Source organism: Streptomyces sp. NPDC053474 (genome assembly GCF_044544845.1).
Taxonomy (GTDB): domain Bacteria; phylum Actinomycetota; class Actinomycetes; order Streptomycetales; family Streptomycetaceae; genus Streptomyces.
The window spans coordinates 487,396-717,282 of sequence record NZ_JBITXV010000002.1; the positions used below are offsets into that span (position 1 = coordinate 487,396).

Annotated in this window: 195 protein-coding genes, 14 tRNA genes, 1 other RNA gene, 3 pseudogenes and 2 riboswitches (2 of these 215 cut by a window edge); of the genes and pseudogenes, 101 read left to right on the forward strand and 112 right to left on the reverse strand. The window is 71.9% G+C overall.

The genetic code is table 11. From position 1 onward, the window contains the following. From recF to dnaA, 4 genes are all read right to left on the reverse strand, one after another. On the reverse strand, positions 1-904 hold the 5' portion of the coding sequence (gene recF / locus ACIG3E_RS05835; RefSeq protein ID WP_399611719.1) for a DNA replication/repair protein RecF. 221 nt of this gene lie to the left of the window's left edge; the window shows 904 of its 1,125 coding nt (coding positions 1-904); it begins with the start codon at positions 902-904; the stop codon falls past the left edge of the window. 132 nt (positions 905-1,036) lie between these two features. Then, positions 1,037-1,921 (reverse strand): phosphogluconate dehydrogenase (NAD(+)-dependent, decarboxylating), encoded by an 885-nt coding sequence (gnd, locus tag ACIG3E_RS05840; RefSeq protein ID WP_399611721.1) that lies wholly within the window; start codon positions 1,919-1,921, stop codon positions 1,037-1,039. A gap of 133 nt (positions 1,922-2,054) precedes the next feature. Next, the gene (gene dnaN, locus ACIG3E_RS05845; RefSeq protein WP_399611723.1) at positions 2,055-3,185 is read right to left on the reverse strand and encodes a DNA polymerase III subunit beta; all 1,131 of its coding nucleotides are present in this window, start codon (positions 3,183-3,185) and stop codon (positions 2,055-2,057) included. A gap of 1,049 nt (positions 3,186-4,234) precedes the next feature. Beyond that, complete coding sequence (gene dnaA, locus ACIG3E_RS05850; RefSeq protein ID WP_399611726.1) at positions 4,235-6,169, reverse strand: chromosomal replication initiator protein DnaA; 1,935 nt, start codon at positions 6,167-6,169, stop codon at positions 4,235-4,237. A 386-nt stretch (positions 6,170-6,555) separates the two neighbouring features. On the opposite strand from dnaA, the gene rpmH reads away from it, so the two are divergent. The 9 genes from rpmH (at position 6,556) to ACIG3E_RS05895 (ending at position 13,679) form a co-directional block, all read left to right on the forward strand. Then, on the forward strand, positions 6,556-6,693 hold the full coding sequence (gene rpmH, locus ACIG3E_RS05855) for a 50S ribosomal protein L34 (RefSeq protein WP_003956500.1): 138 nt from the start codon (positions 6,556-6,558) through the stop codon (positions 6,691-6,693). Between the two features lie 21 nt (positions 6,694-6,714). Next, positions 6,715-7,086, forward strand: coding sequence for a ribonuclease P protein component (rnpA, locus tag ACIG3E_RS05860; protein WP_399611729.1), 372 nt, complete (start codon positions 6,715-6,717; stop codon positions 7,084-7,086). Continuing rightward, positions 7,083-7,442, forward strand: a complete 360-nt coding sequence (yidD, locus tag ACIG3E_RS05865) for a membrane protein insertion efficiency factor YidD (RefSeq protein WP_242719909.1) — start codon at positions 7,083-7,085, stop codon at positions 7,440-7,442. The genes rnpA and yidD overlap by 4 nt, the downstream gene beginning before the upstream one ends. A gap of 3 nt (positions 7,443-7,445) precedes the next feature. After that, positions 7,446-8,747: a membrane protein insertase YidC gene (gene yidC, locus ACIG3E_RS05870; protein ID WP_399611732.1), complete on the forward strand. Its 1,302-nt coding sequence runs from the start codon at positions 7,446-7,448 to the stop codon at positions 8,745-8,747. A gap of 14 nt (positions 8,748-8,761) precedes the next feature. Then, positions 8,762-9,277, forward strand: coding sequence for a R3H domain-containing nucleic acid-binding protein (locus tag ACIG3E_RS05875; RefSeq protein ID WP_144319902.1), 516 nt, complete (start codon positions 8,762-8,764; stop codon positions 9,275-9,277). A gap of 98 nt (positions 9,278-9,375) precedes the next feature. Next, positions 9,376-10,092 carry a 16S rRNA (guanine(527)-N(7))-methyltransferase RsmG gene (rsmG, locus tag ACIG3E_RS05880; protein ID WP_172382858.1) on the forward strand — a complete coding sequence of 239 codons (717 nt, stop codon included), beginning with the start codon at positions 9,376-9,378 and terminating at the stop codon, positions 10,090-10,092. Positions 10,093-10,500: 408 nt separating this feature from the next. Continuing rightward, positions 10,501-11,574: a ParA family protein gene (locus ACIG3E_RS05885; RefSeq protein WP_399612178.1), complete on the forward strand. Its 1,074-nt coding sequence runs from the start codon at positions 10,501-10,503 to the stop codon at positions 11,572-11,574. Beyond that, positions 11,571-12,695, forward strand: a complete 1,125-nt coding sequence (locus ACIG3E_RS05890) for a ParB/RepB/Spo0J family partition protein (RefSeq protein ID WP_399611736.1) — start codon at positions 11,571-11,573, stop codon at positions 12,693-12,695. Before ACIG3E_RS05885 ends, ACIG3E_RS05890 begins: the two co-directional genes overlap by 4 nt. 366 nt (positions 12,696-13,061) lie before the next feature. Next, positions 13,062-13,679 carry a GNAT family N-acetyltransferase gene (locus ACIG3E_RS05895; protein ID WP_399611738.1) on the forward strand — a complete coding sequence of 206 codons (618 nt, stop codon included), beginning with the start codon at positions 13,062-13,064 and terminating at the stop codon, positions 13,677-13,679. 128 nt (positions 13,680-13,807) lie between these two features. On the opposite strand, the gene trxA is transcribed toward ACIG3E_RS05895, so the two are convergent. The 7 genes from trxA to ACIG3E_RS05930 form a co-directional block, all read right to left on the reverse strand. Beyond that, on the reverse strand, positions 13,808-14,137 hold the full coding sequence (gene trxA / locus ACIG3E_RS05900) for a thioredoxin (protein WP_138960693.1): 330 nt from the start codon (positions 14,135-14,137) through the stop codon (positions 13,808-13,810). A 41-nt stretch (positions 14,138-14,178) separates the two neighbouring features. Further along, on the reverse strand, positions 14,179-15,141 hold the full coding sequence (trxB, locus tag ACIG3E_RS05905) for a thioredoxin-disulfide reductase (protein WP_138960692.1): 963 nt from the start codon (positions 15,139-15,141) through the stop codon (positions 14,179-14,181). Between the two features lie 179 nt (positions 15,142-15,320). Then, positions 15,321-16,337, reverse strand: a complete 1,017-nt coding sequence (locus tag ACIG3E_RS05910; RefSeq protein ID WP_399611742.1) for a hypothetical protein — start codon at positions 16,335-16,337, stop codon at positions 15,321-15,323. Beyond that, complete coding sequence (gene sigM, locus ACIG3E_RS05915; protein ID WP_399611745.1) at positions 16,334-17,086, reverse strand: RNA polymerase sigma factor SigM; 753 nt, start codon at positions 17,084-17,086, stop codon at positions 16,334-16,336. The genes ACIG3E_RS05910 and sigM overlap by 4 nt, the downstream gene beginning before the upstream one ends. 36 nt (positions 17,087-17,122) lie before the next feature. After that, entirely contained in the window at positions 17,123-18,826 is a 1,704-nt protein-coding gene (locus ACIG3E_RS05920; protein WP_399611749.1) for a protein kinase family protein, read from the reverse strand. Between the two features lie 118 nt (positions 18,827-18,944). Then, the gene (gene murJ, locus ACIG3E_RS05925) at positions 18,945-21,629 is read right to left on the reverse strand and encodes a murein biosynthesis integral membrane protein MurJ (protein WP_399611751.1); all 2,685 of its coding nucleotides are present in this window, start codon (positions 21,627-21,629) and stop codon (positions 18,945-18,947) included. 47 nt (positions 21,630-21,676) lie between these two features. Continuing rightward, positions 21,677-24,097 carry a DUF6049 family protein gene (locus tag ACIG3E_RS05930; RefSeq protein WP_399611753.1) on the reverse strand — a complete coding sequence of 807 codons (2,421 nt, stop codon included), beginning with the start codon at positions 24,095-24,097 and terminating at the stop codon, positions 21,677-21,679. Positions 24,098-24,324: 227 nt separating this feature from the next. On the opposite strand from ACIG3E_RS05930, the gene ACIG3E_RS05935 reads away from it, so the two are divergent. Next, entirely contained in the window at positions 24,325-25,800 is a 1,476-nt protein-coding gene (locus tag ACIG3E_RS05935) for a CCA tRNA nucleotidyltransferase (protein ID WP_242719900.1), read from the forward strand. 206 nt (positions 25,801-26,006) lie between these two features. Here the strand turns inward: ACIG3E_RS05935 and ACIG3E_RS05940 are convergent, their stop codons facing one another. The 4 genes from ACIG3E_RS05940 to ACIG3E_RS05955 all read right to left on the reverse strand — a co-directional run bounded on the left by ACIG3E_RS05940 (position 26,007) and on the right by ACIG3E_RS05955 (position 29,834). Further along, on the reverse strand, positions 26,007-26,540 hold the full coding sequence (locus tag ACIG3E_RS05940) for a hypothetical protein (RefSeq protein WP_399611756.1): 534 nt from the start codon (positions 26,538-26,540) through the stop codon (positions 26,007-26,009). 128 nt (positions 26,541-26,668) lie between these two features. Continuing rightward, positions 26,669-27,925, reverse strand: coding sequence for an MFS transporter (locus tag ACIG3E_RS05945; RefSeq protein WP_399611758.1), 1,257 nt, complete (start codon positions 27,923-27,925; stop codon positions 26,669-26,671). Between the two features lie 78 nt (positions 27,926-28,003). After that, positions 28,004-29,086 (reverse strand): inositol-3-phosphate synthase, encoded by a 1,083-nt coding sequence (locus tag ACIG3E_RS05950; protein ID WP_399611761.1) that lies wholly within the window; start codon positions 29,084-29,086, stop codon positions 28,004-28,006. 58 nt (positions 29,087-29,144) lie between these two features. Next, positions 29,145-29,834, reverse strand: a complete 690-nt coding sequence (locus tag ACIG3E_RS05955) for a helix-turn-helix transcriptional regulator (protein WP_399611764.1) — start codon at positions 29,832-29,834, stop codon at positions 29,145-29,147. A gap of 375 nt (positions 29,835-30,209) precedes the next feature. On the opposite strand from ACIG3E_RS05955, the gene ACIG3E_RS05960 reads away from it, so the two are divergent. Both ACIG3E_RS05960 and ACIG3E_RS05965 read left to right on the forward strand, forming a co-directional pair. After that, positions 30,210-32,921, forward strand: coding sequence for a transglycosylase domain-containing protein (locus ACIG3E_RS05960; protein ID WP_399611767.1), 2,712 nt, complete (start codon positions 30,210-30,212; stop codon positions 32,919-32,921). A gap of 223 nt (positions 32,922-33,144) precedes the next feature. Next, positions 33,145-34,665, forward strand: a complete 1,521-nt coding sequence (locus tag ACIG3E_RS05965) for a glycosyltransferase family 87 protein (RefSeq protein WP_399611769.1) — start codon at positions 33,145-33,147, stop codon at positions 34,663-34,665. A 221-nt stretch (positions 34,666-34,886) separates the two neighbouring features. On the opposite strand, the gene ACIG3E_RS05970 is transcribed toward ACIG3E_RS05965, so the two are convergent. From ACIG3E_RS05970 to ACIG3E_RS05980, 3 genes are all read right to left on the reverse strand, one after another. Then, the gene (locus ACIG3E_RS05970) at positions 34,887-35,918 is read right to left on the reverse strand and encodes an alanine racemase (RefSeq protein WP_399611771.1); all 1,032 of its coding nucleotides are present in this window, start codon (positions 35,916-35,918) and stop codon (positions 34,887-34,889) included. 77 nt (positions 35,919-35,995) lie between these two features. Then, entirely contained in the window at positions 35,996-37,117 is a 1,122-nt protein-coding gene (locus ACIG3E_RS05975) for a peptidoglycan bridge formation glycyltransferase FemA/FemB family protein (RefSeq protein ID WP_030676906.1), read from the reverse strand. 208 nt (positions 37,118-37,325) lie between these two features. Continuing rightward, positions 37,326-37,637 carry a hypothetical protein gene (locus ACIG3E_RS05980; RefSeq protein ID WP_030676909.1) on the reverse strand — a complete coding sequence of 104 codons (312 nt, stop codon included), beginning with the start codon at positions 37,635-37,637 and terminating at the stop codon, positions 37,326-37,328. Between the two features lie 309 nt (positions 37,638-37,946). Between ACIG3E_RS05980 and rpsF the strand changes: the two genes are divergently transcribed. The 4 genes from rpsF (at position 37,947) to rplI (ending at position 39,709) form a co-directional block, all read left to right on the forward strand. Beyond that, positions 37,947-38,237 (forward strand): 30S ribosomal protein S6, encoded by a 291-nt coding sequence (gene rpsF, locus ACIG3E_RS05985; protein ID WP_006604399.1) that lies wholly within the window; start codon positions 37,947-37,949, stop codon positions 38,235-38,237. A 101-nt stretch (positions 38,238-38,338) separates the two neighbouring features. Continuing rightward, the gene (locus ACIG3E_RS05990) at positions 38,339-38,935 is read left to right on the forward strand and encodes a single-stranded DNA-binding protein (RefSeq protein WP_399611776.1); all 597 of its coding nucleotides are present in this window, start codon (positions 38,339-38,341) and stop codon (positions 38,933-38,935) included. A gap of 72 nt (positions 38,936-39,007) precedes the next feature. After that, positions 39,008-39,244 (forward strand): 30S ribosomal protein S18, encoded by a 237-nt coding sequence (rpsR, locus tag ACIG3E_RS05995; protein ID WP_003949403.1) that lies wholly within the window; start codon positions 39,008-39,010, stop codon positions 39,242-39,244. An 18-nt stretch (positions 39,245-39,262) separates the two neighbouring features. After that, positions 39,263-39,709, forward strand: a complete 447-nt coding sequence (gene rplI / locus ACIG3E_RS06000; RefSeq protein ID WP_399611780.1) for a 50S ribosomal protein L9 — start codon at positions 39,263-39,265, stop codon at positions 39,707-39,709. A 207-nt stretch (positions 39,710-39,916) separates the two neighbouring features. Here rplI and ACIG3E_RS06005 read toward each other — a convergent pair whose 3' ends face one another. Beyond that, positions 39,917-41,254: an MATE family efflux transporter gene (locus ACIG3E_RS06005; RefSeq protein ID WP_399611782.1), complete on the reverse strand. Its 1,338-nt coding sequence runs from the start codon at positions 41,252-41,254 to the stop codon at positions 39,917-39,919. Positions 41,255-41,714: 460 nt separating this feature from the next. On the opposite strand from ACIG3E_RS06005, the gene dnaB reads away from it, so the two are divergent. Beyond that, positions 41,715-43,178 (forward strand): replicative DNA helicase, encoded by a 1,464-nt coding sequence (dnaB, locus tag ACIG3E_RS06010; protein WP_399611785.1) that lies wholly within the window; start codon positions 41,715-41,717, stop codon positions 43,176-43,178. Positions 43,179-43,210: 32 nt separating this feature from the next. Here dnaB and ACIG3E_RS06015 read toward each other — a convergent pair whose 3' ends face one another. Then, on the reverse strand, positions 43,211-44,341 hold the full coding sequence (locus tag ACIG3E_RS06015) for an NAD(P)/FAD-dependent oxidoreductase (RefSeq protein WP_399611788.1): 1,131 nt from the start codon (positions 44,339-44,341) through the stop codon (positions 43,211-43,213). Positions 44,342-44,706: 365 nt separating this feature from the next. On the opposite strand from ACIG3E_RS06015, the gene ACIG3E_RS06020 reads away from it, so the two are divergent. Beyond that, positions 44,707-46,080: a serine hydrolase domain-containing protein gene (locus ACIG3E_RS06020; protein ID WP_399611791.1), complete on the forward strand. Its 1,374-nt coding sequence runs from the start codon at positions 44,707-44,709 to the stop codon at positions 46,078-46,080. 225 nt (positions 46,081-46,305) lie between these two features. On the opposite strand, the gene ACIG3E_RS06025 is transcribed toward ACIG3E_RS06020, so the two are convergent. Together ACIG3E_RS06025 and ACIG3E_RS06030 are read right to left on the reverse strand one after the other, a co-directional pair. Beyond that, positions 46,306-46,758, reverse strand: coding sequence for a GNAT family N-acetyltransferase (locus ACIG3E_RS06025; protein ID WP_399611794.1), 453 nt, complete (start codon positions 46,756-46,758; stop codon positions 46,306-46,308). Positions 46,759-47,086: 328 nt separating this feature from the next. Continuing rightward, positions 47,087-47,545 (reverse strand): MarR family winged helix-turn-helix transcriptional regulator, encoded by a 459-nt coding sequence (locus ACIG3E_RS06030; protein ID WP_399611796.1) that lies wholly within the window; start codon positions 47,543-47,545, stop codon positions 47,087-47,089. Between the two features lie 146 nt (positions 47,546-47,691). Between ACIG3E_RS06030 and ACIG3E_RS06035 the strand changes: the two genes are divergently transcribed. Together ACIG3E_RS06035 and ACIG3E_RS06040 are read left to right on the forward strand one after the other, a co-directional pair. After that, the gene (locus ACIG3E_RS06035) at positions 47,692-48,903 is read left to right on the forward strand and encodes an MFS transporter (RefSeq protein ID WP_242719886.1); all 1,212 of its coding nucleotides are present in this window, start codon (positions 47,692-47,694) and stop codon (positions 48,901-48,903) included. A gap of 84 nt (positions 48,904-48,987) precedes the next feature. Beyond that, positions 48,988-49,419, forward strand: coding sequence for a heme-binding protein (locus ACIG3E_RS06040; RefSeq protein ID WP_399611800.1), 432 nt, complete (start codon positions 48,988-48,990; stop codon positions 49,417-49,419). Positions 49,420-49,530: 111 nt separating this feature from the next. Here the strand turns inward: ACIG3E_RS06040 and ACIG3E_RS06045 are convergent, their stop codons facing one another. Continuing rightward, positions 49,531-50,409, reverse strand: coding sequence for a GNAT family N-acetyltransferase (locus ACIG3E_RS06045; protein ID WP_399611803.1), 879 nt, complete (start codon positions 50,407-50,409; stop codon positions 49,531-49,533). A 5-nt stretch (positions 50,410-50,414) separates the two neighbouring features. Continuing rightward, positions 50,415-50,996, reverse strand: coding sequence for a DUF2269 domain-containing protein (locus tag ACIG3E_RS06050; RefSeq protein ID WP_399611806.1), 582 nt, complete (start codon positions 50,994-50,996; stop codon positions 50,415-50,417). Between the two features lie 76 nt (positions 50,997-51,072). Here ACIG3E_RS06050 and ACIG3E_RS06055 point away from each other — a divergent pair, with 76 nt between their 5' ends. After that, the gene (locus ACIG3E_RS06055) at positions 51,073-51,744 is read left to right on the forward strand and encodes an HAD family hydrolase (RefSeq protein WP_399611809.1); all 672 of its coding nucleotides are present in this window, start codon (positions 51,073-51,075) and stop codon (positions 51,742-51,744) included. 885 nt (positions 51,745-52,629) lie between these two features. Beyond that, a complete protein-coding gene (locus ACIG3E_RS06060; RefSeq protein WP_399611812.1) occupies positions 52,630-54,219 on the forward strand; it encodes a globin domain-containing protein in 1,590 nt (529 codons plus the stop codon). Positions 54,220-54,344: 125 nt separating this feature from the next. Here the strand turns inward: ACIG3E_RS06060 and ACIG3E_RS06065 are convergent, their stop codons facing one another. The 5 genes from ACIG3E_RS06065 to ACIG3E_RS06085 all read right to left on the reverse strand — a co-directional run bounded on the left by ACIG3E_RS06065 (position 54,345) and on the right by ACIG3E_RS06085 (position 58,247). Continuing rightward, the gene (locus ACIG3E_RS06065) at positions 54,345-54,827 is read right to left on the reverse strand and encodes an NUDIX domain-containing protein (RefSeq protein WP_138960666.1); all 483 of its coding nucleotides are present in this window, start codon (positions 54,825-54,827) and stop codon (positions 54,345-54,347) included. A 59-nt stretch (positions 54,828-54,886) separates the two neighbouring features. Beyond that, positions 54,887-55,792 (reverse strand): LysR family transcriptional regulator, encoded by a 906-nt coding sequence (locus ACIG3E_RS06070; RefSeq protein ID WP_399611815.1) that lies wholly within the window; start codon positions 55,790-55,792, stop codon positions 54,887-54,889. A 249-nt stretch (positions 55,793-56,041) separates the two neighbouring features. Continuing rightward, entirely contained in the window at positions 56,042-57,328 is a 1,287-nt protein-coding gene (locus tag ACIG3E_RS06075) for a cystathionine gamma-lyase (RefSeq protein WP_399611818.1), read from the reverse strand. After that, entirely contained in the window at positions 57,325-57,858 is a 534-nt protein-coding gene (locus ACIG3E_RS06080) for a low molecular weight protein-tyrosine-phosphatase (protein WP_399611821.1), read from the reverse strand. The genes ACIG3E_RS06075 and ACIG3E_RS06080 overlap by 4 nt, the downstream gene beginning before the upstream one ends. Positions 57,859-57,866: 8 nt before the next feature. Further along, positions 57,867-58,247, reverse strand: coding sequence for a phage holin family protein (locus tag ACIG3E_RS06085; RefSeq protein WP_138960663.1), 381 nt, complete (start codon positions 58,245-58,247; stop codon positions 57,867-57,869). A 71-nt stretch (positions 58,248-58,318) separates the two neighbouring features. On the opposite strand from ACIG3E_RS06085, the gene ACIG3E_RS06090 reads away from it, so the two are divergent. From ACIG3E_RS06090 to ACIG3E_RS06105, 4 genes are all read left to right on the forward strand, one after another. Next, positions 58,319-58,636: a cupin domain-containing protein gene (locus ACIG3E_RS06090; protein ID WP_144319868.1), complete on the forward strand. Its 318-nt coding sequence runs from the start codon at positions 58,319-58,321 to the stop codon at positions 58,634-58,636. Positions 58,637-58,988: 352 nt separating this feature from the next. Next, positions 58,989-59,216 (forward strand): DUF5326 family protein, encoded by a 228-nt coding sequence (locus ACIG3E_RS06095; RefSeq protein WP_138960661.1) that lies wholly within the window; start codon positions 58,989-58,991, stop codon positions 59,214-59,216. 679 nt (positions 59,217-59,895) lie between these two features. Next, a complete protein-coding gene (locus ACIG3E_RS06100; protein WP_399611826.1) occupies positions 59,896-60,609 on the forward strand; it encodes an IclR family transcriptional regulator in 714 nt (237 codons plus the stop codon). 101 nt (positions 60,610-60,710) lie between these two features. Beyond that, positions 60,711-61,148 (forward strand): SsgA family sporulation/cell division regulator, encoded by a 438-nt coding sequence (locus ACIG3E_RS06105; RefSeq protein ID WP_399611828.1) that lies wholly within the window; start codon positions 60,711-60,713, stop codon positions 61,146-61,148. Between the two features lie 135 nt (positions 61,149-61,283). On the opposite strand, the gene ACIG3E_RS06110 is transcribed toward ACIG3E_RS06105, so the two are convergent. Further along, positions 61,284-62,852, reverse strand: a complete 1,569-nt coding sequence (locus ACIG3E_RS06110; RefSeq protein ID WP_399611831.1) for a YibE/F family protein — start codon at positions 62,850-62,852, stop codon at positions 61,284-61,286. A gap of 71 nt (positions 62,853-62,923) precedes the next feature. After that, positions 62,924-63,069: riboswitch (TPP riboswitch) on the forward strand. Here ACIG3E_RS06110 and thiC point away from each other — a divergent pair. Then, complete coding sequence (thiC, locus tag ACIG3E_RS06115) at positions 63,062-64,873, forward strand: phosphomethylpyrimidine synthase ThiC (protein ID WP_399611834.1); 1,812 nt, start codon at positions 63,062-63,064, stop codon at positions 64,871-64,873. Its footprint overlaps the riboswitch before it by 8 nt. A 246-nt stretch (positions 64,874-65,119) precedes the next feature. Here thiC and ACIG3E_RS06120 read toward each other — a convergent pair whose 3' ends face one another. The 3 genes from ACIG3E_RS06120 to ACIG3E_RS06130 all read right to left on the reverse strand — a co-directional run bounded on the left by ACIG3E_RS06120 (position 65,120) and on the right by ACIG3E_RS06130 (position 68,963). Continuing rightward, complete coding sequence (locus tag ACIG3E_RS06120) at positions 65,120-65,998, reverse strand: hypothetical protein (protein ID WP_399611837.1); 879 nt, start codon at positions 65,996-65,998, stop codon at positions 65,120-65,122. A gap of 192 nt (positions 65,999-66,190) precedes the next feature. After that, a complete protein-coding gene (locus ACIG3E_RS06125) occupies positions 66,191-67,609 on the reverse strand; it encodes a metallophosphoesterase (RefSeq protein WP_399612180.1) in 1,419 nt (472 codons plus the stop codon). A gap of 232 nt (positions 67,610-67,841) precedes the next feature. After that, positions 67,842-68,963 (reverse strand): LacI family DNA-binding transcriptional regulator, encoded by a 1,122-nt coding sequence (locus ACIG3E_RS06130; protein WP_030677002.1) that lies wholly within the window; start codon positions 68,961-68,963, stop codon positions 67,842-67,844. A 518-nt stretch (positions 68,964-69,481) separates the two neighbouring features. Between ACIG3E_RS06130 and hisC the strand changes: the two genes are divergently transcribed. The 6 genes from hisC to ACIG3E_RS06160 all read left to right on the forward strand — a co-directional run bounded on the left by hisC (position 69,482) and on the right by ACIG3E_RS06160 (position 80,635). Then, positions 69,482-70,561, forward strand: a complete 1,080-nt coding sequence (gene hisC, locus ACIG3E_RS06135; RefSeq protein WP_399611841.1) for a histidinol-phosphate transaminase — start codon at positions 69,482-69,484, stop codon at positions 70,559-70,561. 418 nt (positions 70,562-70,979) lie between these two features. Further along, positions 70,980-72,521: a cytochrome ubiquinol oxidase subunit I gene (locus ACIG3E_RS06140; protein ID WP_399611843.1), complete on the forward strand. Its 1,542-nt coding sequence runs from the start codon at positions 70,980-70,982 to the stop codon at positions 72,519-72,521. A 15-nt stretch (positions 72,522-72,536) separates the two neighbouring features. Continuing rightward, a complete protein-coding gene (gene cydB, locus ACIG3E_RS06145; RefSeq protein WP_399611845.1) occupies positions 72,537-73,556 on the forward strand; it encodes a cytochrome d ubiquinol oxidase subunit II in 1,020 nt (339 codons plus the stop codon). 66 nt (positions 73,557-73,622) lie between these two features. Continuing rightward, positions 73,623-77,327 (forward strand): thiol reductant ABC exporter subunit CydD, encoded by a 3,705-nt coding sequence (cydD, locus tag ACIG3E_RS06150; protein ID WP_399611847.1) that lies wholly within the window; start codon positions 73,623-73,625, stop codon positions 77,325-77,327. Between the two features lie 120 nt (positions 77,328-77,447). Beyond that, on the forward strand, positions 77,448-79,361 hold the full coding sequence (locus ACIG3E_RS06155) for a GAF domain-containing protein (RefSeq protein WP_399611850.1): 1,914 nt from the start codon (positions 77,448-77,450) through the stop codon (positions 79,359-79,361). A 152-nt stretch (positions 79,362-79,513) separates the two neighbouring features. Next, positions 79,514-80,635 carry a M23 family metallopeptidase gene (locus ACIG3E_RS06160; RefSeq protein WP_399611852.1) on the forward strand — a complete coding sequence of 374 codons (1,122 nt, stop codon included), beginning with the start codon at positions 79,514-79,516 and terminating at the stop codon, positions 80,633-80,635. A 27-nt stretch (positions 80,636-80,662) separates the two neighbouring features. Here the strand turns inward: ACIG3E_RS06160 and ACIG3E_RS06165 are convergent, their stop codons facing one another. From ACIG3E_RS06165 to ACIG3E_RS06200, 8 genes are all read right to left on the reverse strand, one after another. Beyond that, a complete protein-coding gene (locus ACIG3E_RS06165; RefSeq protein WP_399611855.1) occupies positions 80,663-81,547 on the reverse strand; it encodes a Cof-type HAD-IIB family hydrolase in 885 nt (294 codons plus the stop codon). 131 nt (positions 81,548-81,678) lie between these two features. Then, positions 81,679-82,581, reverse strand: coding sequence for an LLM class flavin-dependent oxidoreductase (locus tag ACIG3E_RS06170; protein ID WP_399611858.1), 903 nt, complete (start codon positions 82,579-82,581; stop codon positions 81,679-81,681). Between the two features lie 106 nt (positions 82,582-82,687). Next, positions 82,688-83,134: a hypothetical protein gene (locus ACIG3E_RS06175; protein ID WP_399611861.1), complete on the reverse strand. Its 447-nt coding sequence runs from the start codon at positions 83,132-83,134 to the stop codon at positions 82,688-82,690. Positions 83,135-83,153: 19 nt separating this feature from the next. Further along, on the reverse strand, positions 83,154-83,711 hold the full coding sequence (locus ACIG3E_RS06180; RefSeq protein WP_399611864.1) for an RNA 2'-phosphotransferase: 558 nt from the start codon (positions 83,709-83,711) through the stop codon (positions 83,154-83,156). 495 nt (positions 83,712-84,206) lie between these two features. Further along, on the reverse strand, positions 84,207-85,181 hold the full coding sequence (locus ACIG3E_RS06185) for a MerR family transcriptional regulator (RefSeq protein ID WP_399612182.1): 975 nt from the start codon (positions 85,179-85,181) through the stop codon (positions 84,207-84,209). 118 nt (positions 85,182-85,299) lie between these two features. Further along, a complete protein-coding gene (locus tag ACIG3E_RS06190; RefSeq protein WP_399611868.1) occupies positions 85,300-86,232 on the reverse strand; it encodes a metal-dependent hydrolase in 933 nt (310 codons plus the stop codon). After that, the gene (locus tag ACIG3E_RS06195; RefSeq protein ID WP_399611871.1) at positions 86,229-88,004 is read right to left on the reverse strand and encodes an SDR family oxidoreductase; all 1,776 of its coding nucleotides are present in this window, start codon (positions 88,002-88,004) and stop codon (positions 86,229-86,231) included. The genes ACIG3E_RS06190 and ACIG3E_RS06195 overlap by 4 nt, the downstream gene beginning before the upstream one ends. Then, positions 88,001-88,861: a M24 family metallopeptidase gene (locus ACIG3E_RS06200; protein ID WP_399611874.1), complete on the reverse strand. Its 861-nt coding sequence runs from the start codon at positions 88,859-88,861 to the stop codon at positions 88,001-88,003. The genes ACIG3E_RS06195 and ACIG3E_RS06200 overlap by 4 nt, the downstream gene beginning before the upstream one ends. 313 nt (positions 88,862-89,174) lie before the next feature. Between ACIG3E_RS06200 and ACIG3E_RS06205 the strand changes: the two genes are divergently transcribed. The 5 genes from ACIG3E_RS06205 to ACIG3E_RS06225 all read left to right on the forward strand — a co-directional run bounded on the left by ACIG3E_RS06205 (position 89,175) and on the right by ACIG3E_RS06225 (position 93,071). Then, positions 89,175-90,194: an ABC transporter ATP-binding protein gene (locus tag ACIG3E_RS06205; RefSeq protein WP_399612184.1), complete on the forward strand. Its 1,020-nt coding sequence runs from the start codon at positions 89,175-89,177 to the stop codon at positions 90,192-90,194. Further along, entirely contained in the window at positions 90,191-91,099 is a 909-nt protein-coding gene (locus ACIG3E_RS06210) for an ABC transporter permease (protein WP_399611877.1), read from the forward strand. The genes ACIG3E_RS06205 and ACIG3E_RS06210 overlap by 4 nt, the downstream gene beginning before the upstream one ends. Further along, the gene (locus ACIG3E_RS06215; RefSeq protein WP_399611879.1) at positions 91,096-92,007 is read left to right on the forward strand and encodes an ABC transporter ATP-binding protein; all 912 of its coding nucleotides are present in this window, start codon (positions 91,096-91,098) and stop codon (positions 92,005-92,007) included. The genes ACIG3E_RS06210 and ACIG3E_RS06215 overlap by 4 nt, the downstream gene beginning before the upstream one ends. A gap of 12 nt (positions 92,008-92,019) precedes the next feature. Continuing rightward, positions 92,020-92,742, forward strand: a complete 723-nt coding sequence (locus tag ACIG3E_RS06220; RefSeq protein WP_399611881.1) for an ABC transporter permease — start codon at positions 92,020-92,022, stop codon at positions 92,740-92,742. 89 nt (positions 92,743-92,831) lie between these two features. After that, on the forward strand, positions 92,832-93,071 hold the full coding sequence (locus ACIG3E_RS06225; protein ID WP_399611884.1) for a hypothetical protein: 240 nt from the start codon (positions 92,832-92,834) through the stop codon (positions 93,069-93,071). A gap of 340 nt (positions 93,072-93,411) precedes the next feature. On the opposite strand, the gene ACIG3E_RS06230 is transcribed toward ACIG3E_RS06225, so the two are convergent. The 9 genes from ACIG3E_RS06230 to ACIG3E_RS06270 form a co-directional block, all read right to left on the reverse strand. Beyond that, complete coding sequence (locus tag ACIG3E_RS06230; protein ID WP_399611885.1) at positions 93,412-94,227, reverse strand: HAD family hydrolase; 816 nt, start codon at positions 94,225-94,227, stop codon at positions 93,412-93,414. Continuing rightward, the gene (serS, locus tag ACIG3E_RS06235) at positions 94,224-95,513 is read right to left on the reverse strand and encodes a serine--tRNA ligase (protein ID WP_399611888.1); all 1,290 of its coding nucleotides are present in this window, start codon (positions 95,511-95,513) and stop codon (positions 94,224-94,226) included. The genes ACIG3E_RS06230 and serS overlap by 4 nt, the downstream gene beginning before the upstream one ends. 675 nt (positions 95,514-96,188) lie before the next feature. Beyond that, positions 96,189-97,124: a prephenate dehydratase gene (gene pheA / locus ACIG3E_RS06240; protein WP_399611891.1), complete on the reverse strand. Its 936-nt coding sequence runs from the start codon at positions 97,122-97,124 to the stop codon at positions 96,189-96,191. Positions 97,125-97,258: 134 nt separating this feature from the next. Beyond that, entirely contained in the window at positions 97,259-98,518 is a 1,260-nt protein-coding gene (gene efeB / locus ACIG3E_RS06245; protein ID WP_399611895.1) for an iron uptake transporter deferrochelatase/peroxidase subunit, read from the reverse strand. A 5-nt stretch (positions 98,519-98,523) separates the two neighbouring features. Beyond that, positions 98,524-100,629 carry a copper resistance CopC/CopD family protein gene (locus ACIG3E_RS06250; RefSeq protein WP_399611897.1) on the reverse strand — a complete coding sequence of 702 codons (2,106 nt, stop codon included), beginning with the start codon at positions 100,627-100,629 and terminating at the stop codon, positions 98,524-98,526. A 16-nt stretch (positions 100,630-100,645) separates the two neighbouring features. Continuing rightward, the gene (locus tag ACIG3E_RS06255) at positions 100,646-101,368 is read right to left on the reverse strand and encodes a copper chaperone PCu(A)C (RefSeq protein ID WP_399611900.1); all 723 of its coding nucleotides are present in this window, start codon (positions 101,366-101,368) and stop codon (positions 100,646-100,648) included. Next, the gene (locus ACIG3E_RS06260; protein WP_399611903.1) at positions 101,365-102,090 is read right to left on the reverse strand and encodes an SCO family protein; all 726 of its coding nucleotides are present in this window, start codon (positions 102,088-102,090) and stop codon (positions 101,365-101,367) included. The genes ACIG3E_RS06255 and ACIG3E_RS06260 overlap by 4 nt, the downstream gene beginning before the upstream one ends. A 92-nt stretch (positions 102,091-102,182) precedes the next feature. Further along, on the reverse strand, positions 102,183-102,938 hold the full coding sequence (locus ACIG3E_RS06265; protein WP_399611906.1) for a YcnI family protein: 756 nt from the start codon (positions 102,936-102,938) through the stop codon (positions 102,183-102,185). A 268-nt stretch (positions 102,939-103,206) separates the two neighbouring features. Next, the gene (locus tag ACIG3E_RS06270; RefSeq protein ID WP_399611908.1) at positions 103,207-104,043 is read right to left on the reverse strand and encodes a hypothetical protein; all 837 of its coding nucleotides are present in this window, start codon (positions 104,041-104,043) and stop codon (positions 103,207-103,209) included. Between the two features lie 320 nt (positions 104,044-104,363). On the opposite strand from ACIG3E_RS06270, the gene ACIG3E_RS06275 reads away from it, so the two are divergent. After that, entirely contained in the window at positions 104,364-104,948 is a 585-nt protein-coding gene (locus ACIG3E_RS06275) for an ATP-binding protein (protein WP_399611911.1), read from the forward strand. Positions 104,949-105,006: 58 nt separating this feature from the next. Here ACIG3E_RS06275 and ACIG3E_RS06280 read toward each other — a convergent pair whose 3' ends face one another. Next, positions 105,007-105,822 carry an NAD(P)H-binding protein gene (locus tag ACIG3E_RS06280; RefSeq protein WP_399611914.1) on the reverse strand — a complete coding sequence of 272 codons (816 nt, stop codon included), beginning with the start codon at positions 105,820-105,822 and terminating at the stop codon, positions 105,007-105,009. 295 nt (positions 105,823-106,117) lie between these two features. Between ACIG3E_RS06280 and ACIG3E_RS06285 the strand changes: the two genes are divergently transcribed. Together ACIG3E_RS06285 and ACIG3E_RS06290 are read left to right on the forward strand one after the other, a co-directional pair. Beyond that, the gene (locus ACIG3E_RS06285) at positions 106,118-106,513 is read left to right on the forward strand and encodes a winged helix-turn-helix transcriptional regulator (protein ID WP_399612186.1); all 396 of its coding nucleotides are present in this window, start codon (positions 106,118-106,120) and stop codon (positions 106,511-106,513) included. Between the two features lie 154 nt (positions 106,514-106,667). After that, entirely contained in the window at positions 106,668-107,111 is a 444-nt protein-coding gene (locus tag ACIG3E_RS06290; RefSeq protein ID WP_399611917.1) for a cupin domain-containing protein, read from the forward strand. Here ACIG3E_RS06290 and ACIG3E_RS06295 read toward each other — a convergent pair. Both ACIG3E_RS06295 and ACIG3E_RS06300 read right to left on the reverse strand, forming a co-directional pair. Then, a complete protein-coding gene (locus tag ACIG3E_RS06295; RefSeq protein WP_399611919.1) occupies positions 107,108-108,022 on the reverse strand; it encodes an aldo/keto reductase in 915 nt (304 codons plus the stop codon). The two genes, ACIG3E_RS06290 and ACIG3E_RS06295, sit on opposite strands and share 4 nt — an antisense overlap. A gap of 123 nt (positions 108,023-108,145) precedes the next feature. Beyond that, a complete protein-coding gene (locus ACIG3E_RS06300; RefSeq protein ID WP_399611922.1) occupies positions 108,146-109,624 on the reverse strand; it encodes a PLP-dependent aminotransferase family protein in 1,479 nt (492 codons plus the stop codon). Positions 109,625-109,665: 41 nt separating this feature from the next. Here ACIG3E_RS06300 and ACIG3E_RS06305 point away from each other — a divergent pair, with 41 nt between their 5' ends. Next, positions 109,666-110,298: a carboxymuconolactone decarboxylase family protein gene (locus ACIG3E_RS06305; RefSeq protein WP_399611925.1), complete on the forward strand. Its 633-nt coding sequence runs from the start codon at positions 109,666-109,668 to the stop codon at positions 110,296-110,298. A 173-nt stretch (positions 110,299-110,471) separates the two neighbouring features. Here the strand turns inward: ACIG3E_RS06305 and ACIG3E_RS06310 are convergent, their stop codons facing one another. Beyond that, on the reverse strand, positions 110,472-111,968 hold the full coding sequence (locus ACIG3E_RS06310) for an aminopeptidase P family protein (protein WP_399611927.1): 1,497 nt from the start codon (positions 111,966-111,968) through the stop codon (positions 110,472-110,474). Positions 111,969-112,091: 123 nt separating this feature from the next. Beyond that, entirely contained in the window at positions 112,092-113,489 is a 1,398-nt protein-coding gene (locus ACIG3E_RS06315; RefSeq protein WP_399611930.1) for a PP2C family protein-serine/threonine phosphatase, read from the reverse strand. A gap of 930 nt (positions 113,490-114,419) precedes the next feature. On the opposite strand from ACIG3E_RS06315, the gene ACIG3E_RS06320 reads away from it, so the two are divergent. Both ACIG3E_RS06320 and ACIG3E_RS06325 read left to right on the forward strand, forming a co-directional pair. Then, positions 114,420-114,980 (forward strand): bifunctional DNA primase/polymerase, encoded by a 561-nt coding sequence (locus ACIG3E_RS06320; RefSeq protein WP_399612188.1) that lies wholly within the window; start codon positions 114,420-114,422, stop codon positions 114,978-114,980. 54 nt (positions 114,981-115,034) lie between these two features. Next, positions 115,035-115,688: a hypothetical protein gene (locus ACIG3E_RS06325; RefSeq protein WP_399611932.1), complete on the forward strand. Its 654-nt coding sequence runs from the start codon at positions 115,035-115,037 to the stop codon at positions 115,686-115,688. A 504-nt stretch (positions 115,689-116,192) separates the two neighbouring features. Here ACIG3E_RS06325 and ACIG3E_RS06330 read toward each other — a convergent pair. The 3 genes from ACIG3E_RS06330 to ACIG3E_RS06340 all read right to left on the reverse strand — a co-directional run bounded on the left by ACIG3E_RS06330 (position 116,193) and on the right by ACIG3E_RS06340 (position 118,941). Further along, positions 116,193-117,158 (reverse strand): DUF5926 family protein, encoded by a 966-nt coding sequence (locus ACIG3E_RS06330; protein ID WP_399611935.1) that lies wholly within the window; start codon positions 117,156-117,158, stop codon positions 116,193-116,195. A 251-nt stretch (positions 117,159-117,409) separates the two neighbouring features. Continuing rightward, a complete protein-coding gene (locus tag ACIG3E_RS06335; protein WP_399611938.1) occupies positions 117,410-118,054 on the reverse strand; it encodes an ATP-binding protein in 645 nt (214 codons plus the stop codon). Between the two features lie 53 nt (positions 118,055-118,107). Next, on the reverse strand, positions 118,108-118,941 hold the full coding sequence (locus ACIG3E_RS06340) for a glycerophosphodiester phosphodiesterase (RefSeq protein ID WP_399611942.1): 834 nt from the start codon (positions 118,939-118,941) through the stop codon (positions 118,108-118,110). A gap of 451 nt (positions 118,942-119,392) precedes the next feature. On the opposite strand from ACIG3E_RS06340, the gene ACIG3E_RS06345 reads away from it, so the two are divergent. Together ACIG3E_RS06345 and ACIG3E_RS06350 are read left to right on the forward strand one after the other, a co-directional pair. Beyond that, positions 119,393-120,937 (forward strand): S1C family serine protease, encoded by a 1,545-nt coding sequence (locus ACIG3E_RS06345; RefSeq protein WP_399611945.1) that lies wholly within the window; start codon positions 119,393-119,395, stop codon positions 120,935-120,937. A gap of 53 nt (positions 120,938-120,990) precedes the next feature. Then, a tRNA-Ser gene (locus ACIG3E_RS06350) sits at positions 120,991-121,075 on the forward strand. A 126-nt stretch (positions 121,076-121,201) separates the two neighbouring features. Here ACIG3E_RS06350 and ACIG3E_RS06355 read toward each other — a convergent pair. Next, positions 121,202-122,203, reverse strand: a complete 1,002-nt coding sequence (locus ACIG3E_RS06355) for a bifunctional DNA primase/polymerase (RefSeq protein ID WP_399611947.1) — start codon at positions 122,201-122,203, stop codon at positions 121,202-121,204. 368 nt (positions 122,204-122,571) lie between these two features. On the opposite strand from ACIG3E_RS06355, the gene ACIG3E_RS06360 reads away from it, so the two are divergent. From ACIG3E_RS06360 to ACIG3E_RS06390, 7 genes and pseudogenes are all read left to right on the forward strand, one after another. Beyond that, complete coding sequence (locus ACIG3E_RS06360) at positions 122,572-122,883, forward strand: hypothetical protein (RefSeq protein ID WP_138960620.1); 312 nt, start codon at positions 122,572-122,574, stop codon at positions 122,881-122,883. 197 nt (positions 122,884-123,080) lie between these two features. After that, positions 123,081-124,118, forward strand: coding sequence for a bifunctional MaoC family dehydratase N-terminal/OB-fold nucleic acid binding domain-containing protein (locus ACIG3E_RS06365; protein WP_399611949.1), 1,038 nt, complete (start codon positions 123,081-123,083; stop codon positions 124,116-124,118). 74 nt (positions 124,119-124,192) lie between these two features. After that, positions 124,193-124,588, forward strand: a pseudogene (locus ACIG3E_RS06370) (MaoC family dehydratase); the annotation flags it as partial. Between the two features lie 122 nt (positions 124,589-124,710). Beyond that, positions 124,711-125,877 carry a lipid-transfer protein gene (locus ACIG3E_RS06375; RefSeq protein WP_399611952.1) on the forward strand — a complete coding sequence of 389 codons (1,167 nt, stop codon included), beginning with the start codon at positions 124,711-124,713 and terminating at the stop codon, positions 125,875-125,877. 52 nt (positions 125,878-125,929) lie between these two features. Then, entirely contained in the window at positions 125,930-126,748 is an 819-nt protein-coding gene (locus ACIG3E_RS06380; protein ID WP_399611954.1) for a DUF1906 domain-containing protein, read from the forward strand. Between the two features lie 183 nt (positions 126,749-126,931). Further along, the gene (locus ACIG3E_RS06385; protein WP_374120657.1) at positions 126,932-127,495 is read left to right on the forward strand and encodes a SigE family RNA polymerase sigma factor; all 564 of its coding nucleotides are present in this window, start codon (positions 126,932-126,934) and stop codon (positions 127,493-127,495) included. A 202-nt stretch (positions 127,496-127,697) separates the two neighbouring features. Then, entirely contained in the window at positions 127,698-129,347 is a 1,650-nt protein-coding gene (locus tag ACIG3E_RS06390) for a long-chain fatty acid--CoA ligase (protein WP_399611957.1), read from the forward strand. A gap of 94 nt (positions 129,348-129,441) precedes the next feature. Here ACIG3E_RS06390 and ACIG3E_RS06395 read toward each other — a convergent pair whose 3' ends face one another. Further along, positions 129,442-134,010: a PAS domain-containing protein gene (locus ACIG3E_RS06395; RefSeq protein ID WP_399611960.1), complete on the reverse strand. Its 4,569-nt coding sequence runs from the start codon at positions 134,008-134,010 to the stop codon at positions 129,442-129,444. 292 nt (positions 134,011-134,302) lie between these two features. Continuing rightward, on the reverse strand, positions 134,303-134,779 hold the full coding sequence (locus ACIG3E_RS06400; protein ID WP_399611963.1) for an SSI family serine proteinase inhibitor: 477 nt from the start codon (positions 134,777-134,779) through the stop codon (positions 134,303-134,305). A gap of 221 nt (positions 134,780-135,000) precedes the next feature. Here ACIG3E_RS06400 and ACIG3E_RS06405 point away from each other — a divergent pair. Further along, positions 135,001-135,092 (forward strand) — tRNA-Ser (locus tag ACIG3E_RS06405). Positions 135,093-135,303: 211 nt separating this feature from the next. Beyond that, positions 135,304-135,376: transfer RNA gene (locus tag ACIG3E_RS06410), tRNA-Arg, on the forward strand. 73 nt (positions 135,377-135,449) lie between these two features. Here the strand turns inward: ACIG3E_RS06410 and ACIG3E_RS06415 are convergent. After that, positions 135,450-136,232, reverse strand: coding sequence for an SDR family oxidoreductase (locus ACIG3E_RS06415; protein WP_399611964.1), 783 nt, complete (start codon positions 136,230-136,232; stop codon positions 135,450-135,452). A 153-nt stretch (positions 136,233-136,385) separates the two neighbouring features. Next, on the reverse strand, positions 136,386-136,964 hold the full coding sequence (locus tag ACIG3E_RS06420) for a TetR/AcrR family transcriptional regulator (RefSeq protein ID WP_399611966.1): 579 nt from the start codon (positions 136,962-136,964) through the stop codon (positions 136,386-136,388). Between the two features lie 94 nt (positions 136,965-137,058). Here ACIG3E_RS06420 and ACIG3E_RS06425 point away from each other — a divergent pair, with 94 nt between their 5' ends. From ACIG3E_RS06425 to ACIG3E_RS06450, 6 genes are all read left to right on the forward strand, one after another. Further along, the gene (locus ACIG3E_RS06425; RefSeq protein ID WP_399611969.1) at positions 137,059-137,955 is read left to right on the forward strand and encodes a DUF2797 domain-containing protein; all 897 of its coding nucleotides are present in this window, start codon (positions 137,059-137,061) and stop codon (positions 137,953-137,955) included. A gap of 182 nt (positions 137,956-138,137) precedes the next feature. Continuing rightward, positions 138,138-138,587, forward strand: coding sequence for an antibiotic biosynthesis monooxygenase family protein (locus ACIG3E_RS06430; RefSeq protein WP_399611972.1), 450 nt, complete (start codon positions 138,138-138,140; stop codon positions 138,585-138,587). A 43-nt stretch (positions 138,588-138,630) separates the two neighbouring features. Further along, positions 138,631-139,539, forward strand: coding sequence for an amidohydrolase family protein (locus ACIG3E_RS06435; protein WP_399612190.1), 909 nt, complete (start codon positions 138,631-138,633; stop codon positions 139,537-139,539). Positions 139,540-140,101: 562 nt separating this feature from the next. Then, positions 140,102-140,851, forward strand: a complete 750-nt coding sequence (locus ACIG3E_RS06440; protein WP_399611973.1) for a response regulator transcription factor — start codon at positions 140,102-140,104, stop codon at positions 140,849-140,851. A gap of 166 nt (positions 140,852-141,017) precedes the next feature. Continuing rightward, positions 141,018-142,553, forward strand: coding sequence for an MFS transporter (locus ACIG3E_RS06445; protein WP_399611976.1), 1,536 nt, complete (start codon positions 141,018-141,020; stop codon positions 142,551-142,553). 205 nt (positions 142,554-142,758) lie between these two features. Next, positions 142,759-143,532: a TetR/AcrR family transcriptional regulator gene (locus ACIG3E_RS06450; protein WP_399611978.1), complete on the forward strand. Its 774-nt coding sequence runs from the start codon at positions 142,759-142,761 to the stop codon at positions 143,530-143,532. Between the two features lie 69 nt (positions 143,533-143,601). On the opposite strand, the gene ACIG3E_RS06455 is transcribed toward ACIG3E_RS06450, so the two are convergent. The 3 genes from ACIG3E_RS06455 to ACIG3E_RS06465 all read right to left on the reverse strand — a co-directional run bounded on the left by ACIG3E_RS06455 (position 143,602) and on the right by ACIG3E_RS06465 (position 147,551). Further along, a complete protein-coding gene (locus ACIG3E_RS06455; protein ID WP_399611980.1) occupies positions 143,602-144,420 on the reverse strand; it encodes a YceI family protein in 819 nt (272 codons plus the stop codon). Positions 144,421-144,531: 111 nt separating this feature from the next. Next, entirely contained in the window at positions 144,532-147,057 is a 2,526-nt protein-coding gene (locus tag ACIG3E_RS06460) for an MFS transporter (protein ID WP_399611983.1), read from the reverse strand. A 20-nt stretch (positions 147,058-147,077) separates the two neighbouring features. Beyond that, positions 147,078-147,551 (reverse strand): MarR family winged helix-turn-helix transcriptional regulator, encoded by a 474-nt coding sequence (locus ACIG3E_RS06465; RefSeq protein ID WP_399611985.1) that lies wholly within the window; start codon positions 147,549-147,551, stop codon positions 147,078-147,080. A gap of 173 nt (positions 147,552-147,724) precedes the next feature. Between ACIG3E_RS06465 and ACIG3E_RS06470 the strand changes: the two genes are divergently transcribed. Then, positions 147,725-147,934, forward strand: a complete 210-nt coding sequence (locus tag ACIG3E_RS06470; RefSeq protein WP_242719753.1) for a hypothetical protein — start codon at positions 147,725-147,727, stop codon at positions 147,932-147,934. Between the two features lie 442 nt (positions 147,935-148,376). Here ACIG3E_RS06470 and ACIG3E_RS06475 read toward each other — a convergent pair whose 3' ends face one another. From ACIG3E_RS06475 to ACIG3E_RS06510, 8 genes are all read right to left on the reverse strand, one after another. Continuing rightward, positions 148,377-149,306 (reverse strand): RNA polymerase sigma factor SigF, encoded by a 930-nt coding sequence (locus ACIG3E_RS06475; protein WP_399611988.1) that lies wholly within the window; start codon positions 149,304-149,306, stop codon positions 148,377-148,379. A gap of 242 nt (positions 149,307-149,548) precedes the next feature. Continuing rightward, entirely contained in the window at positions 149,549-150,376 is an 828-nt protein-coding gene (locus ACIG3E_RS06480; RefSeq protein ID WP_138960561.1) for an RNA polymerase sigma factor SigF, read from the reverse strand. A 251-nt stretch (positions 150,377-150,627) separates the two neighbouring features. Then, entirely contained in the window at positions 150,628-150,921 is a 294-nt protein-coding gene (locus tag ACIG3E_RS06485) for a Dabb family protein (RefSeq protein ID WP_242719748.1), read from the reverse strand. A gap of 9 nt (positions 150,922-150,930) precedes the next feature. Then, entirely contained in the window at positions 150,931-151,110 is a 180-nt protein-coding gene (locus ACIG3E_RS06490; RefSeq protein ID WP_399611991.1) for a hypothetical protein, read from the reverse strand. 445 nt (positions 151,111-151,555) lie between these two features. Further along, positions 151,556-151,640, reverse strand: a tRNA-Ser gene (locus ACIG3E_RS06495). Between the two features lie 92 nt (positions 151,641-151,732). After that, positions 151,733-152,164 carry a tRNA adenosine(34) deaminase TadA gene (gene tadA, locus ACIG3E_RS06500; protein WP_399612192.1) on the reverse strand — a complete coding sequence of 144 codons (432 nt, stop codon included), beginning with the start codon at positions 152,162-152,164 and terminating at the stop codon, positions 151,733-151,735. A 117-nt stretch (positions 152,165-152,281) separates the two neighbouring features. Further along, positions 152,282-152,827 carry a hypothetical protein gene (locus ACIG3E_RS06505; RefSeq protein WP_399612194.1) on the reverse strand — a complete coding sequence of 182 codons (546 nt, stop codon included), beginning with the start codon at positions 152,825-152,827 and terminating at the stop codon, positions 152,282-152,284. 190 nt (positions 152,828-153,017) lie between these two features. Continuing rightward, positions 153,018-153,185 (reverse strand): hypothetical protein, encoded by a 168-nt coding sequence (locus tag ACIG3E_RS06510; protein WP_171075797.1) that lies wholly within the window; start codon positions 153,183-153,185, stop codon positions 153,018-153,020. 141 nt (positions 153,186-153,326) lie between these two features. On the opposite strand from ACIG3E_RS06510, the gene upp reads away from it, so the two are divergent. Next, entirely contained in the window at positions 153,327-153,962 is a 636-nt protein-coding gene (gene upp / locus ACIG3E_RS06515) for a uracil phosphoribosyltransferase (RefSeq protein ID WP_138960559.1), read from the forward strand. 33 nt (positions 153,963-153,995) lie between these two features. Here the strand turns inward: upp and ACIG3E_RS06520 are convergent, their stop codons facing one another. Continuing rightward, entirely contained in the window at positions 153,996-154,655 is a 660-nt protein-coding gene (locus ACIG3E_RS06520; protein ID WP_399611995.1) for a LytR C-terminal domain-containing protein, read from the reverse strand. Positions 154,656-154,777: 122 nt separating this feature from the next. Continuing rightward, the gene (locus tag ACIG3E_RS06525; RefSeq protein ID WP_003955420.1) at positions 154,778-155,074 is read right to left on the reverse strand and encodes a type II toxin-antitoxin system VapB family antitoxin; all 297 of its coding nucleotides are present in this window, start codon (positions 155,072-155,074) and stop codon (positions 154,778-154,780) included. 189 nt (positions 155,075-155,263) lie between these two features. Here ACIG3E_RS06525 and ACIG3E_RS06530 point away from each other — a divergent pair, with 189 nt between their 5' ends. Beyond that, positions 155,264-156,832 (forward strand): helicase HerA-like domain-containing protein, encoded by a 1,569-nt coding sequence (locus ACIG3E_RS06530; RefSeq protein ID WP_399612196.1) that lies wholly within the window; start codon positions 155,264-155,266, stop codon positions 156,830-156,832. Between the two features lie 12 nt (positions 156,833-156,844). Here the strand turns inward: ACIG3E_RS06530 and ACIG3E_RS06535 are convergent, their stop codons facing one another. Then, positions 156,845-157,438 (reverse strand): HhH-GPD-type base excision DNA repair protein, encoded by a 594-nt coding sequence (locus ACIG3E_RS06535; protein WP_399611999.1) that lies wholly within the window; start codon positions 157,436-157,438, stop codon positions 156,845-156,847. A 161-nt stretch (positions 157,439-157,599) separates the two neighbouring features. Between ACIG3E_RS06535 and ACIG3E_RS06540 the strand changes: the two genes are divergently transcribed. Beyond that, the gene (locus tag ACIG3E_RS06540; RefSeq protein ID WP_399612002.1) at positions 157,600-158,148 is read left to right on the forward strand and encodes a cupin domain-containing protein; all 549 of its coding nucleotides are present in this window, start codon (positions 157,600-157,602) and stop codon (positions 158,146-158,148) included. Next, the gene (locus tag ACIG3E_RS06545) at positions 158,145-158,543 is read left to right on the forward strand and encodes a VOC family protein (protein ID WP_399612004.1); all 399 of its coding nucleotides are present in this window, start codon (positions 158,145-158,147) and stop codon (positions 158,541-158,543) included. Before ACIG3E_RS06540 ends, ACIG3E_RS06545 begins: the two co-directional genes overlap by 4 nt. A gap of 55 nt (positions 158,544-158,598) precedes the next feature. Here ACIG3E_RS06545 and ACIG3E_RS06550 read toward each other — a convergent pair. Next, positions 158,599-159,203, reverse strand: a pseudogene (locus ACIG3E_RS06550) (IS5 family transposase); the annotation flags it as partial. Between the two features lie 37 nt (positions 159,204-159,240). After that, positions 159,241-160,155: a LysR family transcriptional regulator gene (locus tag ACIG3E_RS06555; RefSeq protein ID WP_399612007.1), complete on the reverse strand. Its 915-nt coding sequence runs from the start codon at positions 160,153-160,155 to the stop codon at positions 159,241-159,243. A 143-nt stretch (positions 160,156-160,298) separates the two neighbouring features. Here ACIG3E_RS06555 and ACIG3E_RS06560 point away from each other — a divergent pair, with 143 nt between their 5' ends. After that, entirely contained in the window at positions 160,299-161,270 is a 972-nt protein-coding gene (locus ACIG3E_RS06560; protein ID WP_399612009.1) for a DMT family transporter, read from the forward strand. Here the strand turns inward: ACIG3E_RS06560 and ACIG3E_RS06565 are convergent. Both ACIG3E_RS06565 and ACIG3E_RS06570 read right to left on the reverse strand, forming a co-directional pair. Continuing rightward, a pseudogene (locus ACIG3E_RS06565) lies at positions 161,207-161,833 on the reverse strand (sensor domain-containing protein); the annotation flags it as partial. The gene ACIG3E_RS06560 and the pseudogene ACIG3E_RS06565 overlap by 64 nt on opposite strands. A 121-nt stretch (positions 161,834-161,954) precedes the next feature. Next, on the reverse strand, positions 161,955-163,397 hold the full coding sequence (locus tag ACIG3E_RS06570; protein ID WP_399612012.1) for a family 2B encapsulin nanocompartment shell protein: 1,443 nt from the start codon (positions 163,395-163,397) through the stop codon (positions 161,955-161,957). A gap of 309 nt (positions 163,398-163,706) precedes the next feature. Between ACIG3E_RS06570 and ACIG3E_RS06575 the strand changes: the two genes are divergently transcribed. Next, positions 163,707-164,462, forward strand: a complete 756-nt coding sequence (locus ACIG3E_RS06575) for an SDR family oxidoreductase (RefSeq protein WP_399612016.1) — start codon at positions 163,707-163,709, stop codon at positions 164,460-164,462. Positions 164,463-164,527: 65 nt separating this feature from the next. Here ACIG3E_RS06575 and ACIG3E_RS06580 read toward each other — a convergent pair. Further along, positions 164,528-164,615, reverse strand: a tRNA-Ser gene (locus ACIG3E_RS06580). A 73-nt stretch (positions 164,616-164,688) separates the two neighbouring features. Here ACIG3E_RS06580 and ffs point away from each other — a divergent pair. The 7 genes from ffs to ACIG3E_RS06615 all read left to right on the forward strand — a co-directional run bounded on the left by ffs (position 164,689) and on the right by ACIG3E_RS06615 (position 174,383). After that, positions 164,689-164,787, forward strand: an RNA gene (gene ffs, locus ACIG3E_RS06585) — signal recognition particle sRNA small type. A gap of 63 nt (positions 164,788-164,850) precedes the next feature. Beyond that, entirely contained in the window at positions 164,851-167,184 is a 2,334-nt protein-coding gene (locus ACIG3E_RS06590) for a DNA polymerase III subunit gamma and tau (protein WP_399612018.1), read from the forward strand. A 141-nt stretch (positions 167,185-167,325) separates the two neighbouring features. Next, positions 167,326-168,576 carry a phosphoribosylamine--glycine ligase gene (purD, locus tag ACIG3E_RS06595; protein ID WP_399612019.1) on the forward strand — a complete coding sequence of 417 codons (1,251 nt, stop codon included), beginning with the start codon at positions 167,326-167,328 and terminating at the stop codon, positions 168,574-168,576. Positions 168,577-168,612: 36 nt separating this feature from the next. Further along, entirely contained in the window at positions 168,613-169,491 is an 879-nt protein-coding gene (locus tag ACIG3E_RS06600; RefSeq protein WP_399612021.1) for a hypothetical protein, read from the forward strand. A 210-nt stretch (positions 169,492-169,701) separates the two neighbouring features. Further along, complete coding sequence (locus ACIG3E_RS06605) at positions 169,702-171,588, forward strand: hypothetical protein (RefSeq protein WP_399612198.1); 1,887 nt, start codon at positions 169,702-169,704, stop codon at positions 171,586-171,588. Positions 171,589-171,848: 260 nt separating this feature from the next. Continuing rightward, positions 171,849-173,369, forward strand: coding sequence for a N,N-dimethylformamidase beta subunit family domain-containing protein (locus ACIG3E_RS06610; RefSeq protein ID WP_399612023.1), 1,521 nt, complete (start codon positions 171,849-171,851; stop codon positions 173,367-173,369). 117 nt (positions 173,370-173,486) lie between these two features. Beyond that, on the forward strand, positions 173,487-174,383 hold the full coding sequence (locus tag ACIG3E_RS06615) for a phosphoribosylaminoimidazolesuccinocarboxamide synthase (RefSeq protein WP_399612026.1): 897 nt from the start codon (positions 173,487-173,489) through the stop codon (positions 174,381-174,383). A 51-nt stretch (positions 174,384-174,434) separates the two neighbouring features. On the opposite strand, the gene ACIG3E_RS06620 is transcribed toward ACIG3E_RS06615, so the two are convergent. The 8 genes from ACIG3E_RS06620 to ACIG3E_RS06655 all read right to left on the reverse strand — a co-directional run bounded on the left by ACIG3E_RS06620 (position 174,435) and on the right by ACIG3E_RS06655 (position 179,079). Then, a tRNA-Gly gene (locus ACIG3E_RS06620) sits at positions 174,435-174,507 on the reverse strand. A gap of 23 nt (positions 174,508-174,530) precedes the next feature. Beyond that, positions 174,531-175,139, reverse strand: coding sequence for a response regulator (locus tag ACIG3E_RS06625; protein ID WP_399612029.1), 609 nt, complete (start codon positions 175,137-175,139; stop codon positions 174,531-174,533). Continuing rightward, complete coding sequence (locus ACIG3E_RS06630) at positions 175,136-176,419, reverse strand: sensor histidine kinase (protein ID WP_399612032.1); 1,284 nt, start codon at positions 176,417-176,419, stop codon at positions 175,136-175,138. The genes ACIG3E_RS06625 and ACIG3E_RS06630 overlap by 4 nt, the downstream gene beginning before the upstream one ends. A gap of 13 nt (positions 176,420-176,432) precedes the next feature. Next, a complete protein-coding gene (locus tag ACIG3E_RS06635) occupies positions 176,433-177,242 on the reverse strand; it encodes an ABC transporter permease (protein ID WP_399612035.1) in 810 nt (269 codons plus the stop codon). Next, positions 177,239-178,219, reverse strand: a complete 981-nt coding sequence (locus ACIG3E_RS06640; protein ID WP_399612037.1) for an ABC transporter ATP-binding protein — start codon at positions 178,217-178,219, stop codon at positions 177,239-177,241. Before ACIG3E_RS06640 ends, ACIG3E_RS06635 begins: the two co-directional genes overlap by 4 nt. A 170-nt stretch (positions 178,220-178,389) precedes the next feature. Beyond that, positions 178,390-178,465 (reverse strand) — tRNA-Gly (locus ACIG3E_RS06645). A gap of 77 nt (positions 178,466-178,542) precedes the next feature. Continuing rightward, a tRNA-Gly gene (locus ACIG3E_RS06650) sits at positions 178,543-178,617 on the reverse strand. Between the two features lie 144 nt (positions 178,618-178,761). After that, complete coding sequence (locus ACIG3E_RS06655) at positions 178,762-179,079, reverse strand: Lsr2 family protein (RefSeq protein WP_399612040.1); 318 nt, start codon at positions 179,077-179,079, stop codon at positions 178,762-178,764. A 434-nt stretch (positions 179,080-179,513) separates the two neighbouring features. Between ACIG3E_RS06655 and purS the strand changes: the two genes are divergently transcribed. The 8 genes from purS to ACIG3E_RS06695 all read left to right on the forward strand — a co-directional run bounded on the left by purS (position 179,514) and on the right by ACIG3E_RS06695 (position 186,794). Continuing rightward, positions 179,514-179,786, forward strand: a complete 273-nt coding sequence (purS, locus tag ACIG3E_RS06660; RefSeq protein WP_399612041.1) for a phosphoribosylformylglycinamidine synthase subunit PurS — start codon at positions 179,514-179,516, stop codon at positions 179,784-179,786. Continuing rightward, positions 179,783-180,466 carry a phosphoribosylformylglycinamidine synthase subunit PurQ gene (purQ, locus tag ACIG3E_RS06665; RefSeq protein WP_030685673.1) on the forward strand — a complete coding sequence of 228 codons (684 nt, stop codon included), beginning with the start codon at positions 179,783-179,785 and terminating at the stop codon, positions 180,464-180,466. Before purS ends, purQ begins: the two co-directional genes overlap by 4 nt. After that, entirely contained in the window at positions 180,463-182,736 is a 2,274-nt protein-coding gene (purL, locus tag ACIG3E_RS06670) for a phosphoribosylformylglycinamidine synthase subunit PurL (RefSeq protein ID WP_399612043.1), read from the forward strand. Before purQ ends, purL begins: the two co-directional genes overlap by 4 nt. A 137-nt stretch (positions 182,737-182,873) precedes the next feature. Next, positions 182,874-183,386: an ArsR/SmtB family transcription factor gene (locus ACIG3E_RS06675; protein ID WP_399612046.1), complete on the forward strand. Its 513-nt coding sequence runs from the start codon at positions 182,874-182,876 to the stop codon at positions 183,384-183,386. A 29-nt stretch (positions 183,387-183,415) separates the two neighbouring features. Next, a complete protein-coding gene (locus tag ACIG3E_RS06680; protein ID WP_399612048.1) occupies positions 183,416-184,273 on the forward strand; it encodes a M23 family metallopeptidase in 858 nt (285 codons plus the stop codon). Between the two features lie 59 nt (positions 184,274-184,332). Then, a complete protein-coding gene (locus ACIG3E_RS06685) occupies positions 184,333-185,010 on the forward strand; it encodes a TetR/AcrR family transcriptional regulator (protein WP_399612050.1) in 678 nt (225 codons plus the stop codon). 9 nt (positions 185,011-185,019) lie between these two features. Then, entirely contained in the window at positions 185,020-185,817 is a 798-nt protein-coding gene (locus ACIG3E_RS06690; protein ID WP_399612052.1) for a sterol carrier family protein, read from the forward strand. A gap of 119 nt (positions 185,818-185,936) precedes the next feature. Then, the gene (locus ACIG3E_RS06695) at positions 185,937-186,794 is read left to right on the forward strand and encodes an META domain-containing protein (RefSeq protein ID WP_399612054.1); all 858 of its coding nucleotides are present in this window, start codon (positions 185,937-185,939) and stop codon (positions 186,792-186,794) included. Positions 186,795-186,856: 62 nt separating this feature from the next. Here ACIG3E_RS06695 and ACIG3E_RS06700 read toward each other — a convergent pair whose 3' ends face one another. Together ACIG3E_RS06700 and ACIG3E_RS06705 are read right to left on the reverse strand one after the other, a co-directional pair. Then, positions 186,857-188,266 carry a sulfatase gene (locus ACIG3E_RS06700; RefSeq protein ID WP_399612057.1) on the reverse strand — a complete coding sequence of 470 codons (1,410 nt, stop codon included), beginning with the start codon at positions 188,264-188,266 and terminating at the stop codon, positions 186,857-186,859. A gap of 248 nt (positions 188,267-188,514) precedes the next feature. Continuing rightward, positions 188,515-188,613, reverse strand: coding sequence for a putative leader peptide (locus ACIG3E_RS06705; RefSeq protein WP_399612060.1), 99 nt, complete (start codon positions 188,611-188,613; stop codon positions 188,515-188,517). 260 nt (positions 188,614-188,873) lie between these two features. Between ACIG3E_RS06705 and purF the strand changes: the two genes are divergently transcribed. Then, a complete protein-coding gene (purF, locus tag ACIG3E_RS06710; protein ID WP_242719700.1) occupies positions 188,874-190,400 on the forward strand; it encodes an amidophosphoribosyltransferase in 1,527 nt (508 codons plus the stop codon). A gap of 32 nt (positions 190,401-190,432) precedes the next feature. Next, a complete protein-coding gene (gene purM / locus ACIG3E_RS06715; protein WP_399612063.1) occupies positions 190,433-191,515 on the forward strand; it encodes a phosphoribosylformylglycinamidine cyclo-ligase in 1,083 nt (360 codons plus the stop codon). Positions 191,516-191,632: 117 nt separating this feature from the next. Here purM and ACIG3E_RS06720 read toward each other — a convergent pair whose 3' ends face one another. Together ACIG3E_RS06720 and ACIG3E_RS06725 are read right to left on the reverse strand one after the other, a co-directional pair. Continuing rightward, on the reverse strand, positions 191,633-191,890 hold the full coding sequence (locus ACIG3E_RS06720) for a DUF3073 domain-containing protein (protein WP_399612065.1): 258 nt from the start codon (positions 191,888-191,890) through the stop codon (positions 191,633-191,635). A 384-nt stretch (positions 191,891-192,274) separates the two neighbouring features. Then, on the reverse strand, positions 192,275-193,357 hold the full coding sequence (locus ACIG3E_RS06725) for a Leu/Phe/Val dehydrogenase (protein WP_399612067.1): 1,083 nt from the start codon (positions 193,355-193,357) through the stop codon (positions 192,275-192,277). A gap of 236 nt (positions 193,358-193,593) precedes the next feature. Between ACIG3E_RS06725 and ACIG3E_RS06730 the strand changes: the two genes are divergently transcribed. Both ACIG3E_RS06730 and bldC read left to right on the forward strand, forming a co-directional pair. Continuing rightward, the gene (locus ACIG3E_RS06730; RefSeq protein WP_399612070.1) at positions 193,594-194,466 is read left to right on the forward strand and encodes a hypothetical protein; all 873 of its coding nucleotides are present in this window, start codon (positions 193,594-193,596) and stop codon (positions 194,464-194,466) included. 548 nt (positions 194,467-195,014) lie between these two features. After that, on the forward strand, positions 195,015-195,221 hold the full coding sequence (gene bldC / locus ACIG3E_RS06735; RefSeq protein WP_003949541.1) for a developmental transcriptional regulator BldC: 207 nt from the start codon (positions 195,015-195,017) through the stop codon (positions 195,219-195,221). A gap of 539 nt (positions 195,222-195,760) precedes the next feature. On the opposite strand, the gene ACIG3E_RS06740 is transcribed toward bldC, so the two are convergent. The 3 genes from ACIG3E_RS06740 to hrpA all read right to left on the reverse strand — a co-directional run bounded on the left by ACIG3E_RS06740 (position 195,761) and on the right by hrpA (position 200,373). Next, positions 195,761-195,988: a DUF6274 family protein gene (locus ACIG3E_RS06740; protein ID WP_399612072.1), complete on the reverse strand. Its 228-nt coding sequence runs from the start codon at positions 195,986-195,988 to the stop codon at positions 195,761-195,763. A gap of 276 nt (positions 195,989-196,264) precedes the next feature. After that, positions 196,265-196,339: transfer RNA gene (locus ACIG3E_RS06745), tRNA-Asp, on the reverse strand. 92 nt (positions 196,340-196,431) lie between these two features. After that, entirely contained in the window at positions 196,432-200,373 is a 3,942-nt protein-coding gene (hrpA, locus tag ACIG3E_RS06750; protein ID WP_399612074.1) for an ATP-dependent RNA helicase HrpA, read from the reverse strand. A gap of 83 nt (positions 200,374-200,456) precedes the next feature. On the opposite strand from hrpA, the gene ACIG3E_RS06755 reads away from it, so the two are divergent. From ACIG3E_RS06755 to ACIG3E_RS06765, 3 genes are all read left to right on the forward strand, one after another. After that, the gene (locus tag ACIG3E_RS06755; protein ID WP_399612075.1) at positions 200,457-200,834 is read left to right on the forward strand and encodes a hypothetical protein; all 378 of its coding nucleotides are present in this window, start codon (positions 200,457-200,459) and stop codon (positions 200,832-200,834) included. A 68-nt stretch (positions 200,835-200,902) separates the two neighbouring features. Then, positions 200,903-201,661, forward strand: coding sequence for a DsbA family protein (locus ACIG3E_RS06760; RefSeq protein WP_399612078.1), 759 nt, complete (start codon positions 200,903-200,905; stop codon positions 201,659-201,661). Then, positions 201,658-202,509, forward strand: coding sequence for a cytochrome c biogenesis CcdA family protein (locus tag ACIG3E_RS06765; RefSeq protein ID WP_399612080.1), 852 nt, complete (start codon positions 201,658-201,660; stop codon positions 202,507-202,509). Before ACIG3E_RS06760 ends, ACIG3E_RS06765 begins: the two co-directional genes overlap by 4 nt. Positions 202,510-202,689: 180 nt before the next feature. Here ACIG3E_RS06765 and ACIG3E_RS06770 read toward each other — a convergent pair. From ACIG3E_RS06770 to ACIG3E_RS06785, 4 genes are all read right to left on the reverse strand, one after another. Next, positions 202,690-202,766: transfer RNA gene (locus tag ACIG3E_RS06770), tRNA-Phe, on the reverse strand. Positions 202,767-202,793: 27 nt separating this feature from the next. Further along, positions 202,794-202,868 (reverse strand) — tRNA-Asp (locus ACIG3E_RS06775). A gap of 39 nt (positions 202,869-202,907) precedes the next feature. Next, positions 202,908-202,980: transfer RNA gene (locus ACIG3E_RS06780), tRNA-Glu, on the reverse strand. A gap of 80 nt (positions 202,981-203,060) precedes the next feature. Continuing rightward, positions 203,061-204,656: a metallophosphoesterase gene (locus ACIG3E_RS06785; RefSeq protein ID WP_399612082.1), complete on the reverse strand. Its 1,596-nt coding sequence runs from the start codon at positions 204,654-204,656 to the stop codon at positions 203,061-203,063. Positions 204,657-204,722: 66 nt separating this feature from the next. Between ACIG3E_RS06785 and ACIG3E_RS06790 the strand changes: the two genes are divergently transcribed. From ACIG3E_RS06790 to ACIG3E_RS06805, 4 genes are all read left to right on the forward strand, one after another. Further along, complete coding sequence (locus ACIG3E_RS06790) at positions 204,723-205,073, forward strand: metallopeptidase family protein (protein WP_192918148.1); 351 nt, start codon at positions 204,723-204,725, stop codon at positions 205,071-205,073. A gap of 190 nt (positions 205,074-205,263) precedes the next feature. Further along, positions 205,264-205,815 (forward strand): hypothetical protein, encoded by a 552-nt coding sequence (locus ACIG3E_RS06795; RefSeq protein ID WP_399612085.1) that lies wholly within the window; start codon positions 205,264-205,266, stop codon positions 205,813-205,815. Between the two features lie 309 nt (positions 205,816-206,124). Then, positions 206,125-208,356 carry a DEAD/DEAH box helicase gene (locus ACIG3E_RS06800; RefSeq protein ID WP_399612086.1) on the forward strand — a complete coding sequence of 744 codons (2,232 nt, stop codon included), beginning with the start codon at positions 206,125-206,127 and terminating at the stop codon, positions 208,354-208,356. Positions 208,357-208,570: 214 nt separating this feature from the next. Then, positions 208,571-208,643, forward strand: a tRNA-Lys gene (locus tag ACIG3E_RS06805). A gap of 132 nt (positions 208,644-208,775) precedes the next feature. Here ACIG3E_RS06805 and ACIG3E_RS06810 read toward each other — a convergent pair. The 7 genes from ACIG3E_RS06810 to ACIG3E_RS06840 form a co-directional block, all read right to left on the reverse strand. After that, on the reverse strand, positions 208,776-209,015 hold the full coding sequence (locus ACIG3E_RS06810) for a hypothetical protein (protein ID WP_399612088.1): 240 nt from the start codon (positions 209,013-209,015) through the stop codon (positions 208,776-208,778). 87 nt (positions 209,016-209,102) lie between these two features. Beyond that, entirely contained in the window at positions 209,103-209,750 is a 648-nt protein-coding gene (locus ACIG3E_RS06815; RefSeq protein WP_399612091.1) for a hypothetical protein, read from the reverse strand. A gap of 632 nt (positions 209,751-210,382) precedes the next feature. Further along, positions 210,383-211,423, reverse strand: coding sequence for an SGNH/GDSL hydrolase family protein (locus tag ACIG3E_RS06820; protein ID WP_399612093.1), 1,041 nt, complete (start codon positions 211,421-211,423; stop codon positions 210,383-210,385). A gap of 395 nt (positions 211,424-211,818) precedes the next feature. Continuing rightward, positions 211,819-212,013, reverse strand: a complete 195-nt coding sequence (locus ACIG3E_RS06825) for a hypothetical protein (RefSeq protein WP_242719670.1) — start codon at positions 212,011-212,013, stop codon at positions 211,819-211,821. 61 nt (positions 212,014-212,074) lie between these two features. Then, positions 212,075-213,310, reverse strand: a complete 1,236-nt coding sequence (locus tag ACIG3E_RS06830) for a mannosyltransferase family protein (protein ID WP_399612096.1) — start codon at positions 213,308-213,310, stop codon at positions 212,075-212,077. A gap of 178 nt (positions 213,311-213,488) precedes the next feature. Next, the gene (locus tag ACIG3E_RS06835; RefSeq protein WP_399612098.1) at positions 213,489-213,980 is read right to left on the reverse strand and encodes a hypothetical protein; all 492 of its coding nucleotides are present in this window, start codon (positions 213,978-213,980) and stop codon (positions 213,489-213,491) included. Further along, positions 213,973-214,470 (reverse strand): SigE family RNA polymerase sigma factor, encoded by a 498-nt coding sequence (locus tag ACIG3E_RS06840; RefSeq protein ID WP_242719666.1) that lies wholly within the window; start codon positions 214,468-214,470, stop codon positions 213,973-213,975. Before ACIG3E_RS06840 ends, ACIG3E_RS06835 begins: the two co-directional genes overlap by 8 nt. 267 nt (positions 214,471-214,737) lie before the next feature. Here ACIG3E_RS06840 and ACIG3E_RS06845 point away from each other — a divergent pair, with 267 nt between their 5' ends. From ACIG3E_RS06845 to ACIG3E_RS06865, 5 genes are all read left to right on the forward strand, one after another. Then, a complete protein-coding gene (locus ACIG3E_RS06845) occupies positions 214,738-215,991 on the forward strand; it encodes an alginate lyase family protein (RefSeq protein ID WP_399612102.1) in 1,254 nt (417 codons plus the stop codon). Between the two features lie 69 nt (positions 215,992-216,060). Then, positions 216,061-216,134, forward strand: a tRNA-Met gene (locus ACIG3E_RS06850). Positions 216,135-216,475: 341 nt separating this feature from the next. After that, positions 216,476-217,585, forward strand: coding sequence for a PP2C family protein-serine/threonine phosphatase (locus tag ACIG3E_RS06855; RefSeq protein ID WP_399612104.1), 1,110 nt, complete (start codon positions 216,476-216,478; stop codon positions 217,583-217,585). A 231-nt stretch (positions 217,586-217,816) separates the two neighbouring features. Continuing rightward, positions 217,817-217,984: riboswitch (cyclic di-AMP (ydaO/yuaA leader) on the forward strand. Positions 217,985-217,995: 11 nt separating this feature from the next. Further along, complete coding sequence (locus ACIG3E_RS06860) at positions 217,996-219,120, forward strand: M23 family metallopeptidase (RefSeq protein WP_399612105.1); 1,125 nt, start codon at positions 217,996-217,998, stop codon at positions 219,118-219,120. A gap of 196 nt (positions 219,121-219,316) precedes the next feature. After that, positions 219,317-220,261 (forward strand): aldo/keto reductase, encoded by a 945-nt coding sequence (locus ACIG3E_RS06865; protein WP_399612108.1) that lies wholly within the window; start codon positions 219,317-219,319, stop codon positions 220,259-220,261. A gap of 2 nt (positions 220,262-220,263) precedes the next feature. Here ACIG3E_RS06865 and ACIG3E_RS06870 read toward each other — a convergent pair whose 3' ends face one another. The 4 genes from ACIG3E_RS06870 to ACIG3E_RS06885 form a co-directional block, all read right to left on the reverse strand. Further along, positions 220,264-221,601 (reverse strand): PrsW family intramembrane metalloprotease, encoded by a 1,338-nt coding sequence (locus tag ACIG3E_RS06870; protein WP_399612110.1) that lies wholly within the window; start codon positions 221,599-221,601, stop codon positions 220,264-220,266. A gap of 114 nt (positions 221,602-221,715) precedes the next feature. Continuing rightward, positions 221,716-222,483 (reverse strand): tRNA (guanosine(46)-N7)-methyltransferase TrmB, encoded by a 768-nt coding sequence (gene trmB, locus ACIG3E_RS06875; protein ID WP_399612112.1) that lies wholly within the window; start codon positions 222,481-222,483, stop codon positions 221,716-221,718. Positions 222,484-222,542: 59 nt separating this feature from the next. Continuing rightward, positions 222,543-223,751: an L-2-hydroxyglutarate oxidase gene (gene lhgO / locus ACIG3E_RS06880; RefSeq protein WP_399612114.1), complete on the reverse strand. Its 1,209-nt coding sequence runs from the start codon at positions 223,749-223,751 to the stop codon at positions 222,543-222,545. A 97-nt stretch (positions 223,752-223,848) separates the two neighbouring features. Next, positions 223,849-225,297 carry an MFS transporter gene (locus tag ACIG3E_RS06885; RefSeq protein ID WP_399612117.1) on the reverse strand — a complete coding sequence of 483 codons (1,449 nt, stop codon included), beginning with the start codon at positions 225,295-225,297 and terminating at the stop codon, positions 223,849-223,851. Positions 225,298-226,024: 727 nt separating this feature from the next. On the opposite strand from ACIG3E_RS06885, the gene ACIG3E_RS06890 reads away from it, so the two are divergent. Further along, the gene (locus ACIG3E_RS06890; protein ID WP_399612120.1) at positions 226,025-228,136 is read left to right on the forward strand and encodes an asparagine synthase-related protein; all 2,112 of its coding nucleotides are present in this window, start codon (positions 226,025-226,027) and stop codon (positions 228,134-228,136) included. Between the two features lie 179 nt (positions 228,137-228,315). Then, on the forward strand, positions 228,316-229,887 hold the start of the coding sequence (locus tag ACIG3E_RS06895) for an AfsR/SARP family transcriptional regulator (protein WP_399612123.1). It continues 1,815 nt past the right edge of the window; the window shows 1,572 of its 3,387 coding nt (coding positions 1-1,572); its start codon is at positions 228,316-228,318; the stop codon falls past the right edge of the window.

Sequence of the window (229,887 nt, forward strand, 5' to 3'; positions counted from 1 at the left end):
GCAGCGCGAGCGCGTAGGACCACGACTCTCCGTGGGAGGCGTATCCCTTCGCGGGCAGCTGGCCAAGTTTGAGTAGTAGGTCGTCCCTGTGGGGTCCTACGAGGGTGACGCCCCGCTCGATCTCCTGCTTGCGGGCCTCTCCCAGGGCGGCGATCAGCTGCTCGTAGAGCTCCTCGCGCGCGTGGCCGACGATTCCGGCCGAGGAGGGCTTGTAGTCGAGGCCGAGCGGGCCGCCGCCGGGGGCCAGCTGTTCGTACGCCTTGTCGGCGAGCGGCTGGAGCGCGGCGATGAGGTCGAGCCGCTGGGCGAGCAGCTCGGCGCCCGCCTGGGCGAGGTGCTGGTCCCAGACGTCGAGGGTGGACAGGTCCAGGGAGCGGCCGCCGTGGCGCCGGGCGAGGGCGGCGGACTTCAGGAGCGTGTTGCGCTGCTTCAGGACGCGGTCGTAGTCGGAGCGGACCGCCGCCATGCGCGGGGAGCGGGCGGTGATCAGCTCGTCGAGGAAGCGGCGCCGCTCTCCGGGGTCGCCCTTGATCAGGGCCAGGTCCTCGGGGGCGAACAGGACCGTGCGCACGATGCCCAGTACGTCACGGGGCCTGACCTGCGAGGATCGGTTGATGCGGGCGCGGTTCGCCTTGCCCGGGTTCAGTTCGAGCTCGATGAGCTGCTGGCGCTCGCCCTGTCGGACCGCGGCCCGGATGACGGCCCGGTCGGCGCCCATGCGCACCAGGGGAGCGTCCGAGGAGACCCGGTGGCTGCCGAGCGTCGCCAGATAGCCGACGGCCTCGACGAGGTTGGTCTTGCCCTGGCCGTTCGGCCCCACGAACGCGGTGACGCCCGGGTCGAGCGGAACCTCGACCCGGGCGTACGAGCGGAAGTCGGCCAGGGACAGGTGGGTGACGTGCATGATGTGGCGCCGACCTCCCCCGGCTTTCCTGCTGTGTCTAGGGGCCGCCGTGGCCTGGGTGCCGACGGCCCGCCCGCCGCGGCCCACCGCTGTCCACACAGGCTGTGGACAGCGGGCCGCGCGGGCTGTGGATCAGTGCTCGCTCTTGGACTCGACGGCGTGGCCGCCGAACTGGTTGCGCAGCGCCGCGATCATCTTCATCTGCGGCGAGTCGTCCTGCCGGGAGGAGAACCGCGCGAACAGCGACGCCGTGATCGCGGGCAGCGGCACCGCGTTGTCGATCGCCGCCTCCACCGTCCAGCGGCCCTCGCCGGAGTCCGCGGCGAAGCCCCGCAGCTTGTCCAGGTGCTCGTCGTCGTCCAGCGCGTTGACCGCCAGGTCCAGCAGCCAGGAACGGATGACCGTGCCCTCCTGCCAGGACCGGAAGACCTCGCGGACGTCGGTGACGGAGTCCACGGCCTCCAGGAGCTCCCAGCCCTCGGCGTAGGCCTGCATCATCGCGTACTCGATGCCGTTGTGGACCATCTTCGCGAAGTGGCCCGCGCCGACCTTGCCCGCGTGCACGGAGCCGAAGTCGCCCTCCGGCTTGAGCGCGTCGAAGATGGGCTGCACCTTGGCGACGTTCTCCTTGTCGCCGCCGTACATGAGCGCGTAGCCGTTCTGCAGGCCCCAGACGCCGCCGGAGACGCCGCAGTCGACGAAGCCGATGCCCTTGGCGGCGAGCTCCTCGGCGTGCTTCTCGTCGTCCGTCCAGCGGGAGTTGCCGCCGTCCACCACGACGTCGCCGGGCGACAGGAGCTCGGCGAGCTCGTCGATGGTGGACTGGGTCGCGGCTCCGGCTGGGACCATCACCCACACCACGCGCGGGCCCTTGAGCTTGCTCACCAGCTCTTCGAGGCTGTGGACATCCGCGAGGTCCGGATTGCGGTCGTATCCGATGACGGTGTGGCCTGCGCGGCGAATGCGCTCGCGCATGTTGCCGCCCATCTTGCCGAGGCCGACGAGACCGAGCTCCATCAGTGCGTTCCTAACTAGCGATGTGGCGTAGCGGCACGTCACGGCCGCTCGGCGCTGAGCGGCTCCGCGTACCCGCGGCACGTTCGTACCCGCGTCCGAGCCTACGCCCGGACGCGGCCACACACCTGTGGGCTCAGCCGCTCAGACGTACGGGCATGATCAGGTACTTGTACGCCTCGTCCGCCTCGGCGTCCACGGCGGGCTTGCCGCTCAGGAGCGCGGGCTTCGTCGACGTCGTGAACGACAGCTGGGCGACCGGGGAGTCGATCGCGCTCAGGCCGTCGAGCAGGAACGTCGGGTTGAAGGCGATCGAGATGTCATCGCCCTCGAGCTGGGCGTCGACCCTTTCCACAGCCTGTGCGTCGTCGCTGGAACCGGCCTCCAGGATGAGGACGCCCTGCTCGAAGCTGAGCCGCACCGGGGTGTTCCGCTCGGCGACGAGCGCCACGCGCTTGACGGCCTCCACGAAGGGGGCGGTCTCGATGACGGCGACCGAGTTGAACTCCGTCGGGAAGAGCGTGCGGTACTTCGGGAGGTCGCCCTCCAGGAGGCGGGTCGTCGTGCGGCGGCCCGCGCCCTCGAAGCCGATGAGGCCCTCGCCCGCGCCGGAGCCGGACAGGGCCAGGGTGACCGTGTCGCCGCTCGTGAGGGCCTTGGCGGTGTCCAGGAGCGTCTTGGCGGGCACCAGGGCGACGGCGGACGCCTCCGGGTTCTCCGGCTTCCACAGGAACTCGCGGACCGCGAAGCGGTAGCGGTCGGTGGAGGCCAGCGTGACCGTGTCGCCCTCGATCTCGATGCGGACACCGGTGAGCACGGGCAGCGTGTCGTCGCGGCCCGCGGCGATGGCGACCTGGGAGGCGGCCGAGGCGAAGACCTCACCGGGGACGGTGCCCGTGGCGGTCGGCATCTGCGGCAGCGCCGGGTACTCCTCCACAGGCAGGGTGTGGAGGGTGAAGCGGGAGGAGCCGCAGACCACCGTCGCCCGTACACCGTCTGTGGAGATCTCCACCGGGCGGTTCGGCAGGGCGCGGCAGATGTCGGCCAGCAGGCGGCCGGAGACGAGGACCGTGCCCTCTTCGTCGACCTCGGCGTCCACGGAGACGCGGGCCGAGACCTCGTAGTCGAAGCTGGACAGGGAGAGGGCGCCCTCCTCGGCCTTCAGCAGCAGGCCCGCGAGGACGGGCGCTGGCGGCCGAGCCGGGAGGCTGCGTGCCGCCCACGCCACCGCCTCCGCGAGTACGTCGCGTTCCACCCGGATCTTCACTTAGCCGCCCTCCTGCTGTTGCTGGCACTGGGGACCAGTCTGACGCACCGCACTGACAGCTGGTGCCCGTCGGGGTCAAGTCGTGCCGAGAGGTCGTGGCGGCCCGAGCGGCGAGTTGTACACAGCCCCCACTTCAAAGCGGAAATCTGACTCTCTCTAGTCGGGAGTAGTAGTAGGGCCTGTGGAAACCGTGGATAACCGCGAATTCGCAGGTCAACGCCCGTTTTTTGTCCACTGGCCCTGTGGGCGACGGCGGTGGACAACCGGGGGTAACTGTGGACGGGCGAAAGTTCTGCACACCCGATGCACAGGAGAGGGGGACTTCTCCCCAGCCCTGTCCCCAGCTTTACCCAGCTTCCCCACAGGCCAACCCGGCAGCTTTGTGTGACGCCTTTCACTCGACCCGGTGAGAGCGCGCGTCGCGTTGCCGAACAGTGGACAGGCCTGGGGAGAAGCTGTGTACAACCGACCTCAGCCTGTGGGTCGCCGGTGGACAACTTTTCCCACCCCCTGTGGACAAGATTTTCATCCACAGACTGTGGACAGTCTTCGTCCACGAATCCACAACCACCTGACCTGGCCTGATGACTATTCAGCAGGGTCCCCTGTGGACACCGTTGGGACAACTTTCCAGTCCCCAGGGTGTGGAGAGCGAAAAGGCCGCAGATCTGTGGAGAACCCGGGTGAGGTGACCATGAATCGAACAGAAGATGACGAAGAGGTCGCGGTCTTCGGGGGTCATCAGGGGGCGGCAGGCGCCGTACGCAGCCTTGAGGACGGGTTTCAGCGGGCCGCGGGGCGGGATCTGGCGGCGCTGAGGAGGGCGCTCCTGGAACCGGGAACGTGCGACAGGGGCCCGCCGCGCGGCGCCAGTTGCGGCCCTGCTGCTTCAACACCCGCCAGGGCCCACCTCGTAGGCGATGGCTCACTCCGTAGGCGGATGGCCCTCTACGTAGGCAATGGCCCTCTACGTAGGCACACGAAAACGCGAATAGGCGCCCCGGAGACGTGTCCTCGGGGCGCCGTTGCGTCGCGTATCGCCGTTGCTGTCAGCCGTTCTTGATGCGGTTGGTGAGCTCGGTGACCTGGTTGTAGATCGAACGGCGCTCGGCCATCAGCGCGCGGATCTTGCGGTCGGCGTGCATCACCGTCGTGTGGTCGCGGCCGCCGAACTGCGCGCCGATCTTCGGCAGGGAGAGGTCGGTCAGCTCGCGGCACAGGTACATGGCGATCTGGCGGGCCGTCACCAGGACCCGGCTGCGCGACGATCCGCACAGGTCGTCGACCGTCAGGCCGAAGTAGTCGGCGGTGGCCGCCATGATGGCCGTCGCCGTGATCTCCGGAGCCGCGTCCTCGCCGCCCGGGATCAGGTCCTTCAGGACGATCTCGGTGAGACCCAGGTCCACAGGCTGTCGATTGAGCGACGCGAACGCCGTGACGCGGATCAGCGCGCCCTCCAGCTCACGGATGTTCCGCGAGATGCGGGACGCGATGAACTCCAGGACCTCCGGCGGGGCGTTGAGCTGTTCCTGGACCGCCTTCTTCCGCAGGATCGCGATGCGCGTCTCCAGCTCGGGCGGCTGGACGTCGGTGATCAGACCCCACTCGAAGCGATTGCGCAGCCGGTCCTCCAGGGTCACCAGCTGCTTGGGCGGCCGGTCACTGGAGAGCACGATCTGCTTGTTCGCGTTGTGGAGCGTGTTGAACGTGTGGAAGAACTCCTCCTGCGTCGACTCCTTGTCCGCGAGGAACTGGATGTCGTCGACAAGCAGGATGTCCATCTCGCGGTAGCGCTTGCGGAAGCTGTCGCCCTTGCCGTCGCGGATGGAGTTGATGAACTCGTTGGTGAACTCCTCGGAGCTCACGTAGCGCACGCGCGTGCCCGGGTACAGGCTCCGCGCGTAGTGCCCGATCGCGTGCAGCAGGTGGGTCTTGCCGAGCCCCGACTCCCCGTAGATGAAAAGGGGGTTGTACGCCTTCGCGGGGGCCTCGGCGACGGCGACCGCGGCCGCGTGCGCGAAGCGGTTCGACGCCCCGATCACGAAGGTGTCGAAGAGGTACTTCGGGTTCAGCCGCGCGGTGGGCTCCCCCGGGCCGGTCGCGGGCGCGGGCTGCGCCGCCAGCGGGCCAGGAGCGCCGCTCGACGCGGGCAGGGAGGTGCCGCCGTGGCCGACGGGGCCCGAGGGGCCGCCAGGGCCCCCGTGCGGGCCTGCGCCGGAGCCAGTGCCGGAGGGCGGCTCGTGCCGCTCACGCCGGTCGTGGCGCTCCTGCCCCGGCCGCTCGGAGTGCTGCTGCTCGTACGGCGAACGCTCCTGCGGCGGCTGCGGGCGGTAGTCGTGCTGCTGCGGCTGCTGCCCCGGGCTCGCGTACGGATCGCGCTCGGGGAAGCCCAGGCGCGGCTGCTGCCAGCCGTAGTCGTCCTGCGGCTGCTGCGGCCACGCGCCGGGGCGCTGGTAGTCCGGGTACGCCGGGCGGGCCGTCGGCAGCTGGTCCGGGCGCGGCCCCGCGGAGCGCTCGTCGCCAGGGCGGCGGCCGTACCCGTCGTACGCGTCATGCCCCTGGCCTGAGGCGGCGGGCGGCTCCTGCCCCTCGTACCGGGGTGCGGACTCTTCGTAGCGGGGTGGCTGCTCCTCGTAGCGGGAGGGCTGGTCCTCGTACCGTGGCTGCTGGTGCTGGACCGGCGGCGCGGGCGGGGTCTGCGGCTCGCCCACGGAGTCGTCGACCGTGATGGCGATGCGGATCGGGCGCCCGCACTCGCGGCTCAGCGTCTCGCTGACGACCGGGGCGAGACGGCCCTCCAGGACACCCTTCGCAAATTCGTTCGGAACGGCGAGGAGCGCGGTGTCGGCGACGAGCGCGAGCGGCTGGCACCGTCGGATCCAGTGCTCGTCCTTCGCCTCGACGCCCTGCCCCCGCCCTTCGCCCAGCAGCTGTTCCAGAACCCTTGGCCACACTGCGGCAAGATCGGCAGGTACGTCAGCCACAGGGCACGCTCTCTCACAGGTCCCACGAAGGTGTGGTTCTTGGGACGGGTCGGGACGGAAATCGGGAGGGGCAGGGGGAAGGGAACGAATCGGAGTTCAGCCACGGTAGTCAGGGCGACGGGTGCGGTTCAAGTTGTTGTCCACAGGCTGTGCACAGTGTCTCTCCCTGACGGCTGGTTTGACCGGATGGCGTAGCCCCGCGTACCGTAACCAGGTCGAGTTGTCGATGGCTGCTGCCGCCTGCCTCCGATGGGCAAAGATCACGGTCTGTGATTGTGAAGCGGTGCACTCGGTGCCTATACGCGAGCTTCTCCGAGCTTCTCGTGGGCGCACGGTGACAGCCAGGCGATACCCGCCACCACACGAGTCATTACTGGAGCCCCCGAGTGAGCAAGCGCACCTTCCAGCCGAACAACCGTCGTCGCGCGAAGACCCACGGCTTCCGGCTGCGTATGCGCACCCGTGCCGGCCGCGCCATCCTGGCGTCCCGCCGTAGCAAGGGTCGCGCCCGCCTGTCCGCCTAAGCGCAATTAGGTCATGACGTCGTGCTGCCTACCGAGCATCGGCTGAGGCGGCGCGAGGATTTCGCGACCGCGGTACGGCGAGGACGCAGGGCTGGTCGCCCTCTCCTCGTCGTCCATCTACGCAGCGGTGCAACGGACCCGCATGTGCCGGGGGAGAGCCTTCCCCCGCCACGTGCGGGTTTCGTCGTGAGCAAGGCCGTGGGTGGAGCCGTTGTACGCAATACGGTCAAGCGTCGACTTCGCCATCTGACACGCGACCGGTTGGCCTTGGTGCCCCCCGGTAGCCTGGTAGTCGTACGAGCGTTGCCCGGCGCGGGCGACGCCACCTACGCACAGCTGGCCCAAGACCTGGACGCCGCCCTGCGGCGCCTCCTTGGAGGGGGCGCGCGATGAAGTACCCGCTGCTGGCGCTGATCAAGCTGTACCAGTGGACGATCAGTCCACTCCTCGGCCCGGTGTGCAAGTACTACCCGTCGTGCTCCCACTACGGCTACCTCGCCATCGACCGGCACGGTGCGGTCAAGGGAACAGCGCTCACTGGCTGGCGCATCCTGCGGTGCAACCCGTGGTCGCTCGGTGGTGTCGATCACGTTCCGCCGCGCAAGCGTCCGCGGTGGCACGAGATGCTGCGCGCTGCCTGGCGCGAACGCAAGGGCGGGCCCTCCGCCGCTGGCGTGCCGACCGGAGACCTCCCACCGGCTCCCCCGAGCCCGGCCGCCGAGACCCCGTCCCATGCTCAAGGAGCCTGATTAGTGGACACGATTGCCGGTTTCTTCAGCTTCATCACGACACCCGTCTCCTGGGTCATCGTGCAGTTCCACAAACTGTACGGTGCGATCTTCGGCCCTGACACGGGCTGGGCCTGGGGCCTGTCGATCGTGTCCCTGGTGATCCTGATCCGCATCTGCCTGATCCCGCTCTTCGTGAAGCAGATCAAGGCGACCCGGGCCATGCAGACGCTGCAGCCCGAGATGAAGAAGATCCAGGAGCGCTACAAGAGCGACAAGCAGCGCCAGTCCGAAGAGATGATGAAGCTGTACAAGGAGTCGGGTACCAACCCGCTCTCCTCGTGCCTTCCCATCCTGGCGCAGTCGCCCTTCTTCTTCGCGCTGTACCACGTGCTCAACGGCATCGCGTCCAACAAGAAGATCGGCGTCATCGACCAGCAGCTGCTGGACAGTGCCCGTGACGCCCACATCTTCGGTGCCCCGCTCGCGGTGAAGTTCACGGACAGCGCCGACAAGGTCGCCTCCCTTGGCGCCTCGCTGACCGATGTGCGCGTCGTGACCGCGCTCATGATCATTCTGATGTCGGCCTCGCAGTTCTTCACGCAGCGCCAGCTGATGACGAAGAACGTCGACACGACGGTGAAGACGCCGTTCATGCAGCAGCAGAAGATGCTGATGTACGTCTTCCCCATCATGTTCGCCGTCTTCGGCATCAACTTCCCGGTCGGTGTCCTCGTCTACTGGCTGACCACCAACGTGTGGACCATGGGCCAGCAGATGTACGTGATCCGCCAGAACCCGACCCCCGGCTCCAAGGCCCAGGCCTCGTACCTGGAGCGCCTGCAGAAGCACATCACGACCTCCGGCAAGACCCGCAGCCGTGGCCAGGTCAGGGCCGTGAAGGCCATCGTCGCCAAGGGCCGCGACCGCAACGAGTACGAGCGGAAGTTCATCAACGGCCTGAACAAGGCCGGCTTCGCCGCCCAGGCCGACGGCACCGTGATCGTCAGCGACACCGTGGCCACCACGACCGAGGACGGTGCGCCCGCGGCAGCGCCCAAGCGGCAGCAGCCCAAGCGCCAGAGCAAGTCCAAGCGCCAGTCCGCCACCGCCGCCACGGGCGGCAAGACGGACGGCGGCGCCACGACCGCCGACGCCTCCGGCCCGTCGCTGACCAAGTCCGAGGACAGCAAGCCCCAGGGTGCCGCGGCCAAGAACAAGCCCGCCGCCGCCTCGGGCAGCCAGCCCGGCCAGGGCACCCGCAGCAAAGCCAAGTCCGGACAGCGCAAGGGTCAGCAGCGGCCCAAGCACCCGTCCAAGAAGTAAAAGGAGTCCATCCCGTGACGGAAGGCACCACCACCTCCGCCGCAGCTGAGGCTGGCGACACCCTCACCCGCCTCGAGCAGGAGGGCGAGATCGCGGCGGACTACCTCGAGGGTCTGCTGGACATCGCCGACCTCGACGGCGACATCGACATGGACGTCGAGGCCGACCGGGCCGCGGTGTCGATCATCAGCGACGCCGGCAGCCGTGACCTGCAGAAGCTGGTCGGCCGGGACGGCGAGGTCCTGGAGGCGCTCCAGGAGCTGACCCGCCTCGCGGTGCACCGGGAGACCGGCGACCGCAGCCGCCTGATGCTGGACATCGCGGGCTACCGCGCCAAGAAGCGCGAGGAGCTGTCCGAGCTGGGCGCCAAGGCCGCCGCCGACGCCAAGAGCTCCGGCGAACCGGTCAAGCTCAAGCCGATGACGCCGTTCGAGCGCAAGGTCGTGCACGACGCCGTCAAGGCCGCGGGTCTGCGCAGCGAGTCCGAGGGCGAGGAGCCGCAGCGCTTCGTCGTGGTCCTCCCCGCCTGATCTGTACGTCTCATCCCGGCCCCGTCTGTTCGCAGACGGGGCCGGTCTTTGTCAGCCTGATAGTCACTGACCCAGTGCGGTACGGAAGGACGGTCCCCGTGACGGAGGAAGCGGAGCTCCCCCCGGCGCCGGAGCAGGCGCGCGCGGTTTTCGGCGAGCGATTCCCGGACGCGGTCCGGTATGCGGAACTGCTCGCCGAGGCGGGAGTGCGGCGCGGCCTGATCGGCCCCCGCGAGGTTCCCCGGCTGTGGGAGCGGCACCTGCTGAACTGCGCCGTGCTGTCCGAGGTGGTTCCCGAGGGCGTGACGGTGTGCGATGTCGGCTCCGGGGCCGGACTGCCCGGCATCCCGCTCGCGCTCGTCCGCGAGGACCTCAAGATCACGCTCCTTGAGCCGCTGCTGCGGCGCACGAACTTCCTCAGCGAGGTCGTCGAGCTGCTGGGGCTCGACCACGTCACGGTCGTCCGTGGCCGCGCCGAGGAGGTCCTCGGCAAGCTGCAGCCCGTCCATGTCGTGACCGCGCGTGCCGTCGCTCCACTGGACCGTCTCGCCGGATGGGGCGTCCCGCTGCTGCGTCCGTACGGAGAGATGCTGGCGCTCAAGGGAGACACGGCCGAGGAAGAGGTCAAGGCGGCTGGTGCCGCCCTGAGCAAGCTCGGCGCCGAGTCCGTCTCCGTGGTGCAGGTAGGCGAAGGGGTCGTCGATCCGCTGTCCACCGTGGTGCGGGTCGAGGTGGGCGAGAGCCCTGGTGGTGTGCGCTTCGCTGCCAAGCGTGCCAAGGCCGCACGAGTCGGGCGCGCCCGTCGCCGCCGCTGAAGGACGGCGCCGTCGCTGAAGGACGTCGCTGTCGCTGAAAGGCGTCGCTGTCGCTGAGGGACGTCGGCGCCGCCGCCGGTGAGGTGTCTGCCAGGTCCTCGATGCCTGTCGACCGCTGGTGGACGCGCGTTGACGTTCGTCGCTGATCCGTCCTGACGACGAGCCGTACTCCACAAAAGCTGTCAAACGTACGCGTACCGGGGTGTCGCACGAGCAGCACCCCGGTCGCCATGCATCGTGTTTCACGTGAAACGTCGCTCACTGCTGCATGGCATCATCAGTCGCGGTCGCGCTGCCGAACCTCGCGAGCGTCGGCCACTTGGTTCCCTCGATAAGGGAACGGAGTTGTCCACAGAGACGGATTCGTCCACAGAAGACCGGGCCTCGCTGGTTCACGACCCCGAAAGCATGGGAGGCTCTGTTCATTGCGAGCCTGTAGTCGAGGAGAGTGAATCCTTGCGGTCCGACGCCAACATCGCGGGACCGATGACCGATCCGGTCCCCGGTCCCCGTACCGAGTCGGCGGGGGAGGATGTTTCACGTGAAACACCGAGCCCGATGGACGACACCCCCATCGGTCGTGCTGCCCAACTGGCGGTGGAAGCTCTTGGCCGCGCGGGCGAGGGCCTGCCACGGCCCGAGCAGACCCGAATCATGGTCGTCGCCAACCAGAAGGGCGGAGTAGGCAAGACGACGACAACCGTCAACCTTGCCGCCTCACTGGCCTTGCACGGCGCGCGTGTTCTGGTGATCGACCTGGACCCGCAGGGGAATGCCTCCACGGCGCTCGGTATCGACCACCACGCCGAAGTCCCCTCCATCTACGACGTGTTGGTCGAGAGCAAGCCTCTCGCCGAGGTCGTCCAGCCCGTCCCTGATGTCGAGGGTCTCTTCTGCGCCCCGGCCACCATCGATCTCGCCGGTGCGGAGATCGAACTGGTGTCGCTGGTGGCTCGGGAGAGCCGACTCCAGCGGGCGATCCAGGCGTATGAGCAGCCGCTGGACTACATCCTCATCGACTGCCCGCCGTCGCTGGGGCTGTTGACGGTGAACGCCCTGGTGGCCGGTGCGGAGGTGCTGATCCCCATCCAGTGCGAGTACTACGCCCTGGAAGGCCTCGGTCAGCTCCTGCGCAACGTCGACCTGGTGCGGGGTCACCTCAACCCGAACCTGCATGTGTCGACCATCCTGCTCACCATGTACGACGGCCGGACCCGGCTCGCCTCCCAGGTGGCCGACGAGGTGCGCAACCACTTCGGCGACGAGGTGCTGAGGACGAGCATCCCGCGCTCGGTCCGCATCTCCGAGGCGCCCAGCTACGGCCAGACCGTGCTGACCTACGATCCAGGATCAAGCGGTGCCCTGTCGTACTTCGAGGCGGCGCGAGAGATCGCGCTGCGCGGAGTAGGCGTGCGGTACGACGTGCAGCACGCCCACACGGGCATCCAGAACGACCAGAACACGACGGAGGGGATCCAGTGAGCGAGCGACGAAGAGGGCTGGGCCGTGGCCTGGGCGCTCTGATCCCTGCGGCTCCTACGGAGAAGGCGGCTGCGCCGACCACGGGCGGGGCGTCCACCTCGCCGACGGCCGTGCCGGTCCTCACCGCGGAACGCGGCGTGGCGGCCGCCACCGTGGCCGCGCTTCCACAGAGCTCCCTGGTGCAGCCGCCCGTTTCGCAGGAGACGGAGGCGCCGGGCAGCGAGCCGGTGGAGGAACTGCGGAGCCCGGCCGGTGCGCACTTCGCCGAGCTGCCGCTCGACTCCATCACGCCGAACCCGAGGCAGCCGCGTGAGGTCTTCGACGAGGACGCCCTCGCGGAGCTGGTGACGTCCATCAAGGAAGTCGGACTTCTCCAGCCCGTGGTCGTACGGCAGTTGGGTCCCTCGCGGTACGAGCTCATCATGGGCGAGCGGCGCTGGCGGGCTTGCCGTGAGGCGGGTCTGGAGCGCATCCCGGCGATCGTGCGGGCGACGGAGGACGACAAGCTCCTCCTGGACGCGCTCCTTGAGAACCTGCACCGCGCTCAGCTGAACCCGCTGGAAGAGGCCGCGGCCTACGACCAGCTGCTCAAGGACTTCAAGTGCACGCACGACCAGCTGGCGGACCGGATCGGCCGGTCCCGCCCGCAGGTCTCCAACACGCTCCGGCTCCTGAAGCTGTCGCCGAAGGTGCAGAACAGGGTCGCCGCCGGAGTGCTGTCCGCGGGCCACGCCCGGGCGCTGCTGTCCGTCGAGGACCAGGAGGAGCAGGACCGCCTCGCGTACCGGATCGTGGCCGAAGGGCTGTCGGTGCGGGCCGTCGAGGAGATCGTGACTCTCATGGGGTCGCGGCCGCAGAGCAAGCCGAAGGCCAAGGGGCCTCGTGCCGGGGCGCGGGTGTCGCCCGCGTTGACGAGTCTCGCCACACGCCTCTCGGACCGGTTCGAAACGCGGGTGAGGGTCGATCTGGGCCAGAAGAAGGGCAAGATCGTCGTCGACTTCGCCTCGCTGGACGACCTGGAGCGGATCCTCGCCACGCTGGCCCCTGAAGAGGGCTCGGTTCTCAAGCGTGGTCTGGCCGATGCCGCGGCCGAGGAAGCCTCGGAGGGCGAGCAGAGCTGAGTAGCGACGGCGTCCTGAGAGGCCGGGTGCTCAGCCCGGGAAGGGGCAGACCGCTGTAGCCGAATTCTGTGACGTCTGTGAAAGCGGGCCGTGTCCGGTGTGTGCCGGAACACGGCCCGCTCTTTGCTTTCTTCCGGTATCGATGCAATCCCATCGTGGATACGATGCGCTTGGGTATGGCGCATCCAGCTGACGGCACCTCTTAGGGGAGGTGGGGGCCATGCGATCGGTGAGCCGCACCGGACTGGTGACCGCAGGGTTCGGCCTGGGCGCGGTCGGTGGCTTCGTCGGCAGCCTGCTCAGGGAACGGAGCACACTGACAGCTGCTCGTGGCGCCGCGGGCGAAGGAGAAGAGGAACCGCCTTCATGGGGCGACGGCTCGTACCGCTCACGCTGGACAACCTTCCGGACCTTCCCAAGCGTTGCCGTGCGTGCGTCTTCTGGGAGCTGGACCCGGTCAGCGGGCAAGCCGCGCTGAAGGCCGGGACACCCGAGCTGGAGAAGGAAGCGTGGATCTCCGCCGTCCTGCTGGAGTGGGGCTCGTGCGGTCGGGTCGTCTACGTCGATGACGTGCCGGTGGGCTTCGTCCTCTACGCTCCCCCTGCCTATGTGCCGCGGGCCACGGCCTTTCCCACAAGCCCGGTCTCGCCGGACGCCGTTCAGCTGATGACGGCCTGGATCATGCCGGGCTATCAGGGGCAGGGACTCGGCCGCGTCATCGTGCAGACGGTCGCCAAGGATCTGCTGCGCCGGGGGTTCAAGGCCATTGAGGCCTTCGGTGACGCGCGCTGGGAGAAGCCGGCCTGTGTCCTGCCCGCGGACCATCTCCTCGCCGTGGGCTTCAAGACGGTCCGCCCGCACCCCGCCTACCCGAGACTCCGGCTGGAGCTGCGGACGACGCTCTCGTGGAAGGAAGATGTCGAGCTGGCGCTGGACCGACTGCTGGGAGCAGTGCAGAAGGAGCCCGCCCTACGGCCGCTCTAGACGGGTCGGATAGGCCGCAGATCGCGCAGCGGACAGACGAATGGGCCAGCCCCGAGGGGTTGGCCCATTCGTGTTTCACGTGAAACATCGCTCTCCGCCGACGGGGCGGACACCGATGACGTGGTGCCTTACTCGGCGATGAAGTCCGCCAGGTCGCGCTCGATGGCGGCCTTCGGCTTGGCGCCGACGATGGTCTTGGCGACCTCGCCGTTCTGGTAGACGTTCAGCGTCGGGATCGACATGACGCCGTACTTGGCAGCCGTGCCCGGGTTCTCGTCGATGTTGAGCTTGACGATCTCGATCTTGTCGCCGTACTCCTGCGCGATCGCCTCGAGCGACGGCGCGATCTGGCGGCACGGACCGCACCAGGCGGCCCAGAAGTCCACCAGGACGGGCTTGTCGCTCTTGAGGACGTCCTCGTCGAAGGAAGCGTCGGTCACGTTCTTCAGGTTGGCCACGGCGGGCTCCTCACATGGTGGTGCGGGTGGGGGAGGAAGGGTCAGACGGCAGCAGCGGCCGCGGTCTCGCTGTCCGCGAGGGCGGCGAGGAAGCGCTCGGCGTCCAAAGCGGCGGCACAGCCGGTGCCCGCCGCCGTGATCGCCTGGCGGTAGGTGTGGTCGACGACGTCACCGGCGGCGAAGACACCGGGGATGTTCGTCCGGGTCGACGGCGCGTCGACCTTCAGGTAGCCCTCGCCGTCCAGGTTCAGCTGGCCCTTGAAGAGCTCGGTGCGCGGGTCGTGACCGATCGCGATGAACAGGCCGGTGGCCGCCAGCTCGGACGTCTCGCCCGTCTTGACGTTGCGCAGGGTGAGACCGGAGAGCTTCTGCTCACCCTTGATCTCGGCGACCTCGCTGTCCCAGACGAACTTGATCTTCGGGTCGGCGAAGGCGCGCTCCTGCATCGCCTTGGAGGCGCGCAGGCTGTCGCGGCGGTGGACGACCGTGACGGACTTGGCGAACCGGGAGAGGAAGGTCGCCTCCTCCATCGCGGTGTCGCCACCGCCGATGACGGCGATGTCGTGGTCCTTGAAGAAGAACCCGTCGCAGGTCGCGCACCAGGAGACGCCACGGCCGGACAGCGCGTCCTCGTTCGGCAGGCTCAGCTTGCGGTGCTGGGAGCCCGTCGTCACGATGACGGCCTTCGCGCGGTGCACCGTGCCGGCCGTGTCCGTGACGGTCTTGATCTCACCGGTGAGGTCGACGGAGACCACGTCGTCGGGCACGAGCTCGGCGCCGAAGCGCTCGGCCTGGGCGCGCATGTTGTCCATGAGTTCCGGGCCCATGATGCCGTCCTGGAAGCCCGGGAAGTTCTCTACGTCGGTGGTGTTCATCAGCGCACCACCCGCGGTGACGGCGCCCTCGAACACCAGGGGCTTCAGGGACGCGCGCGCGGTGTAGAGCGCCGCCGTGTAGCCGGCGGGCCCGGAGCCGATGATGATCACGTTACGGACGTCGGTCACGGCTTGATTCCTCGTCTCTGGAGACTGCTGCGTACTGCTGGCGGGTGCCTGTCTCAGGGCTCTCACCCCACCCAACGGATCCTACGGGGCGTGCATTCCCCAACGTGTCCGAGCACACGGCAGCGCGGGCGCGGGACAGCGGGGCGCGATCCACCCGTACCCGTCGGGCCGGGGGTCGCTCAGTTCCGGGCGTAGGACTCGGCGAGCAGTACCTTGCCGATGGTTTCGGGCGACGAGGATGCGTTCACACAGGCGGCATCGACGATATACGCGGACACCTTGGCGCTGTCGGACTCATGGGCCACGACGACGAGGTAGGCGCTCTTGCCTTCGTAAGTGCCCTTGTCCACGGCCAGCGGTACCCGACCGTTGAGGCTCCGCTCGATACAGGCGGGGACCTCGACGACGTCTTCGGGCGTCGTCGAGCCCTTCTTCGGGCCGTTCGGGCTGGACTTTGGGCCGACGCGTGTCTCGGGAGAGGCGGTGTTGTCGGCACCCGCGATCGACGGCTCTGCGGGAAGCATGTCGTTGACGCGGTCCCGGAGCTTGTCCTTGGAGAACGCGTCAGCGCTCGCTGTGCGGCCCGCCACGGTCTCCGAGCCCTCCGAGTCGCTCTCCCACGGATGGATCAGCAGTGCGCCCAGGCCCAGGGCGGCGGCGGTGAAGACGGCACCGAGGGCCGCCGTACGGCGACGCCGCCCCCGGAGGCGCCCGCCCCGGCCCGGTCCGGTGGCCGCACGAGCGTGACCGGACGGGCCATGGGTGCCGCTGCTGGCAGCGGCTGAGGCGGCGGGCTTGCTTGATGAGGCAGCCGCTTCGCTCGGCTCGGAGGCCGATGTTTCACGTGAAACATCGGCAGCGGGCGCGACAGCGGTCTCGCGTCCGGAGGCTTCCTCGGCCTCGTGGGCTGAGAGGGAGGCCTCCACGTCGTCGGTGACGGTGGAATCCAGAAGCGCCTCAGCCGCCAGAGCCGCGTCGATGCGCTCCGCGACATCGGCGGGCATGCGCGAGGGCCCGGGCAGCGTGCCCAGCATGCCGCGAATCTCTTCGAGGGAGTCATAGACGTCGGTGCAGAGCGCGCAGCCGTCCAGGTGCTGCCGCACGTCGTGGGTACGGGACGGTGAGAGCAGGCCTTCGGTGAGGTCGGAGATCTCGGAGACGTCCGGGTGCCCAGCCGAGTCCGTCGTCGTGGTCACGCTCGCCCACCTCCGCCCTTCACTGCCGCTGAATCGCCGGGTTCCGCGCCTTGGGACGACCCCGTACACGGGGGGTCCGCTGCCGGTGGGACGGTTGTCCCCTGCGTCCGGTTCCTTCCTGGGGCGGCCTTTCTTCCTTCGCCCGGGTTGCCAGGGCCGCTTTCGCCCGGTGGCTCCGTCCGTAGGTGGGTCAACAGGGGCAGCAGTCTTGCTCTGCCCCGCGCGCAGCGGCTCTTCACCGTGCCGGTGGGGACGTCGAGCACCCGGGCGGCCTCGGCCACGGGGTAGCCCTGCATGTCCACCAGGACGAGGGCGGCCCGCTGGTCGGGCGGCAGCGTGCTGAGCGCGCGCAGGAGTTCCCGATGCAGATCGCCGCGCTCGACCGGTGCCGCCGCGGACTCGTGCGGCTCCAGGAGCTGGTCCAGGCGCTCGGTGTCGTCGACGGGCGAGGTCTTCCGGGAGGCGGCCTTGCGCGCCCGGTCGAGGCAGGCGTTCACGGTGATGCGGTGCAGCCAGGTCGTCACGGCGGACTGGCCGCGGAAGGTGTGCGCGGCCCGGTACGCGGAGACCAGGGCGTCCTGGACGGCGTCCGCGGCTTCCTCGCGGTCTCCCAGGGTGCGCAGGGCCACGGCCCACAGCCGGTCGCGATGGCGGCGGACGAGCTCGCCGAAGGCGTCTTTGTCGCCGTCGACGTGGCGGGTCAGGAGGTCCTGGTCGCTCAGCTCACCGTGCACGGCGTCGTGCGCCACCTCGAACCCCCTCCCCCTGCCGAGACGCGCGGGCCCTCAGCCCTTGATGCCCTTGAACTGGACGCCCGAGATGCCCTGCCGGTAGCCGGCGTCACGGTACTTCTCGGCCGGGACCGACGGAACCGCCGTCACCCAGAGGAGTACGTACCGGGGCTTGGCCTTGGACTTCACCTTGATCTTCAAGGAGGAGCCGGTCGTCTTGCCTTCACCGATCTTCTTCATCGAGCCGACCGGCCCGGAAGGTGACATCGAGTCGGCGGCGTACAGGGAGATCGACGTGTGGTCTCCGCCGTACAGGAGCTTGATCGTCGCGTCCGTGAGCTTGTTCTCCGAGCCCAGGTCGTAGACGAGGCCGGCGCCGGGCTTGTACGGGGCCAGGGGCGGGCCCTCGTTGTACGTCGCGGTGCGCCAGACCGTGGAGCCGCTCTCGGTAGACTGCTTGAACTCTCCGCCCAGGCCGCTCGCCTGGGTGTTCTCGATGGAGATCGGCTTGCCGGGCTTGGGCTTGTTCTTGTCGCCGTCGTCGGACGTCTGCGACGTGCCCGAGTCCCCCGACTTGTTGTCGTGGTCCATGAGGGCGTCCGCCAGCTGCCAGCTGCCCAGGCCGAGCGCGGCGATGAGCAGCGCCGAGACCGCCCACTTGAGGGCCTTGCCGGTGCGGCTCTGCAGCGGGGGCGGCGGGGCCTGGATGACCTGCGTGGAGCCCGGAGGCTGCGGACCGCGGCCGTACGTGCCCTGTTGGTAGGTCGTGCGCTGGTACTCGGGCGGCGCCGTGAAGGCGGGCTCCGGCGGGCGGATGCGGGGCATCTCGCCGACGGCCTTCACCAGGTCGTCCGGTGTGGTGCAGGCGGGCTCCTGGCGGGACGCGGTCGCGCCGTCGTTGGCGAGCGCGCGCATGGAGAGCTCGGACAGGCCCCGGTGCACCCCGGCACGGACCTGGTCCGGCGCGATGAGGCCGACGCCCTTGGGCAGCCCGGAGAGGCCGTGTGCGTCGTTCTCGTACGGCCAGCGCTGGGTCAGGGCGGCGTACAGGAGGGCGCCGATGGCCTCCGTGTCGGTGCGCTGGGGGGTCTCGGAGGTGATTCCGCGCAGCGCGGCGTTCACGGCGAGGCCGCGGATGCGGTACTGGCCCGAGGAGGTGCGTAGCACGGCGCCGGGCGTCAGCCGCAGATGGGCGAGGCCCTCGCGGTGCGCGGCGGCCATGGCCTGGGCGACCTGGCTGACGAGCTGGTAGGCGTCGTGGGCCTCCAGCGGGCCGGAGGCCAGCAGGGTGGTGAGCTCCGTGGCGTCCGGAAGCCATTCGTGCACCACGTAGACGAGGTCGTTCTCCTCGACCGCGTCCAGGACCTGCACGAACCGCGGGTCGCCGAGGAGCGCCGCGGAGCGGGCCGCGGCGAGCACCGAGCGCCCGCGGGGGTGGTCGGCGGGCAGCACGTGCACGCCCACCGCACGGCGGAGCTTCTCGTCCACCGCGCGCCAGCTGCTGAAACCGTCCAGACGGGTGACGCACTCCTCGAGGCGATAGCGTCTGGCGAGTTTGTGGCCGCTGTGCAGTTCTGGGGGCGTGGTCGCCCCGGGCGGACTCGAGGGCCCCTTCGTCTCCGCCGCGCTGTCGTCCGCCGTGTCCCGCTCCCGGGTTTGGGCCACCCCGTCGGCCGTGGACTGATCCGCCTTCGCGGTCAGCGGCTGGTCGCCGCTGTTGCCTGCCACGTCGACGGCAGCCGTGCTCCGTTCCGCCACCGTCGTTCCTGCCTCCCCATCCGTTGCGCTACGTCAGACGCCAAAGCCAATTGTGCCCACAGACCGCCGCTATGCACGACACGCGGTAGCCGCCGATGGTTGTGCGGACTGCCACGCCTCAGCGTCCCAGGCGCCCCCGTACCGTGCCGACCAGGGAGTTGAGTTCCTGGATGCGCAGGCGCCGCGCGACGAGGAAGAAGACGCCGAACAGTACCGCGCAGCCGACGACCAGCGCGGCCAGTGAACCGAAGACGCCCTGTCCCAGCGCCTTCGTGATCGCGTACCCGGCCGCGGCGCCGAGAATCGCACCCGGCACCGAGGCGATCACGAGACGGGCGTACGTACGGACCACGTTCGCACCGTCCAGATCGCCCCCCAGCCGCTTGCTTAGCCGTCGCCAGGCCACGCCCACCCCGATCGCGTAGGCGAGGCCGTACGAAGCGGCCATGCCCGCTACGGCCCAGCGGGCGGGCAGCACCATGTAGCAGAGCGCGGAGGCGGCGGCGTTGAAGGCGGCCACGATGACGGTGTTGTAGAAGGGGGTGCGGGTGTCCTCGTACGCGTAGAAGGCGCGCAGGACGACGTACTGCACCGAGTACGGGATCAGGCCGAGGCCGAAGGCCATCAGCATGTAGCCCATGCGGGTGGCGCCGTTGACGCCGGACGAGCCGAACATGAGCGTGCACATCGGAATGCCGAGCGCGACGAAGCTGAAGGCGATCGGCACGATCGCGACGGCGGAGGTGCGCAGCCCCTGGGAGATGTCGTCGCGGACCGCGCCGTTGTCGCCCTCGTGGGCCGCGCGGGACAGCCGGGGCAGCAGCGCGGCCATCAGCGAGACGGTGATGATGGCCTGGGGGAGCCCCCAGATGAGCTGGGCGTTGGAGTAGGCCGAGAAGCCCGTGCCGTCCATGCCGGAGTGCTTGACCGCCGCGGTGCCCAGCTGGGTCACGACGATCGCACCGGCCTGGTTGGCGAGGACGAAGAGGATCGTCCACTTGGCGAGCATGGCGGCCTTGCCGAGGCCCTGGCCCTTCCAGTCGAAGCGCAGCCGCGGCTTGAAGCCCGTCTCCCGGAGGTAGGGGAACATCGCGAGCGACTGGACGACCATGCCGAGCAGCACGCCGACGCCGAGGAGGCGCACACCGTCGTCGGGGATCGACGTGACGCGCATGCCCGACTTCTCCGAGGTGCCGTACACCCACAGGAACATGCCGAGCGTCGCGATGATGACGACGTTGTTGAGGACGGGCGTCCACATCATCGCGCCGAACTTCCCGCGCGCGTTGAGGATCTGCCCCATGACGACGTGGATGCCCATGAAGAAGATCGAGGGCAGGAAGTAGCGGACGAAGGTGATGGCCACTTCGTTGGCCGCGGGGTCGCTGGCGACCGGCGTCGACAGCAGGTGCACCAGGACGGGCGCCGCGAACCAGCCGACGACGGTGAGGAAGCCGAGCGCCACCATCACGAGTGTGAGGAGGCGGTTGGCGTACGCCTGGCCGCCGTCCTCGTCGTCCTTCATGGCGCGGACGAGCTGCGGCACGAAGACCGAGTTGAGACCGCCGCCCACGGTGAGGATGTAGATCATCGTCGGCAGCTGGTAGGCGACCTGGAAGGTGTCGCCGAGCAGCCCGATGCCGAGCGCCGAGACGATCATGGCGGAGCGGACGAAGCCGGTGAGCCGGGACACCATCGTGCCCGCGGCCATGACGGCGCTCGACTTCAGCAGGCTGGACGCGCGGCCGCCGGACTTCGCCGCGGGCGCCGCGGGCACGGGCTCCTGAGCCGAGGCCGGGGCCGGGACGGAGGGGGACTCGCCGGGCGGACGCGCGATGTCGTACTGCTGCGCGTCCTGGTACGGCTGACCCTGCTGGTTCGGGTCCTGGTAGTAGCCGTCCGCCTGCTGGTTCGCGTACGGGGCGTTCTGGTGGTTCACGTACGGGGTGCCGCTCTGGGGGTAGTACTGGGGGTCGTTCTGCGGGTACGCGTACTGCGCGCCGCCCTGCTGGTCCGCGTACGGGGCCGCGCCCTGCTGCTGGTAGGGGTACGCGCCGCCCTGGTCGGGGTAACCGGCGGCCTGCTGGCCCGGGTAGGCGGTGCCGCCCTGCTGGTCCTGGTACGCGCCACCCTGCTGGCCCTGGTACGCGCCGCCCTGCTGGTACCCGGCGTCCTGCTGGTAGCCGCCCTGCGGTTGGGGCTGGGGCTGCTGGCCCTGGGCGGGGTAGCCACCCGCCTGGTACGCGCCCTGGCTCCGCGGGTCCTGCTGGTAGCCGTCGCCCAGGTGCGGGTCCTGCTGGTGTGCTCCGGCGCGCGGGTCGGGGTAGCCGCTGCCCTGCTGGTCGCGGAAGAGGTGGGCGAAGGCGTCCGGCTGGTGCCGCTCCTCACCGGCCTGGGTGACGAGGTCGTCGACGCCGACGTACTGCGTCGTGCGCGGGTCGTCGCCGTACGGGAGGTGCCGGGTGGCGCCGTCCGGCTCCGGGGGCGGCGTCTGGGCCCATACACGGGGGTCCGGGGCGTGCTGGGGCGACGGCGGCTGGGCGTAGAGCTGCTGGGGGTCCTGGTACGTCCCGGGCGGGGGCGGGGGGTGCGCGGCACGGTCGTAGAGCGCCTCGGCCACCGGGTCCTGGGCCGAGAGGTCCTGGGCGCGGTAGGGGTCCTGGGCGTAGGCGTCCTGGAGGTAGGCGTCGGGCGCCTGCTGCTGTGGCACCTGGCCGTCCTCATGGGGCCCTGGCGGCGGGCCCCCGGCAGCGCCGGAGCCGCCCGCGCCCTGGCCGCGCTCACCGTCGTACGGCGCGTTCATGGTTTACCCCACCTCATGGTCCCCGGGCCCACCGGCCACGACATCGCTCAACGGTCCACTCTCTCACCCGTGTGCGACGGCTCGGTGCTTTCCGGAGCGGTGTCCGGGGTCGGGTCACTCGGCTGCTCGGGTTCGCCCGCGTCGGGGCCGGCGTCGGGCGCGGGGCCGTCCGTGGCGTCGCCGTCGCCGTCGGGGCCGCCGTCCGGGCCCGCCTCCGCCTGCCGCCGCGCCGCGCGCTTGCGCTGGGTGTACATGCGGAATCCGGCGAGGACGAGCAGCAGGACGCCACCGGCGATGACCAGCATCACCGTGGGGGTGACCTCGGTGACGTTGACGTCGAAGTACACGGCGTCGCCGTACGGCTGGTTGTCCTCGGTGTAGAGCTGGGCGTACACCTGGACCGGTCCGTTGGCGTTGGCCGTGGTGGTGAACTTCACCGACTGGGTGTGACCGCCGCCCGTGATCTTGACCGGCTGCTCTTCGTAGAGGCCGTCACCGATCTTCAGACGTGTGGGGTTCGTCGACGTCAGCCGGAGCCTGAGGTGGTCGACGCCCTGGACGAGGTTGTTCTGCACCGTCACCGGGATCGTCGCGCTGCGGCCCGACAGCTTCGCGTCGGACTTCTTGATCAGCGAGACCTGGTGCATGAGGTTGGTCAGATAGCCCTGCACGCTCTTGCGGTAGCCCTGTGCCGCCGCCGCGCGGCCGCGCCACGACGTGGACATCTCGCGGTCCATGGCCCGGCCCAAGGGTGTGATCACCCGGTGCGGTGCGGAGAGGACCATCTGGAAGACGTCGAGCTCGTCCTGGGTGCCCCGGATCTCCTCGAACGCCGACCGGGGCAGCTCCTGCTTGCGGAGCGCGGCCGGGTAGGAGGCGGCCGAGGGCACCTGGGTGGTGGCGGACGGGTCCGGCTTGGCCTTCGCGGCCGCGGTCAGGTCCTGCGGCTGCGACCAGCGCTCGTCGTCGAGCGCGGTCAGGGCCTTGGCCATCGCCTGGGCCTGGCTCGCGGTGGGCGTGCGCTGCGGGGCTACGACAATGTTGCGCTGCTTGTCGTCCTGCAGCGTGATCATGAGGCTCTGGGCGAGGAACTCCTGGACCGCGAGGGTGGAGTTCTCGGAACGCGTCATGTCGCCGTCGAAGGCGGTGGAGAGCCGGGCGTCGGCGACCACGGCGGTGGTGCCGCCGCCGATGGGCCGGGCCGCGCTGGGCGTGTACAGCAGGCCATGGGTCTCGCGCAGGCTGTCACTGCGGGCGATCACCCGGTGGGCGCCCGCCGAGGTGGCGACGTCGACGACGGACGGGTCGATGGCACCCTCGGCGGGCCAGGCGAAGTCGGTGGTCGGCTTCACGAAGAGGATGTCGCGCACGGCCTTGGCGCCGACCTCGGTGGCCTCCTTGAGGTGTCCGAGCGACCCGGAGACCGCCTTGCCGTTGTGCGCGAGTGAGGCGAGGTCAGGGTCGGCGAAGGGCAGCGCGACGACCTTCTTGCCCTTCACCGTCTGCTGGAGCTCGGTGAGCCACTGCTTCGCGACTGTCTCGTAGCGGCCGGGAACTGTCGTCCCGTCCGGCCCTTCGACCTCGTACTCGTCCGCCATCGCCTCCACGGAGACCAGCAGGTCCGGGTCGATGACCCAGGTCACGTCGAGCTGCTCGCCGAGCGTCATCAGCTGCTCCAGGCGGCCGCCCGGCTGGATCTCCTTGGCCAGGTCCTCGTTCTTGAAGACGGGCGTCTGCTGTTCGTCGGAGCGAGTCCGCGCGGTGAGGTGCGTGGTGGAGATGAGCGGCCACAGGTACGTGGTCTTCGTCTTCGTGTCCGCGGACCCGTCCTGCCACGGAAGGAACGTCCGCTCGATGCCGAGCACCTGCGGGTATGGCTGGGCTGCCGTCTGGCCCGTCAGCGTCACGCCGAGCTGATAGACGCCGTCCATGCCGAGGTCGAGGGCGCTGACGGGCACGGAGATGCTGAAGCGCTGCGGGACGCCCGGGGCGAGCTTGGTGATCTTCTTGACGTACTTGCCGCCGACCTCGGCGCCGTCGGTCCCGGGCTGGAACCCCTTGCGCTGTGCGGCGGTGTCGATCGCGGTGCGGCCTCCGAGGGGAGGCGCGACGCGCAGTCCGACCTGCGCCGCGGTGACCGGCTGACGGCCCTCGTTCGTGACCGTGCCGGAGACGGTGACGGTGTCGCCCTTGCGGGGCGCGCTGGGCGTCAGGGTGTCCAGGGAGACGTCGACGGTCCTGGAGCCCGTGGCGGCGGCTTTCAGCCCCGTCCGCACGCTCTTGGCGGCGCTCTTCGCGCCCGTGGCCGCGCTCTTCACGTCCGGTGTCGCGGCGAGCGCGGCGGAGCCCGCGGGCACCTGGAGCAGACCGGCCAGCAGGGGTGCTCCGGCCAGCAGTGCCGCTGTGCGCCGGAGCCACCGGCGGGCAGGTGAGGGGGTGGTCCCCGGGAAGTCTGCCGCCTCGGCCACGCGTTGCCCGTCCCTCGTCGTCGTCAGCTGTGTCGGTGGTTGTCGGATGCTGCGTCCACGCATGGTAACGAGGCGCGCCGGGCCCGAGTGCCGCGGACCACTCCACAAGATCGCGAGACCTTGTCCCGCAGGCCGCAAGGGCCGAGGTGAGCGCTGTGGACGGGCTCCACGGAGGCCGGGGAAATCGAGGCGGCCACCGGGCGCCGGGGCACGTACCCTTTTCTGTTGTGCCGAACGCCAACGAAGACAACCCCCGTGCCCTGAGTCAGGTCCAGCAGCGCGCCGTGAGCGAGCTGCTGCGCGTGTCCCCTGTCGCAGACGACCTCGCCCGCCGCTTCCAGGAGGCCGGGTTCTCTCTCGCCCTGGTCGGCGGGTCGGTGCGGGACGCCCTCCTCGGCAGGCTCGGCAACGACCTGGACTTCACGACGGACGCCCGCCCCGAGGACGTACTGAAGATCGTCCGTCCGTGGGCGGACGCGGTGTGGGAGGTCGGGATCGCCTTCGGCACGGTGGGCTGCCAGAAGGACGCCCGCGTGGACGGCGTCGAGCAGCGCTTCGAGATCGAGGTGACGACATATCGATCGGAGGCGTACGACAGGACCTCCCGCAAGCCCGAGGTGTCGTACGGCGACTCCATCGAGGACGACCTCGTGCGCCGCGACTTCACCGTGAACGCCATGGCCGTGGCGCTCCCGGAGAAGGAGTTCATCGACCCGCACGGAGGCCTCGACGACCTGGCGGAGCGGGTCCTGCGCACCCCCGGCACCCCCGAGGAGTCCTTCTCGGACGACCCGCTGCGGATGATGCGGGCCGCGCGCTTCGCCGCGCAGCTGGACTTCGAGGTGGCCCCGGACGTCGTCGCCGCGATGAAGGCGATGGCCGAGCGCATCGAGATCGTGTCCGCCGAGCGGGTCCGTGACGAGCTGAACAAGCTGATCGTGGCCGCGCACCCCCGCAAGGGCCTGGCCCTCCTGGTCGACACCGGTCTCGCGGCCCACGTGCTGCCGGAGCTTCCGGCGCTGCGCCTGGAGCGCGACGAGCACCACCGGCACAAGGACGTCTACGACCACACCCTGATCGTCCTCGAGCAGGCGATGGCCCTGGAGACGGACGGCCCGGACCTGACGCTCCGGCTCGCCGCGCTGCTGCACGACATCGGCAAGCCGAAGACGCGCCGCTTCGAGACGGACGGCCGGGTCTCCTTCCACCACCACGAGGTGGTGGGCGCGAAGATGACCAAGAAGCGGATGACGGCTCTCAAGTACTCCAACGAGCTCGTCAAGGACGTCTCGCGACTGGTGGAGCTGCACCTGCGCTTCCACGGCTACGGCACGGGCGAGTGGACGGACTCCGCCGTCCGCCGCTACGTACGCGACGCGGGCCCGCTCCTGGAGCGCCTGCACAAGCTGACCCGTTCCGACTGCACGACCCGCAACAAGCGCAAGGCCAACGCGCTGTCGCGGGCGTACGACGGCCTGGAGGAGCGCATCGCCCGCCTCCAGGAGCAGGAGGAGCTGGACGCGATCCGCCCCGATCTCGACGGCAACGAGATCATGGAGGTCCTGAGCGTGGGCCCGGGCCCCGTGATCGGCCAGGCCTACAAGTTCCTGCTGGAGCTGCGGCTGGAGAACGGCCCCATGGAGCGGGACGCGGCGATCGCGGAGCTCAAGGAGTGGTGGGCCGCACAGAACGCGGACAGCTGACGCTCAGCTGACAACGGGAAGAGGCGCGGTGTTTCACGTGAAACACCGCGCCCCTTCCCGTTGGGCTCGGGGTTCGTGCGACGAGGCTGCCTATGCCGAGGGGCCATGTTTCACGTGAAACATGGCCCCTCGGCAGGTGCACTGTCATCGGCAGGGGCGCGTGGTCAGCCTCGCGACATGACCATGTGCTCCCGCACGGCCGAGCTCTACTTGTCCGCCGAGCCGGACGGCACGTACGGCTTCAGGCAGAGGGTGAAGTCATCGCCGCCGCCCGTCTCGCGGTACTCGGCGTACTTCGTGCGGTCGCAGGTCCCGCTGTCCTTCTTCTCCATGACCTTGTACTTGGCCTTCTTGTCGCCGCAGTCCACGATCTTCAGGTCCGGGTCTGTGGAGCTCTCCGGCTTGCCGATGCTCATGCAGTCGCCGACCTCGGCCGCGGAGGCCTCGTCCTGGCCCGCCAGGATGGCCGCGCCGCCGAGGCCGAGGACGGCGACGACCGCCACCCCGATGAATATGAACTTCTTCTTGCTCTTGCGCGGGGCCACCGGGTCCGGGCCGCCCTGGTAGAAGGGCATGCCCTGCTGCGGAGCGCCCGGGTGCTGGGGGTACGGCGGCGGGGGCGTCTGGCCGTACGGGGCCGCGCCGGGGTGCTGCGGAGCACCCGGGCCCTGCGGCGGCTGACCGTAGGGCTGCTGGCCCTGGGCGAATGGGTTCTGGCCCTGGGGCGGCGGAGTGGACACGGGGATCCCCCTAGAAGAGAAGCAGGACGAAGGGATTGAGGCGCGAGGGCGCGAAAGACCTCCGTAAGTTATCCGGCCTGCGCGGGTGCGATGAACCTCAGCCAAGCTCTGTGGCATTGATGTGACACTTACTGGACGTCAAACCTGGTCATAGCGCCAGCAATCGCTGTGTAGACCAGCGCGATCGAGGCAACCAACGCGACCGATTTGCCGTCCGGGGGCAGCATCAGTGCCGCGACACCCGCCGCGCCGACGAAGGCGACGTTGAAGAGGACGTCGTACAGGGAGAAGATCCGGCCGCGGAAGCCGTCGTCGGCCGCCGACTGCACGACTGTGTCCGTGGCGATCTTCGCGCCCTGGGTGGTGAGCCCGATGACGAAGGCGGCGACGAGTATCGGGCCCGGCGCGAAGGGCAGCAGGAGCGCGGGTCCCAGGATCGCGGCCGCGGCGGCGCAGACGACCATCCAGCGCCGTGCTCCGAGCCTCCCGACGGCCCACGGGGTCACCAGGGCGGCCGCGAAGAACCCGGCGCCGGAGACCACCACGGCGACGCCGAGCAGCGCGAGCCCGTCGTCCTCGGTCGACGACCAGGCGTACCGGCACAGCATCAGCACCATGACCGTCAGGGCGCCGAAGCAGAACCGCATCAGGGTCATCGACACCAGGGCGTGCGCGGCCGTGCGGCGCTCGGCGAGGTGGCGTACGCCCGCCAGGAGCCCGCGTGCGGTGCCGGCGAGCGCCACCCCCAGACGTGGTTGCACCAACTCCCTCTCGGGGCCGAGCAGGTCCCGCGGCATGCGCAGGGAGGCGAGCGCCGAGCACAGATACAGCGCGGCTCCCAGGAGGACGACGGCCGCGTCCGAGTCGGCGGCGACGATGCGGACGAGGAAGGCGAGGCCTCCGCCCGCCGTCGCCGCGAGGGTTCCGGCGGTCGGCGACAGGGAGTTGGCCATGACCAGCCGGTCGTCGTCCACCACGCGCGGCAGCGCCGCCGAGAGCCCCGCCAGGACGAAGCGGTTGACGGCGGTGACGCACAGCGCGGAGATGTAGAAGAGCCCGTCAGGCGCGTCGCTGAGCATCAGGACGGCCGTCAGGGACGCCAGCGCGGCCCGCAGGACGTTGCCGTACACGAGGACCTGTCGGCGCCGCCAGCGGTCGAGCAGGACGCCCGCGAACGGGCCGACGAGCGAGTACGGAAGGAGGAGCACCGCCATCGCGGAGGCGATCGCCGCGGGCGAGGCCTGCTTCTCCGGCGCGAAGACCACATACGTGGCGAGCGCGACCTGGTAGACGCCGTCCGCGCCCTGGGAGAGCAGGCGCACGGCGAGCAGCCGCCGGAAGTCCCGAAGGTGCAGCAGAACGCGCAGGTCACCGACGACAGCCATGGCGCACAGCCTCACATACGGGAAGGGTCCCCGGGTCGACGACCCGGGGACCCTCGGCAGGTCAGGTGTTCAGCGCGGTCAGCGCTCGACCTCGCCCTTGATGAACTTCTCGACGTTCGCGAAGGCCTCGTCGTCGAAGTACTGCACCGGCGGGGACTTCATGAAGTACGAGGACGCTGACAGGATCGGGCCGCCGATGCCGCGGTCCTTGGCGATCTTCGCGGCGCGCAGGGCGTCGATGATGACACCCGCCGAGTTCGGGGAGTCCCAGACCTCGAGCTTGTACTCCAGGTTCAGCGGGACGTCGCCGAAGGCGCGGCCCTCGAGGCGGACGTACGCCCACTTGCGGTCGTCGAGCCACGCCACGTAGTCGGACGGGCCGATGTGGACGTTCTTCTCGCCCAGCTCGCGGTCGGGGATCTGCGAGGTGACGGCCTGCGTCTTCGAGATCTTCTTCGACTCGAGGCGGTCGCGCTCCAGCATGTTCTTGAAGTCCATGTTGCCGCCGACGTTCAGCTGCATGGTGCGCTCGAGACGGACACCGCGGTCCTCGAACAGCTTCGCCATGACGCGGTGCGTGATGGTGGCGCCGACCTGGGACTTGATGTCGTCACCGACGATCGGGACGCCGGCCTCGGTGAACTTGTCCGCCCACTCCTTGGTGCCCGCGATGAACACCGGCAGGGCGTTGACGAAGGCGACCTTGGCGTCGATGGCGCACTGCGCGTAGAACTTCGCGGCGTCCTCGGAACCGACGGGCAGGTAGCAGACGAGGACGTCGACCTGCTTGTCCTTGAGGACCTGGACGACGTCGACGGGGGCCTCGGTGGACTCCTCGATGGTCTGGCGGTAGTACTTGCCCAGACCGTCGAGGGTGTGGCCACGCTGGACCTGCACGCCGGTGTTCGGCACGTCGCAGATCTTGATGGTGTTGTTCTCACTGGCACCGATGGCGTCCGCGAGGTCGAGGCCGACCTTCTTCGCGTCGACGTCGAAGGCGGCGACGAACTCGACGTCACCGACGTGGTAGTCGCCGAACTGGACGTGCATCAGGCCCGGGACCTTGCTGTCCGGGTCGGCGTCCTTGTAGTACTCGACGCCCTGGACCAGCGAGGCGGCGCAGTTGCCCACGCCGACGATGGCTACGCGAACCGAACCCATTCCGGTTGCTCCCTGTGTGATCTCGGTATTCCGGATGGCACCCCGCGAGTGCGGGGTGTCACTTGGCGGTGTCGCCGGACGCATCCGGCGGCGGGTTGTCCTCCCGCCGCCGGGGCAGGACGTCCGACTCCCCAGATGTGCTGTTCTGCTGAGCGGAGCTCCCGGGACCGGACCGTTGCTGGTCGCGTCCCGCGCGCTCGCTCTCGATGAGCTCGTTCAGCCAGCGCACTTCGCGCTCCACGGACTCCATTCCGTGGCGCTGCAGCTCAAGCGTGTAGTCGTCGAGGCGCTCCCGGGTGCGGGCCAGAGAGGCACGCATCTTCTCCAGGCGCTCCTCCAGGCGGCTGCGGCGGCCCTCGAGCACCCGCATCCGCACGTCCCGCGAGGTCTGGCCGAAGAAGGCGAAGCGGGCGGCGAAGTGCTCGTCCTCGTACGCGTCGGGGCCGGTCTGCGAGAGCAGTTCCTCGAAGTGTTCCTTACCTTCCGCGGTCAGCCGGTAGACGATCTTGGCGCGGCGCCCGGCGAGCGGAGCCGCCGCCAGGGCCTCCGCGGTGGTGGTTCCCGACTCCTCGATCAACCAGCCGTTGGCTACCAGTGTCTTCAGGCAGGGGTACAGCGACCCATAGCTGAAGGCGCGGAACACGCCCAGTGAGGTATTGAGCCGTTTGCGCAGCTCGTAGCCGTGCATCGGGGACTCGCGGAGCAGGCCGAGCACAGCGAACTCGAGGATGCCGGAGCGCCTGCTCATGGTGTCCTCCCGTCTGTCCCGGTCTGCCTGACACGGACCTTTATGCCGACCTGATGTATCGACTCGATACATCACGACGATAGAACGAGGTTCCTGCTGCGACAAGAGGGGGAACGGTGAACGGCGTCACATCACCGATTCGTAGGAAGTAACTTGCCTGATTTGGGGTGAACTTCAGCGCTAAGAGGGTTTTGACGGTGCGTAGTCTGTGCGCCATGCATACCGCCGGGAACCAAGTGACGTGAGGTGGCGTTACTGTCCCGGTGCCGTACGGACGAGTGCCGGAATGGACTCGTCCGTACGTCGGGGGGGACCGGAAACCAGCTGCCGTTTCCAGGTGCGGATCACCGCGCCTGCCCGAGGAGTAGTCGTTCGATGAGCGAGCACCGCCGCAAGCCGCCGCAGGGCGGCGGACGCGCCGCGGCCAGGCGGGGCGCGTCCGCCGCGCCGTCCGGCCGTCGCGCAGCACCGCGAGGCGCCACCGGATCGCCGTCTTCGCCGCACGGACCTTCGTCTTCGTACGAATCCGGCGCCCCCGAAGACGAGGGGCGCTCCTACGGGGGGCGCGCGGAGGCCAGGCGCGCCGCCCGCAATGGCTCCGTGGGCGGAGGCCGACGCCGGGCGTCGGAGAGCGGCGGACGCGGCCGCGGGCGGGGCTACGGCCCTCCCAAGAAGCGCTTCATCGACTATCCGCGCGCGGGCCGGAGCGGGCCGCGCCGCTGGATCCCGTCGTGGCGCCTGATCACGGGCCTGATCATCGGGTTCTTCGGCAGCCTGATGGCGGTCGCGGGCATCGCGTACGCGCTCGTCGAGATCCCCGAGGTCGCCAACGCGGCCAAGGCGCAGAACAACGTCTACTACTGGGCCGACGGCTCGCAGATGGTCGCGACCGGCGGGGAGACCAACCGCCAGATCATCAAGTACGAGGACATCCCCGAGGCGATGCGCAACGCCGTCATCTCGGCGGAGAACAAGACGTTCTACAAGGACAAGGGCGTCGACCCGATGGGCATCGCCCGCGCCGTGGTGAACATGGCCAAGGGCGGCCAGACCCAGGGCGGCTCGACCATCACGCAGCAGTACGTGAAGAACGCCCGGCTCGACGACCAGTCGCAGACGTTCAGCCGGAAGTTCAAGGAGCTGTTCATCTCCATAAAGGTCGGCCGGACCGTCAGCAAGGAAGACATCATGGCGGGGTACCTCAACACCGCCTACTACGGCCGCAACGCCTACGGCATCCAGGCCGCCGCGCGCGCCTACTTCGGCAAGGAGGCGCAGAAGCTGAACCCCAGCGAGTGCGCACTGCTCGCCACGGTCCTCAAGGGCGCCACCTACTACGACCCGGCGGGCTACCCGGAGATCGACCCCGCAGCCGACAGGGAGGCGAACACCGAGCGTGCCAAGAAGCGCTGGGCGTGGATCCTCGACGAGGAGGTCAAGGACGGGCGCATGGAGGCCTCCGAGCGGGCCAAGTACACCAAGTTCCCGACGCCGCAGAACGCGCGCTCGAACGTCAAGCTGAGCGGCCAGATCGGCTATCTCGTCTCGCTCGCCAAGGCGTACGTCGTCAACAACACCGACATCTCCGCCCGGGAGCTGGACCAGGGTGGCTACGAGATCCACACGACCTTCAGCAAGAAGAAGGTCATGGAGCTCGAAAAGGCCGTCAAGAAGGTCCGCAAGGAGAACATCAAGCCGAAGCTGCGCCCGGACAAGGACAAGTACGTCCAGTTCGGTGGCGCCTCGGTCAACCCCGGGACCGGTGCGATCGAGGCCATCTACGGCGGTGAGGACGCGACCAAGCACTTCACCAACAACGCGGACACGACGGGTGCGCAGGTCGGTTCCACGTACAAGCCCTTCGTGCTGGCGGCAGCCTTCAAGAACGGCATCCGGGACAAGAGCGGGGGCGCGAACCAGGACAACGCCCAGCGCACCGTCATCAACCCGAAGAGCCTGTACAGCGGCAAGAACAAGCTGAAGATCAAGAACTACGACGGCACGGTCTGGACGGACAAGGACGGCAAGGAGTGGCTGCAGACCAACGACGGCCACCAGTCCTACAACCCGCCGAGCTACAAGATCGACCTGCGTGAGGCCATGCGGGAGTCGGTCAACTCCGCCTACGTCCAGCTCGGCATGGACGTCGGGCTCGACAAGGTGAAGGCCGCGGCCATAGACGCGGGCCTGCGGGACGACAACTCCATGGCGGGCGCCACCTACCCGTCCTTCTCCCTCGGCACGTCGTCCCCGAGCGCGATCCGGATGGCCGGCGCCTACGCCACGTTCGCGGCCAGCGGCAAGCAGCGTGACCCGTTCTCGGTGAAGGAGATCGAGAAGGAGGGCCAGTCGGTCTACCGGCACCGGTCCAAGACGAAGCCCGCCTTCTCCCCCGCGGTCGCGGACAACGTCACGGACGTCCTGCGGACCGTCGTCGAGAAGGGCACGGGTACCTCGGCGAAGCTGCCCGGCCGCCAGGTGGCTGGCAAGACCGGTACGACCGATGGCAACAAGTCCGCCTGGTTCGTCGGCTACACCCCGCAGCTGTCCACGGCGATCAGCATGTACCGGATGGACGACGACGAGTCCAACAAGAAGCGCCAGTTCCTGGAGATGTTCGGCACGGGAGGCCAGGAGAAGATCCACGGCGCCTCGTTCCCCGCGGAGATCTGGCAGGACTACATGTCGGCCGCGCTCAAGGGCAAGCCCATCATGAGGTTCCCCCCGCCGCAGCCCATCGGTGAGATCGTCGGGCAGCCCGTGGTGCCCTCGCCCACGCAGACGGAGGAAAGGGAGGAGCCGAGCGACACCCCGACGCCCACGCCTTCCGACTCCAAGTCCACCTCGCCCTCCCCGACGAAGACCCCCGACCCGACCGAGACCTGCAAGCCCTGGGACCCGTCGTGCAAGGACGACGGCGGGGCCTCCGAGGGCGGAGACGACAACGGCGGCGTCATCGGCGACCCGGGCGGTGAGTCACCACCACCTACGGGCGACGCGAACGGTGGCAACGGAAACGGAAACGGCAATGGAAACGGCCACAACGGCGACGACGGAGGAATCTTCGCCGGGCCGACCGGAGGCTGACCGCCGAGCCGCCGTGTGTTTCACGTGAAACCGTGTGTTTCACGTGAAACAAGGCCGCCGCACCCCTGTGGTGCGGCGGCCTTGTCGTGTCTGAGGGGGTCGCTGGAGCGCCTGGACGGCCCGCCGCCGTGTGGCGGAAGGCTCCGGGCGCCGGGATGCCACAAGGGGTGGACGCGTCGACGCTTCCGGGGCCTGACAGGGTCCGTACGGCAGGATGTGCGCCATGCCCAGCGCAGAGAAGACGCCCCCCACACGCGCACATCCACCCCTGAGCGAGCGGGTGCCGCAGCCCGTGCTTCCCACGAGGCAGGACGAGGTCGCCGCCTCCGGCAGTGAGCTGCTCGGCGGGCCCATCGGCCGCAGAGCGCTCCTCGCGGCGACCTGGTGGACGCCCGTGCGCGTCATCGCACTCGTCGCCCTCGGAATGTTCGCCCTCGGCATGGTGCAGAAGGCGCCGTGCTACAACGGCTCCTGGTTCGTCGGCGCGAGCTCGCAGTACACCCACGCGTGCTACTCCGACATCCCCCACCTCTACCAGGGCCGTGGCTTCGCCGACGGACTCGTGCCGTACTTCGACAAGCTGCCCGGCGACATGGAGTACCTCGAGTACCCGGTGCTCACGGGGCTGTTCATGGAGGTGGCCGCCTGGCTGACGCCGGGCAGCGGCAGCCTGCAGCACCAGGAGAAGTTCTACTGGATGGTCAACGCCGGGATGCTGATGGCCTGCACGGCCGTCATCGCCGTCTGCGTGGCGCGCATCCACCGGCGCCGACCTTGGGACGCGCTGCTCGTGGCTCTGGCGCCCGCCTTCGCGCTGACGGCCACGATCAACTGGGACCTGTTCGCCGTCGCCCTCACCGCGGCCGCGATGCTGATGTGGTCGCGCGGGCGCGCGGTCGCCTTCGGCATCCTGCTGGGGCTCGCGACGGCGGCCAAGCTCTACCCCGTGCTGCTCCTCGGCCCGCTGCTCGTGCTGTGCTGGCGCGCGGGCAAGTGGCGGGAGTTCGGGAGCGCGCTCATCGCGACGACCGTCGCCTGGCTGGCGGTGAACCTGCCGGTGATGATCCAGGCGCCGGACGGCTGGTCGAAGTTCTACAGCTTCAGCCGGGAGCGGGGCGTCGACTTCGGCTCGTTCTGGCTCATCCTCGCCCAGCGCATGGACGACCCGCCGACCACGGACACCGTGAACAGGCTGGCGGTGGTGCTCATGCTGCTCGCCTGCCTCGGTGTCGCCGCGCTCGGCTTCACCGCTCCCAGGCGCCCGCGCTTCGCGCAGCTGGCCTTCCTGGTGGTCGCCGCCTTCATCCTCACCAACAAGGTGTACTCGCCGCAGTACGTCCTGTGGCTGATCCCGCTCGCCGCCCTGGCGCGTCCGCGCTGGCGGGACTTCCTGATCTGGCAGGCGTGCGAGGTCGCGTACTTCCTGGGCATCTGGATGTACCTCGCGTACACGACGAGCGGAGACGCCCACAAGGGACTGCCGACCGAGGGCTACCAAGTGGCCATCGCCATCCACCTGCTGGGGACGCTGTACCTGTGCGCCGTGGTCGTACGCGACATCCTCCTGCCGGAGCGGGACGTGGTGCGGCGGACCGGTGAGGACGACCCTTCGGGCGGGGTCCTGGACGGCGCGCCGGACGTGTTCGTGGTCAGCCTTGGCGGTCGGGCACCGCGGTACGACGGGGCGCGTGACGGCGAGGAGACGTACGTGAAATGGGGGACGACGGGGAAGCGTTCACCCTGAGCGAACACGATGGCGCCCGGATGGCGGTGGACCGGAACGGCTGTGGGCTGTGGCAGGGGGCTGGAACGCTGCAAGCCGCTGAAGGGGCGGGGCCGCGACCCGGAGGCCGCGGTCTGAGGCGCTGAAGGACCGGCACGCGGAAGGGCCGGGCGCGACGATTTGTCGCGTCCGGCCCTTCCGCCGTTGAGGACCGCGCCCTTCGGCGCGGGTGCCGCGTGAGGTCAGCGGTCGACGATCCGGTCGAACTGCGTGGTGGTGTGCCGCAGGTGCGCCACCAGCTCCTCGCCCACCGTCGGCTCCGGCGCGTCCGACGGTACGAACAGGATCGACACCTGCATGTGCGGCGGCTCCGCGAACCAGCGCTGCTTGGCGCCCCAGACGAACGGCGAGAGGTTGCGGTTCACGGTCGCGAGACCCGCGCGGGCCACGCCCTTCGCGCGCGGCATCATCCCGTGCAGCGCCTTCGGCGCCTCCAGGCCGACGCCGTGCGAGGTGCCGCCCGCGACGACGACGAGCCAGCCGTCGGACGCGGCCTTCTGCTGCCGGTAGCCGAAACGGTCCCCCTTGGCGACGCGCGTCACGTCCAGGATGGAGCCCCGGTACTCGGTCGCGTGGTGGTCGCCCAGCCACAGGTGCGTGCCGATCCGCGCCCGGAAGCGGGTCTGCGGGAACTGCTGCTGGAGCCGGGCGAGTTCATCGGCCTTGAGGTGGCTGACGAACATCGTGTGCAGCGGAAGGCGTGCCGTGCGCAGCCGGTCCATCCAGCCGATGACCTCGTTGACGGCGTCCGTACCGTCGGGCCGGTCGAGCGGCAGGTGGATCGCGAAGCCTTCGAGGCGTACGTCCTCGATGGCGGCGTGCAGATGCGGCAGGTCCTGCTCGGTGATGCCGTGGCGCTTCATCGAGGACATGACCTCGATGACGACACGGGCGCCCACGAGCCCGTGCACGCCGTCGAGCGACGACACGGAGCGGATGACGCGGTCAGGCAGCGGCACGGGCTCCTCGCCCCGTCGGAACGGGGTGAGGACCAGCAGGTCGCCGCCGAACCAGTCCTTGATCCGAGCGGCTTCGTAGGTCGTGCCGACGGCAAGGACATCGGCGCCGAATCGCGTGGCTTCCTCGGCGAGGCGCTCGTGGCCGAACCCGTAGCCGTTGCCCTTGCAGACCGGGACGATGCCTGGGAATTGGTCAAGCACGTGCTTCTGGTGTGCCCGCCAGCGCGCGGTGTCGACATAGAGCGTGAGCGCCATGGCTGGTCCCGGAACCTTTCTGGTGGCTGCGGTGTGACAGAGATGTGGAAGGAATTGCGGAAGGCGACTGTGCCGGATCAGCGACGCGACATGTAGATGTCGAGCGCCTTGTGCAGCAGCTTGTTCAGCGGGAAGTCCCACTCGCCGACGTACTCGACGGCCTCGCCGCCGGTGCCGACCTTGAACTGGATCAGGCCGAAGAGGTGGTCCGTCTCGTCCAGTGAGTCGGAGATGCCGCGCAGGTCGTAGACCGAGGCGCCGAGCGCGTAGGCGTCGCGCAGCATCCGCCACTGCATCGCGTTCGAGGGCCGGACCTCGCGGCCGATGTTGTCGGAGGCGCCGTAGGAGTACCAGACGTGCCCGCCCACGACGAGCATCGTCGCCGCCGAAAGGTTCACGCCGTTGTGCCGCGCGAAGTACAGCCGCATGCGGTTGGGGTCCTCGGAGTTGAGGGCCCGCCACTGCTGCTGGAAGTAGCTCAGCGGCCGCGGCCGGAACTTGTCGCGGATCGCCGTGATCTCGTACAGGCGCTGCCACTCGGGCAGGTCGTTGTAACCGCCCTGGACGACCTCGACACCGGCCTTCTCGGCCTTCTTGATGTTGCGGCGCCACAGCTGGTTGAAGTTCTTGAGGACCTCGTCCAGCGAGCGGTTGGCCAGCGGCACCTGGAAGACATAGCGGGGCTGCACGTCGCCGAAGCCGGCGCCGCCGTCCTCGCCCTGCTGCCAGCCCATGCGCCGCAGCTTGTCGGAGACTTCGAAGGCGCGCGGCTCGATGTGCGTGGCCTCGATGTCGCGCAGGCGCTTCACGTCGGGGTTCTGGATGCCCGCCTTGATCGCGGGGGCGTTCCAGCGGCGGATGACGACCGGCGGGCCCATCTTCACCGAGAAGGCGCCCTGCTTCTTCAGGTGCGCGAGCATCGGCTGGAGCCACTCGTCCAGGTTCGGCGCATACCAGTTGATGACCGGGCCCTCGGGGAGATACGCGAGATAGCGCTTCACCTTGGGCAGCTGGCGGTAGAGCACCAGGCCCGCGCCCACCATGTGGCCGGTCCTGTCGTCGAACCAACCGAGGTTCTCCGAACGCCATTCACTCTTCACGTCTGCCCATGCGGGGACCTGGCAATGGCTCGCCGACGGCAGGCTCTGGATGTACGCCAGATGTTGCTCTCGGCTGATGGTCCTCAGGGTCAGGCTCATTCGCGGCGCTCCTCGGGCTGGTGTGTCCCCATGGGTACAGGGGCTCCGGCTCTAGCGCCGAAGCCTACTGCGCCCTGCGAGCGCCCCGTCTGGGCGTATCGCACCTTCGCCCCTGGCCCGTCTCTGACCAGGGGTGGTGCGGACCGGTCAACAGCCGGTTCGGAGAAGGCGGCGCGGCCGGGGACGGCTCATCCGCGGCCGTCGCGGGTCACCAGAGTCCCCCGAAGAGGCCGCCGTGCGCCATGCCCAGGAAGAAGCCGACCGCACAGGCACCCAGGCCGACGATCAGGAAGAAGCGCTCCCGCGTCGTCACCGAGATGAACTGTCCGTACGCGCCGGTGAAGATGCCCACCAGGCCGGTCCAGGAACTGAGCAGATGGAGGTTGTGGAACATCGCGGACACGAAGGCGATGGCGCCGAGGATCAGCGTCACGCCGAGCAGTGTGTCCTGGAGGGGATGGGGCTTGCCGTCGGTCGCGAAGAGGGAACCGGCGGTGTCACGTCGCAATGTCTGTGCCATGGAGGCACCTCCTGCGGAAGGCAGCGCATCGTAGCGCCATACACACCCGATGTGTACAGATTCTGCCCGCCCGCCGCCGGATTTCAACCGGAAGCCTAGGTGCGGGTACTCTGTACCGTCTGCACCGGTGTCTGCCCAGGCCAGTCACTGATCCGTCACTGACTGGTACAGCCACACGACGCGACTCCCCCTCGGACCTCCACTCGGGGCGGTCGATTGTCAGTGGCGGCCGATACCGTTGCGTACGCATCACGACCCTCCTGCCACGGAACGACCGTGGCCGCTGAGTCCAAAGGAGGTGGGTTCCACATGCGTCACTACGAGGTGATGGTCATCCTCGACCCCGATCTCGAGGAGCGCGCTGTCTCCCCGCTGATCGAGAACTTCCTCTCCGTCGTCCGTGAGGGCAACGGAAAGGTCGAGAAGGTCGACACCTGGGGCCGTCGTCGTCTCTCGTACGAGATCAAGAAGAAGCCCGAGGGCATCTACTCGGTCATCGACCTGCAGGCCGAGCCTGCGGTCGTCAAGGAGCTCGACCGCCAGATGAACCTGAACGAGTCGGTCCTCCGGACCAAGGTCCTCCGCCCCGAGACCCACTGAGCCACCTGGCTCGGACCCGCTGAGCCGCGAGGCCCGGCGGTACTCGGGATTCGAGTAGCAGCACCAGCAGCCAGCAGCAAACCCGCCGAGAGGTTCCCCCAATGGCAGGCGAGACCGTCATCACGGTCGTCGGCAATCTTGTCGACGACCCCGAGCTGCGCTTCACCCCGTCCGGTGCGGCGGTCGCGAAGTTCCGCGTCGCGTCCACTCCCCGCACCTTCGACCGGCAGACCAATGAGTGGAAGGACGGCGAGAGCCTGTTCCTGACCTGCTCGGTCTGGCGTCAGGCGGCGGAGAACGTCGCCGAGTCGCTCCAGCGAGGCATGCGCGTCATCGTGCAGGGCCGCCTGAAGCAGCGGTCCTACGAGGACCGTGAGGGCATCAAGCGCACGGTCTACGAGCTGGACGTCGAGGAAGTCGGCGCCAGCTTGAAGAACGCCACGGCCAAGGTCACCAAGACCACCGGTCGCGGCGGCCAGGGTGGGTACGGCGGCGGCGGCGGTCAGCAGGGCGGCGGCTGGGGCGGTGGCCCCGGTGGCGGTCAGCAGCAGGGTGGCGGCGGTGCTCCCGCCGACGACCCCTGGGCGACCGGTGCGCCGGCCGGTGGCGGCCAGCAGGGCGGCAGCGGCGGCGGTGGCGGCTGGGGCGGAAGCTCCGGCGGCTCCGGCGGCGGCTACTCGGACGAGCCCCCCTTCTAAGACCCAGGACCCCGGTCCCGGGACGAGAAGGCGGGTCGTACCCACACTTCTTGATCACACAGGAGAAACACCATGGCGAAGCCGCCTGTGCGCAAGCCTAAGAAGAAGGTCTGCGCATTCTGCAAGGACAAGGTCACGTACGTGGACTACAAGGACACGAACATGCTGCGGAAGTTCATTTCCGACCGCGGCAAGATCCGTGCCCGTCGCGTGACCGGCAACTGCACGCAGCACCAGCGTGACGTCGCCACGGCCGTGAAGAACAGCCGTGAGATGGCGCTGCTGCCCTACACGTCCACCGCGCGATAAGGGAAGGGTGACCGAAACATGAAGATCATCCTCACCCACGAGGTCTCTGGCCTCGGTGCCGCTGGCGACGTCGTCGACGTCAAGGACGGTTACGCTCGCAACTACCTGATCCCGCGGAACTTCGCGATCCGCTGGACCAAGGGTGGCGAGAAGGACGTCGCGCAGATCCGTCGTGCGCGCAAGATCCACGAGATCGCGACCATCGAGCAGGCCAACGAGATCAAGGCCCAGCTCGAGGGTGTCAAGGTCCGTCTGGCCGTCCGCTCCGGCGACGCCGGTCGTCTCTTCGGTTCCGTCACCCCGGCTGACGTCGCTTCGGCGATCGAGGCTGCCGGTGGCCCGAAGGTCGACAAGCGCCGCATCGAGCTCGGCGCGCCGATCAAGACGCTGGGCGCCCACGCGACGTCCGTGCGTCTGCACCCCGAGGTGGCCGCCAAGGTCAACGTCGAGGTCATCGCTGCCTGAACGCCGCGCTAGCGCTGCGTTTCGCAGGACTGAGCAAGAGGGCCGCACCTACTGGTGCGGCCCTCTTGTCATGCGTGGACAGCGCGGGACGAGTGGAAGGCGTTGAGCGGGAGCGCTTCCCTCGGCTGCGGCTGGAGTGCCTTGGCGTGGGCTGTGGATCAGGAAACGGTGCCCAAACAAAGGGCACGTTTCACGTGAAACATCGCCTCAGCGCGTGGCCCCCGTGACGATCCAGCGGCCCGAGCGGGAGCGTAGCCACAGGGTGAGCATGCGCACGGTCATCATGAGCGTCATCGCGACCCACAGGGAGGTCAGTGCGCCGCCGAGGGTGGGGACGAGCAGGGCCGCGGGTGCGAACACCGCGAGGGTGATCAGCATGGCCCAGGCCAGATACGGCCCGTCTCCCGCGCCCATGAGGACACCGTCGAGTACGTAGACGATGCCGCAGATCGGCTGCGCGAGGGCTATCACGATCAGCGCGGGCAGAGCGGCGTCCTGGACGGCGGCGTCGCCGGAGAAGAGCGGGACGAAGACAGGCCGGGCCAGGACGACCAGCAGGCCGAGGACGACGCCCGAGGCGAAGCCCCACTGCACCATGCGGCGGCAGGCGTCGCGGGCGCCCTGGGCGTCGCCCGCTCCCAGATAGCGGCCGATGATGGCCTGCCCGGCGATCGCGATGGCGTCGAGGGCGAAGGACAGCAGGCTCCACAGGGACAACACGATCTGGTGCGCGGCGATGTCGGCGTCGCCGAGCCGGGCGGCCACGGCGGTGGCGATGATGACGATCGCCTTGAGGGAGAGCGTGCGGGCCAGAAGAGGGACGCCCGCCTGGGCGCAGGCCCTTATGCCCGCGGCGTCCGGGCGCAGCGAGGCGCCGTGGCGCCGGGCGCCACGGACGACGACGGTCAGATAGACGGCGGCCATCGCGCACTGGGCGAGGACGGTGCCCCAGGCGGACCCGGCGATGCCGAGGCCCGCTCCGTAGACGAGGAGTACGTTGAGCACGCCGTTGGCGACGAAGCCGCCGATGGCGACGTACAGAGGCGTCTTGGTGTCCTGGAGGCCGCGCAGGACGCCGGTGGCGGCGAGGACGGCCAGCATCGCGGGTATGCCGAGGGCCGAGATCCTCAGATAGGTGACCGCGTGGGGCGTGGCGGCGTCCGAGGCTCCGAAGAGGCCCACGAGCGCGGGTGCCGTGGGCAGGGCGACGGCGATCACGGCCACGCCGAGGAGGAGGGCGAGCCAGATGCCGTCCATGCCCTGTCGGATGGCGGCCGGGAGGTCACCGGCGCCGACGCGGCGGGCGACTGCGGCGGTGGTGGCGTACGCGAGGAAGACGAAGACGCTGACGGCGGTTGTCAGAAGGGCCGAGGCGATGCCGAGGCCGGCGAGCTGAGCGGTGCCGAGGTGGCCGACGATGGCGCTGTCGGCCATGACGAAGAGGGGCTCGGCCACGAGCGCGCCGAAGGCGGGAACGGCGAGTGCGACGATCTCTCGGTCGTGTCGTCGCCGGGCGGCCTTGGGCGCCGCGGGAGCCTGTGTCATGAGCACCAATCTAATCTTCCACAGGTAAGAGATGCAATTGACTTAGGACCCTTACCTGAGTCGAGAGCGGGTGCGGGGACGGGTGCTGTTCGACGAGATCTTGGGCCGACTGGGGAAGTTTTTCTTCTGCACAGCCGGTGGATGGGAAAGATGCAGGTCAGGGCGGCTGTGGAAAGTTGTCTGAGGGCTTGTTCACAGGGCTGTCCACCGAGCCGTGCACAGGTTTCCCGGGGTTCTCCACAGCATCGGGGCAGTCATCCACAGCGCCTGTGGATAACCAGATTGGCTGACGGTGCCGACGGGCCTACGGTTGTGCGGCGCCCGCCTCGTCCTGTCATCGGGGAAACCACGCAAATCCGACGCGTCAGAACCGGAGTTGGGCCCCCTTATTTGTCAGTGTCGTGCCGTAGGAAAGAGGGGCACGGCGAGGTCCGCGCGGCGGACGGGAGGAGGTGGCCCGGTGAGTATTTCCGAGCCCTTGGACGACCCGTGGGCCGACAGCGGACCGGGGGACCGGCTGCCCGTGTCCCGCCCGCGCCGTGACGGCGGCCAGGGCCGTGACGAGCAGCACGAGCGGGGCTGGGACGGAGGGAGCCCCTCCTTCGAGCGCGTACCGCCCCAGGACCTGGACGCGGAACAGTCCGTGCTTGGTGGCATGCTCCTGTCAAAGGACGCCATCGCCGATGTCGTCGAGGTGCTCAAGGGCCACGACTTCTACCGCCCGGCCCATGAGACGGTCTTCACCGCGATCCTCGATCTGTACGCCAAGGGCGAGCCCGCCGACCCCATCACGGTCGCCGCCGAGCTCACCAAGCGCGGTGAGATCACCAAGGTCGGCGGCCCCTCGTATCTGCACTCCCTGGTCCAGACGGTCCCGACCGCGGCGAACGCCGAGTACTACGCGGAGATCGTGCACGAGCGCGCGGTCCTGCGCCGCCTGGTCGAGGCGGGCACCCGCATCACGCAGATGGGGTACGCGGCGGACGGCGACGTCGACGAGATCGTCAACAGCGCCCAGGCCGAGATCTACGCCGTCACCGAGCAGCGCACCAGCGAGGACTACCTGCCGCTCGGCGACATCATGGAGGGTGCCCTCGACGAGATCGAGGCGATCGGTTCCCGCAGCGGCGAGATGACGGGTGTGCCGACGGGCTTCACCGACTTCGACTCGCTCACCAACGGTCTGCACCCGGGCCAGATGATCGTCATCGCGGCCCGCCCCGCCATGGGTAAGTCCACGCTGGCCCTCGACTTCGCACGTGCCGCGTCCATCAAGCACAACTTGCCCAGCGTCATCTTCTCCCTGGAAATGGGGCGCAACGAGATCGCGATGCGTCTGCTGTCCGCGGAGGCACGCGTGGCGCTGCACCACATGCGCTCCGGCACGATGACGGACGAGGACTGGACCCGGCTCGCCCGCCGGATGCCCGAGGTCTCGGCGGCGCCGCTCTACATCGACGACTCCCCGAACCTGTCGATGATGGAGATCCGCGCGAAGTGCCGCCGCCTCAAGCAGCGCAGCGACATCAAGCTCGTGATCATCGACTATCTGCAGCTGATGCAGTCCGGTGGCTCGAAGCGCGCCGAGAGCCGCCAGCAGGAAGTCTCGGACATGTCGCGAAACCTGAAGCTGCTGGCCAAGGAGCTCGAGGTGCCGGTCATCGCGCTCTCGCAGCTGAACCGTGGTCCCGAACAGCGCACGGACAAGAAGCCCCAGGTCTCCGACCTGCGTGAGTCCGGCTCCATCGAGCAGGACGCCGACATGGTCATCCTGCTCCACCGCGAGGACGCGTACGAGAAGGAGTCACCGCGCGCGGGCGAGGCGGACATCATCGTGGGCAAGCACCGTAACGGCCCCACGGCGACGATCACCGTCGCCTTCCAGGGCCACTACTCGCGCTTCGTGGACATGGCCCAGACCTAGCGCGCGAGGCAGGGTGGTGCGCGCGTGTCCGCCTACGCCGCCTTGCTCCCCCGCGGGGTCAGCTTCACGAGGCCCGGGTGGCGCTGCGCCGACAGAGCGCCCCGGACGATGAACTCCTTGTACCAGGCGGCGACGCGGCCCGTGAGCACGCGTTCGACCGCGCTGTCGTCGTCCCGGACGAACTGGATGAGGCCGTCGCGGCGGCCCAGGCTGACGCACTGGTTGAGGTACCGGAAGCGCAGCGGGCTCGGGGTGCGGCCCGCCAGGCGGTCGCTGATCGACCGCGCCACATGCGCCGCCGACGGCAGCCCGGTGGCGCAGGCCATGCGCAGCTCCTGCCCGTCCTGCCGCCGAGCGGCGGCCGCGTCGCCGATGGCGTAGACGTCCGGGTGGGACACCGAGCGCAGCGTCGGATCGACGAGCACGCGCCCGTGGTCGTCGACGGCCAGACCGGCCTCGCGTGCGATCCCCGGTACTCGGAAGCCTGTCGTCCACACCACCGTGTCCGAGGGCAGCAGCGCGCCGTCGGCGAGAAGTACGCCGTCCGCGCGGACCTCGGTGACCTTGGCGTGGTCCCGTACCTCGATACCGAGGCGGGCGAAGACGCGCCGCAGGTGCTGTCGTCCCCGCTCGGAGAGCGCCGCGCCGAGCGCACCACCGGTGACCAGGCGTACCTTCAACTCCGGTCGTGTCTCGGCCAGTTCGGCCGCGGCTTCGATGCCGGTCAGACCGCCGCCGACGACCGTGACGGTGCCGCCCGCGGCAAGCCGTGCCCGCAGGCGGGCGGCGTCCTCGGCGACGGCCAGCGGATACGCGTGCTCGGCGGCACCCGGCACGGCGTCGTGGGCGGCGAGGCTGCCGAGCGCGTAGACCAGCGTGTCGTAGCCGAGGGGTGCGGCCTCGGCCAGGACGACCTCGCGACGCTCGGCGTCGATGGCGACGACTCGGTCGACGACGAACTCCACGGGTGCGCCCGTAAGCAGTTCGGCGATCGGCCGCTGGCGCACCCGCTGGCCCACCGCGACTTGGTGCATTCGCACCCGCTCGACGAACCGGTCGCTCGCGTTCACCAAGGTCACCCGGGTGCCGGTCTGCTTGGCGATCGACTTGGCCGCGACCACGCCCGCGTAACCCGCTCCCAGAACCACGATGTGCGCTGCCATCACGCTCTCCCTCCGATGCCCACCGCCGGTGCGGCGTCGAAAGGTAGACAGAGCAGGGCCGCCGATTCGTGACATGCGCTGACGAGACGTGGGTCACAGGTGCGATCGTGTGGGGTGCGCGGCGATTTCGATCAACAGGTGGGCGGCCTTGTCCGCCCGAGCTTCCTGAGTACGTCCTCGGTCTTGGCGTCCTCGCTAGGCAGGCCGCGACCGGGTCGAACAAGGGCAACCCGTACGCAAGCGCGGACGTTTCACGTGAAACATGGTGTGGCCAGAGCAGGACGTGGACCGGCGGCGTCTCCGTGGGCACGGACGCGTTCGTTATGGGCTCGACGTCCAGGCTCACACCCGTATGAACTGACCCCATGACAAACGAAGAACTGCTTCCCTCTACGCGCCGCGCCTTGACCCATCGGATTGCCACTGCTCAGGCGGAGGGGCGAGCGCCTTCCCTGGTCGCCGCCGTCGTGCGGGGAGGCAAGCTGGTGTGGACGGGGAGCCGGACCTCGGTCGACGGCCATGGGCCGGACGAGAATGTGCAGTACCGCATCGGATCGATCACCAAGACGTTCACCGCTGTTCTGGTGATGCGGTTGCGCGACGAGGGCGTGCTCGATCTCTCCGATCCGCTGGAGAAGCATCTGCCGGGCACCGGCGTCGGCGAGGTCACGATCGCTGAACTCCTGTCGCACCGAGGCGGACTCGCGGCCGAGACGCCGGGGCAGTGGTGGGAGCGCAGCTCCGCTTCGCTGCGGCCCGAGCTGAGTGACGTCCTGGGGGAGCAGCCCTTCAAGCACCCGGTGGGACGCCGCTTCCACTACTCCAACCCTGGCTACACGCTGCTGGGTTCGCTGATCGAGGCGTTGCGTGGTGCGCCGTGGGAGGAGGTACTGCGCGGGGAGGTCCTGGAACCGCTCGGCCTGGACCGTACGAGCGGGCAGCCGATGGCTCCGCACGCGGGTGGCTGGGCGGTGCATCCGTGGGCCGACGTGTTGCTGCCGGAGCCCGTGGAGGACCTGGGGCTCATGGCTCCGGCCGGGCAGCTGTGGTCGACGACGGCTGACCTGGCGCGGTTCGCCGTGTTCCTGATGCGGGGCGACGACCGTGTGCTCTGTCTCGACACGGTCCGGGAGATGAAGGCGCCGACGGCGGTCGCGGAGTTCGGTGACGCGGAGCAGACGTACGGGCTCGGTGTCGGCATCGTCCGGTTCAGCGGCGGCGCGCTCATTGGGCACACGGGCTCGCTGCCGGGCTTCGTCGCCAGCCTGTGGACCTGTGAGGAGGCCGATGTCGCGGCCGTGGTCCTCGCCAATTGCACCTCAGGCCTCCCGGTGGCCACGGTGGCGGCCGAGCTCGTAAGGATCGTGGCGGAGGCGGAGCCGCGCATCCCCGAGCCCTGGCGGCCGCTGCGCGAGGTCGACCCGGCCGTGCTGGAGCTGACCGGGCCCTGGTACTGGGGGACGAGTGCCCAGGTGCTGCGTCTCGCGGCTGATGGCGAGGTCCAGCTGGGCCCGCTCGCGGGCGGCGGCCGTGGCTCGCACTTCCGGCCAAACGGTGACGGGACGTGGACCGGGCTCGACGGGTACTACGCGGGCGAGCTCCTGAGGGCGGTCCGGCGACCGGACGGTTCGGTGAGCCATCTCGATCTGGGGTCGTTCGTCTTCACACGGGAGCCGTACGACGCGAAGGCTCCGGTGCCCGGCGGGGTGGACCCGGAGGGGTGGCGGGGCCTCGCGTAGACCGCGAACGTCAACTGGCTGTGGTGAAGGGCCGATTGCGGTCGAGCGCCGACTGCGGACAAGGGCCCGCCGCAGACCAGGACGCGGCGCGGAGACGAGGTCCAGGTTGTCCTGTTTCACGTGAAACAGCGAAGCAGGACAACCTGGGTCTTGCGCTTCGTATGGCCGCGGCCGTTCAGCGGCGTCACCGCCCGCCGTCAGAGCTGGAGCTTGAAGCGCCCGCTGTCAGAGCTGGAGCTTGAAGCCCACGTGTGAGGCGGTGAAGCCCAGGCGCTCGTAGAAGCGATGGGCGTCGGTGCGGGTGGCGTCCGAGGTCAGCTGCACCAACTGGCAGCCCTGGCGCCGGGATTCATCGACGGCCCACTCGATGAACCGGGTGCCGAGGCCGCTGCCCCGCTCCTCGGCGTGTACTCGTACCGCTTCGATGATCGACCGCGTGGCGCCCTTCCGGGAAAGGCCCGGAATGATCGTGAGCTGGAGCGTGCCGACGACACGGTCTTCGCGGACGGCGACGACCAGGTGCTGGTTCGGGTCCTCGGCGAGGCGCTGGAAGGCGGGGTAGTACGGGGTGAGGTCTTCCAGCGACTCGCGCTGGGCGCCGAGGGGGTCGTCGGCCAGCATGGCCACGATCGCGGGGATGTCATCGGCGACGGCAGGTCGTATCTCAAGATCTCCCATGGCCGCAGCCTATGCGCAGCCCGCAGCCCGCAGCCCGCAGGGCCGCAGGCCGCTGGGCGAGGGCGTGGGGTCGGCGGCGACCTGCGGGTGCGGCCTCGGAGGTGATGATCTGGGCCCTGTAGGGCCTACAGGGCCTGTACGGCTTGTGGGCCTCTCGGGCTGAGGCGACGACCGCCGGTTCATGCGCTCGCCGCGCCCACGATGCTCGCCGCGCCCACGATGCTCGCCGCCCGCCCCCGACGCTCGCCGCCTGCCTACGGCACCCGCCTCCCGCCGCTCGGCCCCCGCCCCCTGCCTCGCGGCACCCGCCGCTCCGGCAGGCCCTGCCTCACACAGGCGCGCGCACCGTTTCGACAACCCGGACCAGCGGGGCGAGCTCAGGGTTCTGCGCGGCCTCGTCCAGGGCCTCGCGCAGGGCTGCGTCGTTGGTGGGCCGGGCCTCGGCGAGGAGCTGGTTGCCGCTCTCGCTGACGTTCGTGTAGATGCCGCGCCGGTCGGTGGGACACAGGTAGCGCAGGAGGAGACCGCGCTCCTCGAGCCGGGTGACCAGGCGGGTGGTGGCGCTCTGGCTGAGGACCACGGCATCGGCGACCTGCTTCATCTGCAGATGGCCGCCCTCGCCGTCGTGCTGGCGGCTGAGCACGTCGAGCAGGCTGTACTCCCGCACGCTCAGGCCGTGCTTGGCCTGGAGCGCCCGCTCCACATGGGACTCGATCTTCCCGTGGAGCAGGGAGAGCGCGCACCAGCCCTGGGCCAGCGCGGTGAGTGCGGGGTCGGTCGCTGTCATGGCGTTTCCTCCGTCTTCCTGCGTCCCAGAGCGGCTGCGTCCAGGATAGTCCACTGCTGCAATATCCAGCGCTTGCAATTAGCCAGCGTCTGCAACTATTGTGGACGCACGTTAAGCGCTCCCGCAATCGTTTGGAAGGTAGCTCCATGCCTCTCGCGCTTCTGGCCCTAGCGATCGGGGCCTTCGGAATCGGGACCACCGAGTTCGTGATCATGGGACTCCTTCCCGAGGTCGCGGGTGACTTCGACGTCTCCATCCCCACGGCAGGGTTCCTCGTGACCGGCTACGCCCTGGGCGTCGTGCTCGGTGCCCCGCTGATGACCGCCCTGGGCACCCGGATCTCGCGCAAGCGGATGCTCATGCTGCTGATGGGCCTGTTCATCGCGGGCAATCTGCTTTCGGCCGTCGCACCGGCCTTCGGCGTGATGCTCGCCGGACGCGTCGTCGCCTCCCTCGCCCACGGTGCCTTCTTCGGCATCGGCTCGGTCGTCGCGGCCGAGCTGGTCGCCCCCGAGAAGAAGGCCGGGGCCATCGCCACCATGTTCTCGGGCCTGACCGTGGCCAATGTGGTCGGCGTCCCGCTGGGTACGTTCGTCGGCCAGGCCATCGGCTGGCGGATCACCTTCGTCATCGTCGCCGCCCTGGGCGTGGTCGGCCTCGCCGGTGTCGCCAAGCTCGTACCGGACCTGCCCAAGCCCGCGGGCGTGAGCCTGCGCCACGAGATCGGCGCGTTCCGCAACGTGCAGGTGCTGCTCGCCATGGCGATGACCGTGCTCGGCTTCGGTGGCGTGTTCGCGGCCATCACCTACATCACGCCGATGATGACGGAGGTCGCCGGCTACTCGGAGTCCTCCGTGACCTGGCTGCTCGTCCTGTTCGGCCTCGGCATGGTCGGTGGCAACCTGATCGGCGGCCGGTTCGCGGACCGCGCGCTGATGCCCATGCTGTACGTCTCGCTCGGCGCGCTGGCCCTGGTCCTCGGTGTCTTCACGCTCACCGCGCACAACAAGATCGCCTCGGCCGTGACCATCATGCTGATCGGCGCCCTGGGCTTCGCCACCGTGCCGCCGCTGCAGAAGCGGGTCCTCGACCAGGCCTCCGGAGCGCCCACGCTCGCCTCCGCCGTCAACATCGGCGCCTTCAACCTGGGCAACGCCCTCTCGGCCTGGCTCGGCGGCATCGTGATCTCCGCGGGCTTCGGCTACACCGCCCCGAACTGGGTCGGTGCCGTGCTCGCCGCGTCCGCCCTCGTCCTCGCCTTCCTCTCGGCGGCACTGGAGCGCCGGTCCCCCGCGCCCACCAAGGTCGTCACCGGCGCCACCCCCGTGCCCGAGCACGCGGCGGCCGCCCACCACTGACCCCAAGCCTCCCTCGCCCCGGCTTCCACTGGCCCGGGGCGAGGGGCCTCACCGAAACACCGTTCCATCAAGGAGAGACTCCTCGTGAGCACCACCCCCGCCCCCACCGCCGTCGCCCCGCTGACCATCTCCGACGCAGAGGCCCTCGTGAGCGCCGCACACCGCGCCGCCGACGCCGCCGGAGTCCACGTCAGCGTCACCGTCCTTGACGCCGGTGGCCACCTCCTCGCCTTCCGGCGTGATGACCGGGCGGTGCTGATCGCCGGCGAGACCAGCACGCGCAAGGCGTACACCGCGCTCCAGCTGAACACCCCGACCGCCGACCTCGTGGACGCGGTCCAGCCCGGCGGCCTCTTCCACACACTGCCGACGGCCCTCGACCGGCCGCTGCTGTTCATCGCGGGCGGCGTGCCCGTCCACCGTGACGGCCGCCTCATCGGTGCCATCGGTGTCGGCGGTGGCGCCCCGGAGCAGGACCACGGATTCGCGACGGCGGCTGTGGAGGCCCTCGTCTAGCCCGCCCACCTCCTGAGGCCTGACCGGGGCCCAAGGGAAAGCCCGCCCTTACCTGCCGGAAGAGTCACGGCAGGTGAGGGCGGGCTTCGGCGTGGAAGCAGTCCTGCGCGCTCAGCCCGCCGCCACCGTCAGCGGGGCGAACCGGCGCGTCCAGTCACCGGGCAGCTCCGGGATGCCGTACGTCATCACGGAGTTGAAGGCGATGGACTCCAGGCCGTGTGCCTTCACCCACGCGAGCAGTTCCTCGTGGCGGATGTCGATGTCCGTGCGCAGCGGGCGGTCGGTGCGGGCGCCGAGCGAGGCGATGAGCGCCTTGGCCGTGTCCGTGTCCCGGGCGACCAGCGGGCCGACGACGTGGGTCTCCATGTTCGGCCAGGCCCCCGCATAGCCGATGATCTCCCCGTCCGCCTCCGCGACCCGAAGCTGATCGGTGAAGGCGGGGAGGCGGGTGATGATGTGGGTGCGGTCGAGGCCGAAGACCGCTGTGTCGAGCCGGACCAGGGTGGGCAGGTCCTCCGCGGTCGCCGCCCGGGTGGAGATGCCCGGCACCTGTGCGTCCGGGCCGTCGACGGCGAAGCGGCCGCGGACCATCTCGGCGCGGCCGGTCGTCTTGAAGCCGAGCTCCTCGTAGAGGGGGCGGCCGCTGGGCGTCGCGTGCAGGGTCAGCGGGGTGGTGCCCGCGCCTTCGACGACGGTGCGCATCAGATGGCGGCCGATGCCCTTGCGGGCGTGCCGTTCGGCGACCAGCACCATGCCGATCGCCGACAGTCCTGGGTTCTCGTACGGCCCGTACTGCGTCACGACGCACGCGGCGATGAGGCCGGGGCCGTCGGGGTCGTCGATGCCGTAGCCCGTCCCGGCCGAGAGCAGCAGCCCCCATTTGTGTTCCTCGCGGGGCCAGCCGCGGTCCTCGGACAGATCGGCACAGGCGGTGAGGTCGCGAGGCGTGAGCCTACGGATGGGCAGTGCGGAGAGGGTAGGTGTCGACACGCGGGTCAGGCTGTCTGACGCATGACCTCGGCGTCCACCTCTTTGTGGGGAGAAGCACGCTGCTTTTCGCCAAGTTTCCTCTGACCACGCTGGTGAGCGGCGCGTAGGCGGCGGCCCCGCCGGGTCAGCCCCCAGGGCTTGAGTACGGAGATGACTGTCATGAAGAGGTAAGCACTGAGGGAGACGATCGGTCCCATGATGAGGTCGGTCGAACTGGCCAGGGCGTCCCCCGCGGACACGGTCGCGACCGCTTCGTTGACCCCTGGCCGTAGCGCGAAGGTCGACGCGGCCGTCGTCGCCAGCGTCAGCCAGAACTTCGTGTACACCCAGCGATGGCGGGCGAGTCCCCAGGACGTACCGAGCGAGAGCAGCAGGCCGCTCAGCAGGGTGAGGAGTGCCAGGGGGAGGACGAGCCAGTCGGTGAAGACCTTCATCGCGCGGACGGAGGCCTCAATGGTCGGGTGGGACTCGGTGGTGATCGCGGCCGTGGCGAGCGCGAGCAGCCCGAGGGTGAGCCCGAGCCAGCCCGCCGAGGCGGCGACATGGACAACGAGGGTGGCCCGGCGTGCGGGGCGACGTAGTTTCACGTGAAACACCGTGCCGGGAGCAGCGGACCACGGCGTCTGACAGCGGGAGTAACCGCGGGTACTAGCCTCGGCGTACATGGCGCGCCTACACCTCTTCGACCTGGACGGAACGCTGCTGTACGGCACGGCGGCACCCGTGGAGATTTCCCGGCAACTGGGGCTGGAACAAGAAATAGCCGCACTTGAACGGGATTTCGTCTCGGGTCGTATCGATTCGGCTCAGTACGGGGTACGAGTCCACGGGCTGTGGGCGGATCTCACGGACGCCCATGTGGGAACGGCCTTCGACGGCGCGCCCTGGCTGTCCGGCATCCAGGACACCTGGGCCGAGATCCGGGCGAACGGCGACTACTGCGCCGTGGTCTCGCTCTCGCCCTCGTTCTTCGTCGAACGACTGCTCGGCTGGGGCGCCCATGCCGCGCACGGCTCCCGCTTCCCCTCGGTGCCGTTCCGTGAGCCTGTGGACCCCACGGGCATCCTCAACGCGGCGGCCAAGGTGAAGGTCGCGAACCGGCTCTGTGAAGAGTTCGGCGTGGACCTGGCCGATTGCGTTGCCTATGGCGACTCGCTCTCCGACCTGGATCTGTTCGCCGCGGTGCCGGTTTCGGTCGCGGTCAACGCGGATGCGCGGCTGGTCGACCTGGCCACTCACTCCTACGTCGGGCGGGATCTGCGGCAGGCGTACGCATTGGTGCGCGCGTCGGTGAGGGAAGCGGTCGGAGAGGGTGGATCCCAGAATTCCGAATGAAAGAAGGGCACTTGTGTGTTCGACGGGTGCCGGTATGGTCGAGTCCGGTTCAAGCCGGGTGGGATTCGGTGCGCGCGCCGGGTGCGTGGGAGACGCACCCCTGGAGGCGCGCACGGATCAGCAAAGTTTAACGGGGTAAAGAGATCGAGGACCCGTTCTTCCGGCTAAGGGCCCCGCACGACGGGCGTGGATGCGATGCTGCGGGAGAGGTGACTGCGGCCAATGTCACATCTTTCCCTACTTGTCCGTAAAGCGTGGGGCGTCAGGGTTCAATGTGATCAACATGGGTTGCCGAGGCAAGGCGGGAAAGCAAGCACCTTCCGGTGAGGAAGTGCGCGGACCGACTGAGAGATGTTCGAGGCGAGGCACAGCATGGACGCTCCGACCACCACGTCGGCGGGCAACGGCACTTCCGGGCACGGCAGCAACTGGTTCACGCCACGGAGGCCGCCGGAGCGGCCGGAGGAGGCGGCTGCCTCCGATGAGGGCGCGGGCGGCGCGGAGCGTGCCGAGCCGGGCCAGGAGGGGCCGGAGGGCGCTGAGCGCACGCGCCGCCAGGTGCCCGAGGTTCGGCGCGTAGCGACCATACGGCCCCTCGGCAGACCGGCCGCCGGGCCTGCCGAAGCCGAGGCGGGGCGAATACCGCCTGCCCGGTCCGCCGCGCCGGAGCCGACTCCTGATCCGGTCCCGGAAGGCGCGGAAGCCGTCCGGGAGCCCATGCCCGACGCGTCCCTCCGTACGGCTACGGAGACTTCATGGTGGACGGTGGCAGGGCGCACGCCAACCAGCTCCAGGAGCACCGGGGTTGACGGGACGGGCAGCGGCACGGCGACGCTTCCGGCTCCCGAGACGCTTCCGGCTCCCGAAGGCGGAGCCAGGCCTCCGATGCCCGAGGCCGTGGCCACGGCTCCGGCTGCCGAGGACGCGGAGGCTACGGAGGGCGCGGGTCCGGCTGCCAGCGCTTCGGCCGCGGGGAGCGTGGCTCCGGGAGCCGGAGTTCATGCCGCGGAGGGTGCGGGCGCGGAACCTGGCGTTCCGACCGCAGGGGACGCGGGTCCGGTTGCCAGCGCTTCGGCCACAGCGAGTGTGACTCCGGGAGTCAGCGTTCCGGCCGCGGAGGGCGCGGCCCCGGAATTCGGGGCTCCGATCGCAGGGGACGCGGGCCCGGGAACCAGCGCTTCGGCCGCAGGGGGCATGGCTCCGGGAGTCAGCGTTCCGGCCGCGGAGGGTGCGGGCACGGAACTCGGCGCTCCGAGCACAGGGGACACTAGCCCGGAAAGCAACACTCCTGCCGCAAGAAGCGCGGCCCCGGAACCCGCCGCTCAAGCCCTCCTCGACCTCCCCAAGGCCTCCCCCGAGCCCGCCCCGTCCCCCGACGCCGTTCTCGTCCGGCGCACCATGGCCGAAATCGCCCCCATCGCCGACAAGGTCACCTCGTACTTCTACGCGCTGCTCTTCACCCGCCACCCCGACCTGCGCGCGCTGTTCCCCGCGGCGATGGACACCCAGCGCGACCGGCTGCTGACGGCCCTGCTGACCGCCGCGGAGCACATCGACCAGGCCGACGTCCTCGTTGACTACCTGCGCAACCTCGGTCGCGGGCACCGCAAGTACGGCACGCAGTCCGAGCACTACCCGGCCGTCGGGGAGTGTCTGATCGGGGCGCTGAGCCGGTACGCGAGCGCGGTCTGGGACGACGACACCGAGGCCGCGTGGGTTCGTACGTACACGACGATCTCCCAGGTGATGATCGACGCGGCGGCCGAGGACGAGCTGCGCGCGCCAGCCTGGTGGTACGCCGAGGTGGTCGCGCACGACCTGCGGACGTCCGACATCGCCGTCATCACCGTCCGCCCGGACCAGCCCTACCCCTTCCTCGCCGGGCAGTACACGAGCCTGGAGACGCCGTGGTGGCCGCGCATCTGGCGGCACTACTCCTTCGCTTCGGCGCCGCGCTCCGACGGGCTGCTCTCCTTCCACGTCAAGGCGGTCCCGGCGGGCTGGGTCTCGAACGCGCTGGTGCACCACGCGCGCCCCGGAGACGTGCTCCGGCTCGGACCGCCGTCCGGCTCCATGACCGTCGACCACAGCACGGACAGCGGGCTGCTCTGTCTCGGCGGCGGAACCGGCATCGCCCCCATCAAGGCCCTCGTGGAGGACGTCGCCGAGCATGGCCGACGGCGCCCCGTCGAGGTGTTCTACGGCGCCCGCACCAACCACGACCTGTACGACATCGACACCATGCTGCGGCTCCAGCAGACACACCCCTGGCTGGCCGTCCGCCCTGTCGTCGACACCCGCGCGCAGCTGCCGGACGCGGTGCGCGAGTACGGCCCCTGGAACGAGTACGACGCGTATCTGTCAGGCCCACCCGGAATGATCCGCAGCGGTGTCGACGCGCTGCGGAAGGTGGGCATACCGGCGGGACGGATCAGGCACGACTCGGTGGAGGAACTGGTCGCCGCGGGAGGCTGACCGTCGTGGGCCGCTGATGAGCACAGGCGACTGACGCGCACAGGCGACTGACCACCGCGGCACCAGCAGCAGCGCACCAAGAGCGGCGCACCAAACGCGGCGCCAAAGCCCCTTCGCCAGGAGCTTCAGCCCAGGTCAGGCGCGTGCATCGCGCGTACGCCCTCGATATTGCCGTCCAAGTAGTGCCGTAGCGACAGCGGCACGAGGTGGACCGAGGCGATGCCGACACGGGTGAACGGCACCCGGACGATCTCGTACTCGCCGCTCGGCTCCTCGACTTCGGGGCCGTGCCGCTGCCCCGGGTCCATGGATTCCAGGCGGCAGACGAAGAAGTGCTGCACCTTCACGCCGGTGGCACCACCGTCCTCGCCGATGTGCTCGACCGTGTCCACGAAGCACGGCACCACATCAGTGATCTTGGCGCCGAGTTCCTCGTGCACCTCGCGGTGGAGCGCGTCGACCACCGTCGCGTCCTCGGCCTCCACCCCACCACCGGGGGTGACCCAGTACGGATCCACGCCGGGCTTGGTCCGCTTGATGAGGATCAGATGGTTCCCGTCCAGAAGGACGGCACGTGCGGTGCGCTTGACCACTGGTCGGACGGTCATGGGAGAAATGTGGCCCGGACTGTTCCACGTGAAACATCGCGAACCAGTCGGAGCTCGCCCTACGTCCAGTCGACCGCAGCACGCAGCAGCCACTCGTGCGCCCGCGCGATGTGCGGCATGGCGAGTGTGCCGGTGCGTACGACGAGGAAGTACGTCCGCAGCGGGGGCACCGCGGGGTCGAGCAGCGCCACGACCTCGCACCGCTCCAGGGCGGGTGTGCACAGATAGCGGGGCAGGACGGCGAGCCCGGCGCCCTGGATCACACAGGCCAGAACGGCCCGCAGATCCGGCACGATGACGGCGCCCGACGCGGCCGGGCGGGAGTCGAAGACGGCGGCCCAGTAGCGGGAGACGAGCGGCAGCGACTCGTGGACCTCCACGACCGGCAGGTGCTCGACGGTCAGGGCGCCCTTGCGGCGCAGTTTGCCGGGGCCGATCAGGGCGGCCCAGCGCGGTGCCGCGACCAGGACGTGCTCCTCGTCGCAGAGCGGTGTCGCGGTGAGCAGAGCGCCGCGGGGACGGGCGGTGGTGATGGCCAGGTCGTGGTGCCCGGCGGCGAGCCCCTCCAGGACCTCCTCGGCGTTGCCGAACGACGCGCGCAAGGCGAAACCCTGCCCGTCGGCCCCGGTCAGCGAGGTGAGGGTCGGAAGAGCCCGCTCCGCCGTGAACTCGGGTGGTCCCGCAAGGTGCAGGGTGCGAATCGACGAGTCCTCGTCGAGCCCGGCCTCGGCGATCTCCACCAGCGCGTCGAGGTGCGGGGCGGCCTTGTGGGCGAGCTCGTCGCCGATGGTCGTCGGGGTGACGCCACGGGCCTGACGCAGGAAGAGCGGACGTCCCAGCTGGCGCTCCAGCGTGCGGATCTGCGAGGTCACCGCGGGCTGGGACAGACCGAGGAGGGCGGCGGCACGGGTGAACGAGCCGGCCCGGTGCACCGTGACGAATGTGCGCAACAGGGCCAGATCCATGGTGCCACCTCTCCTCCCCGTCGGCCCCCGGCGCAGCACAACTATAAATTTGTCGATAGGTTGCTGTCGCTACTGTGATTGGACACTGACACAGAGTCAACTAGCCTTGTTCGCGCGGTTCTTCGCGCGCAGAACCGAGGGCGGTCCGAGCCACGAGGGGGGAGGTTCGGACCGTCCGATGTACGTAGCCCGTACGTCCGCCCCGGAGGCCGGGTACGGGGACACGCCCTGGCCGGGCGGCGGCGGAGCTCAGTCCGCGGTCTCGTCCAGCGCACGCAGCACATCGGCCACCAGGTCCTCGGCGTCCTCAGCTCCGGCCGAGAAGCGGATGAACCCTTCCGGAACGGCGTCCCCGCCCCAGCGGCCGCGCCGCTCAGCGGTGGAACGCACGCCTCCGAAGCTCGTCGCGTCGTCCACGAGCCGCAGCGCGTCGAGGAATCGGTCCGCACGCGCGCGTGAGGGCAGCACGAACGAGACCACACACCCGAAGCGCCGCATCTGCCGGGCCGCGATCTTGTGCGAGGGGTCGTCGGGCAGGCCCGGGTAGCGCAGGCCGGTCACGTCGGCGTGGCCGCGCAGCGCCTCGGCGACAGCCAGGGCGTTCGCGTTCTGCCGGTCGACGCGCAGCTGGAGCGTGGCGAGCGAGCGGTGCGCCAGCCAGGCCTCCATGGGCCCCGGGATGGCACCGACGATCTTGCGCCAGCGCCGCACGGCGGCCGCGTGCTCGGCATTCCTGCAGGTCACGTAGCCGAGCAGCAGGTCGCCGTGGCCGGTGAGCTGCTTGGTGCCGCTGGCCACGGAGAAGTCGGCGCCGAGGTCGAGCGGGCGCTGGCCGAGTGGGGTGGCGAGGGTGTTGTCGACGGCGACCTGGGCGCCACGCGCGTGTGCCGCGTCGACGAGCCGACGGACGTCGCAGACGTCGAGGCCGGGGTTCGAAGGGGTCTCCAGCCACAGCAGCCGGGCGCCGTCGAGCACGTCGAGCTGTGCGTCGTCGGCCGTGGGCGCGGTGCGGACCTCGATGCCGTACGCGGTGAGCTGCTCACGGACCAGCGGCAGCGCCTGGTAGCCGTCGCTCGGCAGCACCACGGCGTCGCCGGTGCGCAGCTGGGAGAAGAGCACTGCGGAGATCGCGGCCATGCCGGAGGCGAAGGCCAGCGTCTCCACGTCGCCGTTCGCGTCGTCCGGGGCTTCGAGCTGCCCGATGGCTCGCTCCAGGAGCGTCCAGGTCGGGTTCTCGTCGCGGCCGTAGGTGTACGGACCCGTGGGGTCGCCGGGCAGATGGAAGTGCGCGGCGAAGACGGGGCCCGGCAGCGTCGGCTCGTGCTTCACGGGCTCGGGGAGCCCGGCGCGCACGGCGCGCGTGCCGTCGCCCGTACCCAGCGGTCGCGCGCCGCCGGGCTCGGCGGTGGGGCTCGTCGTCGGAGAGGGGTCCGTGTCGCCGGAGTTCGCCGTCGGCTCAGGGGCCGTGTCGTCGCTGGAGCCCGTGGCCGCCGCGGGGCCCGCGCCCGCCGCGCGTATCCGCTCCGCTTCCGTCATGCCGACCGTCCTTCCACCGCTTCCCGTACGACGTCGAGCAAGCCCTCGCACGCCGCTTCGACCATCTTCAGGCACTCCTCGAAGCCCACGAAGTCCCCGTAGTACGGATCCGGGACGTCGAGGTCGCCGACGGCTTCGGCCGAGGGGTCGAACGAGCGCAGCAGCCGTACCTTGTCCGCGTCCTGCGGAGTCCGCGCCAGGCGGCGCAGGGCGCGCTCGTGGCCGCGGTCGAGCGCGATCACGAGGTCGAGTCGCGCGAACCAGTCCGCCTGGAACTGCCGGGCCACGTGCGTGGTGTCGAAGCCCGCCGACGCCAGGACGGCGACGGTGCGCGGATCGGCTGCGTCCCCTTCGTGCCAGCCGTCGGTGCCCGCGCTGTCCACCAGGACGAGGCCTTCGAGACCGGCGTCGCGCACCAGGGCGCGGAAGACCGACTCGGCCATGGGGGAGCGGCAGATGTTGCCGGTGCACACGAAGCAGACGCTGAACGGCGTTGCAGCGGGGCGGGACGACGGGGCGGCGGAGGGCATCGGTCGGGTCAGTCCTTGTGGTCGGGCAGGGCGACGTTCAGCGCCCAGGAGACGATCGAAATGATCAGGCCACCGAACACCGCGGTCCAGAAGCCCTCGACGTGGAAACTGACATCCAGTTTGTCGGAGAGCCACGACGTCAGCAGCAGCATCAAGGCGTTGACCACCAGGGTGATCAGGCCGAGCGTCAGCACGAACAGCGGGAAGGTGAGCACCTGTACGACGGGCTTGACCAGGAAGTTCACCAGACCGAAGAGCAGTGCGACGACAAGCAGCGTGAGCGCCTTCCCGCCCGTGCTGTCGCCGGTGAGCGTGATCTTGTCGAGCAGCCAGACCGCGACGGCCAGAGCCACCGCGTTGGCGATCGTCTTGACTACGAAATTCTTCATGTGTCTGATCGTGGCAGACGTACGGAGACAGCGGTCGGTCCACGACCTGGGGCAAGGGGCGCACAAGAGCGATGAAGGCATTCCGACTGGACGAGCTGGAAGCGGAGCGAGCCGCGAACGACGGCGCGTATCTGCAGTTTCTGCGGGAGCGGAACATGTCGGTCGGGCTCTACGCGCTGGACGCCGGGGAGACCGATCCGCAGCAGCCCCACCGCCAGGACGAGGTGTACATGATCGTCAGCGGCCGTGCGTCGATCACCGTGGGCATGGAGACGACGGCGGTCGCGCGCGGCAGCGTGGTGTACGTCCCGGCCGGGGTGCCGCACAAGTTCCACCACATCACCGAGGACCTGCGGGTTCTCGTCGTGTTCTCGCCGCCGGAGCGGTGATGCGCGTGTTCTCGCCGCCTGGGAGGTGAGCTACGTCTCTCCGGGCTCGGCCTACGGCGTGGGATCTGCCCGGTCGCCGGGCTGTCCGTCTCAAGGCGTCGGGCCGCCCGGCCTCCGGTCCTCGGGCCGTCCGGCCGTGTGGCGTGGGGAGGCTTGGGTACGTCGGCCGGGGGCAGGTGCTGGATCAGGGTCCGAACCCCGGGGTTCCCTAGGGGAAGAGTCAGGGGCGGACAAGGGATCTCGCGGCCCCGAACGGGCTCTTTCCGTCCTAGCATCGAATGCGAGACACAAGGAATCCGCGCAGTGGCGGAGAACTGAACGCAGTGATGGGGAATCGGGAAAGGGCGAGGCAATGCGAGAGATCTTCGCGGGTATGCCGTGGTGGGTGAAGTGGGTCGCGGTGCCGATCGTCGCCCTGGTCGTGTTCGGCGGACTGATAGCGAGCGTCATCGGCTTCGTGTTCGCCCTGCTCTTCAAGGTGCTGCTCTTCGTGGCCCTGGTCGGCGGACTGATCTATCTGGTGCGGAAGTTCATATCCCGCTCGCCTTCGTCCCGGGGCTCGTCGCACGCCGACTGGTGAGCCCGTCCCGCGTGGACGGGGTCCCGCAGCGGGCCGACGGGGGAACTCGCGGGGAGACCGGCGAGGCATCTCAGGGCAGGTCGGTTGGAGGTCTCGCGGCAGGCCGCCCGGGGGACGCGCCGTGCTCGCCACCGACTTTGCCGTACCGACCAGCGAAGCCAAGCACTCCGACTGGTGGGGTCAAGCCCACCGATCAGTGACGCCGTCGCACGCCGATCAGCAAATCCTCGCGCAGTGACCATCGAAGTCAGCGGGCGCCGATTGGCGAAGGTCATCGCACACCGACGGGTGAAGCAGTACGCGATTCCCTCCCGAGGGGGAAGTTTCTCCGCGCGGGACCCCGGAGCGGTGGCCAAGGGTTAGAGTCCGAAAACCGACGCGGGCCGTTCCCGCAGGCGGGACCACTGCCCCCTCCCGTGTATCCCCGGCACGGGTGGACCCCCATGTGCACCGGGAGTGACCCATGGCCACGGTTGACGCCTCATCCCCACACGCCTCCCCTCATGCCAACACCCCTGCACGCGAAGCCACCTCGTGCGGGAACGCCTCGACTCCCGCTGCGGCACCTGACGCTTCCGCACCCGCCGCTTCGGCAACCAGGACGTCGACGGAGTCTGCTTCGCCCGACACCGGCCCAACCGGCGTCGGCCCGACACTGATCGGCTCCGTGCAGCGGGCGATGCGTCTGCTGGAGGCCGCCGCGTCCCACCAGGACGGGGCGCCCGCGAAGCAGTTGGCCCGTGAGTCGGGGCTCGCGCTCCCGACGGCGTACCACTTGCTCAGAACGCTGACGCACGAAGGCTATCTGCGCCGGGAGCACGGGGTGTTCGTGCTCGGTGAGGCAGCGGAGCGGCTGGGGGCCAGGGCGGCGCAGCAGAACCGGCGCTCCATGCTCGGCGACGTCCTGGCGCACTGGTGTGACGCCATCGGCGCGCCGGTCTACTTCGCCATTTATCGCGACGGCGAGATCGAGGTCGTCTCGATCGCCGACACCTCGGGCAATCCGGCCGTCGAGGAGTGGGCGGACTTCCGGGAGACCGGTCACGCCCACGCGATCGGGCAGTGCCTGCTGGCGCAGCTCGACGACGAGGCGCGGCGCGATCATCTCGACCGCTACCCGGTACGGTCGCTCACGCCGAACACGGTGCGTGACGAACGGACGTTGCTGCGCAGGCTGGACGCGCTGGGGCGGATGGCACCGGTGGTGGAGCACCAGGAGTACGCGCTGGGGACGGTCTGCGCCGCGATCCCGATCACGGTGGGGACCACGGCGGCCACGATGGCCATCTCCGTGCCGTCGGGTCAGGTGGACCGGCTCATGTCTGCGGCGCACACCCTGCAGGACGAGCTCGGAAAGCTACTAAGGACACTCGCCTTCTCTATCAGCATCTGAAAACTCACTCCTTGTGATCTGGTGTGCACGTTGAGCAAGATGACACGAGTGTCAGGGAGTTGGTTCCTGGCCACGGAAGGCTACTGACGGGGTAGGCGGCGATGCGAGAGTCGGTCCAGGCAGAGGTCATGATGAGCTTCCTTGTGTCGGAGGATCTCTCGTTCCGGATCCCGGTGGAGCTGCGGTACGAGACGTGTGATCCCTACGCGGTGCGGCTGACCTTCCACCTGCCCGGTGACGCCCCGGTGACCTGGGTCTTCGGGCGGGAGCTGCTGGTGGACGGCGTGGGCCGGGCCTGCGGCGACGGGGATGTGCACATCGCGCCCACCGGGCACGACGAGTTCGACGAGGCGGTCATCAGGCTGCAAGTGGGGGGAGACCAGGCGCTGTTCAGGGTGGGGATCGCGCCGCTGCTCGCCTTTCTCGACCGGACGGACAAGCTGGTGCCGCTGGGCCAGGAGCGGTCGCTGGCCGACTTCGACACGCATCTCGACGAGGCGCTGCACCGCATCCTCGCGGAGGAGCAGAGCGCGGGCTGAGTACCGCCCGGCGCGCGGGACGCGAGGCGCGATGGCGGATGGGTGCTTTTCACGGGGAGTGACCGGACGACGGTGAGCGGCCGCAGGGCGGTCAGTGACCGGAGGGGGGTGAGGGACCGGTACGCGAGGGGGAGTTCAGGGTTTTCGGCGGCGGCCCGTGCCGCCACGGGTGAGGCGTGGCCGGGCCGAAGAGGCACCTGTGCGGGGCGAGGCGACACCGGTGGGCCCTGTGGGACCCACCGGCCCTGGCCCAGCCGCTCCCCCGGGCCCCCCAGGCCCGCCAGGCCCACCAGGGTCGTCAGGCCCACCAGGGCCACCGGGCCCCACCGGCCCGCCCGGCGCACCGGGCCCCGCCGGATGTGAGGAGCCCACCGAGGAGCCCACCGTGGTGCCCGGACCCGCGGCCGGGCCGACCGGGCCCGGCCGGTCGGCGGAGACCACCAGGGCGGCGAGCGCGGTGGTGACGGGGACGGAGGCCACGAGGCCGATCGAGCCGATCAGGGTGCGGACGATCTCCTCGGCGACCAACTCGCTGTTGGCCACGGTGCCCACGCTGCTCTGGGCGATGGAGAAGAGCAGCAGAAGGGGGAGAGCGGCGCCCGCGTAGGCGAGGACCAGGGTGTTCACGACCGACGCGATGTGGTCGCGGCCGATGCGGATGCCCGCGCGGTACAGACCGCGCCAGCCCATCGTCGGGTTGGCCTGGTGCAGCTCCCAGACCGCGGAGGTCTGGGTGACGGTGACGTCATCGAGCACGCCGAGGGAGCCGATGATGACGCCCGCGAGCAGCAGGCCGCTCATGTCGATGGACGGGTAGAGGCCGTGGATCAGGCCGGTGTTGTCGTCCGTGTTGCCGGTCAGGGAGGCCCAGGCGATGAAGAGCGAGCCGAGCAGGCCGATGAGGAGGAGGGAGATCAGGGTGCCGAGCACCGCCACCGATGTGCGCGCGGTCAGGCCGTGGCACATATAGAGCGCGATCAGCATGATGGCGCTGGCCCCGACGACCGCGACGACCAGGGGGTTCGAGCCCTGAAGGATCGCAGGCAGGATGAAGAAGGTCAGGATCAGGAAGCTCACCGCGAGGGCGACCAGGGCCATGACGCCGCGCAGCCGTCCCACCACGACGACGGCCAGCGCGAAGATGCCCGCGAGCAGGGCCATCGGGACCTTGCGGTTCACGTCGGCGATCGAATACTGCAGGCCCTTGGGCGCCTTGGGCTCGTAGGCGACCACCACGCCTTGGCCCAGCTTCAGCTGCCGGGGGGAGTCGGGCTGGACGATCTCGGTGAAGGTGTAGCCCTTGTCCGGGCCGCTGGTCACCTTGATCGTGGCCTTCTTGCAGGTGCCCTCGGCGCGCGTCTTCGCGGACCGGCCCTCCGGCGTTGAGGTGTCGCCGTTGGGCGGGGTCTGCGAGGCGTTCACGTCCTCGCAGGGGAGCGTGTCCATCTTCGCCACGGTGGCCGACTGGGTCTGCCGGTCGAAGCCGACGCCGGTGCGCTCGTGGTCGGGGGTGCCGCCCGGCCAGAGCACCACGAGGCCGACGAGGACGGCCGTGGCGAAGGGGATCAGTACGGCGGCGATGACCTTGCGCAGATGCCGGGAGACGGGCGCGGCGGGGCCGTGGCTGTGCGCATGGCCGTGCCCGTGGCCATGCCCGTGCGGTTCCGGAGGGGGCGGCGGTGTGGGGGGCTCTGTGGTGGTCACGGCCCGATCATCGCAAGAACGGAGGGGGCCCTCTGTTCACCGCGCCCGATATGACGCTAGCGTGGAGGCACCTTTGCACACGCGGGAGCTCGGAGCACCGGGCTGAGAGGGCGCTGACCTCCGTACGAACGGGAATCGGACCGTACGGAAGCCGCTGCGTCGACCGCCGAACCTGTTACCGGGTAATGCCGGCGTAGGGAGTAGGTCTCATGACCACATCGGACACACGCACGCCTGCCTCCATGCAGCCCGACAGCGGACAGACCGCGCCCAGCGGGCAGAACGCTTCGGAGGCCGGGAAGTCCACCGGCTGGCACAAGGCGTACATCGAGGGCTCGCGCCCCGATCTGCGCGTGCCGGTCCGCCAGGTGCACCTCACCAACGGCAAGGCCGTGACCCTGTACGACACCTCGGGTCCGTACACGGACCCGGAGATCGACACCGACGTGCGCCGGGGGCTCACCCCCCTGCGGGAGAACTGGATCGTCGGCCGCGGCGACACCGAGGAGTACGCGGGCCGCCCGGTCCGCCCCGAGGACGACGGCATCAAGCACACCTCGCCCCGCGGCGGCCTGCGCAACCTCGACGCGGTCTTCCCCGGCCGCCCGCGCCAGCCGCGCCGCGCCCGCGCCGGGCAGGCGGTGACGCAGCTCGCGTACGCGCGCCGCGGGGAGATCACGCCGGAGATGGAGTACGTGGCCATCCGGGAGAGCATGGCGCCCGAGGTCGTCCGCGACGAGATCGCGGCGGGCCGCGCGGTCCTGCCGGCGAACGTGAACCACCCGGAGATCGAGCCGATGATCATCGGCAAGCGGTTCCTGGTGAAGGTCAACGCCAACATCGGCAACTCCGCGGTCACCTCCTCCATCGAGGAGGAGGTCGACAAGATGACGTGGGCGACCCAGTGGGGCGCCGACACGGTCATGGACCTGTCCACCGGCCGCAACATCCACACGACCCGCGAGTGGGTCCTGCGCAACTCCCCCGTGCCCATCGGCACCGTGCCGCTCTACCAGGCCCTGGAGAAGGTCGACGGCAAGGCCGAGGAGCTGACCTGGGACATCTACAAGGACACGGTCATCGAGCAGGCCGAGCAGGGCGTGGACTACATGACGGTGCACGCGGGCGTCCGCCTGCCGTACGTCCCGCTCACCGCGAACCGCAAGACGGGCATCGTCTCGCGCGGCGGTTCGATCATGGCGGCCTGGTGCCTCGCGCACCACAAGGAGAGCTTCCTCTACGAGCACTTCGAGGAGCTCTGCGAGATCCTCGCGGCGTACGACGTCACGTACTCGCTCGGGGACGGCCTGCGGCCCGGCTCCATCGCGGACGCCAACGACCGCGCCCAGTTCGCCGAGCTGGAGACCCTGGGCGAGCTGAACAAGATCGCCAAGGCGCACGACGTGCAGACGATGATCGAGGGCCCGGGCCATGTCCCGATGCACAAGATCAAGGAGAACATCGACCTCCAGCAGGAGATCTGCGAGGAGGCGCCGTTCTACACGCTCGGCCCGCTGACCACCGACATCGCGCCCGCGTACGACCACATCACCTCCGGCATCGGCGCCGCGATGATCGGCTGGTGGGGCACGGCGATGCTCTGCTACGTCACGCCGAAGGAGCACCTCGGCCTGCCCAACCGCGACGACGTGAAGACCGGCGTCATCACGTACAAGATCGCGGCGCACGCGGCGGACCTCGCCAAGGGGCACCCGGGCGCGCAGGACTGGGACGACGCGCTGTCGGACGCGCGCTTCGAATTCCGCTGGGAGGACCAGTTCAACCTGGCCCTCGACCCGGTGACGGCCCGTGAGTTCCACGACGAGACGCTGCCCGCGGAGCCCGCGAAGACGGCGCACTTCTGCTCGATGTGCGGGCCGAAGTTCTGCTCGATGAAGATCTCCCAGGACATCCGCAGGGAGCACGGGGGCTCGCAGGCCGAGATCGAGCGGGGGATGGCGGAGAAGTCCGCGGAGTTCGCGGCGGCGGGGAACCGGGTCTATCTGCCCATCGCCGACTGAGCCGACCGACAGAGCGGCCCGATCAACCGACCGGCCCGACCGACCGGGCCGGTGGCCGCACGGCGGTGTCCGTACCGCGTGGCTGTACCGCGTACGGGCAGGGCGGAGCGGCCTCTTGGCGCGCCGGGGCGGGGGCCCGGCGCGTCGGCCCCGCGCGGGACCGGTGCCCGTCCGGAGTGGCCCCGTCGCCGGGCGGCGACCGGGCCGCTCCCGTCGCCTGTCGGCGACCGGATGACGTCCGTCGGGTCAATCGGGCCGGTGCTCGGGACCGCCGTAGTCCGGGCTGGAGAAGTCCGGGCTGGAGTAGCTCGGCCGGGTGCCCGTGGTGGAACCGCTCTCGGGGCTGCTGAATCCCGGCCTGTGATAGCCGAGTTGCGGCATGCGCCCGGTCGGTCCCGCCGACGGCGGCCGGGTTGCGGGCGGTCCGCCCGGGTCCGCGAGTGCCTCCCGCAGGAACGGCAGGATGCCGCGCTCCAGGAGTGCCCGGCTCCAGGCTTCCCTGGCCCGTTCCACCTCCGCGTTCCGCTCGTCGTGCGAGCCTGCCTGGAGGGAGGTGGAGCCGTTGCGCAGGGCGGTCAGGAGCAGGCCGACCGCGGCGACCAGAATGGCGCCCGCAGTGAGCGCGCCGAACAGCCACCCGGCAGTGAGCAGGGTGTCCGCGAAGGCGGGCTCGGGGTTGAGCATCTTCAGGATGTAGCCGACGAGAAGGAAGATCGCGGCGGCCGCCCCGGCGAGGACCGGTGCGAGAACCGCGATCACGGCGACCGCTCCGGCACCTGCGGTGTCGGTGACCTCGCCCATCGTGGCGAGGCCCACGCCGCCGGAACTGGATTCGGCCGGGGTGGAGCTGGAGCCGCTCCCTTCACGGATCGATCGGGACGTGGAGCGTCCGGAGTTCCGCAGATCCTCACGGACCTTCACATATTGGCGGTATTCGGTCGCTGCCGCGGCCGTGATCAGTGCGGTGGCGTTGAGAGCCATCGTGCGCAGCTGCTCGGGGTTGAGTCGCTGGCCCACCGCGGCCAGCTCCGGGCGGTTCGGTGCGGTGCGCAGCGCCTCATCGAGGATCCGCGCGTATTCGGGGCGGTCCTCATTGAGCAGGTGTGGAGCGCTGTTCATGTGCATCCCCCGATGCTCCGTAGGGCTTGGGGCTCGCAGGATCACGAGCCGTCGGGCAGAAACGGAGGGGAGCCTGCTACGGATAGAGCGATGGTAGAGCCGTGACGGCACGCGGTGACAGGGGGTTTCCAGAATTGGCCCGCTGGCCAGCGAGGTCCTGTAACGACGTGCTTACTCGTGCCCTTGCCCGGTGAACGCTCAGTTAGCCAGCGGCAACTGGCAGACCAGTAGCTTTCCGGCCATGGTCACTCCGCCGTCCATGGCGATGGCCAGACCGTCGGCGTAGACGTGCGGGCCTTCGATCACCGGGCGCCCGTCGTCGTCCCCGTCGTACTCGGAGCCGACCTCGCCCAGGAGGTACGGGATGGGGCTGTGGCCGTGGACGATGCGGCTGCCGCCGTAGACGTCGAGGAGTTCGCGTACGGCGGCCGGGCCGGAGTCGTCGCGGAAGGCGAAGCGCTTGGTGAACTTGCGGAACAGGTCCCAGTATTCGTCCGCGTCGTTGCGCGTGAGCGCCTCGCGGATGGTGTCGTTGACCTCTTCGATCGAGTCGCCGTAGTCGAGGTAGGCGGTGGTGTCGGAGTGCACGAGCAGATGCCCGTCCGCCTCCTCGATGGCGTCGAGGCGGGCCATCCACTGCAGGTGGTGGTCCTCCAGGCGCTCCATGTCGGTCTTCTGCCCGCCGTTCAGGAGCCAGGCGGCCTGGAACGTGGCGGTGCCCGCGCCGGAGTTGACCGGGGTGTCGCCGAAGCGCTTGGCGCCGATGAGCAGCAGCTCGTGGTTGCCCATGAGCGCCTTGCAGTAGCCGCCCGCGGCGGCGGCCTCGGCGGACAGGCGCATCACGAGGTCGATGACGCCGATGCCGTCGGGCCCGCGGTCGGTGAAGTCGCCGAGGAACCACAGCCGGGTGTTGCCCGCGCACCAGGTGAGGTCGGCGTCGATGAGCCCCTCCGCCTGGAGCGCCCCGACCAGCTCGTCCAGATAGCCGTGGACGTCGCCCACGACGTAGAGCGGACCGAGCTCGTCCGAGCTGGGCGCGGGCGGCGGCTCGGGCATCTCGCGCACCTCGACCCGCACGGTGTCCCCGCGGTTGATGACGGGCAGGTCGCGCTCGGTGGGGGTGTAGCCGTCGGGCAGGTCGCCCGCGGCGCCGGGGTGGGCCGGGACGGACATGACCTCCGGCGGGGCCGCCGGGGCGGGGGCCTGCGCGGCCATGGGGTGTCCCAGGTGGTCGGGGGCGGGCGCGGCGACGGGGTGCCCCTGGGCTTCGGGGGCGTGCGGGGGCACCGGGTGCGCCTGGGGTTCGGGGGCGTGCGCGTGGCGCGCGGGGCCCGGCTGGACGGGAACCCGCGGCGGGACGGCGCCCGGCGCCCCGGAGGGGGCCTCAGGGGCGTGCGGGGCGTGGAACTGCCCCTGAGCGGGGCCGGGGCCCTGGCCGACGGCGGGTGCCGGGGCGGACTGCTCCTGTTCGGCGGCCTGGTCGCCGCGTTCGGCAGCCTGGGTGCCGGTCTCGCGGACGCCCTCGTACACGTACGCGGGAACGCGGAAGTCGCGCAGCGTCGCCGTCCGCACCTCGGGTCCCTGACCGGCCCCCTGAGTCATCGACCCCTCCACCACCATTGCGCCGCATCTGCACCGTGATCGGACTGCCTGGTCGCAGCGGCCCGCGGTGTCGTCCGCCCATCATAGGAATGCGGCTGTCGCTGTGTGGTGCACCAGGGGTGGTGAATCGATGGGGAGACCCAGTTCACCACGGTTTTCTCCCGAATTGGCCCGAGGTTTCCCCGCAGGCCACGGGCCCGGGGTGATGACCCCGGGCCCCTGGTCGGGCGGTCGGGAGCGCGGGGGGTCAGCCGTGGCCCGGGGCGCGGGGCGGGCTGACGGTTGTGCGCGGGGGGCGTCGCTCGGACGAGGTGCGCACGATCAGCTCGGTCGGTATCACCTGCTCGACGGGACGGCCGGTGTCCAGGCCTTCGATGGCGTCGATGAGCAGCTGGACCACGGCGGTGCCGATGCGGCGCGGCTTCAGCGAGAGCGTGGTGATGGGCGGCTCGGTGGTGGCGTACACGGTCGACTCGCTGCAGCACACGAGCAGCAGGTCGTCCGGTACGCGCAGGCCGTAGCGGCGGGCCGCGGCGAGCAGGTCGGTGCCGTTCGGGTCGAACAGGCCGTAGACGGCGTCGGGCCGGTCGGGCCGGGCGAGCAGCCGGTCGGCGGCGACGGCGCCCGCGCACGGGTCGTGCGCGGGGTAGGACTCGTACACCGGGTCCTGGCCGACGCGCTCGCACCAGCGCAGATAGGCGGTGGTGGACAGATGGGTGTAGGTGTCCGTGGTGGTGCCGGTGAGCAGGCCGATGCGGCGGGCACCGGCCGCGGCGAGGTGTTCGAGGATCTCCAGGACCGCGGCCTCGTGGTCGTTGTCGACCCAGGCCGTGACCGGCAGGGAGCCGGCCGGGCGGCCGTCGGAGACCACCGGCAGGCCCTGCCGGACCAGCTCGCTGACCACGGGGTCGTGGTCGGAGGGGTCGACGACGACGGTGCCGTCGAGCGCCACGTTCGACCAGACGTCGACGGGGCTGCGGCGCGAGGTCGCGGGCAGGATGACCAGGGCGTAGCCCCGGGCGAGGGCGGCGGATGTGGCGGCTCTCGCCATCTCCGCGAAGTACGCGAACTCGGTGAAGGTGAAAGGTTCATCCCCGTACGTCGTCACGGTCAGGCCGATGAGGCCCGACTTGCCGGTACGGAGTGTTCGGGCGGCCGCCGACGGGCGATAGCCGAGGCGGTCGGCGACCTCGCGGACATGGCGTCGAGTGGCATCGGGCAGTCGCCCTTTGCCGTTGAGCGCGTCGGAGACCGTCGTGATGGAGACACCGGCTGCGGCGGCGACGTCTCTGATGCCGGCTCGGCTTTGCCGGTTGCCCCGGCGGGCGGTCTCCGCTCGGCTCACCTGGTGCTTCCCTGCTGCTGTCATGGCGAGCCGATAGTAGGGCTCATGGGGGTGGGTAGTGCGGGCGCATATTCACCCGTTGACAGGCACGATTCTGCATGGTGATTTTCCCTCAATGACCTTAGATTGCAAGGGAGTTGGACGTCTCGTCCAGCATCGTCCCCTTGTCGTCGCGCGGGGGCCTGCCAAATGAGCGAGGTCTCGAAGAGGTCTCAACTCACCTTCACGGGTGATGCGCGCCACGGAGTGAGCCACCGGCGCGCGCTTCCGCAGGGAGCGCCCCCAGAGATCGCGCGCGGCGGGCGTGAGCTGGGCCGCGCCCCCGGCTCGGGCCGGAGGGCCCCCGGATGCGCGTGGCGCGGGCGGCCGGATGCGCGTGAGGCGGGCCGCCGGATGCCCGTGGGGCGGGCCGCCGGGTGCCCGTGGGGCGGGCCGCCGGGACGGCATACGCGCTGATTGGGGCCGCCAGGGCATTCGCAGCGGCCGCGAATCCTCATAAGGTGAGAATCATTGAAGGCCGGATGATCACGAGGAGGACCGCGGTGAGCGAGACGAGCCCGAGGCTGCGCGCCGAGTTGGAGGGTATTCCCACCTACAAGCCGGGCAAGCCCGCCGCGGCCGAGGGCCGACAGGCGTACAAGCTGTCCTCGAACGAGAACCCCTACCCGCCGCTGCCGGGCGTGCTTGAGACCGCGCTGGAGACCGTGCGGGCCTTCAACCGGTACCCGGACATGGCCTGTACGGGGCTGATGAGCGAGCTGGCCGACCGGTTCGGGGTGCCCGTGTCGCACGTCGCGACGGGCACCGGCTCCGTCGGCGTCGCTCAGCAGCTGATCCAGGCGACGTCGGGCCCGGGCGACGAGGTGATCTACGCCTGGCGGTCCTTCGAGGCGTACCCGATCATCACGCAGATCAGCGGGGCCACCTCGGTGCGGGTGCCGCTGACCTCCGGGGAGGTCCACGACCTCGACGCGATGGCGGCGGCCATCACGGAGCGCACGCGCCTGATCTTCGTCTGCAACCCCAACAACCCGACCGGCACCGCGGTCCGCAAGGCCGAGCTCGAGCGCTTCCTCGACCGGGTGCCGAGCGACATCCTGGTGGTGCTCGACGAGGCCTACCGGGAGTTCGTCAGGGATCCGGAGGTCCCGGACGGCATCGAGCTCTACCGCGACCGGCCGAACGTCTGCGTCCTGCGAACCTTCTCCAAGGCGTACGGCCTCGCGGGCCTGCGCGTCGGCTTCGCGATCGCGCACGAGCCGGTGGCGGCCGCGCTGCGCAAGACGGCGGTGCCCTTCGGCGTCAGCCAGCTCGCCCAGGACGCGGCGGTGGCCTCGCTGCGGGCCGAGGACGAACTGCTCGGCCGGGTCGGCGTGCTGGTCGGCGAGCGCACGCGGGTCCTGGAGGGGCTGCGGTCGCAGGGCTGGACGGTGCCCGACACCCAGGCGAACTTCGTGTGGCTGCGGACCGGTGACCGGACCGTGGACTTCGCCGGGGTGTGCGAGCAGGCGGGCGTCACCGTGCGGCCGTTCCCGGGCGAGGGCGTCCGCGTCACGATCGGTGAGGTGGAGGCCAACGACATCTTCCTGAAGGTGGCGGAGGAGTTCCTCAAGGAGCTCTAGGCATCCGGCCGGATCTGCTTGGTCCGGCCCTGACGCCCCGCGTGGACCCTCGTGTCCGCGCGGGGCGTTCTTGTTGCGGCCGAGAGCCTCGCAGGCGCTCGCGAAGCAGCATTTCCCCAGGTCACAGCAGTGATGCCCGTCCGGGCCGCGGAGCCTCGCGAGGGCGGCGACAGGGCCGTACGGCCGCCATGAGGCCCCAGCCGACCGCCGCGACAGGGCCGAACGACCCCACCCGCGAGCGCGTCGCCTACCCCGTTCCTGGCGGTAACGGGACCCCCCTTTCAAGCCTCGACAGCCCGTACGACATAATGCTTGTGAATGTGAACGCGTTCACAAGCGTGTCCCACTTGCTCCGCAGTTGTCTATGACATAAGGGGCAAACTGCCGCTATGACGACGGCATGTAAGGAGAAGTCGACGTGGACCTGGCTCTGGCGCCGGAAACCCTGGCGCGATGGCAGTTCGGCATCACCACCGTCTACCACTTCCTCTTCGTCCCCCTGACGATCTCCCTGGCCGCCCTCACGGCGATCCTTGAGACCGCCTGGGTGCGGACGGGCAAGGAGCACTACCTCAGAGCGACCAAGTTCTGGGGCAAGCTGTTCCTGATCAACATCGCGATGGGTGTCGTCACCGGCATCGTGCAGGAGTTCCAGTTCGGCATGAACTGGTCCGACTACTCACGGTTCGTCGGCGACGTCTTCGGCGCTCCGCTCGCCTTCGAGGCCCTGATCGCCTTCTTCTTCGAGTCGACCTTCATCGGCCTGTGGATCTTCGGCTGGGACAAGCTCCCGAAGAAGCTGCACTGCGCGACGATCTGGATGGTGTCGATCGGCACGATCCTCTCGGCGTACTTCATCATCGCCGCGAACGCCTTTATGCAGCACCCGGTGGGCTACAAGATCACCGAGCGCGACGGCACGAAGCGCGCCGAGCTCACCGACTTCGCCAAGGTGCTGTTCCAGGAGACGACGCTCGTCAACTTCTTCCACGTCATCGCGGCGACCATCCTGGTCGGCGGCGCCTTCGTGACCGGCATCGCCATCTTCCACCTGCGCAAGAAGCGGCACGTCCGCACCATGCGGATGTCGCTGCGGCTCGGCCTGGTCACCGCGTTCGTCGGCACCCTGCTCACCCTCATCAGCGCCGACACCCTCGGCAAGGTCATGTACGAGCAGCAGCCGATGAAGATGTCGGCCGCCGAGGCGCTGTGGGAGTCGGAGAAGCCCGCGCCGTTCTCGCTGTTCGCTTACGGCGACGTCGCCAAGGGCCACAACGACGTCGCCATAGAGATCCCCGGGGTCCTCTCCTTCCTCGCCAAGAACAACTTCAGCGCGGAGATCCCCGGCATCAACGACCTCAACAAGGAGGCGCAGGACAAGTTCGGCCCCGGTGACTACCGGCCCAACATCCCCACCGCCTACTGGTCCTACCGCTGGATGATCGGCTTCGGCGGGGTCTCCATGGCCCTGTGCACCGCCGGACTCTGGCTCACCAGGCGGAAGGTCTGGCTCGCCCCGGAGCACCGCACGGGCGACGAGGACGTGCCGAAGCTGATGCTCACCAAGAACAAGGAGCTGGCCCCGAAGCTCGGCATCTGGTGGTGGCGCCTGTCGCAGTGGACGCTGATCTTCCCGCTCATCGGCACCGCCTGGGGCTGGATCTTCACCGAGACGGGCCGGCAGCCCTGGGTCGTCTACGGCGTCCTGAAGACCAAGGACGCGGTCTCCCCCGGCGTCTCGCAGGGTGAGGTGCTCACCTCGCTGATCGTCTTCACGCTGATCTACGCGATCCTCGCCGTGGTCGAGGTCAAGCTGCTGCTCAAGTACGTGCGCAAGGGCCCGCCCGAGCTCACCGACGCCGACCTCAACCCGCCCACCAAGATCGGCGGCCCGCCCGGTGGCGGCACCGGCACGGACGCCGACGCCGACGCCGACCGGCCCATGGCCTTCTCGTACTAAAGGAGCTGGGCGCACATGGAACTGCACGACGTCTGGTTCGTCCTGATCGCCGTCCTGTGGATCGGCTACTTCTTCCTCGAAGGCTTCGACTTCGGGGTCGGGGTCCTCACCAAGCTGCTCGCCCGTGACCGGACCGAGAAGCGGGTGCTCATCAACACCATCGGCCCGGTCTGGGACGGCAACGAGGTGTGGCTGCTCTCGGCGGGCGGCGCGACCTTCGCCGCCTTCCCCGAGTGGTACGCGACGCTCTTCTCCGGCTTCTATCTGCCGCTGCTGCTGATCCTGCTCTGCCTGATCGTGCGCGGTGTCGCCTTCGAGTACCGGGCGAAGCGCCCCGAGGAGCGCTGGCAGAGCAACTGGGAGCACGCGATCTTCTGGACCTCGCTGCTCCCGGCGTTCCTGTGGGGCGTGGCCTTCGGCAACATCGTGCGCGGCGTGAAGATCGACGCGCAGAAGGAGTACGTGGGCAATGTCTGGGACCTGCTCAACCCGTACGCGATCCTCGGCGGCCTGGTCACGCTGACGCTCTTCACCTTCCACGGCACGGTGTTCACCGCGCTCAAGACGGTGGGCGACATCCGGATGCGGGCCCGCAAGCTCGCGGTCGTACTCGGACTCGTCACGGCGGCGCTCGCGCTCGGCTTCCTGATCTGGACCCAGCTGGACAACGGCGACGGCAAGAGCCTGGCCGCGATGATCGTCGCCGTCGTCGCCCTCGTGGCCGCCATCGGAGCGATCCAACTCGGGCGGGAAGGCTGGTCATTCGCCCTGTCCGGCGTCACGATCGTCGCCGCCGTCGCGATGCTCTTCCTGACCCTCTTCCCGAACGTCATGCCGTCGTCGCTGAACGAGGACTGGAGCCTGACGGTCACCAACGCCTCGTCGACGCCCTACACCTTGAAGATCATGACCTGGTGCGCGGGGATCGCGACGCCTGTCGTGCTGCTCTACCAGTCGTGGACGTACTGGGTGTTCCGCAAGCGCATCGGTACGCAGCACATCGCTCCCGACCTTCCGGTCGGCGGCGCCCACTAAGTCCATGACCGCGTCCGCCGCGGCAACTGGCCCTGCTTCCCCGGTCCTTGGGAGGGTGTGTTTCACGTGAAACCAATCGACCCGCGCCTGCTCCGGTACGCCCGTGCCACTCGCTTCTTCCTGGCCGCGGTGGTGGTTCTCGGTCTCGCCGGGGCGGGGCTCGTGGTGGCCCAGGCGATGCTCATCGCCGAGATCGTGGTGGGCTCCTTCCAGCGCGGGCTCTCGGTCGGTGCGTTGCACACCCCGATCCTGCTGCTCACGGCGGTCGCCGTGGGCCGGGGGATCGTGGCCTGGCTGACCGAACTCGCCGCGCACCGGGCCAGCGCGGCGGTCAAGTCGGAGCTGCGAAGGCGCCTTGTCGAGCGGGCCGGGGCGCTGGGGCCCGGGTGGCTGACGGGGCAGCGGACGGGCTCGCTGATCAACCTGGCCACCCGGGGCGTGGACGCGCTCGATGACTACTTCTCGCGCTATCTGCCGCAGCTGGGCCTCGCGGTGGTGGTCCCGGTGGCGGTGCTCGCGCGCGTCGTCACCGAGGACTGGGTGTCGGCGGCGATCATCACCGGCACGCTGCCGCTGATCCCGGTCTTCATGATCCTGATCGGCTGGGCGACCCAGGCCCGGATGGACCGCCAGTGGCGGCTCCTCTCGCGCCTTTCGGGCCACTTCCTCGACGTAGTGGCGGGCCTGCCGACCCTCAAGGTGTTCGGCCGTGCCAAGGCGCAGGCCGAGGCGATCCGCAAGATCACCGGGGAGTACCGGCGGGCGACCATGCGGACGCTGCGCATCGCGTTCCTGTCGTCGTTCGCCCTGGAACTGCTCGCCACCATCTCCGTGGCCCTGGTGGCGGTCACCATCGGCATGCGGCTCGTGCACGGCGACATGGCGCTGTACGACGGCCTGGTCATCCTGATCCTCGCGCCCGAGGCGTACTTGCCGCTGCGGCAGGTCGGCGCGCGGTACCACGCGGCAGCGGAGGGGCTCGCCGCGGCGGAGGAGATCTTCGAGGTCCTGGAGACCCCCGTTCCGGCCGGAGGGAGCGCGCCGGTGCCCGCGGGCCCGCTGCGCGTGGAGGACCTGGCCGTCCGCTACCCGGGCCGGGCGGCGGACGCCGTCAGCGGGGTCTCGTTCACCGTAGGGCGCGGGGAGACCGTCGCCCTGGTCGGGCCCAGCGGCTCCGGCAAGTCGACCCTCCTGAACGCACTGCTCGGTTTCGTCGAGCCCACCGCGGGGCGGGTGTGCGTCGGCGACGCGGACCTGGCGGACGTGTCCCTGGAGCGGTGGCGGGAGCAGGTGGCGTGGGTGCCGCAGCGGCCGCACCTCTTCGCGGGGTCCATCGCGGACAACGTACGGCTCGCGCGGCCGGACGCGGACGACGGGGCCGTGCGGGAGGCCCTGCGCGCGGCCGGAGCGCTGGAGTTCGTGGACGCCCTGCCGCTGGGGGCGGAGACCGCCCTCGGCGAGGACGGGGCCGGGCTCTCCGCCGGGCAGCGGCAACGGGTCGCCCTGGCGCGGGCGTTCCTCGCGGACCGGCCCGTGGTGCTGCTCGACGAGCCGACCGCCGCCCTGGACGGGGCGACCGAGGCAGGGGTCGTCGAGGCCGTCCGGCGGCTGGCCGTGGGGCGGACCGTGGTGCTGGTCGTCCACCGGCCCGCGCTGCTGGCCGTCGCGGACCGGGTGGTCCGGGTGGGAGCCTCCGAAACGGCGGGCTCGCGGGGGGTGTTGTGCTCGCCTGCGGCTTCTACCGGCCCGGTGGGCCACGGCGGGGAGCACGCGGTGGCTCTCGACGGGGGCGGCGCGGGGGCCGGGGAGCGGTTGGGGGCGTGGGAGTCGGGCGCGTGGGGGGCGGGCGAGTCGGAGTCGGGCGTGCGGGCTTCGGGCGCGGGGGATGCGGGGGTGCGGGCTTCGGGCGCGTGGGATTCGGATGCGCGGGCTTCGGGCGTGCGGGCTTCGGGTGTGCGGGAGTCGGAGGTGTGGCAGGAGTCCCGTCCGAAGGGCGGTGTCCTCGCGCGTGTGCGGGCCGTGGCGCGTCCCCGCAGGGGGCGGCTGAGCCTCGCCCTGCTGCTCGGCAGCCTCGCGCTGGGCAGTGCCGTGGGCCTCATGGCCACCTCCGGGTGGCTGATCTCGCGGGCCTCGGAGCAGCCGCCCGTGATGTACCTGATGATCGCCGTCACGGCGACCCGCGCCTTCGGCATCGGGCGGGCCTGCTTCCGCTACGCCGAGCGCCTGGTGTCGCACGACGCGGTGCTGCGGATGCTGGCCGACATGCGGGTCACCGTGTTCCGGCGCCTCGAACGCCTCGCCCCCGCGGGCCTGCGCGGCACGCGCCGCGGTGATCTGCTGTCCCGGCTCGTCGCCGACGTGGACGCGCTCCAGGACTACTGGCTGCGCTGGCTGCTGCCCGTCGGCGCCGCCGCGGTCGTGAGCGTCGGCGCGGTCGGCTTCACGGCCTGGCTGCTGCCGGAGGCGGGCGCGGTACTCGCCGTCGGCCTGCTGGTCGCCGGGGTCGGGGTGCCGCTGGTCAGCGGAGCCGTGGCCCGCCGCGCGGAGCGGAAGCTGGCCCCCGCGCGCGGGGTGCTCGCCACCCGCGTGGCCGATCTGCTCACGGGGACGGCCGAGTTGACGGTCGCGGGCGCGCTGCGGCGCCGTACCGCGCACGTCCGGGACGCCGACGCCGAGCTGACCCGGATCGCGTCCCGGACGGCGAGCGCCACCGCGCTCGGCGACGGGCTCGGCGCGCTCGCGACGGGCCTCACCGTGGCCGCCGCGGCGGTCGTCGGCGTCCAGGGGGTGCACGACGGACGGCTCAGCGGTGTCGCGCTCGCCGTGGTCGTCCTGACGCCGCTCGCCGCGTTCGAGGCCGTGATGGGACTGCCGCTGGCCGTGCAGTACCGCCAGCGCGTCAAGAAGAGCGCCGAGCGGGTCCACGAGGTCCTGGACGTGCCCGACCCGCTGCCGGGCCCCCACCCGGTGTCCTCGGCCGCTCCCGGGACCGAGGAGCCCCGGGCGCCGCGCTCGCCCTTCCCGCTGCGCCTCGACGGTCTGCGGGTCCGCTACAAGGGGCAGGAGCGGGACGCGCTCGCGGGCGTGTCCCTGGCCCTCGAACGCGGCCGCCGCGTCGCCGTCGTCGGCCCCTCCGGCTCGGGCAAGACCACGCTCGCCCACGTCCTGCTGCGTTTCCTGGGCGCGTACGAGGGGACGTACGCCCTCGGCGGCACCGATACCTCCCGGCTGGACGGTGACGACGTGCGGCGCCTGGTCGGCCTGTGCGCGCAGGACGCGCATGTCTTCGACAGCTCCGTGCGCGAGAACCTGCTGCTCGCCCGCAAGGACGCGAGCGACGACGAGTTGTATGGGGCCCTGGCGCGCGCCCGGCTCGACGGCTGGGTGCGGTCCCTGCCCGACGGCCTGGACACGCTTGTCGGCGAACACGGGGCCCGCCTCTCCGGAGGGCAGCGGCAGCGGCTCGCGCTGGCCCGCGCGCTCCTCGCGGACTTCCCCGTCCTCGTCCTCGACGAGCCCGCCGAACACCTCGACCTGCCGACGGCCGACGCCCTCACCGCCGATCTGCTCGCGGCCACCGAGGGGCGGACGACGCTGCTCATCACCCACCGTCTCTCCGGACTGGACAAAGTTGACGAGGTGATCGTGCTGGAGGCCGGTCACGTCGTACAGCGTGGCGCGTACGAGGAGCTGGTGGCCGTTGACGGACCGCTGCGGCGGATGCGGGAGCGCGAGGCGGCGGCTGACCTGCTGACGCAGGCGGTCGGCTGACGCCATGGGCCGGGGCCGAGCCCGGGGTCGGGTTCCGGGCCGGGTCCGGGGACGGCGCGGCGACCCACGGCGGCGCCGCCTCGGCGTGCCACGGCAAAACGGACTAACTACGCTCAAGGCATGTCCGTCCCCCCGGCCTCCGCCGCGCCGCCGCCTTCCGAAGGCACGTCGGCCCCAGCGGGCGCGGCCGGGGGCGGGACGAGGCCGTCCGGGGGCGCTGCCGACGTATCGGGTGCCCTCGGCCCGCCCGGGGCGTCGGGACCGCCGGGCCCCGCTGATTCGTCCGGCTCCACAGACCCCACCGGCCCCACCGACCCGCCCGACCCCACTGACCCGGCCGAGGCCGCCGCGCGGGCCAGCCGCAGCCTTCAGGGGCTCTCCACGGAGCTCACCGCGCGCGTACCGCAGCTCCTGGAGGCGATGCGGTCCGTCGGCGCGGGGTTGGAGCTGCACACCACCCTGAACCGCATCTGCGAGACCGCAGCCAAGCTCACGAACGCCCGCTACGCCGCGATCGGCGTCGTGGCCGAGGACGGCGAGGGGCTCGCGGACTTCGTCTCCTTCGGCATCGACGAGGCCACCGCCGAGCGCATCGGCCACCTGCCCGACGGCCACCGCGGGCTGCTGGGCGCGCTCATCCACCAGCCCGAGACGCTGTGCCTCGCCGACCTCTCCACCGACCCGCGCTCCTGCGGCTTCCCCGCCCACCACCCGCCGATGCGCACCTTCCTGGGGGTGCCGATCCGCGTCCAGGGCGAGATCTTCGGGAACCTGTACCTCACGGAGAAGCGCACCGGGGCGGACCCCGGAGAGGCCGCAGAGTTCAACGACTACGACATGCACATGGTGCGGGTGCTCGCCACGGAGGCGGGCATCGCGATCGGCAACGCCCGCCTCTACGAGGCCGCCAAGCAGCGCGAGCGGTGGATCGACGGCTCCGTGGCGGTCACCACGGCGCTGCTCTCGGGCTCCGACGCGGAGGACGCCCTCGCGGTCGTCGCGGAGCAGGCCCGGCACCTCGCGGACTCGGCGGCGGGGATCGTGCTGCTCCCGGACGACGAGGGCGGCATGGAGATCGTCGCCGTCTCCTCGGACGAGCCCAACGGGGCGCTCGGCGTCACCGTCCCCCCGGAGAGCCGCATCATCGCCGACCTCCTCGACGGGCAGGCGGTGTTCATCGACGACGCGGCCACCGACCCGCGCATCATGACGGACCTCGCGCGCGGGTACGGCCCCGTGATGATGCTGCCCCTCCAGAGCGACGGCCGGGTCCTGGGGACGCTCGTCACCCCACGCGCGCGTGGGGGACGGCCGTTCACCGAGGTGGAGCGGACGCTCGCCACCCAGTTCGCCTCGCAGGCCGCGCTCGCCCTGATGATGGCCGAGGCGCAGCGCGACCGGGAGCGGCTCGCGGTCTACGAGGACCGCGACCGCATCGCCCGCGACCTGCACGACCTGGTCATCCAGCGGCTCTTCGCCACCGGGATGATGCTGGAGAGCGCCCAGCGCAGGTCCGTGGTGCCCGAGGTGGTCAAAGGCGTCGGCAAGGCCGTCGACGAGCTGGACGTGACCATCCAGGAGATCCGCACCGCGATCTTCGCGCTCCAGCAGGGGCCCGCCGAGGCGCCCTCGGGGCTGCGGACCCGGGTCCTGCGCGAGATCAACATGGCGGCCGTACCGCTCGGCTTCAAGCCCTCGCACCGCTTCCTGGGGCCCGTCGACACGGTCGTCGGCGAGCACACCGGCAAGAACCTCATCGCGGCCCTGCGCGAGGCCCTGTCGAACGCTTTCCGGCACGCGGGCGCCGACCGCATCGACGTCGTCGTCGACGCCACCCACGTGCTGCCCGACGGCCGCCAGGGCGTGCGCCTGACGGTGGCCGACAACGGCGTGGGCATCACCGAGGGCGGTCGCCGCAGCGGCCTGAGGAACCTCAAGCGGCGGGCCGAGTCCCTGGGCGGCTCCAGCTGGTACGGGCCGGGCATCGGCGAGGACGGCGGCGGCACGACGGTGGTGTGGCAGGCGCCGCACTGAAGCCCGGCTCGCGCCCGGCCGCTGATCGGCGCTCAGGCGCGTACGAGCGGCCGCTGATCGGCGGTACGGGGATGCGCCGTACGGGTCACCCGGTCCCCCGCGCGTACGAGTCCGCCGGGCAGCACGCGCGCGTGGAGGCAACGATCCGAGTCATGTGTGCCCGCCCGAGCCGCCCGAGCCGTCTCCGTACCCGCCGACCGCGGTGCCTGGTCGCCGTGCCGGTCCTGCTGTGCGCGTTCCTCGCCCTGGGCGCGCCGCCGCCCGCGGCCGCCGACGGGACCGACGGGCCCGGCGCCACCGACGGCCACGGCGGGTCGGGCACCAGCGCCGAGGTGGCCCGGCTCTACGAGGACGCGGCGAAGGCCACCGAGCGCTACGAGGGGGAGCGGCGCGCCGCCGAAGTGCAGCGTGGCCGGGTCAAGAAGCTCGACCGGCTGCTCGCCGAGGAGCGCTACCAGGTCGCCGTCCTGCACGAGGACCTCGGCCGGATGGCCAGCGCCCAGTACCGCACCGGCGGCGGCCTGCCGCTCACCGCGCGGCTGCTGCTCGCGGACAGCCCCGACGAACTGCTGCGCGGCAGGCGCGCCCTGGGCCAGGCGGACCTCGCCGTCACCAACGCCGTCGCCAAGACCCAGCGGGCCGCCGCTCGGCTCACGACCGCCAGGCGGTCGGCGGAGCGGGCGCGCGGCGTCCTCGACCGGCGCACGGCACGCCTCGCACGCCTCAAACGGGACATCGAAACGAAGCTGGAGTCGGCGCGCTGGACCCTCCAGGGAGAGGCCGACGCGTCCGTCGCGGCCGGTCAGTGCCGGGGCGCCGTCCGCCTGGAGCAGCCGGAAGCGGCCACCACGCGCGCGTGGGTGACACCCCTGGAGACGTACGAGCTGTCCGCGGGCTTCGACAGCGCGGGCGAGCGGTGGGCGCGGCGACACACGGGCCAGGACTTCGCCGTCGACATCGGCACCCCGGTGCGGGCGGTGGGCGCGGGGCGGGTGGTGCGGGTCGCCTGCGGCGGGGGCTTCGGCATCGAGGTCGTGGTGCGCCACCCGGACGGCTACTACACGCAGTACGCGCACCTGGCGGCCGTGACCGTCGACCAGGGGGACGCGGTGCGCGCCGGGCAGTGGGTCGGGCAGGCGGGCACGACCGGCAATTCGACCGGCCCGCACCTGCACTTCGAAACCCGCCTCACGCCGGACCTGGGCTCGGGAGTGGACCCGGTGAAGTGGCTGGCCGAGCGCGGGGTGAGCCTGGAATCGACCTCTACGGGGTGACCGGCCCGGTCAATGGAACCGGCCCGGTCAACCGGCCTCTACGGAGAGGCGGTCCGCCAGGATGCGTTCGATGACGACGGCCACGCCGTCCTCGTTGTTGGCGACCGTACGGCCCGACGCGGCGGCGATCACGTCGGGGTGGGCGTTGCCCATCGCGTACGACACTCCGGCCCAGGAGAGCATCTCCACGTCGTTCGGCATGTCTCCGAAGGCCACGACCTCGGCGGGGGAGATGCCGCGCTCGGCGCAGCACAGCGCGAGGGTGCCCGCCTTGGTGACGCCGGGGGCGCTGATCTCCAGGAGGGCGGTCGGGCTGGAGCGGGTGATCTCGGCGCGCTCGCCCGCGGCCTCGCGCGCGAGGGCCAGGAAGTCGTCCGGCGCCATCTCGGGGTGATGGGCGAGCAGCTTGAGGATGGGCTCGTCCGCGCAGACGGCGTCGGCCACGAGGAGCTTCTCGGCGGGGGCCACGCTGCCCGCGGGGTCCATGCGCAGCGGCGGGTACTGCGGCTCGTGGTGCACCCCACCGGTCCGGTCGACGGCGAAGGACGTTCCGGGGGCGGCGGCGCGGAGCAGCTCGACGACCTCCAAGGTGTTCTGTGGGGTCAGGCCCCGCACCTTGGTGAAGCGGTGCGCGCCGGGGCCGCCGTGCAGATCGACGACCGCCGCGCCGTTGGCGCAGATCGCCAGGCCGTGGCCGTGGACGTGGTCGGCGACCACGTTCATCCAGCGCGCCGGGCGCCCGGTCACGAAGAAGACCTCGATCCCCGCGGTCTCGGCGGCGGCGAGCGCGGCGACCGTGCGCTCGGACACGGACTTGTCGTCGCGCAGCAGCGTGCCGTCCAGGTCCGTGGCGATCAGCCGGGGCGGGACGGAGGGGGCCGGGGTCCGGGGCCGGGCGGTAGCTGAGGTCACGTAGCTGATTGTCCCGCATATGCGCGCACGGGTGTGTGGTGGGGCGCACATGTGAGTACGACACGCCCCCACACGCCCCGCCGGTACCCCGTGCTACGGCGGACGAGCCCCCGCCCCCCCGCCGTCGTCGGCTACAGCTGCGCCAGCGCCTCCGTCGCGATGCGCTCGAAGACCTTCTGGTCCGCGGCGAAGTCCGTGCCCGGCAGCGGCCAGTGCAGCACGATCTCGTCGAAGCCGAGCGCGGCGTGCTTGCCCGCGAACTCCACGAAGGCGTCGAAGGACTCCAGCGGCCGGTCCGGCGTGAAGCCGGTGAGCAGGATCTTGTCCAGCTCGCCGGGGTCGCGGCCGGTCTGCTCGCAGGCGGCGCCGAGGCGGTCGACCTGGCCGCGGATGGCTTCCAGGGACTCCTCGGGGGTGCCGGTGGCGAAGATCTTCGGGTCGCCGGTGGTCACCCACGCCTGGCCGTACCGGGCGGCGAGCCTCAGGCCGCGCGGGCCCGTCGCGGCCACCGCGAACGGCAGCCGGGGGCGCTGCACGCAGCCCGGGATGTTCCGTGCCTCGTGCGCCGCGTAGTGCTCGCCCTCGTAGGTCACGGCGTCCTCGGTGAGCAGCCGGTCGAGCAGCGGCAGGAACTCTCCGAAGTGGTCCGCGCGTTCACGGGGTGTCCAGGGCTCGTCGTCGGCGCGGCGCAGCGCGGTGGCGTCGAAGCCGTTGCCGCCCGCGCCGATGCCGAGGGTGATCCGTCCGTTCGATACGTCGTCCAGCGTGATCAGTTCCTTGGCGAGCGTGACCGGGTGCCGGAAGTTGGGCGAGGTCACGAGCGTGCCCAGGCGGATGCGCTCGGTGGCGGCCGCGGCGGCGGTCAGCGTGGGCACCGCGCCGAACCACGGGCCGTCGCGGAAGGTCCGCCAGGACAGGTGGTCGTAGGTGTACGCGGTGTGGAAGCCCAGCTCCTCGGCGCGCTGCCAGCGCTCCCTGCCGCCCTCGTGCCAGCGGGTCACGGGCAGGATCACGGTGCTCAGACGCAGACTCATGTGATCGAGCCTACGGCGGCCCCCAGCGGGCCCCGCCCCGCCCGCCGGACGCCTGCGCGGTCCCGGGCACGGCCGCTGCCAGGCACTTCGCTCCGTGCCCGGGACTTCAGCGGACCTTTCCGCTGAGCCAGGGAGTGAGCGAGATCATGGGGATGAGCTCCTTGTACGTCGCGTCCCCGGGCAGCGGTACGACCAGCCAGTAGCCGGGCGGGAAGCGCCGCCCCTTGACGTACGCGAGGCCGCCGAAGACGGACCGCAGGAAGGGCGGCACGTGGTCGCGCGGCACGTCGTGGCACTCGACGCCGTCGACGTCTATCAGGGCGTCGTCGTCCGGGTAGAGCCGCACGGACACCCGCGGGGACCCGCCGAACTCCACGAACGCCTCGTGCGGCAGCGAGCCGTCCGCGTCGGTCGTCACGGCGACACCGGCCGCGGTGCGGCGGGAGGTCCGGTCGGCGCCTATGTCGTGGCCGACCTCCATCTCAAGGCCGTACTCGCGGGCTATCTCCCGCAGCGCCCTCACGGCGGCCTCGGTGCTGTGCAGATGCTCCATACCCATCGATCTTGCCGGGTCAGTCCGGCGCCGGAAAGCGCAGATAGCTGGCGGGCACGGCGGCGGTGAGCCAGACGCCGTTGGCGCTGACGTGGAAGACGTGGCCGTCGCGGTGCATCGCGCCGGAGTCGACGGTCAGGACGACGGGTCGGCCGCGCCGCGCGCCCACGCGCGTCGCCGTCCCGTGGTCGGGCGAGAGGTGCACCGCGTGCCGGGTCATCGGCCGCAGGCCCTCGGCGCGGATCGCGGGCAGATGGCGGGCCACGGTGCCGTGGAAGAGATGCGGGGGCGGGGCGGCCGGGGGCAGCTGGAGGTCCACGGCGACGGAGTGGCCCTGGTTCGCGCGGATCCGGTCGCCGTCGACCGCGAACCGCTGCTTGTCGCTGGCGGCCACCACGTGGTCGAGCTCGGCCCGGGTGAAGCGGAACCCATGGGCCGCGGCGGCCGCGATCAACGTGCCGATGTCCACCCAGCCTCCGTCGTCGAGCGTGATCCCGATGCGCTCGGGCTGATGGCGCAGGTGCTTCGACAGATACTTCGACACCTTTACGGTGCGCTGGCTGTCGGGAGGGGCCATTGCGGTGCGCTGGTCATGGGGAGGCGCTTTTGCGGTGCGGGGGTTGTCGGGAGGCGCCCCCGTGGTGCGCTGGCCAACCGGTGGGGCCTTCGCGGTGGGCGGGCTGTCGGGACGGCCCTTTGCGGTGCGCGGGCTGTTGGGAGGGGCCATTGCGGTGCGCTGGCCAACCGGTGGGGCCTTGGCGGTGCGGGGGTTGCCCGGGGGCAACTCCTCGGTGCGCTGGTCGTCCAGAGGGGCCTTTGCCGTGCGCGGGCCGTCCGGCGGCACTTTTACGGTGTGCTCGCCGCCCGGCGGCGCCTCCGCGGCGCTCCGGGCGTCCGGAGGCCGGTCTTCCGGGTCTTGTCGTTCTTTCATCTCTTCAGCGTCGCGGTCCACCGTTCTCCACGCACTCGGTTTTCTGCCATCGACTTTTCATCGTGGAATTCGGCTTTCCATGTTTGATCCACAGACAAGTGCAGTTATCCACAGGCCACTTGGGAATTCTGTGGACAACTCTCAGGTGGAAGGCGGCTTTTGGGCAACTATGCCGGAATCTCCCCCACTTGCCGTGAGTGCATCCAATGTCCTGGCGTGCAGCTCCCGTTCGGCCGCCGCCGTGATGAACGCCGCCACGTTCTCCTGCCCAACCAACGCCTGGACCGCGTCCATTGTGCTGGCGGGCAGCGCCACGTACTGCAGCTCGGCGGGCTGTCGCGGCGGCTCCTCGGCGGCCAGGTGCCGACGGAGGTTCCGGGTGGCGAACAGGCGCATGGCGCGGGCCAGTTCCGCGTCGACCGACTTCTGCGCGAGCGGCCTCAGCCTGCGGATGAGCGAGGCCGCCTCAGCCGCGTCCGCCTCGCTCGGCGGATGGTTTCCCAGATACCGCGCGAAGACGTGCTCATTCGTGAACTCCAGGAAACGCGCCGCTATGTGCTCGACCTGACCCCGCAACTCCCGCAAATGGCCCGAGATCGCCGACAGCGGAACACCCGCCGCGTGCAACTCGGCCGCCACCGCGAGCTCTTGAGGGCTCGGCACCAGGAACTCGTCGTCCGTGTCCGGCAGCGGCTCAAGGACGCCGAGCGCCACGGCGTCCGCGACTGCGGCGTCCGCGACCGCGGCGTCGTCCGGAGTGCCGCCGAACGCCGCCTCCAGCTCCGCCCGGGTGATCCGGTCGGCCTTCTCGTCCGTCCACGGCCCGTCGACCTCGGCGACCAGGCCGAGCACACCGCCGAGGCCCCGGCCCGCGTCCCAGGCTTCGAGCAACTCCTTGATGGAGGCCAGGGTGTAGCCCCGGTCGAGCAGGTCGGCGATCTGCCGCAGCCGCGCCAGATGGGCGTCGCCGTACACATTGGACCGCCCGCGCCGCTCGGGCCGGGGGAGCAGGCCGCGGTCCTGATAGGCCCGGATGGTGCGCACGGTGGCTCCGCTGTGGTGGGCGAGATCCTCTATGCGGTACTCCACCCGGGGCGTGCCCGGCGGCGCCTCCACCCAGGGCGTGCCCGCCGACTCCACCCGCGGCGCACCCGGCGCCGATGCGCGGGCTTCCTCCCTGCGTCCGTCCACCGCTCCCCCGTCCTTTCCCGGTGGCACCCGGTCGTGCTCCGCGCTACGCGATGGCCGCGCGCCCGGCCGCCGCCACCGCGGCCCGCGCGGCGGGCGACCACGCCAGATACTCGACGGCCCTGCGCAGCGACCCCTCCTGCGACGGATGGTACGACCGCCGCAGATAGCGGGGCACGGCCGCGCCTATCTGCCGCCACGGCGGCAGCAGGCCCTTTCTGACCGCCCTGTGGTGCGCGAGCAGCGAATACCGCAGCCGCCCCGCGAGCCGCGGATCGTGGCGGATGAGATACGCGGCGCCCCAGAGCCACAGGTACAGCATCACGGGGGCCGTGACCGCCATGCCCGCCACCCGGCGGACGTACCGGGGAGCGCCGGTGCCGCCGCAGTGCTGGTACATGTCGAAGGCGACCGCGCGGTGCTCGACCTCCTCCGCGCCGTGCCAGCGCAGCAGGTCCAGCATCACCTCGTCCGCCCGGGCCCGGTCGAGCCCCTCCGCGTGCAGCACCCAGTCGCCGAGCACGGCCGTGAACTGCTCGATGGCCGCGACGATCGCGAGCCGGAAGCGCAGCCACTCCTGCGTGGCCACGGGCGCGCCCAGCGGCGGCCGCTCGCCGAGGAGCTTCTCGAACAGGAAGTCCACGTACTTCGTGAACCCGGTGGTGTCCAGGTGCTGCGCGGCCAGGTGATCGAGCACGTACGCGTGCTGCACGCTGTGCGTGGCCTCCTGCCCCATGAACCCCTTGACGTCCGCGCGCAGCACCGGATCGGTGATCAGCGGCAGGCCCTCCTTGAAGACCTTCACGAACCATCGCTCGCCCGCCGGGAGCAGCAGATGCAGGACGTTGATGACATGGGTGGCCGTGGGCTCGCCCGGGATCCAGTGCAGCGGGGTGGCGTCCCAGTCGAAGGTGACCCGGCGCGGAACGATCGTGTAGTGCTCCTCGAGGGGCGGCGGGGTGCCGTGCTCCGTGCTCACAGCGGTGGCTCCAATCGGGCCAGCGCGCGCAGGGCCCTGGGCGAGAACCGGGACATGAGATGGGCGCCGCGTGCCTCCGGGGTGACCGGCACCACGGCCTGGTTGCGGACCACGGCACGCAGCACGGCGTCGGCGACCTTCTCCGGTGGGTAGTTGCGCAGGCCGTAGAGCCGGGCGGACCTCTTCTGGCGGCGGGCCTCCTCGGTGGCGGAGACCCCGGCGAAGCGGGCCGTCGCCGTGATGTTCGTGTTCACGAAGCCGGGGCAGATGGCGGAGACGCCGATGCCCCGGCCCGCGAGCTCGGCGCGCAGGCACTCGCTGAGCATCAGGACGGCCGCCTTCGACGTGCTGTACGCGGGCAGGGCGCGCGAGGGCTGATAGGCCGCCGCCGACGCGGTGTTCACGATGTGGCCGCCCTGGCCGCGCTCGGCCATCTGCTTGCCGAAGAGGCGGCAGCCGTGGATGACGCCCCACAGATTGACGTCCAGGACCTTCTTCCAGTCCTCGGCGCTGGTGTCGAGGAAGGAGCCGGACAGGCCGACGCCCGCGTTGTTCACCAGGACGTCCACCACGCCATACTCCGCGGCGACCTTCTCGGCGAGCTTCTCCATCGCCTGCTCGTCGCTCACGTCGACCGTCTCGGCCCAGGCCGCGGGGGCACCGACGAGCCGGGACAGCTCGGCGGTGCGGGCCGCGCTCTCCGCGTCCCGGTCGACGGCCACCACGCGCGCGCCCGCCTCGGCGAACGCGAAGGCCGTGGCCCGCCCGATGCCGCTGCCCGCGCCTGTGACGAGCACCAGCTGGCCGGAGAACCGCTCGGCGTACGTGCCCGGAGCCTCGGCCGCGCTCGCCACCGGCGGCACGCCGTCCTCGTGGGCGGTGACGAACTCCGTGATCCAGGAGGTCAGTTGGTCAGGGCGGGTGCGCGGCACCCAGTGCTTGGCGGGCAGCGTGCGCCGGGTCAGCTCCGGGGCCCACTGGTCCAGGTCGTCGTACAGCCGCTGGGACAGGAAGGCGTCGCCCGAGGGCGTGATGAGCTGCACCGGCGCGTGCGCGTACGCGTCCGGGCGGGGGCGGCGCAGCCGGGCGCGGACGTTGTCGCGGTAGAGCCAGGCGCCGTGCGCGGCGTCCGTGGGCAGGGACGGCGTGGGGTAGCCGTCCGCGGGCACCTTCTCCACGCGCTGGAGGATCTTCGGCCAGCGCCGGCCGAGCGGGCCGCGCCAGGCCAGCTCGGGGAGGACCGGGGTGTGCAGCATGTACACGTACCAGGACTTGGCGCCCTGGTTGACGAGCTGGGCGGCCCGGCGCGGCGTGGGCCGGGACAGGCGCTTCTTGATCCAGTGTCCGAAGTGGTCGAGGGACGGGCCGGACATCGACGTGAAGGACGCGATCCGTCCCTGGGTGCGCTGGACCGTCACGAACTCCCAGGCCTGCACCGAGCCCCAGTCGTGGCCCACCAGGTGCACCGGCTCGTCCGGGCTGACCGCGTCGGCGACCGCGAGGAAGTCGTCCGTCAGCTTCTCCAGCGTGAAGCCGCCGCGCAGCGGCTTGGGGGCCGTCGACCTGCCGTGGCCGCGCACGTCGTACAGCACGACGTGGAAGCGCTCGGCCAGGCGCGTGGCGACCTCGGACCACACTTCCTTGGAGTCCGGATAGCCGTGCACGAGCAGCACCGTGGGCCGCCCGGCCTCGCCCAGCTCGGCGACGCACAGCTCCACCCCGCCGGTGCGCACCCAGCGCTCGCGCGCGCCCTTCAGTTCCACGGTCGTCATACGGCAGCCCTCTCAGCGTCTTCCACGGACCAGCGCCGCACGTGCGGCAGGTCGTCGTCCAGCCAGAACGCGCTCTCCTCGGGGTCCTTGGAGTCGGTGACGACCAGGATCTCCTCGAACTTCGCCCCCGTGCCCCGGAATCCGAGGTGCGGCTCGACCGCCCACAGGCCCGGCCGCGGCGGGTGGTCGGAGAACTTGTACGGCGACCACAGGGGCGACCAGCCGTCCCGGTGGCCGTGCAGCGCGTCGCTCGCGAGGCCCTTCAGGGACTGGGTGCCGAAGCCGAACACGTGCGGCGAGAAGCGGCGCTCCTTGACCCGGTCGACCTTGTGCGCGATGACGCCGAAGGGATAGGCGCGATGGCGGTTGGCGTAGCCCTGGCGGACCATGAGCCGGTCCACGTCTTCGTAGATCTCGCGCAGCGGGCGGCGCTCGCGCACCTCGCGCAGGATCAGCTCGCGGTGCGCCCGCAGGTCGGCGAGGAGCCGGTCGTGGACCGGATTGAGCCCGAGGCAGCCCGAGTAGCCGATGTCGGCCGTATAGCCCTCGAACACCGGGGCCATGTCGAGGATGAACGGCATCCCCGGCTCCAGCCTGCGGTGGGTGGGGAAGAACTGCAGCGGCACCCGGAAGTTCACGAACGCCGTGCGGTCGCCGAACCAGGCGAAGGGCAGGTGGAACCAGTCCCGCACGCCTCGCTCGCGCAGCCACACCCGCTGCATCCGCGCCGCCTCGCGCTCCGTCACGCCCGGCTTGAGCTGGGCGGCGACCGCTTCCGCGCATTCGTACGCGAGGGTCTGCACGCGGCGGAACCCCCGCAGCTCCGCGGAGAGTTCACCCTTCACTGCTGAGGTCATGCCACCGTCCGTCCCGTGTCCGGTCCACGCCCGCCGGGACGGCACCCCGACGCGCCGCGTCACCGTGCCGTCCCCGTACGTGCTCGTAACTTGACACTGATGAATGTGACAATGCCTGGCGGCTGCGTCAATAGGTCTGCGTGAGCCTTCGGGACAGGTCCGGAAGAACCCTGAGGGGGCCTCCGGAGGAACCCCCAGGGGTTCGACCTCCGGACGACCCCTACGGGCCCGTAATACTCCAGAGTGAGGGCGGAGACAGCCTGTGGACTGACGCCCCGGTGTGGTCCGCGCCACTACCGTCGAACACGTGACTGTGATCGCGACCGAAAGCCTGAGCAAGCGGTTCCCGAAGGTGACCGCGCTTGACCGGCTGACCTTGGACATCGGGCCCGGTGTGACCGGACTCGTCGGAGCCAACGGCGCCGGCAAGTCAACGATGATCAAGATCCTGCTGGGTCTGTCCCCCGCCACGGAGGGCACCGCGTCCGTGCTCGGCCTCGACGTCGCCACCAGCGGCGGCGAGATCCGCGAGCGCGTCGGCTACATGCCCGAGCACGACTGCCTGCCGCCCGACGTCTCGGCCACCGAGTTCGTCGTCCACATGGCGCGCATGTCCGGCCTGCCGCCCGCCGCGGCCCGCGAGCGCACCGCCGACACCCTGCGCCACGTCGGCCTCTACGAGGAGCGCTACCGCCCCATCGGCGGCTACTCGACCGGCATGAAGCAGCGCGTGAAGCTCGCCCAGGCGCTCGTGCACGACCCCCAGCTGGTCTTCCTCGACGAGCCGACCAACGGCCTCGACCCCGTCGGCCGCGACGAGATGCTGGACCTGATCCGGCGCGTGCACACCGACTTCGGCATCTCCGTCCTGGTCACGTCACACCTCCTCGGCGAGCTGGAGCGCACCTGCGACCACGTCGTCGTCATCGACGGCGGCAAGCTCCTGCGCTCCAGCTCCACCACGGACTTCACGCAGAGCACCACGACCCTCGCCATCGAGGTCACCGACAGCGACGAGCACCCCGACGGCACCGGCGCGCTGCGCGCGGCCCTGCACGCCCACGGCGTGACCACCCACGACGACGGGGGCGGGCTGCCCGGCGCGGGCCACATCTTCCTGCTCGACGCCACGGACGAGGCGACGTACGACCTCGTCCGGGACACCGTCGCCGACCTCGGCCTCGGCCTCGTCCGCATGGAACAGCGCAGGCACCACATCGCGGAGGTCTTCCGCTCCCAGGACGAGCCGCGGCCGGAGCAGGTCTCCGAGCACGCGGCCGCCCGGGCGGCGACCACGGCCGCCGCCGAGCAGACGGGAGGCGGCAAGCGATGACCGCCGAGTCGACACGGGCGCGCGACGCCGGCGCCACCCAGATCCACAACATCGGATACCGCACCTACGACGGCCCCCGCCTCGGCCGTGCCTACGCCACCCGCTCGCTGTACTCGCAGAGCCTGCGCGGCGCCTACGGCCTCGGCCGCTCGGCCAAGTCCAAGGTGCTCCCGATGATCCTCTTCGGGGTCATGTGCGCCCCCGCGCTGATCATGGTCGCGGTCGCCATCACCACCAAGGCCGACGAACTGCCCGTGGACTACACGCGCTACGCGGTGCTCCTCCAGGCCGTCATCGGCCTCTACTTGGCGGCCCAGGCCCCGCAGACCGTCTCCAGGGACCTGCGGTTCAAGACCGTGCCGCTGTACTTCTCCCGCCCCATCGAACGCGTCGACTACGTACGCGCGAAGTTCGCGGCCATGGCGTCGGCCCTGTTCGTCCTCACCGCGACGCCGCTGATCGTGCTCTACGTAGGGGCGCTGTTGGCGAAGCTGGACTTCGCGGAGCAGACGAAGGGGTTCGCCCAGGGGCTCGTCTCCGTCGCCCTGCTGTCGTTGCTCTTCTCCGGGATCGCGCTCGTCATCTCCGCCGTGACGCCCCGCCGCGGCTTCGGCATCGCCGCCGTCATCGCCGTGCTCACCATCTCCTACGGAGCGGTGTCCACTGTCCAGGCCATCGCGGACGAACAGGGGGGCAACGAAACCGCCATCCAGTGGCTCGGCCTGTTCTCGCCGATCACCCTCATCGACGGCGTGCAGACCGCCTTCCTCGGCGCGACCTCCTCGTTCCCCGGCAACGAAGGCCCCTCGGCGGGCGTCGGGGTCGTCTACCTCCTCCTCGTTCTCGCCCTCGTAGCGGGCAGCTACGCGGCTCTCATGCGCCGCTACCGGAAGGCCGGACTATGACCACGATCAGCATCGACCACGTCTCACGCTGGTTCGGCAACGTGGTGGCCGTCAACGACGTCACGATGACCATCAGCCCCGGAGTCACCGGCCTGCTCGGCCCCAACGGCGCCGGGAAGTCCACCCTCATCAGCATGATGGGCGGCTTCCTCGCCCCCTCCACCGGCTCCGTCACCCTCGACGGAAAGCCCACCTGGCGCAACGAGGAGATCTACAAGCACCTCGGCATCGTGCCCGAGCGCGAGGGCATGTACGACTTCCTCACCGGCATCGAATTCGTCGTCGCCAACGCCGAGTTGCACGGCCTGGGCAAGAAGGCGGCCCAACGGGCCCTCGCCACGGTCGAGATGGAGTACGCGCAGGACCGCAAGATCTCCACGTACTCCAAGGGCATGCGGCAGCGCGTGAAGATGGCCTCCGCGCTCGTCCACGAACCGTCCGTGCTGCTGCTCGACGAACCCTTCAACGGCATGGACCCGCGCCAGCGCATGCAGCTCATGGACCTGCTGCGGAAGATGGGCGACGAGGGCCGCACCGTCCTGTTCTCCTCCCACATCCTCGAAGAGGTCGAACAGCTCGCCTCGCACATCGAGGTGATCGTCGCCGGGCGGCACGCCGCGAGTGGTGACTTCCGGAAGATCCGCCGCCTCATGACGGACCGGCCGCACCGCTACCTGGTGCGCTCCAGCGACGACCGCGCGCTCGCGGCCGCGCTGATCGCCGACCCGTCCACCGCGGGCATCGAGGTCGACCTCAAGGAGGGCGCACTGCGCATCCAGGCCGTCGACTTCGGCCGGTTCACCAGCCTGCTGCCCCGCGTCGCGCGCGAACACGACATCCGGCTGCTCACGGTCTCGCCCTCGGACGAGTCCCTCGAGTCGGTCTTCTCCTACCTCGTCGCGGCCTGAAAGGGAGCCATCGTGTACGACCCCACTGTCGCCCGGCTCACCTACCGGGCCCTGCTCGGCCGCCGCCGGGCACTGATCCTCTTCGCCCTGCCCCTGCTGCTCGTCGTGATCGCGGCCGCGGTGCGCGGCTTCAGCGGCGCCGACGACCAAGTGGCCTCCGACCTGCTCGGCGGCTTCGCGCTCGCCACCATGGTGCCGATCATCGGCGTCATCGCGGGCACCGGCGCCATCGGCCCCGAGATCGACGACGGCTCCGTGATGTACCTGCTGTCCAAGCCGGTCAAACGCCCCACGATCATCGTCACCAAGCTCACCGTGGCCGTCGCCGTCACCATGGCGTTCTCGGCGGTCCCGACGCTCATCGCGGGCCTGATCCTCAACGGCAACAGCCAGCAGGTCGCCGTCGCCTACACGATCGCCGCCCTGGTGTCCTCCATCGCGTACGCGGCGATCTTCCTGCTGCTCGGCACGGTCACCCGGCACGCCGTGGTCTTCGGGCTCGTGTACGCGCTCGTCTGGGAGGCCCTCTTCGGCTCCCTGGTCTCCGGGGCCCGCACGCTGAGCGTCCAGCAGTGGTCGCTCGCCGTGGCCCACAAGGCCGCCGACGGGGGCCAGCTCGTGACCTCCGACGTGGGCCTGCCCGCCGCCGTGATCCTGCTGGTCGTGGTCACGGCCGGGGCCACCTGGTACGCGGGCCAGAAGCTGCGGACCCTGACCGTCGCCGGGGACGAGTAGCCCCGGCGAGCCGCCTTGACGGTGCCTTCACCCTCCTGCCGGGACACTGGTGGGAAGGGGATGCGCAGGAGTGTCTAGGAGGTGCCGCGATGGCATCGGACGAGGGACGGGGCGAGGGTCCCGGGAGGGACGCCTGGGACGAGGTGGTCCTCGACGACGACTTCATACGGTCTGCCGGGGCCGCCGAGCCCTCCGCGCGGGCCCGGATGCTCACCGCCCGCTGGCGGCAGCAGGCCCCCGAGCCGCAGCCGTGGCGGTCCGACGAGCCGCCCGCCGGGTGGTTCTTCAGCCGGGCCCGCAAGCGCAGACGCAAGCGGCGCGAGGGCTGAGCCCGGAAGCGTGCCCGGCTCGGCCCGCGAGAAATTCGGTGGCGGGCAACCACCGGGCCCGGCACAGTAGTTGTGTCACCACACGCCGGAAGCCACCACTCCGGCGTTCTCCTACCGGGAGTGAAGCCGACGGTCCGCAAGGGGCGTCGCGCTTCCGGCAGGGCGGTCCGCGGCAGGCTCCGGAGTCCTCACCCACTCCGTGGAGCCCCGTCACGGGGGAGACCGCCCGGGGGCGGCCGCTTCGAGCGCGCAGCACTGCGCGGGCCGCCCCTCCCGGAGGGGGTGTGCCGGGCCGGAGCCCGGCGCCCTGTCCGAGCCGCACCGGAGCCCGGCGTCGCGCCTAACCCAGCAGCCGTTCCAGGACGACCGCGATGCCGTCGGCCTCGTTGGACGTCGTCACCTCGTCCGCGACCGCCTTGAGCTCCTCATGGGCGTTGGCCATGGCCACACCGTGGGCGGACCAGGCGAACATGGGGATGTCGTTGGGCATGTCGCCGAACGCGATCGTGTCCACGGCCTTCGCGCCGAGCCGACGGGCGGCCAGGGACAGGCCCGTCGCCTTGGTCAGACCCAGCGGCAGTATCTCCACGATGCCCTCGCCGGCCATCGTGACGCCCACGAGGTCCCCCGCGACCTCCCGCGCCACGGCCGTGAGCGCGTCGTCGTCGAGGCCCGGGTGCTGGACGTACAGCTTGTTCAGCGGAGCCGACCACAGGTCGGCCGGGTCGGCGAGCGGGACCGCGGGGAGCGGGCCGTCCTGGACCACGTACCCGGGGCCGACGAGGACCTCGCCGTCGATGCCGTCACGGCTCGCGGCGAGCGCCAGCGGGCCGACCTCCGCCTCTATCTTCGCCAGCGCCAGGCCCGCCAGCTGCCGGTCCAGCGTGACCGACGTGAGCAGGCGCCGCTCGCCCGCGTGGTAGACCTGCGCGCCCTGGCCGCACACGGCGATGCCCTCGTAGCCGAGGTCCTCGAGGACGTGCCGCGTCCACGGCACCGAGCGGCCGGTGACGATGATGTGGGCCGCGCCCGCCGCGGTGGCCGCGGTGAGCGCGTCACGGGTGCGCGCCGACACCGAGTCGTCGGGACGCAGGAGCGTTCCGTCGAGGTCGGTGGCGACGAGCTTGTACGGAAAGGCGGGGCCGTCGGAGCTCACTTGGCGAGGGGCTCCAGGATCTCGCGGCCGCCCAGGTACGGACGGAGCACCTCGGGGACGCGCACGGAGCCGTCCGCGAGCTGGTGGTTCTCCAGGAGCGCCACGATGGTGCGCGGCACGGCGCACAGCGTGCCGTTCAGGGTGGCGAGCGGCTGGACGGTCTTCTTGCCGTCCTTGTCCTCGCGCATGCGCACGGAGAGCCGACGGGCCTGGAAGCCGTCGCAGTTCGACGTGGAGGTCAGCTCGCGGTACTTGCCCTGGGTGGGGATCCACGCCTCGCAGTCGAACTTGCGGGAGGCGGACGCGCCCAGGTCGCCCGTGGCGACGTCGATCACCTGGAAGGGCAGTTCCAGGCTGTTCAGCCACTGCTTCTCCCAGTCGAGGAGCCGCTGGTGCTCGGCCACGGCGTCCTCGGGGGCGACGTACGAGAACATCTCGACCTTGTCGAACTGGTGCACCCGGAAGATGCCGCGGGTGTCCTTGCCGTACGTGCCCGCCTCGCGGCGGAAGCAGGGCGAGAAGCCCGCGTACCGCAGGGGGAGCTTGTCGGCCTCGATGATCTCGTCCATGTGGTACGCCGCGAGCGGGACCTCGGAGGTGCCGACCAGGTAGAAGTCGTCCTTCTCCAGGTGGTACACGTTCTCCGCGGCCTGGCCGAGGAAGCCCGTGCCCTCCATGGCGTGCGGGCGGACGAGCGCGGGGGTCAGCATCGGGATGAACCCGGCCTCGGTGGCCTGCGCGATGGCCGCGTTGACCAGCGCGAGCTCCAGGAGCGCGCCGACGCCCGTCAGGTAGTAGAAGCGCGAGCCGGAGACCTTGGCGGCGCGCTCGACGTCGATGGCGCCGAGCGCCTGGCCGAGCTCCAGGTGGTCCTTCGGCTCGAAGCCCTCGGCGGCGAAGTCGCGGACGGTGCCGTGCGTCTCCAGGACGACGAAGTCCTCCTCGCCGCCGACCGGGACGTCCGGGTGCACGAGGTTGCCGAGGCGGAGGAGCAGGCGCTTGGTCTCCTCGTCGGCCTCGTCCTGCTCGGCGTTCGCGGCCTTGACCGCGGCGGCCAGCTCGCCCGCCTTCTTCAGGAGCTCGGCCTTCTCGTCGCCGGAGGCCTTGGGGATGAGCTTGCCGAGCGCCTTCTGCTCGGAACGGAGCTCGTCGAAGCGGACCCCTGACGACCTGCGCCGCTCGTCGGCGGAGAGGAGGGAGTCGACGAGGCCGACGTCCTCTCCACGGGCGCGCTGCGAAGCGCGAACACGGTCGGGGTCCTCACGGAGCAGGCGAAGGTCAATCACCCCCCCAGGCTACCTTCGTGCGCTTCCGGCCCACGACTTGATTTTCCCCTGACCTCCGATATGACCGAAATGCCGGAATGTGAATTTCTCGCCCATCGTCTCGCCCGCCTCCCGCGCTTTCGCGGGTGTGGGCGCGTGCTCGCTGGGTGCTCGTCGCGGTCCCGGCGCATGGTCCGGGAGGGTCAATAAAACGGGCGTCATTCCCCGAATCGGGGCAGATGGGCCTCGCCGCCTTGACCGGATTCCCTTGTGGGAAACGGGACTTGGGGAGCTGGTTGTCCACAGGAATCGGAGTGTCCGGAAAGTTATCCACAGGCTGTGCGAAAGATCTGTGGACGCCGGATCGGGGTCCCTTTCATGGTCCCCCACGGTGAAGGATTCCCTTCCCAAACCTGCTCAGCGCCAACTTTCGAGTGGAATTGGTTAACTCCAAAGTGTCACCACATGGAAAAAGGTGGACGAAGGAGTGACGGGAGTGGCTGTGGGCGGACTTGGGTGCTGAGTGCCGTTTTGTCGACGATGTCGCACTGCAGTGTCGACTTGTCCCCAGGTCGAGAAGGGGACCTGTGGATAACTTCTGTGGACAACATAAATCTGCAGGTAGGACTACCGATCCAGGTCTGTGTGCAGGCAGGCGGAAGCGCCGGGAAGACCCGGTGGCGGGGCGTCAAACGCTCAGAATCGGCCGTCCTGGCTGCGCGCGAGCCAGTCCGACGCCGACGTGAAGTCCTCGTCGGACGTCCCGGGCCGCAGCGGCCGTACGTTCTCCGGTGCCACTCCGGCCCGCGGATACGAGCCGAGGAAGCGCACCTTCGGGCAGATCCTCTTCAGGCCCATCAGGGCCTCGCCGACGCGGCGGTCCGTGATGTGGCCCTCGGCGTCCACGGAGAAGCAGTAGTCGCCGATGCCGCGACCGGTCGGGCGGGACTCGATGCGCATCAGGTTGACGCCGCGCACCGCGAACTCCTGGAGCAGTTCGAGCAGCGCGCCGGGGTGGTCGTCGCCGAGCCAGATCACCAGCGAGGTCTTGTCCGCGCCCGTCGGCGCCGCGGGCCGGGCCGGGCGGCCCACGAGGACGAACCGCGTCTCCGCGTTCGCCGCGTCGTGGATCTCGGTGACCAGCGGTTCGAGCCCGTACGTCGCCGCGGCGAACTCGCCCGCGAACGCCGCGTCGAACCGGCCCTCCTGCACCAGGCGGGCGCCGTCCGCGTTCGACGCCGCCGACTCCCACACCGCGTCCGGCAGCTGGGCGGCCAGCCAGTTGCGCACCTGCGGCTGGGCCACCGGGTGCCCGGTCACCGTCTTGACGTCCTTGAGCGCGGTGCCCGGACGCACCAGGAGGGCGAAGGCGATCGGCAGGACCACCTCGCGGTAGATCATCAACGGCTCGCCCTTGGCGAGCTCGTCCACGGTGGTCGTGACGCCGCCCTCCACCGAGTTCTCGATCGGCACCAGCGCCGCCGCGGCCTCGCCCGCGCGCACGGCGTCGAGGGCCGCGGGCACCGAGACCATCGGCACCAGCTCGCGGGTCGCGGCCTCCGGCAGGGTGCGCAGGGCGGCTTCGGTGAAGGTGCCTTCAGGGCCGAGGTAGGTGTAGCGCGTCGCCGACATGCCGTCACCCTAATGCGGCGGACGGGCCGGGCGTACGCGTCCGCCGCCGACGGCCCCTCCGCCACCGTCCGCCGCCGACGGCCCCTCCGCCACCGTCCGCCGCCGACGGCCCCTCCGCCACCGCCCGGCGCGGGTCAGCCCTCCAGCAACGCCTGCCCCACGTATCCACCGGCTTCCGCCCCGCCCGGCACCGCGTACACCCCGCTCGACTCGTGCCGGATGAACTTCGACAGGGCGTCGCCCCGGTCGAGCTTGCGCTGCACCGGGACGAAGCCGCGCAGCGGGTCGGCCTGCCAGCAGATGAAGAGCAGGCCCGCGTCCGGCTCCCCCTTGTCGGTGAAGCCGTCGTGGTACGAGAACGGGCGGCGCAGCATCGCGGCGCCCCCGTTCTGGTCGGGGCGGCTGATGCGGGCGTGCGCGTTGAGCGGGACCACGAGGTCGCCGCCCGCGGTCGTCTTCTCTAGGTCCATCTCGGTGGTCTCCGTGCCGCCCGTCAGCGGCGCGCCGTCGGCCTTGCGGCGGCCGATGACGTCCTCCTGGGCCTTGGCGGAGAGCCCTTCCCAGTCGTCCAGGAGCATGCGGATGCGGCGTACGACGGCGTACGAGCCGCCCGCCATCCAGGCGGGGTCGGCGTCGGCGGCCTTGTCGGGCACGAAGATCCGCTTGTCGAAGTCGTCGTCGGACGGCTTCGGGTTGTTCGTGCCGTCGATCTGGCCCATGAGGTTGCGTGCCGTCATGGGGCGGGCGGTGGCGCCGGGCGAGCGGTTGAAGCCGTTCATCTGCCAGCGGAGCCGCGCCGCCGAGCCCGTCTCGTTCTGCAGGGCGCGCAGCGCGTGGAAGGCGACCAGGGAGTCGTTGGCGCCGATCTGCACCCACAGGTCGCCGTTGCCGCGGGCCTTGTCGAGGCGGTCGGAGGAGAACTCCGGCAGCGGGTCGAGGGCGGCCGGGCGCTGCTTCTCCAGACCGGTGCGGCCGAAGAAGCTGTGGCCGAAGCCGAAGGTGACGGTCAGCGAGGAAGGTCCCGCGTCGCGTGCGATGTCGGTGTCCCGGCCGCGGCCCTCCACCGGCTTGCCCGCCATCAGCCGCTGCGCCACCGCTGACCAGCGGCGCAGCAGGGCCGCCGCCTCCTTGCGCCCGGAGCCCGGGGCGAGGTCGAAGGCGACCAGATGGCCACAGGACTGCACGGGGGTGGTGATCCCGGGCTGATGTTTCCCGTGAAACATCACCTCATCGGCGCCGAGCGACGTCAGCGGCGTGCCCGTCGTCTCCGAGCCGCCGGACGAGCCCGAGGACGCCGCCGCGTATCCGGCCGCGCCGCCTGCCGCGCCGAGTGCGAGGCCGGTGGCGCCCGCCGTACCGAGCAGGCGCCGTCGCGAAATGGTGTGGTCCGTCATGGGGTTCAGCCGATCTGCACGTTCTTGTCGAGGGTGACCTGGTCGATGTCGGAGGTGCGGACGGTCACCGCGACCTTCCAGTCGCCGGCCATGGGGATCTGCACTCCGCTCGCGCTCCAGTGTCCGGTGGCGATGCGGTCGGGGGTGACCGGCAGGGGGCCGACGTCCTTGGCCTTGAGCGTGAAGGCGATCTTCACCTCGGGGATGTCGAAGGCGCTGCCGTTGGGACGGGTCGCGTACACGTGCAGGTCGTTGCTGCCGGTGCGGCCGGGGTCGAGTTCGAGGCGCACGGTGCCCTTGCCGTCCTGGCCGCCGGTGTCGAACGGGATCTTGATCTTGACGGGCCCGGCGCTCTGGGGCGCGGACGAGGTGGCGTTCTTGGCCTCTTCCTCGGTGCGCCCCGGCTCGGTGGTGGTCAGGGCCGTGGTGACGGCGAGCAGGACGACGGCGACACCGACCTCGGCGAGCACCGAGCGGCGCAGGCCGGAGCGGTGCGGGTCGGCGTCGCGGACCCGCTTCTCCCGGGCGGCGTCCACGGCGGCCCGCTGCCGGGCGAGCTGGGCGGCGCGCTTGTCGTCACCGGCGGGCTTGTCGCCTGCCTTGTCACCGGGCTTGTCCTTGGCCTGGTCCTTGGCCTTGTCGGGGGACGTGCCGGTGCCGGTCCCGGCGTCCGTGTCCACCGTCGCCGACACCCCGGTCTTGGAGCTGTGCGCGACGGCGACGGGCTTCTTCTTCTTGCTGCTCGCGCTCTTGGCGGCCGTGGAGTTCTTGGCCTTCGTGGCCGACGTGGCCTGCGTGGCGGACGTGCGCTGTTCGACGACCGCCGTCGCCGCCGCCTCGGGTGCCAGGCCGCCCGCCTCGGCGAGGATGCGCCCGGTCCAGCGGCGCGACACGGAGGCGATGCCGACGAGGACGACGACGAGCCCGACCTTGATCAGGAGCAGCTGCCCGTAGTCGGTCTCCACGAGCGCGGTCCAGGAACCGACCTGCCGCCACGACTGGTAGAGCCCGGTCCCGGCGAGGGTGACGACGCTGCCGAAGGCCACCGCGGAGAAGCGGCGTACGGCACTCGCGTCGATCAGCGGCGCCCGGTACAGACACAGCAGCAGCGCCACGACCCCGCCGAGCCAGACGGCGACGGCGAGCAGGTGCAGCACGTCGACGGGCATGGCGAGCCCCGCCTGGATGCCGGTCGAGGCGTGCTCGGCGAGCGCCCAGGTCGCCGCGATGCCGATGGCGACGACCCCGCCGCCGACGGCCAGGCCGAAGGCCAGGTCCCGCTTCTCCTTGGGGTCCTCGCGCTTGTCGTACGCGCCGAACAGGACGGCGATGAACAGGGCGGCGGCCGCGAGGAGCAGCAGCCGCGAGACGAGCGCGGCGCCCGTCTTGGTCTGCAGGACGTCACCCAGCTTCGCGAGGTCGAAGGCGTCGGCGAGCTTCCCGGAGCCGGTGTAGGGCGCGCGCAGCAGGAGCGTGGCCAGGGTGGCGCCGGTCAGGGTGAGCCAGCCGGAGACGACGAGGCGCTGGAGCGGCCGCACGCCCGCGCCGCGCGGCCAGCAGCCGAGGACGAAGGCGGCACCGCCGACGACGACGATGAACCCGGCGTACGAGAGATAGCGCGCCGTGTCGTAGAGCGTGCCGACGAGGCCGCCGCCGACCTCCTGGTCGGGCAGCGCGACCTTGGTGTCGGAGGGTGCGCCGATGGAGAAGGTGAAGGCTCCGGCGATGGGGTGGCTGTCGGCGGAGACGACCTGGTAGGCGACGGTGAAGGTGCCGTCGGGCAGACCGGGCTTCAGCTTCACGCCGTACGTGGTGGAGCCGAGGTCGGTCGTCTTGCCGGTGTCGGCGCGCTTGCCCGCGGGGTCGAGGACCCGTACCGAGCCGTCGGACATGGCGACCTTCTCGGAGAAGGTCAGGGACACCTGGTCGGGTGCCTTGGCGACCACCGCCCCCCGCTTGGGATCGCTGTCGGTCAGCGCGGCGTGCGCGTCGGCGGGCGCCGCGGTGGCGAGGACGGCGCCGAGCACGGCGGAGACCAGGGCCGCGGCGACGAGCAGCAGGCGCCCGAGTCCGGCGAGGTCCGGCCCCGGGCGGGGAGCGGTGGTCCGCATCAACTCTTCAGTCCCCTCAGTGCGACGAGTGCGACGAGTGCGAGGCGTGCGACGAGTGCGAGGCGTGCTGATCGGCCTTGGAAGCGTCGGCCGTGGCGTGCTGGTCGTGCTCGGAGTGCGTCTTCGGGTCGCCGGAGTGCGTCTTCTTGCCGGAGTCCGGCTCGCCGGAGCCGGTCTTGCCCGTGTCGGCCGCGTCGCCCTTGTCAGCCGTGTCGCCCTTGTCGGCCTTGTGGGAGTCCGTCGTTCCGGAGCCCGGCTTCGGGTTGTACGTCGCTTCCTTCACCGGCATCTCGACCGTGATCGGGCCCGACTTCTCGAAGCGGAGCGTGATCTTCACCTTGTCGCCGAGCTTGGGCTTGTGCTTCAGCTTCTCGAGCATGATGTGGTTGCCGCCGCGGGCGAAGACGAGTTCGCCGTTCGCGGGCACGGCGAAGGACTTCTGCTCCTTCATCGTGCTGCCCTTGGTGGCGTGCAGGGTCACGCTGCCCGCGAGCGGGCTGGACGCCGAGGTGAGCGTGTCGGCGGCGCCCTTGTTGGTGAGCGTGAAGAAGCCGCCCGCCATGTCGTCCATGGCGGGGACGGGGATGTAGGCGCCGCTGACCGTCAGCTCGGGCTTGTCGGACGCGTCCTTCGCCCCCTTGGCGTCCTTGTCGTCGTTGCAGCCGGTCAGGGCGAGGCCCGCGGTCAGTGCTATGGCACAGCCGGTGAGGAGGCGGCGCCGGGTGGTGCGGTGGTTCACGGGTTCTGTCCCTTGATGATCTTGGGGAGGTCCTGCGCGTACTCCTCGGCGCGGGTGTCCTGGCCGTTGTAGACGACGTATCCGGCGTCGGTCTTCGGGGAGAAGGCGATGACCTGCGTGCCGTGCATCGACTCGATCTTGTTGTTCTTGAGCTTCTTGGACGGCTCGATGCTGATGCCGACCGTCCGGGCGCTGGCCTGGATGGTCGGGAAGTCACCGGTGAGGCCGATGAACTCGGGGTCCTGGGACTTCAGCCACTTGCCGAGTTCCTTGGGCGTGTCCCGCTCGGGGTCGGTGGTCACGAAGACGACCTGGAGCTGGTCGAGCTCCGCCTTGGTGACGGCCTTCTTGCGCAGCATGTCCTTCTTGGCGACGGCGATGTTGCTCATCGTCAGCGGACAGACGTCGGGGCAGTTGGTGTAGCCGTAGTACAGCAGCACCGGCTTGCCCTTGGTCCGCTCGCGCAGGTCGTACTTCTTGCCGTGGGTGTCGGTGAGGACCAGGTCCGGCTTCTTGAACGGCTTGTCGAGGACGGTCGCGGCTTGCTTCGACTCCGCCTCCATGGAGACGTCGGCGATCGGCTTGTCCTTCTTGTCGCCGTTGTCCCCGCCGCAGGCGGTCAGCGTGAGTCCCGCGGCGGCGAGCAGGGCCGCGCCGGCGAACGCGCGCCTCTTCGTGGTCTTCGGGCCCGACGTGGTGGTCTGGTTGCTCAACTTGCGCATACGAAAATGTCCCAGATGTGAGGGGGCCGGGACGCGCCGGGGCCGGGTGTCCGGCGGCGGCGCGTCCCGAGGGCGGCCTGGGCGGCGACGCCTCAGCTGGTGGCGCGGCGGCGCTGGGCGACGACGCCGAAGGCGACCCCCGCCACGCCGACGACGATGCCGACGATGCCGAGGGTGCGCGCGGTGGTGTCGCTGCTGTCGCCGTCCGACGCGGTCTCCTGCTTGGCGTCGCCGGACTTGGCGTCGGACTTGTCGTCCTTGGCGGCGGAGGCGCCGTGGTGGTCGTCCGACGCGGCGGTCAGCGCGAGCGTCGGCGCCGGGTACTCCGGCTCCTCGTCACCCTTCTGCGGCTCGATCCAGCGGACGACTTCCTTGTTGTCGTACGTCTGCAGGGCCTTGAAGACCAGTTCGTCGGCGTCCTCGGGCAGCTGGCCGATGGACAGCGGGAACTTCTGGAAGTAGCCGGGCTCCACGCCCTTGCCGTCGGCGGTCCAGGTGACCTTGGAGACGGCCTCGTTGATCTTCTCGCCGTGGATCTCGATCGGCTTGTCGAGCTTGGTCTTGGTGACCTTCGCCTTCCAGCCGGGCACGGGCTGCGGCATCACGGACGCGAGCGGGTGGTCGGCGGGGAAGGTGACTTCCAGCTTGGTCGTCGAGGCGTCGTCGCGCTCGTTCGGGACCTTGAAGTTGACGGTCGCGTAGCCGCCCTTGGCCGCCTGGCCCTCGGGGGTGACGCTGACGTGCGCGAAGGCGGGCACGGACAGCAGCAGGACGGCGGAGGCGGCGACGCCGCCCACGGCACAGGCGCGGGTGAGGACGGCGGACTTCGGGGACTTCTGGGTCGTCATCGCGGAATGCTCCAGTTTCGGCAGGAGTGCGCGGCGGCCGGGCCGTCGTGGCGGGACCCGTGGGACCCCCGACGAGCGGAGGCACGGCCGTGCGTACGTGAGGTGTGCGGAAGGGGACGCGGTGCGCGGGCCGACTGGCCGCGCACCCGTGCGGGCGCGCCGAGCGGCACCCCTCCGACAGCAGTACGTCCGTACGCCGGTGCGTCACTCGGTACGTCGTACGTCACTGCGTGCGCGTACGCGTAGGTGTCGCGTGGAGCGGGCCGCGTCAGGCGGCGAGCGAGAACGCGGTGGGCGCGGGCGGGCCGCGCCGGATCACCGTGTGCTGGAGCGCGGCCGCCCGGAGCTTCGGCGGCACGAGGGCACGGGCCGCGCGCGCCGGACCGGAGGTCGGCTCCGCCGCACCGGGAAGCCCGGCGCGCAGCGCGCGCACCAGAGCGAGGGCGGCGCGCAGGGAACGCAATTGCGCCCCTTGGGCGACCCCCTGAGCCCCCTGGGCGGAGAGCCGGACGAGCCGCATGAGCGCCACGTCGCCGCGGCGCAGCAGCCAGCCCGCGGCCACCGCCGCGAGCACGTGCGCGAGCAGCATCGGCAGCGTCGGCAGGAGGGACATCGCCGAGCCCGGGACCATCGCGGACTGCGCGGCCGCCGCCTCGCCGGTGGCGTGGGCGTGCGCGCCGTGGCCGCCGGACGGGTCGAGCCCCGCGGTCTCCAGGATCTGCCGGGCCTGGACGGGGGTGATGGTCGCCCCGCCCGCCCCGCACACGATGCGGGCCGCGCGCTCGACGAGCGAACCGCCGCCCGTGCCGCCCGCGGCCATGGCCGTGCCGTGCTGGCCGAGCCCGAACAGCGCGTGCAGCCCGAGCTGCCCGACCGCGAGCGCCCCGGCGATGCCCGGGAGCGACCGCTCCCGTCCGGCGAGGGGCACCGCGAGCACGAACACGGCGAGGAACCCGGCGCCGAGCGTCCACAGCGGGACGGTGGCGCAGGAGGCGAGCACATGGCCCCCGGCGGACAGCACGAGGCACACCGCGGCGAACATCGCGGCCCGCAGCAGTCGGAGGTCGGCTCCGGCGCGCGCCTGGCGCTGGTGGGGGGCAGTCATGGCCGGGCCATCATCGCACTGGGCCGCCCCGCCCCGTACGGCAGGTCCGCAAGCTCCCGTCCATGCCACAAGGCGACGGAATCACCCGAAATGATCCGTAAGTGCCGGGAAGACCCTGATGGGAGGGGCTCCGCGCATCCACGGCCCCCGTGCCGGGTAGGCGCAGCGGTATGTCCCGCTACACCGGACACAGCCCTCGCCGCGTCCGCCGTATGGGCGGCGTCACGTCAACTGGGCGCTTATCCCGGGGCGCTGGCGGCAATACGTATCGGTATGTCGAGCCGCGGCCAGAGGGCTGGAGCATGCCAGGAGGCTGAAGCATGAGCATCTGGTGGTCCCTCCATTTGCGGCGCGAAGCCGCGAGCGTCCCGCTCGCGAGGCGCCTGCTCATCGGCACGATGGAGACGGCCGGGGTGGACCCGGACGTCTCGTACGACCTGTCGCTCGCGCTCACCGAGGCCTGTGCGAACGCGGTGGAGCACGGTGGCGCGACGGGCGCCGCGACGGGTGCGTACCGCGTCACCGCCTATCTCGACGGCGAGAAGTGCCGCATCGAGGTCTCCGACTCCGGCCCGGGCCTGCCGCCGGGCCGGGTCTTCATGAGCGCCGCGAACACTCCCGCCACGAGGACGAAGGGCAGAAGGGGTACCGGGCGGGGCCGCCGCACCCGCCGCCGCGCGGGCACGCAGGCCGCCCCGGCCTCGCGCCAGTCCCGGACCCAGGCCCCGCCCTCGGCGCCCGCGCCGCCTTCCGAGGTCGCCGAGAGCGGCCGTGGCCTGTGCCTCATCCGGGAGCTCGCCGACGACGTGCACTTCGGCAACAGGCCGGGCCGCGACGGCGGCGCGGTGATCAGCTTCGACAAGATCCTCAAGTGGCGCGAGGGCGCCCCGCTGGCGGCCGTGTGAGCCGCCCGCGGCCCGGCCCCGGGGCTCGGCCCCGGACAGCCCCGGTTGGCCCCGCGGCTCAGCCCCGGACCGCCGCCGCATAGGTGTCGAGGGCGGAGCGCGGGGCGCGGCCCAGGAGGTCCCGCAGGGCGTTGTCCGCTATGGAGCTGCCGTCGAGGAAGCCGCCCGCTATGGACGCGTACGTGCTGAGGAGCATCGGCACCTGGAAGGGCAGGGCCTGACCGGACGCGGTGATCGCGGCGCGGGTCGCCTCCAGCCCGCCGGGCTCGTACGAACCGCCGGTCGCCGCGGCCAAGTCGGCGCCGCCGAGGGGCTCTTCGCCGACGAGCTCGTAGGTGCGCCCGGCGTGGGCGGCGGGGGCCGTGGCCACGCGGACGGCGACCTCGGCCAGATCCTCGCGGGCGACCGCGGCGAGCCGTCCGTCACCGAGCGGCGCGGCTATCGTCCCGTCCGGGCCCGGCGCGGCCACGGCGGCGAGGAACTCCGCGTACAGGCCGTTGCGCAGCACCGTCCAGTTCAGGGAGGAGCGGCGCAGTCTGCGCTCGGTCCAGCGGTGGGCGAGCGCGTACGTCAGATGGTCGCCGTCGCCGCTCAGGCTGGTGTAGACGAGGTGGCCGACGCCGGACTTCTCGGCGGCGGTGACGACGGCCTCGTGCCGGGCGATGACGACGTCGTCCTCGGCGGCGCCCGCGGAGATCACGAGGAGCGTGTCCACGCCGGTGAAGTCCAGGGAATCCGGGTCGTCGAAGTCGACGCGGCGCTGACCGGGCGCGGGAGTGCGGGTGCCGACGACGAAGGGCGTGTCCGCGCGGTCCGCGAGCTTCGCGGTGATGAGTCGGCCGAGTGCGCCGGTGGCGCCGGTGACGAGCAGCATGGGAACGATCCCCCGAGAAGAGCAGTTGGACTGGGTGACGACCGGTGCGAGAGGTGCTGTGCACTCGGTACGTGACCATCGTGAGCGATGGCGGGGGAGCACGTAAGGAGGCACTTTGATGTCAGTGGGGCACACGGCGGTAACCACTCCCGAGGCCACGGCGGCCGAGGTTTCCGGGCAAGCGCCCGCGGCGCCGCCGGTTTCGGGGAAGGCGCCCGCGGCGGCGCCGGATTGGGGGAAGGCGCCCGCGACAGCGCCGGATTCGGGGGAAGCGCCCGCGGCGGCGCTCAAGGCGCTGGTCGGCGAGCCCGTGGTCGCGTGCGAGACACCGCAGGACGAGTGCGGGGTCAGGGACGTCCTGGACCGCCTCGGCGACAAGTGGTCGGTGTACGTCGTGGTCGAACTGGCGGGCGGCGTGCTGCGGTTCAAAGAGCTCCAGCGCCGCATCCACGGCGGCATCTCGCAGCGCATGCTCACGCTGACGGTGCGCCGCCTGGAGCGGGACGGCCTGGTGAAGCGGACGGTGCACCCGACGATCCCGCCGCAGGTCGAGTACGAGCTGACGGAGATGGGCCACAGCATGACCCACCTCATCAAGTCCCTCGCCGACTGGTCGATAGCCCACCGCCCGGCGATAGCGGCGGCCCGGGAGGCGTACGACGAGGCGCAGAAGACCCCCGACTCCCGGTAGGCCCCCGGCCCCCGCCCCTGGTAGGCCCCCGGCGCCCACCAGGGGAACACCTCGGTCGACTTGCCGTTACGGCAACAACAGTTGCCGCTCCCGATGCGGCGATCGCAGTCTGGTGCCAGTCCAGAAGGCGCTCGAAACGTCAGGAGGCCCCCCGGTGTCCACGCAGGCCACGCCCCAGAACACGCCCGAGACCACGCCCCAGGCCACGCCGCCGAACAACCGCGTCCACCACGTCCGCGCCGGAGAGCTCGACGGCTACACCGCCCTCAGCGGTGGCACCGTCGGCTCCCGGAAGCTGTGGATGGGCCTCGTGGAACACGAGCCGATGAGCTCGACCGACAACCACCACCACGGCGAGTCCGAAGCGGGCATCTACGTAGTCAGCGGCCACCCGGTGTTCGTCTTCCACGACGGCGAGCAGGAAGTCCGGATCGAGGCGGGCCCCGGCGACTTCCTGCTCGTCCCCCCGTTCGTCCCGCACCGGGAGGAGCACCCCGACCCGGACGAGCCGGTCGTCGTGGTGATCGCGCGCACCACTCAGGAGCCCATCAAGGTCTCCGTGCCCGAGCTGTACCAGCTCACGGCGGCGGAGGCCTAGGCGGACGCCTCGGCCACCCCGGAGAGCCGGGCGAACTGCTCGTCGGACAGCTCCACGTCCAGGGCCCGTACGTTCTCCTCCAGGTGCCCCACCGACGTCGTACCGGGGATCGGCACGATCACGGGGGAGCGCCGCAGCAGCCAGGCGAGGGCCGTCTGGGCGGTGGTCGCGCCGAGCTCCGCCGCCACCTCCGCGACCACGCCGCCCGCCCGGGCGTGAGCGCCCATCGCCACGGGGAAGAACGGCAGGAACGCGATGCCCTGCTCGGTGGCGTAGTCGACGACGGCCTCGTGCTGCCGGTCGGCCAGGTTGTACAGGTTCTGCACGCTGGCGATCGGCGTGATCGCGGACGCCTCGCGCAGCTGCTCCACGCCGACCTCGGACAGGCCGATGTGCCGCACCTTGCCCTCGTCGCGCAGCTGCTTGAGGGCGCCGATCTGGTCGGCGAGCGGATAGGCGTCGTCGAGCCGGTGCAGCTGGAGCAGGTCGAGCCGCTCCACGCGCAGGCGGCGCAGGCTCAGTTCGGCCTGCTGGCGCAGGTAGGCCGGGTGCCCGAGCGGCACCCACTCGGTCGCCGACGGGCGGACGACACCGACCTTCGTGGCGATCGTCAGGTCGTCGGCGTAGGGGTGCAGCGCGTCGGCGATCAGCTCCTCGCCGCCGCCGATCATGTACGAGTCGGCCGTGTCGATCAGGTTCACGCCGAGGCCGACGGCCTTGCGCAGCACGGCGGCAGCGGCGGCGCGGTCCGTCGGCGGCTTCCACACGTGGCCCGCGCCCGGCTCGCCGTCGGCGGGGTCGGGCGCCGCCGTGAGCCGCATCGCGCCGTAGCCGATGCGGCGCACTGGCAGGTCGCCGCCGATCGCGAACGTGATCTGTTCCGTGCGTTCCCCAGTGGCCTTGTTCGTCATCGCTGCTCCCCCGTATGTGGTTGATGAGGTCTGTTGGCGTACGCCCCTTCGTGAGGGGCGTGTCAGATCCCAACCATCGCCAACGGGTGGTTATTTCGGCAGCTCAGAACGGGGTGCGAGGCTTCATACGCCGTTCATGTACGGCCGCTCGTCCGCGTCCGTTGCGTGGTCGGGGGCGGGCGGAAGCGCCCGGCACAGGGCCTCGATCGCCGCCGTGTACGCGTGCTCGGAGGGCGTCGCGTAGCCGACGACGAGCCCGTCGGGGGCCGCCCCCGTCGCCTGCGGATGCCGGTAGTCGGCGAGCCCCTCCAGGCCCACGCCGTGCCACGCGGCGGCCTTCACGGCGGACGCCTCGGTGCCGGGCGGCAGGTGGAGCACGGCGTGCAGCCCCGCCGCGATGCCGGTGACGGTGATGTGCGGGGCGCGTTCGGCGAGCGCGGCGACGAGCTGGTCGCGGCGGCGCCGGTAGTGCTGCCGCATGCGGCGGACGTGGCGGTCGTACTGCCCGGACTCGATGAGCTCGGCGAGCGTGAGCTGGTCGAGGACGCTGGCCCACGCCTCCCGTTGGCCCTTGGCGGTGACGACGGCGTCCACGAGGTGCTCGGGCAGGACCATCCAGCCGAGCCGCACGGCCGGGGACAGGCTCTTGCTCACCGAGCCGATGTACACGACCCGTTCGGGGTCGAGCCCCTGGAGGGCGCCGACGGGCTCGCGGTCGTAGCGGAACTCCCCGTCGTAGTCGTCCTCCAGGATCAGCCCCGCGCGCGTGCGGGCCCAGTCGACGACGGCGGTGCGGCGCGCGGGGTGCAGCGGCCCGCCCGTCGGGAACTGGTGCGCGGGCGTGAGCAGCACTCCACGGACCGGTCCGGGGACGTCCGACAACTCCTCGACGCGGGCGCCGTGTTCGTCGAGGGACAGCGGCACCGGGCGCACCTTGGCCGTGTCGAGCAGGGAGCGGTGGAAACCGAGCCCGTACGCCTCCACGGCGAGGGGGCCGCGCAGCACTCCGCCGGTGCCCGTGCCGAAGAGGAGCCGCAGGGCGTGCGCGAAGCCGGAGCACACCACGATCCGCTCCGGGTCGGTCCGCACCCCGCGTGAGCGCGCCAGATAGTCGGCGAGGGCGCGCCGCAGCTCGACCCGGCCGCGCGGGTCGCCGGGCCCGAACGCCTCGGTGGGCGCGGCGGTCAGGGCCCGCCGGGCGGCGGCGAGCCAGGCCGTGCGCGGGAAGGAACCGGCGTCCGGCTGGCCCTGGACCAGGTTGTGCGCGGGGGGCGCGTCCCCGGTGGGGGCGCGCTTGGGTACGCGTACGCGCGGGGGTGGTGCGACCCGCTCGGCGACCCGCGTGCCCGAGCCCTGGCGTGCGGTCAGCCAGCCCTCGGCGACCAGCTCCGCGTACGCGTTGGCGACGGTGTTGCGGGCGATCCCGAGGTCGGCGGCCAGGGAGCGGTACGGCGGCAGGCGGGTGCCCGGGGCGAGCCGCCCGGAGCGCACCGCCTCGCGCAGGGCACCGATCAGGGCGGCGCGGCGGCTGCCGCGGCCGGAGAGGTCCAGGTGCAGGTCAGCGCCGATGCGCCCCGACGAATTGACCCATGATTCCGCCATGGAAGTGCACCCTATCCATGGTCTTTGAAGCTCGTAGATTCATGGTCATGACGAACAACACCGCAGTCACCGCGCCCACCGCCACGCCGTCCGCCGCCGCGCCGAACGCCGCCACCACGCCGTCCGCCGCCGCGCCGAACGCCGCCACCACGCCGTCCGCCGCCGCGCCGAACGCCGCCACCACGCCCGCAGTCGCCGGGTCCGCCGCCACCGCCGCCCACGCCCCCCGCCTCAACTTCGCCAAGGTCGCCCCGAAGGTCTTCAAGGCCGTCATCGGCCTGGACGCCGCCGCCCGCGACGGCCTCGACCCGGCCCTGGTCGAGCTGGTCCAGATCCGCGCCTCGCACCTCAACGGCTGCGCGTACTGCCTGCACATGCACACCAACGACGCGCGCAAGGCGGGCGAGAGCGAGGACCGGCTGCACATGGTGGCCGTCTGGCGCGAGGCCAGGAACTTCTTCACGGCCAAGGAGCAGGCGGCGCTCGCGTTGACCGACGCGGTCACCCGCCTCGCCGACGCGGGCGTCCCCGACGCCGTCTACGCGGAGGCCGCCGCCCACTTCGACGAGGCCGAGCTGGCCCAGGTCCTGTCCCTGATCTTCACGATCAACACGTGGAACCGGATCGCCCTGGCCACGGCCAAGGTCGCTGGCACGGACGAGCGCCAGGGCTGAGCCCCGGCGCCCGCCTGCACCGGCCTGCGGGTGCGTCGTGGCTGGTCGCGCAGTTCCCCGCGCCCCTTCGGGGCGCACCCCCAACGGAACACGCCGGGCGGGGCTGGGGAATCCAGCCCCGCCCGGCGTTCGAGGACGAGTGCGCGGTGCGATCGGCCGGGCGAGGACGGGCCTCAGCCCTTGAGCTGGGCCATCCACGCCTCGACCTCGTCCGCGCGGCGCGGCAGCGCGGCGGACAGGTTCCGGTTGCCGTCCTCCGTGACGAGGATGTCGTCCTCGATGCGCACGCCGATGCCGCGGTACTCCTCCGGCACGGTCAGGTCGTCCGCCTGGAAGTACAGACCGGGCTCGACCGTCAGGCACATGCCGGGCTCAAGGGTGCCGTCCACGTACGTCTCGGTGCGCGCGGCGGCGCAGTCGTGGACGTCCATGCCGAGCATGTGGCCGGTGCCGTGCAGCGTCCAGCGGCGCTGCAGACCGAGTTCGAGGACGCGCTCGACCGGGCCCTCGACGAGGCCCCACTCGACCAGCTTCTCGGCGAGCACGCGCTGCGCGGCGTCGTGGAAGTCGCGGTACTTCGCGCCCGGCTTCACCGCCGCGATACCGGCCTCCTGGGCCTCGTACACGGCGTCGTAGATGGTCTTCTGCAGCTCGCTGAACCGGCCGTTGATCGGCAGCGTGCGGGTGATGTCCGCCGTGTAGTACGTGTGCGTCTCCACGCCCGCGTCGAGCAGGAGCAGGTCGCCGGAGCGGACCGGGCCGTCGTTGCGCACCCAGTGCAGGGTGGTGGCGTGCGGGCCCGCGGCGCAGATGGAGCCGTAGCCGATGTCGTTGCCCTCGACGCGGGCGCGCAGGAAGAACGTGCCTTCGATGTAGCGCTCGCTCGTCGCCTCGGCCTTGTCGAGGACCTTCACGACGTCCTCGAAGCCGCGCACCGTGGAGTCCACGGCCTTCTGCAGCTCGCCGACCTCGAACTCGTCCTTGACCAGGCGCTGCTCGGAGAGGAAGACCCGCAGCTCCTCGTCGCGCTCGGCGGTGACCTTGTCGGTCAGGGCCGCCTCGATCCCGGCGTCGTAGCCGCGCACGACGCGGACGGGACCGGTGGCCTCGCTCAGCAGGCCCGTCAGCTCGCGCACGTCCGACGCGGGGACGCCGTACAGCTTCTCGGCCTCGGTCAGCGAGTTCCGGCGGCCGACCCACAGCTCGCCCTGGCCGTCGAGCCAGAACTCGCCGTTCTCGCGGTTGGAGCGCGGCAGCAGGTAGATCGTCGCCTCGTGGCCCTCGCGCGTGGGCTCCAGGACGAGGACGCCGTCCTCCGTCTGGTTGCCGGTGAGGTACGCGTACTCGACGGAGGCGCGGAAGGCGTACTCCGTGTCGTTCGACCGGGTCTTCAGGTTGCCCGCGGGGATCACCAGGCGCTCGCCGGGGAAGCGCGCGGACAGTGCGGCACGGCGGGCGGCGGTGTGCTCGGCCTGGGCCACCGGCTCGAGGTCACGCAGCTCGGTGTCGGCCCAGCCGGACTTCATGTTCTCGGCGAGCTCGTCGGAGACACCCGGGTACAGGCCGTTCTTCCGCTGCTTGATCGGCTCTTCGTCCTCAGCTTCCGGGGTCTCCGGGTTGAGAGCGTCCGACACGGTCTGCCTCCTATGTACGACAACGGGCCTCCTCATCGTACGGCGGTAAGGAAGGGGGTCCAGAGGCAGAAGGACCCTTACAGTGCGCAGTCGGGAGGTCACGCGGAGCCCGGGGTGTGCGCATCAGAACATCAACCGGGACAGCGACCGGAGGGTGGCCTATTCGAAGCGGGCCGCGAGCAGCACCACGTCCTCGTCGCGTCCGGCGGCGCTGTCGATCCCCTCGGGCAGCACGGTCCGCAGGACGTGGTCGGCGACCGCTCCCGGATCCTCACGCGCGGCCTTCGGCACGCTCGCCGCCGCCGCGTGCAGGCGCGCGAACGCCCGGTCCATGGCGTCGCCGGTGCGGTGCAGCAGACCGTCGGTGTAGAGCAGCAGGGTCTCGCCGGGCTCCGGGCGGATCTCCACGCTCGGCGCCTCCCAGCAGGCGAGCATGCCGAGCGGCGCGGACAGGGAGGTCTCCACGAACTCCGTGCGCCGCTCCCCGACGAGCAGCGGCGGGCTGTGCCCGGCCCCGGCGAGGACGACCTTGCGCAGCGCGGGTTCGCAGTACGCGAACAGGGCCGTCGCCGAGCGCGCGGGCTCCGTCAGGCGCAGCAGCAGCTCCAGGTCGGACAGGACGGCGACGGGGTCCTCGCCCTCCATCACCGCGTACGCCCGCAGGCTCGCGCGCAGGCGGCCCATCGCGGCGACCGCGCTCGGCCCCGACCCGGTGACCGAGCCCACCGAGAGGCCGAGCGCCGCGTCGGGCAGCGGCAGCGCGTCGTACCAGTCGCCGCCGCCGCGCGCCCCGGCGCGGTGCCGCGCGGCCAGCTGCACGCCCGCGACCCGGGACAGACGCGAGGGCAGCAGCTCCTCGCGCAGGGTCGCCACGGTGGTGCGGGCGCGGCTGAGCTCGACGAGGCGGGCCAGGTGCTCGGCGGCGTAGCGGACGTACAGGCCGATCAGATGGCGTCGGCGCGGCGCCGGTTCGGCGGGCTCGTCGTACAGCCAGACGGCCGCGCCGACGCCGCCGGTCGCCTCGGTGGCCAGGGGCAGCGCGTAGCTCGCCGCGTAGCCGAGGCGGTGGGCGACCTCGCGGTGGCGCGGGTCGAAGGCCTCGTCGGCGAAGAGGTCCGGCTGCGCGATCTCGGTGATCTCCGCGAGCGGGGTGCCCGCTGCGCTCGCCTCCAGGAGCCGTCCGTACGCGGTGGCGGCGCGCGGCACCGTCTCCAGATATCCGAGGTCGGCGCGGGCGAAGCCGAGGCCGACGGTGGTGTCGGGGCCGAGGCCGTCGGCGGGCTCCACGACGACGAGGCCGCGGCGGGCGCCGACGAGGGCGGCACCGGCGCGGAGCACTTCGTTCAGGGCCTCGTCCAGGGTGGCGGTGCGGGACAGGCGCTCGGTGAGTTCGTGCAGCGTGGTGAGGTCGGAGACCCAGCCGGCCAGGCGGTCCTGGATCAGCGCGCCGGGGGCGCCGGGGGCTTCCGGGACGGGCGCGGCGGGCGGGGCAGTGTGCGCCGGTGGGGGAACAGTGGAATCGATTCCGGCCACTTTCGGCAGGTGCGGGGCGTTCATGGCTGACCGCTTTCCGGCCAGTGCGTATTGCTCAATAGCATCGCAAACCCCCTGTCATTCTGCGCCGCCAGCAATGTCTCCACATCTACACGCACTGGAGAGGGGATGTCCAGCATTGTCCTGCGGGGATTCCTGGTGTCCAGTGCGCTGCGGGAGAATTCTGTGAACTGAAAATGATCTTGATAACTTGGCTCAAAAGTGTTGCAGGGAACGCCATATTGCGGTCGACTGACATTGTTCGAAGGAGCGTCACAGCGGCCGTGCTGGGTACGGATTCAAGTGGTGGCTCGGGACTGGACCAGGGCAGTTGCGCGACGCCCGGAACCTGTCGCCGGACCCGGACGTCTTAACCCACGGCGACCGTGCCCCATCGTCCCGTGGCACCGGGGGCAAGCAGAACGCGGGACGGCAAACGCCAGGCGCCGCCACCCCACGCCACGTCAACGCTCGGCCCATAGGGGTTCCCCATGCCGCAGGCTGGGGTGTGACGCGCCAGCTTGTACGCACCTTGCATGCTCCTTGTACGCGCACCTCGTACACAGCGATAGAGATCCACACATGGTGTGATGTGGCCCGAAGTGTCCCTCTGCGTGTAACGGAAAGGAACGAGCGCTCATGCGCGAGATCCTCGGAAGGCGACGCAGGCTCCTGTCCTGGCGAATCGGTAGGAAGTCTGACCAGAGTCCCTCTCTGATCGGTGCGGCCCTGACCTTCGCGACAGCATGGCGCTGGCCCGTGCTGCCCGGTGTCGGTATCGAAGGGCAGAGCAGGCAGCTCCTCGACGGCATCGCCGGACTCGACGGGCACGCCGGGCCTGGCGAGCGGCAGGGCGACACGCGTGGCGGCAAGAGTGCCAGAAGGACCGGCAAGCGGGGTGCGAAGCGGGGGCCGCGCGCCGCGCAGCGGGGAGCGGCCGACGAGCGGCCGGAGCTGTCGGTCGCCCAGCGTGACGCCGCCCGCGGCGGCCCGGCCCGGTGCGCCTGCCCCGACCCGGAGTGCGTCGTTCCAGGCGCCCACCCGCTCGACCCGGGGCTCCTCGCCGCCACCACCGACGAGCGCATGGTCCGCTGGTGGTGGACCAACCGGCCCGGCGCACCCATCCTCCTCGCCACCGGCGGGCGCGCCCCGTGCGCCGTGAGCCTGCCCGCGGGCGCCGGCGCGCGTGCCCTCGCCGCGCTCGAACTCGCGGGCATCCGCCTCGGCCCCGTCGTGGCCACGCCGGCCCGCTGCTTCGTCCTCGTAGCGCCGTACTCCATGGAGCAGTTGGGCGAGCTCCTGTACGCCAAGGACCGGGTGCCCGGCTCCCTGCGCTTCCACGGAGAGGGCGGGTACATCCCGCTGCCCCCGTCCGAGACGGGCCAGGGGCAGGCGCGCTGGGAGCGGGCACCCCTGCCCGGCTCCGCCGCCCCCTGGGTGCCCGACGTGGAGGCCGTCGTGGACGCGGTGGTCGACGCGCTCACTCATACGGGTGTGAGCGCGCCCGAGTTCTAAGGGAATTGGGCGCGCGGCGCCGGGCCGGGCGCCCGGGGTCGTTATCTTCGGCGCATGCACCCGCGCCCGGCCATGAACCCCCGCCTGCTCGCGCTCCTGGGCATCGTGGCCGTCGCCGCGCTGCTGCCCCTCGCCGGGGCGGCCGCGGGGCCGGTGTTCGACGACGCCAAGGCGCCCGCCGGTCCGGGGCGCGCGGGAGCGCGGCCCCCGGAGCCGGGCACCTCGGTGCCGGAGGCCGGGGCCCGCGGGGCCTCCCGGGCCGAGCCGCCGCTCCGGCCGCACGGGGCCGAGGGCTCGGGCGGCCCCGGCTCCGCTGACGGCCCTGGCGCCGCGCGGGCCGCCGCCGACGCCGCGCCCCAGCCCGACACGCTCTCCCGCTGCGGCCCCGAACTCTCCTCGCCCGACGGCGTCGAGGCCCAGACCTGCGTCCTGACCCAGGGAGCGGACACCTGGGCGCGCACCTACTACCGCAATGTCACCGGTGAGGCCCTGGAAGCCGTACTGAGTGTGATGGGCCCCAGGGGGCGCACGGTGCAGATGTACTGCGCGGTGGGCGCGGGGGACGAGCCGGGGGCGTGCGACACCCCTAGGGAGCGCACATTGGGGGCCGCGGCGCGCTACACGGCGGTCGCGGAGTTCGCGAGTGAGAGCGGCGGCGCCCTGCTGCTGCGCTCGGGCAGCAACTCCGCCGGGCCACAAGGCAGTTGAGCGCGTAACTTCTGCCCGGGCATGGAAACGCCCGGTTGCTGGCGACGGGGGATGCACCAGCAACCGGGCTACCTGAACGGTAACAAGAGATCCGCGCTTGGCAAATTCGATCTCAGTTATCCGGACAGGGATTCACCTGCGCCCATGGGGAGTTGTGACAGGAGTCACGTGTTCGCTCCGGCTGGCCCGTGGGTCAGGGAGACAGAGGTGAGGCGCCTGCGCGGGCTCCGCCCGGTCACCCGGCGCACTCACCCGGTTAAGAACGCGTGACGGGACGAGGTCCCCAGACCGCTCCCCGGCGCCCGGCACCACCCACCTGTTCGAAATCCGGCGCGGGACCTCAGCCGAATGTCATCCGTGGACGAGCCCCGGGGCTTGGCGACGCGCCGGTGGGAGGGCCATCGTGAGGTCCGGGAAGCGTGCGCGAGGGGCGCTGCTCCCGCGCACGGGGACAGGTCCCCGCGCGCGGTGCCGCACCGTGCGTGGAGCGGCGACGGAAGTGGATCAGCTGAGAGTGACCTGGCGGTTGGTGAGGCCGCCGCGGGCGCGCCGCTCCTCCGCGGACAGCGGCTCCGTGGCCGCGAGCGCCGCCGCGAGCCGCTCGGCGAACTCGGCCGCGGGCTTCTCGACGTCCTGCGCCTCCATGCCGCTCGGCAGGTCCCACACCGGCACGGTCAGGCCGTGCGCGCGGAAGGACCCGACCAGGCGGGTGCCCTCGCCGAGGCTCGACGCACCGGCGGCGTGCAGGCGCGCGAGCGCGTCGAGCAGCTCCTCCTCGGCGTGCGGCATGACCCACCGCAGGTGGTTCTTCTCCGGCGTCTCGCACCAGTACGCCGCGTCGACGCCGGACAGCTTGACGGTCGGGATGGCGGCGGCGTTCGCCCGCTCCAGGGAGGCCGAGACCTCCGCCGTGGCGTTCTCCGCGTCCGGCACCCAGAACTCGAAGCCGGAGTGCACGACGGGCGCGAAGGGCGCCTTGTCGTCGAGGACGTCCTGCAGGCGCGGCCCGTCGGCGGGCGCCCTGCGGCCCGCCACCGGCTGGCCCGGCTCCGTGGTGAGCGCGCGGCTCAGCGTGTCGGCGAGGTCGCGGCTGATGTCGCCGGACGAGGTGTCGTTCTGCAGGCCGAGCAGGACCGAGCCGTCCTCGCGGCGCAGCGCGGGCCAGGCCATCGGCAGGACCGTCGCGAGTGTCACGGAGGGCACGCCGTCAGGCAGGCCCTCCTTCAGGGTCAGCTCGACCGTGGCGGCGGGCACCAGTTCGCGCAGCGCCACCCAGTCGCACTCGCCGGACAGCCCCTCGAAGGGGCGCTGCACCAGCTCGGTGACCGCGTGCGCGGCGGCCCGGCCGTGGCAGGCCTTGTAGCGGCGGCCCGAACCGCAGGGGCAGGGCTCCCTGGCGCCGACCACCGGGACCTCGTGGTCCTTGAGCTGCGGCTGCTTGCCCTTCGTCTGCGGGCGCTTCTTGGCCATCGTGGGTGTCTCCCGGTTACGGCTCGCTTGCGTACGGGCGCGAGCCTAGCCGTTTGAGGGGGGAGCGACTCGGCGCGTGTGCGCGGGGGCCCGCGGGGCGCGGTGGCCTTCGGGTGCGGCCCCGGTCCGGCGGCGGGTTCCGGTCCGGCGTCCGCGTACTCCGGCCCACGTGGTCGAAGTGTGGTCGGGCTGTCGCCGTCGGGCCGTCGGGCCGTCGCCGTCGCGGGCTGCCGTCGGGCTGGCGTCGGGCTTCAGTCCACGTCGTCGAACGGGTCCGAGAAGCCCAGCTCGGCTATCGCGGAGGCCGACGGGGCGGCGACGCGCGTAGCGAAGTCCTCGGCGCGGTGCCCGGCGTGCACGAGGGCCCAGACCGTGACCTCGCCGCGGGCGTCGTCCCGTACTCCCCAGGCATCGGCGAGGGCCGTGATGATGTTCAGCCCGCGGCCGCCGTGGGCGGTGACCGACGGCGTGGCCGGAACCGGGCGGGTCGGGCCGCCGCCGTCCGTCACCTCGACCGTCAGGCGTCCCGCCTTGTCGACCTGCCAGGCGGCGCGCACGTCTCCGTCGCCGCTGCCGTCACCGCCCTTCGGGCTGTCGTGCAGCCCACTGCCCAGTGGTCTGCCGTGTCGGCAGGCATTACTGAGCAGTTCGGAAAGGATCAGTACGGCGTCGTCGATGACCGACTCCGACACCCCGCTGACGCGAAGCTGATCGCGCATCCGGTGTCTGGCTTCCCCCACGCCCGCAGGACCATGGGGTACGGCCATGCTCGACGACGTGGGCACTTCCCGTGCCACCACAAACGCCACCCCCGAGACCTCCTTTGCCCCACGCCACGGAGTGGATGCCCCAATGGACTGGACCGGAAACCGGCCAACACCGGGATGGTGACGCACTCGTCACGATCGAATACGGACCGAACGCGCCGGTGCACACCCCGTAACGAAAGTTAGTCGCGGCCCAGTTGGGACAGAACCTGCTTCGGGCGGTTGGTGATGATGGCGTCGACGCCCAGACGGGCACAGAGTTCGACGTCCTGGGGCTCGTTCACGGTCCACACGTGGACCTGGTGGCCCGCCCGCTTGAGTTTGGCGACGTACCCGGGGTGGCTGCGGATGATCCGCATGCTCGGTCCCGCGACGCGCACCCCCTGGGGCAGCCGTCCGTCGCGGTGGCGCGGCGAGACGAACTGCATCAGGTAAACGGTCGGCAGGGTCGGCGACGCGGCGCGGACGCGTTGCAGCGACCGCGCCGAGAAGCTCATCACCCGCACCGGGGAGGGCTCCTCCGGAGAGGGCGTGTCCAGACCGAAGCGCTTCAGGAGGTGCAGCAGCCGCTCCTCGACCTGGCCCGCCCAGCGCGTGGGGTGCTTGGTCTCGATGGCGAGCTGAAGGCGACGCCCGGAGGCGTTGTTTTCGGCCACGAGCTCCAGGAGGCGCTCCAGGGTGAGGACCGAGGTGTCCTCCGGGGCCGGGCCCTCCTCCCAGTCGGGGTCCTCGGCGTACGGGCCCTGTTCGCGGTTCTTCCACGAGCCGAAGTCGAGCGCGGCCAGCTCGGCGAGCTCCAGGGCGGAGACGGCGCCGCGGCCGTTCGACGTGCGGTTGACGCGGCGGTCGTGGACGCAGACCAGGTGCCCGTCCGCGGTGAGCCGGACATCGCATTCGAGGGCGTCCGCGCCGTCCTCGACGGCCTTCTTGTAGGCGGCCAGTGTGTGCTCCGGGGCGTCCTCGGAGGCCCCTCGGTGGGCGACGACCTGGATGAGGTGCTGTCGTGCGTGGGTCACCGCGTCATGGTGCCACCGTCCGGGGGCGGGGGCCCGCGGGGCCGGGGCGCGCGGGCTGTGGCGGGTCGGGAGCGAGGGGTGTCGTGGCCCCTGGGGGTGCGGACCGGCGACCCGGGGGGGCGAGGACGGGCGGCCCCGGGGGCGAGGACCGGCAGCCCCGGGAGGGCGAGGACCGGCAGCCCGGGGGCGGTCTTTCTCAGATTCCTCTCACGCTGCCTTCAGGTGGCTCTGTGACTCGGCTGTGAACCTTCGGATGAGCCTTCCGGGGCTTTCCGAATGCGGCGGTTTCGCCCGTCGTGAACGCACAGCGTCGGCTTATGGTGGCCTGACAGCCCATGGGAAAAGCTGACTGGGACGACTGAACGGTTGATCGGGTACCCGACCTGTGCCGCCCCGGGCCGATCTTTGGCCGTGACCGAGTACGACAGCGTGGACCGAGGAGAAGAAAGCTGTGAGCACCGAGAACGAGGGCACTGCGGTCCCCCCGGCCCCGTCCGCACCTCCTGTGCCGGTGGACACTCCCGCTGCTCCCGCCGCCCCTCCCGCACCGGAGGCGTCCGCGAGGCCGGAGCCCGCCTCCGCGCCCGCCCATGAGCCCACCGCGGCGCCCGCACCCGAGCAGGCGCCGCAGGACGCCGCGCAGGCCCAGCCTCAGGCGCCCGCAGCGCCGTCGGCGCCCGCGCCCCAGATCCCGGACCCGTACGCCCACATGGCGGCCGCGCACGCCCAGGCCCCCGCGCCCGGGGCCGCGTCGGGCGGCTCCTGGCCGCCGCCCCCGCCGCCCGCCGTGCCGTCGTACACGCAGGGTGGGGGCTCCGGATGGGGTTCCTCCTGGACAGCCGAGCAGCCGTCCGCGCCCAAGCCGGGCGGCCGCCGCAGCGGCGGTCTGGTCGCGGCCGTGCTCGCGGCGGCCCTCGTCGCGGGCGGCGTGGGAGGCGGCATCGGCTACTGGGCGGCGGACCGCAACGACGACAGCAGTACGGACTCCACGACGGTCTCCGCCTCGGACGCCCCCGCCGACCTCAAGCGCGAGCCGGGCTCGGTCGCGGGCATCGCGAGCAGGGCGCTGCCGAGCGTGGTCACCCTGGAGGCCCAGAGCGGCAGCGGCGAGGGCGGCACGGGCACCGGCTTCGTGTACGACAAGGAAGGCCACATCCTCACGAACAACCACGTGGTGGCCTCGGCCGCCGAGGGCGGCAAGCTGTCGGCCACGTTCTCGAACGGCAAGAAGTACGACGCCGAGGTGGTCGGCCGCGCGCAGGGGTACGACGTGGCGGTCATCAAGCTCAAGAACAAGCCGGCGAACCTGCGCCCGCTCGCGCTCGCCGACTCCGACAAGGTCGCCGTCGGCGACTCCACCATCGCGATCGGCGCCCCCTTCGGCCTGTCCAACACGGTCACGACGGGCATCGTCAGCGCGAAGAACCGCCCCGTCACGTCCAGCGACGGCGCCAGCAGCAAGAGCTCGTACATGAGCGCCCTGCAGACCGACGCCTCCATCAACCCGGGCAACTCCGGCGGGCCCCTCCTGGACGCGCGCGGCGCCGTCATCGGCATCAACTCCGCCATCAAGCCCGCCGACAGCGGGGGCGGCGTCGGCGGCGGCCAGTCCGGCTCCATCGGCCTCGGCTTCGCGATCCCGGTGAACCAGGCGAAGAACGTCGCGCAACAGCTGATCAAGACCGGCCAGCCCACGTACCCGATGATCGGCGCCTCGGTCTCCCTGGCCGACGCCTCGGACGGCGCGGTGATCTCCGACCGCGGTGCCACCGGCTCGGGCCCCGCGGTCGAGCCGAACGGCCCCGCGGCCAAGGCGGGCCTGAAGTCCGGTGACGTCATCACGCAGCTCGACGACACGGTCATCGACAGCGGCCCGACCCTGATCGGCCAGATCTGGACCCACAAGCCCGGCGACAAGGTCAAGATCACCTACGAGCGCGACGGCAAGGAGCACACGGTCGACGTGACCTTGGGCGAGCGCAAGGGCGACAGCTGACCCGCTACTCTTGACCCCGCGCAAGCCCGCCCGATCACACGGCGGCAGCGCGGGGTGGGTTGCCCGAGCGGCCTAAGGGAACGGTCTTGAAAACCGTCGTGGCGCGAGTCACCGTGGGTTCAAATCCCACACCCACCGCGGGTGCTGGCCCAGGGCCAGTCGTCGAAGGGGCGTCCGGAGAGATCCGGGCGCCCCTTCGCGTGGGAGGGGACCGGCCCCTGAGGGTGTTCGGGGCCCGGGGCCGTGCCGCACGCGTGCGTGGGGTCAGGCGTGGCCGGTCAGGCGGGCCGCTGAGGCGATCGTGGAGCGGGCCTCGCGGAGGGTGAGGCCGACGCGCAGGGCCGCTTCGGTGAGGGGAGCGGTGAGGGCTTCGCCCAGGCCGTTCTCGTAGGCGCGGCAAGCGGCCCAGAAGAGCCGGGTGTTGCGCTGGCCCTCGTGTGCGGCGAGGACGAACTGGACCAGGCCCTGGCCCTGTTGGGCGGCCTCGGGTCCGCCCGCGCGCGGGGATGCACTCGGGCGTCGGCGGAGCGGGGGCACGAGCAGCCGCAGGAGCGCCTCGGGGCACGCGGCCGGGGGCAGGTGGGCGGTGCCCGGCACGGTGCTGTACACGCCCTGCTCCGTGCGCGAGCCGGGGCCGACCAGATAGCCGCCCGCGCCCCGGATGTCGATGCCGGGGGCCAGACGGCCCGCCGAGTTGGGCACGACGACGTCCGGCGGCCCGGACAGCCAGACGTGGCGCCCGCCGCTGGGGGTGGTGACGACGACGGTCTCCGGGATGGTGAACAGGTGCCGCAGCGCCAGCTCGCGCAGCGCGGCGGGGGCGTCGGCGCCGGACTTGGTGTCCAGGTCGATGCCGATCAGGTGGTACGGCGGTAGGCCGCACGCGATGCCGTAGCCCGAGGCCCAGGGCGCCGCGGCGAACAGCTCGCGGATGCGCACCGGGTCGGTGGACGCGTCGTACACGCCGTGGCCCATGCGTCCGCACTCGCCGTGGCACGGCGGGGGGTGCGGGTCGTCGTGGTGCGGCGAGCGCAGCGCGGGGAGCTTGCCGCGGGACAGGGGGATGACGGCGAGGCCCCGCTCGGCGGCGGACAGGGCGTGGGCCAGCGCGAGGGTGGCGGTGTGGCGCTCGGCGGCGTGGCGGGCCCGCGCGCGGGGCGCCGGTTCTGAGGTCCGTGGTTCGTGGGCGGACGGGTGCTCGGCGGCCGGTTCGTACGGGCCGTCGTGGGCGGGGCGGTCTTCGGCATGGCGGTCGCTGGGGGCCATGCCTCCATTTTCGTACTAGCGTTCGATGAAGGGAAGAGGGGAAGGCGCGCAGGGTGGCCGGATGGGGGCGGCGCCCCCTTTTGCCGGGGTTTGCCGGAACGCTTCAGCTCTTGCGGCGTCTGGGATCGGCTGGGGTGGGGGTGGTGAACTGGGGCGTTGAGGGAGCGAAGCGGGTTTATCGACTTGTCCTCACGCTTGCGGGGGAATAGTGGCGTCCGGGGTGGTTCGGCGGGGATTCGGTGGGCAACTCTGGATGCGCGACGTCGTGCAGATCTCCGGGGCGGTCGGCCAACTGCCCTGGAACAAGCCGTACTTCAGGTGCGCCCGGCAGGGGCCGGAGCTCACCTCCCGTTCTGGAGGAAATAGACATGGCAAGCATCCGTACCGCCCGTGCCCTCGCCGCCGTCGCCGCACTGCCGCTGGCTGCCGCCCTCTTCTCGGGTGTCGCGATGGCCGACAACGGCTCGTTCGCGGACAACGGATCGAACGCGGGTGTTGCGGTCGTCAACGGCAGCGGTGTCGGCGATGACAACAACGGCAACTCCTCGACCACTCAGCAGCAGGCGGTCGGCAACGGCGCCTCCAACCAGAGCAACACGGCTCAGGTGAACGGCTCCGCGTTCACGGACATCGACCAGTCGAACGCCAACGTCGCCGTCAACTTCAGCGAACTGTGGTGAGCCTGGGCCTCGTTGGGGAGTGATCCTCGGGGCCTGCTCTGTGGGGTGATGTGACAGTTTGCGCGGCGGTGCCTCGGGGCCCGCCGCGCAGCTGTGCGTGCGGGGCGCGGCGGTGGGCGTCGGCCCCGCGTCTTGACACCCGTACGGAAACTGACGGACAGTCAGAAACCAGTGGCGCGGCGGCGGAAGGGGCGGCGGTGACGGGCAGCGCGCGGAGCGGGCCGGACGGACCGGCGACGGGACCGGGCGGACCCGACCCGTGGTACGGACGGCTGAAGGCGTACGAGGGCCGGTCCGCGGCCGAGTCCGGCCATGGCAAGGACCCGGTCAACGCGCCGATGATCCGGCACTGGTGCGAGGCCATCGGCGACACCCACCCGGCCTACGCGGGGCCCGACGCCATCGCCCCGCCGACCATGCTCCAGGCCTGGACGATGGGCGGCCTCGCGGGCCACGCGACCCGCTCCGAGGCGTACGACGAGCTGCTCGCGCTGCTCGACGACGCCGGGTGCACCTCGGTGGTCGCCACCGACTGCGAGCAGGAGTATCTGCGCCCGCTGCGGCCGGGCGACGAGATCACGTTCGACGCGGTGATCGAGTCGGTGTCGGACCGCAAGACGACCAAGCTCGGCGCGGGGTACTTCGTGACGACCCGGATGGACATCCGCGCGGGCGGCGAGCTCGCGGGCACGCACCGCTTCCGGATCCTCAAGTACCGCCCCGCGAAGCGGCGGCCGACGGCCACGCCTGGCGCCCGGGGGCGCGGTGCGGGACCGGCCACCCGCCCGCGCCCGGTGGTCAACCGGGACAATGCCGGGTTCTGGGAGGGCGTGGCCCGCCGCCGCCTGCTCATCCAGCGCTGCGGGGCCTGCGGCACGCTCCGCTTCCCCTGGCTGCCGGGGTGCGGGGCCTGCGGCTCCCCCGCGTGGGACACGGTCGAGGCCAGCGGCGAGGGCACGGTCTATTCGTACGTGGTGATGCACCATCCGCCGTTCCCGGCCTTCGCCCCGCCGGACGGGGCCTCCGGCGGGGCGAGTCCGTACGCGGTGGTGCTCGTCGAGCTCGTGGAGGGCGTGCGGATCATCAGCAATGTGGTGGGGGTGCCGCACCGGGCCGTGCGGATCGGGATGCCGGTGCGGCTGGAGTTCCAGCGGGTGGAGGAGGACCTGGAGCTGCCGGTGTTCCGGGCCCTGGAGAGTGCGGCCGTGGCCGCGTCGGAAGGCGGCGAGGGCTGATGGGCCGCGCGGAGACGGGCCGCGCGGGCGAGGGCCGCGCGGAGCGGGGGGACCCGCCGAAGGGCCGGGCCGCCGTGCGGGTGGGGGACACGCTGCCGCCGCTGGAGATACCGATCACGCGCACGCTGATCGTCGCGGGAGCCATCGCCTCCAGGGACTACCAGGACGTGCACCACGACGTGGAGCTCGCCAAGGAGAAGGGCTCCCCGGACATCTTCATGAACATCCTCACCACCAACGGCCTGGTGGGGCGCTACATCACCGACCACTTCGGCCCTCGCGCGATCCTCCGCCAGGTGAAGATCAGGCTGGGCGCGCCCAACTACCCCGGGGACACGATGGTGTTGACGGGCACCGTCGAGGAGGTCACCCGCGCCCCGGAGGGCGCCACGGCCACGGTCAGGGTCGTCGGGGCCAATGGCCTGGGCAAGCATGTCACCGGTGTGGTGAGGGTGACGGTGGGGGGCGCGGCCTCGCTTGGCGCGGCCTTGGCGGGCAAGGCCAGCCCGGCGGACGGCTCGGCCCCAGGCGGCGCAGCCCCGGTCGGCGCAGCCCCGGTCGGCGTGCCCCCAGGCGTAGCAGGAGGTACCGCATGAGCGTGCGGGCGCGGGACGCGCTCGGGGGCCGGGCGGCGATCGTCGGGATCGGGGCCACCGAGTTCTCCAAGGACTCCGGGCGCAGCGAGCTGACGCTGGCCGTGGAGGCGGTGCGGGCGGCGCTCGACGACGCGGGCCTGGCCCCCGCCGACGTCGACGGCCTGGTCACCTTCACGATGGACACGAGCCCGGAGATCACGGTCGCCCAGGCGGCGGGCATCGGCGAGCTCTCCTTCTTCTCCCGGGTGCACTACGGCGGCGGCGCGGCCTGCGCGACGGTGCAGCAGGCGGCGCTCGCGATCGCCGCGGGGGTGGCCGAAGTGGTGGTCTGCTACCGGGCGTTCAACGAGCGGTCCGGGCGCCGCTTCGGCGCCGGAGTGAGCCACCGCGAGCCCTCGGCGGAGGGTGTGGCACTCGGCTGGGCGCTGCCGTTCGGGCTGCTCACCCCGGCGTCCTGGGTGGCGATGGCCGCGCGGCGCTATCTGCACGCCCATGGGCTGACCCCGGAGGTCTTCGGCCATGTGGCGGTCACCGACCGGAAGTACGCGGCGACGAACCCGGCGGCGTATTTCCACGGCAGACCCATCACGCTGGAGGAGCACGCGGCCTCCCGGTGGATCGTGGAGCCGCTGCGGCTCCTGGACTGCTGCCAGGAGACCGACGGCGGCCAGGCGCTCGTCGTCACCAGCGTGGAGCGGGCCCGGGACCTGCCGAAGCCGCCCGCGGTGATCGCCGCCGCCGCGCAGGGAGCGGGCCGGGCGCAGGAGCAGATGACCAGCTACTACCGCGACGATCTCACCGGCCTGCCGGAAATGGGCGTCGTGGCGCGGCAGTTGTGGCGCACCTCGGGGCTCGCTCCCGGGGAGGTCGACGTCGGGATCCTCTACGACCACTTCACGCCGTTCGTGCTGATGCAGCTGGAGGAGTTCGGGTTCTGCGCGCCGGGCGAGGCCGCGGAGTTCGTCGCCGAGGAGCGGCTGCCGCTGAACACCCACGGCGGACAGCTCGGCGAGGCCTATCTCCACGGGATGAACGGCATCGCGGAGGCCGTGCGCCAGCTGCGCGGCACCGCGGTGAACCAGATACCCGGCGCCGCCCGCGCCCTGGTCACGGCGGGCACCGGCGTCCCCACTTCGGGGCTGATTCTGACGGCGGACGGCTGAACGCGGCGCGTGTCCCGGGCCGCGCGCCCGCCCCGGCCCCTTCACTCGCCCCATGCGCCACCGGAAGAAGATCACTGGCCTTGTCCTCGCCCTCGCCCTGGCGACGCTGGCCCTGGACACCTCGCGCCCGGGCCGACCCCCGGCGGCGGCCGGGCCCGGGGTCTTCGACGGCCGGGCCTTCGACACCTGTCGGACTCCGTCGGCCGACACCATGCGGCGCTGGCTCGACTCGCCGTACCGCGCGGTGGGCGTCTACTACGCCGGACGCGGCCGGGCCTGCCAGGACCAGCCGCAGCTGAGCCGCGCCTGGCTGAGGGCGGTCGACGAGATGGGCTGGGGCGTGCTGCCGGTCTACGTCGGCTCGCAGTCCCCGTGCGTCCGGGCGGAGAACAAGCAGCACGTCCGCATCGGAAGCGAGCCCGGCCCCCAGGGCACCCGGGAGGGACACGACGCGGTGGACCGGGCCGCGGCGCTCGGCATGGGGCCGGACAGTCCGCTCTACCTGGACATGGAGGCGTATGCGTACCAGAACGAGAAATGCGCCACGGCCACGCTCACTTTCGTACGGGCCTGGAGCCGCGAAGTGCGCAGCCACGGCTACGTACCGGGCTTCTACAGCAGTGCCGATTCCGGCGTAGCGCACCTGGAGTCGGCGCGCCGGGCGGGGGTCGACGACCTGCCGTCGATCATGTGGTTCGCACGCTGGAACAACCGGCCCGACCTGTACGGTGAGCAGGGACTGCCCTGGTACGCCTGGCATCCGGAGCGCCGGATCCACCAGTACGCGGGCAACGTCACGGAGCGGTTCGGCGGGCGCACGCTGCAGATCGATCGCAACCTGGTGCACGCGCCGGTGGCCCTGCTGGAGTGAGCGGCGACCGGAGCCGAGTGGGCAAGCGGTTTCCGGTTCCTCAGGGTCGAACCCTCAGGGGTGTGCTCCTTCTCCTCCACCTTCAGGAGGTGAGGCTACCTCCCCTCGTACAACCTGAGGCGGACACGGCTTCGGGACCTGCGGCCGATCCGCAGATGTAGGGGGCGCTTCTAGCGTGGAGCCATGACCGCATCCATGGTGTCCGTGTGCACCAGCGCATCGAAGGCCGCGACGCGGGGCGCGGGTCCTTCCGCCTACCCGTCGTTCGCCTCGTACGTCCGGGCCCGCCAGCCCGTGCTGCTGCGCACCGCCCGCTCGCTGACGGCGAACCCGAGTGACGCCGAGGACCTGCTGCAGACGGCCCTGACCAAGACCTACGTGGCCTGGGACCGGATCGAGGACCACCGGGCGCTCGACGGGTACGTGCGCCGGGCCCTGCTGAACACGCGCACCTCGCAGTGGCGCAAGCGCAAGGTCGACGAGTTCGCCTGTGACGAGCTGCCCGAGCCGGAGACCGTGCCGGCCGGTGACCCCGCCGAGCAGCAGGCGCTGCACGACGCGATGTGGCGCGCGATCATGAAGCTGCCCGCGCGGCAGCGGGCCATGGTCGTCCTGCGGTACTACGAGGACCTGAGCGAGGCCCAGACGGCCGAGGTGCTCGGGGTGTCCATCGGCACGGTCAAGAGCGCGGTGTCGCGGGCGCTCGGCAAGCTGCGCGAGGACCCGGAGCTGACGCCGGTCCGCTGAGCGAGCCAGCCGGGGGGTCGGCGTTCCGCGGGCGCGTCGCCCGGCCCGGGCGCCGGGCGGGTGGCGCGCGTAGCTCAATTTGCGTTCTTGTGCGCTCGCGGTAGTGACATACCGCTCGGTATGCGGCGAGAATCTGGGGCTACCGCCAGGTAGCGCGCCGGGAGCACCCGGCCGCCTGCCGCCCGCCGACCGGGAGGACGCCGTGCTGAGCACCATGCAGGACGTACCGCTGACCGTGACCCGCATCCTCAACCACGGCGTGTCCGTGCACGGGACATCGCAGGTCACCACCTGGACCGGCGACGGTGCCCCACAGCGCCGCAGCTTCCGGGAGATCGGCGCCCGCGCCGCCCAGCTCGCCCACGCCCTGCGCGAGGACCTCGGGGTCAGCGACGACGAACGCGTCGCGACCTTCATGTGGAACAACGCCGAGCACGTCGAGGCCTACTTCGCCGTGCCCTGCATGGGCGCCGTCCTGCACACGCTCAATCTGCGGCTGCCCGCCGACCAGCTGACCTGGATCGTCGGCCACGCGGCGGACCGCGTCATCATCGTCAACGGCTCCCTGCTCGGCCTGATCGCGCCGCTGCTCGACCGGATGCCGACCGTCGAGCACCTCGTCGTCTCCGGCCCCGGCGACCGCGCCCTCCTCGACGGCGTGCGCGCCCAGGTCCACGAGTACGAGGAGCTGATCGCGGACCGGCCGACCGGCTACGACTGGCCCGAGCTCGACGAACGCCGTGCCGCCGCCATGTGCTACACCTCCGGCACCACCGGCGACCCCAAGGGCGTCGTCTACTCCCACCGCTCCATCTATCTGCACTCCATGCAGGTCAACATGGCCCAGTCCATGGGCCTCACGGACGCCGACACCAGCCTCGTCGTCGTACCGCAGTTCCACGTCAACGCCTGGGGGCTGCCGCACGCGACGTTCATGACGGGCGTCGGCATGCTGATGCCGGACCGGTTCCTCCAGCCCGCGCCGCTCGCCGAGATGATCGAGAGCGAGCGCCCCTCGCACGCCGCTGCCGTGCCCACCATCTGGCAGGGGCTGCTCGCCGAACTCACCGCGAACCCCCGCGACGTGAGCTGTCTGCACCAGGTGACCATCGGCGGCGCGGCGTGTCCGACGTCCCTGATGGAGGCCTTCGACCGGCTCGGGGTCCGCGTCTGCCACGCCTGGGGCATGACGGAGACCTCCCCGCTCGGCACGGTCTCGCGGCCGCCCGCGCACGCCGTGGGCACCGACCAGGAGCTGGCCTACCGCCTCACCCAGGGCCGCTTCCCGGCCGGGGTCGAGGGCCGCCTCGTCGGCCCCGACGGCAGCCACCTCCCCTGGGACGGCGAGTCGGCGGGCGAACTGGAGGTCCGCGGCCCCTGGATCGCGGGCGCCTACTACGGCGGCGCGGGCGGCGACGTCGTCCGGCCCGAGGACAAGTTCAGCGCCGACGGCTGGCTCAAGACCGGGGACGTCGGCGTCATCTCCGCCGACGGCTTCCTGACCCTCACCGACCGGGCGAAGGACGTCATCAAGTCCGGCGGGGAGTGGATCTCCTCCGTCGAGCTGGAGAACGCCCTGATGTCCCACCCCGACGTCGCCGAGGCGGCCGTCGTCGCCGTCCCCGACGAGAAGTGGGGCGAGCGCCCCCTGGCCACCGTCGTCCTCAAGGAGGAGGCGACCGCCGACTACGCCGCCCTGCGCGACTTCCTGGCCACCCGCGTCGCCAAGTGGCAGCTCCCCGAGCGCTGGGCCCTCGTCGCCGCCGTCCCCAAGACGAGCGTCGGCAAGTTCGACAAGAAGGTGCTGCGCAGGCAGTACGCGGCCGGAGAGCTGGACGTGACACGGGTCTGAGGGGCCGTGACGTGGGCCCGAGGGGCCGTGACGTGGGCCCGAAGGGGCGTGAGGCGGGCCTGAGGGGCCGTCCCCCTCGGGCCCTGCCGCCCGCTCAGTTCGTGCCGATCTTCGCCAGCAGGTCGACGATCCGGGTCTGCACCTCGCTGCTCGTGGAGCGTTCGGCGAGGAACAGGACGGTCTCGCCCGCCGCGAGCTTCGGCAGGTCGGTCTCGTCGACGGCGGCCGTGTAGACGACCAGCGGCGTGCGGTTCAACTGGCCGTTGGCGCGCAGCCAGTCGATGATCCCGGCGCGCCGACGGCGTACCTGGTGGAGGTCCATGACCACCAGGTTCGGCCGGGTCTGGGCGGCGAGCGTCACCGCGTCGGCGTCGCTCTCGGCCCGTGCGACCTGCATGCCGCGCCGCTCCAGGGTCGCGGTCAGGGCGAGGGCGATCTCCTCGTGCTCCTCGATGAGCAGGACCCGCGGCGGGTGCTGCTCGCTGTCGCGCGGCGCGAGGGCCTTCAGGAGCACGGCGGGGTCGGCGCCGTACGCCGCCTCGCGGGAGGCCTGGCCGAGCCCGGCCGTGACGAGCACGGGCACCTCGGCGGCGACGGCGGCCTGGCGCAGTGACTGCAGGGCGGTGCGCGTGATCGGGCCGGTCAGCGGGTCCACGAAGAGGGCCGCGGGGAACGCGGCGATCTGCGCGTCGACCTCCTCGCGCGAGTGCACGATGACGGGCCGGTAGCCGCGGTCGCTCAGCGCCTGCTGCGTGGTGACGTCGGGCGCGGGCCAGACGAGAAGGCGGCGCGGGTTGTCCAGCGGCTCGGGCGGCAACTCGTCGTCCATGGGGCGCGGCTGGGGCCGGTTCGTCACCTCCACGGCGCCACCGGGGCCGTCCAGCGGCTCGGGGCCCTCGGCGGCGTTCTCGTCCGGTGCGCCGATCGCGTACGAGCGTCCGGTGCCCTCGGTGCCCGGCGAGAGCCGGGGCTGCGGCTGCGGCTTGGCCTGCGGCGGCGCCTGCGGGTGCGGGCGGGCCGCGCTCTCCGGGCGCTCGTCGGCGCCGGGCTCGGGCGGCGTCGCCAGCTTGCGGCGGCGCCCCGAACCTCCCTGCGCGGGCTGACCGGGCTGCGCGGGGCCGTGCGGCGGCTGGGCCTGCGGCTGTACGGGCGGCTGCGGCTGGCGGCCGAAGGGCACGCCCTGGCCGAGCGTGCGGACGCTGATCGCGCGGCCCTGCGTCGAGTTCGGGTCGACGGGCGCGGCCTCGGCGGGCAGCGGCTGCGCGGCACGCGCGCGTGGGTCGCGCTCCGGCGGCAGGGCGGCGCCCTGGGCGGGCGTCGCTCCGGCGTGCGGGACGGCGTGCGGGGCGGGCGGAGCCTGCGGGGCTGCCTGCGGGGCCTGCGGCGGCAGGGCCGTCGACGGGGTGCCGCCCGCGGGGGTGCCCTCGGCGGGCATGGCGCCGGTCGGGACGCCTGCCGCCGGGGTGCCCGCGCCGGGCATGCCCTGGGGCGGAGTCGCACCGCCCGTCGGGTCGGCCGTCGGCGGGGCCTGCCGCGCGCGCCTGCGCCCGGTCGGGGCCTGCGGCTGCGCCTGGCCCGGCAGCGACGGGGGCTGCGTGGGGTGCGGCTGCGGCGGGGTGTGGTCGTCGGTGGGGTCCTGCGGCGCCACGGCGTGCTGACCCGTGTCGTCCTGGCGCGCGTCGCCCTGCCCCACGGGGAGGCCTCCCGGCGCTCCCGGCGCTCCCGGCGCTCCCGGCGCGGGAGCGGGCACGGCGCCCGGGGCCGGAGCGGGCGCGCGGCCCTGCGGGGGCACTCCGCCGCGCGCGGCGGCCTGCATTCCGGCCTGTACGCCCGCCGGGACGCTCACCGAGGCGCCGACCTGCGCGGCTCCCGCTTCCGTGGCGACCGCGCCGCGCGCGTCCTGCCCGGCACCGGCGGGGTGCGCACCGGCGAGCCGCCGCGCACCGCCCTGCACCGGCTGTCCAGAGGCCTGCCCGGCGGCCGGTCCTGCCGCAGGTCCGGCGTCCTGCCCGGTGACCTGCTCGGCGCCGACCAGCGCCCCGCTGCCCTCCTCGCGGTCCGCCTCGGCCGGAGGCAGCGCGAACACCCGGCTGTTGGACGCCTCTTCCGCCGCGGCCCGCTCCCGGGCCGCGGCCAGCGCGCGCCGGGCGCGACGGCCACCGGGGCGCGGGGCATCGGGGTCGTCGCCCTGTCCGTACCCGGTCTCCGGAGCGGCGCCGGTGCCCGACGGCAACGCCAGAGCGTGCGACTCGCCCGCGCGCCGGGCACGCCGCCCCGAAGGCCCGCCATCGCCCTGCGGCGGCACTCCCTGAGGGGGCACCGTTTCGCCGAGCGCCGCGGAACCGGCGGCGTGCTCGGCCGCCGTCATCACGGCCCCCTCAGCGGGGCTCGGCCGTCCCCGGCGCCGACCGGTTCCTCCCGACGTACCGCCGGAAGTGTCACCGGACGCACCAGACATGCCGGACGCGCCAGGCATACCGGATGTACCAGGGGTACTAGGGGCACCACGCACGCCAGACGCACCGGCGCCCGTGTCGCCGGGCGCGACCGGGACGGCTTCCGCCGGACCGTGCGCCACGGCACGCCGCCTGCGCCGCCCGGTACCACCGGGACCGGCCTCCGCGGCGGGTCCGGCGACACCAGGACCAGTACCAGGACCGACACCAGGACCGACACCAGGACCGGCACCCGTACGCACACCCGCACCCGGACCGGAGTCGGCGCCTCCAGGGACCCCCGCACCCGCGGTGTCACCGGAACCCGCCTCCCCGGGAAGGCCGCTGTCCAGGAAGGAGTCCACCGAGGAGCGCCGCGCGCGCCTGCGGCCGCCCCCGGCGGGAGCCCCCGCCTGCTCGGGCACCGGAACACCGGCGCCCGCCGTGTCGCCGCCCCGCGCGGGGCCCCCGGCGACGGCCGGAGCCGGTCGCGGGGCCGCCTCGACGGACGCCCCGGAAGCGACGGACGCCCCGGGAGCGGGCGCGGCCCCGGCGCCGTCCCCGACCGGCACTTCGAGCACGTACGCGCTGCCACCCGTGCCCGGCACCTCATGCGTCTGGAGCACGCCGCCGTGGGCCCGCACGATGCCCTGGACGACGGGCTCGTGGACGGGGTCCCCGCCGGCGTAGGGCCCGCGCACCTCGATGCGGACGACCTCGCCGCGCTGGGCCGCGGCGACGACGACGGTCGAGTCGACGTACCCGGCCGCGGCCTCGGGGCCGCCCGAAGCCACGGCTCCCGCGCGCGTGTTGCCGGTAGCGTCGATTCCGGCCACGTCGGCGATCAGGTGCGCCAGGGCCGTCGCGAGCCGCTGCGCGTCCACGTGGACCGCGACGGGCGGCGCGTGCACGGCGAACTGGGCGCGGCCGGGCCCGATCAGCTCGACGGCCCCGTCGACGCCCGCCGCGACGACGGCGTCCAGCGGCACGACCGTACGGGCCAGTTCCTCGGCGCCCGCCTCCAGGCGCTGGAAGCCCAGGACGTTGTCCACGAGGGTCGTCATGCGCGCGTATCCGGCCGACAGGTGGTGCAGGACCTGGTTGGCCTCGGGCCAGAGCTGGCCCGCGTCGTCGGCGGCCAGCGCGGCCAGTTCGCGGCGCATCTCGTCGAGCGGCCCGCGCAGGGACCGGTCGAGGACGGCCACGAGCTGCTGGTGCCGGGCGTCGAGGGCGTCGTAGCGCTCCTGCTCCTGCTCGGCGAACGCCTCGAAGCGGTCCTTCTCGCGCTCGGCGAGCGCCGCGTACCGCTCCTGCTCGGCCGCGAGTTCCTCCGCGCGGCGCTCGGCGGCCTCGCGCAGCTCCTCGGCGTGCTGGGCGAGCGCCGCCTCGTGCTTCTCCACGAGCGCGTCGTACGGCCGCCGGTCGGTGAAGGTCATGACCGCGCCGACGAGCTGGTCGCCGTCGCGCACGGGCGCCGTCGTCAGGTCGACCGCGACCTTCTCGCCGCTCTTGGCCCACAGGACCTGGCCGCGCACGCGGTGCTTGCGCCCGGAGCGCAGGGTGTCCGCGAGCGGGGACTCGTCGTACGGGAACGGCTCGCCGTCGGCGCGCGAGTGCAGGACCAGCGGGTGCAGTTCCTGCCCGCCGAGGTCGCTCGCGCGAAAGCCGAGTATCTGGGCGGCGGCGGGGTTGACCAGGACGACGCGGCCGTCGGTGTCCGTGCCGACGACGCCCTCGGCGGCGGCCCGCAGGATCATCTCGGTCTGCCGCTGCGAACGCGCCAGCTCGGCTTCCGTGTTGAGCGCGCCGGACAGGTCACGGACGACGATCATCAGCATCTCGTCGCCGCTGTAACCACTGTAGCCGCCGTGGCCGTAGCGCTCGTCGTAGGCGTTCCTGCTGTCCTCGAGGCTGGAGCTGGTGACCTCGACCGGGAACTCGTAGCCGTCCGTCCGGCGGGCGATCATCCGCTTCGGCTTGGTCCGTCCGCGTTCGTCCGTACTGTCCGGACGGCGCATGGAGCCGGGAATGAGCCGGGAGTCGAACTCCGGCAGCAGATCGAGCAGTCCGCGCCCCACGAGCGCGGTGCCGGGCGCCTCGAAGGCCTCGAGCGCGATGGCGTTCGCGTTCACGACGGTCCCGTTGGCGTTGACCAGCACCAGCGCGTCCGGGAGCGCGTCGAGTATGGCTGCGAGGCGAGCAGCGCCTCGGGATGGCCTGCTGCTCACGACGACGCTTCCTCCCTGGTTACCGCACCTTGCCGACCGCCCAGGCCATCTTGCCCCGCGGCCCGCGGCATGTCACGGGAGGGAAGTCTACGGGGAGCGGTTGCGGGCGCGACGCCGGATGAGAGGGAGTGAGAGGGAGACCGCACGCAGAAGCTGTGAGGGCTTCGGTCCTGCCTGGTCACGGCAGGGGCGCGCGGCGCACTTCACCCCGGCGCCGCACGGCACTTCACAGCACTTCATGGAATTTCGTGGAACTTCGGGAAGTAGGCCGCCACGCGCGCGTGGTGGACCGTTACGCGCCGGTGGAGGGCAGGACCGGAACCAGCGTGTTCCACCGCGAGATCTGGCAGCCGTCGGTCCGCTTGAAGGTGGCGTCGACGGGACGCCCCTGCCAGGTGCCCGTCACATGGGCGGTCTGCGGGCCGCCGTACACCTGGGTGCACATGGCGTCGCGCGCCACCGGCCGGAAGGGGTCGGCGCCCTCGGCGGCGAGCCCGTCCAGGCGCGCGCACGCGTCGGCGGGCGCCGGGTGACTGCCCGCGGCCGGGCCGCATTCCAGTGTGTACGTCGTGCCCGGGGTTCCGTCGTTCCCGGAGTACGTGACTTCGAAGTGGTCGCGGGTGACGAGGCCCAGGTGATCGCGGGTGATCAGGTCGGCGGGGGCCGCGGCGGCGGACGGCGCCGCGAGGGCGGCGAAGGAGGCGGCGACGGTCGTGACGGTGGTCGCGACGGCGGTGCGGAAGGGGCGGCGTGCGCTGACGGTCTTCACGGAGGCTCTCCTGGGGTGTGCGGTTTCCAGCTCGCGCCCGCCGGTGGGGCGGGCGCCTACCGCCTCCTCTAACGCCCCCGGCCCTGCCGCGTTGCGGGGGCCTAGAACGCTTTGCTCTTCGACCCGCGCGACTAGTACCGTGGAAGCCGCGATTGGTGGCGCGGCCCCTGGCTGTGTCATCATCTGCACGCACACCCGCGCTCGCGGAGGTGCATCAGGTTGGAGGCGTCGCCTAGTCCGGTCTATGGCGCCGCACTGCTAATGCGGTTTCGGGGTAACCCCCTGATCGAGGGTTCAAATCCCTCCGCCTCCGCACATGAGCTGAAGCCCCGGTCCACTGGACCGGGGCTTCAGTGCTTCCTGATCCTTCCGGCCGACCCAGCCCCTCCCGCACGCGGGAACGTTTTCGCAGGTCACAAGGGGTGAGGCCAATGGATTTCACATGGCGGCGGCAGTCATGTAATGTTCTTCCTGTCGCCGCGAGCGGGGCCGAAAGGACCGGGAGCGAGACAAAAACAAAACAAGCACTCGTAGCTTAACGGATAGAGCATCTGACTACGGATCAGAAGGTTGCAGGTTCGAATCCTGCCGAGTGCACAGCAGCCCAGAGGCCCCGGAGAGATCCGGGGCCTCTGGCTTTTGCCGCGACGACGGGCGGGCCCGGGCCCGATCAGACGGTTTTCACGGTGCCGCCGTCGATGACGTAGTCCGCGCCCGTGATGTTGCCCGCCACGTCCGAGAGCAGGAACGTGATCAGGGCCGCGACCTCGGTGGGTTCGGTGATGCGGTCCGATGTCATGCCGAACGTCCGCGGGATCTCCGCGAGGAACCGGGCGTGGTCGGCGCCCGCCGCCGCGGCCACCGCGCCCCCGAAGCCGTCCGGGTCCTCCCAGATGGCGGTCCGTACGACGCCCGGCGAGACGGTGTTGACGCGTACGCCCTGGGGGCCGAACTCCTCCGACAGGGCCTTGCCGAAGGCGGTGAGCGCGGCCTTGGCGGTGCTGTAGGCGATCGGGCCCGCGCCGGGGAGGCGGGAGTTGATCGAGGAGACGTTCACGACGGCGCCCCGGCGTTCGACCAGGCCGGGCAGCGCGGCGCGGGCGGCGCGGATCGCGCTGAAGAGGTTGATGTCCAGGGCGGTCTGCCAGCGGGCGTCGTCGACGTCGAGGAAGCCGTCGACTCCTATGTCGTCGCCCGCGCCGACGTTGTTCACGAGGAGGTCGACGCCGCCGAGTTCGCGGACGGCGTGCTCGACGAGTTCGGCCGGGCCCCGCGGGGTGCCGAGGTCCACGGCGTACGGCAGGGCGCCGGACTCCTTCAGCTCCGGGGTGACCGTGCGGGCGGCGCCGACCACGCGGACGCCCTCCGCGACGAGGGCGCGCACGGTCGCGAGGCCGATGCCGCGGCTGGCTCCGGTGACGACGGCGGTCTTTCCGGTGAGGCGCAGGTCCATGGGGTGTCCTAGTCCTTGTCCTTGTGGTGGTGGAGCGCGTATGGGTTTGTTTTTGACCTGGGGGTACAGAATTTGGGTGTACGGGGGCCCTGACCGGGGCGGAGGGGAGGCGGGGTCAGGCCGGATTCGCGCCGGGGGTGGGGTGGGTCGAGGTCAGAGGAGGTCCAGGACCGCTCGGATCGTGCGGTGCGTGCTCTCCGGGCCCTCCGCGACCCGCGCGGTCACGCGCAGCCCGACGACCGTGTTCAGGAGCAGGCTGCCGACGCACGCGGCGTTCCGCTCCGGGGCGATCTCGCCCGCGCGCTGGCCCTCCTCGACCAGGGCCTGGAGGGCGGACTCGGTGCGGGCGAACATCTCCCGGACCAGTTCGGTCGTGGCCCGGTCGGTGCCCGCGAGTTCGGCCGCCGCGTTCACGGCCATGCAGCCGCGGCGGTCCGGGTCCGTGAGGTCCAGGGTCACCAGGAGTTCGAGGGCGGCGCGGAGCCGTTCCTTGACCGGGCCCTCGCTCTCGAAGAGCGCGACGAGGCGCAGGGCCTGGGTGTCGCGGTAGCGGCGCAGGGCCCGCTCGAAGAGGGCGTGCTTGCTGCCGAAGGCGTTGTAGAGGCTGCCCTTTCCGATGCCGAGGGCGTCGACGAGGTCCTGCGGGGTCGTGCCCGCGTACCCCTTGCGCCAGAAGACCTCCATCGCCTGGTCCACGGCGGTCTCCGGATCGAACTGTCTCGGCCGTCCCATGCGGAGCAGCCTAACAGTGTTTTGTACTTCGAGGTCAAGAATGGGGCTGGGGCTGGGGCTGGGGCGTCCCGTCTCGTTGTCAGTGGTGTGCGTCATGCTCGGTCGTATGACGTGGTGGTGCACGGGGGTGCGGTGGCACGCGGAGGGCAGGCCCGCCCTCGGCTGGTACGCGCCCGGACGGGAGCCGCGCGAGAGCGCGCCGGAGTACGGGGCCGTGCTCGCCTTCCGCGCCCGGGGCGGGCGGCGGTGCCTCGGGGTGTGGCGCGGCGGACGGTGGACGCCGTGTCCGGTGGGCGCGGGGGTCGCGGCGCGGGCCACGCGCGCGCAGTGCGAGGAGTGCGCCCGCGTCGACCGGGCGCACTCGGTCGCCGCGGACACCTTCGCCGACGATCCACGGCCGTATCACGTGTACGTGGCGTGGTTCGGCCCCGGCGTGGTGAAGGTCGGCATCACGCGGGTCGCGCGGGGCGGCACGCGCCTCCTTGAGCAGGGGGCGGTGGCGTACAGCTGGTTGGGGCGCGGCCCGCTGATGGCCGCCCGCCGCGCCGAGGAGCTGCTGCGCACCGCGCTCGGCGTGCCGGACCGGATTCCGTACGCGCGCAAGCGGGCCCTGCGGGCGCGGTTGCCGTCCCCGGCCGAGCGGGCCCGCGAGCTGGCGGAGCTGCACCGGAGGGCGAGCGGCCTTGGCGGGTGGCCCGAATCGCTGGAGCGGCTGCCGTACGGGTGCGTGGACCACGGGGAGGTGTTCGGGGCTGTGGAGGCCACGGGAGTGGTGAGCGAGCTCGTGGACGGGGGTGTGGTCGCGGGCACGCTGGTCGGGGCGGCGGGGCCCGATTTGCATCTTGAGGTGCGGGAGGGGGTGGGGCGCGGGGGTGTGGTCGTCGTGGACGGGCGGGTGTTGAGCGGGTGGCGCCTGGACGCGGTGGCGGAGGGGGTGGGGGTGACGGTTCCAGTACGGGGGATACCTGCGGTGCAGGGCGGGTTGTTCTGAGCCCTGGCTCGCGGCTTGCCCCTGCGAGGCCTGCTTCTGCGGGGCCCCGGCTCTGTTGGCGGTCTGCCTCTGCGGTCCTGGACCCCCGTTCGCTGACCGGAAGGTCAAAACTGGCTGCCCGTTCGGTAAGGCGGGCTCGCTGAGGTGGACAGGGGGTTCGGCCGCCGGTGACGGTGGGTGCCATGACTGATCACGAGCTGATTGATGACGAGTTGACGGGTGCGGCCGAGGGCGAGCTGACGGGGCGCGAGCCCGGTGACCAGGGGATACCGGGCGTGGCCGGGCCCGCCGGACCCTTCGAACCGCCTTACTACTCGGTCGTGTTCACCTCCCTGCGCACCGACGGGGACCACGGCTACGGGGAGACCGCGCAGCGCATGGACGAGCTGGTGGCACAGGTCCCGGGCTTCCTCGGAGCCGACTCGGCGAGGACGCCCGGCGGGCTCGGGATCACCGTCGCCTACTTCCGGGACCTGGACGCGGTGAAGGCGTGGCGGAACGCCCCGGAGCACCGGGAGGCACGGAAGCGGGGCCGGGAGGAGTGGTACGAGCGGTACGTGGTGCACGTGGCCAAGGTGGAGCGGAGTTACGGGCAGGAGCGGGGAGCGGGGGTGGCCGACGGTGGCGAGTGAGACCGGGGAGCGGCGGCGCGGCCGGGAGGGCCCGGGCCTCGGTGTGGGGAAGCCCCCGCACGCGGCCCCGGGCAAGCCGGGCGAGGCCGAGGCCGTGGTGGCGTTCTGGCGGAGGCTCGGGCTGCCCGGGCTCGTGGACGTGCACACGCACTTCATGCCGGAGCGCGTCCTCGCCAAGGTGTGGGCGTACTTCGACGGAGTAGGGCCCCTGACGAACCGCGAGTGGCCCATCGCGTACCGGCACGACGAGGAGCGACGGCTCGCCGTGCTGCGGGAGTTCGGGGTCCGGGCCTTCACCGCGATGCTCTATCCGCACAAGCCGGGCATGGCCCGCTGGCTCAACGGCTGGGCGGCGGACTTCGCGGCCCGTACGCCGGACTGTCTGCACACGGCCACGCTGTTCCCGGAGCCCGGCGTCGAGGGCTATGTGCGGGAGGCGCTCGAGGCCGGGGCCCGGGTGTTCAAGGCGCACGTACAGGTGGGGGCGTACGACCCGAACGACGCGCTGCTCGACCCGGCGTGGGGCCTGCTCGCCGACACCGGCACGCCCGTGGTGACGCACTGCGGCTCCGGACCCGTGCCCGGCAAGCACACCGGCCCCGAGCCGGTGGGGCGGCTGCTCGCGCGCCACCCCCGGCTGCGGCTCGTCGTGGCGCACATGGGCATGCCGGAGTACGCGGACTTCCTCGACCTGGCCGAGCGGCACGGGGAGGTGCGGCTCGACACGACGATGGCGTTCACGGACTTCAGCGAGCGGGAGACGCCGTTCCCGCGCGAGGAGCGGGCACGGCTCGCGGACCTCGGCGACCGGATACTGCTCGGCACGGACTTCCCCAACATCCCCTACGGGTACGGGCATCAGCTGGAGTCGCTGGAGCGGCTCGGCCTCGGCGACGCGTGGCTCAGGGAGGTGTGCCACGGGAACGCGGCGCGGCTGTTCGGGCTGGAGTGACGGCCCACGCGCCCGACCGGCCGCCCCGCGTTCGGTGCCCGATGGGCCGCCCCGCGCCCGGCGCCCGATGGGCCGCCCCGCGCTGGGCGCCCGAGGTCCCGTCCCGCGTTCGGTGCCCGATGGGCCGCCCCGCGTCCGGTGCCTGACCGGCTGTCCCGCGCTCGGTGCCTGCCGACCGGTCGCCCGGCGACCGACATCCCGTCCCGCGCCCGCCGCCCGGCCGCCCGCCGCCCGGCCGCCCGCCGCCCGGCCGCCCGCCGCCCGGCCGCCCGCCGCCCGGCCGCCCGGTGCCCGACATCCCGTCCCGCGCCCGCCGCCCGGCCGCCCGGCCGCCCCCGCGTCCGGTGTCTGACCGGCTGCCCGGCGTCCGGCGCCCGCCGCCCGACACCCCGCCCCCGGCGGCCGACCGGCGGCCCCACGCCCCACGCCCGGCCTCCCGCCCCGCCCCCAGGACCTGACCGCCCGCCAGGCCGGAAGCCCCCCGGCCCACGCCCACGCCCTTCTTAGGGAATTCACAGGAACCCGCAAGCCCCCTCTCACCCCCCGTGCCCACGCTGAGGGCATGACCACGACCTCGCCCCAGGGGCGTACCGAACTGCTCAGGCCGGACGGGAGTCCCGTCCGCGTGCTCGTCGTGGACGACGAGGTGTCGCTCACCGAGCTGCTGTCGATGGCGTTGCGCTACGAGGGCTGGGAGATCCGCAGCGCCAGTGACGGCCTGGGGGCCGTGCGGGCCGCGCGGAGCTTCCGGCCGGACGTCGTCGTGCTCGACCTGATGCTGGCCGACGTGGACGGCCTGTCCGTGCTCGGGCGGCTGCGCCGGGAACTGCCGGAGGTGCCGGTCCTCTTCCTGACCGGCAAGGACGCCGTCGAGGACCGGATCGCCGGGCTCACGGCGGGCGGCGACGACTTCGTCACCAAGCCGTTCGGCCTGGAGGAGGTCGTCGCCCGGCTGCGCGGCCTGATCCGGCGGACCGGGCCGGGCGCCGGGCGCCGCAGCGAGTCCGTGCTCGCCGTCGGCGACCTCACCCTCGACGAGGACAGCCACGAGGTGACGCGCGGCGGGCAGTCCATCCACCTCACCGCCACGGAGTTCGAGCTGCTGCGCTACTTGATGCGCAACCCGCGGCGCGTGCTCAGCAAGGCGCAGATCCTCGACCGGGTGTGGAGCTACGACTTCGGCGGCCAGGCCAACGTCGTCGAGCTGTACATCTCGTATCTGCGCCGGAAGATCGACGCGGGCCGCGAGCCGATGATCCACACCCGCCGGGGCGCGGGCTATCTGATCAAGCCCGCCCCCGTAGCGGTGTGATCGCCGTGGTCGGTGGAGGCGTGGCTGGGCCCGGCGCCCCCGGGCCCCCGCCCTCGACTCGGCCAATGGAGTGAGGCCTCCGAAAACTTCTTGTACAGCGTAAGACGGCTCCTCTACGGTGTATGACGCATTCGGCCGTATACACCGTAGAAGAGAAGGAGCCGCCATGACGGCGACCACCGCCGAGCCCCCCGAGGCGGCCGCCGCGCCCCGGGACCGGCACCCGCAGCGCTGGCTGATCCTGGGCGTCATCTGCCTCGCCCAGCTCACGGTGCTGCTCGACAACACCGTCCTGAGCGTCGCCATCCCGTCGCTCACCCGCGAGCTCGACGCCACGTCGTCCGACATCCAGTGGATGATCAACGCGTACTCGCTCGTCCAGTCCGGCCTGCTGCTCACGGCGGGCAGCGCGGCGGACCGCTACGGCCGCAAGAAGATGCTGACCGCGGGCCTGGTCCTGTTCGGCCTCGGCTCGCTCGCGGCGGGCCTCGCGCAGTCCTCGACGCAGCTCATCGCGGCCCGCGCCGGGATGGGCATCGGCGGTGCGCTCCTGATGACCACCACCCTCGCCGTCGTCGTGCAGATCTTCGACGAGGACGAGCGGGTGCGGGCGATCGGCCTGTGGGCGACCGTGAACTCCCTCGGCTTCGCGGCCGGTCCGCTGCTCGGCGGCTTCATGCTGAACCACTTCTGGTGGGGCTCGATCTTCCTGATCAACATCCCGGTGGCGCTGCTCGGCGTCATCGCGGTGGTCCGCCTGGTCCCCGAGTCCAAGAACCCGCAGGGCGACCGGCCCGACCTGGTCGGCGCGGTGCTCTCGACGATCGGCATGGCCTCGGTCGTGTACGCGATCATCTCAGGGCCCGAGCACGGCTGGACGTCGGCGCACGTCCTGGTCGCGGCGGGCGTCGGCGCGGGCGTCCTGGCCGGGTTCACGGTCTACGAACTGCGGATCCCGTACCCGATGCTGGACATGCACTTCTTCCGGAACAAGCAGTTCGTGGGCGCGGTGACCGGCGCGATCCTGGTCGCCTTCGGCATGGGCGGCTCGCTCTATCTGCTCACCCAGCACCTGCAGTTCGTCCTCGGCTACGAACCCCTCGAGGCCGGTCTGCGCACCGCGCCGCTCGCGGTCGCCGTGGTCGTCCTGAACACGGTGGGCCTCGGCGCGCGCCTGCACGCCAAGCTGGGCACGCCCGGCACGATCCTGACCGGCATGACCATGATGGCGGGCGGACTCGTGGTGATCGCGGTGTTCGGCGGCCACGCCTACTCGGGCATGTTCACCGGACTCGTCCTGATGGGCGCGGGCATCTCGTTCTCCATGCCCGCGATGGCCAACGCGATCATGAGCGCGATCCCGCCGGAGAAGGCGGGCGTGGGCGCGGGCGTCAACGGCACGCTCGCGGAGTTCGGCAACGGCCTCGGCGTGGCGATCCTCGGGGCGGTCCTGAACGCCCGCTTCGCGGCGCTCGTCGCGGTCTCCGCCACGTCCTTCCCCGCGGCCATGGCCGCGGCGGGCTCGGCGGGCGAGCGGGAGCGGATCTCCGACGCGTTCGCCTCGGGTCTGGAGACCAGCCAGCTCGTCGGCGCGGCCGCGGTCTTCCTCGGCGGCGCCCTCGCGGCGGCGTTGCTGTGGCGGGCCGAGCGGGCAGACTCGGGTCAGCGCGCGCAGGGTGCCGTGGACGGGGCGTCCGCGTAGACCGGAGGCCGGGCGTCCGCGGAGCTCCATGGACGGGGCGTCCGCGTAGACCGGAGGCCGAGCGTCCGCGGAGCTCCACGGACCGGGCGCCCGCACCGCCCCGCGGACCAGGCGTCCGCATAGCATCGAAGCCGGGCGGGCCAGCATGTTGCGGCCCGCCCGCCCGTATCCGTCGGGAACAGGACCCGTACCAGGAAGGTGCGCCATGGCGAAGGCAGCCGACCGCACGCAGCGAAGGGCGCGCACGAGTGTCTGGCTGGAGAGCAGGGCGCCGCGCGGCTCCGGCCGCAAGGGCGACCAGCCGTCCGGCCTCGACCGGGACCGCATCACCGGGGCCACGGTCCGGCTCCTGGACGCGGAGGGGCTCGCCAGGTTCTCCATGCGCCGCCTCGCCGCGGAGCTGGAGGTCACGGCGATGTCCGTGTACTGGTACGTGGACACCAAGGACGACCTGCTCGAACTCGCCCTGGACGCGGTCTGCGCCGAGATCCGGCTGCCCGACACCGAGACCGACCCGTCCGCGTGGCGCGCGCAGCTGCGCGACCTCGCGCGGGCCTACCGGGCGCTGCTGGTCCGCCACCCGTGGGTGTCGCCGCTGGTCGGCCAGTTCCTGAACGTCGGCCCGAACTGGCTGCGGTACTCCCTCGCCGTGCAGCGGGCCGTGCGGAACACCGGCCTCGCGCCCCAGCAGCGCAACGGCGCGATCGCCGCGGTGTTCCAGTTCGTGTACGGCTACGGCACGATGGAGGGCCACTTCATCGCGCGCTGCAACGAGGCCGGGATGACCCTTGAGGAGTACTTCCGCGACGCGGTCGGCACGGTGAACGAGGAGCTGCCGGGCAACGAGACGATCCGCGGCGCCCAGGAGCTGATGAACTCCCGCACCGAGGACACGGTCGTCGAGATGTGGGAGCGGGACTTCGAGACCGCGCTCGACCTCATGATCGCGGGCATCGAGGGCCTCCTGTCCCGGCCCTGACACCCGGCCCGACCGCACACGCCAGCGGGGCCCGGCGCACACCGCGCCGGGCCCCGCTGACGTATGCGGCTAGGCGCCCGGCAGCTCCTCGCCGCGCACCGCCTGGATGTCGAGCTCCACCCGCAGCGTCGTACCGATCGCGGCGATCCCGGCCCGTACGACCTGGTTGTAGTGCAGGGCGAAGTCCTCGCGGCGCAGTTCGGCGGTGGCGCGGAAGGCGGCGCGGGTGCCACCCCACGGGTCGGGGCCGGTGCCGAGGTAGGTCAGGTCGAGGTCCACGGGCCGGACGACGCCGCGCAGGGCGAGGTCGCCGCGCACGGTCCAGCGGTCGGCCCCGGCGGGCTCCAGGTCCGTGGACCGGTAGGTGATCTCCGGGTACGCCGCCACGTCCAGGAAGTCCGGGCTCTTCAGGTGCTCGTCGCGCGCGCCGTTGCCCGTGTCGATGGAGGCGGCCCGGATCACGGCCTCCACGCGCGACTTCGCCAGGTCCTCGGCGATGTCCACGCGCCCCGAGAACGCGGTGAACCGCCCGTGCACGCTGGAGATCCCCAGGTGCTGGGCGACCGCGCCCACGGTGGAGTGGGCGGGGTCGATCGTCCACGGCCCGGCCGGGGGCAGCTCGGCGCCGCCCGCGCGGGCCAGCACCACCTCGCCCAGGTCGGCGCGGCCGCTCGCGGTGACCAGGGCGGTGGCCGCGGCGGGCGCGTACCCGACGGCGGTCACGATGACGGTGTACGGCCCGGCCGCGAGCGCGGTGGCGTCCCGCACCACGCCCTCCGCGTCCGCGTCCACGCGCAGCAGCTGCGCCCCCGTCATGTCCGTGACGGTCACGACGGCGCCCGGCACCGCCCACCCGTCCCGGGTGCGTACGCGCGCGCTGATCCCCATCCCACAACTCCCGTTTGCTCTGGCACTGCTTGAGGTGAAGGTCCGGTCCGGGGCGGTGCCGACTGGCCGTCCCCTGCCATTGGGTGCGGCACCGCCCCGGACCGGGGTCGGTCACTCGCCCGGGTGGGCGAGCTCGATCTCGTGCCCGTCGACGCCGTCCCCGGCGACGACGAGGGCGGTGGCCACCGGCGGGTATCCGGCGGCGATCACGGTGTACTCGCCGCCGTCCAGGTCGGTGAAGGCGTACGCCCCGTCCGCCCCGGTGGTCGCGCTCGCCACGACGTTGCCCGCCGCGTCCACGAGGGTGACCCGCGCGTCGGCGAGCGGCGCTCCGGCGGCCCGCACGGTGCCGAGCACCCGCGCGCCGGGCCGCAGTTCGACCTCGACCCGGGTGACGCCCACGGCGGCGACCTCGACGGGCAGGGCCACCGGCCGGTGCCCGGCCGCGTTCACGGCGACGGTGACGGCGCCCGGCACGAGCTCGCCGAAGGAGAACGCGCCCTGCTCGTCACAGGCCCCGGTGGCGAGGACGTCGCCGCGCACGTCGGTCACGACGACCAGCGCGCCGGGCAGCGGCTGCTTGCCCTCGGCGGTCCGTACGACGCCGCTGAGCCCGCTGGTCCCGCTCAGGAGCACGTCGTACGCGAGCGGCTCGTCGCCGACCACGACGGTCGAGGCCTGCGGCTGGAACCCGTCGGCGGCCGCGATGAGCACGTACGACCCGGCGCCGGGCGCGTCCACGGCGTACGAGCCGTCGGCCCGCGCCACCGAGCGCCCGAGCTGCTGCCCGCCGAGCGAGATCAGCGTGACCGCGGAGCCGGGCACGGGCGCGCTCTCGGCGCCGCGCACGAAGCCGCGTACCGGAATCCCGCTCCCGGCCGAGGAGGCGGCCGACGGCGCGGCGGCGGAGGCCCGGACGGCGGGCGCGCCCTCCGCGGCGGCGACGGCGGCGAGCACGGGCTCCTCCACCGGAGCCGGAGCCTCCGGAGCGGACCCGGCGGACCCGGCGGCCGGGGCGGCCGGGGCGGACTCCACGGACGAGGCCGCCGCCCCCGCGGACCGCAGCGGAACCTCCTTGATGAACAGGGTGATCAGGAAGGCGACGAAGGCGATGGGCGCCGCGATCAGGAAGACGTCGGCGATGCCGTGCCCGTACGCGCTCTCCATGACGGTGCGGAACGGCGCGGGCAGCTTGTCCAGATCGGGGATCCCGCCACCGGCGGTCCCGCCGTGCCCGAACGCGGCGCCCTGGGGGCCGAGATCGGCGATGCCGTCCTTCACGTAGTCGGTGATCCGCGTGGACATCACGGCACCGAGCGCGGAGACGCCCATGGCCCCGCCGAGCGACCGGAAGAAGGTCACCACGGAACTGGCGGCACCGATGTCCTCGGGATCCACCTGGTTCTGCGTGCACAGCACCAGGTTCTGCATCATCATGCCGATGCCGAGACCCATCAGGGCCATGTAGACGGCGATGTGCCAGTACGGGGTGTCGTACCGCATGGTGCCGAGCAGCCCGAGCCCGGCGGTCAGCAGCACGCCACCGCTCACCAGCCAGGCCTTCCACTTCCCGGTCTTGGTGATCAGCTGCCCCGAAACAGTGGACGAGACGAACAACCCACCGATCATCGGAATCGTCAGAACGCCCGACATGGTCGGCGACTCACCACGGGCCAGCTGGAAGTACTGGCTGAAGAACACGGTGCCGGTGAACATCGCGACACCCACGAACAGCGAGGCCGCCGAGGCGAGCGTGATGGTCCGGTTCCGGAAGAGCCGCAGCGGGATGATCGGCTCGCTGGCCCGCGACTCCACGAGCAGGAACAGCAGCCCGAGCAGGACCGCGCCACCGACCATCGTGTACGTCTGCCACGACAGCCACGCGTACTTCTTCCCGGCGCCGCTGCCCGCGAAGGTGATCCAGACGAGCAGCAGGGACACGGCGCCCGAGATGAGCAGCGCCCCGCCCCAGTCGACCTTCACGTCCCGCTTGACGACGGGCAGCTTCAGGGTCTTCTGAAGCACCACGAGAGCGATGACGGCGAACGGCACGCCCACGTAGAAGCACCAGCGCCAGCCGAGCCAGGAGGTGTCGGTGATGACGCCGCCGAGCAGCGGCCCGCCGACGGTGGCGACGGCGAAGGTGGCGCCCAGGTAGCCGGAGTACCGCCCGCGCTCACGCGGGGCGATCATCGCGGCCATGACGATCTGAGCGAGCGCGGACAGACCACCGACACCGATGCCCTGCACGACGCGGCAGGCGATGAGCATGCCCGCGTTCTGCGAAAGCCCGGCGACAACAGACCCCAACACATAGATGACAAGAGCGATCTGAACGAGCGCCTTCTTGCTGAACAGATCGGACAGCTTGCCCCACAGGGGCGTACTGGCCGTCATGGACAGCAGCGCGGCGGTGACGACCCAGGTGTAGGCGGACTGACCGCCGCCGAGGTCGCCGATGATCTCGGGCAGGGCGTTGGAGACGATCGTCGACGACAGGATCGCGACGAACATGCCGAGCAGCAGACCGGAGAGCGCCTCCATGATCTGGCGGTGGGTCATCGGCGCGCTGTCGTGCGGATGCCCTCCGTGCTTGGCATGGCTGCCCCGCACACCGGACGGTGTGGATGTTGCCATGGGGTTCCTTCTCCTGGTTCTTACGCGGGTGTACGGGTGGGTGCCGCGACGCGCGGCGCGGCGGACCTGCAGTCCCCGAAGCTGTCGCGGAGCCGGGCCATCAAGGCGGTGAGCAGGCCGACTTCGTCGTCGGACCAGTCGCTGAGCCGCTCGGCGAGCAGTCGCGTGGTGCACTCGGAAAGGACGTCCATCTGCCGCTCACCGGCGGGGGTGAGGCGCAGGATGCGCGTGCGCTTGTCGGCGGGGTCGGGGGACCGGTCGATCCAGCCCCGGTCCGCGACGTGCGCCACGTGCCTGCTGGTCACCGACATGTCGACGGCGAGCAGCTCCGCGAGCCGCCCCATCCGCATCTCGCCGTAGCGGCTCAGCAGGGTCAGGACGGCCGCGGAGCCCGCCGGGCAGTCGTGCGGCAGGATCCGGGCGAGGTCGCGTTTGACGGCGCCGATGGCGCTGAGCTGGCGGGCCAGCTCCTCGTACTGACGCTGAGCGGCCACGGCACCCTCGCTTTCGTTGCTTAGGGCAACGATAAAAGCAGTTGGTTGCCACAGGCAAATGAAATCGGCCCCAGCCCCCTAAAACCCTGGCAAAGCCCAGTACCCCCCTCTGTAAAGTCCCCGGTCAGAGGGGGGTTGGGCGGACCACCCCGGATTCGCTAGGGTCCTGCCCCATGGCACACAACCCCCATGCCCCGCAGGGCCCCGAGGGTCAGCACGACCCCGCAGGCTCCACGCAGATGTTCCGCGCCTTCGTCGACGAGACCCCACAGGGCCGCTCCCGGCCCCAGCAGGCGCCCGCGGGCCCGCGCATCGGCCTGATCGTCGGTGTCGTGGCGGCGATCGCCATCGTCGCGGCCGTGGCCTGGCTGGCCCTGAAGTAGCTACCGCCAGTCCACGCCACGCGTAGACACAAACCGGCCAAGTCTTCCTGACGCCCTGCCCGCCCCCCAGGGGTGCGGGCACAAGGGAATCCCGAGGCTCAGCGGAACGCCTTTTCGGGGAAGCGGGTCAAAGGAAACGCCCCTGCGGGGAGCGACGGCGCGCAAATGTGCCTGACGCCCCGTCAATGAGTAACCCACGGAAGCCAATCGGAACCGCAGAACCACCGGGGGACGGCCGCCGACGAAACGCGAGGGGACGCGCCGGTATGTCCGCCCGCAGCACAGCAACGGCACTGCCCCGCGCGGGAGTCCGCCCCGCGCACATGACGGCGAGGACGGACATACCGGCGGGGCCCCGCCGCACAACGCCCGCAGGGCGCCGAACAACGGCGGGAAGGCGGCCCACCGAACAACGACGGGACGCAAACCAGCCGACCCAACCTCAGTCGGAGATGAGCCCTTCCCGGAGCTGCCCCAGGGTGCGGGTGAGCAGCCGCGAGACATGCATCTGCGAGATCCCGACCTCTTCGCCGATCTGCGACTGCGTCATGTTCGCAAAGAACCGGAGCATGATGATCCGCCGCTCCCGAGGCGGCAGCTTCGCAAGGAGCGGCTTCAGCGACTCCCGGTACTCCACGCCCTCCAGGGCGGTGTCCTCATACCCGAGCCGGTCCGCGAGCGACCCCTCGCCGCCGTCGTCCTCGGGCGCGGGGGAGTCGAGCGAGGAGGCGGTGTACGCGTTCCCCACCGCGAGCCCGTCGACGACGTCCTCCTCGGAGACGCCGAGCACGGCCGCGAGCTCGGGCACGGTAGGCGACCGGTCGAGCCGCTGCGCGAGGTCGTCACTGGCCTTGGTGAGCGCGAGCCGCAGCTCCTGCAGCCGCCGAGGCACCCGCACCGACCAACTCGTGTCCCGGAAGAACCGCTTGATCTCCCCGACGACGGTAGGCATCGCGAACGTGGGGAACTCGACCCCGCGCTCACAGTCGAACCGGTCGATGGCCTTGATCAGCCCGATGGTGCCGACCTGGACGATGTCCTCCATCGGCTCGTTCCGGCTGCGGAAGCGCGCGGCCGCGTACCGCACGAGCGGCAGGTTGAGCTCGATGAGGGTGTCTCTGACGTACGCGCGCTCGGGACTGTCCTGATCGAGCGCGGCGAGCCGCAGGAAGAGGGAGCGGGACAGGGTCCTGGTGTCAATGGCCTCGGGCGCCGCAGGCACGGCGACCTCCGGCACGACCCCCGGAGGAGCGGTCGGAGGAGCGGCCGGAGGAGTGGCCTCGGAACCCTGAAGCGCGTCGGGCGCGGACGCGCTCTCGCGGCCTTCGAGCGTGAGCGTGAGCACCTTCGAGCTGCCCTGGTCTGCGGACATGCCACCCCCTTGAGGTCGCGGACGGTCGCGGCCTGCGCCCACCGAAGGAACGCAGCCTCCACCTGAATACCGGAGCCGGAGCTACGGCAAACGCGGTTCCAGCAGAATGTCACATGTCGGCAACACGCTGTAGTGACTTGTCGACAAGTGAGGGTGACGTCCCTGCAGGAGAGAGAGGGTCTCGGCCGATTCCGCCCAACTCCCCGTCGGCAACGGGGAAAAGAGCGCTCCACCCGATACGGTTACGCCTCGATCCGATTTGCGGATCGAAGCCGCGCGAAGCTTCTGGCCAACAGCCTTGACACATGCATCTGGGAGACGCCCAATTCGGCACTGATCTGAGACTGGGTCAGATTACTGTAGTACCGCAGCAGCAGAATGCGCTGTTCGCGCTCGGGCAGCTGCACGAGCAGATGCCGCACCAGATCGCGGTGCTCGACGCCGTCCAGGGCGGGGTCCTCGTACCCGAGCCGGTCGAGCAGCCCCGGCAGCCCGTCGCCCTCCTGCGCGGCCTCCAGGGACGTCGCGTGGTACGAGCGCCCGGCCTCGATGCAGGCGAGGACCTCGTCCTCGCCGATCCGCAGCCGCTCGGCGATCTCGGCGGTGGTGGGGGAGCGCCCGAAGGACGTGGTCAGGTCCTCTGTGGCCCCGGTGACCTGCACCCACAGCTCGTGCAGGCGCCGCGGCACGTGCACCGTGCGCACGTTGTCGCGGAAGTAGCGCTTGATCTCGCCCACCACGGTCGGCATGGCGAAGGTGGGGAACTGGACGCCCCGGTCCGGGTCGAACCGGTCGATCGCGTTGATCAGCCCGATGGTGCCGACCTGGACGACGTCCTCCATCGGCTCGCTGCGGCTGCGGAAGCGCGCGGCCGCGTACCGCACGAGCGGCAGGTTGGCCTCGATGAGCGCGGCGCGCACGCGGGCGTGCGCGGGGGTGCCCGGTTCGAGCTCCTTGAGCTGGGCGAACAGGACCTGGGTGAGGGCCCGCGTATCGGCGCCCCGGGTGCTCGTGGGCCCCTTCGCGGGCGGCGCTTCGGGCGCAGAACTGGCCGGCAACGTCAACGCCACCCCTTCGAACCGGTCGACTCGATCAGCTTGGTCAACTCATCCGTCAAAAGCGGTCATAGCATCACAAGACATGTGCACTGTGTGCAAGCACCCCATAACTCCGTGTTGAGGGTGGTGGGGCGGTGTGCGGCACCGGGAAACGCAAGCGGCCCCGCACCGTTGAGATGCGGGGCCGCGGTGAGGTCTCGTGGAGGCCCGGAGGGTCTCGTCGAAGCGCGGGGCGGCGCGCGTACGCGGAAGGCGCCGGGCGCTCAGAACTCGTAGTCGGCAATGACCCAGGTCGCGAACTCGCGCCAGAGCGCGACGCCCGCCTGGTGGGCCGGGTGCTCCAGGTAGCGCCGGAGCGCGTCGGGGTCGGCGACGGCGGAGTTGATGGCGTAGTCGTAGGCGATGGGCCGGTCGGAGATGTTCCAGGCGCACTCCCAGTGCGCCAGTTCCGGGATGAGGCCGCCGAGTTCCTCGAAGGCCTTCACGCCCGCGGCGACGCGCGGGTCGTCGCGCTCGACGCCGTCGTTCAGCTTGAACAGGACCAGATGGCGGATCATCAGGTGCTCCTAGTCGTCCTTGCCCCCGTTGGCGACCCATGTCATGAAGTCGCCGATGGCCTTGGCGGCGTCCGAGATGCCCTCGAAGCCGACCTGTACGTAGTCGGCGGCCTGGGCCGGATCGGTGATGATCACGTACAGGACGAACACCACAAGGACGAAGAGAATGAGCTTCTTTGGGTCCTTCACGCTGTGCCCTCCCCGTTTCCGCTCATCCCACGCCCCCGTCGCCCTCTGTCCTAGCCGCTGCCGCCTGTTGCCGGGCGAGTCTAACGTGGCGCTAACTCACGGGGTTTTTAAGGACCAATGACCCCCCGCCCATGGGCCCTTCGCCTGCGGTGTCGCGATGGTGCCCGGCGGAGGATGGGGGAGAGCCCGCGGGATCTGGCAGGAATCCACGGGCCGGGACCGGCCTCCACTGCGGGGTCCGCGCCGCCCTTTCCCCCGGTGGCGGCGCGGACTTGAGAGAGCCGGGCCTCATCGGGGGGAGCGGCTGTCCCCCCGTGCCGCTTCCCCCGGCCTTTTCCACGCGCGGTAAGCGAGCCGCACGGCACAACGAGCCGCACCAAGACGAACAACGCGCACAACGACGAAGGGCCCCATCCTCAAGGACGGGGCCCTTCGTGTTGAAGAGCGGTAGCGGAGGGATTTGAACCCTCGGTGACTTGCGCCACACTCGCTTTCGAGGCGAGCTCCTTCGGCCGCTCGGACACGCTACCGAGAGAGATCCTAGCCCAAGGTGGGCCCTGCGCTGAAATCCGTTCCCGGCCAGACCGGGGCCGCCCCGGAATCCGCGCCCGGGAACGGGTCCCTACCGCCCCCGGAAGAAGGCGGTGAGCAGCCGCGCGCAGTCGTCGGCGAGGACGTCCCCGATCACCTCGGGGCGGTGGTTGAGCCGCCGGTCGCGCACGAGGTCCCACAGGGAGCCCGCGGCGCCCGCCTTCTCGTCGCGGGCGCCGTACACGACCCGGTCCACGCGGGACTGCACGAGCGCGCCCGCGCACATCACGCACGGCTCCAGGGTGACGACGAGGGTGCAGCCGGGCAGCCGCCAGGAGCCGAGCGCGGCGGCGGCCCGGCGCAGCGCGAGGACCTCCGCGTGCGCGGTGGGGTCGCCGACCGCCTCGCGTTCGTTGTGGCCGCGCGCGAGCACCGTCTCGCCGTCCGGGGACAGGACGACGGCGCCGACGGGTACGTCACCGCCCCGGACGGCCAGCGCGGCCTCGTCCAGGGCGAGCCGCATCGGCGCCTGCCAGCGGTCCCGTACGGGATCGGGGAGAGCGTTCACACGAGGAGCCACACGACGAACCTTACGGATCAAGGGGCCGGTCCGACGGGTCGCCGTGGCGCGCGGGCGTGGTCAGCGGACCGCTTCGAGCACCTCCGCGGCGCCCAGGACGTCGGCGATCTCGTTGAGGGCTTCCCCGCTCTCCAGGGCGAGCAGCTCCTTCTCCGATACGCCGAGGTCGCTCAGGAGCTCCCGGTCGCCGAGCGGCCCCGCGGGCACGGCCTCGCCCCCGCCGACGGTCTCGTCGTCGCCGGACGCGTCCTCGCCGTCCTCCGTGCCGTCGAGGTCGAGCGTGTCCAGGTCGTCCGCGCGGTCGTCCGGATCGCGCCCCAGCATCTCGTCGGTGAGCAGGATCTCGCCGTAGGCGCTGCGGGCGGCGGCGGCCGCGTCCGAGACGTAGATGCGCGGGTCGTCCTCGCCGTCCACGCGGACGACGCCGAACCACGCGTCTTCCTGCTCGATGAAGACGAGCACTGTTTCGTCGTCGGCCCCGCCCGCCTCGGCGGCGGCCTCACGGGCCAGGTCGGTCAGATCCGACAGGGTCTCCACATCGTCGAGCTCCGTGTCGCTCGCTTCCCACCCGTCTTCGGTGCGCGCGAGCAGTGCGGCGAAGTACACCGTGACTCTCCCACTGTTCATAGGCGCCGGTTGGGGGTCCCCCCGGCGGACGTCGGGGGCGGGAATGCTGTGCCGAGCCCCGCCCACTCGGAATCGTGGCAGAAACAACGGCTTCAGGAGAGGTCTTCCGGCCGCTGTGTCCGCGTCGCGTTGCGAATCACATGCCGTTTCGCCGTCGTGGCCCCGGCGGCTACCAGCGGAACGTGCGCATGCGCATCGCCTGTCGCAGCCGGGCCGCCCGTGCGCGGCGCGGTGTCACCCGGGCCCGCAGCTCGCGCGCCTCGGCCAGTTCGTGCAGGAACTGGGCACGGCGCCTGCGGCGCTCCGCGTCGGTCTCGCGCGCTTCCCTGTCGGGCATCGGCCACACCACCCCGGTCCGTACGTCCACCTTCCCCCGGGGAGCCGGGTTGATGCCAACGGAGGGACAGGGAGGGCCACAGTGGGCAGGTGCGGCCCGCGGGGGGACGGAGGGGGCGCTTCGCCCGGTTACTGTTGAACAATGCGGATCCACGTCGTCGACCACCCGCTGGTGGCGCACAAACTCACCACGCTGCGCGACAAGCGCACCGACTCCCCGACCTTCCGGCGCCTGGCCGACGAGCTGGTCACCCTGCTCGCGTACGAGGCCACCCGGGACGTGCGCACCGAGCAGGTCGACATCGAGACCCCGGTCGTCGCGACGACCGGCGTGAAGCTGTCGTACCCGCGTCCCCTGGTGGTGCCGATCCTGCGGGCCGGGCTCGGCATGCTCGACGGCATGGTGCGCCTGCTGCCCACCGCCGAGGTCGGCTTCCTCGGCATGATCCGCAACGAGGAGACGCTCCAGGCGTCCACGTACGCGACCCGCATGCCGGAGGACCTGTCCGGCCGCCAGGTGTACGTCCTCGACCCGATGCTCGCCACCGGCGGCACCCTGGTCGCGGCGATCCAGGAGCTGATCAAGCGCGGCGCGGACGACGTGACGGCCGTGGTGCTGCTCGCCGCCCCCGAGGGCGTCGAGGTCATGGAGCGCGAGCTGGCGGGGACGCCGGTGACCGTGGTCACGGCCGCGGTGGACGAGCACCTGAACGACAGCGGGTACATCGTCCCCGGCCTCGGCGACGCCGGGGACCGGATGTACGGGACGGCCGAGTAACAGGTCGTCGTACCGCCGCGCGGCGGTGTGCGCTCAGCAGTTCTTGCCGTCGCCCGACGACGGCCCGGAGGGCGCCGGTGAGGGCTTGGCGAGTGCCGCCAGGGCCTCGGCGGCGTCCTTCTCCTTCGCCAGGCCCTTGAACCCGGCGCCGAGGATCAGGTCGACCGTGCCGCTCTTGCGGCCGTCGGTGCGCTTCTCGGCGCCGGTGAGCTGCGTGGCGAGCACCGGCAGCGCGGTGTCCAGGGCGGACCGGGGGCCGAGCACTATCCCGGGGCCCTTGACCTTCTTGTCGTACGCCTTCGTGGCGTTGGCGAACTTGGCGACGGTGAAGCCGCGCTTCTTCAGGTCGTCGGCGGTCTTCTTGGCGAGGCCCTCGCGGGGCGTGGCGTTGAAGACGTTCACGGTGATGCGACGGGGCTCGGGCAGCGGCCCGGCCTTGTGCGCCGCGGCGGCCTTCCGCTCCGGCTGTCTCTTCGCGCAGTCCTTGGCGGGGCCCGCGGCGGACGCCTCGTCACCGCCGGTGAAGACGTCGATGAGCTGCAGGGTGCCCCAGCCGATGAGGCCGAACGCGGCGAGGGCCGCGACGGCCGCGAGCACGATCCTGCGGCGGCCGCTCGGGCGGCGCATTCGCGGATACTTGTCCCCCGTGATGCGGTACTTGCCGCCCATGCCGGGGGGAGTGAGCATGCTCATGGGCGCAGCGTAGTGCCGACGGGGCACGATGCCTACTAAATGATCATTACCGGACGCGCAGTCCAACCCGAAAGGGCCAATGCGGAATTGGGCCCTGGCGCGGGGGCGCTCCGGGGGTGGCGTCAGCCCAGTTCGAGGACGCGGGCGTGCAGGACCTGGCGCTGCTGGAGCGCGGCGCGGACCGCGCGGTGCAGGCCGTCCTCCAGATACAGGTCGCCCTGCCACTTGACCACGTGGGCGAAGAGGTCGCCGTAGAACGTGGAGTCCTCGGCGAGCAGGGTCTCCAGGTCGAGCTGGCCCTTGGTCGTCACCAGCTGATCGAGGCGGACCGGGCGCGGTGCGACGTCCGCCCACTGCCGGGTGCTTTCCCGGCCGTGGTCGGGGTACGGCCGGCCGTTTCCGATGCGCTTGAAGATCACACGGAAAGCCTACCGGTCAAGGCTCTCCGGGCGCAGCCATGGCGGCCGAGTGCGACCCTGGGAAATGCCGTCCGAAAGCAGGGCAAAGCGGGAACTCTCCAGTCGGGAGCGGGGTTCGAAGTGAGCGACAGCCGACCGACGCCGTCCACACCCGATGGCGGAAACCGCCCGAACGAGTCCGCGCCCGGGGTGTCCCCGGACGCGCGGCCGTCCCCCGGGGCCGCCGCGGCCCCCGAAGCCGCCGAGGCCCCCGAAGCCGCCGAGGTCACGGAGATCGCCGCCGGGTACGCCTTCCAGGGGCCCGCGCTCGACCTCGGGGCCGTCCTGTGGGAGGGCCGGTGCCACCCGGGCGCGCAGGTGCGCATCCCGCTGGCGATGCTCAACCGGCACGGGCTCGTCGCCGGGGCCACCGGCACCGGCAAGACCAAGACCCTCCAGCTCGTCGCCGAGCAGCTCGCGGCGCAGGGCGTGCCGGTCTTCCTCGCCGACGTCAAGGGTGACGTCTCGGGAGTCTCCGCGCCCGGTGAGCCGGGCGAGAAGGTCGCCGCCCGGGCCAGCGAGGTCGGCCAGGAGTGGGCGCCGCGGGGCTTCACCAGCGAGTTCTACGCGCTCGGCGGCATCGGCACGGGCATCCCCGTGCGGGCCACCGTGACCAGCTTCGGCCCGCTCCTGATGGCGAAGGTCCTCCAGCTCAACCAGACCCAGGAGCAGTCCCTCGGCCTGATCTTCCACTACGCCGACCAGAAGGGCCTGGAACTGGTCGACCTCAAGGACCTGCGGGCGGTCGTCACCTTCCTCACCTCGCCCGAGGGCAAGGCGGAGCTGAAGGCCATCGGCGGCCTGTCGACCGCCACGGCCGGGGTCATCCTGCGGGCGCTCACCACGTTCGAGGCGCAGGGCATGGGGGACTTCTTCGGGGAGCCGGAGTTCGACACGAGCGAGTTCCTGCGGGTGGCCGGGGACGGGCAGGGCCTGGTGTCGGTCCTGGAGCTGCCCGCCGTCCAGGACAAGCCCGCGCTGTTCTCGACGTTCCTGATGTGGCTGCTCGCGGATCTGTACCACGACCTCCCGGAGGTCGGCGATCTGGACCGGCCCAAGCTCGTCTTCTTCTTCGACGAGGCGCACCTGTTGTTCAGCGGGGCGTCCAAGGCGTTCCTGGAGTCGATCACCCAGACCGTGCGGCTGATCCGCTCCAAGGGCGTCGGCGTCTTCTTCGTCACCCAGACGCCCAAGGACGTACCCGCCGACGTGCTCGCCCAGCTCGGCAACCGCGTCCAGCACGCGCTGCGCGCCTTCACGCCCGAGGACCAGAAGGCCCTCAAGGCGACCGTGCGGACCTTCCCCACCTCCGCGTACGACCTGGAGGAGACCCTCACCGGCATGGGCACCGGGGAGGCCGTGGTCACCGTCCTGAGCGAGAAGGGCGCCCCGACGCCGGTCGCGGCGACGCGGCTGCGGGCGCCGCAGTCCCTGATGGGGCCGGTGCCCGCCGCTGACCTGGAGCGGGCGGTGCGGGGCTCCCAGCTCTACTCCCGGTACGCGGAGGCCGTGGACCGCCACTCCGCGTACGAACGCCTCCAGGAGGAGGCGGCCAAGGCCCCCGCCGCGGAGCCGCCCAAGGCCGCCAAGGGCGGCGGATCCGTCGTGGACCAGGTGGTCGGCAGCGGCATGTTCAAGTCGCTGCTGCGGTCCGTGGGCACGCAGCTGGGCCGGGAGATCTCCCGCTCGGTCTTCGGGACGGCCCGGCGGCGGCGCTGACCGGCCCGGCGGTTACTTCGACGCGGCCCGCTTGGCCGCCGCCTTCTGCTCCTGCTTGTAGGCGCGGACCTTGTGCAGCGTCTCCGGGCCCGTGATGTCCGCCGCCGAGCGGTAGGACCCGGCCTCGCCGTAGGCCCCCGCGGCCGCCCGCCAGCCCGTGGGGCGCACGCCGAGCTGCTTGCCGAGCAGGGCCAGGAAGATCTGCGCCTTCTGCTTGCCGAAGCCGGGCAGGTCGGTGAGGCGGCCCAGGAGCTCCTTGCCGCTGGCCGCGTCCCGCCAGATCCCGGCGGCGTCCCCGTCGTAGTGCTCGACCAGGTACTGGCACAGCTTCTGCACGCGCCCCGCCATCGAGCCGGGGTACCGGTGCACGGCCGGTTTCGTGGCCAGGAGCGCGGCGAACGCCTCCGGGTCGTACGCGGCGATGTCGTGCGCGTCGAGGTCGTCCGCGCCCATCCGCCGGGCGATCGTGTACGGGCCCGCGAACGCCCACTCCATGGGGACCTGCTGGTCCAGGAGCATCCCGACGAGCGCGGCCAGCGGGCTGCGGCTCAGCAGCGCGTCGGCCTCGGCCTCCTGGGCGAGGTGCAGGGTGACGTCCTTGTCCATGGGCCGATCATCCCCCGCCCACGCCCCGGACGCAGGCCGGGCTAGGCCGTTTCCTTCGGATCATCTGCGTACGACGGCGCCGCCGCGCCACAGAATTGACCCATCATTCACAAGTCAAAGTGACCTGTTCAGGAAGTCATTCCGGCCATAGAGTTCTGATCATGAACGCGAACGCAGCCACCGCGCACACCGCCACCACGACCTTCCAGCCGGTCCTGACCCGCCACGCCGAGGCCGAGACCTGCGCCGACCCGAGCAGCGTCATGACCCTCCTGGGCGAGGCGGACGGCGCCGCGGGCTTCACCAGCTACCGCTCGACCTTCGCGGCGGGCGCGGTGGGCGCCCCGGCCCACTTCCACACCAGGGCCAGCGAGCTGTTCTTCGTGATCAGCGGCTCCCTCCAGGTGCTGCTCGGCGACGAGATCAAGGTCCTGAACGCGGGCGACTTCCTGGCCGTCCCGCCGCACACCCCGCACGCCTTCGCCGCGGCCCCGGGCCACGAAGCGGACGTCCTGTTCGTCTTCACGCCGGGCATGGGCCGCTTCGACTACCTGCGCCTGCTCGGCCGGGTGCTGCGCGGCGAGGCCGACGTCAAGGAGATCGCCGAGTCGGGCGAGCGCTTCGACAACCACTACGTGGACAGCCCGGTGTGGCGCGCCGCCCTGGAGGCCGCGAAGGCGCAGGCCGAGCAGGCACGGAGCGCGCGGTGATCGACGCGACGACGCACGTGCGCGTGGCCCGCCCCTCGCGGGACCTCGCCGCCGCCGAGCGCTTCTACGTGGACGCCCTCGGCCTCGGCGTCCTGTGGCGGTCCACCGAGCGCGTCCCCGGCGAGCACGACCTGCTGATGGTCGGCCCGCCGGGCGGCTCCTGGCACTTCGAGCTGACCCACGACCCCGAGAACCCGCTGGAGCCGACCCCGACGGTGGACGACCTGTTCGTGGTCTACCTGGGCGAGCCGGTGGCCGAGGCCCTGGTGGACCGCCTGCTCGCGGCGGGCGGCACCCGGGTCCCCGCGCACAACCCGTACTGGGACGAGCACGGCGTGACGGTCACCGACCCGGACGGCTACCACCTGGTCCTGTGCACGCGGGTGTGGGGCTAGGGCGTTTCCTTCGGATCACCTGGCCGACCAGATGAAGACGGCGGCGATGTGGAGTCCGGCGAGGTAGATGGGTCCGGATCGCCCGGGAGGAGTACGCCTTGTCGGCCAGGACCACGTCCGGGGTGGTTCTGGGCCCGCCGACCGGCCGCGGGACTCGTATCTGGGCCATGACCGTGACAAACGCGGGTGCGTCACCGGCCTGGCCTGGCGTGAGCACGAAGGCCAGCGGCCGGCAGCGGCTGTCCGCGGCGAGGTGGACCTTGGTGGTCAGCCCGCCGCGGGACCGTCCGAGGGCATGATGGCCCGGCTCGCCGACCGGGGCCCCTTTTGACGGGCCCCGGCGGCGTGCTGGTGGGCGCGGACGATGGTGGAGTCGACCGCGATGACCCAGTCGAGATCGCCTTCGGCGTCGGCCTGGGCGAGCAGTGCGGTGAAGACCTTCTCCCAGGTGCCGTCGGCGGCCCACTTCCGCAGCCGGTTGTGGGCGCCCTTCCATGAGCCGAAGTGTTCGGGCAGGTCCATCCACGGTGTGCCGGTGCGGTACTTGAACGCGATCGCGTCGATCACCTGCCGGTGATCCCGCCATCGCCCACCCCGCTTCGGCGTCCGATCCGGCAACAGCGGCTCGATACGCGCCCACTGGGCATCAGTCAACGACACACATCAACCAACGATCGGATGATCCGAAGGAAACGTCCTAGGCGGTGGGGCCGGTCGTGTCGGTCGCCGCCGTGCGCAGGGCCATGAGGAAGGCCCGCAGGACCGGGCCCTCGGGGGCCGTCGCGCGGACGGCCGCCCAGATCGAGCGCGTCGGCCGGGGGCGGGTGACGTCGCGTACGACGACGTCCCCGGCGTCGTCCGGGACACCGGCCAGGCCGAGGCCCGGGACCAGGGCCACGCCCACGCCCGCCGCCGCGAAGCCCCGGGCCGTCGCGTAGTCGCCGCTGTCCACGACGGAGTCGGGGGTGAAGCCCGCCGCCGCGCACGCGTCGAGCACGGCGTCCAGGCAGGGGCCCGGCAGCTCGCTGCCCACCCAGGGCTCCCCGGCGAGCTCGGCGAGGTCGAGGACGACACGGTCGGCCAGGCGGTGGCCCGCCGGAAGCACCGCGCGGTAGCGGTCGTCGAGGAGGTGGACGAAGCGGACGCCGTCCACCGGCGGCGCGTCGTGGCGCCGCACCACGAGCGCCAGGTCCACGCGGCCCGCCTTCACGTCCGGCAGCGGGTCCTCGTCGAGCCGCAGCTCCGTGTGCACGCCCGGGTGCTCCTGCCGCAGCAGGGCGAGGGCGGGCGCGACGAGGCGGGCGCCCGCCGTGGCGAAGTACCGCACCGAGATCCGCCCCGTGCGCCCGGACCGCAGGTCGGCGAGCGCGGTCTCCGCCTCGGCGACGTGCCGCCCGACCGCCGCCGCGCAGTCCGCGAGCAGCCGCCCGGCGTCCGTGGGCCGCACGCCGCGCCCGGTCCGTTCGAGGAGGGCGACGCCCGCCTCCTTCTCCAGGGCCGCCATCTGCTGGCTGACCGCCGAGGGCGTGTAGCCCAGGTTCCGGGCCGCCGCGGTGACCGAGCCGCTGCTGACGACCGACCTCAGGATCTGCATGCGCCGCATGTCGAGCATGCGCCCAGCGTACGCCACGGATGTAGCAGGGCTTAATGCTGGCTCCACATCTTTTCGCTTGTCTTATAGGTCGGAGCGGGGCACCGTCGACGTACACCCCCTAGGGCGGACAGGCCCTAGCCCTCCCTGACTCTGGAGCCGTCGTGCGCGTCGCCGTCCTCGCCCTGCTGTGGGGTTCGAGCTTCCTGTGGATCAAACTCGCCCTCGACGGCGGGCTCGGGCCGCTGTACGTCACCGTCACGCGCTGCGCGCTCGGCGCCGCCGTGCTCCTCGGGCTGGCCCGCGCCGCCCGCCAGCGCCTGCCGCGCGACCCCCGCACCTGGGGCCACCTGGTCGTGGCCGCGCTGTTCTGCAACGCGCTGCCGTTCCTGTTCTTCAGCATCGGCGAGCAGACCGTCGACTCGGGCGTCGCGGGCGTCATGAACGCCACCACGCCGCTGTGGTCCCTGGGCCTCGGCCTGCTCCTGCGCACGGACCGGGGGCTCGGCCCCCACCGGCTCGGCGGGCTCGTCCTGGGCTTCGCCGGTACGTTGCTGATCTTCGCGCCCTGGCACGAGGCGGGGCTCGCCAGCGGCGGCGCCCTGGTGCTGCTCGCCGCCGCCGTCAGCTACGCGGTCGCCTTCGCGTACATGGCCCGCCACCTCATCGGCCGCGGCACCGCACCGCTCGCCCTCTCCGCCGCCCAGCTCCTGGTGGCCACCGGCCTGACCGCGCTCGGCCTGCCCTTCACCGCGGGGCCCGCGGCCGCGCCGAGCCTCACCGGGCTCGTCGCCGTCGTGGTCCTCGGCGTCTTCGGCACCGGCCTCACCTTCCACCTCAACTCCCGCCTCATCGCCGACGAGGGCCCCACCGCGGCCGCGACCGTCGGCTATCTGCTGCCGGTGGTCTCGGTCGCGCTCGGGGCCCTCGTCCTGGGGGAGGAGCTGAGCGTGCGCGTCGTGGCGGGGATGGCGGTGGTGCTCGCCGGGGTCGGGCTCACCCGCTACCGGCCGAGCAGCGACCGCACCGCCGCCCGGTCCACGCCGTTCAGGGCCCGGATGACGAGCGGCGTGAGCAGCACCAGCAGGATGCCCAGGGCGGAGACCCCGGCGACCTGCCACGGTGACTCGATGTAGTACGCGTGGTGCTCGCCGCCCGAGGTGAAGTCGTAGACGCGGTAGCCCGGCCAGTCCAGATAGCGCGCGAAGACCCAGGAGTACGCGGGGAACAGGGCGACGACCCAGCCGGTCACCCACAGCGTCACCGCCACGCAGAAGCTCGTCACGCGCCACGGGAACATCACGACCTGGAACAGCAGGGCCTTCCAGCCCGCCGCGTCCCCGAGCCGCGCCCATGCCCTGGCCCACGCCCCGCCCTCGCGCGGCGTCCGCGGGCCCGCCGGATCCGCCACCACGAGCCCGAGCCGGGCCCGCGCCCGCCCGCGCTCGACGGCGCCGAGGCCGCGCGCCCCGGCCAGCATGGCCGCGTACACGGGGATGCCGAGCAGCGTGACGGCGAGGCCCGCGCCGAGCGAGAACAGCGTGACGGCGAAGACGAAACCGGCGATCGCGACGGGCAGGTTCGTCAGCGTGTACCCGAACTCCCGGAAGGTGCCCGCGGAGACGGGCGCCCGCCAGAAGCCGGGCCGCCGCGCGCGCTCGGGCGCGGCCGGGGCGGCGTAGGGGAGGGTCGTGGTCATGGCGGGCCTCGCGTTCGTGTGCTGCGTGGTGGGGACGTGCCGTGCTGACGTCCCCACTCTCCCCAGCTCGGGGCCGCGCCGACATGGGGCGGGGTGGTGTCCCGAGGTGTACCTAGGCCCCCTATGCGCGGGCGGCGGAGACCTGGACGTTCTCCAGGACGCCGAGCGCGTCCGGGACGAGCACGGCCGCCGAGTAGTACGTGCTCACCAGGTAGGAGATGACGGCCTGGTCGTTGATCCCCATGAACCGCACGTTGAGCCCCGGCTCGTACTCGTCCGGGATCCCGGTCTGGCGCAGCCCGATGACGCCCGCGTCCTCCTCGCCGGTGCGTACGGCGATGATCGACGAGGTCTGCCCGGCGGAGACCGGGATCTTGCCGCAGGGCAGCAGCGGGACGCCGCGCCAGGCCGGAACGCGGCGGCCGTCCAGGTCGGTGTGCCCGAAGTACAGGCCCCGCTTGTTGCACTCGCGCCCGAAGGCCGCGACGGCGCGCGGGTGCGCGAACAGGAACCGCGTCTGCCGCCGCATGCTCAACAGCTCGTCGAGGTCGTCCGGGGTCGGCGGGCCCGAGTGGGTCTGGATGCGCTGCCCGTGGTCGGCGTTGTGCAGCAGGCCGAACTCCCGGTTGTTGACCAGCTCGTGCTCCTGCCGCTCGCGCAGCGCCTCGATGGTCAGGCGGAGCTGCTGCTCGACCTGGTTCATCGGATCGTTGTAGAGGTCGGCGACGCGCGAGTGCACCTTCAGGACGGTCTGCGCGACGCTCAGTTCGTACTCCCGGGGCCGGAGTTCGTAGTCGACGAACGTCCCCGGCAGCGGGGGCTCCCCGGAGTGCCCCGACGCCAGGTCGACGGCCGCCTCGCCGTGCTTGGTCTGCGGCAGGCCGCGCTCGGCGAACCGCCGTCGCGCGTGCTCCCGCAGCGCCTCGTGCCGCCCGGCGACGGCCTCGTACTCCTGCCGGGACAGCACGAGCGCGGTGGTGGCGGTCGCGGCGCGCGCGGTGAACTCCCACGTCCCCGCGTCCGCGGCGTCCGGCGCGAGCGCCCGCCCGCCGAAGAACCCGCCGTCGGCGACGACGCCCAGCGCGGTCTCGTCGCCGTACGGGCCGCGCCCGATCCGCTCCACGCGCCCGTGCGCGACGAGCACGACCTGGTCCACGGGGTGCCCGGCCTCGACGACGACCTGTCCCGGCTCGTACTCGCGCTGCGTGAACCGCGCGGCGAGCGCGCCGAGGGCCTCCGCCTCGTCGAACCCGCGCAGCAGGCCGAGTTCGGCCAGCTCCTGCGGTACGACGCGGACGTCGGCCCCCTCCTGCACGAAGGACACCCGGCCGTCGCCCACGGCGTACGTCAGCCGCCGGTTGACCCGGTACGTGCCGCCCTTCACCTCCGTCCACGGCAGCGACCGCGACACCCAGCGGGAGCTGATGCCCTGCATCTGCGGCACGCTCTTGGTGGTCGTCGTCAGGTTCCGCGCGGCGGCGATCCCCAGGCTCAACTGGGCGCGCCCGCCCTCCTGTCCGCCCCCTTGACCGCTCTCCGGCTGCTGCTCCGCTGCTGTCGACATCGCGCGTCCCTTCCGGCTCCGGCAAGGCCTGGTGAGGCGCGACGAGCCAACAACCGGCGCGGACCCCGGTCAACGAGCGCCCCGCGCGCCCCCGGCGCCCGATGGCCGGTAAGCGCCGCCGCGCGGAACATCGCGGCACGTCGGCGCTCCGCCCACCGTCTCCGGCAGCGCGACGGCCACAAGGGAATGGCTGTTTGGCATATCACTCGAACGTGTAAATCCAGCGGGTGTGGGCTCCAGGGTGGTGGTGCTGGACCCAGGCTCAGCTCACCCTCCCCGCCGCGGCCGCGCGGCCCCGACGATCGGTCCATGCAGCGATTCACGGACAAGACGGCCCTGATCACCGGCGGTACGAGCGGCATGGGCCTCGCGACGGCACAGCGCTTCCTCGACGAGGGCGCGCACGTGGCCATCACCGGCCGGGACGAGGAGCGCCTGGCGCGGGCCGCGGCCCGGCTCGGCGCCCCGGACCGCCTGCTCGCCGTACGGGCGGACGCGGGCAGCCTGACCGACCTGGACGCGTTGATGAGCGCGGTCCAGGACTGGCGCGGCGGCCTGGACACGGTCTTCGCCAACGCGGGCGTGGGGGTCTTCAAGCCGAGCGCGGAGATCACCGAGGCGGACTTCGACCACGCGGTGAACGTCAACTTCAAGGGCGTCTACTTCACCGCGCAGAAGGCCGTCCCGCTCCTGAGGGAGGGCGGCTCCCTCGTCCTCAACGCCTCTTGGACCCTGCACCGGGGCCTCGCCGTGGCGTCGGTCTACTCCGCCACCAAGGCGGCCGTCCACAACCTGGCCCGCACCCTGGGCGCCGATCTCGCCCCCCGGGGCATCCGGGTCAACTCCGTCAGCCCCGGCTACATCGACACACCCATGTACCGCGAGGCCACCCCGGACCCCGCCGCCGAGTCCGCCACCACCGCCCAGGTCCCCCTCGCCGCCCTCGGCCGCGCCGAGGAGGTGGCGGCCGCGGTCGCCTTCCTGTCCTCGACCGACGCCTCGTACGTCACGGGGCAGGACCTGGTGGTCGACGGCGGCCTGCTCGGCTCCGTACCGGCGGCGTAGCGCACAACGTCGATGGGCCCCGCTGCAAGCAGCGGGGCCCATCGACATCGTGCCCGGTGAGGCACTGGCGGAGGATACGAGATTCGAACTCGTGAGGGGTTGCCCCCAACACGCTTTCCAAGCGTGCGCCCTAGGCCTCTAGGCGAATCCTCCGCGGCAAACAATACAAGACGTTGAGGAGTGCTCGCGAACTCGTTCCCAGGGGTGGGGATCGGCTACTGTGGGGGCCAGCCCCTCACGTGGCGCTATCTGACTGAACTCCCCCAGGGCCGGAAGGCAGCAAGGGTAGGTCGGCTCTGGCGGGTGCGTGGGGGGCGCTTTGCGTTCTGGGGCCGGTGCTGCCGCAGGGCGGTCCGTGTTGTCAGTGGGCGCCATTAACCTCGTAGGTGTGTCGTCTCTCGCGCTGTACCGCCGCTATCGCCCGGAGTCGTTCGCCGAGGTCATCGGGCAGGAGCATGTAACCGACCCGCTGCAGCAGGCGCTGCGGAACAACCGGGTCAATCACGCGTACCTGTTCAGCGGCCCGCGCGGCTGCGGCAAGACGACGAGCGCGCGTATCCTCGCCCGCTGTCTGAACTGTGAGCAAGGTCCCACTCCGACCCCCTGCGGGGAGTGCCAGTCCTGCCGCGACCTCGCGCGGAACGGACCGGGGTCGATCGACGTCATCGAGATCGACGCCGCGTCCCACGGCGGTGTGGACGACGCCCGCGACCTGCGCGAGAAGGCCTTCTTCGGGCCCGCGAGCAGCCGGTACAAGATCTACATCATCGACGAGGCCCACATGGTCACGTCGGCGGGGTTCAACGCCCTCCTGAAGGTCGTCGAGGAGCCCCCGGAGCATCTGAAGTTCATCTTCGCCACGACCGAGCCCGAGAAGGTCATCGGCACCATCCGGTCGCGCACGCACCACTATCCGTTCCGGCTCGTGCCCCCCGGCACCCTGCGGGAGTACCTCTCCGAGGTGTGCGGGCGCGAGGGCATCCCGGTGGCGGACGGGGTGCTGCCCCTCGTCGTGCGCGCGGGCGGGGGGTCCGTGCGTGACTCCATGTCCGTGATGGACCAGCTCCTCGCGGGCGCCCGCGAGGACGGTGTGACGTACGCCATGGCCACCGGCCTCCTCGGGTACACGGACGGGTCGCTCCTCGACTCCGTGGTCGACGCGTTCGCCTCCGGGGACGGCGGGGCCGCCTTCGAGGTCGTCGACCGCGTCATCGAGGGCGGGAACGACCCCCGGCGGTTCGTCGCCGACCTGCTGGAGCGGCTGCGGGACCTCGTGATCCTCGCCGCCGTTCCCGACGCCGCCGAGAAGGGCCTCATCGACGCCCCCGCCGACGTGGTGGAGCGCATGCAGGCGCAGGCCGGGGTGTTCGGCGCCGCCGAGCTCAGCCGCGCCGCCGACCTCGTCAACCAGGGCCTCACGGAGATGCGCGGCGCCACCTCGCCGCGGCTCCAGCTGGAGCTGATCTGCGCCCGCGTGCTGCTGCCCGCCGCGTACGACGACGAGCGAGCCGTCATGGCCCGGCTCGACCGCCTGGAGCGGGGCGGGCACTTCACGGCGCAGGGACCCGCTTCGGCACCCCCGATGGGGTACGTGCCCGGGCCCGAGGCCCACGCGGGCGTGCAGCAGCCCGGCGTCGCCGTGCCGCCGCCCGGGCCCGTCGCTCCGCCCGGCCCGGCCGTTCCGCCCGTTCCGCCCGGTGGCGGTCCCGCCGCCGCGCGGGCCGCGGTGCGGGGGGCTGCCGAAGGGGCTCCCGCCGGGCCAGCGCCGTCCGGGCCCGCGCAGGGCGCCACCCCGCCGCCTCCGCCGGTGGCTCCCGCGCCGCCCGTCGCCCCGGCCCCGCAGACCCCCGAGTCCGCCCAGCCGTCCGCCCCCGCCGCGAGCCGACCCGGCAGCTGGCCCACGGCCTCCACGCCGGGCGGCGGAGCCGCGCCCGCGGCCTCCGGCGCGCCCCGGCCCGGCGGCTGGCCCACGGCCGCCCCCGCGGGCGGCGGAGCGGGTGGCGGCGCGGGTGGCGGCGCGGGTGGCGGCGCCCCCGCGCCCGCGCCGGTCACCCCGTCCGCGCCCCCCGCGGCCCCACAGGCCCCGGCCCCCGCCCCGCAGGCCGCCGCGCCCGCGCCCACCGGCGGCCTCGACCCCCGCGCCCTCTGGCCGAACATCCTGGAGGCGGTCAAGAACCGCCGCCGCTTCACCTGGATCCTGCTCAGCCAGAACGCGCAGGTGGCAGGCTTCGACGGGACCACCCTCCAGATCGGCTTCGTCAACTCCGGGGCCCGGGACAACTTCGCGAGCAGCGGCAGCGAGGACGTCCTGCGCCAGGCGCTGTCCGAGCAGTTCGGCGTGCAGTGGAAGGTCGAGGCGATCGTCGACCCGTCCGGCGGCAGCGCGCCGCCGCCCGCCGCGACCGGCTTCGGCGGTGGCCAGAGCGGCGGTTATGGCGGTGGCCATGGCGCCCCGTCCGGCGGCTACGGCGCCCCCGCCGCCCCCCGGCCCGCCCCGCAGGCCCCCGCGGCCCCGGCGCCGCAGCCCGCCGCCCGGCCCGCCCCGGCGCCCGCGGCTCCGGCGCCGGTCGCGCCCGTCGCGCCGCCTCCCGAGCACATCGCCCCGGAGGACGACATCCCCGAGGACGACGATCCGGACCTCGTCGACTCCGCCCTGTCCGGGCACGAGCTGATCGTCCGCGAGCTGGGGGCGACGGTGGTCGAGGAGTATCCGAACGAGTAGCGGGCCCTTGCCGGAGGCAGCCCTTCGGGGCGCTCCCGCGAGGGACCGGCCCCCGCCCTCGTACGAACCCACAAACCGCCCCCGCCCTCCACCTAGGACACCCCGCCAAACCCACCCGCCCCGCCGGGCTAGGCTGACCCCGTGAAGGTCCTCGTCATCGGCAGCGGTGCCCGCGAACACGCCCTGTGCCGCTCCCTGTCCCTCGACCCGGCGGTCACCGCCCTGCACTGCGCCCCCGGCAACGCCGGCATCGCGGAGGTGGCGGAGCCGCACCCGGTGGACGCCCTGGACGGCGCCGCCGTGGCCGGGCTCGCCCGTGAGCTGGGGGCCGACCTCGTCGTGGTGGGGCCGGAGGCGCCCCTCGTCGCCGGAGTCGCCGACGCCGTGCGGGAGGCGGGCATCCCGTGCTTCGGGCCGTCCAAGGAGGCCGCGCTCCTGGAGGGCTCCAAGGCCTTCGCCAAGGACGTGATGGCGGGCGCCGGGGTGCCCACGGCACGTTCGTACGTCTGCACCACCGAGGCGGAGGTCGACGAGGCGCTCGACGCCTTCGGCCCGCCGTACGTGGTCAAGGACGACGGCCTCGCCGCGGGCAAGGGCGTCGTGGTCACCAGCGACATCGAGCAGGCGAGGGAGCACGCCCGCGGCTGCGGCCGCGTCGTGATCGAGGAGTTCCTCGACGGCCCCGAGGTGTCGCTGTTCGCCGTCACCGACGGCGAGACGGTCGTCCCGCTGCGCCCCGCCCAGGACTTCAAGCGCGCGCTCGACGGCGACGAGGGCCCCAACACCGGCGGCATGGGCGCCTACTCGCCGCTGCCGTGGGCCGACCCGAAGCTCGTCGACGAGGTGTTCGACACGGTCCTGCGGCCGACCGTCGACGAGCTGCGGCGGCGCGGCACCCCGTTCGTCGGCCTCCTCTACGCGGGGCTCGCGATCACCAGCAGGGGCGTGCGCGTCATCGAGTTCAACGCCCGCTTCGGCGACCCCGAGACGCAGGTCGTCCTCGCCCGCCTGGAGACCCCGCTCGCGGGTGTCCTGCTCGCCGCCGCGAACGGCACGCTCGCCGATCTGCCGCCGCTGCGCTGGAGCGACGACGCGGCCGTCACGGTCGTCATCGCCTCGCACAACTACCCGGACACCCCGCGCACCGGCGACCCGATCGTGGGCCTCGACGCGGTCGCGGCGCACGACGCCCCGCACGCGTACGTCCTGCACGCGGGCACCAGGCGCGAGGGCGACGCGGTCGTCAGCGCGGGCGGCCGCGTGCTGTCCGTGACCGCGACCGGCGCCGACCTGACGCAGGCCCGCGAGCGCGCGTACACGGCGGTGTCCCGCATCAGCCTGGACGGCTCCCAGCACCGCACGGACATCGCGGAGCGCGCCGCCGCCGAGTAGCCGGGGGGCGACCGGGTGGTGACGTAACGTAAGGCCATGGCCTCGACTCGTCCGCGCCCCCGCCTCCTCTACGTCACCGACCTCGCCTACGAGGCGCGCGGGCGGCGCTACTGCGACGAGGACATCCAGCTGTCCGCCCGCCTGCGCGAGCACCTCGACGACATGGACGTCGCGCTCTGCCACCCGCTGGACGCGGCCGCCCTGATGGATGACTTCGACCTCGTCGTCGTACGCAACAGCGGACCGGTCATCCACTACCAGGAGGCGTACGACGCCTTCCGGGACCGCGCGCTGCGGGACGGCGTGCGCGTGTACAACCCGCTGACGGGCCGCGCCGACATGGCGGGCAAGCAGTACCTCGTCGACCTGACCGCCGAGGGGCTGCCGGTCATCCCGACCGTCGACCGCCGCGAGGACCTCCACCGCCTCCCCGAGGCCGCGTCGTACGTCGTCAAGCCCAAGCTCGGCGCCGACTCCATCGGCCTGCGGACCGTCGGCCGCGAGGAGCTCGCGGGCCTGGAGTTCACCACGGGCGGCGGACTCCTCGCGCAGCCCCGGATCGACTTCCGCTACGAGGTGTCCTTCTACTTCATCGACGACGCCTTCCAGTACGCGCTGTACGCACCCCGCCCCGACCGGCGCTGGGAGCTCGAACCGTACGCTCCGACGGACGACGACCTGGAGTTCGCGCGCGGGTTCGTCGACTGGAACACGCTCCCGTACGGCATCCAGCGCGTCGACGCCTGCCGGGCGCCGGACGGACGGCTGCTCCTGGTCGAGCTGGAGGACCTCAATCCCTATCTGTCCCTCGACCTCATCGGCGCCGAAGGGCAGCGGGCGTTCGCCGGGAACCTGGCCGCCTCGCTGCGCCGTTACCTGGCGGGCAGCTTTACCCAAAGCCATTCCATCGGGTGACCGCTGGTCCATCCGGCTGACGCTGACCTGCGCCCCAACTAGGGTGCGGCGCAGGCGTTCCGGCACCCATAGCCAAACAGCCCACCGGCATTGCGATGTCAGTGGCGGGTGCCACAGTGGGGGAGTGAGCAACGCCATCGACGTGCGCCGCCGGCTCCGGCCGACGGCCGAGCTGTGAGGCAGCAGGGGGTGTCTTCGGTCGTGTCAGGTATGGGTGAGGAGGCGGGCGCGCAGGCCGCGCGCTCCCGGGCTCTCGCCGTGCTGCGCATCCGCGGCAGGGCGCTGGCCGTCGCCCTGCTGCCCGCGGCCGTGGCCGTCGTCCTGCTCGCCGCCGCGGTGACGGGCCACGTCGAGGGCGCCGCCTGGGCCGCGGCCCGCTGGGTCGTCACGGTGCTCGCCGTGCTCGCCCTCGTCGCCGCCTCGATCGTCGCCCTGGTCGTCGCCCGCGCCCGGCCCGCCCTGAGCCCCACGGTCCCGATCAGCGAAGCCGCCGCACCCGACCTGTACCGCCTGGTGCGCGACCTCGCCGACCGCCTGGACGTCCCCGCCCCCTCCGCGATAGCGCTCACCCCGGACTGCGACAGCTGGCTGGAGGACCGCACCCACCCGGCCCACGACGCGTGCGCGCGCCGCCGCGAGGCCGAGGCGTCCCCGGGCGAAGGGACGGGCCCGGCCCCCGCGAGCGGCGCCGCCGACGACGACCCGGACCTCGGCACCGGGATACGCGACGGCCGCCCGCCCAGGAGCCGCGCCCCCGCCGCCCCCGTGCTCGTCATCGGCTCGCCCTTCCTGTGGTGGATGCGGGTCGGCGAGCTGCGCGCGGTCCTCGCCCCCGTCGTCGCGGGCACGGGCCCCTCGGCCCACCCGGACATAGCCGCCGCCCGCCGCTTCGTGCGCGGTCTGGACGCGGCCGTCGCCGTCGCCTCCGCGCCCGGCCGCGGCCCGATCACGCGCACCGTCCTCGGCGGCGTCGGCTGGGTGGCGCGGCTGCTGCTCCGCGGCTGCCGGATGCACGCGGCCGAGATGGAGCGCGGCGTCGCGGCCGCCGCCGCCGAGCGCGCCCAGACCGTGGACTACGGCGCGCGGATCGTCGCCCAGGAGCAGGTCGGCCTCGCCTACGCGGGCTGGGACCGGCTCCTGACCCGGGTCGCGCTGCCCGCCTGGCGCATGGGCCGCTGGCCCTCGCGGCTCGACGCGGGCGTGGTCTCGGCGCTCACCGAGCTGTCCCGCAGGGACCGCCTCGCCGAAGGGTTCGCCTCGCGGCTCGGCGAGCGCCCCGCCTGCGACCTCCTGGAGGAGCCCGGCGTGGTGGACGAGGCCGCGTCGCTGCTCGCCGCCCGGCTCTTCCACGGCGGCCCCGCCGAGTCCGGCCCCGGCTGGGCCCCGGTGGCCTGGCAGGAGTACCCGGACGAGATCGTCGACCGCAAGTGGCGCATGGACGCGGCCCGGCTGCACCGCGTGCTCGACTCCCTCGGCGTCAGCCGCTCCTTCGACCCCGAGGCCCCCGACCCCGAGGGGCCGACGCTCGGCCGAGTCCTCGACCATCTGACGGACCCGGAGCGGGCGGCCCGCCGCCGCGCCTCCGCCGCCCTGGAAGCCTCCGACGCCGAGGCCCCTGAGACCGCCGAGGCCCCCGACACCGCCGAAGCCTGGCCCGAAGCCGACGACCACGACGACGCGCACCGCGAGGACGCCGACGAAGGCCGCGGCGGCCAGCTCGCCGCCGGGCTCAGCGCCGAGCTGGCCCGCGAGGAGGCCGCCGCCCCGCCACGCCCCGCCCCCACCGGCCAGTCCCCGGACGACGCGCTCTGGGACGACGGCGCGCTGCCCCTGTTCCCGCTCCAGCCGCCCCGGTCCGGCCGCGAGCTGCTCACCGACCACGTAGCGGCGATGGTGTGCTGCGCGGCCATAGACACCGCGGGCGCGGCCCCCGGCCTCGACTGGCTGGACGGCCCCTCCCTGCTGATGGACGGCGAGCGCGCGGCCGACCTCACCCCGCGCGTGCTCACCCTCGTGGAGGACGGCGACCCGGAGCCGCTGCGCGCCTGGCTCACCGCCCAGGGCATCCGCCCGGAGAAGCCCCTGCGCCTCGTCTAGAGGCCCCTGCGTCTCGTCTAGAGGCCCCGCGCCCGGAGCGCTTCCGCGCCCGCGCCCGGAGCGAAACGTTCCAGTCAGCGCCGGTCTCGTTAATTCACGACGAACGGTGACGGACCGCGTGCGTAATGTGATGTGCTGGGACCGCGAAGAAAGGGAAAGACCGCCGCGGACCGCGGCGGCTCCGCCTCCGCACCGGCACGGAGCCATCGACCACGCAGCGGCGGAGAACAGGCTCGGGGGAGCGAGGGAGGGGACAACGCATGGGACCGGAGCCGATCCGCCGCTGGGAGTCGGGCGCCCTCGCCCACGCCGTGACCGACCCCTTCGGCCAGGGCCCGCTGCCCTGGCTCCGGGGCGCGGAGCACTACTTCGACGACACGGGCCAGGTCGTCCCCTGGTACGTCGACCACGCCCCGGCGCCCGGCGCCACCGGCCCCGGCCACCTCCCGGCCCGCCGCCCCGGCGGCGGCCCCCGCACCGCCGACGACGTGCACCGCCAGATCAAGGGCTTCACCAGCACCGGAGCCGCCGCCCCGGGCGAGGCGCTCGACTTCCACATCACGGTCGACCCGCCGCAGCAGTTCAGCGTGGACATCTACCGCATCGGCCACTACGGCGGCGACGGCGCCGCGAAGATCACCACGAGCCCCCGCCTCGCGGGCATCGTGCAGCCCCCGCCGCTCACCGCCGACCGCACGGTCTCCTGCCACCACTGGTGGCTCTCCTGGCGCCTGCAGATCCCGGCGTACTGGAACATCGGCGCGTACGTCGCCGTCCTCACCACCGCCGACGGCTACCGCTCCCACGTGCCCTTCACCGTCCGCGACAGCCTCGTCCAGGGCGAGCTCGGCCGCGCCCCGTCCGCCGACCTCCTCGTCGTGCTCCCCGACATCACCTGGCAGGCGTACAACCTCTACCCGGAGGACGGCCGCACCGGCGCCAGCCTCTACCACGCCTGGGACGAGCACGGCCGGCTCCTCGGCGAGGGCGAGGCCGCCGTCACGGTCTCCTTCGACCGGCCGTACGCGGGCGCGGGCCTGCCCCTGCACGTCGGCCACGCCTACGATTTCATCCGCTGGGCCGAGCGGTACGGCTACGACCTCGCCTACGCCGACGCCCGCGACCTGCACGCGGGCCGCATCGACCCCACCCGCTACCGCGGCCTGGTCTTCCCCGGCCACGACGAGTACTGGTCCGTCGCGATGCGCCGCACCGCCGAACTGGCCCGGGAGAACGGCACCTCGCTGGTCTTCCTCTCCGCCAACACCATGTACTGGCAGGTGGAGTCGGGCCCGTCCCCGTCCGGCGTCCCGGACCGCCTGCTGACCTGCCGCAAGCGCCGCGGCCCGGGGAAGGCCGCGCTGTGGCGGGAGATCGACGCCCCCGAGCAGCAGCTGATGGGCATCCAGTACGCGGGCCGGGTCCCCGAGCCGCACCCGCTGATCGTCCGCAACGCCGACCACTGGCTGTGGGAGGCCACCGGCGCGCACGAGGGCGACGGCATCGACGGCCTGGTCGCGGGCGAGGCCGACCGCTACTTCCCGCGCACGGCGCTGCCCGAGCACCAGGACCGCATCCTGCTCGCGCACTCCCCGTACGAGGACAGCGAGGGAACCGTCCGCCACCAGGAGACCTCCCTGTACCGCGCCCCGTCCGGCGCGCTCGTCTTCGCCTCGGGCACCTTCGCCTGGTCCCCGGCGCTCGACCGGCCCGGCCACATCGACGCCCGGATCCAGCGCGCCACCGCCAACCTCCTCGACCGGATCTGCAAGCGCGACTGACCCCGGCGCGGGCCCGGCGGGCCGCCGCGGCCGTCGGGACTCGGCCAACCCTTGGCCAAGACCACTCCCCGCATACGGGAGAATCGGAGCACTTGGACAGAACCACGGGGAGGAACCGTGTCCGGATTCGTCGAAAAGCCCGAGCCGATCCAGGTTCCGGGCCTGGTGCATCTGCACACCGGCAAGGTGCGCGAGCTGTACCAGAACGAGGCGGGCGACCTCGTGATGGTCGCCAGCGACCGCATGTCCGCCTACGACTGGGTGCTGCCCACCGAGATCCCCGACAAGGGCCGGGTGCTGACCCAGCTGTCGCTGTGGTGGTTCGACCAGCTCGCCGACATCGCCCCGAACCACGTGCTCTCCACCGAGCTGCCGCCCGGCGCTCCCGCCGACTGGGAGGGGCGCACGCTGATCTGCAAGCGCCTGGAGATGGTGCCCGTCGAGTGCGTGGCTCGCGGCTATCTGACCGGCTCGGGCCTCCGCGAGTACAACGAGACCCGTACCGTCTGCGGCCTCGCGCTGCCCGAGGGCCTCACCGACGGCTCCGAGCTGCCCGCCCCGATCTTCACGCCCGCCACGAAGGCGGAGGTCGGCGAGCACGACGAGAACGTCTCGTACGAGGAGGTGGCCCGCCAGGTCGGCGCCGAGACGGCGGCCCAGCTGCGGCAGACCACCCTCGCCGTCTACGGCAGGGCCCGGGACATCGCGCGCGACCGGGGCGTGCTCCTCGCCGACACGAAGTTCGAGTTCGGCTTCGAGGGCGACGCCCTGGTCCTCGCCGACGAGGTCCTGACGCCGGACTCGTCCCGCTTCTGGCCCGCCGACACCTGGGAGCCGGGCCACGCCCAGCCGTCCTTCGACAAGCAGTTCGTCCGCGACTGGCTGACGTCGTCCGCGTCCGGCTGGGACCGCCACGGCGAGCTGCCGCCCCCGCCGCTGCCCGAGGACGTGGTGGCCGCGACCCGCGCCAAGTACATCGAGGCGTACGAGCGCCTCACCGGCACCGCCTGGTAGCCGGGCGCACGACGAAGCCCCCCGGTTCGCAGAACCGGGGGGCTTCACTTGAGCGGACGACCAGGTTCGAACTGGCGACCTCAACCTTGGCAAGGTTGCGCTCTACCAACTGAGCTACGTCCGCGCTGCGCCGAAGCGCGATAGCTACTATACCCAACCTCGCTCGCGGGCGAGACGCACTGCCGCGTGCCGGTTCTCGGCACCGGTCTTGGTGACCGCCGACGAGAGGTAGTTCCGGACCGTTCCCTGGGACAGCGAGGCGCGCTCGGCGATCTCCGCGACGGGTGCGCCGTCGGCGGCGAGTTCGAGCACCTCGGCCTCGCGGGCGGTCAGCGGGGAGTCCCCCGCGGAGATCGCGTCGGCCGCCAACTCCTGGTCCACGTACCGCCGTCCGTCGTGGACGGTGCGGATGATCTCGGCGAGCCGCTGGGCGCTCACCGTCTTCGGTACGAACCCGCGCACGCCGACCGCGAGCGCCCGCTTGAGGTGGCCTGGACGGCCGTGGCTGGTCACGATCATGACCCGGCAGCCGGGGAGTTCGTCGCGCAGGGATGTGGCCACGCTCACACCGTCCGCCCCCGGCATCTGGAGGTCGAGCACGGCCACGTCGGGCCGGTGGGCCCGGGCCATGGCGAGCGCCTCGGGGCCGGACGCGGCCTCCGCGACGACGGCGAGGTCGTCCTCCAGGCTGAGCAGGGCGGCGAGGGCGCCGCGGATCAGGTGCTCGTCGTCGGCGAGCAGCACGCGCACGGTCATGACGCCCTCGTTCCCGGGGCCCCGGCCAGGAGCACGTCCGCAGCCTCGTCGTCCGGGTCCGTCCCGGGGGACACCGGCACCCGTGCGGTGAGCCGGAACTGGCCGCCGTCGGCGCAGTGCTCCAGGGTGCCGCCCACGGCGGCGAGGCGTTCGCGCAGGCCCGGGAGCCCGGTGCCGCCGCTGGCCGCGCGGCCCTCGGGCACCCCGTCGTTCTCGATGGTCAACGTCGTCTGTCCTTCCGTGACCGACACGGTGATGGCGCAGTGCTGTGCGTCGCCGTGGCGCAGTACGTTCGTGGTGCCCTCCCGCACCACCCAGCCGAGGGCCGACTGCACCGCGGCCGGCAGGCCCGCGGGCTCCCCGGTCACCCGGCAGGGGATCCCGGCGGCCTCCAGGACGCCCTGGGCCCCGATGAGTTCCACGCCGAGCTCGACCTCGCGGTAGCCGCGTACGACCTCCCTGATCTCCCGCTGCGACTGCTGTGCGATCCGCTGCACCTCGACCATCTGGTCCACGGCCTCGGGCCGCCCGCGCCGGGCCAGCTGCGCGGCCAGCTCGCTCTTGAGGGCGATGACGGCGAGGTTGCGCCCCATCACGTCGTGCAGGTCGCGGCCGAAGCGCAGCCGCTCCTCGGCGACGGCGAGCCGGGCCTCCGTCTCGCGGGCCCGGTCGGCCTCCCACATCACCGAGAGCGTCCAGGCCCCGCAGCGCGTGCTGAACAGCGCGATCCCCGCGCCGAACGCGACGCTCGCGGCCAGGCCGAGCAGCCCTCCGCCGCGCACGCCGACCGCGGCGAAGCCGCCCACGGCGACCACCTCGACAAAGGCGAGGCGCACGCCGAAGTCCCGCAGCGGCAGCGCGAAGGCGAGCGCCGAGCCGTACGGGAAGACGAGGAAGGCGGTGGCGAGGCCGAGCATGCCGTCCTCGACGCCGTCGACGGCCTCCAGGGCGAAGGCGAGGCCGAGCGCGATCACCAGCAGGGCGCGGGACACGGCGAGGTCCCGCGCCGGGAGCTCCGCGCGCCCCAGGTAGTGGTCGAGGCTCCGGCGCAGGCTCCGGTTGACGTGCAGGCACTGCGCGGCGGACGTCGCGATCAGCGCCCAGCCGAGGATCTGCGCGGGCGGTCCGGGCCGCAGGCTCAGACCGAGCGGGAGCGAACCCCAGCTCAGATAGAGCAGCCAGGGCATGCCGTGCCAGACGGCCATCGACTGGAGCTCGACCCGTTCGATCTTGCTCCGCTCGCACCAGGCGCGCGGCAAGCCCCGTATGCGGCCGACCACTTCGATCCCCTCCTCAGCGCCGCGGTTCCCAGCGGAACCACCGGCGTACAGCAAACACGCCGAGCGCGGTCCAGGCCACCGCGACGGCGAGGGCCTCCAGCGCCTCCCCGCCGGACAGGTGTCCCGTCCAGCCGCCGCGGATCAGCTCGACGACGGGCGACAGCGGAAGGAGTTCGGCGACGGACGCGAGGCCGTCCGGCATGAGCTCAAGCGGTACGGCGGTGCCCGAGCCCAGCATCGAGATGATCAGCAGCGGCATCGCCGCCACCTGCGCGCTCTCCACGCTGCGGCTGAAGCCCGACGTGGCGGCGGCGAGCAGCGGCCACAGCAGCAGGCCGAGAAGCAGTCCGAGGACGACGTAGTGCGGCGCGCTCGGGGCGCCGACGTCGAGCAGCGCGACGCAGGCGCCGATCAGGACCAGGCTCTGGATGAGCCCGACGGCGACCGACGGAAGCGCCGCGGCCGCGAGGATCTCCCGGTCCCGCAGCTCACCGGTCCGCAGCCGCTTCAGTACGAGCTCCTCGCGCCGGGCCGCGTACACGCTGACCAGCGCCGAGTACACGGCGAAGAGCAGCGAGAAGCCGATCGCCGACGGCAGCACCATCGACCCGACGGACAGCCCGTGCTCCTTCAGGTCCATGGTGTCCATGCTGGAGCTCAGGCTGAACGGCAGCACGAGCGGCACGGCGACCGCCGTGAACAGGACGCCCTTGCTGCGCCCGAACAGCGTCAGCTCGGCGCGCGCGAGGGCCCGCATGCGCCCGGCGGGGGTGGTGCGCGCGGCGCGCTCCCGCGCGGGGCGGGTCGTGGTCAGGGTGCTCATGCCGATGCCTCCGTGGCCGTGGCTGTGGCCGTGGTCTTGGTCTCGGCCGTGGCGTCGGCGGCCGTCGCGTCCCGGGCGATCCGCAGGAAGGCCTCTTCGAGTGAGGCGGCGCGGATGTCGAGCCCGCGCAGTTCGACGCCTGTCCGCTGGGCCCAGACGAGCAGTTCGGTCGCGGAGCGCTGGAGGGTGTTGGTGCGCAGCCGTACCGTGCGGCCCACCACTTCGTGGTCGCTCACGCCGAGGTCGGCGAGCGGCGGCAGGTCGCCGGGGAAGTAGCCGTCGGGCAGGTCGAAGGAGATCTGCGAGGGCTGGGTGGCGACGACGTCGGCGACGCGTCCGGAGGCGGCGATGCGGCCCTCGTGCATGATCGCGAGGCGGTCGGCGAGCTGCTCGGCCTCCTCCAGGTAGTGCGTGGTGAGCAGCACGGTGGTGCCGTTGTCCCGCAGGGCGCGCACCAACTCCCAGGTCTCGCGGCGGCCTTCGGCGTCGAGCCCGGTGGTCGGCTCGTCGAGGAACAGGACCTCGGGCTCGCCCATGAGCGCCATGGCGAGGTCGAGCCTGCGCTTCTCGCCGCCGGAGAGCTGCTTCACGCGGGTGTCGCCGCGCCTGGCGAGTCCGACGGCCTCCAGGGCCTCGGCGACGGGCCGGGTCCCGCTGGTGCACCCGGCCCACATGCGCGCGGTCTCGGTGACGGTCAGCTCGGAGGGGAAGCCGCCCTCCTGGAGCATCACGCCGATGCGCGGGCGCACCGCGGCCCGGTCGCGGTGGGGGTCGTGGCCGAGGACGCGGATCTGGCCCGCGGCCGGTTCGGCGAGGCCTTCCAGAAGTTCGACGGTGGAGGTCTTGCCCGCGCCGTTCGTCCCCAGGAGGGCGAACAGCTCGCCCTGTCCGACGGCGAACGAGATTCCCCGGACCGCTTCGAAGCCGCCCGCGTAGGTCCGCCGCAGGTCGGTGACGTCGATCACGTGCTCTGTCATGGCTCAAGCGTTCCGCGGGCGGGGGCGGTCCGGCAGTGCGGCCTGTCATCGGCGCTCATGACAAATGTCAGTTCACGGGCCGCGAGCCGGAGAAGCCGCAGACCGCAGCACAGGCGGGACAGACGGGAACAGCAAGAGGCCCGGTACCTGGGGTACCGGGCCTCTCCTTGTGGAGCGAACGACGAGGTTCGAACTCGCGACCTCAACCTTGGCAAGGTTGCGCTCTACCAACTGAGCTACGTTCGCATCTGCTCCCGACCGGCTTTCACCGATCGGTGCGAGCACCAGCCTACCGCACCCGGAAGGGTGGTCGGTGACCGATGTGGAGCGGGTGACAGGGATCGCACACTGCGCCTTCCCCCTGGAAGGGGGATGTTCTACTACTGAACTACACCCGCACGCTGCTGTGGGATTCGGCCTTTCGGCCTCGCCCCTCGGCGTGCTCCAGACTTTAGCTGATCACCGGGGGTGCCGCGCAAGTCGGCTGCGCAGCACCCCTGTAGGCGGGTCCGGCCGGGGACGGCGAGGGGCCCGGCCGGAGGTCAGTTGGCGGCTTCGAAGGCCTCGTACACCTTCTTCGGGATGCGCCCCCTGGGCGGCACGTCGAGCTGGTGGGAGCGGGCCCAGGCGCGCACGGCGGCCGGGTCGGCCGTCACCGCCGTGTGCCGGTAGACCTTGCCGGACTTCGACTTCTTGCGGGCCACCTCCAGGTAGGGGGCCAGCACCTTGCGGAGTTTCTCGGCATTGGTTTCGTTGAGGTCGATCTCGTACGACCTTCCGTCGAGACCGAAGGCGACCGTTTCCGCCGCTTCTGAGCCGTCGATGTCGTCATAGAGAGTGACCACGACACGCTGCGCCACGAATATCGGTCCTTTCGTGCGGCCGCACCGCATATGACATGCGCTGATGCCGACTGTCCGGCAGTTTTGGGACAAAGTATCGGCTAGTGCCAATTCCTTTGTACAGGGCCCGGCAATGAAGCGGGAAGTCGGCTAAATCTCACCGCGTGTTCCGGGGGTGGGCCGTCCGGAATGCCGCCCCCGCGGGCGCACCTCAGCAGACTGTCCGGCGGGCGGTGCCCGGCGCAATGGCGAACTGTGATCTTTTCCGGGATTTTTCGCGCACGCACCCCTTGCGACACCCCGATGACCGGCCGATCCCTGAGTCGGAGTGACTGCCATCACGTATGTTGCTACGAATCTACGCGGGTAGAATTTTTGTACGGGTAGTCTGAAGGAACCTGCTCAGCACCACGCCTGGCAGCACACGCAAGCACCACACACCGGGAGTGCCAGTGGCACGCGTCGTAGTCGACGTCATGCTCAAGCCGGAGATCCTCGACCCCCAGGGACAGGCGGTGCAGCGTGCACTGCCGCGCCTCGGATTCCAGGGCATCTCCGATGTACGTCAGGGAAAGCGCTTCGAACTCGAAGTGGACGGGCCGGTGGACGACGCCGCGCTCGCCCGTATCCACGAGATGGCGGAAACCTTCCTCGCCAACACGGTGATCGAGGACTTCGTCGTAAAGGTGGAAGCCACCGAGAGCCCTGCGGGGGCCCAGAAGTGACTGCCCGAATCGGAGTCGTCACATTTCCGGGAACCCTGGACGACCGTGACACGCAGCGCGCGGTGCGCGTCGCGGGCGCGGAGGCCGTGCCGCTGTGGCACCGGGACAAGGACCTCAAGCAGGTCGACGCCGTGGTGCTGCCCGGCGGATTCAGTTACGGCGACTATCTGCGGGCGGGCGCCATCTCGCGTTTCTCGCCCGTCATGGAGTCGGTCATCGACCAGGCCAAGGCCGGAATGCCGGTCCTCGGGATCTGCAACGGCTTCCAGGTCCTGACCGAGACGCACCTGCTCCCCGGCGCGATGCTGCGCAACAACCACCTGCACTTCATCTGCCGCGACCAGAAGCTGCGCGTCGAGTCGGACCGCACCGCCTGGACCGCCGACTACGAAGCGGGCCAGGAGATCTCCATCCCGCTGAAGAACATCGACGGACGCTACGTCGCCGACGAGCGCACCCTCGACATGCTGGAGGCCGAGGGCCGCGTCGCCTTCCGCTATCTGGACGTGAACCCGAACGGCTCGCTGCGCGACATCGCGGGCATCACGAACGAGGCGGGCAACGTCGTCGGTCTCATGCCGCACCCCGAGCACGCGGTGGAGCCGCTGATCGGGACCGGCCGCACGGACGGCCTGGGGTTCTTCACCTCGATCCTGAAGAAACTGGTGGACGCCCGATGACCCTCGACACCGTCAAGCACGCGGGGGAGACCCCCGAGACCGCGCTGCCCTGGGCCGAACTGGGCCTCAAGGAGGACGAGTACGCGCGCATCCGCGAGATCCTCGGCCGCCGCCCGACCGGTGCCGAGCTCGCCATGTACTCCGTCATGTGGTCCGAGCACTGCTCGTACAAGAGCAGCAAGGTCCATCTGAAGCAGTTCGGCGAGAAGGTCCCGGAGAACGACGCGATGCTCGTCGGCATCGGCGAGAACGCGGGCGTCGTCGACGTCGGCCAGGGCTACGCGGTCACCTTCAAGGTCGAGTCGCACAACCACCCCTCGTACATCGAGCCGTACCAGGGCGCCGCGACCGGCGTCGGCGGCATCGTGCGCGACATCCTCGCGATGGGCGCGCGCCCGGTCGCGGTCGTGGACCCGCTGCGCTTCGGCGCGGCCGACCACCCCGACACCAAGCGCGTCCTGCCCGGCGTGGTCGCGGGCATCGGCGGCTACGGCAACTGCCTGGGCCTGCCGAACATCGGCGGCGAGGTCGTCTTCGACGCCTGCTACCAGGGCAACCCGCTGGTCAACGCGGGCTGCATCGGCGTCATGAAGCACGAGGACATCCACCTCGCGAAGGCGTCGGGCGCGGGTAACAAGGTCATCCTGTACGGCGCCCGCACGGGCGGCGACGGCATCGGCGGGGTCTCCGTGCTCGCGTCCGAGACCTTCGAGTCGACGGGTCCCGCCAAGCGCCCCGCCGTCCAGGTCGGCGACCCCTTCCAGGAGAAGCTCCTCATCGAGTGCACCCTGGAGATCTTCAAGGAGAAGCTGGTCGACGGCATCCAGGACCTCGGCGGCGCCGGGCTCTCCTGCGCCACCAGCGAGCTGGCGTCGGCCGGTTCCGGCGGCATGCGCGTCGAGTTGGACACGGTCCCGCTGCGCGACTCCTCGCTCTCTCCTGAGGAGATCCTCATGAGCGAGTCGCAGGAACGCATGTGCGCGATCGTCGAGCCCGGCAAGGTCGACCGCTTCCTGGAGATCTGCGAGAAGTGGGACGTCATCGCGACCGTCATCGGTGAGGTGACGGACGGCGAGCGCCTGGAGATCTTCTGGCACGGCGAGCAGATCGTCGACGTCCCGCCGCGCACGGTCGCGCACGAGGGCCCGGTCTACCACCGCCCCTACGCGCGCCCCAGCTGGCAGGACGCCCTCCAGGCCGACGACGCGGGCAAGCTGCCCCGCCCGGCGACGGCCGAGGAGCTGAAGGACCAGGTCCTGAAGGTCGTCGCGTCCCCGAACCAGGCCTCCAAGGCGTGGATCACCGACCAGTACGACCGCTTCGTGCAGGGCAACACCGTGCTCGCCCAGCCCGAGGACGCGGGCATGGTCCGCATCGACGAGGAGACCAACCTCGGCGTCGCCATGGCCACCGACGGCAACGGCCGGTACGCGAAGCTCGACCCGTACGCGGGCGCGCAGCTCGCGCTCGCCGAGTCGTACCGCAACGTCGCGGCCTCCGGCGCCCGGCCGCTCGCCATCTCCAACTGCCTGAACTTCGGCTCCCCCGAGGACCCGGACGTGATGTGGCAGTTCGCCGAGGCCACGCGCGGTCTGGCGGACGGCTGTCTGGAGCTGGGCACGCCGGTCACCGGCGGCAACGTCTCCCTGTACAACCAGACCGGCGAGACGGCGATCCACCCGACGCCCGTCGTGGCCGTGCTCGGCGTCATCGACGACGTCACGCGCCGCACGCCGATCGCCTTCAAGGAAGAGGGCCAGCTCCTCTACCTGCTCGGTGACACCGGCGAGGAGTTCGGCGGCTCGGCCTGGTCCCAGGTCGTCCACGACCACCTCGGCGGGCTGCCGCCCAAGGTCGACCTGGAGCGCGAGCGGCTGCTCGCCGAGATCCTGATCTCGGCCTCGCGCGACGGCATGATCGACGCGGCGCACGACCTGTCCGACGGCGGTCTGGTGCAGGCCGTCGTGGAGTCGTGCCTGCGCGGTGGCAAGGGCGCGCGGCTCGTCGTGCCCGACACGCTGTCCAACAGTGGCTCCGCCACGGGCGACGCGTTCACCTTCCTCTTCTCGGAGTCGGCGGGCCGCGCGGTCGTGTCCGTGCCGCGCAGCGAGGAGCTCCGCTTCACCGACATGTGCGGCGCCCGGGGGCTCCCGGCCACGCGCATCGGTGTCGTGGACGGCGACGCCGTCGTGGTGCAGGGCCAGTTCGCGCTGTCCCTGAGCGAGCTGCGCGCGGCCCACACGGAGACGATTCCCGGGCTCTTCGCCTAGGACGCCCCGCCAGCCCCACGCGAGCCCCCGCCCGGACCCGGTCCGGGCGGGGGCTCTGTCGTGTCTCTGTCGTGTCCGGAAGGTGCCCCGGGCGGCTTGCACTTGTTTGGAGTTACGTAATTACGTAATCTACGATCATGGAGTTGGAGGAACGCGTCGCCGAGCTCGAACGGCGCATGGCGGCACTGGAGAGCGCGGGCCGCGACCACGACAAGGCCGCGCCCGCCGTGAGCGAGAGCGACTTCTGGGCCCTCGAAGGCCTGAAGGCGCAGCTCGCCGAGCACGGCGCCACCGACGGCGGCGTGCTGTACACGGGGGCGGTGCGGCTGCCCACCGGGGAGCGCTACGACTGGCAGACCGGCCAGTTCACCGAGGTGCTCCTCGACGGCGACTGGTCCGAGGCCGCCGACTCCTTCGCCGCGCTCGGCCACGCCGTGCGGCTGCGGCTGCTGCGCGAGGTCCTCGGCGGCCGCCGCACCGTCGCGGAGCTCGCCGCGCTCGACGGGGTCGGCACGACCGGCCAGATCTACCACCACCTGCGCCAGCTGACCGGCGCGGGCTGGCTGCACACCACGGCTCGCGGCCGCTACCAGGTGCCGGCGGACCGAGTGGTTCCGCTGCTCGTCTTCGTCGCGGCCGCCCGGCCCTGACCCACCACGACCGCCAGGGGGGAACAACCGTGTCCATACGCAAGCTCGCCGCCGTCCTCAGCCGCCTCCTGTGGCTGGTCTTCGTCGTGCAGGCGACCGCCGGGTTCTTCGTGGACCTGCCCTACAACTACTGGGTGGGCTGGCTCCCGGCCGTGGCCGCCATCGGCCTCGGCCTGCTGCCGGGGCGCGACGCGCGGCAGCGGATCGCCAGCGACCCGCCCGCGCCCGTCGAGGTGGCGGCCCCGGTCACCGGCCGCTGGTCCGCGCTCAACAGCCCGGCCGACAAGGTGCCGAGCCACGGCACGCACGCCCTCGCCCAGACCTACGCCATCGACATCACCGCCGAGGGCGACCCGTCCGGCGAGCGGGAGCGGCCCGGCTTCGCCTGGCTCTGGCCCGTGGCCCGGCGCGGCAGCGCCTTCCCCGCCTTCGGCGCCCCGCTGCTCGCCGTGGCCGACGCGACCGTGGTGCACGCGCAGGACGGCCAGCGCGACCACCTCAGCCGCAACTCCCTGCTCGGGCTCCTCTACTTCTTCTTCGTCGAGGGCACGGTGCGCGGCGCCGCCCCGCCCCGCCGTGTGATCGGCAACCACGTCGTCCTCGACCTGGGCGACGGCGTCCACGCCGCGTACGCGCACGTGCGGCGCGGCTCCCTCACCGTGCGCGCCGGGGACCGGGTGCGCGTGGGCCAGGTCATCGGGCAGTGCGGGAACTCCGGCAACTCCACCGAGCCGCACGTGCACTTCCAGCTCATGGACGGCCCCGACATCGAGACGGCGCGCGGCGTCCCGTTCCGCTGGCGCGGGATCGGGGTGCCCGCCAACCGGGAGGTCTTCACGGCGGAGGCGCCCGCGGCCGGTGAGCCCCTGAAGTCCCTGAACCAGTGAATCCCTGACCCAGTACATGTTTGATCTCGGGCAAAAAACGTCCGCATAGAATGCGGAGCATGGCACAGAAAGACGCGCTGGCCGCCGCTGAGGCGCCCCAGGCCCGTCGGCCCGGGCTGCGCGAGCGCAAGAAGCGACAGACCGCCGAGCGCATATGGCGGGCCGCGGTGGACCTCTTCATCGAGCGGGGCTTCGACAGGGTGTCCGTCGCCGAGATCGCCGAGGCCGCCGACGTATCGAAGATGACAGTCTTCAACTACTTCGGTACGAAGGAGGATCTGATCCTCGGGCCGATGGAGGAGCACGTCGCCGACGTCGCCGACGCGGTGCGCGGCCGGGCCCCCGGCGAGTCCGCCGTGGACGCCGTGCGCCGCCAGCTGCTCGGCGCGATCGCGGAGCGCTCCCCGGCCGTCGGCCTCAGCGACGACCGGCGCTCCCTTGAGACGGTGCGGCTCATCCTGGAGACACCCGTCCTGCTCAAGCGGGCGCACGACTTCCACATGCGCGGCCAGACGCTCCTCGCCGACGCGCTCGCCGAGGAGACCGTCGAGCCGGTGCTCGCCCAGGTCGCCGCCGCGCAGCTCATCGGCGTACGCAACGCGGTCTGCTCGGACGCCATGCGCCGCCGCATGGCCGGGGAGCCGCTGGACACGATCGCGGCGGACACCGAGCGCCACGCCAGAGCCGCCTTCGACCTCCTGGAAAAAGGCCTCAGCGGGTTCGCGGTCAAGGCTTAGGCTCCGGCTATGCCACCGGCCAAGAAGCGCGCCCGCGCCTACGACCCGACGAAGATCCGCACCGCCGTCCTCGCCCAGTTCGCAACCGTGCGGGAGGCGGTCGCGGGCCTGACGGACGAGCAACTCGCCCGGCCCACCAGGCTCGGCGACTGGAGCGTGCGCGAACTGGCCGCGCATCTGACGATGGCGCTCGGCGCGGTCGCGCGCGCCCTGGCCGCGCCCGAGCCGGACAAGGCCGATGTCACCCTGCAGAACTGGGCGTTCCAGACGTCGGCGGCCGCGGGCCAGGTCGACGACGACGTCCGCGCCCTCGTGGGCGGCGGCACGGACCTCGACGCCCTGTTCGGGCAGGCCGCCGACCGGCTCGCGGAGGCGCTGCCCAGCGCGCCCGGCAGCCGCCTCGTCCAGATGCGCTTCGGCGGCATGACCCTCGCCGACTTCCTGGTCACGCGGACCGTCGAACTCGTCGTGCACACCGACGACCTGAACGACGCCGTGCCCGGCCTCGACGTCCCGTACGACCGCCAGGCGCTGGCCGCCTGCACCCGGCTGCTCGCCGACACGCTGGCGCTCAAGGCCCCCGGCGGCGCGGTGGAGGTGCGGATTCCGCCGTACGCCGTGGTGCAGTGCGTCGAGGGCCCCCGGCACACCCGAGGCACCCCGCCGAACGTGGTCGAGACCGACCCGCTGACCTGGATCCGGCTCGCGACGGGACGGACGACCTGGGCCGCCGCACTCGACGCGGCGAAGGTGGGCGCGAGCGGGGAGCGGGCGGATCTGAGCGGGCTCCTGCCGCTGATGTCGTAGCGGGACCGCCGGACGGCGGCGGGACCACTGGGCGGCGGGCCCGGAAGGCCCTCGGGCGGCGGGCCCAAGGACCGTGGGCGCGAGGGGAACCGGTCCGCCCGTCGCCCCGTCACAGTGACATGTACAAGCAGCGCGTAACCCAGACCCTCACCGTTCTCTTCGCCGCAGGTCTGCTCGCTGCCTGCGGCTCGGAGTCCGGATCGAAAGATTCCGACACGTCCGCCAAGGGGGACTCCGGCTCCGCCGCCTCCAAGGCCTCCCTGACCGGCGTGCGCTGGAACGTCGAGAGCCTCACCGTCGACGGCAAGAAGCAGCAGGCGCCGGACGACGTCTACGTACGGCTCGGCGGAAAGGGCGGCACCGGCGGCAACTTCGGCTGCAACGGCTACGGCGCCGACGTCTCCGTGAAGGGCGACACCGTCCGCTTCAAGCCCGGCGTGCACACCGAGATGGCCTGCGAGGCGCTCGACTTCGAGAACAGCCTCGCCCGCGCCATCGACGGCACGCTCAAGGCCAGCGTCGACGACGACCGCCTCACCCTCACCAACGCCGACGGCGACCGGATCGCCCTGACCAGCAGGCCGGTGGCCCCCGGCGCCCCGCTCCAGGGCACGGTCTGGGCCGTGGACTCCGTGGGCAAGGGCGGCTCGGCGCGGCCCCTGCCGAAGCAGGTCGCGGGCAAGGCCCGGCTGGTCTTCGGCAAGGACGGCACCGTGCGCGGCAACCTCGGCTGCAACGACGTCTCCGGCAAGGCCGAGTCGCGCGACGGCACCCTCGCCTTCGGCGCGCCGAAGCTGACCCGCAAGATGTGCACGGGCGCCAAGGCGAAGACCGAACGCGACCTGCTCAAGCTGTTCGAGGGCAAGACCCGGTACGAGGTCAAGAAGGACGGCCTCACCCTCACGGCGAAGGACGGCACGGTCGTGAGCGCGACCGCGACCGTCGACGCGAACGCGGACGCCGCCGCCAAGAAGTAGCCCGGCACGAGCGCGCGCCGGACGACCGGTCCACCGCGCGCCCGCGCCTGCGTGACGGGCCCTCACGCCGTCGGATACGGCAGCAGGCCCGCCTCCGTCCGCTCCCACGCCGTCCGCAGCTCCGCGAGGAGCGCGGGCTCCCGGCGCGCCTGATCCGCCTGTTCCCGCTGGTCGCGGCCCAGGTGGAAGAGCTGGTCCGCGCCGTCCTTGCCGCGGTAGTACTTCCACGGCCCGCGCCGCAGCGCCCGCTCGCCGCGCACCCGCCAGAACAGGTCCCGCTCGCGCGGCTCGGTGCCGCGCAGCAGATACCCGGCGAGGCTCGTGCCGTCCAGCGGCCGGTCCGGCTCGGGCCGGGCCCCGGCGAGTTCGAGCAGCGTCGCCGTCCAGTCGGGCGTGTACACGGGCAGGTCGCTGACCTGCCCGCCGTCGATCCTGGCGGGCCAGCGCAGGATCGTCGGCACCCGGATGCCGCCCTCCCGCAGCGAGCCCTTGTTCCCGGACAGCGGCCAGTTGTAGGAGAAGCGCTCGCCGCCGTTGTCGGAGGCGAAGAAGACGAGGGTGTCGCGCTCCTGGCCGGACGTCTTCAGGGCGTGCAGCACGTGCCCGATCGACCGGTCCAGGTCCTGCACCATCTCCGTGTACTTGGCGATCGACCCGCCGTCCCGGTGCTGGAGGGCGCCGCGGTCCCCGGCCTTGACGCGGCGCACGATCTCCGCGCTGGCCTCGGTGTCGCCGTCGGCTATCCAGGGCCAGTGCGGGGTGGTGAAGTTGAGGTTGAGCAGCCACGGCCGGTCGTGGTCGCGCCGGACGTACTCGCTGGCCCGCTCGGTCAGGATCCGCGTGTAGTAGCGCAGGTCCTTGTAGGCCGTGTCGCCCTCGTACAGGTCGTACTCGCCGCCGAGGCCGAGCTTGGAGTAGTACTCCAGGGCCCCGCCGAAGTTCCCGAAGAACTCGTCCCAGCCCGACTTGGTGGGCGAGTAGTCCGGCAGGTAGCCGCAGTGCCACTTGCCGATGAGCGCGGTCGCGTACCCGGCGCCGCGCAGCAGCGAGGCGAGCGTGGGGTGGGTGGGCTCCAGGCCCACCGACCTGTCGGCGATGGGCTCGGCGAGCCCGCCCCGGGTCCGCCCGGGGAAGCGCCCGGTGTACAGGCTGAAGCGGGTGGGGGAGCAGGTCGCGGAGCCGGAGTAGGCCTGGGTGAAGCGCACGCCCTGGCGGGCCAGGCGGTCCAGGTGCGGGGTTCTGATGTGCGGCGAGCCGTAGGACGACAGGTCGGCCCAGCCGAGGTCGTCGCCCAGGATGAACAGGATGTTGGGCCGTCGACCGGCCCGCCCGTCGTGCCGCTCGCGGGCGGCGAAGGGCCGCTCGGCGGGCGCGGCGACGGCCTCGCCCGCGCCGATCCCGACGGCGGTGGCGGCGCCCGCCACACCCCCGGTGAAGGCGCGCCGGGACAATACGTTCTCGTACGAAGACACAAAGGACTCCTGGGCGGGGAGGGCCCCCTGCGCGGGGGCGTGCGGATGCCCCCGTGGCGCGGGCGGCGGACGCGGCGCGCGAGGGCGGAGGAGCGGCCCGCACGGGGCGGGAGGAGCGCGGGGAAAGCCGGGCGGCGGAGGCGGAAAGCACCCCGAAGTGACCCGAAGGGGGAACGTTTCAGCGTGACAAACGTCCCATGGGCCAGAGCGTCAAACCGCCCTGAAACGGGGCGAAATGGAAGACCGGCTCAGCGGGCGCGACGACAGATCGCGCTCGCGACGCGGGCCAGATCGACATGGCGGCGCCACACGAGCGGGACCGTCAGAAGGTCACCGGAGGGCTGCATGAACCAGGAGCCTCACGGAGCCCGCAGGGGGCTGTCAACGCCCTGAAGTGCCTGTTCACGAGCCCTTCGCACGGCTGAAGCAACCCCGCCGACCAGAGATCGACAAGAGCCCCGCCGGGAGATCCCCACCCGGGCCGCTTGGCGGAACGTACATATTCAGCCGCGCCCCTCACAGGCCCCGTGAAGCACCCGCCTACGCTCCGTACAGGACCCGTATCCCCAATTCGGACCAGTGGTCGATCTCGCCTACACTCGGTGCCGTGCCACGTGGTGACGGTCGACTCAATCACGATCTGCTCCCCGGCGAGAAAGGCCCCCAGGACGCTTGCGGCGTCTTCGGTGTCTGGGCTCCGGGCGAAGAGGTCGCAAAGCTCACGTACTTCGGGCTCTACGCCCTCCAGCATCGGGGTCAGGAATCCGCGGGAATCGCGGTCAGCAACGGCTCCCAGATCCTCGTCTTCAAGGACATGGGCCTGGTCTCCCAGGTCTTCGACGAAACTTCCCTCGGCTCCCTCCAAGGTCATATCGCGGTCGGACACGCCCGCTACTCGACCACCGGAGCCTCGGTGTGGGAGAACGCCCAGCCCACGTTCCGCGCCACGGCCCACGGCTCCATCGCCCTCGGCCACAACGGCAACCTCGTCAACACGGCCCGGCTCGCCGAGCTGGTCGCCGCCCTGCCGAAGGAGAACGGCCGCGCGACCCAGCTCGCCGCGACCAACGACACGGACCTGGTCACCGCCCTGCTCGCGGGCCAGACCGACGCCGACGGCAAGCCGCTGACCATAGAGGAAGCCGCGGCCGCGGTCCTGCCGCAGGTGCGGGGCGCCTTCAGCCTCGTCTTCATGGACGAGCACACGCTGTACGCCGCCCGCGACCCGCAGGGCATCCGCCCGCTGGTCCTCGGCCGTCTGGAGCGCGGCTGGGTCGTCGCCTCGGAGTCCGCCGCGCTCGACATCTGCGGCGCGAGCTTCGTCCGCGAGATCGAGCCCGGCGAGTTCGTCGCCATCGACGAGAACGGCCTGCGCACCTCGCGATTCGCGGAAGCGAAGCCCAAGGGCTGTGTCTTCGAGTACGTCTATCTGGCCCGCCCCGACACCGACATCGCGGGCCGCAACGTCTACCTCTCGCGTGTCGAGATGGGGCGGAAACTGGCCAAGGAAGCGCCGGTCGACGCCGATCTGGTCATAGCGACCCCCGAGTCCGGCACCCCCGCCGCGATCGGCTACGCGGAGGCCTCCGGCATCCCCTTCGGCGCCGGCCTCGTCAAGAACGCCTATGTCGGGCGGACCTTCATCCAGCCCTCCCAGACCATCCGCCAGCTGGGCATCCGGCTGAAGCTGAACCCCCTCAAGGAAGTCATCAGGGGCAAGCGCCTGGTGGTCGTCGACGACTCGATCGTCCGCGGCAACACCCAGCGCGCCCTGGTCAAGATGCTCCGCGAGGCGGGCGCCGCCGAGGTGCACGTGCGGATCTCCTCGCCGCCCGTGAAGTGGCCGTGCTTCTTCGGCATCGACTTCGCGACCCGCGCCGAGCTCATCGCTAACGGCATGACCATCGACGAGATCGGCACCTCGCTCGGCGCCGACTCCCTGTCGTACATCTCCATCGACGGCATGATCGAGGCGACCACCATCGACAAGCCGGACCTGTGCCGCGCCTGCTTCGACGGCGAGTACCCGATGGAGCTGCCCGACCCCGAGCTGCTCGGCAAGCAGCTCCTGGAGACGGAGCTGGCCGCGGGCCCGGCGGCCACGGCCGCAGCCGACGCGATCCGTCGCCCCTGAGCCCCATCGTCAACCCCGAAAGATCCCAGGCAATGTCTGAGACAACTGCTGGTACTGGTGCCTCCTACGCCGCGGCGGGCGTCGACATCGAGGCGGGCGACCGCGCTGTCGAGCTCATGAAGGAGTGGGTCAAGAAGACCCAGCGTCCAGAGGTGGCGGGCCTCGGCGGCCTCGGCGGCTTCGCCGGGCTCTTCGACGCCTCCGCCCTCAAGCGCTTCGAGCGGCCGCTGCTCGCCTCCGCCACGGACGGCGTCGGCACCAAGGTCGACCTCGCCCGGCAGCTCGGCGTGTACGACACCATCGGCCACGACCTGGTCGCCATGGTCATGGACGACATCGTGGTGTGCGGCGCCGAGCCGCTGTTCATGACCGACTACATCTGCGTCGGCAAGGTCCACCCCGAGCGCGTCGCCGCGATCGTCAAGGGCATCGCCGAGGGCTGTGTGCTCGCGGGCTGCGCGCTCGTGGGCGGCGAGACGGCCGAACACCCGGGCCTGCTCGGCCCGGACGACTTCGACGTCGCGGGCGCGGGCACGGGCGCCGTGGAGGCCGACCGCCTGCTCGGCCCGGATCGCATCCGTAAGGGTGACGCGGTCATCGCCATGGCGTCCTCCGGGCTTCACTCCAACGGGTACTCGCTGGTCCGGCACGTGGTCTTCGACCGCGCGAAGATGACCCTGGACCAGCAGGTCGAGGAGTTCGGCCGCACGCTCGGCGAGGAGCTCCTGGAGCCCACCAAGATCTACTCCCTGGACTGTCTGGCGCTGACCCGCACCACCGACGTGCACGCGTTCAGCCACGTCACCGGCGGCGGCCTCGCGGCGAACCTGGCCCGGGTGATCCCGGACGGACTGCACGCCACCGTCGACCGCTCCACCTGGGCGCCGGGCGCCGTCTTCGACCTCGTCGGCAAGGCCGGTCAGGTGGAGCGCCTGGAGCTGGAGAAGACCCTGAACATGGGCGTCGGCATGATCGCCGTCGTGCCCGAGGACTCGGTCGACGTGGCCCTGGCGACGCTCGCCGACCGCGGCGTCGAGTCCTGGGTCGCGGGCGAGATCACCGACCGCGGCGACCACGCCACGGGAGCCGAGCTCGTCGGCGACTACGCCAAGTAGGCCACGCCCGCACAGCACGAAACCCGGTCCGGCAAGTTGCCCGGACCGGGTGAAGTGCGTTGTCGCGCTGTCCGCGAGAGGTGCGGACGCTGTCGCGCGAAGAACCGAACTACGAGGTCAAGCGCCGCGGCGCTGCTGCGAGGGGCCGGACTCGCCGGCGTCCTCGTCGTCATCGTCGTCGGTGTTGTACAGATCCGCGTACTGCGCGTACGGGTCTTCGTCGTCCTCGTCCTCGAACGGCTCGCCATTCGGCGGCTGCTGCGAAGTCGAAGCGCCCAGCTCATTGGCCAGACGCGACAGGTCAGTCCCGCCGCTGTTGTACTTCAGCTGGCGGGCGACCTTTGTCTGCTTGGCCTTGGCCCGGCCGCGCCCCATGGCTCGACCCCCTCGGTATCGGGGCTCATGGCCCCAGAGTCTTGACACGCGTTCATGATCCGGAACGGGCTCTCCGTGGAGAGACCGGTCCGTAGGGCTTCCACGGTACCTGTTCCTGCGGCCATACGGTACGTCGCCCGCAGGACGCGCCTGGGCGCACGACCGGCAAGGAGCCCTTTCCTCGCTGGTCAGCTGCGATTTTAACCTCTTCTTGGCGGGCGACCCGCCGACGGGCGTGAGTCTTCTCTCCCGATGACGCCGGCGGGCCCCGACGAGGGCCTTGTCAGGGCCCAATCAGGCCGTTCTGGAGGCCGTATTCAGTTGTCCCCGGGCTGCGTTCCGCCTCCATTCGGACACGTTCCGCAGCCTTTGGTCCGGTACGCGTCAGCCGCGGCGGGCCTCCGCGATGCGCTGCTCGGCGATCCTGTCGGCCGCGGCCGCGGGCGGTATGCCGTCAGCCTTCGCGCGCGCGAAGATGGCGAGCGTGGTGTCGTAGATCTTCGATGCCTTCGCCTTGCAGCGGTCGAAGTCGAAGCCGTGCAGCTCGTCGGCGACCTGGATCACGCCGCCCGCGTTCACCACGTAGTCCGGGGCGTAGAGGATGCCGCGGTCGGCGAGGTCCTTCTCGACGCCGGGGTGCGCGAGCTGGTTGTTGGCCGCGCCGCACACCACCTTCGCCGTGAGCACCGGCACGGTGTCGTCGTTCAGGGCGCCGCCGAGGGCGCACGGCGCGTACACGTCGAGGCCCTCCGTGCGGATCAGGGCCTCGGTGTCCGCGACCGAGGAGACCTGCGGGTGCTTGTCCGTGATGCGGCGCACGGAGTCCGCGCGCACGTCCGTGATCACGACCTCGGCGCCGTCCTCAAGCAGGTGCTCGACGAGGATGTGCCCGACCTTGCCGACCCCCGCGACGCCGACCTTGCGGCCGCGCAGCGTGGGCGCGCCCCACAGGGCCTCGGCGGACGCCCGCATGCCCTGGAAGACGCCGAAGGCGGTCAGGACCGAGGAGTCGCCCGCGCCGCCGTTCTCGGGCGAGCGGCCGGTCGTCCAGCGGTTCTCGCGCGCCACGACGTCCATGTCCGCCACGTACGTACCGACGTCGCAGGCCGTCACGTAGCGGCCGCCGAGGGAGGCCACGAAGCGGCCGTAGGCGAGCAGCAGCTCCTCGCTCTTGATCTTGTCCGGGTCGCCGATGATGACGGCCTTGCCCCCGCCGTGGTCGAGCCCGGCCATGGCGTTCTTGTACGACATCCCGCGCGCGAGGTTCAGCGCGTCGGCGACGGCCGCCTCCTCGGTGGCGTAGGGGTAGAAGCGCGTACCGCCGAGGGCGGGGCCCAGGGCGGTGGAGTGGATGGCGATGACGGCCTTCAGTCCGCTGGCGCGGTCCTGGCAGAGCACGACCTGCTCATGACCCCCCTGGTCCGACTGGAACAGGGTGTGCAGGACGCCGTCGGTTACATCGGTCACGGTGGTGACTCCCGGATACGTAGCGGCGGTTGGACGGGTGCCCGTGCGGGTGGCGGGTCCCGTTGGGGCATGAGAGTAGAGCCTCGCGGGGGCCCGCCGCCGCACGGAGGTCGGCAAGACTCTGTCCCCTCTTCACGGGGGTCACTCTCCCGGGCTGCGAGACGGGGTACGGCGGTGTTCGGCCATGGCACGATTTGCAGTGTTTTCCAGCCGGAGGGCGGGGGAGGGGAGGAGCCGTGCCCAAGGTGTCCTCGGTGGTCGTTCCGTATGCGTCGTACCTGCGCGTGTACGAGCCCCTCGCCGCCTTCCCCGAGCCCGAGCGCACCCACTGGGCGCGCTACGCACGCCGCCCGGAGCGGCCCTCCTACCAGGACGAACTGCGGGCCTCGCTGGCGGATCTGGTGCCCACGCCGCCGATCCCGGTGCCGGTGCACGAGAGCCGCGACGCCTTCGTGGTCGAGGCGGACGGGGTGGTGTGCGTCTGCCCCTGGCGCACCCGGCTGCGCGGCTGGCAGGCCCTCGACGAGCTCTCCGGGCTGCTGCCCGCGCCGGTCCTCGACGCGGTCATCCCGCCGGTGGTGCGCCGCCAGGCGGCCGCGGACTACGAGGCCTGGCTGGCGCTCAATCCCGACGCGCGCCCCTGGATCCGCACGGCGACCTGGCACGTCCCGCTGAACTGGTTCGTGCTCGTCGCGGACGAGGAGCGCTTCTACGAGGCGGCGTACGCCGACGCGGCCGACGGGGGCGAGCCGCCCGGGGCCGCGGCGCCCGTGCTGCGCTACCGCACGCCGATGGTGCAGGCCAGGCGCCGGGTCGCGCGCGGCCTGAAGGCGCTGCGGAACGCCATGGACGAGGGGCCGCTCATCGACGGCCTGGTGGACGTGGGCCGGTGGCTGGAGGAGTTCCACCCGCGCTCGCTCGTCGAGCTGGACTACGGCGGCCTGGTGCACACGCTGTCGGCGGAGACGCTCGACGAGGACCACTCGGCGGCGGACGTGGCCGCGGGCATCGAGGCGCTGCGCGACGGTGACGGCGTGGGCGCGGGCGAGGCGTACACGCGGCTCGTCGAGCGGTGGCGCGCGGTCCGGGAGCGGCAGTTCTCGAACTGACGTGGCCTTCTCGCTGATGTCGCCATCTTGACGAAGCCGTAACGCTGAGCCGGTGGTTTTCCCCTGGAAGTAGTGCATCCTGGGCTTTCCCCTGTCCCGGCGCCGGGACGTAGGTCCCGATCCGGGCCTTTGCCTCAAGCGTGATGGACCGCACTTAACTGACCCTTGCGCCGATCAGCCTTCCTCATGCCAAAATAGGACAAGGAGTCCGGACAGGGCTCCTTCCGTCCAACTGTGGGCGGAATGCTCGGCATTGTGCGCTATGGGGGGTCTGTTGACTCCTGATCGCTCTGTGACTGATCGTCACTGTGGCGTGACTGTCCGCTATGGCATGGTCCATCGGCTTCCGTCGCTGATGGACACCTGGGAGGGCAATTCCATCGGTTTGGCCGACGCGGCTGGACGGATGGTGTAGTTGTAGTGCCGAGGACAAGCCGTTCGTCCTATAACCGACTCGACTCGCGTCCGCCATTTCGGGCAACGCGGGTCAAGGTGCAGAATTTAGAGGAATGAACCGAGAAGGTTCGGTTCTCCCGAGGAGGCCGCTCATGACCGCTCGCACCCCTGATGCCGAGCCGCTGCTGACCCCGGCTGAGGTTGCCACGATGTTCCGCGTCGACCCCAAGACGGTCACGCGCTGGGCCAAGGCTGGCAAGCTCACGTCGATTCGCACGCTCGGCGGGCACCGCCGTTACCGCGAGGCCGAGGTCCGCGCACTGCTCGCGGGCATTCCGCAGCAGCGCAGCGAGGCCTGACGCAGGGCGTTATCGCAGCAAGAAGTGCACATCGGACGAAGAGCACCATCGCTGCCGGGTCCCCCAACCCGGCCGTACCGTCCGACCCATAGCTCCACACGACGCGGGTCCTGCCCCAACGGGGCCCCTGCCTGAGCCGCTTGGGTGCGTCGTCGATCGCGCTGGACTCCGCCGGGTCCAGCGCGATCTTTTTTGTGCCCGGGGCCGAGCGTCGGGGCCGCTCGTCCTACACGCTCTCCCAGGCTTCAACAAGGCGGCTCACAGGGGCGCTCAACAGCGCGCATCGTGAGGCTCTACCTATAGGTGCAATTGCACATATTAGATTGAGCTGTTGTAGGGCGGGTGTAAGTTCAACTGTTTCTGAAACTCATTCGGTGACTACCGTCACACGCACCGTGGCTTGTTGCCCTTGCCGCCCTTGCGCTAATGGGGCGTAGCGCCCGGACGGGGCGAACATCCCCGCCCCGGACGGGGTGGACGGGGCCGCTTCCGTGGCTCTCAGCTTCCCACCGCGCGGCTGCTGCCCGCGGCGGCTTTGGTCATGCCTTGGGGGGACTTTCGTCCTCGCATTGCTCCGGGCGCCCCTCGTCGGCCTCGGGCGCCTCTGTGGCCTCGTGGGCGTCGTCGGCGGGCTCCATGGCGAGCCGGAGCAGCCGGTGGCAGATGGGGCAGTGCCGGGTCACGTGGCGGTAGCTCGACGCCGCGGCGAGATGGGCGCGCAGCAGGGCGCGCGTCTCGTGCCGCGCGGATGCGGGGACTGGCGTCATGCGTCACCTCCTGGGGGCGTGGCCGCCCCTGGGCCCCAGGGTCCTGCTGATTGGGGTACCGGGGGAATGTGACGCCGTCAAGGAGTCGAGTACGGGAACGGGCCGTGGGCCTTGGGCGGGGTGTCGCCCTGCGGGCTCGTCCTCAGGTGCCGGACGGGCTTGGTTGTCGCCCTGCGGGCTCGTCCTCAAACGCCGGACGGGCTTGAAGCACCTGCTCACCGTCGTCCGTGCACGCGAAAGCGGGCCGCATCCAGGGGATGCGGCCCGCTTTACTTGCGGTCCTGACGGGATTTGAACCCGCGGCCTCCACCTTGACAGGGTGGCGAGCACTCCAAACTGCTCCACAGGACCAGGTTTCGCGGCGCTCGTACTGCGTTGCGCTGCGAGAAGGACTGTACAGGAGTGCAGGCCAGCGGTCGAACTCACCCTGCGTACCCGGACGGTTACGGCACCGCCGCGTCGATGGCCTTCACGATGCGCTTGTCCGAGACGGGGTAGGCCGTGCCGAGCGCGTGGGCGAAGTAGCTGACCCGCAGCTCCTCGATCATCCAGCGGATGTCCAGGACCTCCTGCGGGACCGGGCGGCCCTGCGGCAGCTGTTCCAGGAGCCAGGCGTACTCGTCGCGCATCTCGCGGACCTTCTCCATGCGCGTGGTGTCCCGCTGCGCGTTCGTCGGCATCTGCTGGAGGCGGCGGTCGGCGGCGACCATGTAGCGCATCAGGTCCGGGAGCCTGCGGATGCCCGTCTCGGTGACGAAGCCGGGCTTGATGAGGCCGTCCAGCTGCTCCCGTACGTCCTGGAGGTTGGCGAGCAGCGCGGGGCTGCGCGTCGACTTCAGGCGCCGCTCACAGGCCTGCCAGGCGGCGAGGACCTGCTGGACCTGCGCGACCGTGCGGACCGTCGTGTCGACGATCTCGGCGCGCACCTTCTCGTAGAGCTTGCGGTACGACTCCTCGTCCCACACCGGCCCGCCGAAGTCCGCGATCAGCTTGTCCGCGGCGGCGGTCGCGCAGTCGGCGAACAGCGCGGGCATGGAGCCGTGCGGGTTCGCGGACAGGGCGAGCTTCTGCTGGTTGGTCAGCTTGTCCTGGGCGAACTTGGCCGGATTCACCGGAATGTTGCGCAGGATGAGTCGGCGCGTGCCCTTCCACATGGCCTGGGTCTGCTCCGCCTCGGTGTCGAAGAGGCGGACGGAGACCGTGTCGCCGTCGTCGACCAGGGCCGGGAAGGCCTTCACGGGCTGGCCAGCCCTGCGGGTCTCGAAGACGCGGTTCAGCGTCCCGATGGTCCAGTCGGTGAGGCCGGTGCGCTCGATGGTGGCGCCGCCCGTGCGCTCCGCCGTGGCGGCCGCCGCCTTCGACAGGGCCTTGCGGGCCTTCGGCTTGAGCTGGAGCTTGAGCGCCTCCAGGTCCTTGTCCTCGGCGAGCTTGCGGCGCCGCTCGTCGGTGATCCGGAAGGTGATCTTCAGGTGGTCGGGCACGCGCGTCAGGTCGAAGTCGTCCGGCGAGACCGGTACGCCGACCATGCGCTGGAGCTCGCGTGCCAGGGTGACGTGCAGCGGCTCCTGAAGGGGCACCGCACGCTCCAGGAACGCCTTCGCGAAGTTGGGCGCCGGGACGTAGTTCCGGCGGATCGGCTTGGGCAGGGAGCGGATCAACTCGATCACGACCTCCTCGCGCAGGCCGGGGATCTGCCAGTCGAAGCCCTCGGCCGAGACCTGGTTGAGCACCTGGAGCGGGATGTGGACCGTGACGCCGTCCGCGTCCGCGCCCGGCTCGAACTGGTACGTCACCCGGAACTTGAGCTGCCCCTGGCGCCACGAGTCGGGGTAGTCGTCCTTGGAGACGTCCCCCGCCTTCTCGTTGATGAGCATGGACCGCTCGAAGTCGAGCAGCTCCGGCTCGTCGTGGCGCTTCTTCTTCCACCACGCGTCGAAGTGGGCGCCCGACACCACGTCCTCGGGCACGCGCTGGTCGTAGAAGTCGAAGAGCGTCTCGTCGTCGACGAGGATGTCGCGGCGCCGCGCCCGGTGCTCCAGCTCCTCGACCTCGGTGAGCAGCCTGCGGTTGTCGGCGAAGAACTTGTGGTGCGTGCGCCAGTCGCCCTCGACGAGCGCGTTGCGGATGAACAGGTCGCGCGAGACCTCGGGGTCGATCCGCCCGTAGTTCACCTTGCGGTCGGTGACGAGCGGGACGCCGTACAGCGTCACCTTCTCGTACGCCATCACGGCCGCCTGGTCCTTCTCCCAGTGCGGCTCGCTGTACGTGCGCTTGAGCAGGTGCTGGGCGAGCGGCTCGACCCACTCCGGCTCGACGCGCGCGTTCACCCGGGCCCACAGGCGTGACGTTTCGACGAGCTCGGCGGACATCACGAAGCGCGGCGGCTTCTTGAACAGCGCGGACCCCGGGAAGATCGCGAACTTCGCGCTCCGCGCCCCCAGGTACTCGTTCTTCGCGCCGTCCTTGACGTCCTTCATGCCGATGTGGCTCAGCAACCCGGCGAGCAGGGAGATGTGCACCTGCTTCTCGGGGGCGTCGCTGTCGTTCAGATGGATGCCCATCTGCTTGGCGACCGTGCGCAGCTGCGTGTAGATGTCCTGCCACTCGCGGATGCGCAGGAAGTTCAGGAACTCCCGCTTGCACATGCGGCGGAACGCGGAGGAGCCGAGCTCCTTCTGCTGCTCGCGCACGTACCGCCACAGGTTGAGGTACGCCAGGAAGTCCGACGTCTCGTCCTTGAAGCGGGCGTGCTGCTGGTCGGCCTGCGTCTGCTTGTCGGCGGGGCGCTCGCGCGGGTCCTGGATGGACAGGGCGGCGGCGATCACCATGACCTCGCGGACGCAGCCGTTCTTGTCGGCCTCCAGGACCATGCGGGCCAGGCGCGGGTCCACCGGCAGCTGGGCGAGCTTGCGGCCCTGCTGGGTGAGGCGCTTGCGGGGGTCCTTCTGCGCGGGGTCGAGCGCGCCCAGCTCCTGGAGGAGCTGCACGCCGTCGCGGATGTTGCGGTGGTCCGGCGGGTCGATGAAGGGGAACTTCTCGATGTCGCCGAGGCCCGCCGCGGTCATCTGGAGGATGACGGACGCCAGGTTCGTCCGCAGGATCTCCGCGTCCGTGAACTCGGGGCGGGCGAGGAAGTCGTCCTCGGAGTACAGGCGGATGCAGATGCCGTCGGACGTACGGCCGCAGCGGCCCTTGCGCTGGTTGGCGCTGGCCTGGCTGATCGCCTCGATGGGCAGGCGCTGCACCTTCGTGCGGTGGCTGTAGCGCGAGATGCGGGCCGTGCCCGGGTCGATGACGTACTTGATGCCCGGGACGGTCAGGGACGTCTCGGCGACGTTGGTCGCCAGGACGATTCTTCGGCCCGTGTGCTGCTGGAAGACGCGGTGCTGCTCGGCGTGCGACAGCCGCGCGTACAGCGGCAGGATCTCGGTGAACTTGTACTTCTTCTTCTCCAGGGCGTCCGCCGTGTCGCGGATCTCGCGCTCGCCGGAGAGGAAGACCAGGATGTCGCCCTTGCCCTCGGCCTGGAGCTCCTCGACCGCGTCCGTGATCGCGGTGATCTGGTCGCGGTCCGGGTCGTCGCCCTCCTCCTCCAGGAGCGGGCGGTAGCGGACCTCCACCGGATACGTACGGCCGCTGACCTCGACGATCGGGGCGTCACCGAAGTGCCGCGAGAACCGCTCGGGGTCGATGGTCGCGGAGGTGATCACGACCTTGAGGTCCGGGCGCTTGGGCAGCAGCTGGGCGAGGTAGCCGAGCAGGAAGTCGATGTTGAGGCTGCGCTCGTGGGCCTCGTCGATGATGATCGTGTCGTACGCGCGCAGCTCGCGGTCCGTCTGGATCTCGGCCAGCAGGATGCCGTCCGTCATCAGCTTCACGTACGTGTTGCCGCTGACCTGGTCGGTGAAGCGGACCTTCCAGCCGACGGCCTCGCCCAGCGGCGTGTTCAGCTCGTCGGCGACGCGCTCGGCGACCGTACGGGCCGCGATGCGGCGCGGCTGCGTATGACCGATGAGGCCGCGCACGCCGCGGCCCAGCTCCAGACAGATCTTCGGGATCTGGGTGGTCTTGCCGGAGCCCGTCTCACCGGCGACGATCACGACCTGGTGGTCGCGGATCGCCTCCAGGATCGCGTCCTTCTTCTGGCTGACCGGCAGCTGCTCGGGATAGGTGATCGCGGGCACGCCGTCGGCGCGGCCCGCCATCCTGGTGGCGGCCTGGTCGATGTCCGTCGCGATCTCGGCGAGGACGGTGGCCCGGGCCTCGGGCTTGCGGATCCGGCGCGCACCTTCGAGCCGCCGGCCGATGCGGTGCGCGTCGCGCAGCGACAGCTCCGAGAGGCGGGGGGCGAGGGCGTCGAGGGTGAGGGCGGGCTGCGTAGACATACGCGATCCAGGATCTCACCCGGTGCTCACAGGTGGCCAACCGATTTCCCGGGGCGCGCGCCGCGGCACGTACCATTCCGGGCATGTTGTCCCGTGTGCGTACGCCGTGGTGCCCCCTGGTGGCGGTGCTGCTCGTGGTGCTCGGGGCGTTCTGCGGGCCCGCCTTCGCGGACCGGCCCGCGCCGCCCGTCGAGCGGGCGGCACACGTCTTCGTCCAGGAGGCCGACGGGCGGGGGGTGCCCGGCTGCGGCCGGAGCGACACCTCCGACCTGGGCCAGCGGCCCGCGGTGCCGCCGCGGCAGGGTCCTGGGTACGAGCTGCCGCCGTCGGCGTACGCGGCCCGTGTCGTGGACTACGACTCCTGGGGAAGCGAGCCGGCCGTGCGGGCCGTGGCGTCGCTGCGCGCGCCGCCGCCGCTCACGCCGCCCTCACCGGTGGATCTCTCCGTTCTGCGCGTGTAGGAGGCCCCTGTCTCAGGGGTCCCTTCAGCTACGCACGCCTACGCACGCAACAGGAGAAGCGCATCACCATGTCCACCGCCCGCAAGAAGAAGAACATCGCCGTCGTCGCCGCGGTCGCCGTCGCCGCCGGGGCGCTCGGCATCGCCTCCTACACGGCCACCAAGCCGGACGACTCCGCCTCCACCGGGTCCTCCGCGTCCGCCAAGAAGGGCTCGGACTCCGCCGCGCCCGAGGCGGGCGTCTTCCCCGAGCTGGAGGGGCTCGCCCGCCGCGAGGCCAAGGACCCGCTCGCCCAGGGCAAGGCCGACGCCCCCGTCGTCATGATCGAGTTCGCGGACTTCAAGTGCGGCTTCTGCGGCAAGTTCGCCCGTGACACCGAGCCCGACCTGGTGAAGAAGTACGTCGACAACGGCACCCTGCGCATCGAGTGGCGCAACTTCCCGATCTTCGGCGAGGACTCCGAGCGGGCGGCGCGCGGCGCCTGGGCCGCGGGCGAGCAGGGCCGGTTCTGGCAGTTCCACGAGGCCGCGTACGCGGACGGGGCCAAGGAGAAGGGCTTCGGCGACGACCGGCTCAAGGAGCTGGCGCGCGAGGCCGGGATCAAGGACGTCCCGCGCTTCCTGCGGGACGCCGGGAGCGACGCGGCCAAGGCGGCGGTGAAGAAGGACCAGGACGAGGGCTACAAGCTCGGCGCCACGTCCACGCCGTCGTTCCTGGTCAACGGGCGGCCCATCGCGGGCGCGCAGCCCCAGTCCGTCTTCGAGGAGGCGATCGAGAAGGCGGCGGCGAGCCGCGCCGAGGGCGGCAAGGAAGGGTCCGGCAAGTGACGGCCGACGTCGGATACTTCGCCGCCTTCCTCGCCGGTCTCCTCGCCCTGGTCAGCCCGTGCAGCGCGCTGCTGCTCCCGGCGTTCTTCGCGTACTCGATCGACTCCACGTCGCGGCTGCTCGCCCGGACGGGCATCTTCTACGCCGGGCTCGCCACGACCCTCGTGCCGCTCGGGGCCGCCGGGTCCACGGCCGGGCGGTTCTTCTTCGGGCACCGGGAGGAGCTGGTCTTCTGGGCAGGCTGGACGATCATCGCGCTCGGGATCGCGCAGGTGGTGGGGTTCGGCTTCGCCTCCCGCCGCCTCGCCGAGCTGTCCGGGCGCATCCGGCCCACCACGGCGGTGTCGGTGTACGCGCTCGGTGCCGTCTACGGGCTCGCCGGGTTCTGCGCGGGCCCGATCCTCGGCAGTGTCCTCACGGTCGCCGCGGTGAGCGGCAGCCCGGTGTACGGCGGTGCGCTGCTCGCCGTGTACGCGCTGGGGATGGCGGTGCCGCTGTTCGTCCTTGCCGCGCTGTGGGAGCGGTTCGACCTGGGGCGGCGGCGGTGGTTGCGCGGCCGCGCCTTCCGCGTCGGCCGTCTGGAGCTGCACACCACGTCCCTGCTCTCCGGCCTGTTCTTCGTGCTGCTCGGCGCGCTGTTCCTCGCCTATGACGGCGCCGCCGCGCTGCCGGGTCTGCTCGACGTGGACGACTCGTACACGGTCCAGGAGAAGGCGAGCCGCATCGGCGACGCGGTGCCCGACTGGGCGGTCCTCGTCGGCCTGGTCGCCGTGGCGGCCGCGGTGGCCCTCGCGGCGGCTCTCCGCGGGCGTCGCGAGGAGTCGCGGGCGGCACCGGACGCGGAGTAGCCCTTGCTCCCGGTCCCGGCCCCGCCCGGGACTGGGAGCGCCCGGGGCCGTGCCCGCCTTGGGTCGCAGGTCAACTGGCCTGCGGCCCAAGGTGTTTCACGTGAAACATCCGCCGGGGAGGGGGCTCCCGCAGTGCCGGGACACGACGAAAGCCCTCGTCGGGGGACGAGGGCTTCGTGATGGTGGCTGGGGCCGGGATCGAACCGGCGACCTATCGCTTTTCAGGCGATCGCTCGTACCAACTGAGCTACCCAGCCACGCAGCTCACCGAGGTGATCTGCAAGCGGTCCTGACGGGATTTGAACCCGCGGCCTCCACCTTGACAGGGTGGCGAGCACTCCAAACTGCTCCACAGGACCTTGCGTTGTGCGAGCACTAGTCTCGCACAGGGTGGTGCGTGCCCCCAACGGGATTCGAACCCGTGCTACCGCCTTGAAAGGGCGGCGTCCTAGGCCGCTAGACGATGAGGGCTATCGACCCGCCTGGGCGCTTCGCAGCGCGTCGGGGACGTGAGAAGCATATGGGATGCGGGGACCTATCGCCAAAACGGTTTACGGAGGAGGGCCCGGCGGGGGTGTCGAGGGCTCGGCCCCGGGCTGGTTCTCCTTGGGAAGATGGCGGCTGACCTCGGCCTTCGTGAGGCCGAGCCCGCCGAGCTTGATCTCGTCCCAGGCCTGGAGCCGCTTGGTCGCGCGGTCCAGATAGAGCACGGAGGTCTCCACGGGGTCGGGGTGTTCGCCCTCGACGGCGCGCAGCCCGCTGCCACCGGTCGAGCCCTCGGTCCGCAGCCGGGTGCCCTTGTCCAGGACCTCCATGTCCTGGTGGTGCAGATGCCCCGTGAGCACCAGCGGCACCGTCCCGTCGGTCTCGCGCGCGGCCACCGGGTTGTGCGCGACCGCCACGTCGACCGGGGTGCGCGCGGCGGCCTGGGCGCGCAGGGACGAGGCGAGCGTGATGCCCGCCACCTCCTCCGCCGGGTTGCCCTCCGCCTTCGTGGACCGGTCGGGCGTGAACTGGGGGTCGCCGATGCCCGCGAAGCGCAGGCCCGCGACGTCGACGGGCTTGCCGTCGTCCAGGACGTGCGCGTTCTTGAGCTTCTTCAGATAGCGCTGCGTGGTCGCGGAGTCGTGGTTGCCGCGCACCCAGACGTACGGCGCGTCGAGGTCCTCGACGGGGTCGAGGAAGGCGTTCTCGGCGGAGGTCCCGTGGTCCATGGTGTCGCCGGAGTCGACGATGACGTCGATGTCGTACTGCTCGACCAGCGAGTTGATGATCTTCCAGCTCGCCGGGTTGAGGTGGATGTCGGAGACGTGCAGGAGGCGGATCGTGGAGGGGTCCGGCTCGTACGCGGGCAGCGTCGACGTCACGTCGTACAGCTTGGTCACGTTCGTCACCAGGCGCGCCAACTCACGCTGGTAGACGTCGAATTCGCTGACGATGTTGCGGGCGTTGCCGACCACGGAGGGCGCGCTGCTGAGCAGTCCCGAGAACTTCGGCTCCAGGACCGACCGAGGGTTCCAGGTGGCGGCCGCGGCCACGCCGGACGCGGCGAGCAGGGCGAGTGCGAGGCCGCCCGCGGCGAGCGCGCGCCGGGGGCGGCGGTAGACGGCGAGGCCGAGCGCGGTCGCCCCGGCGACGACCGCGGCGCAGGAGCGCACCGCGAGGTTCAGCGTGCCGTTCGCCACGTCGGAGGCCACTTCCTCCTGGAGCCCCGAGATCCGCTCGGGGTGGTCGACCAGGGCCTCGGAGCGCACCGGGTCGAGGCGGTCCACGTCGACGTCGAGGCGGATCGGCGCGGTGTGCGAGCGCAGCTCCAGGGAGCCCAGGGGCGACACGTCGATCTTCGTACCGCCGGTGAGCGAGGGCCGCAGCGCCATTCGGGTGTCCATCGGCCCCACGGACGTACGGACGCTGCCGACGATCAGCAGGCCGAGCCAGGCGCCGAGCACCACGACGGCGATCAGGCCCAGGGAGCGCGCGAACGGGCGCGGGCTCGTGCCGAGCTCGCCCAGGGCACGCCCCTGACGTGCGCTTTCGCGGCTGCTCCGGGGTGCGCGCCGGAAGGCGCGGACGCGGCCGACGAGAGTGGTGGGGACACCGCGCAGGCCGCGCAGGTGCCGCAGAACGACCGTGACGTCGCGCCCCATTGGGCGCGTATGCCCGCGCGGAGAGGTGGCTATGCCTGCCGGTGATCGACGGTCGACAATGGGCCCGTGCTGGAGATGACGCGTGAGGAGTTTGAGGAACTGGTGGCCGAGGCGCTCGACCGGATCCCGCCCGAGCTGACACGGCTCATGGACAACGTGGCGGTGTTCGTCGAGGACGAGCCGCCCAGCGACGACCCCGAGCTGCTCGGGCTCTACGAGGGCACGCCGCTGACCGACCGGGGCGAGTGGTACGCCGGGGTGCTGCCGGACCGGATCACCATCTACCGGGGGCCGACGCTGCGGATGTGCGCGTCGCGCGAGGACGTCGTGGCGGAGACGGAGATCACCGTGGTGCACGAGGTGGCGCACCACTTCGGGATCGACGACGAGCGGCTGCACGCGCTCGGGTACGGCTGAGCGGCCCCGGAGGGCCGGGCTGTCCCCGATCGGCCGAGCGGTCCCGGGGCGGGGCTCCGCCGTCCCTGGTCGGCCGGGTCGGCGGGCCGGGCGCGGGTCCTTCTTGGGGCGGTGCGGCGCGTGTCCTCTTGCCGGGCGCGGGAGTTGGGCAGGTCGTCTCTCTCCCCCTGCGCCTCGGAGGTGCTCGGCCGTGCGCCAGTTCTACGTTTCCGTCCGGTGGGCCGCGACCGTGGTGGCCGTCGCGGCGACCGCGGGCTGCATGAGCATCGGCGACGACGGGAGCGGCGCGCCCGTGCCCGGGAAGTCGGTCAAGGAGCGCGGGGGCGCCGCCGCGCCCGACGGCGGCACGGTGCTGCCCGGCGGCGAGCGCGGCCGCGGCGACGACCGGGGCCGCGGGGGCGGCGACGGCAAGGGCAAGAAGAGCAAGGGCAAGCGCGGCGACAAGGGCGAGGCGTCGCCGGAGGCCGACGGCGACGCCAAGCCGGGCGGCAAGCCGTCGCGGGCCGGGTCCGGCACCGCCGCCGCGTCGGTCGAGCCGACGAGGAACGGGCGGCCGACGCCGACGCGCACGAAGCCGGGGCCGCGCCCCACGCGGACCACCCCCACCCCGGACCCGACGCCCGAGCCGCCCACGCCGTCGCCGGACCCCACGACCCCGGAGCCCTCGTCGTCGGCGCACGGGGAGGCGGAGGGGCCGGTCAAGGAGCAGGGGGAGCCGTCGCCTGAGGCGGGCCCGGCGTAGCCCTGGGGGGCGCCCTGGAACCGGTCCATCGGCCTTCGGCCTCGTCCTCAAGCGCCGGACGGGCTTGATCTTGGGTGCTGGGCGCCGCCCCTCCGGTGATACAGGGCCTCTGTGGTGCACATTTGCCAATGTGGGGGGTGGGTGCGTATGGTGGTAGATCGTTTGATCCCATTTGCCCGGCGCCGACACAGAAGAGCGCCGCGTGGCGCGTACTCTCCCTTGCCGTGGCTGACCGCATAGAGGCGGTCCATTGCGAAATCACGGAGTTGACGGGCGCGTGCCGAGACTCCGGAAGGTTTCGCATTTCGCATGTCCATTTCCAGTTCTGACCACGCCGTCCTGCCCGAGAACGAGTCCGCCCTCGACGTGGCCGAGGCCGTCGTCGAGGCCGCCGCGACCGTCGAGGCCGTAGAGGCCGCGGAGCAGGTCGTCGAGACCGAGGCCCTCGAGGCCGCCGAGGCCGACACCGAGGCTGACGCCGACGCCGAGCCCGAGATCACCTTCGGCGACCTCGGTCTGCCCGACGGCGTCGTCCGCAAGCTCGCGCGCAACGGCGTGCACACCCCCTTCCCGATCCAGGCCGCGACCATCCCGGACGCCCTGGCGGGCAAGGACATCCTCGGCCGCGGCCGCACCGGCTCCGGCAAGACCCTCTCCTTCGGTCTGCCGACCCTGGCGCGCCTCGCCGACGGCCACACCGAGAAGAAGAAGCCCCGCGCGGTCATCCTGACCCCGACCCGCGAGCTGGCGATGCAGGTCGCCGACGCCCTCCAGCCGTACGGCGACGTCCTCGGCCTGAAGATGAAGGTCGTCTGCGGCGGTACGTCCATGGGCAACCAGATCTACGCCCTGGAGCGCGGCGTCGACGTCCTCGTCGCCACCCCGGGCCGCCTGCGCGACATCATCAACCGCGGCGCCTGCTCCCTGGAGAACGTCGAGGTCGCCGTCCTCGACGAGGCCGACCAGATGTCCGACCTGGGCTTCCTGCCCGAGGTCACCGAGCTGCTCGACCAGGTCCCGGCCGGCGGCCAGCGCATGCTGTTCTCGGCCACGATGGAGAACGAGATCTCCACGCTGGTCAAGCGCTACCTGACCAACCCGGTGACGCACGAGGTCGACAGCGCCCAGGGCAACGTCACGACCATGACGCACCACATCCTGATCGTGAAGCCCCGCGACAAGGCGCCGGTCACGGCCGCGATCGCCGCGCGCAAGGGCCGCACCATCATCTTCGTCCGCACCCAGCTGGGCGCCGACCGCATCGCCGAGCAGCTGCGCGACGCCGGTGTGAAGGCCGACGCGCTGCACGGCGGCATGACGCAGGGCGCGCGTACGCGGACCCTCGCCGACTTCAAGGACGGCTACGTCAACGCGCTCGTCGCCACCGACGTCGCCGCCCGCGGCATCCACGTCGACGGCATCGACCTGGTCCTGAACGTGGACCCGGCCGGTGACCACAAGGACTACCTGCACCGCTCGGGCCGTACGGCGCGCGCGGGCCGCAGCGGCACGGTCGTGTCCCTCTCCCTGCCGCACCAGCGCCGCCAGATCTTCCGCCTCATGGAAGACGCGGGCGTCGACGCCTCCCGCCACGTCATCAACGGCGGCGGCGCCTTCGACCCCGAGGTCGCCGAGATCACCGGTGCCCGCTCCATGACCGAGGTGCAGGCCGACTCCGCCAGCCAGGCCGCGAGCCAGGCCGAGCGCGAGGTGCAGGGCCTGACCAAGGAGCTGGAGCGCGCCCAGCGCCGCGCCGCCGAGCTGCGCGAGGAGGCCGACCGCCTCACCGCGCGGGCCGCGCGCGAGCGGGGCGAGGACCCGGCCGAGGCGATCGCCGCTGCCGCCGCCGAGACCGCCGCCGACGCCACCGCGGCCGAGGCCGCGCCGGTCTCCGTGCCGGAGCAGACGGACCAGCCGCAGGCCGAGCGCGCCGAGGGCTTCGACCGTGGCGACCGCGGTGGTTTCCAGCGCCGCGACGACCGTGGCGGCCGTTCCTTCGACCGTGACCGTCGTGACGACCGTGGCGGTTTCCAGCGCCGTGACGACCGCGGTGACCGTGGTGGCTTCCAGCGTCGTGACGACCGTGGCGGTTTCCAGCGTCGCGATGACCGTCGTGACGACCGTGGCGGTTTCCAGCGCCGTGACGACCGTCGTGACGACCGCGGTGGCTTCCAGCGCCGTGACGACCGTGGCGGCCGTTCCTTCGACCGTGACCGTCGTGACGACCGCGGTGGCTTCCAGCGCCGCGACGACCGTGGCGACCGCGGTGGCTTCCAGCGCCGCGACGACCGCGGTGGCCGTCCCTTCGAGCGCCGTGACGACCGCGGCGACCGTGGCGGCTTCCGCCGCGACGACCGCCCGTCCGGCCACCGTGGCAGCGACCGTCCGTTCAACCGCGACCGCCGCGACGACCGCCCCGCCGGTGGCGGCTACCGCTCCGGCGGCCACGACCGTCCGTCGTACAACCGCCGTGACGACCACCGCTCCGGCGGCTCCTTCGGCCGCCGCGACGACAAGCCGCGCTGGAAGCGCAACGGCTGACACGCCGGTCCGGCACGCGGCCGATGACTGATGAAGGCGGGCACATCTCCGGATGTGCCCGCCTTCACGCGTACGCCGTCCCTGCACAACCCCGGTCCACGGGAGGCGGTTCGCTCCCCGTTCGCCCCGCCACCACGGCCGCGCTGCCGATACCCGATCGGACTGCGGGGCCCGGCGGGCTATGCTCATGGGTGCGCCGACATCACGTCGACGAGGACCGTTAGCTCAATTGGCAGAGCAGTGGACTTTTAATCCATTGGTTGTGGGTTCGAGTCCCACACGGTCTACCGAGAGCAGGCGGGGGGAAGCCCCCTCTGACCTGCTAGGCAGCGTCCGGATTAGCTTCGGCTGGCTCGGGCGCTGCCTTGTTTTCGAGCCCTTGCGTGCCCGATGCGTGAGCGGATGGCACGCCAGCGGCCTCAGGTCTTGCTGTCGTCGATGACGTTGCCGTTGGAGCAGTTGTTGACGTGGTCACCGGTCCAGTCGCTCAGTACGGGCACCACGGCCGCTTCTTGTAGGCAGACGGCAGCGGCGGTGAAGTTCCAGTTGGTGGCCGCGTTGACCGCGCCGTCGAAGTTGCTGTCGTTGTCCGCGTGGGCGGGTGTGGCCAGACCGAGTCCGGCGAGCGCCAACGCGGCTCCTGTGATCATCTTTTTCACGGCAGGTGAACGACACGGCGGTCGGTACGTCACGCGAGGCGGGCCGTACGAATGAGCGGGGTGCTCCTTCTCCTGGGGCTTCCGGGCTTACGAGGTCACCGGCCATGCGCCGGGCCTGCTCGATGGCGATCCGTACAGCACTGCCGCGGACTCGGTGACGGCCTGTTGATGGCCGGGGACGGTGTACGCGAGGTTGACCACGCTGCGGCGGATGCCGGGGCGGCGCAGGGCGGTGACGCGGTGGGCCGTGGTGTCGCTGCGCAGGAGGTAGGCGTCGCCGGGGCTGTGCCGGGCTCGCCGAACCGCAGGCGTGTCCAGCGTGCTCAGCCCCTGGGCCTGCGGTACGTATTCCAGAAGCCCACCGTCGTCGGGGTCGGCCGGGGCGTCGGCGAACAGCACCAGGGCCAGCGGGTAGTCGTCCGTGTGGGCGCCGTGGGTGTCGCCGGGGCGGTGGAGGATGTTGACGACGTACCGCTCCAGGGGCTCGCGCACCGGTACGGCGTCGAGGGCGGCGATGCGCCCGGCCAGCGCGACCAGGTCCGGATCCTCGTACAACTCGGCGATCAGTTCGGACTCCTTGGCGATGGTGTGCCCGCCGACCGTGGTCATGTGGCGCGGCGAGTCGTCCATGCACGTCATGGTCAGGTCCCGCCGGGTGGCGAGTTCCTCAAGCCGGGCCACCTCCGCGCGCAGCCGAGCCAGGGCGGTGGGGCCCAGCAGCGAAGGCAGGGGCACGTAACCGTCCGCGTGAAACCGGTCTCGCAGGTCAGGTGTGTACGGGGGCAAGGTCAGCCTTTCTGGGTCCTACCCCGGCCGTGTCGCACGAAGGGGTGGGGCTGCCTCACGTCCCGTACGGAGCCGATCCGCGACCCAGGAGGACTTGACGGCATGTCCGGATACGCACTGTCGCCCGAGGAACTGTCCTGCTGAGCGGATCCACGCCAACGGCCAGAAGGTTGAGCAGTGCCTTCAGACGGTCTCGGAGAACCTCACGTCGGCCGGTGTGACCTACGACCAGCAGGAGCCGGACGCCCAGTCCAGCATCTCCGGCATCAGCGGCCGACTCGGCTGACCCGTACCCGCCGACGAGATCCACGGGGAATCCGATGACCGCCCGCGTCACCTTCGCGCACTCGACGACATGAAGTCCCTCATCCAGAAGCTTGCGGGAAGCCACGACGGTGAGGAAGAAGAACGTGGGTATGTGGGGCTGACCGTCGCCGGGGATTCGGCAGCGACACGGAAGCAGTCGTACGACGAAGCCCCAGGTCGATGGCCTGGGGCTTCGCTGAGGGGAGGGGCGAGGGCGGGAACCGGGCCCCCGCGTGGCAGGGGCGCTGATCCGGTTCCCGACAGGGAGCCGCCTCCTACCGGTTGAGGACCTGCTCGACCTTGGTGGCCACGTGCTTGGCCTGGATGTCACGGCCCTTCTCGTTGGGGTGGGCGTACCACGGGACCGGCTGACCGAAGAAGTCGAGCTTGGAGTTCTCCAGCAGGCCGCCGATGCCCCGGTTGGCGCCGTCGCAGGCCGTGTTGCTCCCGGTGTGGCCGTAGAGGTCCACGAAATCGGCGCCGTCGTCCGCGGCGGTCTTCTTCATGACGTCGTTCAGCCGCTTCTGCACCTGGTCCAGGATCGGCAGCGCGTCCTTGGGGATGTCGGCGAACGGTAGTTCCGTCTGGCCGGGGGCCGCGGTCAGACACTTGGTGGTGTCCTTGGGCACGAGCCTGGGGTAGCCGACCAGGACGCGCTCGGCGGCCGGGGCGAAGTAGCTCATGCGCAGGAGCGTCTGTTCCAGGTCCCCTTCGACCTGCGCGAACCGGTCGTCCAGCCACGCCTTTCCGTCTTCCGACTCGAAGAAGTCCCGGCACTCGCTGGCGGGCTTGTCCGGGTCCACCGGCTCTCCGGGCAGCAAGGAGGGCTCCCGGAGCTTGTCGGAACACTGCTTGAGGATGCTGGTGAAGCCCAGCGTGTTGCCGCCCATGCCGCCCACGACCAGCTGGGTGTTCTCCTTGAGCGCGTCCTGCTGCGGCGGGACCGTCCCGGCGCCGAAGGGCAGCGGCTGCTCCTTCCAGAAGTGTTCGACGAGCGCGCCGCCGCAGGAGACGTCCGCCTGGACGTCGAGCTTGATGTCCCTGTCGGCCAGGCGCCGGGTGGCGACGGCGGGATAGTTCTCCGTGGCCTGGAAGCACCAGCCCTTCTCGTTGTCCTGGTTGTTCACGGGGGCGATGCCGAAGTTGGCGGTGTAGGAGTCGCCGAAGAAGACGGTCGGGACCGGGTCGGCGGGTGCCGCGCTGGCGGTTCCCGCCGGGACGGCGAGTGCCAGGCAGCTGCCCAGCGCGGCGGCCGCGGCGGCCAGCCGCCGTGCCCTTGGAGTCGTCGTCTTCGGAGTCGTCGTCTTCTTACGCATGGCCGAAGGCATGCCTGTGCCCTTTCGTCGAGACCCACGAGAAGCGAGAGCGAAGGAATGGAACGCTCCGCATTCACTCACGCACGGAATGTGATGTTCCAGGGGTGGCGGGCCGCAACCGGGCGTTCTTGGACAATCCCTTCATGTGTGTCCATCCCGCCTGCTCGGCGGGGGTGTTGGTAAGACGCAGCCACTGAGTCCGGGCGTGAGCCTGACCCGAAGGTGTCCGCTCGTAGCGCGGCCCCGGCGGCGGAGCCGTGTGCTGACGGGGCATAGGCGTCTGGCATGCGGCCCGGTCATGTCGCACAAACGGGGGGCTGTCGAAGAGGAGTTCCGTGGCCGACGCGGTCACCCTCGCGTACTTGGCCGGAAATCCGCCGGGCCCCTCGGTCCGCTTACTGGAGGCTCTGGTTGTCGTCGCCGCGGTGGCGCCGCTGGGACTTCTGGTAGCGGCTCGCGGCCTCGCCCGCCGCGGACGTCAGCCGGGCCGCGGCGCGGATGCCGCGCGGGGCGTTGCCGCGGACGGTCCAGACGACCGCGCCGAAACCGGCGAGTGCCAGTACGAGCAGCACGATGAGCAGTACGAGCATGCGCTCCCCCTTGGTCGGGCCCGGTCGGGCTGCTCGCATCCTCTCAGGCCTCCCGGGCGCGCTAGCCCGCCCACCGGCCCGTCAGGAACGTGAGGGCGCAGAGGGTCATGAGGGGCGCGACCAGGCAGACGTAGGCCGTGCGGACGCGTGGCGCGCGCAGGCTCCAGGCGGCCAGGGAGACCCACAGCGGCCACCACAGGAGGGTGGCGCGCGGCAGCGACATGTACCAGTACGACGTGCCGAGGGCGACGAGGGCCAGGCCCGTGTACGCCGCCTCCGCCCAGCGGCGGCGGTACAGGAGGAAGCCGGTCAGGACCAGGCCGAGGACCATCGTGAGGAGCTCGGCCTGGAACTCCACGGCGTAGCCAGTGGACGTGGTGTGGCCGAAGGCCGCCGCCCAGGTGTTGCGCCAGGCCTCCCACGGCGAGTGGAAGTCGCGGTACCAGCCGCGCTCCTCGGCGTGCTTCCACGCCATCCAGTCGCCGGTACGGGACTTGAGGAACCAGCTGTACGCCAGCGGCGGCAGCGCGGGGAGCAGCAGCCAGGGCAGGGCGCGGCCGTCGCGGTGGGCGCGGACCGTGGTGAGGAAGTGGACCGCGAGCGCGGCGGCCAGGAACAGGCCGCTCACCCGGACCGTGGTCGCGAGCGCGGCGAGCACCGCCGCGAGCGGCCAGGCACGCCGCCGCGCCGCCAGCCACGCGGGCAGGGCGAAGGCGAGGAACAGCGCCTCGGTGTAGCCCGCCGCGAGGAAGACCGCGCACGGCGACAGGAGGAAGAACAGGACCGCCCGGCGGCCCGCGTCCGGATGGGGCACGTGGTCGCGGGCGACGCGGGCGAGGGCGAGGACCGCCACCGCGCCCGCGACGAAGGAGACGAGCAGCCCCGCCGTCGCCCAGCCCGGTACGACGGCGTGGACGGCGCGCAGCGTGAACGGGAAGCCCGGGAAGAAGGCCTCCCGGTTGTCCCAGCCCTCCACTCCGGGGCGGAGGTCCCCGGGGAAGTAGCCCTCCTGGGCTATGCGCAGGTAGTGCCACCAGTCCCACTGCTCCCAGGCGGACAGCGGGGACGCGGCGTGGCGGGTGCGGGAGTCGGGCGGGAACAGCCAGGTGGCGCCGTACGCCGTCGTCCACAGGCCCGCGCGCGTGACCACGTAGAGGAAGAGGACGTCCGTGTCCTCCTTGCCGAGCAGACGCCACCGGCCGCGCCACCGGCCGCGCCGCGGGGCGCCGCGCCGCCGGGAGACCTGGATGGAGGCGGCCGCTCCCGACCGGGGCCGGGGCGGGGAGGAAACGGACAAGACGGTGCCTCCGTGGGTGGGTTGGGGTGTTTTGGGGCGTGCGGGGGCGCCGTGCGGCGGTGCGGTGGGTGCGGGCGGTGGGCGAGGCGCGGCCCGCGCTCAAGGGGCCCGGCGTTCAAGGGCCCCCGTTCAAGGCCTCCCGCGCTCAAGGGCCCTGGCGCCCAAGAGCCCCGGCGCGTCAGCCCCGCGGCGCCCCCGTGCCGGAGCCCGTCTCCGAGCCCGCGGCCCCCAGCGCCGTACCCAGCGTCTCCCCGCTCTCCGGCGGATACGTGGGCGTCCCCGGCGGCGCGCTGCTCTCCGCGTCGCCGAGCCGCGATGCCGTGCCCGAGGTCTCCGTCGGCGGGAAACTCGTGCTCGGCGTGGGCGGCGACTGGTCGTCCGTGGTCGGTGAGGGCGAAGGGGAGGGGGAGGGCGAGCGCGGCACGGACGGCGACTGGGGGCCCGAAGGGACGGTGGCGGGCGGCGTCGGCTCGGAGCTGTACGTCAGCGCCAGGGCACCCGCGCCCGCGACGAACAGGGTCGCGGCGACGGCGACGGCCGTGACGAACACCCGGTGGGCCCGGCGGCCGCGCTGGACGACGACGGAGACGGGCGGCACACCGGCGTGGACGCGGCCCGCGTCGGCGGCCTCCTGGAACAGCGAGCGCAGGGGGTCGTGCGGTTCAGACACCGGGGGCCTCCTCGGTACGCGGGTCTGTCAGACGGAGGGCGAGCGCGGCGCGGCCGCGGGAGAGATGGGTCTTGACCGTGCCGGGGGACAGGCCGGTCTCCCCGGCGATCTGCTCGACGGAGAGGTCGCACATGTAGTGCAGGGCGAGCGTCCGCCGCTGCTGCGGCGGCAGTTCGCGCAACGCCTCGACCAGGGCGACCGATTCGGGTCCTGGCCCCTCGGCATGCGGCGGGGCGCCGCTGCGCTGCCAGGCCGAGGCCGAGCGGCGCACCCCGCGCCAGCGGCTCACCGCGAGCCGCCAGGCGACGGTGCGGATCCACGCCTCGGGGCGGCCGTCGCGGTCGAGCCGCCCCCGGCGGCTCCAGCCCTTGACGAACGCCTCCTGCACGACGTCCTGCGCTTCGTGCAGGTCGCCGAGCATCACGTACAGCTGCCCGGTCAGTCGTGCGGCCGCGTGCGCGTAGAACTCCTCGAACTCCTCGACGGTCAACAGATGGCTCCCGGATCTTCTTGGTCTCACCGTGCATACGCCCACCGACCCGCGTCCGGATGACACGGAAAGTGAAAGACCGAGGTGAGCCTGGTCACAGGCGCCCCGAAGGGGCGCGGGGCTGTGCTGATAAGCGGCTCCGCCGCGCGGGCGCGCCCAGCCACGACGGCGCCGCAGTCGACCGACGACCCACGACCAGCCCATCAAATGCTGCGCCCCCGGCGGCGACGCGCCACGCTGCCAATGAACGTGATCCGGAGGTAAGACATGGCGGCCAAGCCACAAGAAGGGCCCCGCCCCCGCAGGGGCATACGCAACCGCCGGATCAGCAGGGCGGCGGCCACCGCCCTGCTCCTCGCCCTGGCCGCCCCGGCCTGCGGCGGCTCCGACGGCCCCGGCGACGCGGCCACCGCCCCCGCCCGCCGCGCCGACCTGCCCTTCAGCCATCCGGGCGTCCTCGTCAGCAAGGCCCAGCTCGACCGGGTGCGCGCCCACGTGGCGGCCCGTGAGCAGCCCTGGCGCACGGCGTACGAGCAGCTGCGCGCCAGCAAGTACGCGGCCGCCGACTACCGCCCGAAGCCGTACGCCGTGGTCGCCTGCCCGCCCGGCAACGAGCCGGGCCGGGGCTGTGTGGAGGAGCGCGAGGACGCCCTGGCCGCGTACACCCAGGCGCTGCTCTACAACGTCACCGGCGACCGCGCCCACGCCGAGAAGGCCATCTCGATCATGGACGCCTGGGCCCGGGTCGTCACCCGGCACACGGAGGCCAACGCGGGCCTGCAGACCGCCTGGGCCGCCACCTCCTGGGCGCGCGCCGCCGAGGCCGTGCGCTACACCTACGACGGCTGGGCCGACGGCGACCTGCTGCGCTTCGAGCGGATGCTCCGCAACGCCTATCTGCCCCAGGTCGTGGCCGGTTCGGTCGAGTCCAACGGCAACTGGGACCTCGTCATGGCCGACGCCGTCATCGGCATGGCGGTGTTCCTCGACGACCACGAGGCCTTCGAGGAGGCGGTGCGCCACTTCCGCAGCCGCGTGCCCGCGTACTTCTATCTGAAGTCCGACGGGCCGCTGCCCGTGGCGCCCCGGGGCAGCGACCTCGACACGGCGGCCGAGCTGAGCCGCTACTGGTTCGGCCAGAAGAAATTCGCCGACGGGCTCGCGCAGGAGACCTGCCGCAACTTCAAGCACGCCGGGTACTCCCTGGCCGCCACCGCCCACATCGCCGAGACGGCCTGGCACCAGGGCGTCGACCTGTACGCCGAGGTCAAGGACCGGCTGCGGGCCGCGTTCGAGTTCCACTCCGGCTACCAGCTCGGCGCCACCGCGCCCGGCTGGCTGTGCGGCGGCAGGCTCCAGCGCGACCTCGGGCCCGACACGGAGGTCGGCCTGAACCATCTGCGCGGCCGCCTCGGCATGGACCTGCCGAACACCCGGAAGCTCACCCTGGAGCGGCGCCCGGAGGGCACCGACGACCTGTTCGTGGCCTGGGAGACGCTGACGCACGCGGAGAACACCTGAGGCGCGTGGGGCACCTCGGGTACCCGTTCGCGTTCTGTGCCCCTGATGGCGTACTGTTGGGTTCACCGACGCGGGGTGGAGCAGCTCGGTAGCTCGCTGGGCTCATAACCCAGAGGTCGCAGGTTCAAATCCTGTCCCCGCTACTAGAGGCCGAAGGCCCGGAACCGATCAGGTTCCGGGCCTTCGGTGTTTCTGGCCGGGCCCGCACGGCCGGGGCCGGGCCCGCACGGCCGGGCCCGCGGCTCGGGGGCCGGGCCCGCACAGCGTCGCCGGGGGCGCACGCCGTCCGCGCGAGCAGGTGCGCCACCGCCCCGCGCCAGGGCGCACGCTGCCCGCCGGATCACCCACTCGGAGCACGCCGGGTCGCCCCCGGGCCCCAACGCGGGAAGCCTTGGGCCGATGCGGCGGGTCTGCGGCGGGAGTGGAGCGGTGGTTGCTTTGGGCGGTGGGGGCCTCCGTGCCGGAGCCGGGCCGGGGGCGTGCCATGGGCGCTGAGGGCCCGGCACCGCGCCGCGAGCGGGCCCTCACCCGCGTGCTGCCCCCGCTCCTGATCGTCGTCGGGGTCGTCTTCGACACGCTCACACCGCCCCAGTTCACCGCGTCCCCGCTGTTCGCCGCCGCGCCCCTGATCGCGGCCCCGTTCTTCTCGCTCGGCACCACCGTGGCGACGGCCGCCGTGTCCTGCGCCGCCGTGCTCGCCCTGCGCGTCGACAACCACGCGGGCGTGGACGTCGAGGTCGTCACCTCGTTCGTCACCATGCTGACCGTCGGCGCCCTCGCCGTCGTGATCAACCGCGTCGTCCGCCGCGGCGACGCCCGCCTCGCCTCCGCCCGCTCCATCGCCGAGGCCGCGCAGCGGGCCGTCCTGCCGCAGCCGGATCCGCGCATCGGCGGCCTGGACGTCGCCGCCCGGTACGAGGCCGCGCAGGCCGACGCCTTCATCGGCGGCGACCTGTACGCGGTGCAGGACACCCCGCACGGCGTCCGGCTGATCGTCGGCGACGTACGCGGCAAGGGCATGGGCGCGGTGGCCGCCGTCGCCGTCGTCATCGGCGCCTTCCGCGAGGCGGCCGAGCAGGAGGCCACCCTGGAGGCCGTGGCGCAGCGCCTGGAGCGTGCCCTGGCGCGCGAGGGCACGCGGCGCGACGGGCTCGACGCCTTCGAGGGGTTCACCACGGCGGTCCTCGCGGAGATCCCGCGCGGCGGCGGCAGCGTACGCCTGGTCAACCGCGGCCACCCCGAGCCGCTGCTGCTGCGCGCCGACGGGCGCCTGCGCGTGCTCTCGCCCACCGAACCCGCGCTGCCGCTCGGCATGGGCGACCTCGGCGCCTGGCCCGACCGCGCGGACGAGACCGACTTCCCGCCCGGATCCACGCTGCTGCTCCACACCGACGGGCTCAGCGAGGCCCGGGACGCGCGGGGCGTCTTCTACGACCCCGCGGCCCGGCTCGGCGGCCGCGTCTTCTCGGGCGCGGACGCCCCCGACGCGCTCCTGTCCACGCTCGTCGCCGAGGTCCTCGACCACACCGGCGGCGGCGCCACCGACGACATGGCGCTCCTCGCCGTACGACGACCCGTCACGCCCTGTGACTGAACGGAGCCCCAGCGCAGCGCAACTGACGACCCGTCATCCGCAGCTGAAGATCGATCCCGCTGCGCAGCGTCATGGCGCACGCTCAACTCGCCCTATTCCCGGCCCTGATGTCCCGTTGTGTTCGTGGCGTAAGCGTTAACGATCAACTCGAACAGCTTGGAATACCGACCCGCTGTCTATTAACGTTCGATAACGCAGCGCGGTCGTCCCAGCCGTCACACCCGGCGGCTCCGCGCGCACGCGCCTAATCCCGCAAGGGAGCCGGGGAACCACCATCTTGGGGTGAATCGGACGCCTCTCGCGCACGCGGACCCGTATCCGCCGCACGAGCAGCGGCCGTAGGAGACCTTCCTGCTCCGAACCCGTCAGCTAACCCGGTAGGCGAGAAGGAAGGAAAGGAGTGCGCCCCCGTGGCGTCCAACCGGCCTGCCCCAGAAGCGCTCATACCCCACGGCAGTCTCATCGAGGGTGCCGACGGCGGCGAAGGACCCGGGGGACACACCGGGTACGCCGACCAGGCCGAGGCCTTCGCGCCCGCCGGGTACGCCGGTTGCGCCTCCCCGGAGCCCCCGGCCTCCTGGGAGGAGTGGAACCCCACCGCGGAGACCGTCCGCCCCGTGCGCGGCAAGCACCGCATCCACAAGAAGGGCGGCGGCCTCGCCCGCAGCTCCACCGTCCTCGGCGTCGGCGTCATCGCCGCCGTCGGCGCGGGCGGCATCGCCACCGCGCAGGGCGGCAAGCCGCCGGTCTCCATCGCCCTGCCGGACCTGGGGTCGCTGCCCGGCGTCGGCTCCCTGGTCGACGGCGACGACACCGCCGCACCGGCCACCGCCGCGGCCGCGGCGCCGCTCAGCTCCGCGGGCGTCACCGGTGCCGACGCCGAGCGGGGCACCACGGACGCGGGCGAGGTGCTGCGGGCCCGCATCCTCCAGCAGGCCGAGGACCAGCACCACCAGGCGGACGACGCGCAGCGCAGGCAGGCCGAGGACGCGGCCGTGGCCAGGGCCGCCGCGACCGCCACGGCCCAGCAGGGCAAGGCGGCGGCCGAGGCCAAGGCGAAGGCCGCGGAGGAGAAGCGGAAGAAGGAGGCGGCGGCCCGCAAGAAGCGCGAGGCCGAGCGCCTCGCGAAGCTCGCCAAGAGCTACACGCTGCCCGCCTCCTCGTACGTCCTCACCTCCCACTTCGGCGACTCCGGCGCCATGTGGTCCTCCGGGCGGCACACCGGCCTGGACTTCGCGGGCTCCAACGGCTCCCCGCTCAAGGCCGTCCACTCCGGCACCATCACGGAGGCCGGATGGGCGGGCGCGTACGGCTACCGCACGGTCCTGAAGCTCGATGACGGCACCGAGATCTGGTACTGCCACCAGTCCTCGCTCTCCGTCAGCGTGGGCCAGAAGGTCAGCACCGGCGACGTCATCGGCCGCATGGGAGGCACGGGCAACGTCACCGGGGTCCACCTCCACCTGGAGGTCAGGACGGGCGGCGCGGCCATCGACCCGCTGTCCTGGCTGCGCGGCAAGGGCCTGACCCCCTGACCCCGGCTGACCGCTGACCGCTGACCGCGAAGGGTCCTCAGACTCCGGCGGTCCTGGCGACGACCCCCCGACGCCAGGGCCGCCGGTTCCTCCGTCCCGCAGCCCTCCCCGGCCGGTTCCACATCCTGGAATCCATTGTCTGGAATCCGTCGTCCGACACCGGAATTCCCGACTTCGCAAGGATGTTGGCGCCGGTATGACCACACTTCGCCCTCTGGGATCGTCCGACCTCGAAGTCTTCCCGCTCGCCCTCGGCGGCAACGTCTTCGGCTGGACCGCCGACCAGGACCAGTCCTTCGCCGTCCTCGACGCCTACGCCGCCGCGGGCGGCAACTTCATAGACACCGCGGACGCCTACACGTTCTGGGTGCCCGGCAACAAGGGCGGCGAGTCCGAGACCGTCCTCGGACGGTGGATGGCCGAGCGCGGCAACCGCGACGACGTCGTGGTCGCCACCAAGGTCGGCGCGCTGCCCGAGTACAAGGGCCTGTCCGCGAGCACCATCAAGGCCGCCGCCGAGGAGTCGCTGCGCCGCCTCGGCACCGACTACATCGACCTGTACTACACGCACTACGACGACCCGTCCGTGCCCGTCGAGGAGTTCATCACCGCCCTCGACGAGCTGGTGCGGTCGGGCAAGGTGCGCGCGATCGCCGCGTCGAACATCACCGCCGAGCGCCTCCAGGAGTCCCTCGACTTCTCCGACCGCGAGGGCCTGGTCCGGTACGTGGCGCTCCAGCCGCACTACAACCTCGTCTCGCGCGACACCTACGAGGGCCCGCTCCAGGAGATCGCGTCGCGCTCCGGGCTCGCCGCCGTCCCCTACTTCGGCCTCGCCGCGGGCTTCCTGACCGGCAAGTACCGCCCGGGCACGCGGGTCGACAGCGCCCGCGCCGAGAAGGCGGGCGAGTATCTGGCCACCGAGCGCGGCCGCCGCGTCCTGGCCGCCCTCGACGAGGTGGCGAAGGCCCACGACGCCGAGGTCGCCACCGTCGCCCTCGCCTGGCTCGCCGCGCAGCCGACCGTGGCGGCGCCGATCGCCTCGGCCCGCACCCTGGAGCAGCTTCCTGCGCTCCTCGCGGTGGGCGACCTGGAGCTGACCGAGGCCGAGCTCGCGGCCCTCACGGCGGCCTCCGCCTGACGTCAGGGCCGATAGGGGTTGTGGCACGGGGGAAGCACCGGGCCGTACGCCCCGACGGGCCCGTACGCGGCGTGCGGCAGCGGCACCTGGACCGGGGCCGTCGCCCGCGCCGCGTACCCGAGCGCGGGCGCGGCCACGGCCCTGCGCTCCCACAGGGCCTCAAGGAGCTCCCGCTCCCGCGCGACGAAGTCGGCGCCCGCCCTGCCGTGCCGGGCGCGGTGGCGCAGGAGCGCGAGGGCCGTCGCGCACGTCTCGTACTCGACGACGGTACGGCCCGCGGGCTTGCCCAGGTGGAAGGCCGCGTAGTCACGGGCGAGCGTGCGGGCGGACAGGGAGCCGAGCGCGTAGGGCTCGGGCGCGGTGAACCAGCCCGCGGCCACGTACACGGGCAGCTCGTCGCGCACGAGGCGCAGCTCGCGCCGGCGCAGCCAGACGGCCAGCCAGGTGAGCAGGCCGAAGAGCGGCAGCATGAAGGTCGCGTACACGACGAAGAAGCCGTACTCGCCGAAGCCCGCGGAGCCGTTCCAGACGGCGTGCAGGCCCATCGCGAGGAGCAGCCCGGCGCACGGCAGGAGCGCGCGGCGGGCGGTGCGGTGCTCGGCGGTCACGGCGGCGATGCCGAAGCCGATGCCGGTGAGCACGGTGAAGAGCGGATGCGCGAACGGTGACATGACAACGCGGACGAAGAAGGTCGCGGCGGTCACCGAGGCGAGGCCGCTCTCGCCGCTGAGCTGGTCGGTGCCGAAGGCGTTGCCGAGGTAGAGGATGTTCTCGGTGAACGCGAAGCCGGTGGCGGTGACGCCCGCTATCACGAACCCGTCGACGACCCCGGTGAAGTCGGCTCTGCGGAACAGGAAGACGAGCAGGACGGCCGCCGCCTTCGCCGTCTCCTCCACGACGGGGGCTATGACGGTCGCGCCCAGGGTGTCCGCGCTGGTCGGGTCGGCCGTCGCGGTGGCTATCCAGCGGGTCGCGAAGCTGTTCGCCATGATCGCGATCAGCGCGGCCGCGCAGGCACCCCAGGAGAAGGCGAACAGAAGGTTCCGCCAGGGGCCCGGCGCCACCCGGTCCAGCCAGCGGAACGCGGCGATCAGCAGCGGCACGGGGAGCGTGGCGAGGCCGAGCCCCACCAGGAAGCCCTCGGTGCCGGTCTGCTCGCGCACCAGGGCGAGGATCACCAGGCCGGAGAGGGCGAGCAGGATGACCAGGCCCGTCGCCCGGATGGCCCCGCGCTGCCACCAGTGCGGATGCCGGGGCCCGGGCGCTCCGGCGGACGCGTCGGACCCGTCGGGCCCGCCGGGCGGCGTCGGGTGGCTCGGGAGTGCGGGGCTGGTGGCCACGAATCGACCCTAACGAGGGTTGCGGCGGGCCGCGACGGTGCCTCGGGCCTTGGCGGCCCGCGTCGTGCCCCGGGCCCGGCGTCGTGCGTCGTGCCCCGGGCCCGGCCGCGCGCCTCAGTCCTGGGCGAGCGTGGCGGCGCGGCGGAACAGCAGGTCGTTCACGACGTGTCCCTTCCGCAGGCCCTGGCCCTCGAAGCGGGTCAGCGGTCGGAAGTCGGGCCGCGGCGCGTACCCGCCGTCCGCCTGGGTGTTCTCGAAGTCGGGGTGCGCGCTGAGCACCTCCAGCATGTGCTCCGCGTACGGCTCCCAGTCCGTGGCGCAGTGCAGCACCGCGCCGGGCTTGAGCCGGGGTGCGAGCAGCGTCAGGAAGTCCGGCTGGATCAGGCGCCGCTTGTTGTGGCGGGCCTTGGGCCAGGGGTCGGGGAAATACACGCGCGCGCCGTCCAGGCTCTCCGGGGCGAGCATCTCCCGGAGCAGGATCACGGCGTCGCCGTTGGCGACCCGGATGTTGGACAGGCCGTTCCGCTCCGCGAGATTCAGCAGGTTGCCCTGGCCGGGGGTGTGCACGTCCACGGCGAGGATGTTCGTGTCCGGGTCCGCGGCGGCCATCTGCGCGGTGGCCTCGCCCATGCCGAAGCCGATCTCCAGGACGACGGGCGCCTCGGAGCCGAACAGCTCCTGGAGGTCGAGCACCTTCGCGCCGTCGATGTCGAAGCCCCACTTGGGCCACAGGCGCTGCAAGGCGTCGCCCTGGGCGGTGGTGACCCGGCTGCGGCGCGGCGTGAAGCTGCGGATCCGCCGCTCGAACCGGCCCCCGGAGGGGTCGGGCACGGGACCTTCGGGGAAACGGGGGGCGCCCTTCGGGCGGGAGTTCTCAGACACAGTGCCGTCGATTTTAGTGCGGCGGGACCGGGCGGGGGCGCCCCGAGCCGCCGGTCGGGTCAGCGCAGCGCGGCGAGGACCCGGCGGGCCACCTCCCGGCCGATGGGCAGCGAGGCGGTGGCCGCGGGCGAGGGCGCGTTCAGCACGTGCACGGCCCGGGCTCCCTCCTGGATCAGGAAGTCGTCGACGAGGGTCCCGTCCCTCAGCACGGCCTGCGCCCGCACGCCCGCCGCCGCGGGCACCAGGTCCTCGGCCCGCACCCCGGGCAGCAGCCGCCGCACGGCCTGCGTGAACGCCTCCTTGGACAGGGACCTGCGCAGCTCCCCCGCCCCGTACCGCCAGTGGCGCCGGGCGATCTGCCAGGAGCCCGGCCAGGCGAGCGTCGCGGCCAGCTCGCGGGGCCGCACCACCGACCAGTCGTACCCCTCGCGGGCCAGCGCGGGCACCGCGTTCGGCCCGACGTGGACGCCGCCGTCGACGCCGCGCGTGAGGTGCACGCCGAGGAAGGGGAAGGCCGGGTCGGGCACGGGATACACGAGCCCGCGCACCAGCTCGGGCCGGGCGAGCGTGAAGTACTCCCCCCGGAAGGGCACGATCCGCATGTCGGGCTCGTCGCCGGTCAGCCGGGCGATCCGGTCGCAGTGCAGCCCCGCGCAGTTGACGAGGACCTTGGCGCGCAGCACGTCCCCGCGCGCGGTGCGCACGGCGACGCCGCGGTCGGGGCGGCGGTCGACGCGGACGACCTGGGCGCCGTAGCGCACCTCGGCGCCGGAGGCGTGGGCGAGCTGCTCGGCGACCGCGCCGTAGTCGCAGATGCCGGTGGTGCCGACGTGGATGGCGGCGATGCCGCGCACGTCCGGCTCGTACTCCGCTATCTGGGCGGGGCCGAGCTCGCGGACCGGGATGCCGTTCTCCCGGCCGCGCTGGACGAGGGCGTGCAGGCGGGGCAGCTCGGCGCGGTCGGTGGCGACGATGAGCTTGCCGGTGACCTGGTGCGCGATGCCGTACTCGGCGCAGAACTTGACCATCTCGGCGGCGCCGCCCACGGCGAAGCGCGCCTTCAGGGAGCCCGGGCGGTAGTAGATCCCGCTGTGGATCACTCCGCTGTTCCGCCCGGTCTGGTGGCGGGCGGGGCCCGGCTCCTTCTCCAGGACGGTCACCCGGGTGCCGGGCGCCGCCCGGGTGAGGGCATGCGCGACCGAAAGCCCGACGATGCCGCCCCCGACGACGAGCACGTCACAGTCATACGCCACAAAACCCCGACCCATCGCTTCGCACCTCCCACCCCGATAGTGCCCTGCACCACTGACAACGCCGTTAAACGTGGTCCTGGGCACCCGGGGCCGCGAAGGCCCGTGTCGCCGCTCACGCCGGGGCGACGAGCAGGGGGCGCGCCCGCTCCCGCAGCTCCACCACCCGGGGCTCGTCGCCGTAGGGCTCCAGGCGGTGCAGCAGGTCCTTCACGTACTCCGTGGTGCGCACGGAGGAGATGCGTCCGGCGACCTCCACCGCCCGTACGCCCTGCTCGCAGGCCGCGTCCAGGTTCCCGGACTCCAGCTCGGCGACCGCGGAGACGACGAGGCGCAGGCCGTGGGAGCGGACGAACTCCTCGGTGGGCCGGGACAGCGCCTGCTCCGTGAAGCGCCGCACCTGACGGGGCGCCTTCAGGTCGCGGTAGCACTCGGCGGCGTCCGCGGCGAAGCGGTCGTAGCCGTAGAAGCCGAGCCAGGACGGGTCGTGGTCGCCGTCGCGGGACCGCTCAAGCCAGCCCTCGGAGGCCCGCAGGGCCGCGCCCGCGGCCTGGGCGTCGTGGGCGCGCGCGTGCGCGCGTGCCTCGACGAGCCGGAAGAAGCTCATGGTCCGGGCGGTCGCGAGACTCCTGTTGCGCTCCAGGGCGGCCTGGGCGAGGTCGACGCCCTCGTCGCCGAAGCCCCGGTAGGTCGCCTGGAGGGACATCGACGCGAGGACGTACCCCCCCAGGGGCACGTCGGCGGCCGCGCGGGCCAGGCGGAGCGCCTGGATGTAGTACCGCTGGGCGGCCTCCTGCTGGCCGGTGTCGAAGGCCATCCAGCCGGCGAGCCGGGTCAGCTCGGCGGTGGCGCCGAACAGGGCGCGGCCCACCTCGTCCGAGTACGAGCCGAGGAGCAGCGGCGCCGCCTCGACGCGCAGGCACTCCGGGACCATCGACGAGCGCCAGTCGCCGCCGCCGTACTTGGAGTCCCAGCGCCGCGCGTCCTCGGCGGCCTCGCGCAGTTTCAGTACGTCGCTGTGGCCGACCTTCATCGGGGCGCCGCCCTCGTCGGCCCTGGCCACGTCGCGCGGGCCTTCGCGGCTGACGTCACGGGCCACCGAGCTGTCGGCCGGGGTTATGAGCCAGCGGGACGCGGGCGTGGCGTACGCGCTGACGGCGAAGGAGCCCGCCAGGGACTGCCAGATGCCGCCGCCGCCCGCGCGGCGGCCCGCGAGGTCGAGGCGGTACAGCTCGGTCGCCGACTTCACCGCGGCGCCGACGTCGCGCGGGAAGGCGAGGCCCACTTCGGGCGCCGGGTCCGCGTCGGCGAGGCCGATCTCGTGCAGGGGCACGGGGCGGCCGAGCTTCTGGCCGATGGCGGCGGCGATGAGGTGCGGCGCGGCGCCCTGCGGCACCATCCCCTTGGACACCCATCGGGCCACCGAGGTCTTGTCGTACCTGAGCGTCAACCCGCGTTGAGCACCGAGGTCGTTGACCCTGCGCGCGAGTCCCGCGTTGCTGATTCCCGCGAGGGCGAGAACGGTGCCGAGCTTTTCGTTCGGCCCGCGTTGCTCCCTGGACATGCGCCACCCCTCGGACACAGACGGCTGCCGGGCAGTGGCGTGACCGCGCGGCATTCGTGCTGCCTTCCCCCCGGGGGCGGCTACCGGGGGTCACCGGTGCGAACGGCGTGTCGCGCGCCGTTTCCCGATCCCGGCCCGCAAGAGCACGTGGCCGAGCCCCCAGGTATATGCCTCCGCGAAAACAACAGCACACCCAGCGTAGTTCGGCGAATCCCAAGCGTTAAGAGGCGTAGTTCCGTATGGCGAGATTGTTGTCCGTACGGGCGTGCGGCACCGTCGGAGCGTGCTCCGGGTGTGTGGCCGTGCGCCCGTGCGTGCGCTCTTCTACGGCCACCGGGAGGGCGTTTCCATGGATGACGCGTGGGTCGGCCCGCTGCGCTGGAGTCAGCGGGCTGGGGGACACCGCCGCCTCCATCCCCGCGGGCGGCGGACCGGTCCGGGAGGCGAACACCGCCTCCCGGGCTGTGCGTTGGCCGTCCCGGCCCTGGGGGGCGTGTTCGGCCACGGCTGAATTGGCCGAAAATCGCCCCCGCCTGCCCGCGCTCCGGCCGCCCTACGTCCCGGTGTTGATGTCGTTGCGACCTCAACCATAGATCACCCGGGGCGCGTTCGCGCCGGTACGAGCGCCGTCGTAGACCCTCTCGCACGCCTCCTTCGTGGCAGCATGGGTCCCCAGTCCCTCGATTCCGGAGGGTCACTGGTTTGTCCACAGGCTGCGGAGGCGGCGATGCGGTGGTTGGTGGGGTGGAGCAGTACCACCGCGAGGCCCTCGGCCGCCCTCGGCACGGCGGGCGCCTCCGGGAACGACGGCGAGACCGTCCACCCCGTGGGCTCCCAGCTCCTGTGGGGCGACCCCGACCCCCTGTGGGCGGTCGGTGACTGGCGCCCCGACGAGGTGCGCACCGTCAAGGCCGACGACGAGACCCGCATCGCCGTGCTCGGCATCTGCGGGGCGAGCGACGAGGAGCTGCGGGCCAGCCTGTTCGCCGCCCGCGGCGGCGCGCTGCGGCACCTCACCGCCTGGCCCGGCAGCTACACCGCGGTCGTCCGGGTCGGCCGCCGCGTGATGGTCGCGGGCGACCTGGCGGGCGCCCGGCCCGTGTTCCACACCCCGTGGGCGGGCGGCACGGCGTACGCGACGGCCGCCCTGCCACTGGCCGATCTGATCGAGGCCCACCTGGACATCGGCCACCTCGCGGCCCTGCTCGCCGCCCCCGACGTCCCGGAGGCGCTGCACGACTCGACGCCGTACCAGGGCGTGCGGCGCGTGCCCCCGGGGCACGCGCTGATCCTCCGCGCGGGCGCGCGCGAAGTCGCCGGGTACGAACCCGTCGCGTCCCTCGCCGTCGCGGCTCCGCCGACCGACGAGGCCAGCGCGGTGGAGGGCGTCCGGGACGCCCTCGTCGAAGCCGTACGCGCGCGGCTGCGGGCCCCGCGGCACGTCCCCGGCACCGACATCGACCCCGGCCCCGTCCCCGGCATGGGCCCCGCCGAGCGGCGCGCGGCCCGCGGCATGCCGGTGCCCGGCATCGGCGCCGACCTCTCCGGCGGCCCCGCCTCCGGCACCCTCGCCCTGCTCGCGGCGGGCCTGCCCGGGATGCCCGGCACGGTCCTCGGCCACGGCACCGGCGCGGGCGAGCGGCTCCTCGCCGTCACCTTCAACGACCTCGCCACGGGCGGCCGCGAGGCCGAGCTGGAGCGCGCGGGCACCATCGCCGCCAACCCCCGGCTGCACCACGTCGTCGTCACCGGGGGCGAGGAGAGCCTCCCGTACGCCGACCTGGAAGGCCCCCTGACCGACGAGCCGAGCGGCGTCCTCGTCGCCGCCCAGCGCCACCGCGTCCGCCTCGCCGCGGGCAGCGCGGACCACTTCACCGGCTACGGCGCCCGGCAGGTCCTGGACGCCCACCCGGCGCGCCTGGCCGACCTCCTGATGGACCGCAAGCGACGCCACCTGGTGCGGCCGGTGACCGCCCTCGCCAAGGCCGAGGGCTCGGTCATGGTCCCCGCGCGCGTGTACGGCGCCGCGCGCCGCCTCGCCCGCACGGCCCACCGCGCGGGCGTCGAGACCCTCGCCGACCGCCTCCTGCACCGCCGCTTCGAGGAGCCGAGCGGCGCCGTGGGGGCCTCGCTCGCCGCCCTCGCGTGGGCCAGACCGGGCCCCGCCGCGCGCTGGCTGACCGGTGAGGCCCTGGCAGAAGTATCGGTTCGCCTTCAGGAGACGACGACCCGCCCCGGGCCCGGGCCCGGACAGCGCCCCGGCGAGTTCCGCGCGCGGGCCGCCCTCTTCCGGCACGCGGCCGACCTGCGCGTCCTGGAGCAGGCCGCGGAGGTCCGCTTCCAGCGCCTGCACGCGCCCTTCCTGGACAACCAGGTCGTCCGCGCCTGCCGGGCACTCCCGGAGTCCGTACGGGTACGCCCCGGGGCGCGCGCCCAGATCCTGCGCACGGTCCTCGAAGGCGCGGGCGTCAGCGAACTCCCGCCCGGCTGGGGCGCGCCGTCCCACGCCTCGAACGCGGCGGCGGCCCGCACCGGCCTGCGCGCGGCGGTGGACGGCCTGCTCGCCCTCTTCGACACGCCCCTGCTCGCGCAGGCGGGCCTCGTCGAGGCCCGCGTCGTCCGCAAGGCGCTGCGCGCGGCGGCCGAGGGCGAACGGGTACCGCTCGACGGCCTCGCCGACCTGGTCGCCACGGAGGTGTGGCTGCGGCGGCTGCTGTCCCGGCGCGGCACCTGCTGGACCGGCACGCCCGCACGCCAACGGGCCGTCCCCACGGGGACGGTGGTCCCCCAGCAGGGCACCCTGGGGTCGGCCAGGACACCGCACTCGCTGCCGCACTGAGCACGCGGGGCGGGACCTTTCAGCCCGTCCGGCGTTTGAGGACGAGGCGCGAAGCGCCGACGAACGGGGGTCCAAGGGGGCGGAGCCCCCTTGTTCGGGAAGGGGCGGGCCTGGGGCGCCCCGCGAGGGCACGCGGAAACGCGACGGCACCCCCGCCCCCGACGAGCCAGAATGGCCCCGTGCGGTATCGAGTCCTGGGCGCCACCGAGGCGTACGACGATGAGGGAGCCCCCGTCCCGGTGGGCGGCCCCCGCCTGCGCGCCCTCCTCGCGGCCCTGGCCACCCGCGCGGGCCGCACCACCCCCGTCGACACCCTCATCGACGACATCTGGGCGGACGCCCCGCCCGCGGACGCCCCGGCCGCGCTCCAGGCCCTCGTGGGCCGCCTCCGCAGAGTCCTCGGCAAGCACGCCATCGCCTCGGAGCCCGGCGGCTACCGCCTCACCGCCGCCCCCGACGACGTCGACCTGCACCGCTTCGAACGCCTGGCCCGCGAGGGCACCGCCGCCCTGGACCGGGGCGAGCCCGAGGCGGCCGCCCGCACCCTGCGCGAGGCCCTCGCCCTGTGGCACGGCCCCGCGCTCGCCGACCTGCCCGACCGCACGGCCGCCACCCGCCCGGAGGCCCGGCGCGCGGAGGCCGCCCGCGCGCGGATCGAGGCGGACCTGCTGCTCGGCCGGGCCGCGGACGTCGTACCGGAGCTGCGGGAGCTGACCGCCACCCAGCCCTACGACGAGGCGCTGCACGCCCTGCTGATCCGGGCGTTGCGCGACGCGGGCCGGGGCGCGGACGCGCTCGCCGCGTACGAGCACGCGCGCCGCACCCTCGCCGACGGGCTCGGCGCCGACCCGGGCCGGGAACTGCGGGCGCTGCACGCGGAGTTGCTGGCGGGGCCGGGGCCGGGGCCGGGGCCGGGGCCGGGGCCGGAGCCGGAGCCGGGGCCGCAGGTGGACGCCGGGGGAGACGGCCACGGCGTACGGGCGCGGGCCGATGACCCTGTACGGGTACGGGCCTACCCCGAGCGGACCCCCGAGCGGACCCCCGAGCGGACCCCCGAGCGGAAGGGGAACATCCGCCCCCGTCTGACGTCTTTCGTCGGACGGGAACCCGAACTCGCCGCCATCCGTTCGGACATGCGGAGGGCCCGACTGGTCACGCTGACCGGACCGGGCGGCTCCGGCAAGACCCGCCTCGCCGAGGAAGCCGCCGCCGGGCATCCCCGCGCATGGCTGGCCGAGCTCGCCCCGCTCGACCGGCCGGAGGCGGTCCCCGGCGCGGTCGTCAGCGCGCTCGACCTGCGCGAGACCGTGCTGATCACCAGCGAGCTGACCGCTCCGCAGGACGACCCCGTCGCCCTGCTCGTCGAGTACTGCGCCCCGCGCAGCCTGCTCCTGCTCCTTGACAACTGCGAACACGTCATCGGCGCCGCCGCCGAACTCGCCGAGACCCTCCTCACCCGCTGCCCGGACCTCACCATCCTCGCGACCAGCCGCGAACCGCTGGGCGTGCCGGGTGAGGCCGTGCGCCCCGTGGAGCCGCTGCCGCCCGACCCGGCGCACCGCCTGTTCGCCGAGCGGGCCGCGGCCGTGCGCCCCGGCTTCGACGCCACCGCGGCCGCCGCGGCCATCGACGAGATCTGCCGCCGCCTCGACGGCCTGCCCCTGGCCATCGAGCTGGCCGCCGCCCGCCTTCGGCTGCTCACCCCCCGGCAGATCGCCGACCGCCTCGACGACCGCTTCCGCCTGCTCACC

Coding starts and splice junctions, on each gene's coding strand:
- gnd (WP_399611721.1), bottom strand. CDS start 1,921: ATGGAGCTCGGTCTCGTCGGCCTCGGCAAGATGGGCGGCAACATGCGC.
- yidD (WP_242719909.1), top strand. CDS start 7,083: ATGAAGTACCCGCTGCTGGCGCTGATCAAGCTGTACCAGTGGACGATC.
- ACIG3E_RS05885 (WP_399612178.1), top strand. CDS start 10,501: ATGGGAGGCTCTGTTCATTGCGAGCCTGTAGTCGAGGAGAGTGAATCC.
- ACIG3E_RS05895 (WP_399611738.1), top strand. CDS start 13,062: ATGGGGCGACGGCTCGTACCGCTCACGCTGGACAACCTTCCGGACCTT.
- murJ (WP_399611751.1), bottom strand. CDS start 21,629: ATGAACGCGCCGTACGACGGTGAGCGCGGCCAGGGCGCGGGCGGCTCC.
- ACIG3E_RS05945 (WP_399611758.1), bottom strand. CDS start 27,925: ATGGCTGTCGTCGGTGACCTGCGCGTTCTGCTGCACCTTCGGGACTTC.
- ACIG3E_RS05950 (WP_399611761.1), bottom strand. CDS start 29,086: ATGGGTTCGGTTCGCGTAGCCATCGTCGGCGTGGGCAACTGCGCCGCC.
- ACIG3E_RS05955 (WP_399611764.1), bottom strand. CDS start 29,834: ATGAGCAGGCGCTCCGGCATCCTCGAGTTCGCTGTGCTCGGCCTGCTC.
- ACIG3E_RS05960 (WP_399611767.1), top strand. CDS start 30,210: ATGAGCGAGCACCGCCGCAAGCCGCCGCAGGGCGGCGGACGCGCCGCG.
- ACIG3E_RS05965 (WP_399611769.1), top strand. CDS start 33,145: ATGCCCAGCGCAGAGAAGACGCCCCCCACACGCGCACATCCACCCCTG.
- ACIG3E_RS05970 (WP_399611771.1), bottom strand. CDS start 35,918: ATGGCGCTCACGCTCTATGTCGACACCGCGCGCTGGCGGGCACACCAG.
- ACIG3E_RS05975 (WP_030676906.1), bottom strand. CDS start 37,117: ATGAGCCTGACCCTGAGGACCATCAGCCGAGAGCAACATCTGGCGTAC.
- ACIG3E_RS05980 (WP_030676909.1), bottom strand. CDS start 37,637: ATGGCACAGACATTGCGACGTGACACCGCCGGTTCCCTCTTCGCGACC.
- rpsF (WP_006604399.1), top strand. CDS start 37,947: ATGCGTCACTACGAGGTGATGGTCATCCTCGACCCCGATCTCGAGGAG.
- ACIG3E_RS05990 (WP_399611776.1), top strand. CDS start 38,339: ATGGCAGGCGAGACCGTCATCACGGTCGTCGGCAATCTTGTCGACGAC.
- rpsR (WP_003949403.1), top strand. CDS start 39,008: ATGGCGAAGCCGCCTGTGCGCAAGCCTAAGAAGAAGGTCTGCGCATTC.
- rplI (WP_399611780.1), top strand. CDS start 39,263: ATGAAGATCATCCTCACCCACGAGGTCTCTGGCCTCGGTGCCGCTGGC.
- ACIG3E_RS06005 (WP_399611782.1), bottom strand. CDS start 41,254: ATGACACAGGCTCCCGCGGCGCCCAAGGCCGCCCGGCGACGACACGAC.
- ACIG3E_RS06015 (WP_399611788.1), bottom strand. CDS start 44,341: ATGGCAGCGCACATCGTGGTTCTGGGAGCGGGTTACGCGGGCGTGGTC.
- ACIG3E_RS06020 (WP_399611791.1), top strand. CDS start 44,707: ATGACAAACGAAGAACTGCTTCCCTCTACGCGCCGCGCCTTGACCCAT.
- ACIG3E_RS06025 (WP_399611794.1), bottom strand. CDS start 46,758: ATGGGAGATCTTGAGATACGACCTGCCGTCGCCGATGACATCCCCGCG.
- ACIG3E_RS06030 (WP_399611796.1), bottom strand. CDS start 47,545: ATGACAGCGACCGACCCCGCACTCACCGCGCTGGCCCAGGGCTGGTGC.
- ACIG3E_RS06035 (WP_242719886.1), top strand. CDS start 47,692: ATGCCTCTCGCGCTTCTGGCCCTAGCGATCGGGGCCTTCGGAATCGGG.
- ACIG3E_RS06055 (WP_399611809.1), top strand. CDS start 51,073: ATGGCGCGCCTACACCTCTTCGACCTGGACGGAACGCTGCTGTACGGC.
- ACIG3E_RS06060 (WP_399611812.1), top strand. CDS start 52,630: ATGCCCGAGGCCGTGGCCACGGCTCCGGCTGCCGAGGACGCGGAGGCT.
- ACIG3E_RS06065 (WP_138960666.1), bottom strand. CDS start 54,827: ATGACCGTCCGACCAGTGGTCAAGCGCACCGCACGTGCCGTCCTTCTG.
- ACIG3E_RS06070 (WP_399611815.1), bottom strand. CDS start 55,792: ATGGATCTGGCCCTGTTGCGCACATTCGTCACGGTGCACCGGGCCGGC.
- ACIG3E_RS06075 (WP_399611818.1), bottom strand. CDS start 57,328: ATGACGGAAGCGGAGCGGATACGCGCGGCGGGCGCGGGCCCCGCGGCG.
- ACIG3E_RS06080 (WP_399611821.1), bottom strand. CDS start 57,858: ATGCCCTCCGCCGCCCCGTCGTCCCGCCCCGCTGCAACGCCGTTCAGC.
- ACIG3E_RS06085 (WP_138960663.1), bottom strand. CDS start 58,247: ATGAAGAATTTCGTAGTCAAGACGATCGCCAACGCGGTGGCTCTGGCC.
- ACIG3E_RS06090 (WP_144319868.1), top strand. CDS start 58,319: ATGAAGGCATTCCGACTGGACGAGCTGGAAGCGGAGCGAGCCGCGAAC.
- ACIG3E_RS06095 (WP_138960661.1), top strand. CDS start 58,989: ATGCGAGAGATCTTCGCGGGTATGCCGTGGTGGGTGAAGTGGGTCGCG.
- ACIG3E_RS06100 (WP_399611826.1), top strand. CDS start 59,896: ATGCGTCTGCTGGAGGCCGCCGCGTCCCACCAGGACGGGGCGCCCGCG.
- ACIG3E_RS06105 (WP_399611828.1), top strand. CDS start 60,711: ATGCGAGAGTCGGTCCAGGCAGAGGTCATGATGAGCTTCCTTGTGTCG.
- thiC (WP_399611834.1), top strand. CDS start 63,062: ATGACCACATCGGACACACGCACGCCTGCCTCCATGCAGCCCGACAGC.
- ACIG3E_RS06120 (WP_399611837.1), bottom strand. CDS start 65,998: ATGCACATGAACAGCGCTCCACACCTGCTCAATGAGGACCGCCCCGAA.
- ACIG3E_RS06130 (WP_030677002.1), bottom strand. CDS start 68,963: ATGACAGCAGCAGGGAAGCACCAGGTGAGCCGAGCGGAGACCGCCCGC.
- cydB (WP_399611845.1), top strand. CDS start 72,537: ATGGAACTGCACGACGTCTGGTTCGTCCTGATCGCCGTCCTGTGGATC.
- ACIG3E_RS06155 (WP_399611850.1), top strand. CDS start 77,448: ATGTCCGTCCCCCCGGCCTCCGCCGCGCCGCCGCCTTCCGAAGGCACG.
- ACIG3E_RS06160 (WP_399611852.1), top strand. CDS start 79,514: ATGTGTGCCCGCCCGAGCCGCCCGAGCCGTCTCCGTACCCGCCGACCG.
- ACIG3E_RS06170 (WP_399611858.1), bottom strand. CDS start 82,581: ATGAGTCTGCGTCTGAGCACCGTGATCCTGCCCGTGACCCGCTGGCAC.
- ACIG3E_RS06175 (WP_399611861.1), bottom strand. CDS start 83,134: ATGGAGCATCTGCACAGCACCGAGGCCGCCGTGAGGGCGCTGCGGGAG.
- ACIG3E_RS06180 (WP_399611864.1), bottom strand. CDS start 83,711: ATGGCCCCTCCCGACAGCCAGCGCACCGTAAAGGTGTCGAAGTATCTG.
- ACIG3E_RS06195 (WP_399611871.1), bottom strand. CDS start 88,004: ATGACGACCGTGGAACTGAAGGGCGCGCGCGAGCGCTGGGTGCGCACC.
- ACIG3E_RS06200 (WP_399611874.1), bottom strand. CDS start 88,861: ATGACCTCAGCAGTGAAGGGTGAACTCTCCGCGGAGCTGCGGGGGTTC.
- ACIG3E_RS06210 (WP_399611877.1), top strand. CDS start 90,191: ATGACCGCCGAGTCGACACGGGCGCGCGACGCCGGCGCCACCCAGATC.
- ACIG3E_RS06215 (WP_399611879.1), top strand. CDS start 91,096: ATGACCACGATCAGCATCGACCACGTCTCACGCTGGTTCGGCAACGTG.
- ACIG3E_RS06225 (WP_399611884.1), top strand. CDS start 92,832: ATGGCATCGGACGAGGGACGGGGCGAGGGTCCCGGGAGGGACGCCTGG.
- pheA (WP_399611891.1), bottom strand. CDS start 97,124: ATGTCGGCGACGCGCTACACCTACCTCGGCCCTGAAGGCACCTTCACC.
- efeB (WP_399611895.1), bottom strand. CDS start 98,518: ATGACGGACCACACCATTTCGCGACGGCGCCTGCTCGGTACGGCGGGC.
- ACIG3E_RS06250 (WP_399611897.1), bottom strand. CDS start 100,629: ATGCGGACCACCGCTCCCCGCCCGGGGCCGGACCTCGCCGGACTCGGG.
- ACIG3E_RS06260 (WP_399611903.1), bottom strand. CDS start 102,090: ATGCGCAAGTTGAGCAACCAGACCACCACGTCGGGCCCGAAGACCACG.
- ACIG3E_RS06265 (WP_399611906.1), bottom strand. CDS start 102,938: ATGACGACCCAGAAGTCCCCGAAGTCCGCCGTCCTCACCCGCGCCTGT.
- ACIG3E_RS06270 (WP_399611908.1), bottom strand. CDS start 104,043: ATGACTGCCCCCCACCAGCGCCAGGCGCGCGCCGGAGCCGACCTCCGA.
- ACIG3E_RS06275 (WP_399611911.1), top strand. CDS start 104,364: ATGAGCATCTGGTGGTCCCTCCATTTGCGGCGCGAAGCCGCGAGCGTC.
- ACIG3E_RS06280 (WP_399611914.1), bottom strand. CDS start 105,822: ATGCTGCTCGTCACCGGCGCCACCGGCGCACTCGGCCGACTCATCACC.
- ACIG3E_RS06295 (WP_399611919.1), bottom strand. CDS start 108,022: ATGACGAACAAGGCCACTGGGGAACGCACGGAACAGATCACGTTCGCG.
- ACIG3E_RS06300 (WP_399611922.1), bottom strand. CDS start 109,624: ATGGCGGAATCATGGGTCAATTCGTCGGGGCGCATCGGCGCTGACCTG.
- ACIG3E_RS06305 (WP_399611925.1), top strand. CDS start 109,666: ATGGTCATGACGAACAACACCGCAGTCACCGCGCCCACCGCCACGCCG.
- ACIG3E_RS06310 (WP_399611927.1), bottom strand. CDS start 111,968: ATGAGGAGGCCCGTTGTCGTACATAGGAGGCAGACCGTGTCGGACGCT.
- ACIG3E_RS06315 (WP_399611930.1), bottom strand. CDS start 113,489: ATGAACGCCCCGCACCTGCCGAAAGTGGCCGGAATCGATTCCACTGTT.
- ACIG3E_RS06325 (WP_399611932.1), top strand. CDS start 115,035: ATGCACCCGCGCCCGGCCATGAACCCCCGCCTGCTCGCGCTCCTGGGC.
- ACIG3E_RS06330 (WP_399611935.1), bottom strand. CDS start 117,158: ATGGCCAAGAAGCGCCCGCAGACGAAGGGCAAGCAGCCGCAGCTCAAG.
- ACIG3E_RS06355 (WP_399611947.1), bottom strand. CDS start 122,203: ATGGCCCCCAGCGACCGCCATGCCGAAGACCGCCCCGCCCACGACGGC.
- ACIG3E_RS06360 (WP_138960620.1), top strand. CDS start 122,572: ATGGCAAGCATCCGTACCGCCCGTGCCCTCGCCGCCGTCGCCGCACTG.
- ACIG3E_RS06375 (WP_399611952.1), top strand. CDS start 124,711: ATGAGCGTGCGGGCGCGGGACGCGCTCGGGGGCCGGGCGGCGATCGTC.
- ACIG3E_RS06380 (WP_399611954.1), top strand. CDS start 125,930: ATGCGCCACCGGAAGAAGATCACTGGCCTTGTCCTCGCCCTCGCCCTG.
- ACIG3E_RS06385 (WP_374120657.1), top strand. CDS start 126,932: ATGACCGCATCCATGGTGTCCGTGTGCACCAGCGCATCGAAGGCCGCG.
- ACIG3E_RS06415 (WP_399611964.1), bottom strand. CDS start 136,232: ATGGACCTGCGCCTCACCGGAAAGACCGCCGTCGTCACCGGAGCCAGC.
- ACIG3E_RS06420 (WP_399611966.1), bottom strand. CDS start 136,964: ATGGGACGGCCGAGACAGTTCGATCCGGAGACCGCCGTGGACCAGGCG.
- ACIG3E_RS06425 (WP_399611969.1), top strand. CDS start 137,059: ATGCTCGGTCGTATGACGTGGTGGTGCACGGGGGTGCGGTGGCACGCG.
- ACIG3E_RS06430 (WP_399611972.1), top strand. CDS start 138,138: ATGACTGATCACGAGCTGATTGATGACGAGTTGACGGGTGCGGCCGAG.
- ACIG3E_RS06440 (WP_399611973.1), top strand. CDS start 140,102: ATGACCACGACCTCGCCCCAGGGGCGTACCGAACTGCTCAGGCCGGAC.
- ACIG3E_RS06445 (WP_399611976.1), top strand. CDS start 141,018: ATGACGGCGACCACCGCCGAGCCCCCCGAGGCGGCCGCCGCGCCCCGG.
- ACIG3E_RS06450 (WP_399611978.1), top strand. CDS start 142,759: ATGGCGAAGGCAGCCGACCGCACGCAGCGAAGGGCGCGCACGAGTGTC.
- ACIG3E_RS06455 (WP_399611980.1), bottom strand. CDS start 144,420: ATGGGGATCAGCGCGCGCGTACGCACCCGGGACGGGTGGGCGGTGCCG.
- ACIG3E_RS06460 (WP_399611983.1), bottom strand. CDS start 147,057: ATGGCAACATCCACACCGTCCGGTGTGCGGGGCAGCCATGCCAAGCAC.
- ACIG3E_RS06470 (WP_242719753.1), top strand. CDS start 147,725: ATGGCACACAACCCCCATGCCCCGCAGGGCCCCGAGGGTCAGCACGAC.
- ACIG3E_RS06475 (WP_399611988.1), bottom strand. CDS start 149,306: ATGTCCGCAGACCAGGGCAGCTCGAAGGTGCTCACGCTCACGCTCGAA.
- ACIG3E_RS06485 (WP_242719748.1), bottom strand. CDS start 150,921: ATGATCCGCCATCTGGTCCTGTTCAAGCTGAACGACGGCGTCGAGCGC.
- tadA (WP_399612192.1), bottom strand. CDS start 152,164: ATGCGGCTCGCCCTGGACGAGGCCGCGCTGGCCGTCCGGGGCGGTGAC.
- ACIG3E_RS06510 (WP_171075797.1), bottom strand. CDS start 153,185: ATGCCCGACAGGGAAGCGCGCGAGACCGACGCGGAGCGCCGCAGGCGC.
- upp (WP_138960559.1), top strand. CDS start 153,327: ATGCGGATCCACGTCGTCGACCACCCGCTGGTGGCGCACAAACTCACC.
- ACIG3E_RS06520 (WP_399611995.1), bottom strand. CDS start 154,655: ATGAGCATGCTCACTCCCCCCGGCATGGGCGGCAAGTACCGCATCACG.
- ACIG3E_RS06535 (WP_399611999.1), bottom strand. CDS start 157,438: ATGGACAAGGACGTCACCCTGCACCTCGCCCAGGAGGCCGAGGCCGAC.
- ACIG3E_RS06540 (WP_399612002.1), top strand. CDS start 157,600: ATGAACGCGAACGCAGCCACCGCGCACACCGCCACCACGACCTTCCAG.
- ACIG3E_RS06555 (WP_399612007.1), bottom strand. CDS start 160,155: ATGCTCGACATGCGGCGCATGCAGATCCTGAGGTCGGTCGTCAGCAGC.
- ACIG3E_RS06570 (WP_399612012.1), bottom strand. CDS start 163,397: ATGTCGACAGCAGCGGAGCAGCAGCCGGAGAGCGGTCAAGGGGGCGGA.
- ACIG3E_RS06575 (WP_399612016.1), top strand. CDS start 163,707: ATGCAGCGATTCACGGACAAGACGGCCCTGATCACCGGCGGTACGAGC.
- ACIG3E_RS06600 (WP_399612021.1), top strand. CDS start 168,613: ATGGCCTCGACTCGTCCGCGCCCCCGCCTCCTCTACGTCACCGACCTC.
- ACIG3E_RS06605 (WP_399612198.1), top strand. CDS start 169,702: ATGGGTGAGGAGGCGGGCGCGCAGGCCGCGCGCTCCCGGGCTCTCGCC.
- ACIG3E_RS06610 (WP_399612023.1), top strand. CDS start 171,849: ATGGGACCGGAGCCGATCCGCCGCTGGGAGTCGGGCGCCCTCGCCCAC.
- ACIG3E_RS06625 (WP_399612029.1), bottom strand. CDS start 175,139: ATGACCGTGCGCGTGCTGCTCGCCGACGACGAGCACCTGATCCGCGGC.
- ACIG3E_RS06635 (WP_399612035.1), bottom strand. CDS start 177,242: ATGAGCACCCTGACCACGACCCGCCCCGCGCGGGAGCGCGCCGCGCGC.
- ACIG3E_RS06640 (WP_399612037.1), bottom strand. CDS start 178,219: ATGACAGAGCACGTGATCGACGTCACCGACCTGCGGCGGACCTACGCG.
- purL (WP_399612043.1), top strand. CDS start 180,463: ATGACCCTCGACACCGTCAAGCACGCGGGGGAGACCCCCGAGACCGCG.
- ACIG3E_RS06675 (WP_399612046.1), top strand. CDS start 182,874: ATGGAGTTGGAGGAACGCGTCGCCGAGCTCGAACGGCGCATGGCGGCA.
- ACIG3E_RS06685 (WP_399612050.1), top strand. CDS start 184,333: ATGGCACAGAAAGACGCGCTGGCCGCCGCTGAGGCGCCCCAGGCCCGT.
- ACIG3E_RS06690 (WP_399612052.1), top strand. CDS start 185,020: ATGCCACCGGCCAAGAAGCGCGCCCGCGCCTACGACCCGACGAAGATC.
- ACIG3E_RS06695 (WP_399612054.1), top strand. CDS start 185,937: ATGTACAAGCAGCGCGTAACCCAGACCCTCACCGTTCTCTTCGCCGCA.
- ACIG3E_RS06705 (WP_399612060.1), bottom strand. CDS start 188,613: ATGCAGCCCTCCGGTGACCTTCTGACGGTCCCGCTCGTGTGGCGCCGC.
- purM (WP_399612063.1), top strand. CDS start 190,433: ATGTCTGAGACAACTGCTGGTACTGGTGCCTCCTACGCCGCGGCGGGC.
- ACIG3E_RS06720 (WP_399612065.1), bottom strand. CDS start 191,890: ATGGGGCGCGGCCGGGCCAAGGCCAAGCAGACAAAGGTCGCCCGCCAG.
- bldC (WP_003949541.1), top strand. CDS start 195,015: ATGACCGCTCGCACCCCTGATGCCGAGCCGCTGCTGACCCCGGCTGAG.
- ACIG3E_RS06740 (WP_399612072.1), bottom strand. CDS start 195,988: ATGACGCCAGTCCCCGCATCCGCGCGGCACGAGACGCGCGCCCTGCTG.
- hrpA (WP_399612074.1), bottom strand. CDS start 200,373: ATGTCTACGCAGCCCGCCCTCACCCTCGACGCCCTCGCCCCCCGCCTC.
- ACIG3E_RS06755 (WP_399612075.1), top strand. CDS start 200,457: ATGTTGTCCCGTGTGCGTACGCCGTGGTGCCCCCTGGTGGCGGTGCTG.
- ACIG3E_RS06760 (WP_399612078.1), top strand. CDS start 200,903: ATGTCCACCGCCCGCAAGAAGAAGAACATCGCCGTCGTCGCCGCGGTC.
- ACIG3E_RS06785 (WP_399612082.1), bottom strand. CDS start 204,656: ATGGGGCGCGACGTCACGGTCGTTCTGCGGCACCTGCGCGGCCTGCGC.
- ACIG3E_RS06800 (WP_399612086.1), top strand. CDS start 206,125: ATGTCCATTTCCAGTTCTGACCACGCCGTCCTGCCCGAGAACGAGTCC.
- ACIG3E_RS06820 (WP_399612093.1), bottom strand. CDS start 211,423: ATGCGTAAGAAGACGACGACTCCGAAGACGACGACTCCAAGGGCACGG.
- ACIG3E_RS06825 (WP_242719670.1), bottom strand. CDS start 212,013: ATGCTCGTACTGCTCATCGTGCTGCTCGTACTGGCACTCGCCGGTTTC.
- ACIG3E_RS06845 (WP_399612102.1), top strand. CDS start 214,738: ATGGCGGCCAAGCCACAAGAAGGGCCCCGCCCCCGCAGGGGCATACGC.
- ACIG3E_RS06855 (WP_399612104.1), top strand. CDS start 216,476: ATGGGCGCTGAGGGCCCGGCACCGCGCCGCGAGCGGGCCCTCACCCGC.
- ACIG3E_RS06865 (WP_399612108.1), top strand. CDS start 219,317: ATGACCACACTTCGCCCTCTGGGATCGTCCGACCTCGAAGTCTTCCCG.
- lhgO (WP_399612114.1), bottom strand. CDS start 223,751: ATGGGTCGGGGTTTTGTGGCGTATGACTGTGACGTGCTCGTCGTCGGG.
- ACIG3E_RS06885 (WP_399612117.1), bottom strand. CDS start 225,297: ATGTCCAGGGAGCAACGCGGGCCGAACGAAAAGCTCGGCACCGTTCTC.
- ACIG3E_RS06890 (WP_399612120.1), top strand. CDS start 226,025: ATGCGGTGGTTGGTGGGGTGGAGCAGTACCACCGCGAGGCCCTCGGCC.